Annotated in this window: 202 protein-coding genes, 2 pseudogenes and 1 riboswitch (1 of these 205 only partly in view); of the genes and pseudogenes, 109 read left to right on the forward strand and 95 right to left on the reverse strand. The window is 68.0% G+C overall.

From position 1 onward, the window contains the following. Window positions 1–162 precede the first annotated feature (162 nt). Entirely contained in the window at window positions 163–603 is a 441-nt protein-coding gene (locus tag QYL93_RS03220; protein WP_305742787.1) for a YciI family protein, read from the forward strand. Window positions 604–630: 27 nt separating this feature from the next. On the opposite strand, the gene QYL93_RS03225 is transcribed toward QYL93_RS03220, so the two are convergent. Then, entirely contained in the window at window positions 631–1,749 is a 1,119-nt protein-coding gene (locus QYL93_RS03225; protein WP_305742309.1) for an MBL fold metallo-hydrolase, read from the reverse strand. A gap of 117 nt (window positions 1,750–1,866) precedes the next feature. On the opposite strand from QYL93_RS03225, the gene QYL93_RS03230 reads away from it, so the two are divergent. The 9 genes from QYL93_RS03230 (at window position 1,867) to QYL93_RS03270 (ending at window position 10,981) form a co-directional block, all read left to right on the forward strand. Further along, window positions 1,867–2,262 (forward strand): MerR family DNA-binding transcriptional regulator, encoded by a 396-nt coding sequence (locus QYL93_RS03230; RefSeq protein ID WP_305742310.1) that lies wholly within the window; start codon window positions 1,867–1,869, stop codon window positions 2,260–2,262. Window positions 2,263–2,316: 54 nt separating this feature from the next. Beyond that, window positions 2,317–2,778 carry a PaaI family thioesterase gene (locus QYL93_RS03235; protein ID WP_305742311.1) on the forward strand — a complete coding sequence of 154 codons (462 nt, stop codon included), beginning with the start codon at window positions 2,317–2,319 and terminating at the stop codon, window positions 2,776–2,778. A 217-nt stretch (window positions 2,779–2,995) separates the two neighbouring features. Next, window positions 2,996–4,186 (forward strand): isovaleryl-CoA dehydrogenase, encoded by a 1,191-nt coding sequence (locus QYL93_RS03240; RefSeq protein ID WP_305742312.1) that lies wholly within the window; start codon window positions 2,996–2,998, stop codon window positions 4,184–4,186. Between the two features lie 40 nt (window positions 4,187–4,226). Further along, window positions 4,227–4,886 (forward strand): carbonate dehydratase, encoded by a 660-nt coding sequence (gene can / locus QYL93_RS03245; protein WP_305742313.1) that lies wholly within the window; start codon window positions 4,227–4,229, stop codon window positions 4,884–4,886. Between the two features lie 35 nt (window positions 4,887–4,921). Beyond that, window positions 4,922–6,724 carry a bifunctional isocitrate dehydrogenase kinase/phosphatase gene (gene aceK, locus QYL93_RS03250; protein WP_305742314.1) on the forward strand — a complete coding sequence of 601 codons (1,803 nt, stop codon included), beginning with the start codon at window positions 4,922–4,924 and terminating at the stop codon, window positions 6,722–6,724. 78 nt (window positions 6,725–6,802) lie between these two features. Next, window positions 6,803–7,987, forward strand: coding sequence for an acetyl-CoA C-acyltransferase (locus tag QYL93_RS03255; RefSeq protein ID WP_305742315.1), 1,185 nt, complete (start codon window positions 6,803–6,805; stop codon window positions 7,985–7,987). Between the two features lie 71 nt (window positions 7,988–8,058). Then, a complete protein-coding gene (locus QYL93_RS03260; RefSeq protein WP_305742316.1) occupies window positions 8,059–9,099 on the forward strand; it encodes a DUF695 domain-containing protein in 1,041 nt (346 codons plus the stop codon). A gap of 33 nt (window positions 9,100–9,132) precedes the next feature. Further along, window positions 9,133–9,801 (forward strand): SDR family oxidoreductase, encoded by a 669-nt coding sequence (locus QYL93_RS03265; protein WP_305742317.1) that lies wholly within the window; start codon window positions 9,133–9,135, stop codon window positions 9,799–9,801. A 49-nt stretch (window positions 9,802–9,850) separates the two neighbouring features. Next, entirely contained in the window at window positions 9,851–10,981 is a 1,131-nt protein-coding gene (locus QYL93_RS03270; protein WP_305742318.1) for an acyl-CoA dehydrogenase family protein, read from the forward strand. A gap of 13 nt (window positions 10,982–10,994) precedes the next feature. Here QYL93_RS03270 and QYL93_RS03275 read toward each other — a convergent pair whose 3' ends face one another. The 4 genes from QYL93_RS03275 to QYL93_RS03290 all read right to left on the reverse strand — a co-directional run bounded on the left by QYL93_RS03275 (window position 10,995) and on the right by QYL93_RS03290 (window position 16,070). After that, window positions 10,995–12,776: an ATP-binding protein gene (locus QYL93_RS03275; protein ID WP_305742319.1), complete on the reverse strand. Its 1,782-nt coding sequence runs from the start codon at window positions 12,774–12,776 to the stop codon at window positions 10,995–10,997. A gap of 15 nt (window positions 12,777–12,791) precedes the next feature. Then, window positions 12,792–14,618 carry a hybrid sensor histidine kinase/response regulator gene (locus QYL93_RS03280; protein ID WP_305742320.1) on the reverse strand — a complete coding sequence of 609 codons (1,827 nt, stop codon included), beginning with the start codon at window positions 14,616–14,618 and terminating at the stop codon, window positions 12,792–12,794. Beyond that, window positions 14,618–15,283 (reverse strand): response regulator transcription factor, encoded by a 666-nt coding sequence (locus QYL93_RS03285; protein ID WP_305742321.1) that lies wholly within the window; start codon window positions 15,281–15,283, stop codon window positions 14,618–14,620. Before QYL93_RS03285 ends, QYL93_RS03280 begins: the two co-directional genes overlap by 1 nt. Before the next feature lie 307 nt (window positions 15,284–15,590). Next, window positions 15,591–16,070, reverse strand: coding sequence for a DUF421 domain-containing protein (locus tag QYL93_RS03290; protein WP_305742322.1), 480 nt, complete (start codon window positions 16,068–16,070; stop codon window positions 15,591–15,593). A 153-nt stretch (window positions 16,071–16,223) separates the two neighbouring features. On the opposite strand from QYL93_RS03290, the gene QYL93_RS03295 reads away from it, so the two are divergent. The 4 genes from QYL93_RS03295 (at window position 16,224) to QYL93_RS03310 (ending at window position 19,666) form a co-directional block, all read left to right on the forward strand. After that, window positions 16,224–16,928: a DUF4197 domain-containing protein gene (locus tag QYL93_RS03295; RefSeq protein WP_305742323.1), complete on the forward strand. Its 705-nt coding sequence runs from the start codon at window positions 16,224–16,226 to the stop codon at window positions 16,926–16,928. Window positions 16,929–17,096: 168 nt separating this feature from the next. Beyond that, the gene (locus tag QYL93_RS03300) at window positions 17,097–17,510 is read left to right on the forward strand and encodes a YchJ family protein (protein WP_305742324.1); all 414 of its coding nucleotides are present in this window, start codon (window positions 17,097–17,099) and stop codon (window positions 17,508–17,510) included. Window positions 17,511–17,542: 32 nt separating this feature from the next. After that, window positions 17,543–18,196 carry an HAD family phosphatase gene (locus QYL93_RS03305; protein ID WP_305742325.1) on the forward strand — a complete coding sequence of 218 codons (654 nt, stop codon included), beginning with the start codon at window positions 17,543–17,545 and terminating at the stop codon, window positions 18,194–18,196. A gap of 78 nt (window positions 18,197–18,274) precedes the next feature. Beyond that, complete coding sequence (locus QYL93_RS03310; RefSeq protein WP_305742326.1) at window positions 18,275–19,666, forward strand: patatin-like phospholipase family protein; 1,392 nt, start codon at window positions 18,275–18,277, stop codon at window positions 19,664–19,666. Between the two features lies 1 nt (window position 19,667). On the opposite strand, the gene QYL93_RS03315 is transcribed toward QYL93_RS03310, so the two are convergent. Next, window positions 19,668–20,336, reverse strand: coding sequence for a glutathione S-transferase family protein (locus QYL93_RS03315; protein WP_305742788.1), 669 nt, complete (start codon window positions 20,334–20,336; stop codon window positions 19,668–19,670). A 71-nt stretch (window positions 20,337–20,407) separates the two neighbouring features. Beyond that, complete coding sequence (locus QYL93_RS03320) at window positions 20,408–21,490, reverse strand: AraC family transcriptional regulator (RefSeq protein WP_305742327.1); 1,083 nt, start codon at window positions 21,488–21,490, stop codon at window positions 20,408–20,410. A 142-nt stretch (window positions 21,491–21,632) separates the two neighbouring features. Here QYL93_RS03320 and QYL93_RS03325 point away from each other — a divergent pair, with 142 nt between their 5' ends. The 7 genes from QYL93_RS03325 to QYL93_RS03355 all read left to right on the forward strand — a co-directional run bounded on the left by QYL93_RS03325 (window position 21,633) and on the right by QYL93_RS03355 (window position 30,045). Next, window positions 21,633–23,351: an AMP-binding protein gene (locus tag QYL93_RS03325; protein ID WP_305742328.1), complete on the forward strand. Its 1,719-nt coding sequence runs from the start codon at window positions 21,633–21,635 to the stop codon at window positions 23,349–23,351. Between the two features lie 14 nt (window positions 23,352–23,365). After that, window positions 23,366–24,973 (forward strand): carboxyl transferase domain-containing protein, encoded by a 1,608-nt coding sequence (locus QYL93_RS03330; protein WP_305742329.1) that lies wholly within the window; start codon window positions 23,366–23,368, stop codon window positions 24,971–24,973. Between the two features lie 12 nt (window positions 24,974–24,985). After that, window positions 24,986–25,786, forward strand: coding sequence for an enoyl-CoA hydratase/isomerase family protein (locus QYL93_RS03335; RefSeq protein ID WP_305742330.1), 801 nt, complete (start codon window positions 24,986–24,988; stop codon window positions 25,784–25,786). A gap of 20 nt (window positions 25,787–25,806) precedes the next feature. Next, on the forward strand, window positions 25,807–26,526 hold the full coding sequence (locus QYL93_RS03340) for a DUF4126 domain-containing protein (protein WP_305742331.1): 720 nt from the start codon (window positions 25,807–25,809) through the stop codon (window positions 26,524–26,526). 5 nt (window positions 26,527–26,531) lie between these two features. Then, window positions 26,532–28,544 (forward strand): acetyl/propionyl/methylcrotonyl-CoA carboxylase subunit alpha, encoded by a 2,013-nt coding sequence (locus QYL93_RS03345; protein WP_305742332.1) that lies wholly within the window; start codon window positions 26,532–26,534, stop codon window positions 28,542–28,544. A gap of 30 nt (window positions 28,545–28,574) precedes the next feature. After that, window positions 28,575–29,495, forward strand: a complete 921-nt coding sequence (locus QYL93_RS03350; RefSeq protein WP_305742333.1) for a glyoxylate/hydroxypyruvate reductase A — start codon at window positions 28,575–28,577, stop codon at window positions 29,493–29,495. Between the two features lie 85 nt (window positions 29,496–29,580). Continuing rightward, window positions 29,581–30,045: a DUF3592 domain-containing protein gene (locus QYL93_RS03355; protein WP_305742334.1), complete on the forward strand. Its 465-nt coding sequence runs from the start codon at window positions 29,581–29,583 to the stop codon at window positions 30,043–30,045. On the opposite strand, the gene QYL93_RS03360 is transcribed toward QYL93_RS03355, so the two are convergent. The 3 genes from QYL93_RS03360 to QYL93_RS03370 all read right to left on the reverse strand — a co-directional run bounded on the left by QYL93_RS03360 (window position 30,032) and on the right by QYL93_RS03370 (window position 32,969). Beyond that, window positions 30,032–31,060, reverse strand: a complete 1,029-nt coding sequence (locus QYL93_RS03360; RefSeq protein ID WP_305742335.1) for a tripartite tricarboxylate transporter substrate binding protein — start codon at window positions 31,058–31,060, stop codon at window positions 30,032–30,034. The genes QYL93_RS03355 and QYL93_RS03360 overlap by 14 nt on opposite strands. Before the next feature lie 92 nt (window positions 31,061–31,152). After that, window positions 31,153–31,989 (reverse strand): 3-keto-5-aminohexanoate cleavage protein, encoded by an 837-nt coding sequence (locus QYL93_RS03365; protein ID WP_305742336.1) that lies wholly within the window; start codon window positions 31,987–31,989, stop codon window positions 31,153–31,155. Continuing rightward, window positions 31,986–32,969: a 3-hydroxyacyl-CoA dehydrogenase family protein gene (locus tag QYL93_RS03370; protein WP_305742337.1), complete on the reverse strand. Its 984-nt coding sequence runs from the start codon at window positions 32,967–32,969 to the stop codon at window positions 31,986–31,988. Before QYL93_RS03370 ends, QYL93_RS03365 begins: the two co-directional genes overlap by 4 nt. A gap of 88 nt (window positions 32,970–33,057) precedes the next feature. Between QYL93_RS03370 and QYL93_RS03375 the strand changes: the two genes are divergently transcribed. The 8 genes from QYL93_RS03375 to QYL93_RS03410 all read left to right on the forward strand — a co-directional run bounded on the left by QYL93_RS03375 (window position 33,058) and on the right by QYL93_RS03410 (window position 40,385). Beyond that, window positions 33,058–33,966, forward strand: a complete 909-nt coding sequence (locus QYL93_RS03375; protein ID WP_305742338.1) for a LysR family transcriptional regulator — start codon at window positions 33,058–33,060, stop codon at window positions 33,964–33,966. Between the two features lie 141 nt (window positions 33,967–34,107). Next, the gene (locus QYL93_RS03380; RefSeq protein ID WP_305742339.1) at window positions 34,108–35,016 is read left to right on the forward strand and encodes a hydroxymethylglutaryl-CoA lyase; all 909 of its coding nucleotides are present in this window, start codon (window positions 34,108–34,110) and stop codon (window positions 35,014–35,016) included. Window positions 35,017–35,101: 85 nt separating this feature from the next. After that, the gene (locus QYL93_RS03385) at window positions 35,102–35,629 is read left to right on the forward strand and encodes a YbaK/EbsC family protein (RefSeq protein WP_305742789.1); all 528 of its coding nucleotides are present in this window, start codon (window positions 35,102–35,104) and stop codon (window positions 35,627–35,629) included. Further along, the gene (locus tag QYL93_RS03390) at window positions 35,626–35,892 is read left to right on the forward strand and encodes a DUF1289 domain-containing protein (RefSeq protein ID WP_305742340.1); all 267 of its coding nucleotides are present in this window, start codon (window positions 35,626–35,628) and stop codon (window positions 35,890–35,892) included. Before QYL93_RS03385 ends, QYL93_RS03390 begins: the two co-directional genes overlap by 4 nt. Next, window positions 35,889–36,542, forward strand: a complete 654-nt coding sequence (locus QYL93_RS03395; RefSeq protein WP_305742341.1) for a 2-hydroxychromene-2-carboxylate isomerase — start codon at window positions 35,889–35,891, stop codon at window positions 36,540–36,542. The genes QYL93_RS03390 and QYL93_RS03395 overlap by 4 nt, the downstream gene beginning before the upstream one ends. Window positions 36,543–36,584: 42 nt before the next feature. Next, window positions 36,585–38,150: a magnesium-protoporphyrin IX monomethyl ester anaerobic oxidative cyclase gene (gene bchE, locus QYL93_RS03400; RefSeq protein ID WP_305742342.1), complete on the forward strand. Its 1,566-nt coding sequence runs from the start codon at window positions 36,585–36,587 to the stop codon at window positions 38,148–38,150. A gap of 254 nt (window positions 38,151–38,404) precedes the next feature. Further along, complete coding sequence (locus tag QYL93_RS03405) at window positions 38,405–40,075, forward strand: MFS transporter (RefSeq protein ID WP_305742343.1); 1,671 nt, start codon at window positions 38,405–38,407, stop codon at window positions 40,073–40,075. 151 nt (window positions 40,076–40,226) lie between these two features. Beyond that, complete coding sequence (locus tag QYL93_RS03410) at window positions 40,227–40,385, forward strand: hypothetical protein (protein WP_007858372.1); 159 nt, start codon at window positions 40,227–40,229, stop codon at window positions 40,383–40,385. Between the two features lie 205 nt (window positions 40,386–40,590). On the opposite strand, the gene QYL93_RS03415 is transcribed toward QYL93_RS03410, so the two are convergent. Further along, window positions 40,591–41,721, reverse strand: a complete 1,131-nt coding sequence (locus tag QYL93_RS03415) for an ABC transporter substrate-binding protein (protein WP_305742344.1) — start codon at window positions 41,719–41,721, stop codon at window positions 40,591–40,593. 100 nt (window positions 41,722–41,821) lie between these two features. Continuing rightward, window positions 41,822–42,940, reverse strand: a complete 1,119-nt coding sequence (locus QYL93_RS03420; RefSeq protein ID WP_305742345.1) for an ABC transporter substrate-binding protein — start codon at window positions 42,938–42,940, stop codon at window positions 41,822–41,824. Window positions 42,941–43,121: 181 nt separating this feature from the next. Here QYL93_RS03420 and uvrA point away from each other — a divergent pair, with 181 nt between their 5' ends. From uvrA to QYL93_RS03440, 4 genes are all read left to right on the forward strand, one after another. Continuing rightward, window positions 43,122–48,998: an excinuclease ABC subunit UvrA gene (gene uvrA / locus QYL93_RS03425; protein WP_305742346.1), complete on the forward strand. Its 5,877-nt coding sequence runs from the start codon at window positions 43,122–43,124 to the stop codon at window positions 48,996–48,998. 224 nt (window positions 48,999–49,222) lie between these two features. Then, the gene (locus tag QYL93_RS03430) at window positions 49,223–49,924 is read left to right on the forward strand and encodes a hypothetical protein (RefSeq protein WP_305742347.1); all 702 of its coding nucleotides are present in this window, start codon (window positions 49,223–49,225) and stop codon (window positions 49,922–49,924) included. A gap of 216 nt (window positions 49,925–50,140) precedes the next feature. Beyond that, entirely contained in the window at window positions 50,141–50,641 is a 501-nt protein-coding gene (locus tag QYL93_RS03435) for a hypothetical protein (protein WP_305742348.1), read from the forward strand. A gap of 149 nt (window positions 50,642–50,790) precedes the next feature. Beyond that, window positions 50,791–51,138 carry a hypothetical protein gene (locus tag QYL93_RS03440; RefSeq protein WP_305742349.1) on the forward strand — a complete coding sequence of 116 codons (348 nt, stop codon included), beginning with the start codon at window positions 50,791–50,793 and terminating at the stop codon, window positions 51,136–51,138. A gap of 17 nt (window positions 51,139–51,155) precedes the next feature. Here the strand turns inward: QYL93_RS03440 and QYL93_RS03445 are convergent, their stop codons facing one another. Together QYL93_RS03445 and ctlX are read right to left on the reverse strand one after the other, a co-directional pair. Beyond that, entirely contained in the window at window positions 51,156–52,049 is an 894-nt protein-coding gene (locus QYL93_RS03445) for an SMP-30/gluconolactonase/LRE family protein (protein ID WP_305742350.1), read from the reverse strand. 85 nt (window positions 52,050–52,134) lie between these two features. Further along, complete coding sequence (gene ctlX, locus QYL93_RS03450; protein ID WP_305742351.1) at window positions 52,135–53,061, reverse strand: citrulline utilization hydrolase CtlX; 927 nt, start codon at window positions 53,059–53,061, stop codon at window positions 52,135–52,137. Window positions 53,062–53,185: 124 nt separating this feature from the next. On the opposite strand from ctlX, the gene QYL93_RS03455 reads away from it, so the two are divergent. After that, window positions 53,186–53,617 (forward strand): Lrp/AsnC family transcriptional regulator, encoded by a 432-nt coding sequence (locus QYL93_RS03455; protein ID WP_305742352.1) that lies wholly within the window; start codon window positions 53,186–53,188, stop codon window positions 53,615–53,617. Between the two features lie 117 nt (window positions 53,618–53,734). Then, window positions 53,735–54,703 (forward strand): tripartite tricarboxylate transporter substrate binding protein, encoded by a 969-nt coding sequence (locus QYL93_RS03460; protein ID WP_305742353.1) that lies wholly within the window; start codon window positions 53,735–53,737, stop codon window positions 54,701–54,703. Between the two features lie 51 nt (window positions 54,704–54,754). Here the strand turns inward: QYL93_RS03460 and QYL93_RS03465 are convergent, their stop codons facing one another. Next, window positions 54,755–55,732, reverse strand: coding sequence for a magnesium and cobalt transport protein CorA (locus QYL93_RS03465; protein WP_305742354.1), 978 nt, complete (start codon window positions 55,730–55,732; stop codon window positions 54,755–54,757). Between the two features lie 184 nt (window positions 55,733–55,916). On the opposite strand from QYL93_RS03465, the gene QYL93_RS03470 reads away from it, so the two are divergent. Further along, window positions 55,917–56,624, forward strand: a complete 708-nt coding sequence (locus QYL93_RS03470) for a TorF family putative porin (RefSeq protein ID WP_305742355.1) — start codon at window positions 55,917–55,919, stop codon at window positions 56,622–56,624. A gap of 4 nt (window positions 56,625–56,628) precedes the next feature. On the opposite strand, the gene QYL93_RS03475 is transcribed toward QYL93_RS03470, so the two are convergent. The 6 genes from QYL93_RS03475 to QYL93_RS03500 all read right to left on the reverse strand — a co-directional run bounded on the left by QYL93_RS03475 (window position 56,629) and on the right by QYL93_RS03500 (window position 62,710). Next, window positions 56,629–57,111 (reverse strand): DUF1566 domain-containing protein, encoded by a 483-nt coding sequence (locus tag QYL93_RS03475; RefSeq protein ID WP_305742356.1) that lies wholly within the window; start codon window positions 57,109–57,111, stop codon window positions 56,629–56,631. Window positions 57,112–57,131: 20 nt separating this feature from the next. After that, window positions 57,132–57,941, reverse strand: a complete 810-nt coding sequence (locus QYL93_RS03480; protein WP_305742357.1) for an HAD-IIB family hydrolase — start codon at window positions 57,939–57,941, stop codon at window positions 57,132–57,134. 37 nt (window positions 57,942–57,978) lie between these two features. Beyond that, entirely contained in the window at window positions 57,979–59,346 is a 1,368-nt protein-coding gene (locus tag QYL93_RS03485) for a hypothetical protein (protein ID WP_305742358.1), read from the reverse strand. 112 nt (window positions 59,347–59,458) lie between these two features. Further along, window positions 59,459–61,087, reverse strand: a complete 1,629-nt coding sequence (locus tag QYL93_RS03490; protein ID WP_057269135.1) for a peptide chain release factor 3 — start codon at window positions 61,085–61,087, stop codon at window positions 59,459–59,461. 121 nt (window positions 61,088–61,208) lie between these two features. After that, complete coding sequence (locus QYL93_RS03495; RefSeq protein ID WP_305742359.1) at window positions 61,209–61,985, reverse strand: SDR family oxidoreductase; 777 nt, start codon at window positions 61,983–61,985, stop codon at window positions 61,209–61,211. Window positions 61,986–62,059: 74 nt separating this feature from the next. Further along, on the reverse strand, window positions 62,060–62,710 hold the full coding sequence (locus QYL93_RS03500) for a TetR/AcrR family transcriptional regulator (protein ID WP_305742360.1): 651 nt from the start codon (window positions 62,708–62,710) through the stop codon (window positions 62,060–62,062). A 78-nt stretch (window positions 62,711–62,788) separates the two neighbouring features. Between QYL93_RS03500 and QYL93_RS03505 the strand changes: the two genes are divergently transcribed. The 6 genes from QYL93_RS03505 (at window position 62,789) to QYL93_RS03530 (ending at window position 68,799) form a co-directional block, all read left to right on the forward strand. Continuing rightward, the gene (locus QYL93_RS03505; protein WP_305742361.1) at window positions 62,789–63,880 is read left to right on the forward strand and encodes a DUF2855 family protein; all 1,092 of its coding nucleotides are present in this window, start codon (window positions 62,789–62,791) and stop codon (window positions 63,878–63,880) included. Window positions 63,881–63,915: 35 nt separating this feature from the next. Next, window positions 63,916–63,994, forward strand: a riboswitch (S-adenosyl-L-homocysteine riboswitch). 74 nt (window positions 63,995–64,068) lie between these two features. Then, entirely contained in the window at window positions 64,069–65,502 is a 1,434-nt protein-coding gene (ahcY, locus tag QYL93_RS03510) for an adenosylhomocysteinase (RefSeq protein WP_305742362.1), read from the forward strand. A gap of 113 nt (window positions 65,503–65,615) precedes the next feature. After that, complete coding sequence (locus QYL93_RS03515; protein WP_305742363.1) at window positions 65,616–66,608, forward strand: TlyA family RNA methyltransferase; 993 nt, start codon at window positions 65,616–65,618, stop codon at window positions 66,606–66,608. Beyond that, window positions 66,605–67,456: a methylenetetrahydrofolate reductase [NAD(P)H] gene (gene metF / locus QYL93_RS03520; RefSeq protein WP_305742364.1), complete on the forward strand. Its 852-nt coding sequence runs from the start codon at window positions 66,605–66,607 to the stop codon at window positions 67,454–67,456. Before QYL93_RS03515 ends, metF begins: the two co-directional genes overlap by 4 nt. A 52-nt stretch (window positions 67,457–67,508) precedes the next feature. Beyond that, complete coding sequence (locus QYL93_RS03525) at window positions 67,509–68,120, forward strand: hypothetical protein (protein WP_305742365.1); 612 nt, start codon at window positions 67,509–67,511, stop codon at window positions 68,118–68,120. A gap of 160 nt (window positions 68,121–68,280) precedes the next feature. After that, entirely contained in the window at window positions 68,281–68,799 is a 519-nt protein-coding gene (locus tag QYL93_RS03530; protein WP_370876933.1) for a septal ring lytic transglycosylase RlpA family protein, read from the forward strand. A gap of 35 nt (window positions 68,800–68,834) precedes the next feature. Here the strand turns inward: QYL93_RS03530 and QYL93_RS03535 are convergent, their stop codons facing one another. Then, window positions 68,835–69,722, reverse strand: a complete 888-nt coding sequence (locus tag QYL93_RS03535) for a 23S rRNA (adenine(2030)-N(6))-methyltransferase RlmJ (protein ID WP_179683363.1) — start codon at window positions 69,720–69,722, stop codon at window positions 68,835–68,837. A gap of 275 nt (window positions 69,723–69,997) precedes the next feature. On the opposite strand from QYL93_RS03535, the gene QYL93_RS03540 reads away from it, so the two are divergent. The 7 genes from QYL93_RS03540 to mdtD all read left to right on the forward strand — a co-directional run bounded on the left by QYL93_RS03540 (window position 69,998) and on the right by mdtD (window position 76,213). Continuing rightward, window positions 69,998–71,887, forward strand: a complete 1,890-nt coding sequence (locus tag QYL93_RS03540; RefSeq protein ID WP_305742366.1) for a serine/threonine-protein kinase — start codon at window positions 69,998–70,000, stop codon at window positions 71,885–71,887. A 204-nt stretch (window positions 71,888–72,091) separates the two neighbouring features. Continuing rightward, the gene (rplM, locus tag QYL93_RS03545; protein ID WP_056414298.1) at window positions 72,092–72,523 is read left to right on the forward strand and encodes a 50S ribosomal protein L13; all 432 of its coding nucleotides are present in this window, start codon (window positions 72,092–72,094) and stop codon (window positions 72,521–72,523) included. Between the two features lie 11 nt (window positions 72,524–72,534). Further along, the gene (gene rpsI / locus QYL93_RS03550) at window positions 72,535–72,927 is read left to right on the forward strand and encodes a 30S ribosomal protein S9 (protein ID WP_007856955.1); all 393 of its coding nucleotides are present in this window, start codon (window positions 72,535–72,537) and stop codon (window positions 72,925–72,927) included. Window positions 72,928–73,016: 89 nt separating this feature from the next. Further along, window positions 73,017–73,730, forward strand: coding sequence for a DUF6776 family protein (locus QYL93_RS03555; RefSeq protein ID WP_305742367.1), 714 nt, complete (start codon window positions 73,017–73,019; stop codon window positions 73,728–73,730). Between the two features lie 137 nt (window positions 73,731–73,867). Beyond that, complete coding sequence (locus QYL93_RS03560) at window positions 73,868–74,293, forward strand: polymer-forming cytoskeletal protein (protein ID WP_179683366.1); 426 nt, start codon at window positions 73,868–73,870, stop codon at window positions 74,291–74,293. Between the two features lie 34 nt (window positions 74,294–74,327). Beyond that, on the forward strand, window positions 74,328–74,693 hold the full coding sequence (gene erpA, locus QYL93_RS03565) for an iron-sulfur cluster insertion protein ErpA (RefSeq protein ID WP_305742368.1): 366 nt from the start codon (window positions 74,328–74,330) through the stop codon (window positions 74,691–74,693). Between the two features lie 98 nt (window positions 74,694–74,791). Then, window positions 74,792–76,213 (forward strand): multidrug transporter subunit MdtD, encoded by a 1,422-nt coding sequence (gene mdtD, locus QYL93_RS03570; protein ID WP_305742369.1) that lies wholly within the window; start codon window positions 74,792–74,794, stop codon window positions 76,211–76,213. Between the two features lie 11 nt (window positions 76,214–76,224). Here the strand turns inward: mdtD and QYL93_RS03575 are convergent, their stop codons facing one another. Next, complete coding sequence (locus QYL93_RS03575; RefSeq protein ID WP_305742370.1) at window positions 76,225–77,334, reverse strand: anhydro-N-acetylmuramic acid kinase; 1,110 nt, start codon at window positions 77,332–77,334, stop codon at window positions 76,225–76,227. A gap of 27 nt (window positions 77,335–77,361) precedes the next feature. After that, complete coding sequence (locus QYL93_RS03580; RefSeq protein WP_305742371.1) at window positions 77,362–78,720, reverse strand: M23 family metallopeptidase; 1,359 nt, start codon at window positions 78,718–78,720, stop codon at window positions 77,362–77,364. A gap of 201 nt (window positions 78,721–78,921) precedes the next feature. Here QYL93_RS03580 and tyrS point away from each other — a divergent pair, with 201 nt between their 5' ends. Continuing rightward, window positions 78,922–80,154 (forward strand): tyrosine--tRNA ligase, encoded by a 1,233-nt coding sequence (gene tyrS, locus QYL93_RS03585; protein ID WP_305742372.1) that lies wholly within the window; start codon window positions 78,922–78,924, stop codon window positions 80,152–80,154. Between the two features lie 113 nt (window positions 80,155–80,267). Here tyrS and QYL93_RS03590 read toward each other — a convergent pair whose 3' ends face one another. Further along, window positions 80,268–81,263: a LysR substrate-binding domain-containing protein gene (locus QYL93_RS03590; protein ID WP_305742790.1), complete on the reverse strand. Its 996-nt coding sequence runs from the start codon at window positions 81,261–81,263 to the stop codon at window positions 80,268–80,270. Window positions 81,264–81,393: 130 nt separating this feature from the next. Here QYL93_RS03590 and QYL93_RS03595 point away from each other — a divergent pair, with 130 nt between their 5' ends. The 3 genes from QYL93_RS03595 to QYL93_RS03605 all read left to right on the forward strand — a co-directional run bounded on the left by QYL93_RS03595 (window position 81,394) and on the right by QYL93_RS03605 (window position 84,236). Then, on the forward strand, window positions 81,394–81,975 hold the full coding sequence (locus tag QYL93_RS03595; protein WP_305742373.1) for a DUF2917 domain-containing protein: 582 nt from the start codon (window positions 81,394–81,396) through the stop codon (window positions 81,973–81,975). Window positions 81,976–82,336: 361 nt separating this feature from the next. Beyond that, entirely contained in the window at window positions 82,337–82,726 is a 390-nt protein-coding gene (locus QYL93_RS03600) for a DUF2917 domain-containing protein (protein WP_305742374.1), read from the forward strand. 235 nt (window positions 82,727–82,961) lie between these two features. Continuing rightward, window positions 82,962–84,236, forward strand: coding sequence for a glycosyltransferase (locus tag QYL93_RS03605; protein ID WP_305742375.1), 1,275 nt, complete (start codon window positions 82,962–82,964; stop codon window positions 84,234–84,236). Between the two features lie 29 nt (window positions 84,237–84,265). Here the strand turns inward: QYL93_RS03605 and QYL93_RS03610 are convergent, their stop codons facing one another. Further along, window positions 84,266–84,664: a BLUF domain-containing protein gene (locus QYL93_RS03610; RefSeq protein ID WP_305742376.1), complete on the reverse strand. Its 399-nt coding sequence runs from the start codon at window positions 84,662–84,664 to the stop codon at window positions 84,266–84,268. Between the two features lie 170 nt (window positions 84,665–84,834). On the opposite strand from QYL93_RS03610, the gene QYL93_RS03615 reads away from it, so the two are divergent. The 7 genes from QYL93_RS03615 to cobJ all read left to right on the forward strand — a co-directional run bounded on the left by QYL93_RS03615 (window position 84,835) and on the right by cobJ (window position 91,478). Continuing rightward, window positions 84,835–85,593 (forward strand): Crp/Fnr family transcriptional regulator, encoded by a 759-nt coding sequence (locus QYL93_RS03615; RefSeq protein WP_305742377.1) that lies wholly within the window; start codon window positions 84,835–84,837, stop codon window positions 85,591–85,593. A 91-nt stretch (window positions 85,594–85,684) separates the two neighbouring features. After that, the gene (gene glmU, locus QYL93_RS03620) at window positions 85,685–87,109 is read left to right on the forward strand and encodes a bifunctional UDP-N-acetylglucosamine diphosphorylase/glucosamine-1-phosphate N-acetyltransferase GlmU (RefSeq protein WP_305742378.1); all 1,425 of its coding nucleotides are present in this window, start codon (window positions 85,685–85,687) and stop codon (window positions 87,107–87,109) included. Window positions 87,110–87,130: 21 nt separating this feature from the next. Then, window positions 87,131–87,913 carry an ATP-binding protein gene (locus tag QYL93_RS03625; RefSeq protein WP_305742379.1) on the forward strand — a complete coding sequence of 261 codons (783 nt, stop codon included), beginning with the start codon at window positions 87,131–87,133 and terminating at the stop codon, window positions 87,911–87,913. Window positions 87,914–87,924: 11 nt separating this feature from the next. Next, on the forward strand, window positions 87,925–89,268 hold the full coding sequence (gene cobG, locus QYL93_RS03630; RefSeq protein WP_305742380.1) for a precorrin-3B synthase: 1,344 nt from the start codon (window positions 87,925–87,927) through the stop codon (window positions 89,266–89,268). After that, window positions 89,268–89,897, forward strand: coding sequence for a precorrin-8X methylmutase (locus QYL93_RS03635; protein ID WP_305742381.1), 630 nt, complete (start codon window positions 89,268–89,270; stop codon window positions 89,895–89,897). Before cobG ends, QYL93_RS03635 begins: the two co-directional genes overlap by 1 nt. Further along, window positions 89,887–90,657, forward strand: a complete 771-nt coding sequence (gene cobI, locus QYL93_RS03640; protein WP_305742382.1) for a precorrin-2 C(20)-methyltransferase — start codon at window positions 89,887–89,889, stop codon at window positions 90,655–90,657. Before QYL93_RS03635 ends, cobI begins: the two co-directional genes overlap by 11 nt. After that, window positions 90,654–91,478: a precorrin-3B C(17)-methyltransferase gene (cobJ, locus tag QYL93_RS03645; protein WP_305742383.1), complete on the forward strand. Its 825-nt coding sequence runs from the start codon at window positions 90,654–90,656 to the stop codon at window positions 91,476–91,478. The genes cobI and cobJ overlap by 4 nt, the downstream gene beginning before the upstream one ends. Here the strand turns inward: cobJ and QYL93_RS03650 are convergent. After that, the gene (locus tag QYL93_RS03650; RefSeq protein ID WP_305742384.1) at window positions 91,430–92,206 is read right to left on the reverse strand and encodes a cobalt-precorrin-6A reductase; all 777 of its coding nucleotides are present in this window, start codon (window positions 92,204–92,206) and stop codon (window positions 91,430–91,432) included. The two genes, cobJ and QYL93_RS03650, sit on opposite strands and share 49 nt — an antisense overlap. On the opposite strand from QYL93_RS03650, the gene cbiE reads away from it, so the two are divergent. From cbiE to cobF, 4 genes are read left to right on the forward strand one after another with little or no spacing between them, the layout of a single operon-like run. Further along, window positions 92,205–93,398 (forward strand): precorrin-6y C5,15-methyltransferase (decarboxylating) subunit CbiE, encoded by a 1,194-nt coding sequence (gene cbiE, locus QYL93_RS03655; RefSeq protein WP_305742385.1) that lies wholly within the window; start codon window positions 92,205–92,207, stop codon window positions 93,396–93,398. The genes QYL93_RS03650 and cbiE overlap by 2 nt on opposite strands. Beyond that, complete coding sequence (locus tag QYL93_RS03660) at window positions 93,395–93,907, forward strand: cobalamin biosynthesis protein (RefSeq protein WP_305742386.1); 513 nt, start codon at window positions 93,395–93,397, stop codon at window positions 93,905–93,907. Before cbiE ends, QYL93_RS03660 begins: the two co-directional genes overlap by 4 nt. After that, the gene (gene cobM, locus QYL93_RS03665; RefSeq protein WP_305742387.1) at window positions 93,904–94,749 is read left to right on the forward strand and encodes a precorrin-4 C(11)-methyltransferase; all 846 of its coding nucleotides are present in this window, start codon (window positions 93,904–93,906) and stop codon (window positions 94,747–94,749) included. Before QYL93_RS03660 ends, cobM begins: the two co-directional genes overlap by 4 nt. After that, on the forward strand, window positions 94,746–95,597 hold the full coding sequence (gene cobF / locus QYL93_RS03670; protein ID WP_305742388.1) for a precorrin-6A synthase (deacetylating): 852 nt from the start codon (window positions 94,746–94,748) through the stop codon (window positions 95,595–95,597). Before cobM ends, cobF begins: the two co-directional genes overlap by 4 nt. Here the strand turns inward: cobF and QYL93_RS03675 are convergent. Further along, window positions 95,586–96,662 carry a GGDEF domain-containing protein gene (locus tag QYL93_RS03675; RefSeq protein WP_305742389.1) on the reverse strand — a complete coding sequence of 359 codons (1,077 nt, stop codon included), beginning with the start codon at window positions 96,660–96,662 and terminating at the stop codon, window positions 95,586–95,588. The genes cobF and QYL93_RS03675 overlap by 12 nt on opposite strands. 142 nt (window positions 96,663–96,804) lie before the next feature. Next, window positions 96,805–97,302, reverse strand: a complete 498-nt coding sequence (locus tag QYL93_RS03680) for an Lrp/AsnC family transcriptional regulator (RefSeq protein WP_305742390.1) — start codon at window positions 97,300–97,302, stop codon at window positions 96,805–96,807. 128 nt (window positions 97,303–97,430) lie between these two features. On the opposite strand from QYL93_RS03680, the gene glmS reads away from it, so the two are divergent. From glmS to QYL93_RS03705, 5 genes are all read left to right on the forward strand, one after another. After that, complete coding sequence (gene glmS / locus QYL93_RS03685) at window positions 97,431–99,338, forward strand: glutamine--fructose-6-phosphate transaminase (isomerizing) (RefSeq protein WP_305742391.1); 1,908 nt, start codon at window positions 97,431–97,433, stop codon at window positions 99,336–99,338. 171 nt (window positions 99,339–99,509) lie between these two features. Continuing rightward, on the forward strand, window positions 99,510–101,138 hold the full coding sequence (locus tag QYL93_RS03690; RefSeq protein ID WP_305742392.1) for a diguanylate cyclase: 1,629 nt from the start codon (window positions 99,510–99,512) through the stop codon (window positions 101,136–101,138). A 218-nt stretch (window positions 101,139–101,356) separates the two neighbouring features. Then, a complete protein-coding gene (locus QYL93_RS03695; protein ID WP_305742393.1) occupies window positions 101,357–101,782 on the forward strand; it encodes an organic hydroperoxide resistance protein in 426 nt (141 codons plus the stop codon). A gap of 273 nt (window positions 101,783–102,055) precedes the next feature. After that, window positions 102,056–103,039, forward strand: coding sequence for a tripartite tricarboxylate transporter substrate binding protein (locus tag QYL93_RS03700; RefSeq protein WP_305742394.1), 984 nt, complete (start codon window positions 102,056–102,058; stop codon window positions 103,037–103,039). Between the two features lie 8 nt (window positions 103,040–103,047). After that, window positions 103,048–104,043: a tripartite tricarboxylate transporter substrate binding protein gene (locus tag QYL93_RS03705; RefSeq protein ID WP_305742395.1), complete on the forward strand. Its 996-nt coding sequence runs from the start codon at window positions 103,048–103,050 to the stop codon at window positions 104,041–104,043. Window positions 104,044–104,061: 18 nt separating this feature from the next. Here QYL93_RS03705 and QYL93_RS03710 read toward each other — a convergent pair whose 3' ends face one another. After that, window positions 104,062–105,162: an NADH:flavin oxidoreductase gene (locus tag QYL93_RS03710; protein WP_305742396.1), complete on the reverse strand. Its 1,101-nt coding sequence runs from the start codon at window positions 105,160–105,162 to the stop codon at window positions 104,062–104,064. Beyond that, complete coding sequence (locus tag QYL93_RS03715) at window positions 105,159–105,557, reverse strand: RidA family protein (protein WP_305742397.1); 399 nt, start codon at window positions 105,555–105,557, stop codon at window positions 105,159–105,161. The genes QYL93_RS03710 and QYL93_RS03715 overlap by 4 nt, the downstream gene beginning before the upstream one ends. Window positions 105,558–105,695: 138 nt before the next feature. Here QYL93_RS03715 and QYL93_RS03720 point away from each other — a divergent pair, with 138 nt between their 5' ends. Then, entirely contained in the window at window positions 105,696–106,601 is a 906-nt protein-coding gene (locus QYL93_RS03720) for a LysR substrate-binding domain-containing protein (protein WP_305742398.1), read from the forward strand. 262 nt (window positions 106,602–106,863) lie between these two features. On the opposite strand, the gene QYL93_RS03725 is transcribed toward QYL93_RS03720, so the two are convergent. Continuing rightward, complete coding sequence (locus tag QYL93_RS03725; protein WP_305742399.1) at window positions 106,864–107,793, reverse strand: LysR family transcriptional regulator; 930 nt, start codon at window positions 107,791–107,793, stop codon at window positions 106,864–106,866. A gap of 110 nt (window positions 107,794–107,903) precedes the next feature. On the opposite strand from QYL93_RS03725, the gene QYL93_RS03730 reads away from it, so the two are divergent. Genes QYL93_RS03730 through QYL93_RS03745 form a run of 4 tightly spaced genes read left to right on the forward strand, consistent with a single transcriptional unit; the run spans window position 107,904 to window position 111,189 of the window. Then, entirely contained in the window at window positions 107,904–108,749 is an 846-nt protein-coding gene (locus tag QYL93_RS03730) for an intradiol ring-cleavage dioxygenase (RefSeq protein WP_305742400.1), read from the forward strand. Further along, a complete protein-coding gene (locus QYL93_RS03735; RefSeq protein ID WP_305742401.1) occupies window positions 108,746–109,075 on the forward strand; it encodes a Dabb family protein in 330 nt (109 codons plus the stop codon). Before QYL93_RS03730 ends, QYL93_RS03735 begins: the two co-directional genes overlap by 4 nt. Continuing rightward, window positions 109,072–110,172, forward strand: coding sequence for a maleylacetate reductase (locus QYL93_RS03740; RefSeq protein WP_305742402.1), 1,101 nt, complete (start codon window positions 109,072–109,074; stop codon window positions 110,170–110,172). Before QYL93_RS03735 ends, QYL93_RS03740 begins: the two co-directional genes overlap by 4 nt. A 27-nt stretch (window positions 110,173–110,199) precedes the next feature. Beyond that, a complete protein-coding gene (locus QYL93_RS03745; RefSeq protein WP_305742403.1) occupies window positions 110,200–111,189 on the forward strand; it encodes a tripartite tricarboxylate transporter substrate binding protein in 990 nt (329 codons plus the stop codon). Between the two features lie 11 nt (window positions 111,190–111,200). On the opposite strand, the gene QYL93_RS03750 is transcribed toward QYL93_RS03745, so the two are convergent. The 7 genes from QYL93_RS03750 to gcl all read right to left on the reverse strand — a co-directional run bounded on the left by QYL93_RS03750 (window position 111,201) and on the right by gcl (window position 118,594). After that, window positions 111,201–111,689 carry an Rrf2 family transcriptional regulator gene (locus tag QYL93_RS03750; RefSeq protein ID WP_305742404.1) on the reverse strand — a complete coding sequence of 163 codons (489 nt, stop codon included), beginning with the start codon at window positions 111,687–111,689 and terminating at the stop codon, window positions 111,201–111,203. A 34-nt stretch (window positions 111,690–111,723) separates the two neighbouring features. Then, window positions 111,724–112,377 carry an alternative oxidase gene (locus QYL93_RS03755; protein ID WP_305742405.1) on the reverse strand — a complete coding sequence of 218 codons (654 nt, stop codon included), beginning with the start codon at window positions 112,375–112,377 and terminating at the stop codon, window positions 111,724–111,726. Window positions 112,378–112,705: 328 nt separating this feature from the next. Continuing rightward, entirely contained in the window at window positions 112,706–113,614 is a 909-nt protein-coding gene (locus tag QYL93_RS03760; RefSeq protein ID WP_305742406.1) for an EamA family transporter, read from the reverse strand. A gap of 160 nt (window positions 113,615–113,774) precedes the next feature. After that, entirely contained in the window at window positions 113,775–115,058 is a 1,284-nt protein-coding gene (locus QYL93_RS03765) for a glycerate kinase (protein WP_305742407.1), read from the reverse strand. Between the two features lies 1 nt (window position 115,059). Continuing rightward, window positions 115,060–115,968, reverse strand: coding sequence for a 2-hydroxy-3-oxopropionate reductase (gene glxR / locus QYL93_RS03770; protein WP_305742408.1), 909 nt, complete (start codon window positions 115,966–115,968; stop codon window positions 115,060–115,062). A 23-nt stretch (window positions 115,969–115,991) separates the two neighbouring features. Next, on the reverse strand, window positions 115,992–116,774 hold the full coding sequence (gene hyi, locus QYL93_RS03775) for a hydroxypyruvate isomerase (RefSeq protein WP_305742409.1): 783 nt from the start codon (window positions 116,772–116,774) through the stop codon (window positions 115,992–115,994). A 23-nt stretch (window positions 116,775–116,797) separates the two neighbouring features. Next, window positions 116,798–118,594: a glyoxylate carboligase gene (gene gcl, locus QYL93_RS03780; RefSeq protein WP_305742410.1), complete on the reverse strand. Its 1,797-nt coding sequence runs from the start codon at window positions 118,592–118,594 to the stop codon at window positions 116,798–116,800. A 143-nt stretch (window positions 118,595–118,737) separates the two neighbouring features. Here gcl and QYL93_RS03785 point away from each other — a divergent pair, with 143 nt between their 5' ends. Together QYL93_RS03785 and QYL93_RS03790 are read left to right on the forward strand one after the other, a co-directional pair. Beyond that, complete coding sequence (locus tag QYL93_RS03785; protein WP_305742411.1) at window positions 118,738–119,661, forward strand: LysR family transcriptional regulator; 924 nt, start codon at window positions 118,738–118,740, stop codon at window positions 119,659–119,661. Between the two features lie 47 nt (window positions 119,662–119,708). Further along, window positions 119,709–120,875 carry a pyridoxal phosphate-dependent aminotransferase gene (locus QYL93_RS03790; RefSeq protein WP_305742412.1) on the forward strand — a complete coding sequence of 389 codons (1,167 nt, stop codon included), beginning with the start codon at window positions 119,709–119,711 and terminating at the stop codon, window positions 120,873–120,875. Between the two features lie 5 nt (window positions 120,876–120,880). Here QYL93_RS03790 and maiA read toward each other — a convergent pair whose 3' ends face one another. The 8 genes and pseudogenes from maiA to QYL93_RS03830 form a co-directional block, all read right to left on the reverse strand. After that, on the reverse strand, window positions 120,881–121,531 hold the full coding sequence (maiA, locus tag QYL93_RS03795) for a maleylacetoacetate isomerase (RefSeq protein ID WP_305742413.1): 651 nt from the start codon (window positions 121,529–121,531) through the stop codon (window positions 120,881–120,883). Between the two features lie 29 nt (window positions 121,532–121,560). Further along, window positions 121,561–121,881: pseudogene (locus QYL93_RS03800) on the reverse strand (non-heme iron oxygenase ferredoxin subunit); the annotation flags it as partial. 10 nt (window positions 121,882–121,891) lie between these two features. Next, window positions 121,892–122,362, reverse strand: coding sequence for an aromatic-ring-hydroxylating dioxygenase subunit beta (locus tag QYL93_RS03805; protein ID WP_305742414.1), 471 nt, complete (start codon window positions 122,360–122,362; stop codon window positions 121,892–121,894). A gap of 1 nt (window position 122,363) precedes the next feature. Further along, a pseudogene (locus QYL93_RS03810) lies at window positions 122,364–122,669 on the reverse strand (salicylate hydroxylase); the annotation flags it as partial. A gap of 122 nt (window positions 122,670–122,791) precedes the next feature. Next, window positions 122,792–124,087, reverse strand: coding sequence for a homogentisate 1,2-dioxygenase (gene hmgA / locus QYL93_RS03815; protein WP_305742415.1), 1,296 nt, complete (start codon window positions 124,085–124,087; stop codon window positions 122,792–122,794). A 152-nt stretch (window positions 124,088–124,239) separates the two neighbouring features. Then, window positions 124,240–125,232 carry a tripartite tricarboxylate transporter substrate binding protein gene (locus QYL93_RS03820; protein ID WP_305742416.1) on the reverse strand — a complete coding sequence of 331 codons (993 nt, stop codon included), beginning with the start codon at window positions 125,230–125,232 and terminating at the stop codon, window positions 124,240–124,242. A 43-nt stretch (window positions 125,233–125,275) separates the two neighbouring features. Continuing rightward, window positions 125,276–126,433 carry a CaiB/BaiF CoA-transferase family protein gene (locus QYL93_RS03825; protein WP_305742417.1) on the reverse strand — a complete coding sequence of 386 codons (1,158 nt, stop codon included), beginning with the start codon at window positions 126,431–126,433 and terminating at the stop codon, window positions 125,276–125,278. Window positions 126,434–126,458: 25 nt separating this feature from the next. Then, on the reverse strand, window positions 126,459–127,412 hold the full coding sequence (locus QYL93_RS03830) for a hydroxymethylglutaryl-CoA lyase (RefSeq protein WP_305742418.1): 954 nt from the start codon (window positions 127,410–127,412) through the stop codon (window positions 126,459–126,461). Between the two features lie 132 nt (window positions 127,413–127,544). Here QYL93_RS03830 and QYL93_RS03835 point away from each other — a divergent pair, with 132 nt between their 5' ends. Beyond that, window positions 127,545–128,465: a LysR family transcriptional regulator gene (locus QYL93_RS03835; RefSeq protein ID WP_305742419.1), complete on the forward strand. Its 921-nt coding sequence runs from the start codon at window positions 127,545–127,547 to the stop codon at window positions 128,463–128,465. On the opposite strand, the gene QYL93_RS03840 is transcribed toward QYL93_RS03835, so the two are convergent. Together QYL93_RS03840 and argC are read right to left on the reverse strand one after the other, a co-directional pair. Continuing rightward, the gene (locus QYL93_RS03840; protein ID WP_305742420.1) at window positions 128,460–129,455 is read right to left on the reverse strand and encodes a 2-dehydropantoate 2-reductase; all 996 of its coding nucleotides are present in this window, start codon (window positions 129,453–129,455) and stop codon (window positions 128,460–128,462) included. The two genes, QYL93_RS03835 and QYL93_RS03840, sit on opposite strands and share 6 nt — an antisense overlap. A gap of 104 nt (window positions 129,456–129,559) precedes the next feature. Further along, entirely contained in the window at window positions 129,560–130,501 is a 942-nt protein-coding gene (argC, locus tag QYL93_RS03845; RefSeq protein ID WP_305742421.1) for an N-acetyl-gamma-glutamyl-phosphate reductase, read from the reverse strand. A 109-nt stretch (window positions 130,502–130,610) separates the two neighbouring features. On the opposite strand from argC, the gene QYL93_RS03850 reads away from it, so the two are divergent. Further along, window positions 130,611–131,498, forward strand: a complete 888-nt coding sequence (locus QYL93_RS03850; protein ID WP_305742422.1) for a LysR family transcriptional regulator — start codon at window positions 130,611–130,613, stop codon at window positions 131,496–131,498. Between the two features lie 167 nt (window positions 131,499–131,665). Here QYL93_RS03850 and QYL93_RS03855 read toward each other — a convergent pair whose 3' ends face one another. Together QYL93_RS03855 and QYL93_RS03860 are read right to left on the reverse strand one after the other, a co-directional pair. Further along, complete coding sequence (locus QYL93_RS03855; protein WP_305742423.1) at window positions 131,666–132,166, reverse strand: HU family DNA-binding protein; 501 nt, start codon at window positions 132,164–132,166, stop codon at window positions 131,666–131,668. A gap of 169 nt (window positions 132,167–132,335) precedes the next feature. Further along, window positions 132,336–133,100, reverse strand: a complete 765-nt coding sequence (locus QYL93_RS03860) for a helix-turn-helix transcriptional regulator (protein WP_305742424.1) — start codon at window positions 133,098–133,100, stop codon at window positions 132,336–132,338. A gap of 109 nt (window positions 133,101–133,209) precedes the next feature. Here QYL93_RS03860 and QYL93_RS03865 point away from each other — a divergent pair, with 109 nt between their 5' ends. Beyond that, window positions 133,210–134,040 (forward strand): sulfite exporter TauE/SafE family protein, encoded by an 831-nt coding sequence (locus QYL93_RS03865; protein WP_305742425.1) that lies wholly within the window; start codon window positions 133,210–133,212, stop codon window positions 134,038–134,040. On the opposite strand, the gene QYL93_RS03870 is transcribed toward QYL93_RS03865, so the two are convergent. The 4 genes from QYL93_RS03870 to QYL93_RS03885 all read right to left on the reverse strand — a co-directional run bounded on the left by QYL93_RS03870 (window position 134,030) and on the right by QYL93_RS03885 (window position 138,811). Next, the gene (locus tag QYL93_RS03870; RefSeq protein WP_305742426.1) at window positions 134,030–135,832 is read right to left on the reverse strand and encodes a feruloyl-CoA synthase; all 1,803 of its coding nucleotides are present in this window, start codon (window positions 135,830–135,832) and stop codon (window positions 134,030–134,032) included. The genes QYL93_RS03865 and QYL93_RS03870 overlap by 11 nt on opposite strands. Before the next feature lie 29 nt (window positions 135,833–135,861). Then, window positions 135,862–136,803: a 3-hydroxyacyl-CoA dehydrogenase NAD-binding domain-containing protein gene (locus tag QYL93_RS03875; RefSeq protein ID WP_305742427.1), complete on the reverse strand. Its 942-nt coding sequence runs from the start codon at window positions 136,801–136,803 to the stop codon at window positions 135,862–135,864. A gap of 14 nt (window positions 136,804–136,817) precedes the next feature. Continuing rightward, the gene (locus tag QYL93_RS03880; protein ID WP_305742791.1) at window positions 136,818–137,813 is read right to left on the reverse strand and encodes a Bug family tripartite tricarboxylate transporter substrate binding protein; all 996 of its coding nucleotides are present in this window, start codon (window positions 137,811–137,813) and stop codon (window positions 136,818–136,820) included. 77 nt (window positions 137,814–137,890) lie between these two features. Further along, the gene (locus QYL93_RS03885; protein ID WP_305742428.1) at window positions 137,891–138,811 is read right to left on the reverse strand and encodes a 3-keto-5-aminohexanoate cleavage protein; all 921 of its coding nucleotides are present in this window, start codon (window positions 138,809–138,811) and stop codon (window positions 137,891–137,893) included. Window positions 138,812–138,941: 130 nt separating this feature from the next. Between QYL93_RS03885 and QYL93_RS03890 the strand changes: the two genes are divergently transcribed. Further along, the gene (locus QYL93_RS03890) at window positions 138,942–139,634 is read left to right on the forward strand and encodes a Crp/Fnr family transcriptional regulator (RefSeq protein WP_305742429.1); all 693 of its coding nucleotides are present in this window, start codon (window positions 138,942–138,944) and stop codon (window positions 139,632–139,634) included. Here the strand turns inward: QYL93_RS03890 and QYL93_RS03895 are convergent. The 4 genes from QYL93_RS03895 to QYL93_RS03910 form a co-directional block, all read right to left on the reverse strand. After that, window positions 139,622–140,434, reverse strand: coding sequence for an alpha/beta fold hydrolase (locus QYL93_RS03895; RefSeq protein WP_305742430.1), 813 nt, complete (start codon window positions 140,432–140,434; stop codon window positions 139,622–139,624). The two genes, QYL93_RS03890 and QYL93_RS03895, sit on opposite strands and share 13 nt — an antisense overlap. Beyond that, window positions 140,431–141,978, reverse strand: a complete 1,548-nt coding sequence (locus QYL93_RS03900) for a benzoate-CoA ligase family protein (protein WP_305742431.1) — start codon at window positions 141,976–141,978, stop codon at window positions 140,431–140,433. The genes QYL93_RS03895 and QYL93_RS03900 overlap by 4 nt, the downstream gene beginning before the upstream one ends. Window positions 141,979–142,045: 67 nt before the next feature. Beyond that, window positions 142,046–143,596 (reverse strand): 3,4-dehydroadipyl-CoA semialdehyde dehydrogenase, encoded by a 1,551-nt coding sequence (locus QYL93_RS03905; RefSeq protein ID WP_305742432.1) that lies wholly within the window; start codon window positions 143,594–143,596, stop codon window positions 142,046–142,048. 31 nt (window positions 143,597–143,627) lie between these two features. After that, window positions 143,628–144,122 carry a DUF4863 family protein gene (locus QYL93_RS03910; protein WP_305742433.1) on the reverse strand — a complete coding sequence of 165 codons (495 nt, stop codon included), beginning with the start codon at window positions 144,120–144,122 and terminating at the stop codon, window positions 143,628–143,630. A gap of 207 nt (window positions 144,123–144,329) precedes the next feature. Here QYL93_RS03910 and QYL93_RS03915 point away from each other — a divergent pair, with 207 nt between their 5' ends. The 4 genes from QYL93_RS03915 to boxA all read left to right on the forward strand — a co-directional run bounded on the left by QYL93_RS03915 (window position 144,330) and on the right by boxA (window position 149,959). Further along, entirely contained in the window at window positions 144,330–145,268 is a 939-nt protein-coding gene (locus QYL93_RS03915; protein ID WP_305742434.1) for a helix-turn-helix transcriptional regulator, read from the forward strand. A gap of 183 nt (window positions 145,269–145,451) precedes the next feature. Further along, window positions 145,452–147,125 (forward strand): 2,3-epoxybenzoyl-CoA dihydrolase, encoded by a 1,674-nt coding sequence (gene boxC, locus QYL93_RS03920; protein ID WP_305742435.1) that lies wholly within the window; start codon window positions 145,452–145,454, stop codon window positions 147,123–147,125. Between the two features lie 31 nt (window positions 147,126–147,156). After that, on the forward strand, window positions 147,157–148,584 hold the full coding sequence (gene boxB, locus QYL93_RS03925) for a benzoyl-CoA 2,3-epoxidase subunit BoxB (RefSeq protein ID WP_305742436.1): 1,428 nt from the start codon (window positions 147,157–147,159) through the stop codon (window positions 148,582–148,584). Between the two features lie 112 nt (window positions 148,585–148,696). Then, window positions 148,697–149,959, forward strand: a complete 1,263-nt coding sequence (gene boxA, locus QYL93_RS03930; RefSeq protein ID WP_305742437.1) for a benzoyl-CoA 2,3-epoxidase subunit BoxA — start codon at window positions 148,697–148,699, stop codon at window positions 149,957–149,959. Window positions 149,960–149,962: 3 nt separating this feature from the next. Here boxA and QYL93_RS03935 read toward each other — a convergent pair whose 3' ends face one another. From QYL93_RS03935 to QYL93_RS03945, 3 genes are all read right to left on the reverse strand, one after another. After that, window positions 149,963–150,736, reverse strand: coding sequence for an SGNH/GDSL hydrolase family protein (locus QYL93_RS03935; protein WP_305742438.1), 774 nt, complete (start codon window positions 150,734–150,736; stop codon window positions 149,963–149,965). 143 nt (window positions 150,737–150,879) lie between these two features. Beyond that, window positions 150,880–152,286, reverse strand: coding sequence for an SPOR domain-containing protein (locus QYL93_RS03940; RefSeq protein WP_305742439.1), 1,407 nt, complete (start codon window positions 152,284–152,286; stop codon window positions 150,880–150,882). Window positions 152,287–152,359: 73 nt separating this feature from the next. Beyond that, window positions 152,360–153,358, reverse strand: a complete 999-nt coding sequence (locus tag QYL93_RS03945) for a YcjF family protein (protein WP_305742440.1) — start codon at window positions 153,356–153,358, stop codon at window positions 152,360–152,362. A gap of 177 nt (window positions 153,359–153,535) precedes the next feature. Between QYL93_RS03945 and QYL93_RS03950 the strand changes: the two genes are divergently transcribed. Next, on the forward strand, window positions 153,536–154,189 hold the full coding sequence (locus tag QYL93_RS03950; RefSeq protein ID WP_305742441.1) for a DsbA family oxidoreductase: 654 nt from the start codon (window positions 153,536–153,538) through the stop codon (window positions 154,187–154,189). A gap of 24 nt (window positions 154,190–154,213) precedes the next feature. Here QYL93_RS03950 and QYL93_RS03955 read toward each other — a convergent pair whose 3' ends face one another. The 3 genes from QYL93_RS03955 to cphA (QYL93_RS03965) all read right to left on the reverse strand — a co-directional run bounded on the left by QYL93_RS03955 (window position 154,214) and on the right by cphA (QYL93_RS03965) (window position 159,552). Further along, window positions 154,214–154,696 carry a CreA family protein gene (locus QYL93_RS03955; protein WP_305742792.1) on the reverse strand — a complete coding sequence of 161 codons (483 nt, stop codon included), beginning with the start codon at window positions 154,694–154,696 and terminating at the stop codon, window positions 154,214–154,216. Then, window positions 154,696–157,275 (reverse strand): cyanophycin synthetase, encoded by a 2,580-nt coding sequence (cphA, locus tag QYL93_RS03960; RefSeq protein ID WP_305742442.1) that lies wholly within the window; start codon window positions 157,273–157,275, stop codon window positions 154,696–154,698. The genes QYL93_RS03955 and cphA (QYL93_RS03960) overlap by 1 nt, the downstream gene beginning before the upstream one ends. A gap of 69 nt (window positions 157,276–157,344) precedes the next feature. Next, window positions 157,345–159,552 carry a cyanophycin synthetase gene (cphA, locus tag QYL93_RS03965; RefSeq protein ID WP_305742443.1) on the reverse strand — a complete coding sequence of 736 codons (2,208 nt, stop codon included), beginning with the start codon at window positions 159,550–159,552 and terminating at the stop codon, window positions 157,345–157,347. A gap of 232 nt (window positions 159,553–159,784) precedes the next feature. Between cphA (QYL93_RS03965) and QYL93_RS03970 the strand changes: the two genes are divergently transcribed. From QYL93_RS03970 to QYL93_RS03980, 3 genes are all read left to right on the forward strand, one after another. Further along, a complete protein-coding gene (locus tag QYL93_RS03970) occupies window positions 159,785–162,073 on the forward strand; it encodes an ABC transporter ATP-binding protein (RefSeq protein WP_305742444.1) in 2,289 nt (762 codons plus the stop codon). Window positions 162,074–162,095: 22 nt separating this feature from the next. Next, window positions 162,096–162,605, forward strand: a complete 510-nt coding sequence (locus QYL93_RS03975; RefSeq protein ID WP_370876934.1) for a DUF1854 domain-containing protein — start codon at window positions 162,096–162,098, stop codon at window positions 162,603–162,605. A 205-nt stretch (window positions 162,606–162,810) separates the two neighbouring features. Continuing rightward, complete coding sequence (locus tag QYL93_RS03980; RefSeq protein WP_305742445.1) at window positions 162,811–163,242, forward strand: hypothetical protein; 432 nt, start codon at window positions 162,811–162,813, stop codon at window positions 163,240–163,242. A 78-nt stretch (window positions 163,243–163,320) separates the two neighbouring features. On the opposite strand, the gene QYL93_RS03985 is transcribed toward QYL93_RS03980, so the two are convergent. The 4 genes from QYL93_RS03985 to QYL93_RS04000 all read right to left on the reverse strand — a co-directional run bounded on the left by QYL93_RS03985 (window position 163,321) and on the right by QYL93_RS04000 (window position 167,111). Further along, window positions 163,321–163,674: an EF-hand domain-containing protein gene (locus QYL93_RS03985; protein ID WP_305742446.1), complete on the reverse strand. Its 354-nt coding sequence runs from the start codon at window positions 163,672–163,674 to the stop codon at window positions 163,321–163,323. A 128-nt stretch (window positions 163,675–163,802) separates the two neighbouring features. After that, window positions 163,803–164,720 carry a 5'-nucleotidase gene (locus tag QYL93_RS03990; protein ID WP_305742447.1) on the reverse strand — a complete coding sequence of 306 codons (918 nt, stop codon included), beginning with the start codon at window positions 164,718–164,720 and terminating at the stop codon, window positions 163,803–163,805. An 11-nt stretch (window positions 164,721–164,731) separates the two neighbouring features. Beyond that, window positions 164,732–165,964 (reverse strand): type II secretion system inner membrane protein GspF, encoded by a 1,233-nt coding sequence (gene gspF / locus QYL93_RS03995; RefSeq protein WP_057202466.1) that lies wholly within the window; start codon window positions 165,962–165,964, stop codon window positions 164,732–164,734. 118 nt (window positions 165,965–166,082) lie between these two features. Further along, window positions 166,083–167,111 carry an LLM class flavin-dependent oxidoreductase gene (locus tag QYL93_RS04000; RefSeq protein WP_305742448.1) on the reverse strand — a complete coding sequence of 343 codons (1,029 nt, stop codon included), beginning with the start codon at window positions 167,109–167,111 and terminating at the stop codon, window positions 166,083–166,085. A gap of 202 nt (window positions 167,112–167,313) precedes the next feature. On the opposite strand from QYL93_RS04000, the gene QYL93_RS04005 reads away from it, so the two are divergent. After that, window positions 167,314–167,799, forward strand: a complete 486-nt coding sequence (locus QYL93_RS04005; protein ID WP_370876935.1) for a CZB domain-containing protein — start codon at window positions 167,314–167,316, stop codon at window positions 167,797–167,799. Between the two features lie 42 nt (window positions 167,800–167,841). On the opposite strand, the gene ruvC is transcribed toward QYL93_RS04005, so the two are convergent. The 3 genes from ruvC to QYL93_RS04020 are packed head-to-tail and all read right to left on the reverse strand — an operon-like array spanning window position 167,842 to window position 170,133. Then, window positions 167,842–168,390 (reverse strand): crossover junction endodeoxyribonuclease RuvC, encoded by a 549-nt coding sequence (gene ruvC, locus QYL93_RS04010; protein ID WP_305742450.1) that lies wholly within the window; start codon window positions 168,388–168,390, stop codon window positions 167,842–167,844. Beyond that, window positions 168,387–169,379: a phosphatidate cytidylyltransferase gene (locus QYL93_RS04015; RefSeq protein WP_305742451.1), complete on the reverse strand. Its 993-nt coding sequence runs from the start codon at window positions 169,377–169,379 to the stop codon at window positions 168,387–168,389. The genes ruvC and QYL93_RS04015 overlap by 4 nt, the downstream gene beginning before the upstream one ends. 1 nt (window position 169,380) lies before the next feature. Further along, a complete protein-coding gene (locus QYL93_RS04020; RefSeq protein ID WP_305742452.1) occupies window positions 169,381–170,133 on the reverse strand; it encodes a lysophospholipid acyltransferase family protein in 753 nt (250 codons plus the stop codon). A 138-nt stretch (window positions 170,134–170,271) separates the two neighbouring features. Here QYL93_RS04020 and QYL93_RS04025 point away from each other — a divergent pair, with 138 nt between their 5' ends. From QYL93_RS04025 to QYL93_RS04035, 3 genes are all read left to right on the forward strand, one after another. Then, window positions 170,272–171,273 (forward strand): LacI family DNA-binding transcriptional regulator, encoded by a 1,002-nt coding sequence (locus QYL93_RS04025; RefSeq protein WP_305742453.1) that lies wholly within the window; start codon window positions 170,272–170,274, stop codon window positions 171,271–171,273. 427 nt (window positions 171,274–171,700) lie between these two features. Continuing rightward, window positions 171,701–172,561, forward strand: coding sequence for an RNA ligase family protein (locus QYL93_RS04030; protein WP_057269048.1), 861 nt, complete (start codon window positions 171,701–171,703; stop codon window positions 172,559–172,561). Window positions 172,562–172,605: 44 nt separating this feature from the next. After that, window positions 172,606–173,757 (forward strand): AAA family ATPase, encoded by a 1,152-nt coding sequence (locus QYL93_RS04035; RefSeq protein WP_305742454.1) that lies wholly within the window; start codon window positions 172,606–172,608, stop codon window positions 173,755–173,757. Here QYL93_RS04035 and QYL93_RS04040 read toward each other — a convergent pair. Beyond that, window positions 173,739–174,650, reverse strand: coding sequence for a helix-turn-helix domain-containing protein (locus QYL93_RS04040; RefSeq protein ID WP_305742455.1), 912 nt, complete (start codon window positions 174,648–174,650; stop codon window positions 173,739–173,741). The genes QYL93_RS04035 and QYL93_RS04040 overlap by 19 nt on opposite strands. A gap of 75 nt (window positions 174,651–174,725) precedes the next feature. Here QYL93_RS04040 and QYL93_RS04045 point away from each other — a divergent pair, with 75 nt between their 5' ends. Beyond that, window positions 174,726–176,141: a cytochrome P450 gene (locus tag QYL93_RS04045; RefSeq protein WP_305742456.1), complete on the forward strand. Its 1,416-nt coding sequence runs from the start codon at window positions 174,726–174,728 to the stop codon at window positions 176,139–176,141. A 15-nt stretch (window positions 176,142–176,156) separates the two neighbouring features. Here QYL93_RS04045 and mtgA read toward each other — a convergent pair whose 3' ends face one another. From mtgA to QYL93_RS04070, 5 genes are read right to left on the reverse strand one after another with little or no spacing between them, the layout of a single operon-like run. Then, a complete protein-coding gene (gene mtgA, locus QYL93_RS04050; protein WP_305742457.1) occupies window positions 176,157–176,891 on the reverse strand; it encodes a monofunctional biosynthetic peptidoglycan transglycosylase in 735 nt (244 codons plus the stop codon). Window positions 176,892–176,916: 25 nt separating this feature from the next. Beyond that, a complete protein-coding gene (aroE, locus tag QYL93_RS04055; protein WP_305742458.1) occupies window positions 176,917–177,777 on the reverse strand; it encodes a shikimate dehydrogenase in 861 nt (286 codons plus the stop codon). 12 nt (window positions 177,778–177,789) lie between these two features. After that, window positions 177,790–178,650, reverse strand: coding sequence for an energy transducer TonB (locus tag QYL93_RS04060; protein ID WP_305742459.1), 861 nt, complete (start codon window positions 178,648–178,650; stop codon window positions 177,790–177,792). Next, the gene (locus QYL93_RS04065; RefSeq protein ID WP_305742460.1) at window positions 178,647–180,719 is read right to left on the reverse strand and encodes a ribonuclease catalytic domain-containing protein; all 2,073 of its coding nucleotides are present in this window, start codon (window positions 180,717–180,719) and stop codon (window positions 178,647–178,649) included. Before QYL93_RS04065 ends, QYL93_RS04060 begins: the two co-directional genes overlap by 4 nt. 46 nt (window positions 180,720–180,765) lie before the next feature. Further along, the gene (locus tag QYL93_RS04070) at window positions 180,766–181,284 is read right to left on the reverse strand and encodes a pilin (RefSeq protein WP_305742461.1); all 519 of its coding nucleotides are present in this window, start codon (window positions 181,282–181,284) and stop codon (window positions 180,766–180,768) included. 198 nt (window positions 181,285–181,482) lie between these two features. Between QYL93_RS04070 and QYL93_RS04075 the strand changes: the two genes are divergently transcribed. After that, complete coding sequence (locus QYL93_RS04075) at window positions 181,483–183,060, forward strand: Wzy polymerase domain-containing protein (RefSeq protein WP_305742462.1); 1,578 nt, start codon at window positions 181,483–181,485, stop codon at window positions 183,058–183,060. Here the strand turns inward: QYL93_RS04075 and QYL93_RS04080 are convergent. After that, entirely contained in the window at window positions 183,043–183,627 is a 585-nt protein-coding gene (locus tag QYL93_RS04080) for a YqiA/YcfP family alpha/beta fold hydrolase (protein WP_305742463.1), read from the reverse strand. The genes QYL93_RS04075 and QYL93_RS04080 overlap by 18 nt on opposite strands. A gap of 140 nt (window positions 183,628–183,767) precedes the next feature. Here QYL93_RS04080 and QYL93_RS04085 point away from each other — a divergent pair, with 140 nt between their 5' ends. From QYL93_RS04085 to QYL93_RS04115, 7 genes are all read left to right on the forward strand, one after another. Further along, window positions 183,768–186,125: an HDOD domain-containing protein gene (locus tag QYL93_RS04085; RefSeq protein ID WP_305742464.1), complete on the forward strand. Its 2,358-nt coding sequence runs from the start codon at window positions 183,768–183,770 to the stop codon at window positions 186,123–186,125. Window positions 186,126–186,172: 47 nt separating this feature from the next. Then, a complete protein-coding gene (gene rodA, locus QYL93_RS04090; protein ID WP_057201701.1) occupies window positions 186,173–187,351 on the forward strand; it encodes a rod shape-determining protein RodA in 1,179 nt (392 codons plus the stop codon). Between the two features lie 267 nt (window positions 187,352–187,618). Next, entirely contained in the window at window positions 187,619–187,954 is a 336-nt protein-coding gene (locus QYL93_RS04095) for a YegP family protein (RefSeq protein ID WP_007854175.1), read from the forward strand. Between the two features lie 77 nt (window positions 187,955–188,031). Then, the gene (gene tldD, locus QYL93_RS04100) at window positions 188,032–189,516 is read left to right on the forward strand and encodes a metalloprotease TldD (protein WP_057201702.1); all 1,485 of its coding nucleotides are present in this window, start codon (window positions 188,032–188,034) and stop codon (window positions 189,514–189,516) included. 167 nt (window positions 189,517–189,683) lie between these two features. Continuing rightward, window positions 189,684–190,220, forward strand: coding sequence for a hypothetical protein (locus tag QYL93_RS04105; protein WP_305742465.1), 537 nt, complete (start codon window positions 189,684–189,686; stop codon window positions 190,218–190,220). 300 nt (window positions 190,221–190,520) lie between these two features. Beyond that, the gene (locus tag QYL93_RS04110; protein WP_305742466.1) at window positions 190,521–191,642 is read left to right on the forward strand and encodes a 3-deoxy-7-phosphoheptulonate synthase; all 1,122 of its coding nucleotides are present in this window, start codon (window positions 190,521–190,523) and stop codon (window positions 191,640–191,642) included. A 99-nt stretch (window positions 191,643–191,741) separates the two neighbouring features. Then, window positions 191,742–192,053 carry a hypothetical protein gene (locus QYL93_RS04115; protein WP_305742467.1) on the forward strand — a complete coding sequence of 104 codons (312 nt, stop codon included), beginning with the start codon at window positions 191,742–191,744 and terminating at the stop codon, window positions 192,051–192,053. A 6-nt stretch (window positions 192,054–192,059) separates the two neighbouring features. Here the strand turns inward: QYL93_RS04115 and mpl are convergent, their stop codons facing one another. Further along, window positions 192,060–193,481, reverse strand: coding sequence for a UDP-N-acetylmuramate:L-alanyl-gamma-D-glutamyl-meso-diaminopimelate ligase (gene mpl / locus QYL93_RS04120; RefSeq protein ID WP_305742468.1), 1,422 nt, complete (start codon window positions 193,479–193,481; stop codon window positions 192,060–192,062). Between the two features lie 183 nt (window positions 193,482–193,664). Here mpl and QYL93_RS04125 point away from each other — a divergent pair, with 183 nt between their 5' ends. The 7 genes from QYL93_RS04125 to QYL93_RS04155 all read left to right on the forward strand — a co-directional run bounded on the left by QYL93_RS04125 (window position 193,665) and on the right by QYL93_RS04155 (window position 200,454). After that, a complete protein-coding gene (locus QYL93_RS04125; RefSeq protein WP_057201707.1) occupies window positions 193,665–194,270 on the forward strand; it encodes a hypothetical protein in 606 nt (201 codons plus the stop codon). Beyond that, window positions 194,267–194,845 (forward strand): TlpA disulfide reductase family protein, encoded by a 579-nt coding sequence (locus tag QYL93_RS04130; RefSeq protein ID WP_305742469.1) that lies wholly within the window; start codon window positions 194,267–194,269, stop codon window positions 194,843–194,845. Before QYL93_RS04125 ends, QYL93_RS04130 begins: the two co-directional genes overlap by 4 nt. Window positions 194,846–194,992: 147 nt before the next feature. After that, window positions 194,993–195,445, forward strand: coding sequence for an acetyl-CoA carboxylase biotin carboxyl carrier protein (gene accB, locus QYL93_RS04135; protein ID WP_057201709.1), 453 nt, complete (start codon window positions 194,993–194,995; stop codon window positions 195,443–195,445). Window positions 195,446–195,452: 7 nt separating this feature from the next. Continuing rightward, window positions 195,453–196,802 carry an acetyl-CoA carboxylase biotin carboxylase subunit gene (gene accC, locus QYL93_RS04140; protein WP_057201710.1) on the forward strand — a complete coding sequence of 450 codons (1,350 nt, stop codon included), beginning with the start codon at window positions 195,453–195,455 and terminating at the stop codon, window positions 196,800–196,802. 80 nt (window positions 196,803–196,882) lie between these two features. Next, a complete protein-coding gene (prmA, locus tag QYL93_RS04145; RefSeq protein WP_305742470.1) occupies window positions 196,883–197,782 on the forward strand; it encodes a 50S ribosomal protein L11 methyltransferase in 900 nt (299 codons plus the stop codon). Between the two features lie 46 nt (window positions 197,783–197,828). Continuing rightward, window positions 197,829–199,505 carry a DUF3426 domain-containing protein gene (locus QYL93_RS04150; RefSeq protein WP_305742471.1) on the forward strand — a complete coding sequence of 559 codons (1,677 nt, stop codon included), beginning with the start codon at window positions 197,829–197,831 and terminating at the stop codon, window positions 199,503–199,505. A gap of 52 nt (window positions 199,506–199,557) precedes the next feature. Next, complete coding sequence (locus QYL93_RS04155; protein ID WP_305742472.1) at window positions 199,558–200,454, forward strand: carbohydrate kinase family protein; 897 nt, start codon at window positions 199,558–199,560, stop codon at window positions 200,452–200,454. A 135-nt stretch (window positions 200,455–200,589) separates the two neighbouring features. Here QYL93_RS04155 and QYL93_RS04160 read toward each other — a convergent pair whose 3' ends face one another. From QYL93_RS04160 to QYL93_RS04195, 8 genes are all read right to left on the reverse strand, one after another. Further along, complete coding sequence (locus tag QYL93_RS04160) at window positions 200,590–201,258, reverse strand: histone (RefSeq protein ID WP_305742473.1); 669 nt, start codon at window positions 201,256–201,258, stop codon at window positions 200,590–200,592. A 182-nt stretch (window positions 201,259–201,440) separates the two neighbouring features. Beyond that, window positions 201,441–202,640 carry a ribonucleotide-diphosphate reductase subunit beta gene (locus QYL93_RS04165; protein ID WP_305742474.1) on the reverse strand — a complete coding sequence of 400 codons (1,200 nt, stop codon included), beginning with the start codon at window positions 202,638–202,640 and terminating at the stop codon, window positions 201,441–201,443. Window positions 202,641–202,775: 135 nt separating this feature from the next. Further along, window positions 202,776–205,712 carry a ribonucleoside-diphosphate reductase subunit alpha gene (locus tag QYL93_RS04170; RefSeq protein WP_305742475.1) on the reverse strand — a complete coding sequence of 979 codons (2,937 nt, stop codon included), beginning with the start codon at window positions 205,710–205,712 and terminating at the stop codon, window positions 202,776–202,778. Between the two features lie 424 nt (window positions 205,713–206,136). Further along, window positions 206,137–206,766, reverse strand: coding sequence for a 1,6-anhydro-N-acetylmuramyl-L-alanine amidase AmpD (gene ampD / locus QYL93_RS04175; RefSeq protein ID WP_370876936.1), 630 nt, complete (start codon window positions 206,764–206,766; stop codon window positions 206,137–206,139). Continuing rightward, on the reverse strand, window positions 206,744–208,315 hold the full coding sequence (locus tag QYL93_RS04180) for a sigma-54 dependent transcriptional regulator (protein ID WP_305742477.1): 1,572 nt from the start codon (window positions 208,313–208,315) through the stop codon (window positions 206,744–206,746). The genes ampD and QYL93_RS04180 overlap by 23 nt, the downstream gene beginning before the upstream one ends. A gap of 6 nt (window positions 208,316–208,321) precedes the next feature. Next, the gene (locus tag QYL93_RS04185; RefSeq protein WP_305742478.1) at window positions 208,322–210,025 is read right to left on the reverse strand and encodes an ATP-binding protein; all 1,704 of its coding nucleotides are present in this window, start codon (window positions 210,023–210,025) and stop codon (window positions 208,322–208,324) included. 7 nt (window positions 210,026–210,032) lie between these two features. Continuing rightward, window positions 210,033–210,260: a PP0621 family protein gene (locus tag QYL93_RS04190; RefSeq protein WP_305742479.1), complete on the reverse strand. Its 228-nt coding sequence runs from the start codon at window positions 210,258–210,260 to the stop codon at window positions 210,033–210,035. Further along, on the reverse strand, window positions 210,257–211,054 hold the full coding sequence (locus QYL93_RS04195; protein ID WP_305742480.1) for an inner membrane protein YpjD: 798 nt from the start codon (window positions 211,052–211,054) through the stop codon (window positions 210,257–210,259). The genes QYL93_RS04190 and QYL93_RS04195 overlap by 4 nt, the downstream gene beginning before the upstream one ends. 90 nt (window positions 211,055–211,144) lie before the next feature. Between QYL93_RS04195 and ffh the strand changes: the two genes are divergently transcribed. Continuing rightward, the gene (gene ffh, locus QYL93_RS04200) at window positions 211,145–212,524 is read left to right on the forward strand and encodes a signal recognition particle protein (RefSeq protein ID WP_057201719.1); all 1,380 of its coding nucleotides are present in this window, start codon (window positions 211,145–211,147) and stop codon (window positions 212,522–212,524) included. 49 nt (window positions 212,525–212,573) lie between these two features. On the opposite strand, the gene QYL93_RS04205 is transcribed toward ffh, so the two are convergent. The 7 genes from QYL93_RS04205 to QYL93_RS04235 form a co-directional block, all read right to left on the reverse strand. After that, complete coding sequence (locus QYL93_RS04205) at window positions 212,574–213,275, reverse strand: DUF1266 domain-containing protein (protein WP_305742481.1); 702 nt, start codon at window positions 213,273–213,275, stop codon at window positions 212,574–212,576. Further along, the gene (locus QYL93_RS04210) at window positions 213,272–214,426 is read right to left on the reverse strand and encodes a hypothetical protein (RefSeq protein WP_305742482.1); all 1,155 of its coding nucleotides are present in this window, start codon (window positions 214,424–214,426) and stop codon (window positions 213,272–213,274) included. The genes QYL93_RS04205 and QYL93_RS04210 overlap by 4 nt, the downstream gene beginning before the upstream one ends. Continuing rightward, entirely contained in the window at window positions 214,411–216,735 is a 2,325-nt protein-coding gene (locus tag QYL93_RS04215) for a hypothetical protein (RefSeq protein ID WP_305742483.1), read from the reverse strand. Before QYL93_RS04215 ends, QYL93_RS04210 begins: the two co-directional genes overlap by 16 nt. A 112-nt stretch (window positions 216,736–216,847) precedes the next feature. After that, window positions 216,848–217,699: a C13 family peptidase gene (locus tag QYL93_RS04220; RefSeq protein ID WP_305742484.1), complete on the reverse strand. Its 852-nt coding sequence runs from the start codon at window positions 217,697–217,699 to the stop codon at window positions 216,848–216,850. 246 nt (window positions 217,700–217,945) lie between these two features. Continuing rightward, the gene (mdoH, locus tag QYL93_RS04225) at window positions 217,946–219,979 is read right to left on the reverse strand and encodes a glucans biosynthesis glucosyltransferase MdoH (RefSeq protein WP_305742485.1); all 2,034 of its coding nucleotides are present in this window, start codon (window positions 219,977–219,979) and stop codon (window positions 217,946–217,948) included. Then, the gene (locus QYL93_RS04230) at window positions 219,952–221,520 is read right to left on the reverse strand and encodes a glucan biosynthesis protein G (RefSeq protein ID WP_305742486.1); all 1,569 of its coding nucleotides are present in this window, start codon (window positions 221,518–221,520) and stop codon (window positions 219,952–219,954) included. Before QYL93_RS04230 ends, mdoH begins: the two co-directional genes overlap by 28 nt. A gap of 182 nt (window positions 221,521–221,702) precedes the next feature. Beyond that, window positions 221,703–223,122 carry the 3' portion of a sigma 54-interacting transcriptional regulator gene (locus tag QYL93_RS04235; RefSeq protein ID WP_305742487.1) on the reverse strand. Its footprint extends 2 nt past the window's final position, so 1,420 of the gene's 1,422 nt are visible here — the last part of the coding sequence; its start codon straddles the right edge of the window (only 1 of its three bases is visible, at window position 223,122); its stop codon occupies window positions 221,703–221,705.

Here is a 223,122-nt window from a genome sequence, read left to right on the forward strand (position 1 = left end):
AGGGGTTCGAAATCATGGCTGCTGCAAATGCCGACAGTTCCTGCCATGGCGCCATGGCCGTACGAAATTTCACCCCTGCTGTCGAAATGGCAGTCCATCATCCGTCGTGCAGACAAACAGAGCCTGGTGCGCTCTGACTTTCCCACCCACGAGGAGATCCCGATGCGATTCATGGTACTGATCAAGGCCGATGCCGACAGCGAAGCCGGCGTGATGCCCAGCGAACAGCTGATGGCCGAGATGGGCCGTTTCAACGAAGAACTGGTCCAGGCGGGCGTGATGCTGAACGGTGACGGGCTGCACCCCAGTTCGAGGGGCGCCCGTGTGCGCTTCTCAGGCGAGGCACGTCAGGTGATCGATGGCCCTTTTGCAGAAACCAAGGAGCTGATTGCCGGCTTCTGGATCTGGAAGTGCGCCTCGCTGCAGGAGGCCATCGATTGGCTCAAGCGTTGCCCGAATCCGATGCTCGGGGAGTCTGAGGTCGAGATCCGGCAGATCTTCGACGCCGAGGACTTCGGCGCCGAATTCACGCCCGAATTGCGCGCGCAGGAAGAGCGCCTGCGCATAGAGATCCAGGAACAACAGCGGCAACAGGACGCCTGACCGGCCGGTGGCGCCTTTCCTTTCTCTCTAGGCGACGGCGGCGCTGGCCGTCTCTTGCTGCTGCGCAGCGGCAAAGGTCTCTGCCGGTCCGAAGCGATATACCCCTTCGTCGTCCATCACCCGGTCGAAGCGCCCATCGAGCCACAGCAAGTGCAGATGGGCCAGCGCCTCGCCCAGGGCAAAGGTCATCTGGTGCGGGTCGAGCGGGCGCTTGAACATCACGGGCAACACGTCCGAGGCCGACAGGGGTGTGAAGCGGCTGGCGTCCACGATTTCTTGCAGGCGTTCCTGGTGGTGGCTTTGCAACTGCCCGATGCGCACATGCATGCCGGTAAAGGGCTTGCCGTGCGAAGGCAGGGTCAGCGTATCCGCCGGCAGGTCCAGGTAGCGCGCAATCGAGCTGAGAAACAGCCGCAGTGGATCGGCTTCGGGCTCGGCCGCATGCACGCTCACATTGGTGGAAATGCGCGGCAGTACCATGTCGCCGCTGATCAGGACCGACAGCTTGGGGCAGTGCAGCGCGATGTGTTCGGGCGCATGGCCATAGCCGCTGATGCATTTCCAGGTGCGCCCGCCGATCTCGATGGCATCGCCGTCCATCATGCGCCGGTACGTTGTGGGCAGGTCCGGCACCAGCGAGTGGTAGTAGGAGCCGCGGCCATGCACGTGGCTGAGGAACGCCTCGTCACGCGCACCATGGGAGGTGTAGAAATCGGTCCCGGCCTCGCCACTGAATCCGTCGCGGCTGCCGATCGCTGCGCGGGCAGCGTAGTAGTCGGTGGCGCTGATCCACAGGCGTGCATTCCAGCGCGCGCACAGCCAGTGCGCCAGGCCGATGTGGTCGGGATGCATGTGGGTCACGATCACGCGCAGGATGGGCAGGCCGTCCAGGCTGGAGGCAAACACCTGCTCCCACTGTGCACGCGTGAGCGGGTTGTCGATGCAGCAGTCCACCACCGTCCAGCCGTCCACCAGGGTGTTGCCCACACGCTGGCGGTCGCGAAGCAGCCACAGGTTGATGTGGTCCAGCGCGAACGGCAGGCCCATGCGGATCCAGCGCACCCCAGGCGCCACGTCCATCGCCACCCCGGGTGCAGGAAGGGTGTCGCCCATGGGGTAGGTGATTTGGTGTTCGAGGGGGTTCATGCGGTGCCTGCTTGGGTTAGCATTGACGTTAACGTAAACGTCAGATTCACTGCATTGTAGAGACGGTTCGCGAAGCGACTGTCGCCAGTGCGAAACCTGCATTCCCCCGACTGCCCCATGGCCACCTCCTACACCATCAGTGACCTCGCCAAAGAATTCGATCTCACGACGCGCGCCATGCGCTTCTACGAAGACATGGGCCTGCTGCAGCCCGAGCGCACCGGCCCGGCTGGCCGCAACCGCATCTACAGCGCGCGCGACCGCACGCGGCTGCGCCTGACCTTGCGCGCCAAGCGCCTGGGCCTTTCGCTGACCGAGGCCAAGGAAATCATCGACCTCTACGACAGCCCGCGTGACACGGGCGCGCAGTTGCGCAAATTCCTCGAAGTGCTGGGTGTGCACCGCAAGCAGCTGGAGGAGCAGTTGGCGGACCTGCAGGCCAACCTGGAAGAGGTGGAAGAGCATGAGCAGGAGGCCCGGGCACTGCTCGACAAGGTGGAACAGCAAAAATGAGCCATAATTGACGTTTACGTAAACGTCAATCCAATTTCCTTCCAGGAACCTGCCGTGATCAGCCCAGCTTTCGAGGTGAGAAGCCCGCGCTATGCGGACCGCGTGAGAGACAGCTTTGCGCTGCAGGGCGCCATGCAGACGCTGGGTGCGCGCCTGGCCCGCATCGAGCCGGGTGCGGTGGACATCGAGTTCGATTGGGCTGCCAGCCTCACGCAGCAGCATGGTTTCCTGCATGCCGGCATGGTCGCCACAGCGCTCGATTCCGCCTGCGGCTATGCGGGGTTCACGTTGATGGGCGACGATGCGTCAGTGCTCACCATCGAATTCAAGATCAACCTGCTGGCCCCCGCGCAGGGCGAGCGCTTTCGCGTGGAAGGCCGGGTGCTCAAGCCCGGCCGCACCATCACCGTGACCGAAGGGCGCGCCTATGCCCTGGGCGCCCAGGCCGACAAGCTGGTGGCCACCATGGGCTGCACGCTGATGGCCGTGACCGGCCGAGACAACATCCGCGGCTGAGATGAAGCACCCCCTGAGTCGCTTCGCGCCTTCACCCCTCTCTCGACTCGCTGCGCGAGTCGGGAGGGGGACGCCCCCAGCGCGGCGGGGCGGCCCTTGCGCGGGGGGCACTGGCCTCGCGCGCGCCAGTTTCATGCGTCGCGGGTGACGCGCAGCGCTATGGACAACTGAGATCGAATCCTCACCACCATCTTTACTTCCTACCAGGAGACAAACCATGAGCATCCCCGCCAACCTGCCAGGCCTGAACTTCCAGCTGGGCGAAGACATCGACGCGCTGCGCGACGCCGTGCGCGATTTCGCGCAGGCCGAGATCGCCCCGCGCGCCGCCGAGATCGACCACAACGACCAGTTCCCAATGGACCTGTGGCGCAAGATGGGCGAGCTCGGGGTGCTGGGCATCACCGTGCCCGAGCAGTACGGCGGTGCCGCCATGGGCTACCTGGCCCATATGGTGGCCATGGAAGAAATCTCCCGCGCCAGCGCCTCCGTGGGCCTGTCCTACGGCGCGCACAGCAACCTGTGCGTGAACCAGATCAACCGCAACGGCAGCGAAGCGCAAAAGGCCAAGTACCTGCCCAAGCTGATCAGCGGCGAGCATGTGGGCGCGTTGGCCATGAGCGAGCCGGGCGCCGGCTCCGACGTGATCAGCATGAAGCTCAAGGCCGAGGACAAGGGTGGCTACTACCTGCTCAACGGCAGCAAGATGTGGATCACCAACGGCCCGGACGCCGACACCCTGGTGGTCTATGCCAAGACCGAGCCCGAGCTGGGCGCGCGCGGCGTCACCGCCTTCCTGATCGAAAAGGGCATGCCCGGCTTCAGCGTGGCGCAAAAGCTCGACAAGCTGGGCATGCGCGGCAGCCACACGGGCGAGCTGGTGTTCAACAACGTCGAGGTGCCGGCCTCGCAGATCCTGGGCGGCCTGAACCAGGGCGCCAAGGTGCTCATGAGCGGGCTGGACTACGAGCGCGCGGTATTGACCGGAGGCCCTCTGGGGATCATGCAATCGGTGATGGACAACGTCATCCCTTACATTCACGACCGCAAGCAGTTCGGCCAGAGCATCGGCGAATTCCAGCTCATCCAGGGCAAGGTGGCCGACATGTACACCGTGCTCCAGGCGGGGCGCTCGTTTGCCTACACCGTGGCCAAGAACCTGGACATGCTGGGGACCGACCATGTGCGCCAGGTCCGCAAGGACTGCGCCAGCGTCATCCTCTGGTGTGCCGAGAAGGCCACCTGGATGGCGGGCGAGGGCGTGCAGATCTTTGGCGGCAACGGCTACATCAATGAGTACCCCCTGGGGCGCCTGTGGCGTGATGCCAAGCTGTACGAGATCGGCGCGGGTACGAGCGAAATCCGCCGCATGCTGATTGGCCGGGAGCTGTTTGCCGAGACCTGCTGAACTGCGGGCCGATTCCACCTATTTTGAGAGCCGAGACCACATGCCCACATCCATCGAAGACCTGTTTGTCCACAACCGAGCATGGGCGGCCCAGATGGAGCGTGAACGCCCTGGCTTCTTCACCGGCCTGCTGGCACAGCAAAAGCCCAAGTACATGTGGATCGGCTGCTCCGACAGCCGCGTGCCGGCCAACCAGATCACGGGCCTGGAACCCGGTGAGGTCTTCGTGCACCGCAACGTGGCCAACGTGGTGGTGCCTACCGACCTGAACTGCCTGTCCACCATCCAGTACGCGGTGGACCAGCTGCACATCGAGCACCTGATGGTCGTGGGCCATTACGGTTGCGGCGGCGTGCTGGCCGCGTTGGAGGGCACGCGTGTGGGCCTGGCCGACAACTGGATCCGCCACGTGCAGGACGTGCGCGACCGCCACCGTGAGCTGATTGCCGCCACCGCGCCCGAATGGCGCCACGATGTGCTGTGCGAGCTCAACGCCATCGAGCAGGTGGTCAACATCGCACAGACCACGGTGATGCTCGACGCCTGGGGCCGCGGCGACAAGGTCACCCTGCACGGCTGGTGCTATGGCCTCAAGGACGGGCTCATCAACGACCTGCACATGACCATCGCCGGCACCGAGGGCCTGGACTCGCTGTACAGGGCCGCCATCGCCGGCGTGGCCGCCACCCGGAGGGGCTGAGCCCACAGGCCCCCTGCAGGATCGGTAGGCAGCCCATGTTCCCGCAACGACTCGACTCGCCCCAGGCGTACGACATCGCCAAGGCGATGATGGATGGCTTCAACCGCCACTACCGCTTGTTCCGCACCGAGTCCGCGCGGGCCAAGCACCGCTTCGAGACCGCTGACTGGCATGGCCAGCAGCGCGCCCAGCGCGAGCGCATCGAGTTCTACGACCTGCGCGTCAAGGAGTGCGTGCGCCGGCTCGAAAAGGAGTACGACGCCGGCACCCAGCCCATGGACGTCTGGCACCAGGTCAAGCTGCACTACATTGGCCTGTTGGTCAACCACCACCAGCCCGAGCTGGCCGAGACCTTCTTCAACTCGGTGACCTGCAAGATCCTGCACCGCACCCACTTCCACAACGACTTCATCTTCGTGCGGCCTGCGGTCAGCACCGAGTACATCGAGAACGAAGAGCCGGCCGCACGGCCCACCTACCGCGCCTACTACCCCTCGCGCGAGAGCCTGCACGACACGCTCACCCGCATCATCGACAACTTCCAGCTGCAGGGCAGCTTCGCCGACCTGCCGCGTGACACCGGCCATGTGCTGCGCGCCATGCAGGGCCGCCTGGACAAGGTGCGCCTGCGCGCCAATTTCCAGATCCAGGTGCTGGCCAGCCTGTTCTTTCGCAACAAGGGCGCCTACGTAGTGGGCAAGATCATCAACGGCTTCCAGGAGGTGCCGTTCGCCCTGCCCATCCTGCACGACGACGAGGGCCGCCTGTATATCGACGCGGCCCTGTTCGGGGAGGACGATCTGCAGATGCTGTTCAGCTTTGCGCGCGCCTACTTCATGGTGGACATGGAGATCCCGAGCGCCTACGTGCAGTTCCTGCGCAGCCTCATGCCGCGCAAGCCGCGCGCCGAAATCTACAACGCCCTGGGCCTGGCCAAACAGGGCAAGACGCTGTTCTACCGCGACTTCCTCTACCACCTCAAGCATTCGAGCGACCGCTTTCGCATCGCGCCCGGCATCAAGGGCATGGTCATGCTGGTGTTCGACCTGCCGTCGTTCCCCTTCGTGTTCAAGCTCATCAAGGACTTCTTTCCGCACCAGAAGGAAACCACGCGCGAGCAGATCAAGGCCAAGTACCTCTTGGTCAAGCAGCACGACCGCGTGGGGCGCATGGCCGATACGCTGGAGTACAGCGAGGTCGCCTTTCCGCGCGACCGCTTCGACGACGAGCTGATCGCCGAGATCCAGAAGTTCGCGCCCAGCCAGCTCGAGATCAGCGACCGCGACGGCGATGGCCAGACCGAGGTCATCATCAAGCACCTGTACATCGAGCGGCGCATGATCCCGCTCAACATCTACCTGCAGGAGGCCTTCGACACCGGCCTGTCGGACAACCGTGCGCGCCAGCAGATGGAACACAGCGTCATCGAATACGGCAACGCCATCAAGGACCTGGTGGCGGCCAACATCTTCCCGGGCGACATGCTGTGGAAGAACTTCGGTGTCACGCGCAACGGCAAGGTCGTGTTCTACGACTACGACGAGATCGAATACCTCACCGACTGCCACTTCCGCCGTGTGCCCACGCCGCGCAACGAAGAGGAAGAAATGAGCGGCGAGATCTGGTACGCCGTGGGCCCGCGCGACGTGTTTCCCGAGACCTTCGGCCCCTTCCTGCTGGGCAACGACGCCGTGCGCGCCGTGTTCATGCAGCACCACAGCGACCTGCTGGACGCCGCCTTCTGGCAGTCGCACAAGGAGCGCATCCAGGCAGGTCATGTGTACGACGTGTTCCCCTACGACACCGACCGCCGCTTCACGGGAGCGCCGCGCGACTGACGGGACTGCCCGTGCAGCCCGTGGCATCCCACCGCAACCCTAGCGATTCATCCCCCCCACCTTTCAGGAGACAACACCATGAACCAGGATCCCATTGTCATCGTCGGCGCCGCACGCACCCCCATGGGCTCGTTGCAGGGCGATTTTTCCAGCCTGTCCGCCCATGACCTGGGTGGCGTAGCGATCAAGGCCGCCATGGAGCGTGCCGGTGTCTCGCCCGACGCCGTGGGCGAAGTGCTGTTCGGCAACTGCCTTATGGCCGGCCAGGGCCAGGCGCCTGCGCGCCAGGCGGCTTTCAAGGGCGGCCTGCCCAAGGGCGCGGGTGCGGTCACCCTGTCCAAGATGTGTGGCTCGGGCATGAAGGCCGCGATGATGGCGCACGACATGCTGCTGGCCGGCACGCACGACGTCATGGTGGCCGGCGGCATGGAGAGCATGACCAACGCCCCCTACCTGCTGCAGAAGGGCCGCGGCGGCTACCGCCTGGGCCACGACCGCATCTTCGACCACATGATGCTCGACGGCCTGGAAGACGCCTACGAGGCCGGCCGTTCCATGGGCACCTTTGGTGAAGACTGCGCCGCCAAGTACCAGTTCACGCGCGAGCAGCAGGACGCATTCGCCACCGCCAGCGTGCAGCGCGCCAAGGCCGCCACCGAATCGGGCGCCTTCGCCGCCGAGATCGTGCCCGTCACTGTCAAGACCCGTGCGGGCGAGACCGTGGTGTCGGTCGACGAAGGTCCGGGCAAGGTCAAGCTCGAAAAGATCGCCAGCCTGAAGCCCGCCTTCAAGAAGGACGGCACCATCACCGCCGCATCGAGCTCCAGCATCAACGACGGCGCCGCCGCGCTGGTGATGATGCGCGAGTCGACGGCCAAGAAATTGGGCTGCAAGCCCATCGCCCGCGTCGTGAGCCATGCCACGCATGCACAGGAGCCCGAGTGGTTCGCCACCGCCCCCCTGGGCGCCACGCAGAAGGCGCTGGCCAAGGCCGGCTGGGCCGTCGGCGACGTGCAGCTGTGGGAGATCAACGAGGCCTTCGCCGTGGTGCCCATGGCGCTGATGAAGGAGCTCGACCTGCCGCACGACAAGGTCAACGTGAACGGCGGCGCCTGCGCCCTGGGCCACCCCATCGGTGCCAGCGGCGCGCGCATCATGGTCACGCTGATCCATGCGCTCAAGGCCCGCGGCCTCACCAAGGGGCTGGCCACGCTGTGCATCGGTGGCGGCGAGGCCACGGCCATGGCGCTGGAACTGGTCTGATTCCGGCCCAGCATATTCGGCCAACAATAGCGCCTTCACTACCACCATATTCCGCACCGGAGCACGCTGCCATGGAATCCAGCACCGCCGCCATCACTGCCTTCTGGCGCGAGTTCGCCGACACCGAGGCTGCCCTGCATGCCATGCCTTTGCGCGAACGTGTGGAGGAGGGCAATGTGCTGCTGGAGCGGCACCTGGAAGGCCTGGCGCTGGAGATGTCCGGTGGCGACGGGGATGCGGTGGTGGACATGATCGTCACTGCCCACGGCAGCATCGACTGCTTCCCCCTGCTGATGCAGGTGGTCGCGGCTGCGCCCAAACTGCAGCACCACACGCTGCGGGCGTTCCGCGAGCGCACGCAGCAGCCGGACTTTCCCATCGGCATGGACGGCTTCGAGCTGTCCACCTCCGAGGTGCTGATCGTCTGCAGCCAGGACGACGGCCAGGCCGCGCTCGAGATCCGCTTCGGCCGCGAGATCCCGCAGGATTTTCAGGACCATGCGCGCAACATGGCCTTCATCATGATCGACCATGTGCTGGGCGAGTACGACTTTGCCGTGAAGGTCGGTGCCGTGGACTTCGTGGAGGAGTCTGCGGACCCAGATGCCGAGTGGACCCCGCTCAGCCTGCTGCCCCCCGTGTTCGACCGCTACTGGAGCGAAACCCTGGGGCGCACCGGCGACTTCCCCAGCGGCGAGCATGTCTGGGGTGGCATGACCCTGGCCTTTGGCGGGTCGCACGACGAAGACGCCGGCGAGCCGCAGGACACGGCGCTGGTGATGGTCAACCGCAGCGCCAACCCGGTCGCGATGCGCGCCGACCTGGCCTATGCCCTCACGCTGGACATGCCCGTCGGTGACCGCGACGAGCTTCAGGCGGCGCAGGACCTGCACGACCAGGCGGCCACCCTGCTGGAACTGTCGCAGCTGGGCATCCTGGCCTACACCATGACGCGCAGCGGGCGCCGCAAAGCCGTGTACTACGTGGGCGATGAACAACTGGCCAAGCAGGCGCTGGCGCCGCTGCTGCTGCGCGATGAGGCCGCCTCGCTGGAAACCACCACGAGCTTCGATCCCGCCTGGTCGGGCTATTTCGAGTTCGCCATCCACTGACCAGCGCTTTCATCTGACAAGGATTCCCATCCCATGGCAACCATTCTCATCATCGGCGCATCGCGCGGCATTGGCCTGGAGTTGGCGCGCCAGTATGTGGAGGCCGGCGACCGCGTGATCGCCACCGCGCGCGACGACGCCGGGCGTGAGCGCCTGCAGGCACTGGGGGCCCAACCGCTCACCGTGGACGTGGCCAACCCCGCCAGCGTGAGCGGCCTGTCCTGGCTGCTCGACGGCGAGAAGATCGACCTGGCGCTGTACGTGGCGGGCGTGATCCGCCGGCCCAACGCGCTCACGCCGCCCACGCAGCAGGATTTTGACGCCGTCATGCACACCAACGTGCTGGGCGCCATGCAGGCCATTCCCCAGGTTGCGCCCATGGTGGCCGACGCGCAGGGCGTGTTCGCCTTCGTGTCCAGTTCCATGTCGCAGATCGGCAGCGTGGACGACAGCGAATCCTGGCTCTACCGCACCAGCAAGGCCGCCCTCAACATGGCCGTGGCCTCGGCCCAGCACGACTACCCGGGCGCCACCCTAGTCACCATCGACCCCGGCTGGGTGCAGACCGAGATGGGCGGCGGCGAGGCACCGCTCACGGTGCAGGAGAGCGTGCGCGGCATGCGTGCCACCCTGGCCAGCGTGACCGATGCCGATAAGGGGCGCCTGCTGCACCACGACGGCCGGCGCGCTGCGCACTGGTAGCCGTGCCCGCCTTTCTTCCTTTCCAACAACAAGTGCTTTCGGAGACCCCATGCTGCTGACCCAAGACCAGGAAATGATCCGCGACGCCGTGCGCGATTTTGCACAGGCCGAGCTGTGGCCCCACGCGGCACGCTGGGACAGGGAGCACCACTTTCCCAAAGAGGCGCACCAGGGCCTGGCCGCACTGGGTGCCTATGGCATCTGCGTTCCCGAAGACCTGGGCGGCGCGAACCTCGACTACGTGACCCTGGCCCTGGTGCTCGAAGAGATCGCTGCGGGCGACGGTGGCACCAGCACTGCCATCAGCGTGACCAACTGCCCCGTCAACGCCATCCTCATGCGCTATGGCAATGCGCAGCAGAAGAAGGACTGGCTCACGCCGCTGGCCCAGGGCCGCATGCTGGGTGCCTTCTGCCTGACCGAGCCGCATGTGGGGTCCGACGCCTCCGCGCTGCGCACCACCGCCGTGCGCCAGGGCGACGACTACGTGATCAACGGCGTCAAGCAGTTCATCACCAGTGGCAAGAATGGCCACGTGGCCATCGTCATCGCCGTGACCGACAAGGGCGCGGGCAAGAAGGGCATGAGCGCCTTCCTCGTGCCTACCGACAACCCCGGCTACGTGGTGGCGCGCCTGGAAGACAAGCTGGGCCAGCACAGCAGCGACACGGCGCAGATCAACTTCGACAACTGCCGCATTCCGGCCGAGAACTTGATCGGCGCCGAGGGCGAGGGCTACAAGATCGCCCTCGGGGCGCTCGAAGGCGGGCGCATCGGCATCGCCGCGCAGAGCGTGGGCATGGCGCGCAGCGCCTTCGATGCGGCGCTGGCCTATTCCAAGGAGCGCGAGAGCTTTGGCACGGCCATCTTCAACCACCAGGCGGTGGGTTTTCGCCTGGCCGAATGCGCCACGCAGATCGAGGCCGCGCGCCAGCTCATCTGGCATGCCGCCGCGCTGCGCGATGCGGGTCGCCCCTGCCTCAAGGAGGCCGCCATGGCCAAGCTGTTCGCCAGCGAGATGGCCGAGCGGGTGTGCAGCGCCGCCATCCAGACCCTGGGTGGCTATGGCGTGGTGAATGACTTCCCGGTCGAGCGCATCTACCGCGATGTGCGCGTGTGCCAGATCTACGAAGGCACGAGCGACGTGCAGAAGATCATCATCCAACGCGCCCTGGCCTGAGCGCCGCACGCCATCAGTTGCCTTGCTGCCGCAGCCACTGCGCCAGCAGGGCATGCAGCGTGTCGGCGTCGACCGGCTTGCGCAGCACCAGGTAGCCTTGCGCGTCGGCCTCCTGCAATTCAGGCGCATCGAACTCGCCGCTGACCATGGCGCCGTGCGCATCCGGGCAGCGCTCCAGCAGGGCTCGCAGCACCTCGAAGCCGCTTTCCCCCGAGCGCAGCCGCTGGTCGCACAGAATGGCCTGTGGCGTGAACCCGGCTTCGATGTGGGCGAAGGCCTCGCCCGCGTTGGAGGCCAGGCGCACTTCAACCTCCCAGGTGCCGAGCAGGGCCGACCAGGCGCCCAGTACCTGCGGGTCATCGTCCAGCACCAGGCAGCGTCCCTGCAGTGGCCCGTGGCGCCCTTGCGCGCCCATCGGCGCCAACTGGGCGGAAAGCGGCGGCGCCTCGGTGGCTGGCAGCTCGATCCAGAAGCACGACCCCTTTCCTAGCTGGGACCTGAGGCCCTGGCGGGCGCCCATCAGCGCCACGCAGCGTGCCACCACGGCCAGCCCCAGGCCATGCCCGCTGCGGTGCAGCTCCCATGCGTGGTGGGGGCGGTAGAAGGCCTGGTAGATCTGGCCCTGCTCTTCCAAGGCCACCCCCACCCCGGTGTCCCACACCTCGATGCGCCAGTGCTGGCCACGCCGCCGCGCGCCCACCAGCACCCCGCCGTGCGGCGTGTAGCGCAGCGCGTTGTGAACCAGGTTGGCCAGCGACTGGCGCACCAGCGCCGGGTCGGCCAGCACCGTGGCCTGGGGGGGCGGCCTGTGCAGGCGCAGGGCCAGGCGCCTGGCCCCCGCTTCCGCGGAGAACTGGGTCTGCAGGTCATCGAACAAGCCGGCCAGTGCCACGGGTGCCGGCCGCAGTTCCACAGCGCCCGACTCGATGCGCGACAGGTCCAGCAGGGCGTCGAACAAATGGCTCACCGAGCGCATGCTGAGCCGCCACTGCGTGAGCAGCCCTTCGAGCCGCGGCATGTCCTTGCCATGCAGGGCAATGGCCTCGGCCAGCAGGCCCATCGCATGCACGGGCTGGCGCAGGTCGTGCGCGGCGGTGCTCAGAAAGCGGTTCTTTTCCGCCAGCGCCGTCTCCGCAGCGGCGCTGGCCTGGCGGTAGCGTTCGGCCAGGTACCGGCTGTGCTCTTCGAGCGCCACCTGGCGCACGAAAAAGCGGTGCGAGTGGATGGCACTGCGGTAGATCACCGCCATCATCACCAGGGCGATGGGCAGGGTGAAGTACCAGTGGCTCTCGAAGGCCCAGGGCATCATCACGATGCTGCCCGTCATGCCGAAGAAGAAGGCGCGGTAGATCTGCCACGAGGCCGACATCTGGGCGGCGTGGACGGCTACCGTACCCATCAGGGCGGCATACACCAGCAGCATGAAATCATAGCTGGCACTGCCCATGGGCAATGCCACGGCCGATGCCAGCGCCACGCCATGGGCCAGTGCCAACCGCTGCACCCGGGGCTGCCAGGTGGCAAGCAGCTCGGCGGTGGGGCTTTCGAGCTGCTCGCGCCGGTAGCGGCGCAGCAGATGCCATGCGTACCACAGGGCCGGCAGGTACAGCGCGCCCCCGATGAAAAAGCCCCAGGGGTTGCCGCCCAGCCAGGCCAGCAGCCCTCCGAACAGAAAGCCCATGGCGGGCATGGCCGCCATGCTCAGGCGCAGGCGGGCAAAGGCGGCGCTGAGCAGCCGCAAACGGCCTTCGTCGCTGGGCGTGCTGGTTTCCAGCGGGTGTTCTTGCGTGTCCATGCGCAACGGCCTTCGTCAGTGGCTGTACCGGGGCGCCAGCCACTGGGCCAGCACGGCATGCAGCCGGACCACGTCCAGCGGCTTGGACAGCACCAGGTAGCCTTGGTTCTCCGCCTCCTGCAGATCGGGCGAATGCAGTTCGCCACTGACCATGGCGCCATAGGCGTCGGGGCAGTGCGCCATCAGCGCACGCAGGATGTTGAAGCCGCTCTCGCCCGAGCGCAGGCGCTGGTCGCACAGGATGGCGCGGGGGCGAAAGCCGCCGTCCACCAGGTCCCAGGCCTCGCTGGCGCAGCTGGCAAAGCGGGCGTCGATGCCCCAGGCCTGCAACAGCGCTGACCAGGCTGCGGCCACCTGCGGGTCGTCATCGATGACCAGGCAGGTGCCTGCCAGCGAACTCAGGTCGGGCCGGCCGCTGCCCTCGCCTGCGTCCCATGCCAGGCCTCTGTAGCGTGCCTGCTGGGGGTCGCTCTCGACCAGGGTGGCACGGGGCAGGTGCAGCCAGAACCGAGACCCCTTGCCCAGGCGCGAGGCCAGCCCATAGTCGGCGCCCATCAGTTTGGCGCAGCGCGCCACCACGGCCAGGCCGAGGCCGTGGCCGTTGTTGTCGATGTTCCAGGCGTTCTGCGGGCGGTAGAAGGGCGAGTAGATGCGCAGCTGGTCCTGCAGCGCCACGCCCACGCCGGTGTCCCATACCTCGATCTGCCAGCCCCCGCGGCGCGGGCGCGCGGTGAGCAGTACGCCGCCGCGCACGGTGTAGCGCAGCGCGTTGTGCACCAGGTTCACGACGGACTGGCGCACCAGGTCCGCATCGGCCAGCACGGCGGCATGGGGCCCCGGCGGGCGCACGCGCAGCTGCAGCCCACGCGTGCGCGCCTCCTCGCGAAAGAGCGTGAGCACGTCGTCGAAGAGCCCATCCAGCGCCACGGGCGCGGCATGCGCGGCGACATGGCCGCTTTCGATGCGCGACAGGTCCAGCAGCGAGTTGAACATAAGGTTCACCGAGCGCACGCTGCGCTGCAGGTCGGCCAAGGGCGCATTCAGGCCGGGATCGCGGTTGCGCCGCGCAATGGCTTCGGCGAGCAGGCCCATGGCGTGCACGGGCTGGCGCAGGTCGTGCGCGGCAGTGCTCAGGAAGCGGTTCTTCTCCTCCAAGGCGGCCTGGGCTCCGTCGCTGGCTGTCAGGTAGCGTGCGGCCAGTTGCGCACCGCGCTCCTCCAGTCGGATCTGATGCACGAAGAAGCGGTGCGTCGTGCGTGAGTGGCGGTAGATGATCAGGCTGAGCAGCGCCGCCAGCGGCAGGATGAAATGCCAGTGCTGCGGAAACACCCAGACCAGGAGGGGCAGCGATGCATTCCAGCCAGCCATGTACAGGCGCATGAACACGCTGAGCACGGGCGTCTGCAGTGTGGCGTTGCCGACGACGATGGCGGCGTTGGTCACCAGCAGCAGCAAGGCGAAGTCGTAGCTCGCATGGCCCGCCACGATGGCCATGGGCGCCGTGATGCCCGCGCCGTGCAGCAGCGCGCATTGCTCGAGCCGGGGCTTCCATTTGCGCACCAGCGCATCGGCGCCCAGGCGCTCGCGGTCGCGCAGATGGATGCGCCGCTGCACGAACATCACCGTGGCAAACAGGGCGTAAAAGACGCACCACACCCCCATCCATCGCGCGTCGTGCGCCTGCGCATAGAACAGCGTGAGCGTCAGTGACAGCAGCGGCAGCACGAAGATACTGGTGAGCAGGAATCCGAAGGTCATCTCCAGCAGGCGGGCCTGTCCCTCCATGCTGATGGGTGCGTCGTCGGACCAATCGGCCGGTGGCGCTGCCGCAGGCGAGGCCATCAGCCCACAGGTCCTGCCAGAACCAGCCTGCGCCCGCGCAGTTGCGTAATGGCCTCGATGCGGTTGCGCGCGCCCAGGCGCTGCAGGATGGCGGTGATGTGTTCCTTCACAGTGCTCTCCGACAATGCCAGGTCCAGCGCGATGCGCTTGTTGGGCTGGCCGAGCAGCACCAGTGCAAGGATCTCGCCCTGGCGTGCGGACAGGCCCAGCTCGGCCGGTGTCACCGGCAGCTCGCGGCTGCGCAGCCCGCCGGGCTGCACGCGACCGGCGGGCACAAACCAGGTCAGCCCGCCCAACAGCGCATGCACGGCCTGGGCAAACGTGCCCGGGCTCTCCTGCTTGTGCACAAAGCCATGTGCTCCGCCTGCGCGGGCGCGTTCGGCCAGGAGCGGGTCGTCATCGCCGCTCATCACCGCGATGGCGGTGCCGGGGCAACCGGCACGCAGCTGCGAAATGAGGCCCAGGGCCGCCCCTTCCACCAGCCAGAAATCGATGAGGGCCAGCGCCGGTGCCCCATGCACCGCCACCTGCTGCAGGCAGTCGGTCGCATCGGTGGCCAGCCGCATTTCCATGTCAGGGCGCAGCGAACGCAGAAACTCTGCAACCCCGCGCGCCACCAGGGGGTGGTCGTCAAGAATGATGGCGTAGGGGGACGTTGGAGGCATTGGGTGGGGGGAGGCCGCTGTGGCAGGCAAATTCTGCCAAGTGTTCCGCAAGATGGGTGCGGCGCAAACCCTACCGGAGTAGGGTTGCCGCGCACGTGGCCACCGCTGCTGCGCAAAAAACAAGGTTCGTTGCATCCTGATGGCTTGAGGGCGTGCCTCCGAGGCCGGCGACTGGACACTGGCATCACACCAACCAAGTGGGGCCAGAGAGCCATGCAGGCGACTTGTCCCGCAGCGGCCAGCCTGGAGCCGGAGATCACTGCCGCGATGGCAAGCGGCAAGTGCTGTACCCCCACTGACGCGTCAATTAACCGGCGCTGTCGCGCTTGCGCAGCACCACGGTGATCTGCCCGTTGGTCTCTATGGTGGCACGCTCCACCTCGTGCAGGTGCAGGCAGCCGCTGGCGCGCAGGGCGGCCTCCAGGTCGTCGGTGGAGAGCAGTTCCTTGTGCATCAGCTCTGTGTGGACCTTGCCCTGGTCCACCAGCACGCGCGGGGTGCCGTCGATCAGGCGCTCCAGCCAGGCGAAGCGGAAGGTCAGGTTGGCCAGCACCACATGGCAGCCCATCAGCGTGCTGGCCGAGATCAGCCCGCCCACCAGGGAGTTGTCACCCGCGTTCATCGAGTTCTGCACGGCGTTGAACAGGATCAGCAGCAGCACCAGGTCGAACGGCGCGTACTGCCCCGTCTGGCGCTTGCCCGTGAGCCGCAGGAAGACCAGCAGAAACACGTAAACCAGGACGCCGCGCAGCACAAACTCCCACCATGGCACGCTCATTTCCCACATGGTTCGACTCCTGGGGTGGTGATATTCATGCGTGCCAGTCTACGGGGTGCGGCGCGTCGGCGAAAATCGGACACCATCGCGCTTTCACGCAGGCCGGCACGCCGGGATGGAAGACCTGTTTTTGTAAATCGTGTTTGATCAGAGAGGCCACGCATGCTGCGTCGCGAATTCCACCACGCTGGCGTGGGCGCCCTGGGCGCCTGGCTGCTGGCCACCGCCGGTCATGCCCAGGCCCTGTCTCTGGGCGATCTGTCGGCCGCCGATGCCTCGGGGGGCCTGAAGGCCGCCTTGTCGCAGGGCGTGCAGGCGGCCGTCACCTCGCTGGGCCGGCCTGATGGCTTCCTGGGCAACCCGCGCGTGCGCATCGGGTTGCCGGGCACCCTGGACGATGCCGCCAAGGTCATGAAGTCCCTGGGCCAGGGGCGGCGCATCGACGAGCTGGTCACCTCCATCAACCGCGCTGCCGAGGCTGCCGTGCCACTGGGCAAGGACCTGCTGGTCCAGGCCGTCAAGAACATCAGCGTAACCGACGCCAGGAACATCCTGACCGGTGGCGAGACCTCGGTGACGGCCTTTTTTGCCGAGAAGACGCGCGCTGCGCTGGGCGAGCGCTTCCTGCCCGTGGTGAACCAGGCCACCGAGAAGGTCGGCCTCACGCAGAAGTACAACGCCTTTGCCGGCAAGGCGGCCAGCTTCGGCCTGCTCAAGGCCGAGGACGCCAATCTGGCGCAGTACGTCACCGGGCGCACGCTCGATGGCCTGTACCTCATGATCGGGGAGGAGGAGCGCCGCATTCGCCAGAACCCCGCAGCCGCCGGCAGTTCCTTGGTCAAGAAGGTCTTCGGCGCAATGAAATGAGGCACCCCCTGAGTCGCTTCGCGCCCTCACCCCTCTCTCGCATTGCTTCGCAATGCGGGAGGGGGACGCACCCCAGCGAGGCGGGGCGGCCCTTGCGCGGGGGCACTGGCCTTGGCCGCGCCAGGTTCAGGGCGGCGCGACCGATAGTTGATATGGCAATCTAAACCCATGGCATCCCCTGAACCCACCAATGCCTGCCCCTGTGGCCAGACCAACGCGCGCCATCAACCCCTGGCCTATGCCGCATGCTGCGGCCGCTATGTCGACCATTTCGAAGCCGCGCCTGCGCCCGATGCGCCCAGCCTCATGCGCTCGCGCTACAGCGCCTTCGTGCTCGAACGGGCAGACTACCTGCAGGCCACCTGGCACCCGCGCATCCGGCCTGCCCAACTGGACTTCGATCCCGGCGCCCGCTGGCTGGGCCTCACGGTGCGCAGCCAGCGCAGCACGGGCGAGGACACGGCCGAGGTGGAGTTCGTCGCTCGCTACCGCGTCGGCGGGCGCGCCGTGCGCCTGCACGAGACCAGCCGCTTCGTGCGCGAGGACGGGCGCTGGTTCTATGTCGATGGCGACCAGCAATGAGCCACTCCTTTCTTTTTTGTGAGCCTTGATCCATGACCTTCGAAGCCATCCTGTTCGACTGTGACGGCGTGCTCGTCGACAGCGAGCACATTACCAACGGCGTGCTGCGCACCATGCTCAACGAAGCGGGCTGGGCCATCACGCACGAAGAGTGCATGGACTATTTCATCGGCCGCACGGTGCGCAGTGCCACGTCCCGCATCGAGGCCGAGACCGGCAAACCCCTGACCGATGAATGGATGGCCAGCTTCTACGCCCGGCGCAATGCCGAGCTGGACCAGCACCTGGTCGCCATAGCGCACATCCACCCCACCATCGAGCGCGTGCATGCCCACCACGGCGGGCGCATCGCCTGCGCGTCGGGGGCTGACCGCTTCAAGGTGGAGATGCAGCTGGTCAAGGTGGGGCTCATGCCGTATTTCGAGGGGCGCATCTTCAGCGGCCACGAGGTTCCCCACACCAAGCCCGCGCCCGACGTGTACCTGGCAGCGGCCGCCGCGCTGCAGGCCGATCCGGCGCGTTGCGCCGTGGTGGAAGACACGACCATTGGCGTGACGGCCGGCGTGGCTGCCGGCGCCACGGTGTTCGCTTATGCGCCGCTGGGCGACGGTGCGGCACTGCGCGCGGCCGGGGCAACGCAGGTGTTCCGCAGCATGGCCGAGCTGCCCGCCTTGCTGGGCTGCTGAGCCAGGCAAGCCAGGGCGCCACCGTCTCTTAAACTCCCCCGCAGTGCGCGCGTTCCTGCCGCGCCGGGAGGGGAGCCTGTGACACTGCAATCGATGGTGCGTTGGTTAGGGGCGGTACTGGTGGTCGTGCTGGCCGGGTGCTCGTCCGTGCGGCCCTGGGTCAATGAGCCCATGCCCCTGGAAGAGCAATCGGTCACGCAGCGGCCTTCGCAGCGCGACCCGACCATCCTGGTCGCGGTCACCCTCTCGGGCGGTGGTGCGCGCGCAGCGGCCTTCGGCTTCGGCGTGCTCACCGAGATGCAGAACACGGTGTTCGAGTGGAACGGTCGGCGCACCACGCTGCTCGATGCGACCGATGTGGTCAGCGGCGTCTCGGGCGGCAGCATCGTGGCCGCCTACTATGCGGCGCATGGCATCGAGGGGCTGCCGCGCTTCGAGCACGAGTTCCTGCGCCAGAACTTCCAGAACAGCCTGATCACCCAGGCCCTGCGCCCGGGCAACCTGGTGGACCTGACCTCGCCCTGGCTCGGTCGCACCCACCTGCTGGCGCGGCGGCTCGACGAGTTGTATGGCGGGCAGACCTTTGGCGACGTGGAAAAGCGCCCGCGCCACCCGCAGCTGTTCATCACCGCCACCGACATGTCTCTGGGCACGGGCTTCGAGTTCACCTGGGACCAGTTCGCGCTGATCTGCTCGGACCTGCGCACCGTGCCGCTGTCCTTCGCGGTGGCCGCCTCGTCGGCCGTGCCGCTGCTGCTCAGCCCCATGACGCTCAAGAACCATGCGGACCAGTGCGCCACCCGCCCCGCAGGGAGCCACCTGGCGCGCGCCAATGCAGGGGACTATCGTTCGCGGCTGTACCGGGTCAACGAGCAGAGCTACCTTGATGCCAGGCGCAAGCCCTACATCCATCTGGTTGATGGTGGGTTGTCTGACAATCTTGGCGTGCAGCGCCTGCTCGACCGCGCCCTGGCAGGCGGCGGCCTGCGCGAGAGCTTCAGCGAGGTGGGCATTCCGCCGGGCAGTATCCGCAAGCTGGTGCTGATCACAGTAAACGCCGAGCGCGACCCCTCGTTCAACATCGACACCAGCGACAAGGTGCCCGACATGCTGCAGGTGGTGGATTCCCTTCTGTTCGGCACCGGCGCGCGCGCCACACGTGAGACGCAGGAATACCTGCGCGACATCACCGAGCAGTGGCGCAAGACCCTGGCCGTAAGTCCGCACAGCGGCGGCGACGTGTTCGCGCCGAACGCCGAGATCCACGTGGTGCCGGTCAACCTGCGCGATTCGCCCGACGACGTGGCTCGCCCGCGCCTGCTGCAGATCCCCACGGCTTTCTCCATCGAACAGCACGAGGTCACGGACCTGATCGAGGCCGGCGGCAGCGTTTTGCGGCACTCGCCCGAGTTCCGGGCACTGGTGAATTCGCTGCCGGTGTACCGCGGCGCCGAGGCTTCGCCCCAATAGCTCAGGGCCGTGTATCGGGCGCCGGCGTGGTCGGCACGTCCTGCTCCTCTGCCGCTTCGAGCTGCGCCGCCATGGCGCGCTGGTAGCCGGGGCGCTGTTGCAGGCGGTGCCAAAACATCAGCGTGCGCTCACCGAACTCGGGCGATAGGCCCAGGTGCTCGGCCAGCAGCAGCGCATAGCCCACCGAGACATCGGCTGCGGTGAAGCGGCCGGCACACAGGTACTCGCCATGGGCGAGGGCGGTTTCCACCGCGCGCAGGCGGGCCAGGAACCAGCGGCGGTAGTCCTCCACCACCTGGGGCTGCTGGCGTGCCTTGGGCTCGAAGCGGCCGTAGCGCAGCACCAGGGTCTGCGGAAAGGTCAGCGTGGCCTCGCCCAGGTGCAGCCAGTTGAGGTAGGCGCCATAGGCCGGGTCCACGGCGCGCACGTCCAGCCCGGCATCGGGGTGGGCGGCGGCCAGGTACTGGCAGATGGCGGCCGATTCGGTCATGCGCACGGCGTCCTGCACGAACAGGGGCACGGTGCCCAGGGGGTTGAGCTCCAGGAAGCTGCGCGCCTTCAGCCGTGGAGGAAAGGGCAGCATGTGCAGCGAGTACGGCAGCTGCAGCTCTTCGAGCATCCACAGGGGACGGAACGAGCGTGCGCTGACGCAGTGGTACAGGTGGATCATCGGCATTGGGGTTCAGTGTAGTGCGCGGCCATGGCCGCATGGGTTCCCCACGCTGCCAGTGCGGTTGCAGATCACGCCGCCGTCCGGGCCAGGCGGCGGTACTCGGCCGGCGAATGCCCGGTCCATCCCTTGAAGGCGCGGATGAAGCTTTTCTCGTTGACGAAGCCTGCCGCCTCGGCCACTTGCTTGATAGGCCGGTCGCTGCGGTGCAGCAACTCCATGGCGCGGCCCTGCCGCACCTCGTCTTTCAGGCCCTGCAAGGTGGCGCCTTCCTCCTTGAGCTGGCGGTGCAGCGTGCGCGGTGATACGTGCAGCAGATGGGCCAGCGATTCGGCGCTGTGCGAGGCCAGCGCCTGGCTAGGGTGGCCCTGCACGGGCGCGCCCAGCAACTGGCGCACGCGGGCCACCAGCAGCCGGTCGCGCCGGTACTGCAGCACCGTGAGCGGCAGCGCATGCTGAAGCATCTGGCGCAGCGCAGCCTCGTCGCGCCGCAGGGGCAGGCTGAGGTAGCGGGCGTCGAAGTGGATGGCGGTCTGCGGGGCGTTGAAGCGCACCGATCCCCCGGGGAACAGCACGCCATAGGCCTCGACATGCGGCGGCGCGGCGAAGGCGAATTCAGCCGCCAGCAGGGGAATGCGCGAATCCACCATCCAGCAACCCAGGCCATGGGCATTGCGCAGCACCGAGACCAGGCAGAACTCGCGCAGGGAGCCCAGGTCACGGTTCTCCGCGATGGAGAGTGTGGCCGTGGTGTCGGCTTGCGTGAGGTGCAGGGTGATGTCGTCGGCCAGCAGGCCGTGGTGGCGGCACCAGCGCTTGAGCGCCACGCCCAGGTCGGGCGAGCTGATGGAGGCGCGCGCCAGCATGCCGTAGCTGCCCCAGGGCAGGCGCCGGCCGAACCAGCCCAGGGCCTCGTCATCGAGTTCCCGCATGGCGGCACCCGACACCTCTTCCATCTGCCAGGCCGTGATGCGCGCACTGTCATCGAACAGCAGGCCGGGCGCAATCTGTGCCTGCGCCAGCGCCCAGGCGGGGCTCATGCTGCGGCGCCTGTAAGCGAGTGCAATCGCCTGCACGAAGGCAATCGGCGTGGCCGCTGGGGCGGTCTTGGGGGCTGGAAGGTCGCTGGGTGCGGTGGAGGCAGGGGATTTCACGGGGTACAGTGTGCATGAGCCGTGGCACGATCTGCAACCTTTGTGTCCACCACGGGCCGCGGTGGGCTTCTATGCTTGGGGTGACATTGCCCATGCCGCGCGGGCAAGCGATACGCAAGGAGACAAGACAATGGGTGCAGCCATGCCTTCCGCCACCACCCCACTGGTCACCAGCCTGGCCCGTGGTGCCACCGACGTGCCGTTGATCGAGCAGACGCTGGGCGATTTCTTCGACGCCATGGTGGCCCGCCAGCCGGAGCGCGAGGCGCTGGTCAGCGTACACCAGCAGCTGCGCTACACCTACCGCAGCCTGCAGGCCGAGGCCCGCCGTCTGGCCAGTGCCCTGCTGGGCCTGGGCCTGGTGCCCGGCGACCGCGTGGGCATCTGGTCGCACAACAATGCCGAGTGGGTGCTGATGCAGCTGGCCACGGCGCAGGTGGGCCTGGTGCTGGTCAACATCAACCCGGCCTACCGCACCTCCGAGGTGGAGTACGCGCTCAACAAGGTCGGCTGTCGGTTGCTGGTGAGCATGGCGCGCTTCAAGACCAGCGACTACCTGGGAATGCTGCGCGAACTGGCGCCCGAATGGCAGCGCCAGGAGCCGGGCCGCCTGGGCGCGGTGAAGCTGCCGCACCTGAACACCGTGGTGTGGATCGACGAGGCCGGGCAGGGCGCCGACGAGCCGGGCCTGCTGCGCTTTTCGGACCTGCTGGCGCGCGGCGATGCGGCCGATGCGCGCCTGGCCGAGGTGGCGGCGGGCCTCAAGGCCACGGACCCCATCAACATCCAGTTCACGAGCGGCACCACGGGTTTCCCCAAGGGCGCCACGCTCACGCACCGCAACATCCTGAACAACGGTTTCTTCATCGGAGAGTGCATGCGCCTCACCCCGCAAGACCGGTTGTGCATCCCCGTGCCGCTGTACCACTGCTTTGGCATGGTGCTGGGCAACCTGGCCTGCTTCACGCATGGCGCGACCATCGTCTACCCCAACGACGGCTTCGATCCGCTCACGGTGCTGCAGACGGTGCAGGACGAGCGCTGCACCGGTCTGCACGGCGTGCCCACCATGTTCATCGCCGAGCTGGACCACCCGCGCTTTGCCGAGTTCGACCTGTCCACCCTGCGCACCGGCATCATGGCCGGCTCGCCCTGCCCGACCGAGGTGATGAAGCGCGTGGTCGAGCAGATGCACTTGTCCGAGATCACCATCGCCTACGGCATGACCGAGACCAGCCCCGTGAGCTGCCAGAGCAGCACCGAGACGCCACTGGCCAAGCGCGTCTCGACCGTGGGCCACGTGCAGCCGCACCTGGAAGTCAAGATAGTGAATCCCGACACCGGCCAGACCGTGCCCGTGGGCGAGCGCGGCGAGTTCTGCACGCGCGGCTATTCGGTGATGCACGGCTACTGGGGCGACGATGCCAAGACCCGCGAGGCCATCGACACCGAGGGCTGGATGCACACCGGCGATCTGGCCACCATGGATGCCGAGGGCTACGTGAACATCGTCGGCCGCATCAAGGACATGGTGATCCGCGGCGGCGAGAACATCTACCCGCGCGAGATCGAGGAGTTTCTCTACCGCCACCCGCAGGTGCAGGACGTGCAGGTGGTGGGCGTGCCCGACGCAAAGTACGGCGAGGAGCTGTGCGCCTGGATCGTGGTCAAGCCCGGCCAGCAACTGACCGAGGAGGCCGTGCGCGCCTTCTGCAAGGGCCAGATCGCCCACTACAAGGTGCCGCGCTACATCCGCTTCGTCACAGGCTTCCCGATGACGGTGACCGGCAAGATCCAGAAGTTCAGGATCCGCGACGAAATGAAGGCCCAGCTGGGCCTGGCCGAACAGAAGACTGCTTGAAAGAGATTCACTGCATGACCATCCTTGACACCCAACTGAACGCCCGCTCGGCCGACTTCCTGGCCAACGCGGCCGCCATGCGCACCCTGGTCGATGACCTGCGCAGCCATCTCGACAAGGTGGCCCAGGGCGGCGGGGAGGCCGCCCGTGCCAAGCACACGGCGCGCGGCAAGCTGCTGCCACGCGAGCGCGTGCAGATGCTGCTGGACCCGGGAACGCCCTTCCTGGAGCTGGCGCCGCTGGCCGCGCTCAACATGTACAACAACGATGCGCCGAGCGCTGGCCTGATCGCCGGCATCGGCCGCGTGAGCGGCGTGGACTGCATGGTCGTGTGCAACGACGCCACGGTGAAGGGCGGCACCTACTACCCGCTGACCGTCAAGAAGCACCTGCGCGCGCAGGAGGTGGCGCAGCAGAACCACCTGACCTGCATCTACCTGGTGGACTCGGGCGGCGCCAACCTGCCCAACCAGGATGAGGTCTTCCCGGACCGCGACCACTTCGGCCGCATCTTCTTCAACCAGGCCAACATGAGTGCCCTGGGCATTGCGCAGATCGCCGTGGTCATGGGCAGTTGCACGGCCGGCGGCGCCTACGTGCCGGCCATGAGCGACGAATCCATCATCGTCAAGAACCAGGGCACCATCTTCCTGGGCGGCCCGCCGCTGGTGAAGGCTGCCACCGGAGAGGTGGTCACGGCCGAGGACCTGGGCGGTGGCGACGTACACACGCGCCTGTCGGGCGTGGCCGACCACTTGGCGCAGAACGACCTGCACGCGCTGCAGCTGGCGCGCAATGCGGTGCGCAACCTGAACAAGGCCAAGGCCGCAGCGCCGGCCGACAGCGCGCCGCTGCCGCCGAAGTTCGCCGGCGAAGAACTCTACGGCGTGATCCCGGTGGACACACGCAAGCCCTTCGACGTGCGCGAGATCATCGCCCGCATCGTCGACGGCAGCGAGTTCGACGAGTTCAAGGCGCGCTACGGCACCACGCTGGTCACGGGCTTCGCGCGCATCGAGGGCATGGCCGTGGGCATCATCGCCAACAACGGCATCCTGTTCAGCGAGTCGGCCCTGAAGGGCGCGCATTTCATCGAGCTGTGCTGCCAGCGCAAGATCCCGCTGGTGTTCCTGCAGAACATCACCGGCTTCATGGTCGGCCGCAAGTACGAGAACGAGGGCATTGCGCGCAACGGCGCCAAGATGGTCACGGCAGTGGCCACCGCCGCCGTGCCCAAGTTCACCATCATCATCGGCGGCAGCTTCGGCGCCGGCAACTACGGCATGTGCGGCCGCGCCTACAGCCCGCGCTTTTTGTGGATGTGGCCCAACGCGCGCATCAGCGTCATGGGCGGCGACCAGGCCGCCGGCGTGCTCGCCACCGTCAAGCGCGATGGCATCGAGGGCAAGGGCGGCCAGTGGAGCGCCGAGGAGGAAGAGGCCTTCAAGGCCCCCATCCGCCGCCAGTACGAGGACCAGGGCCACCCCTACTACGCCACCGCGCGCCTGTGGGACGACGGCGTGATCGACCCGGCCGACACGCGCCGCGTGCTGGCGCTGGGCCTGGCCGCCACGCGCAACGCGCCCATCGAAGACACCAAGTTCGGTTTGTTCCGGATGTAAGGACCGATTGCCATGGGAACGAACAACCTCGCCATCACCTATGCAGGCGCCGTGGCGCGCATCACGCTCACGCAGCCTGAGATCCGCAACGCCTTCAGCGACGAAGTCATCGCCGAGATCACGGCGGCCTTCACTGAAGTGGGTGCACGCGCCGAGGTGCGCGCCGTGGTGCTGGCGGCCGAGGGCCCCGCGTTCTGTGCGGGCGCCAACCTCAACTGGATGCGCCGCATGGCCGACTACACGCGCGACGAGAACGTGGCCGATGCAGGCAAGCTCGCCGAGATGCTGCGCGTGATCTACGAATGCCCCAAACCCACCATTGCCCGTGTGCAGGGCGATGTGTATGCCGGCGGCGTGGGCCTGGTGGCCGCCTGCGACATGGCGGTGGCGGTGGACACGGCGGGCTTCTGCCTGAGCGAGGTGAAGCTGGGCCTGATCCCCGCGACGATCAGCCCTTACGTGATCCGCGCCATGGGCGCGCGCGCGGCGCACCGCTACTTTCTCACGGCCGAGCGCTTCAGCGCGGCCGAGGCGCTGCGCATCGGCTTCGTGCACGAGGTGGTGGCGGCCGACCCGGACTTCGCGGCATTGGACGCCAAGGTGGCCGAGCTGCTCAAGGCGCTGACCAGTGCCAGCCCGGCGGCCGTGCGCGCCTGCAAGAAGCTGGTGATCAACGTGGCCGAGCGCGAAATCAACGCGCAGCTGATCGACGCCACGGTGCAGGGCATCGCCGACATCCGCGCCAGCGAGGAAGGCCGCGAGGGCGTGCAGTCCTTCCTGCAAAAGCGCAAGCCCGCCTGGCTGGCCGTTTGATCTTCTGACTGGAAATCCCCATGGACGCACTCTGGCTCAGCATCGTTCAGTGGCTGCACACCATCGGCCTGCATGTGGACGCGGGCACCGCACGCGACGTGGCCGGCGGGGTGGCCCACGCCACCCAGCAGCTCGACATGCCCGGCCTGCTGGCCCTGGCGGCCGCCCTGGGCTGGGCCAGCGGCGTGCGCCTGTACGCCGTGGTGTTCATGGTCGGCGCCATGGGCTGGGCCGGCTGGCTGCCGCTGCCGCCGGGCCTCTCGGTGCTGCAAAGCCCGATGGTGCTGGCGGTCAGCGGTTGCATGCTGGTGGTGGAGTTCTTCGCCGACAAGGTGCCCTGGTTCGACAGCCTCTGGGACGCCGTGCACGCCTTCATCCGGGTGCCTGCCGGGGCGCTGCTGGCGGCCGGGGTGTTCGGGGCGGACAGCGCCACCATGGGGCTGGTGGGCGGGCTCATGGGCGGCTCGCTCGCCGCCACTTCGCTGGCCACCAAGATGACGGCGCGCGCCGCGGCCAACACCTCGCCCGAACCGTTTTCCAACTGGGGCCTGTCCTTTCTTGAGGACGGGCTGGTGGTCGGCGTGGTCTGGCTCGCCACGCAGTACCCGGTGACCTTCGGTGTGGTGCTGGTGGTGATGCTTGTGGTCTCGGTGCTGCTGCTGGTGGTGCTCTTCAAGTTTCTGCGCGCCGTGCTGCGGCGCTTGTCTTCTCTCTTTTCCGGCCCCGCGAAGGCGGTTTAATTCCTATGTTTACCAAGATCCTGATTGCCAACCGGGGCGAGATCGCTTGCCGTGTTGCCGCCACTGCCCGCCGCATGGGGGTGAAGACCGTGGCGGTGTACTCGGACGCCGATGCGGGCGCCAAGCATGTCGCGGTGTGCGACGAGTCCGTACACATCGGCGGCAGCGCACCCAAGGAAAGCTACCTGCAGTGGCAGCGCATCATCGCCGCCGCCAAGGCCACGGGTGCGCAGGCCGTGCATCCGGGATACGGCTTCCTGAGCGAGAACGAGGAATTCGCCCAGGCCTGCGCCGACGCGGGCCTGGTGTTTATCGGCCCGCCGCCCTCGGCGATCCAGGCCATGGGGCTCAAGGCCGAGTCCAAGCAGCTCATGGAGAAGGCCGGTGTGCCCCTGGTGCCCGGCTACCACGGTGCCGACCAGGACCCGGCCCTGCTGCAGCGCGAGGCCGACCGCATCGGCTACCCGGTGCTGATCAAGGCCAGCGCCGGTGGTGGCGGCAAGGGCATGCGCGCCGTGGAGTCGGCGGCCGAGTTCGCCGATGCCCTGGCCTCGTGCCAGCGCGAGGCCATCAACAGCTTCGGCGACGATGCGGTGCTGATCGAAAAGTACGTGCAGCGCCCGCGCCACATCGAGATCCAGGTGTTCGGCGATACCCAGGGCAACTACGTCTACCTGTTCGAGCGCGACTGCTCGGTGCAGCGCCGCCACCAGAAGGTGCTGGAGGAAGCCCCGGCCCCGGGCATGACCGAGGCCATGCGCCAGGAAATGGGCAACGCCGCCGTGGCCGCCGCCCGCGCCGTGAACTACGTCGGCGCCGGCACGGTGGAATTCATCGTCGAGCAGCGGGCCGACGGCAGCATGAACTTCTTCTTCATGGAGATGAACACCCGCCTGCAGGTGGAGCACCCCGTGACCGAGGCCATCACCGGCCAGGATCTGGTGGAGTGGCAGCTGCGCGTGGCCTCGGGCGAGCCGCTGCCGCTGGCGCAGGACCAACTGCGCATCACCGGCCACGCCATCGAGGCGCGCATCTGCGCCGAGAACCCCGACAACAACTTCCTGCCCGCCACGGGCGCGCTGCACGTGTACGGCCTGCCCGCCCATGTGGCCTTCGAGCGCGGCACGGTGCGCGTGGACTCGGGTGTGCGCCAGGGCGATGCCATCAGCCCCTTCTACGACTCCATGGTGGCCAAGCTCATCGTGCATGGCGACACGCGCGAGCAGGCCCTGGCCCGCCTGGACGAGGCCCTGGCCCAGACGCACATCGTGGGGCTGGCCACCAATGTGCAGTTCCTGCGCCGCGTGGCGCGCACCGATTCGTTTGCCCAGGCCCAGCTCGACACCGCGCTGATCCCGCGCGAGCAGGCCGTGCTGTTCAAGAGAGAGGACGTGGGCCTGCCGCTGGCCGCCGCCAGCGCCGTGGCGCAGACGCTGTTGCGCGAGCGCGCCACCGAGGGCGTGGACCCGTTCAGCCGCCGCGATGGCTTTCATACGCACGGTGTGGTGCAGCGCCGCTTCGAGTTCGAGTTCGGTGGCGAGCATGCCAAGGCCTGGCTCACCTACGAGCGCGGCGGCAGCCTGCACCTGGCGGTGGGCGAGGGCGCTGCCCAGGTGGCCGGGCCCCTGGTGTTGGCCCCCGTTGGCGATGCCATCGACCTGCAGTTCGCCGGCCAGCGCACGCGCGCCGCCGTGTACGCCCAGGGCGAGGTGGACCATGTGTTCACGCCCCAAGGCGCCACGCAGATCGTGGCCATCGACCTGCTGGCCCATTCCGGCGAAGCGGCGGCCGAGGGCGGGCGCCTCACGGCCCCCATGCCCGGCAAGGTGGTGTCGTTCGCCGTCAAGGCCGGCGACAAGGTCGCCAAGGGCCAGGCCCTGGCCGTGATGGAGGCGATGAAGATGGAGCACACCATTGCCGCCCCGGTGGATGGTGTGGTGCAGGAGCTGCTCTATGCGCCCGGCGACCAGGTGGCCGAAGGAGCCGAGCTGCTCAAGCTGGTGACAGTTGCTGCCTGACCCCCTGCAGGCGCGGTACGCTTACGGCCCATGAACATCACTTTTTGCTGTACCGATACCAAGGCCGAGCCTTGGCTGCAAGGCCTGCAGGCGGCCCTGCCCGATGCCTCCATATCCGTCTGGCAACGGGGCGCACCCCAGGCCGACTACGCCGTGGTCTGGGCGCCGCCCCAGCAGTTCATGGACGAGCAGCAGGCCCTGAAGGCGCTGTTCAACATCGGCGCGGGCGTGGATGCGCTGCTCAAGCTGCGCCTGCCGCCCGGCGTGCGCGTGGTGCGCCTTGACGATGCCGGCATGGCCGTGCAGATGGCCGAGTACGTGTGCCACGCCGTCATCCGCCACTTCCGCGAGTTCGATGCCTACGAGGCCGACTTGCAGGCCGGGCGCTGGGGCTACCGCAAGCCGCGCCTGCGCAGCGAGTTCCCGGTCGGCGTGATGGGGCTCGGCGTGCTGGGCGAGCGCGTGGCCCGGGCGCTGGCGCAGTTCGATTTTCCGGTCAACGGCTGGAGCCGCTCGCCCAAGGCCATCGAGGGCGTGCGCGGGTTCAGCGGTGCCAAGGGGTTCAATGATTTCCTCGCTGCCAGCCGGGTGCTGGTCAACCTGCTGCCGCTCACGCCCGAGACCGAGAATGTGATGAACCGCGAGACGCTGTCGCGCCTGCAGCCGGGCGCGTATGTGGTCAACGTGGCGCGCGGAGCGCACCTCGTGGAGGAGGACCTGCTGGCCCTCATCGACAGCGGCCACGTGGCCGGTGCCACGCTGGACGTGTTCCGCAAGGAGCCCTTGCCCGCCGGCCACCCGTTCTGGAACCACTCGCGCATCGTGGTCACGCCGCACACCTCGGCACGCACCCTGCGCGAGGAGAGCATTGCCCAGATCGCGCGCAAGATGGTGGCCCTTGAGCGCGGCGAGGCCGTGGCCGGTGTGGTGGATCCCGGTCGCGGGTACTGAAGCGTTTCATGGACAGCGGGTGGCGCTTGGGTGCCATGAAAAACGGAGTGGGACAGTCCCTGCGCTTCGGGTAACAATGGCGCCCATGGTTGCCACCCCCGCGTCTTCACCACCGTCCTCTTTGTGGCGGATCTTGGGCCTGCTGGGCTGGTTTGTCCTGCTGCCTAGCGCGCTCACGGTGCTGGGTGCGGCGTGGCTGCTCGGCGGTTCGCTGCCCGGGGGCGACATGCGTACCGCCCCGGGCCGGGTGGTGGGGCACGAGACCACCAATCTGCACCGCAGCGTGGGCGAAAAGAGCGTAGTGGAGTTTGCCGCCCACGACGGCCGCACCTTGCGCGTCGTGGATTCACTGGTGCGCCAGGGCGCGGCGGTGCACAAGGTGGGCGAGGCTGTCACCGTGCGCTACCCGGCCCAAGACCCCCTGCAGGCCGAGATCGGTGGGTCTTCCATCGTCAAGCGGGTGCTGGGCTGGGCGTTGCTGCTGTGCGGCGGCCTGGGCATGCTCGCGGGATGGCTGCTGCTGCGCCTGCGGCCCGTCAGTCCAGCGTGACGCCCGTATCGCGCACCAGCTTGCCCAGGCGCTGCGCATCGCCCTTGATCAGCGCGCCGAAATCGGCGGCCGTGCCGCCGACCGCAGGCGTGCCGATGGCCTCCCACTTGGTGCGAAACGCCGGGTCCTTGAAGATCGCATTCACCGTGGCATTGAGCTTGTCCACTGCGGCGGGCGGGGTGCCGGAGCGCACGGCTATGCCATGCCAGCCCGTGATCTGGTAGCCCGCCACGCCGGCCTGCGCCATGGTGGGTACGTTGGGCAGCACCTTGCTGCGCTCGGTTGATGTGACTGCCAGCGGGACCAGTCGGCCCGCCTGGATGTGCTGCAGCGAGCTGCCCACGATATCGAACATCACGTTGACCTGGCCTCCGATCAGGTCGTTGAGCGCCGGCCCCGCGCCCCGGTAGGGAATGTGGCCGAGCTTCACCTGCTCCAGCGCATTGAACAGCTCACCCGCCAGGTGCTGCGGCGTGCCGTTGCCGGCGGAGGCAAAGCTCAGCGGTGTCTTGCCGGCCTTCGCCAGGGCGATGAATTCGGCCACCGTCTTGACTCCCAGCGAAGGATGCACTTCCAGCACCAGCGGAAAGGCCGACAGCTGCACCACAGGCTCCAGGTCGGTGAGCGGGTTGAAGGGCATGGTCTTGTACAGCGACGGGTTCACGGCCATGGGGCCGCTGGCGGCCAGCAGCAGCGTGTGGCCGTCGGCCGGGGCCTGACGAGCCACCTCGGCGCTGCCCAGGTTGCCACCAGCACCGCTCTTGTTGTCGATGATCACGCTGACGCCGAGCCGCTGCTGCAGCTCGGGCTGCAGCATGCGTGCCATCAGGTCCGTGGGCCCGCCGGGCGGGTAGGGCACGACGAAGCGGATGGTCTTGGTGGGGTAGGCAGTCGCCGGTTGCTGCGCAGATGCCGTGGCGGAAATGCCCAGCGCCAGGGGCAGTGCCCAGGTGAGCGCCGTGAGTGCGGCAAGTGCCCGCCGTGTGTGGCGCGGGTATGGGTGGCGGTGTTGCATGCGGTGTCTCCTGCAAAGGTGTGGGATGGAAAGCCCGTCTGGTGCGGGTTGGGGTGCGGAAATGGGGTGGCGCCTGGCCTGGTGCCCGGGGCTTAGCGGGCGTCGAACCGCCGTCGAATGTCTGCGGCCGTGGCCAGCGGCCGGCCGAGTGCGGTGGCAGCCTCCACGGCCTGGCGCACGAGGGCTGCGTTGTCGGGTGCGGGGCTGCCGTCCTTGCACAGCAGGTTGTTCTCGAAGCCCACGCGCGCATGCCCGCCCAACGCTGCGGCGGCCGTGATGCAGGTGTTTTCCGTGGCGCCGAAGGCGCACACGGCCCAGGGCTCGGACCCCTCATGTGCCGCCAGAAACGGCAGCAGGTCGTGCGGGCTGGAGGTCTGGCCTGCGCTGTAGCGCCCCAGCACGAACAGCAGGAACCAGGGGGCGTCGGGCACCACGCCGCTGGCGCGCAAGGCCTGCCAGCGGCGCAGATCGGCCACGTCGTAGAGGATGACCTGCACCATGGTGTGCTGGAGCGCCAGGCCGGTGAAAAAGCGCTGCAGTCCCGCCTCGCCGACCTCGGGCTGATCGATCTCGCGCAGCCCGATGGACACGGCCTCGGGCTGTAGCGCTTCGACCATGGCGATCTGTGCCGGGGCACGGTACACGCCCGCTGCCTCGCTGGTGATCTGCACCACCATGGCGGTGCCCACGGCCTTGCTCACCGCGCGCTGGGCTTCGCGGTAGCCTTCCACATCGAGGCTGTGGCGGCCCTGGGCATCGCGGATGTGCATGTGCAGCATGGCCGCGCCAGCATCCAGGCAGGCCCGGGCCGTCGTGGCCAGCGTGTCCGGGGTGATGGGTACGGCCGGGTGGTCCGCCCGCTGCTTGTACGCGCCATTGGGCGCCACGGTGATGATGAGCGGCTCGCTCCATTGGGCCGCGGCGCTCATGGGACCGCCTTTGCAGCGGATGGCGCCGCATCGGGCGCTACCACCGGCAGCTCGCTGGCCAGCAGGGCCAGGCCCTGGCGCAGCAGGGCGTCATAGCGGGCGCGCTCCTGGCGCCGGCGGTCCTCGGGCCAGTCGAAGAATCCCTTGCCGGTCTTCATGCCCAGATCGCCGCGCGCCACCCTGTCGCGCAGCGCCTGCGCGGGGATGTCGGTGTTGGAGAGCGTGGGGTACATGGTGGCGGCCGCTGCGCAATGCACTTCGATGCCTGCATGGTCGCGCTGCAGTACGGGTCCTGCCGCCAGAAAGCGGAAGCCGAAGCCGAAGCGCACGGCAGCGTCCACATCCTCGGGCGAGGCGATGCCCTCGTCGATCAGCGCGAACGCCTCGCGCGACAGGGCGTGCTGCATGCGGTTGGCCAGAAAGCCGGGCTTGTCCTTCTTCACCAGCACCGGCACGCTGCCGCAGCCGCGCATGAAGCCATGCAGCCACTGGCCCAGCGCTGGATCGCTGTGCTCGCCCAGCACCACCTCCACCAGCGGCACCAGGTGCGCAGGCATGAAGAAGTGCAGGCCGAGCATGCGCTGCGCGGTGGGCAGGCCACCTGCAATCGCGCTGATCGGAAAGCCCGAGCTGTTGCTGGCCAGTACGGCGTCGGCCGGAGCGTGGTTCACCAACTGGGCAAAAAGCGCCTGCTTGGCGGCCAGTTGCTCGGTGATGCACTCCACCACCAGCGACGTGCCCTGCCAGGCGACCTCGCCCAGCGCTGCGCACACCGACACCCGGCTTGCACGGTCGGCAAAGCCCGCGGCGGCCAGTTCTGCGGCGATATGGGGCAGCAGGTGCTCGCGCCGGGCCTGGTGCGGGTCCACCACGGTCACCTGGGCGCCGCCGCGGGCCAGCACCACGGCCACATCGGCACCCATGGTGCCCCCACCCACGACCACTGTGCGCGCGTCGCGCGGTGAACTGCTGCGATCCATGCTGTCTCCTTGGTTCTATCGAATGCAGCGCAGTCTAGGGAGCTTGCATTGCGCGGTCCAGCCGTCTTTTTCGATAAACTGATCACTTATGAAGATCAATTGGTCCGCCCGCGAGGTCGATGTCTTTCTGGCTCTGGCCGATACGCTGAGTTTTCGGCGCACGGCGCTGCAGATGCACCTGTCGCAGTCGGCCGTGTCGGGCACGCTCGCACGGCTCGAAGAGATGCTGGGCGCGCGCCTGTTCGACCGCACCACGCGCACGGTGCAGCTCACGCAGTCGGGGGATGTGTTCGCCGAGCAGGCCCGCTTCCTGCGCCACCAGATGGAGGAGACCGTGCGCCGTGTGCAGGCAGTGGCTCAGGTGGAGGTGGGGCGCCTGGCACTGGCTGCGCTGCCTTCGCTGGCGGCGGGCGCCGTGCCCCGGGCCTTTGCGCGGTTTTCCGCTGACCACCCGGGGGTGCACCTGGAGCTGTTCGACAGTCTGGCCGGACCGGCCTTCGACATGGTGCGCGCGGGGCGGGTGGACTTTGCGCTCACGGCCGCCAACCCGGCCTATGCCGACCTGGACTACGCGCCGCTGGCGTCGGACCGCTTCGTACTGCTGCTGGGGCAGGCGCACCCGCTGGCCCGGGGGCGCGGGGCCCTGGCCTGGGCCGATGTGGCCCACCTGCCGCACATCTCCATGCCGGCAGGCACCAGCGTGCGCCAGTATGCCGACGAGGCGCTGCTCACCCACCGCATCCGGTTTGCGCCGCAGTACGAGGTGGAGCACCTGGCCACCATTGCGGCGATGGTGGCCGCCAATCTGGGGGTCAGCGCCCTGCCGGAGCTGGCCGCGCAGGTGGTGCAGCGCCCCGAAGTGGTGGTGCGCCCGCTGAAGCTGCCCTCCCTGCGCCGACCTATCGGCCTGGTGACCTTGCGGGGGCGGCGCCTGTCACCCGCCGCGCAGCAGATGGTGGAGCTGCTGCGCCGGGAGATGGGCGGCGCAGCGGGCTGACCGCCTTGTGGAAGGTGCCCGGCGCCGCACAATGGCAGGTGCGGAGAATGGTCTGGCAGGATATGGGGTGGCCCGCCGCCAGGGAAGCTCCGACAATGGAGACCCTGGTCTGTTTTTACCCATCTTTCCGGTAGCCACCCCATGAGCATTCCCTCCCGCGTCAAACTCGTCGACGTCGGCCCGCGCGACGGCCTGCAGAACGAAAAGTCCCCCGTGCCCGCCGAGGTCAAGATCGGCTTGGTGCATCGCCTGCAGGAGGCGGGCCTCAAGAACATCGAGGTCACGAGCTATGTCTCGCCCAAGTGGGTGCCGCAGATGGCGGACAACCACGAGGTCATGGAAGGCATCGCGCGCCAGGCGGGCATCGTCTACTCGGTGCTCACACCCAACCTCCAGGGCTACGAGGCCGCCGTGCGCGACCGGCCCGACGAGATCGTGGTGTTCGGTTCGGCCAGCGAGGCTTTCAGCCAGAAGAACATCAACTGCTCCATTGCCGAGAGCATCGAGCGCTTCGCCCCCGTGGTGCAGGCTGCGCGCGCGGCCGGCATCCATGTGCGTGGCGCCATGAGCTGCACGGTGGGCTGCCCCTACGAAGGCGAGATCGCGCCCGAGCGCGTGGCCTATCTGGCGGGCCTCATGAAGGGCATCGGCGTGCAGCATGTGGGCGTGGCCGACACCATCGGTGTGGGCACGCCGCGCAAGGTGCAGCAGGCCATGGATGCCACCTTGCAGCACTACGGCATCGACGATGTCTCGGGCCATTTCCACGATACCTACGGCCAGGCCCTGGCCAACACCCTGGCCACGCTGGAGATGGGCGTCTGGCAGTACGACACTTCCGTCGCGGGCCTGGGCGGCTGCCCCTACGCCAAGGGCGCCACCGGCAACGTGGCCACCGAAGACGTGGTCTACATGCTGCACGGCATGGGCATCGACACGGGCATCAATCTGGACAAGCTCATCGATGCGGGCGCCTACATCAGCAGCTTTTTGAACCGCAAGCCCAACTCGCGCGCGGCCAATGCCTTGCTGACCAAGCGGGCAGGCTGAGCGCGAGGGTCTGGAAGGCCCGACAATGCTGGACCAGCGGGCGGCACCGTGCCGCCCCACCATGACCAGTGTGGGAACCTTGGATATGTGCGGAGCGGAACTGAAGAACTTGCCGGAAGGCGTGCAACGGGTGGCAGCGGCGCTGCAGGCGCAGGGCCATCCCCATATGCCGCAGATGCTCGACGATGCGGCGCGCACGGCGCAGCAGGCGGCCGACGCCCTGGGCATCCTCGTCGGCCAGGTGGCCAAGAGCATCATCTTTCGGCGCAAGAGCGACGATGTGGCGGTGCTCGTGGTGACCTCGGGCGACCGGCGCGTGGACGAAAAAAAGGTCGAGGCCCATGTGGGCAAGGTCGGCCGGGCCGATGCGGAGTTCGTGAAGGCACGCACCGGCTTTTCCATCGGCGGCGTGTCGCCGCTGGCGCATGCCACGCCGCCCGTCACGCTGATCGACCGCGATCTGCTGCGCTTTGACGTGGTGTGGGCTGCGGCCGGGCATCCAAACAGCGTGTTCCCGCTGCACCCGAACGACCTCACGCGCCTGACCGGCGCGCCGGTGGTGGACGTGGTGCAGGAGCCCGTGCCACCCTCAGCTCCTACTGCCGCGGCATGACCCCGGTCGAGCTGCTGGCCAACCACGCCCGCCAGATCGGCGCGGCCGGGCATTTCGATGCCCGCAGCCAGGAGCCCATGCCCTCGCCCTGCATCTCGGTGTGCCGCATGTCACCCGACCGCAGCCACTGCGAGGGCTGCTTTCGCACGCTGGACGAGATCCGCATCTGGGGCAGCGCAGACAGCACCGTGCGCCGAGCCATCTGGGCGCAGTTGCTGCTGCGTGCAGGCATTCCCACCGCTGATACGGAGACACTGCCATGAAGCGCATCACTTTTTACCTGGATTTCATTTCGCCCTATGCCTGGCTGGCCTTCGAGCGCCTGCCCGAGGTGCTGGAGGGGCTGAGCTACAGCGTGGCCTACAAACCCGTGCTGCTCGGTGCCCTGCTTGCGCAGCACGCCAACCCGGGCCCGGCCGGCATCGCGCCCAAGCGCGACTGGACCTACCGCCATGTGACCTGGCTCGGCCATGCCCATGGCATCGGGCTGCAGATGCCGGCGCGCCACCCCTTCAACCCGCTGCCGCTGCTGCGCCAGGCCCTGGCCTGCAGCGACGACGGCCACATCAACCGCTACGTGGCCGGGACTGTGCTGCGCCATGTCTGGCAGGGCGGGCAGGACGCGCTCGATGCTGGGCGCATGGCCACGCTGGCCGCGGCCCTGGCCGAGCAGCTTCGCCCAGGGCAGGACATCGCCAGCGAGGCCCCCAAGGCGCTGCTGCGCGCCAACACCGAGGCCGCGCAGGCCGCCGGCGTGTTCGGCGTGCCTGCCTTCGAGGTCGATGGCAAGCTGTTCTGGGGGCTCGATAGCCTGCCCATGCTGCGCGCCTACCTCGATGGCGATGCATGGTTTGAGGGGCCGGACTGGGACGGCGTGGGCGGGGTTCCTTCGGGACTGGCCCCCAAGGGCTGAAGGAGGCCGGAGGCCAGGCGGGGCAGGTTATTCTTGGCCTCGATGCACATCGCCCTTGTCAACCCACCCCACACCGCCATCGGCAGCCGCATTCCGCGCGAGCACCTGCCGCCGCTGGGCCTGCTGTGCGTGGGTGGGCCGCTGCTGGATGCCGGCTACCGGGTGAAGCTGATCGATGCCGAGCTGGCCCCGCTCACGCTTGAGCAGATCGTGCAGGCGGTGCTGCAGTCGGGGGCCGACACCGTGATGGTCGGGCACTCCGGGTCGAGCTCCGTGCATGCCACGGTGCTGCAGCTGTGTCTGCTGCTCAAGCAGGCGCTGCCCGCGCTTCGCACCATCTACGGCGGCGTGCACCCCACCTACCACTGGGACGAGATCCTTGAGGAATGTGCCGCCATCGATCTCATCGTGCGCGGCGAGGGGGAGCAGACTACGCTGGACCTGGTTCGGGCGCTGGAGCGCGGTGCGCCCCTGGCCGGTGTCGATGGCATTGCCTACCGCGATGCATACGGCCGTGCCATGGCCACGGCCAATGCTGCGATGCTGCGCAGGCTCGATGACTACCGCGTGGGCTGGGAGCTGATCGACCATGCCGACTACTCCTACTGGGGTGGCAAGCGTGCGGTGTTGGTGCAGTTCGCGCGCGGCTGCCCCTACCTGTGCAACTACTGCGGCCAGCGCGGTTTCTGGACCCAGTGGCGCCACCGGGACCCGGTGCTGCTCGCCAGGGAGCTGGCCCGGCTGCACCGCGAACACGGCGTGGAGCTGGTCAACTTTACCGACGAATTGCCAACAGGTTCGCGCAAGGCGTGGCGCGCATTCCTGGAGGCGCTGATTGCCGAGGACGTGCCGCTGCTGCTCGTGGGGTCCACGCGCGCAGGCGACATCGTGCGCGACGAGGACATCCTGCACCTGTACCGGCAGGCCGGCGTGATCCGCTTCCTGCTGGGCATCGAGAGCTACGACGAGGCCACCCTCCAGGACATCCGCAAGGGTGGCAGCATGGGCGAGGACCGTCGCGCCATCCAACTGCTGCGCCAGCATGGCATTGTCTCGATGGCGACCTACGTTGTGGGTTTCATGGAAGAGTCCGACGCCGACTTCTGGAAGTCCTTCCGGCACCTGCTGCGCTACGACCCTGACCAGGTGCAGTTGCTGCATGCCACGCCGCACCGCTGGACGCCGTTCTACGCCACGGTGGAAGACCGCAGGGTGATCCAGACCGACACGCGGCGCTGGGACTACAAGCACCAGGTGCTGGAAGCGCCCGGCGTGCCCGCATGGCGGGTATTTTCCTGGTTCAAGACCCTGGAAGTGCTGATGCAGGTGCGGCCCAAGGTGCTGTGGCGCCACCTGTTCCACCGCGATGCCGACTACCGCCATGCCATGCGCTGGTACACCCGCATCGGACGGCGCGTGTGGTTCCATGAGGTGGCGGAATTCCTGTTCGATACCCGCCTGCTCAAGGACGGCCCCACGCTCAAGGCGTTTCTGGGTGGCTCGCTGGCCGAGCGTGAATATGCGCTTGACACGCGCCGCCGGCCTGCCCCCACCTTTTCCATCCCGGTGGTGCCGGTGCGCGACGAACAGCAGCGGCAGCCGGGCTGAGCGTTCAGTGGGCGGCCATCGGCGCTCATTCTTACGGACGCGCCGTCAGCTTCGAGGGGGCGCAGGCGCCCCCCAGCCGGGGCTTTCCCGCATGCTGAAAGCGGGTGCAAGGGTTTCACCTTAAGTTGTCAGAGCGCGGTCAGTTTGGTGAAAGGCCCTGTTGGTTTCGCGTCAGAGGGTGGTCAGTGCAATCTCCAAGAATGTGGGCAGCCGCACCAGAGGGCGGTCTGAATACATCACACAGGAGACAAACCATGGCAACCCATCCCGCACCGCGGCCGATGACCGCCGAAGAGAAGAAGGTCATCTTCGCTTCGTCGCTCGGCACCGTTTTCGAGTGGTACGACTTTTATCTGTACGGCTCGCTCGCAGCCATCATTGCCAAGCAGTTCTTCAGCGGTCTGGATGCGGGCGCGGCCTTCATCTTTGCGCTGCTGGCCTTCGCGGCGGGTTTCCTGGTGCGGCCTTTCGGCGCCATCGTGTTCGGCCGCCTGGGCGACATGATCGGGCGCAAATACACCTTCCTGGTCACCATCCTGATCATGGGTCTGGCGACCTTCATCGTCGGCCTGCTGCCGAGCTATGCCACCATCGGCGTGGCCGCTCCCATCATCCTGATCGCATTGCGCATGCTGCAAGGCTTGGCGCTCGGCGGTGAGTACGGCGGTGCCGCCACCTACGTGGCCGAGCATGCCCCGCACGGCAAGCGCGGTGCCTACACCTCGTGGATCCAGACCACGGCCACGCTGGGCCTGTTCCTGAGCCTGCTGGTGATCCTGGGTGTGCGCCTGAGCCTGGGCGAAGCCGTGTTCCAGGACTGGGGCTGGCGCATTCCGTTCCTGGTGTCTATCCTGCTCCTGGGCATCTCGGTGTGGATCCGCCTGTCGCTGTCGGAATCTCCAGCCTTCCAGAAGATGAAGGCCGAGGGCAAGACCTCCAAGGCACCGCTGTCCGAATCCTTCGGCCAATGGAAGAACCTGAAGATCGTGATCCTGGCGCTGGTGGGCCTGACCGCCGGCCAGGCCGTGGTCTGGTACTCGGGTCAGTTCTACGCGCTGTTCTTCCTGACGCAGCAGCTCAAGGTGGACAACACCACCGCCAACCTGCTGATCGCTGCCGCACTGCTGCTGGGCACGCCCTTCTTCGTGGTGTTCGGTACGCTGTCGGACAAGATCGGCCGCAAGCCCATCATCATGGCCGGTTGCCTGCTGGCCGTGGTGACCTACTTCCCCGTCTTCAAGGCGCTGACCGAAGCCGCCAACCCTGACCTGGCCAAGGCCCAGGCAACGGCCGGAGTGGTGGTGACGGCCGACCCCGCGTCGTGCTCCTTCCAGGGCAACCCGGTGGCCCGCGAGATCGACTTCCGCAGCTCTTGCGACATCGCCAAGCGCTACCTGGTGCAGAACTCGGTGAGCTACGACAACGTGGCAGGCCCTGCCGGCTCCAAAGCCGTGGTCAAGATCGGCACCAAGACCGTTGAGGCGCCGACCGGGACTGTGGTGAACCTCAAGTTCGACGAAGCCTCCGCCAAGTCCATCGCCGCCTTCAAGAAAGAAGTGGCCGATGAGCTGAAGGTCGCCGGTTACCCGACCAAGGCCGACCCTGCCAAGACCAACAAGGTCCTGACTGTGGTGCTGCTGTTCTGGCTGGTGCTGCTGGTGACCATGGTGTATGGCCCCATTGCCGCCATGCTGGTGGAAATGTTCCCGACCCGCATCCGCTACACCTCGATGAGCCTGCCCTACCACATCGGCAACGGCTGGTTCGGCGGCCTGCTGCCCACCACGGCCTTCGCCATCGTGGCCCAGACCGGCAACATGTACAACGGCCTGTGGTACCCCATCATCATTGCGGGCATGACCCTGGTGATCGGCACGCTGTTCATCCGCGAAACCAAGGACGTGGACATCTACGCCAACGACTGACGATTACGGCAACTGCGACCAGTGCCCGCCTCCCCCGGGGCGGGTACTGTGTTCCAGAAAAGGGCCTCGCACGCACCATGCGGAGCTGCGAGGCCCTTTTGTTGAACAAGCATTCAAGCAACCCCCTCAAAACATTCAGGAGATATGAGCCATGTGGAAGATCGTTGTCGGATTCGTGCTGTTTGCAGCCCTGTCGCTGTTCGTCATCATGAAGGCAGGTGACAAGGTGGACATGGGCGGTGAGCAGCACGGCGGCGACTCCCTGCATGTGCCCGCCGCGCCTGCCTCCGGGGCCAGCGCTGCGCATTAAAAAAAGCACCCCCTGAGTCGCTTCGCGCCTTCACCCCTCTCTCGACTCGCCATGCGAGTCGGGAGGGGGACGCCCCCGGTGCGGCGGGGCGGCCCTTGCACGGGGGCACTGGCTTGGGCAGCGCCAGTTTCACAAGCCGTGGGCCTGCGCTGCGGCCCGATGCCAGTCGGAGATGCCCGCTGGACTGATGGCCGTGCAGTTCCCGCTACCGTTTAAACCGGCCGTCCGTTCCGATGATGGAGAGGTCCGAGAAATCCAGGCCCGAGTGGTCGCTGCTGCTGTAGGAGAGGGTGAGCCCGCCCATGTCCCAGTTGCGGATGCCCTCCAGGCCCGCGTGCAGCTTTGCGCGGTCGGGCTTGGGGCCGGCGCGCTTGAGGCCTTCCACCAGCACCTTGGCGCTGACGAAGCCCTCCACCATGGCCGGGGTCAGTTCGCTCACGCCGCCAGCCTTGGCCAGGTCCATGGCCTCCTTGATCAGCGCGTAGTTCACCGACCGCTCGGAGGGGAAGACCTGCGTCACCACTACGCCGCGCGCGCTTTCGCCCAGGGCCTTCACGAAGCCGCCCGAGGCGTTGTTCGACAGGGTCACGATCTGCCCGGTGACGCCCGCAGCGCGCAGCGCCTTGATGCCGTCCACCACGGCGGCACCAGTGCCGATGAAGACGACGGCCTGGGGCTGTTTCTGCGCCACGCGTGGGGCGATGGCGGCATAGTCGGGCTTGGCGCGGTCGAACTTCTCGATGAACAAGGCCTCGATGCCGTTGGCCTTGAAGCCTGCCTGTGCACCGGCCAGCCCGTCGGCCCCGAAGGTGTCGTCCACGTGCACGACGCCGATCTGCTTGATGCCCAGGGTGTTGAGGTGGGTGATGGCTTTCTCCACCTCGCGCTGGTAGGTGGCGCGCACGTTGAAAACGTACTTGAGCACCGGCTTGTGCAGCACCATGGCGCCGGTGGATGGGCCGATGAGCGGCACGCCATGCTGTTCCAGCACCGCAACGATGCCCTGGGTGTGGGGCGTGCCGCGCGTCATGAAAAGACCGATCACGCCCTTCTGCTCGATGAGCGTACGGGTGTTCTCCAGAGTCAGCTTGGGGTCGAACTTGTCATCGAGCGTGATGACCTCGACCTTTTGCCCCGCCACGCCGCCGCGCGCGTTGACATGGTCGATGTAGAGCGACGCGCCCTTCATGGACTCCTGCACCGTGGCGGCGGCCGAGCCGGTCACGCCCACGGTCTGGCCGATCAGGATCTGCGCATGCGCCACGCCCCCGATGGCCAGCAGGGCGAGGACGGCGCTGGCCGTGAACGGGTGGATGGCGGCGGCAACGTTCTTCATGGAGACCCTGTCGGAGGTATGTGGCAGTGTAGGGTGAAGGTGTGACAAATGGTAGCCACAAAAAGGCGATTGGCGCCACCCCCATCCACAAGACAGGGGCTCAGCGGCGGAACTTGCCGTCCGTGCCGATGATGGACAGGTCGGCAAAGTCCAGGCCGGTGTGGTCGTCGGGGCCGAAACTCAGCTCCAGGCCCCCGAGGTCGAACTTGCGGATGCCTTCCAGCGCCGCCTGGATCTTCTCGCGCGTGGGCTTGGGGCCGGCGCGCTTGAGGCCCTCGACCAGCACCTTGGCGGCTGCGAAGCCTTCGAGCATGGCGGGGCTGATGTCGCCCACTCCCTTGGCCTTGGCCAGTTCCTGCGCCTCCTTGACCATGCCGTAGGTCACGGCGCGCTCGTTGGGGTAGACCTGGGTCACGATCACGCCGCGCGCATTGGCGCCCAGGCTCTTGATGAAACCGCCCGAGGCGTTGTTGGACAGGGTCACGATCTGCGCACCCGAGCCCGCTGCCCGCAGCGCGGTGCCGGCATCCACCACGGCCGAGCCCGAGGCGACCATCAGCACGGCCTGCGCCTGGGCCTTGGCGACCTTGGCGGCAATGGGTGCAAAGTCCGGCTTGGCGCGGTCGAACTTCTCCAGCACCACGGCGGTCAGCTTGCTGGCGGCCAGGCCCTTCTGGGCACCCGTCACGCCATCGGCGCCAAAGCTGTCGTCGGCGTACATCACCGCGATGCGGGTGATGCCCATGGAGGCCAGGTGGGTCATGGCCTTTTCGGCCTCGCGCTGGTAGGTGGCACGGACGTTGAAGATGTTCTTGCGCACCGGCTGGTGCAGTACCATGGCACCCGTCGAGGGGCCGACCAGCACGACGCCATGCTTGTCCAGCAGCGGAATCATGGCCTCGGTATGGGGCGTGCCGCGCGTGAGGAACATGGCCAGCACGTTCTTGTCCTCGATCAGCACGCGGGCGTTCTCGGCGGCCAGCTTGGGGTCGAACTTGTCGTCCATCGAGATCAGCTCGATCTTCTGCCCGTTGACGCCCCCCTTGGCGTTGACCGCATCAATGAACAGCTTCGCGCCGTCCGAGGTTTCTTTCACGCCCGCCGCGACCTGGCCCGAGTAGCCTGCCGTCTGCCCGATCAGGAGCTGGGCATGGCCCGTGCCGCACAGCGCCGCTGCGAGGACGGCTGCGGTCCCCCATTGTTTCCATGTGGTGTTCATGGTTGTCTCCTTGAATTATCTGGTAACTCTAAACAGATGCTCTTCCTTTGCGAACCGGCATAACCCGACGCTGTGACAGGACTTGTCAGCAGATGCGATGTCAGGGGCCATTGGAATGCGGCCGGACGGGACGCGCAGCGGTGCCTAGAATGTCCCGCCTCACCCTCGAAAGACTGCCTCCATGACCCAGGGACTGATACGTATCCGCGGCGCACGCCAGCACAACCTCAAGAACCTGGATCTGGACATCCGCACCGGGGAGCTCACGGTGGTCACGGGGCCCAGCGGCTCGGGCAAGTCCAGCCTGGTCTTCGACACCCTGTATGCCGAAGGGCAGCGGCGCTATGTGGAGACCTTCAGCGCCTATGCGCGCCAGTTCCTGGACCGCATGGACAAGCCGGCCGTGGACAAGGTCGAAGGCGTGCCGCCGGCCATCGCCATCGACCAGACCAACCCGGTGCGCAGCTCGCGCTCCACCGTGGGCACGATGACGGAGCTCAACGACCATCTGAAGCTGCTGTTCGCGCGCGCCGGCCAGCTGTTCGACCGCGCGACCGCCCAGCCGGTGCGCCACGACAGCCCCGAGACCATTTACGCCGAGCTGCAGCACCGTTGCGCCGCAGGCGGTGATCCGCGCGTCGTGCTCACCTTCCCGGTCGAACTGCCTGCCAACACCTCGGCCGAGCAGGTCGAGCAGTGGCTGTCGGCCAGCGGCTTCACCAAGGTGCAGGCCGAGCGCGAGGTGGCCACGCCCACCGGCCCGCGCAAGCTGCTTGACGTGGTGGCCGACCGCTTTCGCCTGGGCAATGCCGAGAAGGCGCGCGTGATCGAGGCCATCGAGGTGGCCTTGAAGCGCGGCACCGGGCGCCTCAATGTCTACCGCCTGGGTGATGCACCTGAGGCCGATCCCGAACTGTGGCGCTTTTCCACCGGGCTGCACTGCCCCGACAGCGATTTGCGCTACAGCGACCCGATTCCGTCGATGTTCTCGTTCAACTCCGCCGTGGGCGCTTGCGAGACCTGCCGGGGCTTTGGCCGCGTGATCGGGGTGGACTACGGCCTGGTGATCCCCAACGACAAGCTCACCTTGCGCGCTGGCGCCATCAAGACCATCCAGACCCCGGCATGGAAAGAGGCGCAGGACGACCTCATGCGCCACGCCGAGGCGGCGGGTGTGCCGCGCGACACGCCTTGGTACAAGCTCACCGAGGACCAGAAGAAATGGGTCATCGGCGGCACGCCCGGCTACAAGGACGGGCAGTGGAGCAAGCAGTGGTACGGCATCAAGCGCTTTTTCGAGTACCTGGAGAGCAAGGCCTACAAAATGCACATCCGGGTGCTGCTGTCCAAGTACCGCAGCTACACGCCATGCCCCACCTGCGCCGGCGCGCGCCTCAAGACCGAGAGCCTGCAGTGGCGCATCGGCAGCAAGGACGCGGCCGATGCGGTGCTCGAGCCCGGCCGGCGCTTCATGCCCGAGGGCGTGCAATGGAGCCGCGCCCAGCTTGAAGCCCTGCCGGGCCTGTGCCTGCACGACCTGATGCTGCTGCCCATCGATCGGCTGCGGCGCTTCTTCGACCGCATCGACTTCGTGGCCGAAGGCGGGCAGGGCAACGAGGGCGACGCCCAGGCCCTGAAGCTGCTGTTCGAGGAAATCACCACGCGCCTCAAATACCTGTGCGACGTGGGCATCGGCTACCTCACGCTGGACCGGCAAAGCCGCACGCTGAGCGGCGGCGAGGTGCAGCGCATCAATCTGACCACGGCGCTGGGTACTTCGCTGGTCAACACCCTGTTCGTGCTCGACGAGCCCAGCATCGGCCTGCACCCGCGCGACATGCACCGCATCACCGAGGCCATGCTGCGCCTGCGCGATGCAGGCAACACCCTGGTGGTGGTGGAGCACGACCCGGCCGTGATGCTTGCGGCCGACCGCATGATCGACATGGGCCCCGGCCCTGGCCGCCTGGGCGGGCAGATCGTCTTTGACGGCACCACGGCCGACCTGCGCCATGCCGACACCCTCACAGGTGCCTACCTGAGCGGGCGCAAGCATGTGGGCTTCGGCTTTAAGCGCATGGTGACCGAGGCCACGCCGCGCCTGGTCCTCGAAGGGGCGCGCGAGCACAACCTGAAGGACGTGTCGGTGGAGTTCCCGCTGCAGCGCCTGGTCACCGTCACCGGCGTCAGCGGCTCGGGCAAGTCGAGCCTGATCCAGGACGTGCTGGCCCCCGCGCTGCTGCGCCACTTCGGCAAGGCCACCGACTCGCCGGGCGCGCACGAGCGCATGCTGGGCGCCGACCACCTGTCTGATGTGGTGTTCGTGGACCAGTCGCCGATCGGCAAGACGGCGCGCTCCAACCCCGTGAGCTATGTGGGCGCGTGGGACAGTGTGCGCGAGCTGTTCGCCGTGGCCCCGCTGGCCAAGCAGCGCAGCTACACCGCCGCCAAGTTCAGCTTCAACAGCGGCGACGGGCGCTGCCCGACCTGCGGCGGATCGGGCTTCGAGCATGTGGAGATGCAGTTCCTGTCCGACGTCTACCTGCGCTGCCCCGATTGCGACGGCAAGCGCTACCGCCCCGAGATCCTGGAGATCACCATCGAGCGCGGTGGCCGCGCGCTCAACGTGGCCGACGTGCTGGCCCTCACCGTGGCCGAAGCCGCCGACCTGTTCGCCAGCGACCGCGACGTGATCCGTGCGCTGCAGCCCATCGTCGACGTGGGGCTCGAGTACGTGGCCCTGGGCCAGCCCGTGCCCACGCTGTCGGGCGGCGAGGCACAGCGCCTGAAGCTCGCGGGCTTTCTGGCCGAGGCGGCGCGCACGGCGGCCAAGTCGCGCCAGGCCATTGCGCGCAAGGGCACGCTGTTCCTGTTCGACGAGCCCACCACGGGCCTGCACTTCGACGACATCGCCAAGCTCATGCGCGCCCTGCGCAAGCTCATCGACGCGGGACATTCGCTGATCGTGATCGAGCACAACCTGGACGTGATCCGCGCCAGCGACTGGCTCATCGACCTGGGCCCCGAGGGCGGCGACGGCGGCGGCCTGGTGGTGGCCGAGGGCACGCCCGAGGACGTGCGCCAGCATGCCACCTCCCACACCGGCCAGGCGCTGCGCGACTACGAGCTGACCCTGGGTGCCGGTGGCCATTCGGTGCACGAGAAGGCGGCGGTGCTGCGCAACCAGCAGCGCCTGGCCCATACCGGCCAGGCCAACACCTCCAAGAACGCCATCGAGATCATCAACGCCAAGGAGCACAACCTCAAGAACCTGAGCGTGGACATCCCGCGTGGCCGCTTCAACGTGGTGACGGGCGTGAGCGGCTCGGGCAAGTCCACGCTGGCCTTCGACATCCTGTTCAACGAAGGCCAGCGGCGCTACCTCGAATCGCTCAACGCCTATGCGCGCAGCATCGTGCAGCCTGCGGGCCGGCCCGAGGTGGATGCGGTCTACGGCATTCCGCCCACGGTGGCCATCGAGCAGCGCCTGTCGCGCGGGGGGCGCAAGTCCACCGTGGGCACGACCACCGAGGTCTGGCACTTCTTGCGCCTGCTGTACGTCAAGCTGGGCACGCAGCACTGCGTGAAGGACGGTGCCGCCGTGCAGCCTCAGACGCCCGAGAGCATTGCCGCCCAGCTGATGCGCACCTTCCGCGGCCAGCATATCGGCCTGCTCGCGCCGCTGGTGATGAACCGCAAGGGCGTGTACACCGAGCTGGCCGACTGGGCACGCCCGCGCGGCTTCACGCACCTGCGGGTGGATGGCAACTTCTTGCCGACCACGGGTTTCCCGCGCATCGACCGCTTCAAGGAGCACACCATCGAGCTGCCCGTGGCCAGCATAGACGTGTCGGCCGAGGGCGAGGCGCTGCTGCGCGAATCGCTGGCCCAGGCGCTTACGCACGGCAAGGGCGTGGTGCACGTGCTCAGCAGCCTCGAAGGCCTGCGCGCGGCCATGGTCGCCGGCACGCCCACAGCGGCCATCGGCACGCTGCAGGCGTTCTCGACCAAGCGCGCCTGCCCGGTGTGCGCCACCTCGTATGCCGAGCTCGACCCGCGCCTGTTCAGCTACAACAGCAAGCACGGCTGGTGCCCCGATTGCGTGGGCACGGGCGTCAAGCTCACCAAGGACCAGCGCAAGGTGTTCGACGACTCGGTGCAGGACGACAAGGAAAAGGGCCGTGAGCAGACCTTTGCCGAGCCCGAGGTCGAAGACCTGGCCGATACTGCCTGCCCTGGCTGCCAGGGTACGCGCCTGAACCCCACGGCGCGCGCCGTGCGGTTTGCGGGCATCGGCATCACCGACATCGCGGCCCTGTCGGTCACCGACGTGCGCCGCTGGGTCGAGACCCTGCAGATCGAAGGCGGCATGAGCCGGCGCGAGGCCGACATCGCCCGCGACCTGGTGCCCGAGATCAAGAGCCGTCTTGAATTTCTCGAAGAGGTGGGCCTGGGCTACCTCACGCTGGACCGGGGCGCACCCACGCTCTCGGGCGGCGAGGCGCAGCGCATCCGCCTGGCGGCACAGCTGGGCAGCAACTTGCAGGGCGTGTGCTACGTGCTCGACGAGCCCACCATCGGCCTGCATGCGCGCGACAACCAGATCCTGCTCAACGCCCTGCACAAGCTCGGCGACAAGGGCAACACGCTGGTGGTGGTGGAGCATGACGAGGACACCATCCGCCGTGCCGACCACATCATCGACATCGGCCCGAGCGCCGGCAAGCGGGGCGGGCGCCTGGTGGCGCAAGGCAGCGTGGCCGACATCACGGCCGCCGAAGATTCGCAGACCGGCCGCTACCTGCTGCACGCCATGAAGCACCCGCTGCAATTGCGCCGCAGCATGCTGCCGAGCGAGCTGAGCGCAGCCGACGCCGCCTTGGGCGATCCCGTGGATGCGCCCAAGGGCCGGCAAAGCGCGGCGGTGAAGAAGCGCGCCGCGCAGGCCGCAGCGCTCACTGCGCAGGCACTGGACGATGCCAAGGCGCGAGCCGCCATCCGCTGGCTCACCGTGCATGGCGCGCACCTGCACAACCTGCAGAACGTGACGGCCACCGTGCCGCTGCACCGCCTGGTGGCGGTCACCGGTGTGAGCGGCTCGGGCAAGTCCACGCTGGCGCGCGACGTGCTGCTGACCAATGTGCAGTCCTGGGTGCAGCAGCGCTCGACCAAGGCCGGGCGCGATGCCATGGACGCGGGCAAGGCCCCGGCCCTGGTGGGTTGCACGGGCCTGGCGGGCTTCGAGTCGGTGGACCGGGTGCTGGAAGTGGACCAGACTCCCATCGGCAAGACGCCACGCTCCTGCCCCGCGACCTACATCGGCTTCTGGGACACCATCCGCAAGCTGTTTGCCGAGACGCTGGAGGCCAAGGCGCGCGGCTATGCCGCCGGGCGCTTCAGCTTCAACACCGGCGAGGGCCGCTGCCCGACCTGCGAAGGCCAGGGCATACGCACCATCGCCATGAGCTTTCTGCCCGATGTGAAGGTGCCTTGCGAGGCCTGCCACGGCGCGCGTTTCAACCCCGAGACGCTGGCCGTGACCTGGCGCGGCAAGAGCATCGGCGACGTGCTGCAGATGGAGGTCGACGAAGCCGTGGACTTCTTCGCAGCCATGCCCAGCATTGCGCACCCGCTGCAACTGCTCAAGGACGTGGGCCTGGGCTACCTCACGCTGGGCCAGCCTTCGCCCACGCTTTCGGGTGGCGAGGCGCAGCGCATCAAGCTCGTGACCGAGCTCACCAAGGTGCGCGACGAGGTGGGCCGCCGCGGCCAGAAGGCGCCGCACACGCTCTACGTGCTCGACGAACCCACCGTGGGCCTGCACATGGCCGACGTGGACAAGCTCATCCGCGTGCTGCACCGCCTGGTCGATGGCGGGCACAGCGTGGTGGTGATCGAGCACGATCTGGATGTGATCGCCGAGGCCGACTGGATCATCGATCTAGGGCCCGAAGGGGGCAAGGAGGGTGGCCGCATCGTGGCCGCCGCGGCGCCGGAAGCGGTGGTGCAACTGGGCACGCACACGGGGGTGGCGCTGGCTCCGGTGCTGGCGCGCTGAAGGGGTTGAGGGGACAGTGAGGGGGCCTCTGAAGCGGGGGCTGGGATGGGGACAAGAGACAAGGGCAGGGCCCACGCAGGGGTTGGGCGACGTCCTACGGGAGGCGCGGAACTCGGCGCACGCGGCCGGGGCGGGGAAAAACCTACTCTTCGTTTCATGGGTAACGGCGGATAGGCGCCAAGCCCAAAAGCCCTGACCCACCCCCTCACTACCCGCCTACTGCCATGACCTCACACACCAAAACCCTGACTGCCCTGGCCCTCGTATCGGTACTGCTCACCGCCTGCGGCGGTGGTGGCGGTGGCGGTGGTAGCGGCAGTTTCAGCAGCACCAGCAGCAGCGAAGTCGCCCTCGCCGCCGACCCCGATCCCAGCACCGAGCCCGGCGTTCTGACCGTTACCGATGCAACCATTCCCAGCCTCAATGGCGTCTACGGCAGCGGGCAGCTCACGCTGACCGAGGTGTACTACCAGCAAGCGATGGGCGTGAAGCCTGCCGTGTGTGCCTACCAGTTCAAGGGGGCCGACAAGGTGGACGCCAGCGCCAGCGCCGCCACGGGGACGACCGGCACCGCGACGGTCGGCACGACCAGCACGCCTGTATCCATCGTCGCTACCTCCACCACGCAGGCCGCTGTGGTGGGCAGCATCACCGCACCCGTCTCGCTCACCGACGCGGCCCCTGCCGTTCCCACCGCCTTCGGCAAGATCACCTACCGCCCTTCGGCCACCGGTCTGTATTTCGCTTTCCTGACCTTCAACGGCAAGGAATACGCCAGCGGCGACTCCGTGGACACCCTGGTGGACCGCTCCGGCAACCTGGTGCGTTTCACCAGCAAGACCATGACGGCGACCGATGGATCCACCGATACCCTGAAGCTGACGGCCATCATTCCCCTGCACGCCACCCGCAATGCCCATTGCTGACCTGGTGGCGCGTATATCGCCTGCCCGCGCCGGGATTTTCGGCGGCCCCCTCTACCGGCTTGTTGGCCCGCCTCCCGATGGGAAGCGGGCTTTTTTGTTGCATGTGCGGCTTGCCTGTAAGCGCAGGTCCTACGCAGGGCAGGGGCATTGGCGCACGCCGCCGGTGGGAACTCGCTCCTACGATGGCGCTACACACACCAGACAGAGCTGCCCGCCATGAACTCCCTTCTCAAGACCTGTTCTGCCATTGCTGCCGCCAGCGCGCTGCTCGTGGCCTGCGGCGGCGGCAACAGCGACGACCCCACTCCCAGCAACGAACCTGGCGTGCTCACGGTTGGCAACGCCACTTTGCCTGGGCTCAATGGCGTGTACGGCAACGGCTCACTCAACCTGACCGAGGTCGACAAGAAGAATCCCGTGGGCTCGGTGCCGGAGCTGTGCACCTTCCGCTTCGATGGTGCGAACAAGGTGGGCTCCAGCGAAACCGCCTTCGGCGACGTGCGCTACCGCCCGGATGCCACCGGCCTGCACCAGATCTTTGTGACCTTTGCCGGCAAGGAGTACAGCAATGGCGACACGGTAGACACCACAGTAGCGCGTGACGCCAACCAGGTGCGCCTGACCAGCAAAACGCTTACCGCGACCGACGCTTCGGGCAACACCTTGCAGGTCAGCGGCGTCATTCCCATGCGCCCCAACCGTCCTTTCGGCTGCTGACCCGCGCGCCTTCCTCCTCCAATGTGTTTCCCCCCTCGGCCGGCGAGTCCCCTCCCACCGGTCATTGGCCCCGTTCATCCTGGTGGTGGACGGGGTCTCTTTTTTTGGCGGCGCCGTCACAATGGAGTGGCTTTCCCCTTGTCACCACCATGCTGCCCTCGCCCCCTTCCCCGTCGCCCCAGGTGGTGTGGCTGCACCCCGAGGCGCCGCCCAAGCCGGCACAGGGCGCTCCCTGCAATGGCTGCGGCCTGTGCTGCCTGGCGGAGCCCTGCCCGCTGGGTGTGCTGGTGTCGCGCCGGCGCACCGGGGCGTGCGCTGCGTTGCGCTGGAGCGATGGCGAGGGCCGCTACCTGTGCGGCATGGTGGCCGACCCGGGCGGGGTGACCGGCTTCACCCATCCCTGGCTGGTGCGGGCCATGGCCGCGTGGGCCCGGCGCTCGATTGCCGCCGGGGTGGGCTGTGACGCGCAACTGGACGCCGAGGCCCCGCCGCGCTGAAACAGGGCCTGGGTTTGCTACCAGCCTGCGCCGGGCACGTCCACCCGCGTGGTCCAGATCGCGGCTTCGCGGGCGGCCTTGCGCGCATGCTCGGCAAAGTCGGGCGCAGTGCACAGGAACAAGGTTTTGCCATCTGGCCCGCCCAGTGTGCAGGCGTAGACGCCCATATCGCCGGTGGAAATCTCGGCCAGCACCTTGCCGCCTTCGGCCACGCGCAGCACGCGGTGGCCCAGGGCGTCTGCGGCCCATACGGCGCCTTCGGCATCCAGCGTCGCGCCATCGGGCGCCACCTTGAGTTGCCCCATCACGGCGGCCAGTTCCTGGCCCTCGGGCGCCGGGGCAAACGTGGCCCAGTCGCGGCGCGGCCCCAGGCTGCCGTCGGCCGCTATGCTGAAGGCGGAGAGTCGGTTGCCCAGGGTCTCCGCCACGACCAGAGTACCTCCGTCGGGCGTGATCATCGCGCCATTGGGGAAGAACAGGCCCTCGGCCACCGCGCTCACAGTGCCATCGGGCGCCACCCGCGCCAGGCTTGCGGTGCTCACCGTGGCACCGCTCATCAGGTCGAAGCCGAAATTGCCCACATAGGCATTGCCGTGGCGGTCCACCACCATGTCGTTGGTATTGGCGGTGGCAATGCCCGACAGATCGGCGTGCTGCACCAGCGTGCCATCGGGCTCCAGACGCATCAGTTTGCGGTCGCGCATCGACACCACCAGCAGCCGGCCATCGGGCAGCCAGCCCAGGCCCGAGGGCTGCTGGGGTACCTCGGTGATCTTCTCCACCCGTCCCGTCATATCGGTGGCAATGACCTGGTGGGTGTAGAAGTCCGACAGCCACAGGCGGCCATCGCGCCAGCGCGGCGCCTCAAGAAAGCTGTAACCCGATATCAGGGTGGAAAAAGCAGTGGCCATGGTGTCGTGTCTCCTGCAGTCGTTGTGGTTGGGGCCGCCGGTCCTGCGGCGCCGTTCATCCTAGACCGCGTGGGACGGGAAGGTGTCACCTGCGCGCCAGATGGATGCCTGCCAGCATGCAGCGCACCGAGCCGCCTGCAAATTCGATGGTGGGCACGGCCAGGGGTAGCAGGGCGGCGCTGCGCCCGATCACGGCTTTCTGCTCGGTGGTGAGGCTGGCCGCTGCGCGCGCCGACAGCGCCAGCACCCGTCCCTGCGCACCCGAGAGTTCCAGTGCGTTGCCCGCGAAGTCGCCGATCTGCTGCGCGCTCAGTTCCACGAGCGCGCGGCCCGATTCGGCGAGGCGATCCCGTACGGCCTGGCGGCGTGCCGGGTCGCTGATCAGGTGGAAGCCACCCAGCGCAAAGTCGGTGCCGATGCACAGCATCACGTTGGTGTGGTAGCAGGGCCGGCCCTGCGCATCGGCCGTGGCAAAGGCCATGGGCTCGTAGTTGAAGTGGGTGCAAAAGCGCTCCAGCGCCACCGGATCGGCGCGGTTCTGCCGGGCGGTGTACGCCACGCGCGCGACGTGGTCGAGCACCATGGCACCGGTGCCTTCGAGGAACATGCCGTCCTGCTCCAGGCCCGAGTAGTCGATGACGTCCTGCACACGGTACTCGGCCTTGAGCATCTCGATCACGTCGGCGCGCCGCTCGCGCCGGCGGCTCTCGGCACACATCGGGTACAGGGCCACATGCCCGCCCGCATGGGTTGAAAACCAGTTGTTGGGGAACACCGCATCCGGCGTATCGCGTTCGCCCGCATCCTCGAACAGGTGTACGCGCACGCCGGCCGCCTGCAATTGGGCGGCTGCGGCCGTTACTTCGGCATGGGCCTGCTGCGCGATGGCGTCGGGCGTTTCCGCTGCGGGGGATTGAAAGGCGTTGTCGGCGCGGGTTTCGGGATTGGGATGGAAGCGGTGCGGGCGCACCATCACGACGGCGGCTGGGGCCTGGGCAGAAGGGTGTGGCATAGGGCGGTGGGTGGGGAAGACAGGGCAACCCAGGAATTTTCTGCACAGCCATCGCCATTGAAAAGCGGCAGGACCGATCAAAATGTGCTGAAAATTGGCACTATGGCCAGCTGAATGGATCACTATGAGCAATCTCGACGACACCGACCGCGAAATCATCGGCATCCTGCGTACGGATGCCCGCACCCCCGTGGCCGTGCTCGCACAAAAGCTGCGCGTATCGCGCGGCACGGTGCAGAACCGCCTGCGCAAGATGGAGGACAGCGGTGTGATCACCGGTTACACCGTGCGCCTGCGCCCCGATTCGGAGCCCCAGCGCATACGGGCCTGGATGAGCATCGCCGTGGAGGGCAATGCCGCGCCCGAGGTCATCCGCGCGCTGCGCGGCGAGCCCGCGGTAGGTACCTTGCACAGCACCAATGGCCGCTGGGACATCGTGGCCGAGGTGCGGGCCGAGAGCCTGGAGGCCTTCGACATGGCGCTCGGGCGCATTCGCCTCACGCCGGGTATCGGCAATACGGAGACCAGCATCCTGCTGTCTACCTACAAGGCGTGACAGCGCCTGCAGAAGGGGAGTGCCTCATTGGTGACAGGAGCTAGGGAGTTTCCTGCATGCCCATGCAGGCGGGAGTGCAGTCCAATGCAGGGATCTATGTCTTCCAAGGATCCCACCATGCAACGCCGCCGCCAGATCATCCAGTGGGGTGCCGCCGCAGTGGCCGCACCCGCCTCTTTGCTGGCCCGTGCCCAGAGCTTTCCGAACAAGCCGATCAAGCTCGTGATCGCCTTTCCTGCGGGCGGGCCCACCGACATCACCATGCGCTCCCTGGCTGACAGCGCCGGCAAGATCCTGGGCCAGCCCGTGATCGTGGAAAACAAGCCCGGTGCCGGTGGCACGCTGCCCGCGCAGCAATTGCAAAGCGCGGCGCCCGATGGCTACACCGTGGCGCAGATTCCGCTCGGTGTGTTCCGCCTGCCCTACACCACCAAGATCAACTGGGACCCGGTCAAGGACATCGCCTACGTGCTCAATGTGACGGGTTACGCCTTCGGCCTGGTGGTGCCCGCCGACTCGCAGCTCAAGACCTGGACGCACTTCGTGGCCTGGGCCAAGGCCAATCCCGGCAAGCTCAGCTACGGCTCCACCGGCACCATGACCAGCCCTCACCTGACCATGGAGCTCATCGCCCAGCAACTGGGGCTGGAACTGCTGCACGTGCCCTACAAGGGCAGCGCCGATCTGATGCAGTCCATCCTGGGCGGGCAGATCATGGCGGCGGCCGACTCCACGGGCTTTGCGCCGCAGGTGGAGGCGGGCAAGCTGCGCGTGCTCAACACCTGGGGGGCCGAGCGCCTGGCCAAGTTCCCCGATGCGCCCACGCTCAAGGAGCTGGGGCTCAACCTGGTGCAGAACTCGCCGTTCGGCATCGGCGCGCCCAAGGGCACGCCCGACGCAGTGGTCAAGCGCCTGCACGACGCCTTCAAGAAGGCCATGGAGCAGGAGAGCTACCGCACGGCCCTGGCCCGCTACGACATGGTGCCCATGTACATGAGTACCTCGGCCTACCAGAAGTTTGCGCAGGAAACCTTCGCGCGCGAGAAGGCGCTGGTCGAGAAGCTGGGTCTGGCCAAGCCCTCCTGACCCGAAGGCGGCGGCTTCGGCCCCTTTCCTGCGCGCTTGGCGCAGAAAGGGTCAGAGCCAGCCGGCCTTGCGGAACCGGTAGTACAGGTAGCCGCAGGCGCTGGCGATGGCGGCCAGGGCCGCCGCATAGCCATAGCGCCACTTGAGCTCGGGCATGTGCTCGAAGTTCATGCCCCAGATGCCGGCGAAGGCCGTGCACACCGCGAACAGGCTGGCCCAGGCGGCCAGGCGCTTGACGACCTCGCCGTCCTCGATGGTCACCATCGACAGGTTCACGTGGATGGCTGTGCCGATGGAGTCGCGGATGGAGTCGATGGAGGCGTTGATGCGGCCCAGGTGGTCCACCACGTCGCGGAAGTAGTCCTGCGAGGCGCTGCACAGCTGCGGTACGCGCCCGCCGTGCAGCCTGCCCGCGCTCTCCAGCAGCGGTGCCACTACATGCTTGAGCACCGTCAGCCGCTGCTTGAGCGCGTACAGTCGCTGCACGCTGCCGCGCGCCTCGCCCTGGGACGAGAAGATCTGCTGCTCGATGGTTTCCAGCTCGACTTCGAGCGCGTCAATGACGGGGAAATAGCGGTCCACCACCGCATCCATCAGAGCGTAGAGCACGAAGCCGGGCCCGGTGGCCAGCAGTTCGGGTTCGCGCTCGCAGCGCTGGCGCACGTCGACAAAACCTTGCTCGCTGCGGTTGCGTACCGAGATCACGTAGTTCCTGCCCACGAAGACATTGAGCTCGCCGATGCGCGGCGGCGTGGCGTTCAGGCCATCAATCTCCAGCAGGTGCAGCACCACGAAGAGCGAGTCGCCGTACTCCTCCACCTTGGGCCGCTGGTGGCCATGCTGGGCGTCCTCGATGGCCAGCGGGTGCAGGTGGAAGGCCTGCTGCAGCTCGGCCAGTTCCTGCTCGGTCGCATCGTGCAGGGCCACCCAGACGAAGCAATTGGGCAAGGCGATGTGCTCGCCGATCTCGCTGACGGGAATGTCGGCAAGCTTGGTTCCGTTTTCATAGACAACGCAGTTGATCAGCATGTCGGCTCCGGGCGCAGGGGGATGGCAACGATCTTGCCATTGCATCGCATGGCGGTGCGTACGCGCGGGCGGCTGGGCGGCATTTCTGGCAAAAGCTTTACGCCAGGCACCGAAGTTTTTATGCGGTCTTTATGGGTGACTGCCTACGCTCGAACCCCTGTCCATCTGCGTTTGATTGCAAGCCATGAAATTTCCCCGCACCCCTTTCGCTGTTGCCCTCCTGGCCGCGTTTCCCCTGCTGGCCAGTGCCCAGCTCACCGGCAACGTCAGCCTGACCTCGAACTACAAGTTCCGTGGCCAGGACCAGGATGTCTCGAAGGCCCGGGCCATCAAGCCCGCGATCCAGGGCGGCTTCGACTACGCCTTCGGCGAGTCCGGTTTCTACGTCGGCAACTGGAATTCCAGCGTCGACTGGCTTTCCGGCAACTCCATCGAGTCCGACATCTACGGCGGCTACAAGTTCAAGGCCGGCGGCGCCGACCTGGACGTGGGCCTGCTGACCTACATCTACCCCGGCAACAGCAACGGCAACACCACCGAAGTCTATGGCGCCGCCACCTTCGGCCCCGTGACTGCGAAGTACTCGCACACCCTGTCCAAGGACTACTTCGCCTACGCCGGTCCTGGCTTCAAGGGCCGCAACACCGGCTACCTGAACCTGGCGTTCGCCCAGGAAGTGATGCCCAAGGTCATGCTCAAGGCCGCAGTGGGCTACACGCGCTTCGCTGGCGACATCGTGGCCCCCAACTACATCGACTACAGCGTCGGCGGTGCCTATGACTTCGGCTCGGGCCTGTCGCTGGGCGCTGCCGTGGTCGGCGCCAACAAGAAGGACTTCTTCGGCCCCGTCAACAAGTCGCGCGTGATCGTCACGCTGAGCAAAACCCTGTAGATCTTCAGCGCCGCACGAGGCGTGCCGGCATGTGGTTCAGCTTGAGTGCCATGTTGGCCCGGCCTTCGCCGAAGTGCACCAGCCAGGCGTGGGTGATGCGGCTGTTGGCCTGGCTTGCGCTCCAGAACCATGTGGGGGGCGTATCGGGAAACGCTTCGGTGTCGATGGCGGGGTGGCTGCGCGCTTCGTCCACCAGCGTGTGCAGTTCACGCACCGTGGGCAGGCGCCAGCCTGCCTGCTGAGCGGCGTGTTCCGCCGCTTCGATCTGGGTGAAGGACTGGGGCTCGCCCGTGCAGCCTGCGCCGGTCCATGGCATGCCTTCAGGGCAGCGGCGCCAGGTCAGGCCGGTGCTGCGGTCGTGCACCTCCTGGCCGCCCACGCGCACGGAAAAGCGGGCCGGCGTGTACTGGGTCGTGAGCAGGTAGACGCCCAAGGCGCCTGCCCCCATGGCGAGCCATGCCAAAGCGAAGGTGTTGCGCCGGGACATTTGCGCTGCGGCCTGGCCAGTCAGGCGGTGGCGGCCATCCCTGCGAGGATGCGTTGCGCCACCTCGGCAAAGCCGGCACCACGTTCGCCCTCGGTCACGTAGCGCGGCAGGTGGGCCAACTGCGGCACGAAGCGCGCGATGTTGGCCACGCCCACGCTGTGCGCAAAGTGCTGGAACATGAGCTGGTCATTGGTCGAATCGCCCACGTAGACCCAGCGGTCCATCTCGGCATCAAGGTCGCGGCCGAACAGTTCGCGCACGATCCAGCGTGCCCCCTCAAGCTTGTTGTGTGCGCCGAACCAGCCGTTGATGTGGATGCTGCTCACCGTCGCATTCATGCCGGCCGCGCGCATGCGCTGCACGGCGGCGTCGATGGCGCCCTGTGGCAGCTGGGTGAACTCGCTGTGGTCGATGGCGATGTCGGTCTCGCGGCCCGGGGAGTCGGTAGCGCGGCCTGCACCCGGTACCTCGCGCTCGATCTGCGCCAGCACCTCCTGCATGCGGGCGTAGTTGGCCGTGCGGGTGGGCGCGTCCTGCTGGTAGGCCTTGGCCAATTCCGGGCCGTGCAGCCCCTCCATGCGGCGCAGCGCCACGGCGCCGTTTTCGGCCACGATGGCATCGACGGGCCAGCTCAGCGCAAAGGGTTCGCTCCAGCCCACGGGGCGCCCGGTGATGGGGATAACGTGCAGGCCAGCGGCGCGCAGCGCGCCCAGCGCCTCCAGCGCATCGGGCGTGATGGCGCCGTCGGTCGTCAGCGTGTCGTCGATGTCGGTGAAGACCCCCAGCAAAGGGGGTGTGGCTGCAATGTGCCAGTGGGTCAGGGGATGCATGAAGGCGGGAGCAAAAAATGGGACCGGCTTAGCCCGGTCAGAACAGCAGGTCCAGGATGCGGTTGATCAAGGCGAAGGCGAGGACAGTGACCACGAAGTAGCCGATCGACAGAAGGGTCCGGCGGCGGTCCTGGCGGTTGGTGGCGGTGCGGTAGATCCAGGCTGCAATGGGCGGCACCACGATGGGAACCAGGATGGCCAGGCCCATCATCGGGATCACGACAAAGCCGCCCCAGTTGTCGGCCGTGTTCATGGTACGCGCCGATTGGAAGACATGGTAGGCCGGGATGGCCAGCGCAATGAACAGGGCGACCGAGGCGGCCGCTACGCTGATGTAGCGGGCCATGGCGACATACACCGCAGCACCGGCGAGGAGGGCCCCCCACCATTTCAGGGCGGCCCAGCGCTCGCGTTCGCGGGCCTGGCTTGCGGAGGCCGCCTTGGCCGCGCGCGCCCGGGCCTCGCGGGCTTGTGCGGCGCAGGTTCCGCGTTGCTCGCACGACGCATTGGCGGCCAGAAAGCTGCGCAGCGCGTCCTGCCGGGGCTGCGCGAGCGCGGTAACGATCGCGTTGCGCTCGGATTCCCTGTCGAGCGCGTCGGACCGGATGCGCAGCCGCCCCTGCTGCTGGGCGGCGAGGAGCACCGCGCCCGCATCCCCTGCGGCAGCTTGCAGCGCCGGACCGCGGCACAGGTAGGGCAGGGTCTGGTCGGGCGCCAGGGCGGCTTTGGCTTGGTAGCGGGGAGTCTCGCAGGCCATCGACCAGGCGGGTGTGGCGGCTTGGGCCGCAGCCCGCTCCGGCAGCAGTTCGAGTTCGAACGGGCCCACGGCCAGCGCCCTGCTGCCAGTGTTGCGCAGTTCCACCAGGGCGAAGACGCCGGGTGCTGGTGCCACGCCTGGGGCCGGGCTGGCGGTGGGTACTCTGGCGTTGTCGCGCAGTGCCCAGACGCCGGGGCGCAGGCTCACCAGGCGCTCCCGCAGGCTGCCGATCTCGTCAGGCAATGGCGCGCTGGCCTCGGGCAGTGCGATGCGCAGCTGTCGAGCCAGCAGGGCGTTCCACCAGGCCTTGGCATCGCGGGCGCGGGCAGTGCTGTCTGGTGAACCGACGGACTCGATGGCCTGGCCCAGGGTTTCGGTCGCTGGGGCGAAGTTGCCTGCCGGCTGCAGGCTGGCCAGCCAGCGCAGCAGCAGGGCCTGGCGCAGGGCGGCGGCTTCGCGGGGACGGCTCAATGCCTCCAGCGCCTGGGGCCAGTGCATGGACTCGACGGGCGGGTCGCCGACCGGCATGTTCAGAATGTCCTGGACGAGCGGGATTTCCGCGCGTGGCCCAGCGGGCTGCCTGGCGCCGCTGCGGGGAGGGTCTGCCACGGCCAGGGTGCCGCCCAGTCCCAGTGCGACCAGGAGCATGAACCGCCGCAGCAGGCCTGCCGCCCTCCCTCGGAGCGCAGGCCGTGCTGTCGGGGGCTGGGCGTGCCGCATGGGAGGGATGATGGCCGGGAGATGGCTGGGAGGAAGAGGCTCAGCCCGCGCTGCCCAGGCTCAGCCCGGCGTGTTCGCGCAGCGGGTGGAAGTGGATCTTGGGAAAGCGCTCCTGCGCCAGCCGCACGTCGTAGGGCGAGGTGCACAGGTAGGCCAGGGCATTGGCAGCATCGTGCGACAGGCGCATGGGGTAGGCGTCGGTGAAGGCGCGCAGGTCGGCCGGGCTGTCAGCGGTAATCCAGCGGGCGCCGGTGTACTGGCAGCCTTCCAGGCGCACGTCGGCGTCGTACTCGGCGCGCAGGCGGTGCTGCACCACTTCGAACTGCAGCTGGCCCACGGCGCCCAGCAGCATGGGGCCGCCCACGTCGGGCTTGAAGACCTGGATGGCGCCTTCCTCGCCCAGCTGGGCCAGGCCTTGCTGGAGCTGCTTGGTGCGCAGCGGGTTCTTGAGGATCACGGTCATGAACAGCTCGGGCGCGAAGAACGGCAGGCCGGTGAATTGCAGGTTGGCGCCATCGGTGATGGTATCGCCGAGCTGCACGCCACCGTGCGTGGTGAAGCCGATGATGTCGCCCGCGTAGGCCTCTTCCACCGCCTCGCGGCGCTGGGACATGAAGGTCACGACCGAGGTCGGGCGCAGCTCCTTGGCGGTGCGCTGCACCTTGAGCTTCATGCCCGGGGTGTACCGGCCCGAGGCCACTCGGACAAAGGCGATGCGGTCGCGGTGGTTGGCGTCCATGTTGGCCTGCACCTTGAAGACCACGCCGGCAAAGCCCTCGTCCTCGGGCTGGATGGTCTTGACCACGGGCTGCTTGTTCACCTGCAGCGTGCTCACGCGCGGGCCGGGGGGCGGCGCCATGTCCACCAGGGCATCGAGCACCTCCATCACCCCGAAGTTGTTCACCCCGGAGCCGAAGAACACGGGCGTCAGCTTGCCGGCCAGGAAGGCCTCGTGGTCCCACGCGGGCGATGCGCCCACGGCCAGCTCCATGCTTTCGAGCGCAGCGTCGAACTCGGCGCCGAAGCGCGCGCGCAGGTTGGTCTCGTCCGACAACGGGATGGCCTCGAAGTCCTGCGGGCGGCGCTCGCTGCCGGATTCGAACACCGTCATGGTCTTGGTGCGCAGGTTGATGATGCCGCCGAAGGCCTTGCCCTGGCCCACGGGCCAGGTCATGGGGCAGCAGGGCATGCCCAGCTCGCGCTCGACCTCGTCCATGATGTCCAGCGGGTCGCGCACTTCGCGGTCCATCTTGTTCACGAAGGTGATGATGGGCGTGTCGCGCTGGCGGCAGACCTCGATCAGGCGGCGCGTCTGCGCTTCCACACCGTTGGCCGCGTCGATCACCATCAGCGCCGAGTCCACGGCGGTGAGCACGCGGTAGGTGTCTTCCGAGAAGTCCTTGTGGCCGGGGGTGTCGAGCAGGTTGATCACATGCTCGCGGTACAGCATCTGCATGACCGAGGAGGCCACCGAGATGCCGCGCTGCTTTTCGATCTCCATCCAGTCCGACGTGGCATGGCGGCTGGCCTTGCGGCCCTTGACGGCGCCGGCTATCTGGATGGCGCCCGAGAACAGCAGCAGCTTTTCGGTCAGCGTGGTCTTGCCCGCGTCGGGGTGGGAAATGATGGCAAAGGTGCGGCGGCGCCGGGTTTCGGGGGCGTAGGACACAGGGGAATTCCAGGAGAGGGGTGGGCAGCACGCACGCTGCGGCAATCGGTGGGGCGGCCCATGGGGCGCCCGGATCTGCCGATTTTACCGGGCCGGCGCCCCGTCCCCCTGCGGCCGCCCCTCAGGCCACTTGTGCCTGGGTGTGGCGCGCATACATCTTCTGCATGCCGCCCAGCCAGCGCTCGTAGTCCTGGCCCTTGTTGCGGAAGTACTGCGCCACCTCGGGATGGGGCAGCACCAGGAAGCGCCCGTCCTGCATGGCGGCCAGCACGTCGCCCGCCACCTGTTCGGGCGGCAGGATGCCGTCGTGCGAGGCCGAGCCGCCATCGCCCGTGACCATGGCGGTCTGCACCGACTGCGGGCACAGGCAGGCGACACCCACGCCCTTGCGGCCGTAGGCGATGCGCAGCCACTCGGCAAAGGCCACGGCCGCATGCTTGGTGACGGCATAGGGGGCGGATTCAACGATGGTCAGCAGCCCGGCCGCCGAGGCCGTGATGAGGAAGAAGCCCTCGCCGCGCTCCACCATCTCGGGCACCACGGCGCGGGCCGCCCAGACATGGGCCATGCCGTGGATGTTCCACATGGCGTCCCACAGCGGGTCTTCGAGCTCGATGCCGCCCGGGCGGCCCAGGATGCCGGCGTTGGAGATGTAGGCGTCCACGCGGCCGTAGCGTTCGCGCGTGGTAGCCACCAGGGCCTGGATGTCGGCCTCGCGCGCAACGTCGCAGCGCACCGCCAGGCCCCCGATCTCGTCGGCCACGGCCTGGGCCGCCTCCAGGTGCAGGTCGGCCACGACCACGGCACGGGCGCCCTCCTGTGCAAAACGCCGCGCAATGCTGCGGCCGATGCCGCTGGCGCCGCCGGTGACGATGATGACCTTGTCCTTCGGGTCCATGGGGTGCTCCTTCTTCTGTGAGGGCGCCAGTGTGGAGTGCCAGGCCAAGCGCAGCAGCCGCGCAGGTGACAGGTTCAGCGCGGCGGATTCGCGGCCTGCAAGATGGCTGCGCAGCACAACTGCTCTACGCCATCGGCCCATTGCCGCATGGCCGCCGGATCCAGCTGGAGCAGCAGCACATAGCGCCGCCCGCCCCAGGCCGACAGGTGCAGGGCCTGCTGGAGGTCGGGGCCCGGTGGGTGGGACAGGTCGGTGCAGGCGGCGAACACACGGCCCCAGGCCGCAGCCAGCTCTTCGTGGGCGCGGCGGTGGTGGTGCGGCTCGGCCATGGCACCTTCCAGCGCCAGCATGTCGGGGTGGAAGGTGGGCAGCCCGGGCGCATCCACGCCGCAGACCAGGCGCACCAGGTGGTGGATGCGTTCCTCCCAGGGCAGGCCGGCGGGCTGCACGGCCTCGCGCTCGATGGCGGCGAGCAGGGCTTCGAGGCAGTGGCGCACATAGCCCGAGAGCAGGGCGGTCTTGTTGGGGAAGTAGTCGTAGAGCGTGCCCACGGCGATGCCGGTTTCCAGCGCCACGTTGCGCGTGGTGAGCTTGTCCCAGCCGTCGCGCTGCCAAATCCGAACAAAGGCGTCGTAGATGGCCTGCACGGTGAAGCGGGCGCGGGCCTGGCGTGGCCTTTTCAACGGCCTGGCAGCCGCTGCGGGGCTGGCGGGCGGGGCCTTCATCGGTTTCCGAACCCGCTGCAGGGCAGGGCGCCATACAGTGACCGCAGCGCATTTTCACACCCGACCCGGAGACACACCATGACCATGCAGACCCGCCTGTTGACCGACAAGAATGCATTGAATCACACCCGCGCCGTGCAATCGCCCCTGGCGCCACTGCAGCCCGGCGAGGCCCTGTTGCGCGTGGACCGCGTGGCCGTCACGACCAACAACATCACCTACGCCGCCTTCGGCGATGCCATGAAATACTGGGACTTCTTTCCCACCGGCGAGGCCGGCTGGGGCCACATGCCGGTCTGGGGCTTCGCCGAGGTGGTGGCTTCCGACGTGGAGGGCGTGGCCGTGGGCGAGCGCTTCTACGGCTACTGGCCGATCGCCAGCCACCTGCGCATGCAGCCCGTTCGCGTGACGGCGCGGGGCTTCTACGACGGTGCGGAGCACCGCCAGGGCCTGACCTCGGCCTACAACCAGTACACGCGCACCAGCGCCGATCCGGCCTACCGGGCCGCCGACGAGCACTACCAGATGCTGGTGCGGCCGCTGTTCATCACCTCGTTCATGCTGGCGGACTTCCTTGCGGACAACGCATTCTTCGGTGCAGAGCGCCTGGTGTTCTCCAGCGCATCGAGCAAGACGGCCTTCGGCACCGCGTTCTGTCTGCAGGGTCTGGAGGGCATCGAGCGGGTGGCACTCACCTCGCCACGCAACAGCGCCTTCGTGCAGGGCCTGGGGTGCTACGACCGCACCGCAGCCTATGGCGAACTGGAGGCGCTGGATACAGCCGTGCCCACGCTGTACGTGGACTTTTCGGGTGACGAGGACCTGCGCGCGCGGGTGCACCACCACCTAGGCGATGCGCTGGTCTACGACTGCTACGCTGGCTCGGCCCAGAACACGCATTTCCTGCGCGATACCGCGCTGGCCGGGCCCGCTCCCGCGTTCTACTTCGCGCCGGTGCAGATCAAGAAGCGCAATGCCGACTGGGGCCCGGAGGTGGTGAACCAGAAGTTCAACGCCGCGCAGCGCGCCTTCATCGACCGCATCAGCGATGCCCGCCAACCCTGGATGCAGGTGCAGGAGCACCAGGGTTTTGCGGCGGCGCAGGCGCTGGTGCAAGACCTGCATGCCGGACGCATCGATCCGCAATTGGGCCACGTCGTCGTTCTGTAAGCGCCTGTGCCCGGGCCTTTTACATATAATGCGCACATCCGAGGAGCGTTGCAGCGTCCCCAGCATTGGCGGGGCGTGAGGCTCGGAGTCATCTAGCAACGACGCTCATCCACTTCTCGTGTGGTGAGCTTTTCATCTCATCCCTGCGCGGCAAGTGGTTTTTCAAACATGCTTTGGAGCACACCCTCATGAACGCACGCGTCAACGCCCCGGTCAACACCGACTGCATCATTGCCGACATCGGCCTGGCCCCCTGGGGCCGCAAGGAAATTCGCATCGCCGAAACGGAGATGCCCGGCCTCATGGCCATCCGCGAGGAATTCGCTGCCCAGCAGGCGCTCAAGGGCGCCCGCATCACCGGTAGCCTGCACATGACGATCCAGACCGCCGTGCTGATCGAAACCCTGCAGGCCCTGGGCGCCGACGTGCGCTGGGCATCGTGCAACATCTTCTCCACACAGGACCATGCGGCTGCCGCGATTGCCGCCAACGGCACGCCCGTGTTCGCCATCAAGGGCGAAACCCTGGCCGAATACTGGGACTACACCCACCGCATCTTCGACTTCGGGCCTGCCGGCAGCGAAGGCGAAGGCCCCAACCTGATCCTGGATGACGGCGGTGACGCCACCTTGCTGATGCACCTGGGCCAGCGCGCCGAGAAGGATGCCTCGCTGCTGGACAACCCCACCAGCGAAGAAGAAACCTGCCTGTACGCCTCCATCAAGGCCAAGCTGGCCGTGGACCCGACCTGGTACACCCGCAAGAGCGCCCAGATCATCGGCGTGACCGAAGAAACCACCACGGGTGTGCACCGCCTCAAGGAAATGTCGGCCAAGGGCACGCTGCTGTTCCGCGCGATCAACGTCAACGACTCGGTGACCAAGAGCAAGTTCGACAACCTGTACGGTTGCCGTGAGTCGCTGGTGGACGGCATCAAGCGCGCCACCGACGTGATGATCGCCGGCAAGGTGGCCTGCGTGGCCGGCTACGGCGACGTGGGCAAGGGCAGCGCCCAGGCCCTGCGTGCCCTGTCGGCCCAGGTCTGGGTGACCGAGATCGACCCCATCAACGCCCTGCAGGCCGCGATGGAAGGCTACAAGGTCGTGACCATGGAGTACGCCGCCGACAAGGCCGACATCTTCGTCACCACCACCGGCAACAAGGACGTGATCACCCACGACCACATGAAGGCCATGAAGGACCAGGCCATCGTCTGCAACATCGGCCACTTCGACAACGAGATCCAGGTCGCGTCGCTCGAACAGTACGAGTGGGAAGAAATCAAGCCCCAGGTGGACCACGTGATCTTCCCGGACGGCAAGCGCATCATCCTGCTGGCCAAGGGCCGCCTGGTGAACCTGGGCTGCGGCACGGGCCACCCGAGCTTCGTGATGTCCAGCTCGTTTGCCAACCAGACCATCGCCCAGATCGAGCTGTTCATGCACAAGGACCGCTACGAAAACGGCCAGGTCTACGTGCTGCCCAAGCACCTCGACGAAAAGGTGGCCCGCCTGCACCTGAAGAAGGTCGGCGCCATGCTGACCGAGCTGTCCGACGAGCAGGCCGCCTACATCGGCGTGTCCAAGCAAGGCCCTTACAAGCCTGACACCTACCGCTACTGATCGGCTGCTGCCGCTGCACGCTCTTGCCCGAAAGGGCAGGGCGCCGGTGGAGGTGAATGCCTTCGTGCCCTCGAGGCCCTGAAATCCATTGCCCTCGGGTGAGAGAGTGACGCATGCGCGCAGATGTTTTTTTGGTGGAATCCGGCCATGCGACCACACGGTCGCAGGCACAGCGCCTGATCACCGCAGGGGTGGAGTGGCGCCTGTCGCCGCTGTCGCCATGGCAGAAGGTGGCCAAGAACGGTGACGAGATTCCCTCGGTGGCCGAGTTGCGGCTGCTCGACGACGCGGAGGTGAAGTACATCTCGCGCGGCGGGCTCAAGCTCGAAGGCGCGCTCAAGGCGGTGGGCCTGTCCGTCACCGGGCTGCGCTGCCTGGACGTGGGCCAGAGCACCGGCGGTTTCACCGACTGCCTGTTGCAGCAGGGCGCGGTGCAGGTGATCGGCGTGGACGTGGGCCAGGCCCAGTTGCACGAGAGCCTGCGCAGCGACGTGCGCGTGGTCTGCGTGGAAGGGCTGAATGCGCGATCGATCACCGCGCAGCTGCTCAAGGAAGCCTGCGAGCAGGCGATCTCGGACCCGGTGGGCGGCGCGGTGGCAGACGACGATGTGCAGCCCGAAAACCCGTACCGCTGGATGTCGGGCGATGGCGAGGTCACCGACTACGACGACAGCGACGATGTGAGCGACGACGACATCGAGGCGGACGCTGCCAAGGGTGCTGCTCCGGCAGGCCCGCAGGCCACGCCCCGAACCGGGCTGCGCCGCCGTGCGGGTTACGAGCAGGTGGACACCACCCCCAGCTTCGGCCTGGTGGTGGGCGACCTGTCGTTCATCTCGCTCACGCTGGTGCTGCCCGCGCTGGTGCCGCTGCTCGCGCCGGATGGGCAGTTGCTGATGCTGGTCAAACCGCAGTTCGAACTGCAGCCCGGCCAGGTGGGCAAGGGCGGCATCGTGCGCGACGAATCCCTGTACGCGGTGGTCGAGCAGCGCATCCGCGACTGCTGTGCTGGTCTGGGCCTCACGGTGCAGGCCTGGCTGGACAGCCCCATCAGCGGGGGCGATGGCAACCGTGAATTCTTTGTTTTTGCGAGGAGGGCCGCATGAATGCAGCCAAGGCGCAGGCCACCGGCTTTCCGGTAAGCCTCGAATTCTTTCCCACCAAGACGCCGGCAGGCGCTGACAAGCTGCGCGCCGAGCGCCAGCAGCTGTATGCGCTGAGCCCCGAGTTCTGCTCCGTCACCTATGGTGCGGGCGGCTCCACGCAGGAGGGCACCTTCGGCGCCGTGCGCGAGATCCTCGCCGAAGGAGTGCCTGCGGCCTCGCATTTCTCGTGCATTGGCGCCACGCGCGAATCGGTGCGCCAAGAGCTGGCCCAGCTCAAGGCCATGGGCGTCAAGCGCCTGGTGGCGCTGCGCGGCGACCTGCCCAGCGGCTATGGCGCGGGTGGCGAGTTCCAGTACGCCAGCGACCTCGTGGCCTTCATCCGGGCCGAGACGGGGCGCGACTTTCACATCGAAGTGGCCGCCTACCCCGAGGTGCACCCCCAAGCGCGCTCGCCGGAAGCCGACCTCAAGGCCTACCTGGCCAAGGTGCAGGCGGGTGCCGACGCGGCCATCACCCAGTATTTCTACAACGCGGATGCCTATTTTCGCTTCGTGGACGACGTGCACCGCCTGGGTGCCAGCATTCCGGTGGTGCCCGGCATCATGCCGATCACCAGCTCCACCCAGCTCATGCGCTTCTCGGATGCCTGCGGCGCCGAGATCCCGCGCTGGATCCGCCTGCGCCTGCAGGCCTTCGGCGACGACACGGCCAGCATCAAGGCCTTTGGCCTCGACGTGGTGACGGATCTGTGCGACAGGTTGCGCAGCGAGGGGGTGCCGGCGCTGCACTTCTACACCATGAACCAGAGTGCCGCCACGCTCGAAATTTGCCGCCGGCTGGTGCTGTAACCGGGCCGAAACGGTAATATCCGTACCCTTTGTTTCATTTTTCTGGTGCGCCATGAAGGTTGTATTTGCGGTGATGCTGTCCCTTTTGGGCGGGCTTGGTGTGTCCGACGTGGGAGCGCAGACGCGCTACCACTGCCGGGATGGCAATGGCAATGACTACAGCCTGTCGCGCCCGTGCCCGAGTGGCAGCACCACCCGGACGGTGGAGGCCGGACCTGCTCCGTCTTCCTATTCGTACAGCCAGCCCTCCCGTCCCACGGTGGTGCGCACGGCGCCCGACGTGCCGGACCACTACAGCTACATGAGCGGGCGCTGCCGCTCGCTGGACGAAAACATCCGCAACGCCTATTCGCGCAAGATCGCACCCGACGTGGTGCAGGGCATGCAGCGCGAGTACCGCCGCGACTGCAGCGAGGAAGAGCGCGATGCGTCGCGCCGCATGTACGACGAGCGGCGCTCCGGCGACCGCCAGCGCCGCGACGAGGAACAGTCTGCCCAGGCGGCAGCCGACGCGGCGCGCCAGCAGGATGCCCGCCAGGTCCAGCAATGTGCAGAATCGCAGCGCATCCTGAACGCCAAGCGCGCCCGGACCGACCTCACCGAGGGCGAGCGGGGCGACCTGAAACGCTTTGAAGAGGCGTTTCTTGCGCGCTGCAAGCGCTGATTTCTTGCGAGGGATCGCCTGCGCTGTGGTGGCCTGCCTGCTGTGGTGGCCATCCGCATGGGGCGAGGAAGCGGGTTTGCGCCTGGATGGTGCAACAGGCAGCGGCCTCAAGCTGCCAGCCGACCCGGCAGAGGTATTGCCGCTTCGCAACGGGAGTGCCGTGCCTTCCTATCCCACCCTGCCGTCTGATACGGCGGAGATGAACGACGACGAAGAAGACGACTCCCCCGATGCGGACGAGAGTCCTCTGGAAACGGGGCTGGCCTCGTGGTATGGCCAGCGCTTTCACCGGCGGCGCACGGCCAGCGGCGAGCTGTTCGACATGAACGCCATGACGGCGGCGCACCGCACGCTGGCATTCGGCACCCGCATCTGCGTTCGCAACCGGGAGACGGGCAAGGGCGTGGTGGTGCGGGTCAACGACCGGGGCCCGCACGTGGCCAACCGCATCGTGGACCTGAGCCGTGGCGCGGCGATGGCCCTGGGGTTGCACAGCCTGGGGCTCAAGGCCGTGGACGTCTTTCCCTTGGGCGCAGATGCGGTCACCTGCCCGCCCGCTCCCCTGGAGAACCTCCTGCAGCGTTTGGCCTCCCCTGAAGCCGATGAAGCGGGCGCACCAGCTGCCAACAGCGGTCGCGGCGCACGTGCCGTGCTTCCGCGCTTGCGGCGTTCTCCCTGAGCGAGCGCTGCTGCGCGAAGCGGTTCTGGTTCTCTTTATCCGCCGGATTCCAGCGTGTGGGTGGCGTTCTTGTCCTGCGCCAGCAGCTCGGTCATCTGGGGCAGGGCTTCCTTGAGCGCTGCCTTGAGCGTGAAGGGCGGGTTGATCAGGAACATGCCGCTGGCCGGCAGGCCGGGGCGCTTGACGTCGCCGGCGGCATTTTCGGTGATCTTGCTGGACTTGACGGTCAGCGTGGCATGCAACCAGCTTTTGCCCGCCTTGGTGGCCAGGGTCTTCAAGCGGCGTGGCAGGTCATGGGCTTCCGGGCGCGGGATGATCGGGTACCAGAACGCATAGGTGCCGGTGGCAAAGCGCTTGAGCGAATCCGCCGCCATGTCGAGCACCTTGCCGTAGTCGTTCTTCATCTCGTAGCTGGGGTCGCACAGCACCAGCGCGCGCCGCGCAGGCGGGGGCAGGAACTTCTTGATGCCCTCGAACCCGTCCTCGTGCAGCACGGCCACCTGGCGGCCAGCCTCCAGCTGGGCCACGTTGCCTGCCAGCGCGCGCAGGTCGGTCGGGTGCAGCTCGAACAGCTTGAGCTTGTCACGCTCGCGCAGCAGGCGCTGGATGATGAAGGGCGAGCCGGGGTAGACCCGCGTGGCCGCCCCCTGGTTGAAGGCGCGTACCATGTCCAGATAGGCCTGCAGGGCCGGCTGGAGCGCGGGAACGCCCGGAGCGATCAGCCGGGCGATGCCGTCGGCCGATTCGGCGCTGGTGTTGGCATAGTCGCCGTCCAGCCGGTACAGGCCTGCGCCGGCATGGGTGTCCAGCACGGTCAGGGCCGCATCTTTCTCGACAAGGTGTTGCAGGGCAGCAATCAGCACCGTGTGCTTGAGCACGTCGGCGTGGTTGCCTGCATGGAAGGCGTGGCGGTAACTGAACATGCCCCAATGGTAACGAGTGTCAGCGCCCGGGCTGATATTTCGGCGGCGGATCCGTCAATCGGGGCTTTCAGCCGCCACAGGGTGGCACGGACAATGCAGGACAGGGCAGAATTGCGTGCTGGGAGGCTCCTGCGTGACGTTTTTGGCAGATGGGTGGCTTTTTGTTTCAATGCCCCGGCTGTCATGCATCATGATCGCTGGTGCCGCGGGGCGGCCCCTCGCAGCAGTTTCCTGACCCCCGTCCCGGCCGCCTTTCCGCCCAGCTTTTTCGCACAATGATCGAAACCTCTGCTCCTGCTCCTGCCAGTGCCGTCAGCCATGTCGATGCGCTGCCGCCTGGAACGCGGCTGGCCGAGTTCGAAATCCTGGCGCTGCTGGGCGTGGGCGGTTTTGGCATGGTCTACAAGGCGTTCGACCATTCCCTGCACCGCGCGGTGGCCATCAAGGAATACATGCCGTCGGCATTGGCCGGGCGTGCGCAGGGGCAGTCGCTGTGGGTGCGCTCGTCATCGGACCAGCAGACCTTCCACGCCGGCCTCGAATCGTTCGTGGGCGAGGCCCGGCTGCTGGCGCAGTTCGACCACCCCTCGCTCGTCAAGGTGTTTCGTTTCTGGGAGGCCAACAACACCGCCTACATGGTCATGCCGCTGTATTCGGGCATGACCTTCAAGCAGGCACGCGCCCAGATGCGCACGCCGCCCACCGAGGAATGGCTGCGCAAGCTGCTGTGGTCGGTGCTGGGGGCGTTGCGCGTGCTGCACGACGGCAAGACCCTGCACCGCGACATCTCGCCCGACAACATCTTCCTGCAGGACAGCGGCCCGCCGGTGCTGCTGGACCTGGGCGCAGCGCGCCATGCGATCAACGACAAGGACCACAAGCACACGGCAGTGCTCAAGGTGAACTACGCGCCTATCGAGCAGTACTCCGAAGGCGACGAGGATCTGCGCCAAGGCCCCTGGAGTGACCTGTATTCGCTGGGTGCGGTGGTGCATGGCTGCCTGTGCAACGACACGCCCCTGCCGGCCACCCTGCGCTCCATCAAGGACCGCATGGTGCCGTTCTCGCGGGTGGCCAAGACCGTCAAGAAGCAGCTGGGCGTCGAATATTCGCCCGCCTTCGTGGCGGCGGTCTCGCAGGCGCTGTCGCTCAAGCCGGAAGACCGGCCCCAGAGCATCGATGCCTTCCTGCAGCTCATGGAAATGACCGCACCCCCGGAAGGCGTGGACCATTTCGATTTCCGCGCCGACCTGGGCGACATCTGGGTGGAGCCCGCCGACCAGCCCGGCCCCGGCCTGCTCACCCCGACGGTGGATGTGACGGCGGCCCCCGCCATCGTGGCCGAAATCGCGGCCCAGGCGAACAAGGCGATGGAGGCGGCGGGCGAAGACGCTGCTGCCGATGGATACCCCGATACCGTCCAGCGGGGCGGGGCAGACACCGTCTTCATGGACCCTGCGGACACAGAGGTCTTGGTGACGGCCGACCATGACCGCAAGGCAACGCGCCACGGCCGGGGCGAGGCCAGTGGTGCCGCAGGCCGGGTGCGTGCGGCACTGACGGAGTCCGAGCGGGCCGCTGCAGCCCTGGCGGCACGTGCCGACCGCCGGCCGGGCCTGATGCCGGTGTGGCTGGTGCTCGGCGCAGCCGGGCTGGCCGTGGCCGCCGCCGGGGTCTGGTGGTCGCAAGGCCGCAGCCCGAAGACCGCACCCGCAGACGACATCATCACCGAGATGGCCGAGCCGGCGCCCGCTGCGTCCGACGCGGTGGCCGTTCTGTTGCCGGCCTCGGAACCCGCGTTCGTGGTGGCCAGCGCGCCTGCGGACGCTACGCCCGGCGTGGCCGATGCCGCCTCTGCGGTGGTGGTGGTCAAGCCCGCGCCCAAGCCCAAGCGCGCCGTGGCCTCCGAGCCGGCGCCTGCGCCCGTCGTGGTCCATGAGGAGCCGCCACCACCGCCACCACCACCGCCTCCGGTGGAGCGCCCCCGTCCGGCGCCAGTGCGCGTGCCATCGCCCCAGGAGGCGTGCGCCGACGCCAGCTTCCTGGCGCGGCCCATGTGCATTCACAACGAATGCCAGAAGCCCTCTCAGGTGAACTCCGCTATTTGTGTGGAGAACAAGCGCCGCTACGACGCCGAAGAGGCGCGCCGCCGCCAGTCGCCCTGAGCCGGCTTGGTGCGCAATCGCGAGCCTTGCGTTGTTTTCGCCAGGCATGGCTTGCGCCGCATGCCCGGTAATTCGTATAATCGAGGGCTTCGCAGCGCTTTTGTGGTCCCGCGGCGAGGAATTACAGCCACCTAAGAGGCTTCCTTCAGAGAAGCACCGACCGTGGAAAAGGACCCGCCAAACCCTCTTTTGAAGAGAAAACTCATGACTACTACTTTCAGCGCCAAGCCCGCTGAGGTCGTGCACGAGTGGTTTGTGATTGACGCGACCGACAAGGTCCTCGGACGAGTAGCCAGCGAAGTTGCTCTCCGTTTGCGCGGCAAACACAAGGCCATTTACACGCCTCACGTCGACACCGGTGACTTCATCGTCATCATCAACGCCGCCCAGCTCAAGGTCACCGGCACCAAGTCCCTGGACAAGGTGTACTACCGCCACTCGGGTTACCCCGGCGGTATCACGGCCACGAACTTCCGCGACATGCAAGCCAAGCACCCTGGCCGTGCGCTGGAAAAGGCTGTCAAGGGCATGCTGCCCAAGGGTCCCCTTGGCTACGCAATGATCAAGAAACTCAAGGTGTATGGCGGTGCAGAGCATCCCCACACCGCCCAGCAGCCCAAGGCTCTGGAAATCTAAGGAGCCTTGAGATGATTGGTGAATGGAACAATGGCACCGGCCGTCGCAAGTCCAGCGTCGCCCGCGTGTTTCTGAAAAAAGGCACTGGCAAGATCACGGTGAACGGCAAGGACATCCAGTCCTATTTCGGCCGCGAAACCTCGATCATGATCGCCAAGCAGCCGCTCGCACTGACCAACCATGTCGAAACCTTCGACATCCAGATCAATGTGCACGGTGGTGGTGAGTCCGGCCAGGCCGGCGCTGCCCGCCACGGCATCACCCGCGCCCTGATCGACTACGACGCGACGCTCAAGCCCGCACTGAGCCAGGCCGGCTTCGTGACGCGCGATGCCCGCGAAGTGGAACGCAAGAAGGTCGGTCTGCACTCCGCACGCCGCGCCAAGCAGTTCTCCAAGCGTTAAGCCTGGACTGCCCTGCAAAAAAACCGCCTTCGGGCGGTTTTTTCGTTTAAGGTGCGCTCTTCGTTTTCGAGCACCCGTTTCCGCCTCCCATGCGTTTTCGCCTTCTTCGCCGCCGGCTGACCATCAGCGCCCCTCGGGTGGCCATTCGCAGCGCCATGCCCTGGCCCGTGCGCTGGCTGGTGCTGGCGGTGGTCTTCGGGCTGTGCGCCGCTGTGGCGCTGTGGGCCTTCGAGTTCGGCAAGTCCATCGCCGGGCTCGAATCCGGCGCCCGAGAGGAATTGGTGCGGCTGCGCGGCGAGGTGGCGCGGCTGGTGGAAGAGACCCAGCGCCAGCATGCCGTCTCGCAGACGGCCGAGAGCATCCTCACGGCCGACCGGGCCACCTTGCAGACCCTGATGACGCAGGTGCGGCAACTCGAGGCCGAGAACCGCACGCTGCGCGAGGACCTGGGCTTTTTCGAGCGCCTCATTCCCGCTGGCGGCGCCGAAGGCGTGGCCATCCGCGGCCTGCATGCCGAAATCGTGGGCGGCATGCAGTTGCGCTGGCAGGTGCTGGTGATCCAGGCCGCCCGCAACGCCCCCGAGTTCAACGGCAAGCTGGAACTGGTGCTGGCCGGCACGCAGGACGGCAAGCCCTGGACCCAGACCTTCCCCCAGAGCGCGGCCCTGCAACTGCGCCAGTACCGGCGACTGGAGGGCATGTTGACGCTGCCGCCCGATGCCGTGGTAAAAACCGTGACCGCGCGGGTGCTGGATGGCAGCACTGTGCGCACCTCCCAGACCATGGCCATGGCGGCCGAATAGCCGCCGTCAGCCGCCGCCGCGTTGTCGCTGCGCGGGCAGGATGCCAGGGCCTTGCCTTTCTTTTTTGATGCGGATGGACCGCCTGCCGGCGCCTTTGGCGCGTGCGGGTCGTCGTCCCTGACCCAGGAGTTTTGCCCATGTTTTCCCGAAAAAAGCAGCCCCCGATCAAGAGCCTGGTGGCCCACGGCACCCGCATCGACGGCAATGTGCTGTTCGGTGAGGGCATGCGCATCGATGGCGAGGTGGTGGGCGACATCCGCTCGGGCACCGAGCAGCCCAGCATTCTGGTGATTTCAGAGTCGGCCCGGGTCGAGGGCGCGGTGCATGCCGACCATGTGATCGTCAACGGCTCGGTGACCGGGCCGGTGCATGCTGCCGAGCTGCTGGAGCTGCAGCCCAAGGCACGCATCACCGGCAACGTGCACTACAAGGCGCTGGAGATGCACCAGGGCGCCATGATCACCGGCCAGATGTGCCCTCTGGCCGCGGTGGCCGATGAAAAGCCCCCACTGCAGTTGTCGTCAAAGCCGGCGACCCCTGAATCCCCGACTGCTTTGCAGTAGTATTGGCTCCAAACCTGAAAATCGGAGTTTCCCCATGAGCGCAGTTGCCGAAAACATCCAGACCGAAATGCCGACCCCCATCCTGTTCACCGACAGTGCAGCAGCAAAGGTGGCGGACCTGATCGCGGAAGAAGGCAATCCAGACCTCAAGCTGCGCGTCTTCGTGCAGGGTGGCGGCTGCTCGGGCTTCCAGTACGGCTTCACGTTCGACGAAATCACGAACGAAGACGACACCACCATGACCAAGAATGGCGTGTCGCTGCTGATCGACGCCATGAGCTACCAGTACCTGGTGGGTGCCGAGATCGACTACAAGGAAGACCTGCAGGGCGCCCAGTTCGTGATCAAGAACCCCAACGCCACGACCACCTGCGGCTGCGGCTCCAGCTTCTCTGCCTGAGGACGCGGGGCCGTGCCCACGGCACCGCACTTCGCAGCAAGCCGCCTTCGGGCGGCTTTTCATTTGGGGCTCCTGATTCCCTCTTAGTCTGGCACTGCATGCAGCAAGAACAATCCCGCAAAGTCCTCCTGTGGCTGGTGGCCATCGGCTTCTTCATGCAGACGCTGGACGCCACCATCGTCAACACCGCATTGCCGGCCATGGCGCGCAGCTTGGGCGAAAGCCCGCTGCAGATGCAGTCGGTGGTGGTGGCCTACTCGCTGGCCATGGCCATGCTGATCCCGGCCTCGGGATGGCTGGCCGACCGCTTCGGTTCACGCCGCGTTTTCCTCTCGGCCATCGTGCTGTTCGTGCTGGGCTCAGTGTGCTGCGCGCTGGCCCAGAGCCTCGCCCAGTTGGTGGCGGCGCGCGTGGTGCAGGGTCTGGGCGGGGCGCTGCTGATGCCCGTAGGGCGGCTGGTGGTGCTGCGCACTTTCCCGCGCGAGCAGTTCCTGCAGGCCATGAGCTTCGTGGCTGTTCCGGGCCTGATTGGTCCGCTGATCGGCCCCACGCTGGGCGGCTGGCTGGTGGAGGCCGCCTCGTGGCACTGGATCTTCCTGATCAACGTACCCGTGGGGCTGGTGGGGTGCATCGCCACGCTGCGCTTCATGCCGGGCGAGCCCGTGACCTTCGTGCCCCGGTTCGACCTGGCGGGCTACCTGATGCTGGCTTTCGGCATGGTGTCGCTTTCCTTGGCGCTGGATGGCCTGGCCAGCATGGGCCTGCGCCAGGCCAGCGTGCTGGTGCTGATGGTCTTTGGCCTGGCCAGCCTGGTGGCCTACTGGCTGCATGCGGCGCGGCGGGCCGATCCCCTGTTCTCGCCGCAGCTGTTTTTGGTCGACACCCTGCGCATCGGCCTGCTGGGCAACCTGTTCTCTCGCCTGGGCAGTTCCTGCATGCCCTTCCTGATCCCGCTGCTGCTGCAGGTCACCATGGGCTACTCGCCCATGCAGGCCGGCATGATGATGCTGCCGGTGGCGATTGCCGGCATGTCGATGAAGCGCTTCACCACCCCGCTGATCACTCGCTTCGGCTACCGGCAGGTGCTGGTTAGCAATACCCTGCTCGTAGGAGTGACCATGGCCAGCTTCGGGCTGGCCACGCCCTCCCAGCCGCTGTGGGTGCACGTGCTGCAACTGGCCGCCTTTGGCGCGGTGAACTCCCTGCAGTTCACGGCCATGAACACGGTGACCCTCAAGGACCTGGACCATGCCAATGCGAGCAGCGGCAACAGCCTGTTGTCCATGGTGCAGATGGTGGCCATGGGCATGGGAGTGGCAGCGGCGGGCGCGGTGCTGGCAGCCTTCACCGCCTTTTTCCAGCCCCCTGATGCGGGTCACACGCTCTGGGCGTTTCAGGCCACGTTTGCCTGCATGGGGTTGATCACGGTGGCTTCGGCCGGCATCTTCTGGCAATTGTCGCCAGAGGATCGGGCCAGCAGCAAGGCTGCGACCACGGCCGACGCGGCAGACCATGGCTGACCCACCAGCGCTCAGGCCGGGTAGATGGCGCCTAGCACGCGGCCCCCTGCGGCGCCGGTGACGCTGGGCAGGTTGCCCGGCTGGCCACTCACCGCCTGGCGCGCCAGCCAGGCAAAGGCGGCGGCTTCCACCTGCAGCGCGGGCAGGCCCAGCGCATCGGTGGCGACGACCTGCAGGGCAGGGCAGGCGGCCTGCAGCCGGGCCATCAGGTGGTCATTGAGCGCGCCGCCGCCGCAGACCGCCAGGGTTGCGGCGGCCGCGCCATGGCGCCGGGCATCTTCGGCGCAGGCCAGCGCCGTGAACTCCGTGAGCGTGGCCTGCACGTCCTGCGGGGCGGCGCTGCGAAAGGCATCCAGGCGGTTGGCGAGCCAGTCGGGATTGAAAAGGTCGCGCCCCGTGCTTTTGGGTGGCGCTTTGCGCAGGAAGGGTTCCTGCCGCAGCAGGGCCAGCAGATCGGGCAGCACCTGGCCGCTGGCGGCCCAGGCACCACCGGCGTCAAATGCCTGCCCGGTGTGCAACTGGCACCAGTAATCCATCAGCGCGTTGCCGGGGCCGCAGTCGAAGCCCAGCACCCGGCCATCCGCACCCAGTACGCTCAGGTTGGAGATGCCGCCGATGTTGAGCACCAGCATGGTCTCGCCCGGCCGGCCAAACACGCCCTGGTGAAAGGCTGGTACCAGTGGTGCGCCCTGGCCCCCGGCTGCCAGGTCGCGGCTGCGAAAGTCGGCCACCGCAGCAATCCCCGTGCGCTCGGCGAGCAGGGAGGGGTTGTTCAACTGCAGGGTGTAGCCTGTGCCGTCGAACTCCTGCGGGCGGTGGCGCACGGTCTGGCCATGGGCTCCGATGGCGCGGATCGCGCCGGGTGCCAGCCCGCTGCGCTCCAGCAGAGTCTTCACTACGCCCGCATAGGCGCGGGCCAGCCCGTTGCCCGCCAGGGCGGCACGGTGCAGCTCATCGCTGCCAGAGGTGTTGAGGGCGAGCAATTCGGCCCGCAGGCCGGGGTCGAAAGGTGCGCTGGCATAGTGGGTGACCACCATGCGGGCGCCGGAGAAATCCGCCAGCACCCCGTCGATGCCGTCGAGCGAGGTGCCCGACATCAGGCCGATGTACAGCTCGGACATGGCCCGGTGGCTTGTCAGCGTCGCAGGTCAGTCCGCGCTGGCTTGTTCGATCAACGCGGCAGCCGACAGCTGGATGCGCATGTTGGAAGCCAGGCGCTCAAAGGCCGGACGGCCAGCGGCCGACACCGGTGCGGCGGCTTCGCTCGCTGCCACGATGGTCTGTGGATCCTGGTGCTGGCCGTTCACGCGGAATTCGAAGTGCAGGTGCGGGCCGGTGGCCCAGCCCGTGGAACCCACGGCGCCCAGGGTCTGGCCCTGCTCCACCGACTGGCCCTGGCGCACGTCGATGCGGCTCAGGTGGGCATACACGGTGACATGCTGGTTGCGGTGCTTGACGAAGACCACGTTGCCGAAACCGTTTTGTACGCCGGAGAACTCCACCACGCCGTCACCCACGGTGCGCACAGGCGTGCCCGTGGGGGCCGCGAAATCAGTGCCCAGGTGGGCGCGCCAGGTTTTCAGGATGGGGTGCATGCGCATCTTGAAGCCGCTGGTCACGCGCGAGAACTCCACGGGGGAGGTCAGGTAGGCGCGGCGCATGCTTTCACCGTCCAGCGTGTAGTAGGCGCCTTTGGAGGCACCCGATTCCTGGAACCAGATGGCCTGGTGGGTCTTGCTGTTGTTGACGAACTCGGCGCTCAGCACGCGGCCGCTGCTCAGCGGCTCGCCGTCGGCTTCCAGGGTTTCATAGACCACCGAGAAGCGATCACCCTTGCGCAGCGAACGGCGAAAGTCGATGTTGCCCGAGAACAGCTCGGCCATCTGCACCGCTACGGCGTCGGGGATGTTGGAGGCGTCGGTCGCGGCGAACAGCGAGCTGTTGATCACGCCGCCGGCCAGGCGGCTGCTCGTCGTCAGCTTGGCGGTCTCGACACGCGAGCTGAATTTCTCGCCCGCGCGCTCCACGATCAGGCGGCGGAAGTTGCCGCTGTCGTCGGGCACCCAGCGGGCCGTCAGGCGCACCAGGCGGTGGTCGTCGGTGGTTTCGGCCGACACGACGCGGCCGGTGCGGCCCAGCATGTTCTGGCGCACCGTGTTGTCGCCGCGCAGGAAGGCGGCGGCGGCCGGGTCGGCGATGCCCAGGCGTTGCAGCAGCGATTCGGGGGTGTCGCTGCTGCGCACCTGTTCGGAGCGGAACAGCGAGAAGCCGGGCGCATCGAGCTGGCCCAGCACCAGGTTCTCGGCCAGCGATTCCACCGGGTAGCTCACCATGCGCACCGGCATGTCCGCAGGGTCGGGTGCGAACGATGCCACGGCAAATGCGCCACCGCCGCCCGTGAGCAGCAATGCTGCAACGGCGGCGGTGATGTGCTTGGGGTGTTGTTGGATGCTATGGGACAGTCGGTCTAGCAAAGCCGCGCTGGCGGTGGTCAAGCCGTGAATCAAAGGTCTATCCCCAGTGTGAGAGTGATCTCCTGGCACTTCCCCGGTGTGAATACGGGGCAAGGCAAGGCGCACAGACTGTCTGTTTGCAGCGATTCGACAAGGCACAAGGCGGGTCGAAACAGCGGGCCCATTAGAATCCGCCTCTGCAATGTGGGCTGGAGTATAGCGGTGCGCGCTGTATAGACATCCCAAAAAACCCTTATGAATCAATCTGCTGTTACAACGAACCCGGTTTCCGATGGTGTAGGACGGGCGCTTGAAATCTCGCTGCGCGGCGTGCAGGAACTGCTGCCGCAGGACGAATGGGTCAAGAAGCTGGTGCGCTCGGAGGCCACGGGAACACCCTTGCGCATCAAGCTGGGCCTGGATCCCACGGCGCCCGACATCCATATCGGCCACACGGTGGTGCTCAACAAGATGCGGCAATTGCAAGATCTGGGCCACCAGGTGATCTTCCTGATCGGAGATTTCACCAGCCTGATCGGCGACCCCTCGGGCCGCAACAGCACGCGCCCGCCGCTCACGCCCGAACAGATCAAGGCCAACGCCGAGACCTACTACCGCCAGGCCAGCCTGGTGCTGGACCCGGCACGCACCGAGATCCGCTACAACAGCGAGTGGAGCGAGCCCCTGGGCGCCAGCGGCATGATCCAGCTGGCGGCCAAGTACACCGTGGCACGCATGATGGAGCGCGATGACTTCCACAAGCGCTTCACCACCGGCCAGTCCATTTCGGTGCATGAGTTCCTGTACCCGCTGATGCAGGGCTACGACTCCGTGGCCTTGAAGAGCGACCTGGAGCTCGGTGGCACGGACCAGAAGTTCAACCTGCTCATGGGTCGCCATCTCCAGCAGGAATATGGCCAGGAGCCGCAGTGTGTGCTCACCATGCCGCTGCTGGTGGGCCTGGACGGCGTGGACAAGATGTCCAAGTCCAAAAACAACTACATCGGCATTGCCGAAGAGCCCAACACCATGTTCGCCAAGGTGCTGTCGATCTCCGACACGCTGATGTGGGACTGGTTCACCCTGTTGTCCTTCCAGTCGCTGGCGCAGATCGCCGCGCTCAAGGCCGAGGTGGCGGGCGGGCGCAACCCCAAGGACGCCAAGGTCATGCTGGCCAAAGAGATCACCACGCGCTTTCACAGTGCAGCGGCGGCCGAGGCGGCCGAGCAGGACTTCCACAACCGCAGCAAGGGCGGCGTGCCCGACGAAATTGCCGAACTCAGCCTGTCCGGCGCGCCCATGGGCATCGGCGCGCTGCTCAAGGCCGCCAATCTGGCGACCTCTGGAAGCGAGGCGGGCCGCCTGATCGATGGTGGCGGCGTGCGCGTGGACGGCAGCGTGGTCAGCGACAAGGGCCTCAAGCTCGAAGCGGGCACCTACGTGGTGCAGGTCGGCAAGCGCAAGTTCGCGCGCGTAACGCTGGGCTGAGCACACCGCTTGGCCAGCACAGGCCCCTGCCGGCGTGCTTGTCGGAGGGAGCTTTTCCTCGGTGGGCGTTTCGATGCGTTCCCACCCCGTGCTTCCCAGACCCCGGACGCCACTCAGTCCAGGTCGTCCTGCGTGTCCGGATCGGGCACTTCACCCACGGCCTCGCGGGTGGCCTGCGCCTGGATCTCGAGCCAGGCGCAGAACGCCTTAATCTCCGGGCGGTGCGCGCTGCGCGGCCCTACCAGCAGCCAGTAGGCCAGGGGCGAGTCCAGCCGGTGGTTGGGCAGCAGCTCCACCAGGTCGCCCGCAGCCAGGGCATCGGCAATCAGCGGCATGCGCGCCAGTGCCAGGCCCTGGCCGCTCAGGGCCGCCTGCACGATCTGGTGGGCGTAGTTGAAGTACAGCCAGCGCTGGGGCTGCAGCTTGGGGTGGCCCTGGTTCTCGAACCAGCGCTGCCAGCTGAGCCATTCGAGGTGCTGGCTGCGGTGCGCGTCGCCCGCCTCGATCAGGGTGAAGCGGGCCACGTCGGCGGGTGTGCGCACCGGCGGGTTGCTCTTGATGAGCCAGGGGCTGGCCACGATGGCCAGTTGCTCGCCGCACAGGCGCACCGCGCCGGGCGGCAGCGTTCCGGGCAGGCTGTAGCGCAGCGCCAGGTCCACGTCGGAGGTTTCCAGATCCACGGGCACATCGGTGGCGTCGATGCGGATGTCGATGCCCGGGTTGTCGCGCTGGAACTCTTCCATGCGCGGAATCAACCACATCGATGCGAAGCTGGCCCAGGTGCTGATGGCCACGCTCTTGCGCCCGGCCGTCTGGCGCACCAGGCGCACCGAGGCATCCATGCGCTCGAGCGCAGGCGCCACCGCGCGCTGCAACTGGGCGCCGGCGCTGGTCAGCTCCACAGCGCGCGTGTGGCGCAGGAACAGGGGCACGCCCACTTCGTCCTCAAGTGACTGGATCTGGCGGCTCACGGCCGATTGGGTCAGGGCGAGTTCATCGGCCGCGGCGCGGAAGTTCAGGTGCCGAGCCACGGCCAGAAAAGCCCGCCAGTGGCCGACAGCCACTGGGCGGGTGCGCGAAAGGGCGGGGGTGTTCTCGGCGTTCTGCATGCGTGGGGGGTGAATGTTCATTCATGCGTTGGTGGCATCAATAGCGTACCGCGTTTTCATTGGACCGAAGACCGCTACAGGCGGATCATCCAGGCTCTACAACGTTTTTTCAAGCACCAAGGAGCCCACCATGTCGTCCCGCACCGTTCTGGAATCGCAACAATCCGCCATCGCCCCCACGGCCGGCCGCGTGTTGGCCGGAAGCTGGAAGCTGGACGCGGGCCGCGCCATCACATTGAACCCGCGTGAGCGCAGTGTGCTTGAAATTTCGCAGGGCCGGGTGTGGCTTGCGGTGGGCGCAAGGCCCGGTCAGGCGGATCAGGGCACACAGGACATGGTTCTGGTCCGGGGCCAGTCCCTGGTCATCGAACCTGGCCAGCAGGTGGTGATGGAGTCCTGGTACCTGCGTGGGGGCGCTCCCGGTGCCGTGGCCTTCTGCTGGGACAGCGTGCCTGCCACCCGCCCGGCTGCTGATCCGGCACTGGAATGGGAGCTTGGCGTGGCGCAACCGCTGCGTGACCTGGTCTGCGCGCTTGGCCAGGGCGGGCGGGCCGTGGGGTCGGCAGTGGCCGCCACCCTGGGCGCCAGCGGCCGGCTGGTCTCCGGCCTGGTGCGGTTTGCTCTGCATCGGGTAGGGCGTGTCATCAATCATTTCGCCCCCGCGCTGGCCCCGGCATGCGGATGGATGCGCGAAGCGCGGCGCAGCCCATAGTGGACTATGGGCAAGCCGAGCGACAAAGCAGACGCCGCATGCCGGGGCCAGCCCGAAGGGAAAGCCTGCAGCGCGGCACATTGCGGCGTTGCCCTTCGCTTGTGTAGCCGTGCTACAGGGAACTCAGGGCGCCTTGCACTGCACCGCGCTGCAGGCTTTCGCGGGGGTGAAATGATTGATGACACGCCCTAGCACCCCAGCGCGTGCGCGTGCCTGCTTGAGAAGGATTTTGCCGCCACCGGTATCCGGCCGTTTTGTCGATTGATGCCGAAGTTGAATCAATCAGGGCCTTGCAATTCATTGGACGCACCGCAGGCACAGGCGCACCATAGAGGCCTATAGGGTTTACCAGGAGAAAACCATGACCGCATCGAATGTTCTGCAATTGCAAGCTTCCAGCGCCTCGGGCCGCGTTGCGGCCAAGGACGTCTGCACGCTCAAGCCTGGCGCCGCCATCAGCTTCACGCCCGGCACGCCACGGGCCCTGCGCATCACCGAAGGCCAGGCCTGGGTGACGCTGGACGACGGCCCGCACGGTGCCAGCCGCGAGGCGGCTGGAGACGTTTTCCTGCAGGCCGGCCAGACGCTGTGGGTGGCCGCCGGCCAGCACGCCGTGGTGGAGACGCTGGGCCGCCAGCGCCTGCAGTACCGCTGGACCGGCCTGGCCCCCCGCTCCGCACCCGCCTGGTGGCGCCGTGTGCTGGGCGTGGCCAGCATGCCATCGTCGGATGGAGCCCCCTGCTGCGCCTGATGGGTGTTGGTCACCACCACGCAGGTGGTGGTGCGACGTAGAAGAGAGAGCTGCTGCTGCCTGGTTCACAGGCGCTACGGCTCTTTTTTTGTTGGCGCAACCTGCCGGGTTCCTGGGCCCCCGCTCTTCGCGAGAAGTGCGGGGGCCTTTCATTTCTGATCTACATTTCTCCTGAATGAACAGCTGCTGTATGCAGTTGAGATGAAACACTTGGCTTCCGCCCATTTCCCCCCGCGTGAAAATCCTCTTCATTCACCAGAATTTTCCCGGGCAGTTCCAGCACCTGGCACCTGCCCTGGCATCGCAGGGGCACGAGGTGCTGGCCTTGACCATGACGCCGGCTGCCACGGGAGGGCAGGCGTCTTGGAATGGGGTGAGGATGGTTCCCTACATGCCGTCGCGCCAGTCGACACCCGGCATCCATCCCTGGCTGGTCGACACGGAGACGAAACTCGTGCGCGGCGAGGCGGCTTTTCGAGCCTGCCTGGAATTGCAGCGCCAGGGGTTCCACCCCGATGTGGTCATCGCCCATCCGGGTTGGGGCGAGAGCCTGTTCGTCAAGGAAGTCTGGCCCGATGCCAGGCTGGCGATCTATTGCGAATTCTTCTACCAGGCGCATGGCGCAGATGTCGGGTTTGACCCGGAGTTTTCCGAGGGGCCGTTTACCCGTGCCCGCATGCGCGCAAAGAATTTCAACAACCTGCTGCATTTTGATCTGGCGGACGGCGGTATTTCGCCGACCCGGTGGCAAGCTGACGGGTTTCCCTCGCCCCTGAGAGATCGCATTGCCGTCATTCACGATGGCATCGATACGGACATGCTGGTGCCGAATCCGGCGGTCACCCTGGCGTTCTCCACGCCCTCTGAAAAGGTGACCATCCGAAAGACCGATGAGGTCATCACGTTCGTCAGCCGCGATCTGGAGCCATTGCGCGGCTACCACCGGTTCATGCGGGCCTTGCCGGAGATCCTGCAGCGCCGGCCGCACGCGCGTGTCCTTGTCGTCGGCGGTGATGGCGTCAGCTATGGCCCCAAGCCCGATCCTGCCCTGTACGGGGCGCGCAGCTGGAAGCAGATTTTCCTGGACGAGGTCCGCGACACCCTGGGTCCGCGGGGTATGGGGCGCGTCCATTTCCTGGGGCGCCTGTCCCATGCGGATTTCGTGTCGGTACTCCAGATCAGCAGCGTGCATGTCTACCTCACCTACCCCTACGTGCTCAGCTGGAGCCTGCTGGAGGCGATGAGCGTGAGCTGTGCCATCGTTGCCAGTGATACCGCCCCGGTCCGGGAGGCGGTGGTGCACGACGAGACCGGGCGGCTCGTCGATTTCTTTGACCCTGGGCAATTGGCCCAGGAGGTGTGCGCGCTTTTGGACGACGCGGGCGCGCGAGCGCGTCTGGGCGGAAATGCCCGGTTGTTTGCCCAGAGCAACTTTGACCTGCGCAAGGTGTGCCTGCCCCAGCAACTGCGCTGGCTTCACGGCATCGCGGGCAGCCCGCTGCGCAGCTGACCGCTGGCCAGAAGAGGCGGCCGGGTTGGCTACAGCTCCAGTTCGCTGCGCAGGGCTTCGAAGGCGGCCAGGGCCGCTTCGCCATCCATTCGTTCCAGCCGCGCCAGCGCCTCGGCATCGTCCACCGAGGTGAAGGCCAGGCTGAACTGGTGAAACCGCCGCTCGGCCAGCAGCCCATGGTGCAGAACCTCCACCCCGGTGTGGCGCGGATCGTTGCGGATGCGCTCGGTGAGCTTGAGCACTTCCTTCTGTGTGCCTTCCAGGTGCTGGCAAAAACGCATGCCGTCGAAGACCAGCAGGCCGGTGATGCCCAGGCGGGCATTCTTCACGCGGGCATGGCCGGCAATCTCGGCGACCACGCTCAGGGGTTGATCGGGTGCCAGGGTACTCACGTACAGGGCTTCGTACAGGCTGTGGGCTGGTGTCATAGGTGCGGCGCAATGTAGGGCGGCGCTGACAGACGCGCAATGTCAAAAGACATAGCAAAACCCCGCACCCTGCAAGGGCTGCAGGGACCATGGTGCGGGTCCAACATCCTCAAAAAATGCATGCCGGCCGGCGCGCCAGGTGGCGGCCGGCTACCTAAAATGGCGCCACGATGAATGCCACCCTGCTACCCCAAGCATGCCCGCCGAAATGCCATGAATGCCGCCTGCGCAAGACCGGCGCCTTCACGCCCGTGGAGCCGCAGTTGCTGGATTTCATCGAAAGCTTTCGCTCTGCCACGCTGTCGGTACCGGCCGGCGGCGCCCTGGTGCACGAGGGACAGGTCAATGCCCGCCTGTTCACGCTCTACTCGGGCTGGGCATTTCGCTACAAAACGCTGAGCGATGGGCGCCGCCAGATCCTGAACTTCCTGCTGCCTGGAGATCTGGTGGGTCTGCAGCAGGAGTTCGGCGACCTGTCGGCGCATGGCGTCGAGGCGCTCACGGATTGCGCAATGTGCGTTTTCCAGAACGACAGCCTGTGGGCGGTGTTCGCCGAGCACCCGCGCCTGGGTTACGACGTCACCTGGCTGGCTGCCCACGAGGAGAGCCATATGGACGACAACCTTCTGACCAACGGCCGGCGCAATGCCACCGAGCGCGTGGCCATGCTGCTCATGCACCTGTACCGTCGGCTTGACCGCGTGGGCCTGGTCGATGCCGCAGGCACGGTGGCCTTCCCGCTCAACCAGCAGCACATTGCCGATGCACTGGGTCTGTCGCTGGTACACACCAACAAGACCCTGCGCCGGCTCGCGCTGCTCGGTCTGCACGAGCTCAAGAATGGGCGGTTGCGCCTGCTCAATACCCGTGCGCTTGAACGCATCGCCGAGTATTACGACACGCCGCCGCGCCTGCTGCCTCTGCTGTAGGCCCCGGTAAGGGGCGTAGCCGCTGCGCAGCCGATAATCGCTGTTCCGTGTTCTGCGCCGCCTGGCGCGGGCACCCCCATTTCGCATTTCCATGACGCAACTCGACATTCTCATCATGGCGGCCGGCAAGGGCACGCGCATGAAAAGCCGCCTCCCCAAGGTGCTGCAGCGCCTGGGCGGGCGCCCGCTGCTGCACCATGTGCTGGACCAGGCGGCCCACCTGCAGGCGCGCAGCGCCACCGTAATCACCGGCCACGGCGCTACCGAGGTGGAGGCCGCCACCCACCAGGCGGCCGCAGGTGGCGCAAAGCTGGTATTCGTGCGGCAGGAGCCGCAGCTGGGCACCGGCCATGCCGTACAGCAGGCCGTGCCGCATCTGCGCGACGACGGCACGGTGGTGGTGCTGTCGGGCGACGTGCCGCTCACCGAGGCCGACACCTTGCGCGCCCTGGTGGCGGCAGGCGGTGGCGAGCGGCTGGCGCTGCTCACCGTGACGCTGCCCGACCCCACGGGTTATGGCCGCATCGTGCGCAACGAATCCGGTGCGGTGCAGGGCATCGTCGAGCACAAGGACGCAAGCGAGGCGCAGCGCGCCATCGCCGAGGTCTACAGCGGCATCATGGCCGTGCCCGCGCGGCTGCTGGCGCCCTGGCTGGCACGCCTGACCAATGACAACGCCCAGGGCGAGTACTACCTGACCGACATCGTCGCCATGGCCGTGGCCGATGGCGTGCCCGTGGTGGCCCACCGCATCACCGATGCCCTGCAGGTGGCCGGCGTGAACAGCCCGCTGCAGCTGGCCGAGCTCGAGCGCGCCCACCAGCAGCGCCAGGCCCGGGCTCTGCTGGAGCAGGGCGTGCGCCTGGCCGACCCAGCACGCTTCGACCTGCGCGACGACGTGCGCACCGACGTGCGCGGCGAACTGGTGTGCGGGCAGGACGTGGAGATCGACGTCAATTGCCTCTTCACCGGCCGCGTGGAACTGGGCGAGGGCGTGCAGATCGGCGCCAACTGCTGCATTGCCAATGCGCGCATTGCGGCGGGCGCGGTGATCCACCCCTACACCCACATCGATGGCGAGAAACTCGGTGCCAGCGTGGGCGAGGGTGCCCTCATCGGCCCCTTTGCGCGCCTTCGCCCGGGCGCCCAACTGGGCCGCGAGGTGCACATCGGCAACTTCGTGGAGGTGAAGAACTCCATCCTGGCCGATGGCGCCAAGGCCAACCACCTGGCCTACCTGGGCGATGCCACGGTGGGCGAGCGCGTGAACTACGGTGCTGGCGCCATCACCGCCAACTACGATGGCGCCAACAAGCACCGCACGGTGATCGAAGCCGACGTGCACATCGGCAGCAACTGCGTGCTGGTGGCGCCCATCACCATTGGCGCAGGTGCCACGGTGGGTGGCGGCTCCACCATCACCAAGGACGTGCCGCCCGGTTCGCTGGGCGTAGCGCGTGGCAAGCAGGTGGCGATCGCCAACTGGCATCGCCCCACGAAGCAGTCCAAGGCATGAGCTGAGCAGGAGGCCCGCGCCATGAGCGACGACGACACCCTCCAGGCCGTGGAGGCCCTGCGCGCCGAACTGGCCCGCAGCCAGCAGCAGGTGGCCGACATGTCCGCCGCGCAGGATGAGTTTCTGCGCGCCGTCTCGCACGACCTGCGCGCGCCACTGCGCCACGTGACCTCGTACGGCACGCTGGTGCGCGAGGTGCTGGGTGACCTGCCGGCCGACGTGGTACAGGCGCCCGAGCTGCAGGAGGCCCTGGGCTTTCTGGCCACCATGGACCAGTCGGCCCGGCGCATGGGGCTCATGATCGATGGCCTGCTGGCCATCACGCGGGCCACGCGCGCGCCGATGCACTGCGCCACCGTTGCGCTGGCCGATGCCGTGGCCCAGGCACGCATAGACCTTGCTGCGGCCGAGGCCGGGCGCGACGTGCAGTGGCACCTGGCGCCCGATCTGCCCGCCCTCGATGCCGACGCCGGCCTGCTGCGGGAACTGCTGGTGCAGGTGCTGGGCAATGCGCTCAAGTTCACGCGCGGCCAGGCGGTGGCGCACATCCACATCGGTGCCGAGCCGCTGGCGGGTGGCCGCGTGGCCGTGAGCGTGCGCGACAACGGCGTGGGCTTCGACCCTGCGCGCGCGGGATCGCTGTTTGGCGTGTTCCAGCGCCTGCACCGGGAGACGGAGTTCGAGGGCGTGGGCACGGGCCTGGCCCTGTGCCGGGTGATCGCCCAGCGCCACGGCGCACAGATCACGGCCGCCGGTACGCCGGGCGAGGGCTGCCAGGTCCGCCTGGAATGGCCGCTGCCTTGACCGCCCCAGGCATGCCGAACCAGGGCCCCGGCGCCCGCAAGGCCCTGCACACCCCGCAAGTCCAGGGCTGGTGCCCTGGTGCCTGGCAACCCATGGCCTCGGGCGATGGGCTGGTGGTGCGTGTGCGCCCGCCCATGGGGCGCCTTACCCTGCACCAGGCGTGGCGGCTGGCCCGCCTGGCCCGCACGCACGGGGCGGGCATCCTGGAGCTGTCCAGCCGCGCCAATGTGCAGTTGCGCGGCGTGGACCCTGCGCGGCATGCGGCAGTGCTCCGGGCCTTGGCGGGCTGCGGGCTGCTGGACGCCGACATGCAGCGCGAACGCCTGCGCAATGTGGTGGTGGATCCGTTGCGCCAGCCCGGCGATGGTGTGGAGGTGCTGGCGACGGTGCTGCTGCAAGGGCTGGCCGAGGCGGACTACCTGGGTGCGCTGCCCGCCAAATTCGGCTGGGCCATCGACGGTGGCCATTCTCCCTGGCTGCAGACGGTGTCCGCCGACATCCGCATGCAAAGGGTGCCGGGTGCCGACCCCCATGCCTGGCGGGTTCAGCCGGAGGGCTTGCCCTGGGCCCTGGCTGCAACGGGCCCCGTTGGTGCGGCTGCTGCGGGGCTCGCGCTGGCGCGGTGGTTTGCCTCGCATTGCCTCGGACAGCGCGCACCCGGGCTGCGACCGGGGCGCCTGGCATCACATGCGGGCGAACTGGAGCGCCTGCTGACCTCCGCCACGCCGCAGTCCCCCTGGCCTGCCGGGCTGCCCGCCGGGGTTCACTGGGTGCCCGCCAGATCCGTCCCCCGTGCAGCCCCCCAATGGCCAGGCCCGGAGCCCTGCTTCGTGCCCGACATCGGCTCGCTGGTGGGTGCCCCTTTAGGCCGGGTGCCAGCACCGGCACTGGCCCGGCTGGTGGGGGCCCTGCGTGGCCATGCGTCCGGGCTGCGGGTGACCCCCTGGCGCATGCTGTTGATCGAAACCGGCGCACAGGCCAAGGGGCAGCCGGGCTTCTGGCATGCCGCCGGCCTGGACACGGTCGCCGATTGGGTGACCGACCCCGAGGATGCGCGGTTGCGCGTTTCGGCGTGCACGGGCGCTCCTGGGTGCCCCCAGGCCCAGGCACCCACCCAGGCGCTGGCCTTGGCGCTGGCGCCGCAGGTGCCGCCGCAGGCCCATCTGCACGTGTCGGGCTGCGCCAAGGGCTGCGCGCGCCAGGCCCCGGCCACGGTGACGCTGCGCGCTGAGCCCACTCTGGGCGAACCGGTTTTCGCGCTGGTGCGGCAAGGGTGTGCCGCCGACGAGGCGCTTGACCGCGTGGCGCTGTCCGCACTGCAAGACAATTCAGGCTTGTTGTTTGAAAAGAATTAATGGTTCACCGCTACGAAACCGATGGCGCCGAGATCTATCGGCAGTCTTTTGCCACCATCCGCCGCGAGGCGTCCCTGGACCGCTTCACCCCCACTGAAGAGCGCGTCGTGGTGCGCATGGTCCATGCCGCTGGCATGGTCGAACTGGCGCCCCATGTGGAGTTTTCGCCCGGCATGGCTGAGGCCGCCGAGCAGGCGCTGCGCGATGGTGCCCCGGTGCTGTGCGATGTGCGCATGGTCAGCGAGGGCATCACCCGCAAGCGCCTGCCCGCGCACAACCGGGTGCTCTGCACGTTGCAGGATGAACGCGTGGCGGCCCTGGCCGAGCAACTGGGCACCACGCGCAGCGCAGCTGCGGTGGAGCTGTGGCGGCCCGACCTGGCGGGCGCCATCGTGGCCATCGGCAACGCACCCACGGCGCTGTTCCACCTGCTCAACATGCTGCAGCAACCCGGCTGCCCGCGCCCGGCGGCCATCATCGGTTGCCCGGTGGGTTTCGTTGGCGCACGGGAGTCCAAGGAAGCGCTGATGCAGGACCTGCCCGTGCCTGTCATGGTGGTGCGCGGCCGCCTGGGTGGGTCTGCCATGACCGTGGCCGCCATCAACGCCCTGGCCAGCCATGCCGAGTAAGGCCATGGAGGCGGGGCATGCCGCGCCCGGCGTCGTCTGCGTGGGCCTGGGGCCCGGTGATCCGGAGCTGATGTCGGTGAAGGCGCACCGGCTGGTGCGCGGCGCACGCCACGTGGCCTTCTTTCGCAAGAAGGGGCGCCCTGGCAAGGCCCGCCAGGTGGTGGACGGCTTGCTGGCACCGGCGGCCATCGAATACCCCATGGAGTACCCCGTGACCACCGAGCTGCCCGTGGACAGCCCGGAGTACGTGGCCCAGCTGGCGGCGTTCTACGACGACTGGTGCACCCGCCTGGAAACGCTGGCCCGCACCGAGCAGGTGGTGGTGCTCTGCGAAGGCGACCCCTTCCTCTATGGCTCCTTCATGCACCTGTACACCCGGCTGCGCGAGCGCGCCGCCGTGCGCCTGGAGGTGGTGCCCGGCATTCCCGGCATGGTGGGCTGCTGGCATGCCACGGGCGAGCCCATCACCTGGGGCGACGACGTGCTCAGCGTGATGACAGGCACCTTGCCTGAGGACGAACTGGTGCGGCGCATGCAGACCGCCGACGCCCTGGTGGTGATGAAGGTGGGGCGCAACCTTCCGCGCATCCGCCGGGCCCTGCAACGCACCGGCCGGCTCGGTGCCGCCTGGCTGGTGCAGAACGGCACCACGGCCAGCCAGCAGGTGGCCAGGTTGACCGATGTGAGCGACGAGGCCTGCCCCTACTTCGCCATCGTGCTGGTGCATGGCCAGGGCCGCCGGCCGGAGGCCGCCTGGTGAGCACGCTCCCGAACGCGGGTCGGCTGACCGTGGCGGGCCTCGGGCCCGGGGCCTTGGAGCAGATCACTCCCGAAGTGGCCGCCGCTCTGCAGGCCGCGACCGACGTGGTGGGCTATCTGCCCTATGTGACGCGCGCGCAGTCCCTCTTGCAGCAGCAAGGTGCCACCCATGCCGTGGCCTGGCATGCATCGGACAACCGGGTGGAGTTGGACCGGGCGCGCCAGGCGCTGGCGCTGGCCGCACAGGGGCGGCAGGTGGTGGTCGTGTCCTCCGGCGACCCAGGGGTGTTCGCCATGGCCGCTGCCGTGTTCGAGGCCATCGAGCAGGCGCCGCCCGAAGTGGCCGCCGCCTGGCAGGCGCTCGACGTGCAGGTGCTGCCCGGCATCACCGCCATGCTGGCCGCAGCGGCGCGCGCCGGTGCTCCGCTGGGCCATGACTTTTGCTGCATCAACCTCTCGGACAACCTCAAGCCCTGGCCGGTGATCGCCCGGCGCGTACAACTGGCGGCCGAGGCCGACTTCGCCATGGCGTTCTACAACCCGCGCTCGCGCAGCCGGCCCGAAGGCTTCGTGCGCCTGCTGGCCTTGCTGCGCGCGCACTGCGAGCCCATGCGGTTGATGGTCTTTGCGCGTGCCGTGTCCACCCCCGACGAGGCGCTGCACGTGTGCACGCTGGCCGACGCTGCGCCCGAGATGGCCGACATGCGCACCGTGGTGCTGGTGGGCAACAGCACCACGCGGCAGGTGGGGCGCTGGGTCTACACCCCGCGCTTCTATGGGCTGGAGGCCGCCGCGCCAGGCGCCCCGGGCAGCACGCCATGAGCGATCCAGTGCAGCGCGGCGTCCACCTCCTCGGTGCGTGGGCGCGGCGGCAGCGGCGGGCGCTGCACCATCACCACCGGCAAGCCCAGGGCGCGGGCGGCCAGCAGCTTGCCGCGCGTGGCCTCGCCCCCCGCGTTCTTGGCCACCAGCCAGGTGATGCCATGGGCCTGCAGCAGCGCCTGGTCGTTCTCGGCGCTGAAGGGGCCACGGCCCAGCACCACCGTGGTGTCGGTCAGCGGCAGGCTGCCCGGCTGCGGCGCATCCACCAGGCGCAGCAGGTAATGGTGCCGGGCCTGGTTGGCAAAGGCTGCCAGTTGTTTGCGCCCTATGGCAAGGAACACCCGGGCCGGTTCTTCGGGCAGTGCCTGGGCAGCTGCGTCCATGTCCGTCACGTCGATCCAGCGGTCTGCGGCCTCGGCCTGCCAGGGTGCACGCTCCAGTGCCAGCAACGGCGTGCCGGTGGCCTCGCAGGCCGCGCAGGCGTTGCGGCTCATCTGCGCGGCAAAGGGGTGGGTGGCATCCACCACGTGGGTGATGCCCTGGCCGCGAATGAACTGCACCAGCCCATCTGCACCGCCAAACCCGCCGCAGCGCGTGGGCAGGGGCTGGGCCAGCGGGGCCTGCGTGGCACCCGCGTAGGAAAACACGGCCGGCACCTTGGCCTGGTGCAGCGCCTGGGCCAGATGGCTGGCGCCGCTGGTGCCGCCCAGCAGGAGAACATGCGTCATGGCTGATCCGTGGTTGACATTGGTGGGCCTGAACGAGGAGGGTCTGGACGGGTTGGCACCGGCCGCGCGCCGGGCCATCGACCAAGCCCAGGTGATTGTCGGCGGCCCGCGCCACCTGGCCCTGGCGCAGGCCGGCGATCGGGGCCGACCCTGGCCCGTGCCGTTCGACACCGCACCCGTGCTGGCCCTGCGCGGGCAGCGCGTGGTGGTGCTCGCCTCGGGCGACCCGTTCTGGTTCGGCGCGGGCGGCAGCCTGGCGGCGCACCTGGCACCGCACGAATGGCGCTGCCACACGCAGCCCTCGACATTCTCGCTGGTGGCGGCCCGCTTGGGCTGGCGGCTGGAGGCCACGGACTGCCTGGGCCTGCACGCCAGCCCGCTGCAGCAGTTGCTGCCGCGTCTGGCGCCGGGTGGGCAGTGCATTGTGCTGCTGCGCGATGGCCCGGCCGTGGCCGAGCTGGCAGGATGGCTGCTTCAGGAGGGCTGGGGCGCAAGCACGCTGTGTGTGATGGAGTCTGTGGGCGGCCCGCGCGAGCGCTGCCGTACGTTGCAGGCGGACGAGGCCGGAGCCGTGTTGGCCGCCGACCCGGCCCAGGCCCCGGTGGCTGTCGCCCTGCGGGCCGCTGGCGGGCGCCCCTTGCCCCAGGTGCCCGGGCGTGCCGACGACTGGTATGCGCACGACGGCCAGATCACCAAGGCCCCTGCCCGGGCGCTGACGCTGGCCGCCCTGGCGCCCCGGCGTGGCGAGCGGCTGTGGGACATCGGCGGGGGCTCGGGCTCCGTGGCGGTGGAATGGTGCCTGGCCGGCGGCCTGGCCACCAGCGTGGAGCAGCATGCGGCGCGGGTGTGCAACATCCGCAGCAATGCGGCGCGGTTCGGCCTGCAGCCCGCGCTGCAGGTGGTGCATGGCCTGGCGCCCGACGCGCTGCAGGGGCTGGCGCCACCCCAGGCCGTGTTTGTCGGCGGCGGCTTTGATGCCGCCCTGTTTGCCGCCTTGCGGGCCCTGATGCCCGTTGGCTGCCGGCTGGTGGTCAATGCCGTGACCCTGGAGACCGAGGCCCTGCTGGTGCAGTTGCAGGCGGACCATGGTGGCCAGTTGCTGCGGCTGGAGCTGTCGAGTGCCGAACCGCTGGGGCGCATGCGCAGCTGGAAGGCCGCGCGCGCGCTGGTGCAATGGAGCTGGCAACCGTGACGGCGCTGCAACCCCAAGGGGGTATTGCCGCCCCCGTGCATGCTTGCCTGGTGGTCGGAGTGGGCCTGCGGGCCCAGGCCACGCCTGCTACTTTGCAGGCGCTGTGGCTGCAGGCACAGGCCCTGTTGCCCGGACAAGCGCCCGGACAAGCGGACTGCTTTTGCGCCGTGGCCGTGCTGCAGGGCAAGGCCCGGCATCCGGCACTGGCAGACTGGCTAGGCCTTGCGCCCGCCCCGGTGCTTGCGGTACCGGTGGAGCCCATGCGCCACCAGCCCGTGGCCACGCAGTCGCCGCGCCTGCAGGCCCGCTATGGCACGGGCAGCGTGGCGGAAGCCGCTGCGCTGGCCGCCGCTGGACCACAGGCGCAGTTGCTTGTGCCCCGCCTGGTGGCCGAGGATGGCAGCGCCACACTGGCTGTGGCACGGCGCCGCCCAAGCCCCCTCGATTGTTGTATGGCGGCGGCAGGCTCTGGCCGTGCCGCTGCATTGACCCAAGGAGCTACGGCATGACCGTGCATTTCATCGGCGCCGGCCCCGGCGCGGCCGACCTCATCACCGTGCGGGGGCGCGACCTCATGGGCCGCTGCCCGGTCTGTCTGTACGCCGGCTCGCTGATCCCGCGCGAGCTGCTCGCGCACTGCCTGCCGGGTGCCCGCATCGTCAACACTGCGGCCATGGACCTTGATGCCATCATGGCCGAGATATCCGCCGCCCACGTGCGCGGGCAGGACGTGGCCCGCCTGCACTCGGGCGACCTGTCGGTCTGGTCCGCCATGGGCGAGCAGCTGCGGCGCCTGCGCGCCGCAGGCATCGACTACACCGTCACGCCGGGCGTGCCCTCGTTCGCGGCCGCCGCTGCCGCGCTGGGCGCGGAGCTCACGCTGCCGGGCCTGTGCCAGTCGGTGGTGCTGACGCGCACCTCGGGCCGGGCCACCGCCATGCCCGAAGGCGAGAACCTGGCCGCCTTTGCCGCCACGGGCGCGGTGCTGGCCATCCACCTGTCCATCCACATGGCCGACAAGGTGCAGGCCGAGCTGCTGCCGCACTATGGCGCCGACGGCCCGGCCGCCATCGTCTGGCGCGCCAGCTGGCCCGACGAAACCGTCGTGCGCACTACCGTGGGCGGCCTGGCCCAGGCGGTGGCCGCCAGCATGGAGCGCACGGCATTGATCCTGGTGGGCCGCAGCCTGCAGGCCGAGGCATTCGCAGAAAGCCGGCTCTATGCCGCCGACTACGACCGCCGCTACCGTCCCCTGGGCACGGCGCCGCGTTTTCCGGCCCCGGAGGTGCCTGCCGGCGCCGCACTGGACACGGCCCGGGACCAGCCGCTGGACCAGGCCTCCAAGGCATGAGCACCAGTCCGTTCCAAGATCTGCCGCCGGTGGCACTGACCTTGATCGGCATCGGCACGGGCAACCCGGACCACCTCACCCGCCAGGCCACCACGGCCATGAACGCGGCCGACCTGATCCTGCTGCCGCACAAGGGCGAGGACAAGGCCGAACTCGCCGCACTGCGCCAATCGCTGTGCGACGAGGTGCTTGTGGCGCCCGCACCGCGCATCGCCGGTTTCGACATGCCGGTGCGCCGCAGCCAGGGCGGCGACTACCTGGCCCAGGTCGACGAATGGCATGCCGCCATCGCCCGCTGCTGGCATGATGCCATCGCCCAGGCCCTGAGTGCGCCCGCTGCCGGCGACGCGCCTGCGCCCAAGGTCTTGCGCGTCGCCCTGCTGGTGTGGGGAGACCCGGCCTTGTACGACAGCACGCTGCGCATTGCGGCGCGCATGCAGCCCTCCCCGGTGCGTGTGGACGTGGTGGCCGGCATCACCTCGGTACAGGCGCTGGCCGCCGCCCATGCGGTGCCGTTGAACGACATTGGCCAGCCCTTCGTGGTGACCACCGGCCGGCAACTGCGCGAGCAGGGCTGGCCTGCAGGCGTGGACACGGCCGTGGTGATGCTCGACGGGCAGTGCAGCTTCATGGGATTGCCCCCCGAAGGCCTGCACATCTGGTGGGGCGCCTACCTGGGCATGTCCCAGCAACTGCTGGACAGCGGTCCGCTGGCCGAGGCCGGTCCGCGCATCGAGCGCACCCGCGCTGCAGCGCGCGCCCAGCATGGCTGGCTCATGGACATCTACCTGTTGCGGCGCGCATCTGGGCTGCCGGCCACCGAAGGCCCACCGGTGTCAGCGGTCTGAAGTGGCCGGTTGCGGCGACGCAACGGAGCCCGCATCGGCCGAGCTGTCCGTGACGCGGTTGCGCCCGGCGTTCTTGGCCACGTAGAGCGCGGCGTCGGCCGCATCCATCCAGGCACGCAGCGCACCGTACCGGGTATGCGCGGCTGCCACGCCGATGCTGGCGGTCATGCGCAGTGCCGGCATGTCGCGCAGGCGGATGGCCTCGGTCTGCGCACGGATGCGCTCGGCCACGGCCATCGCCTCTGCCGTCTCCATGCCGGACAGGAGAATGGCGAACTCATCGCCACCATAGCGGCCCGCGCAGTCCGTTGCACGCACATTGCCGCGCACCACATGGGCCACCGCGCGGATCACCTCGTCGCCCACGGTGTGGCCGTGCTGGTCGTTGATCTGCTTGAAATTGTCGATGTCCATCATCAGCATGCAGGCCGCGTCCCGGCCCGTGTGGTGGCGGCGCAGCGCGGCCTCGGCCTGCTCCTGCCAGTGGCCTCGGCCGTACAGGCCGGTCAGCGTGTCCACGCGGCGCAGCTCGTCGAGCAGCAGGTTCTGCTGCGACACCTTGCGGATCAGCCGGTAGCTGACCATGCTGACCGAAAGGGTGTGCAATGCCATGACGGGCAGGCAGGCCAGGATGATAGGCAGCGGGCTCTCGGGCGCCCAGTGCACGCCCGTGAGCGCCGCGCTGGCTGCTCCCCCTGCGAGCATGGCCGGAATCGACCGGGCCCACAGGCCGCGGATGCCGGTGGTGATCTTGTCCACCAGGGTCAGCGTGCACAGCAGCACGCTGGGCAGCAGGCTGAAATGCATCAGCGGCACCAGGGCCGCCGCCAGGGCCGAGTCGGCGAGCAGGTTGCGGATCTCGGCGCGGTAAGGGTCGGCGCTGCGCCGTGACAGCTGGTAGGCCAGGTGGGGCCATATGAAGCACGGCAACACCATGCCCAGCCAGGCGAGGAGGGATGCCTGGCGCTGCCACAGCACCACCGCCACCACCACACCGCCCAGGCCCATGCCGAGCACGCGCAGGGGGTACACGCGCCGGGGCATCTGTTGTTCGTAGGTGGCCATGGATGGAAATGCTGGCGCAGGCGGCTGGGCCGCTATGTGAGGAGTGCACGGAGAGCTTACCTTTACCCGGCGGTAGAGGCCAGTGGGAAATGGCGTGCTTTTATGGCCCGGTTGGCCCCTTGCCTTTCGGCCGGTGCGGCCGCTACCGCGCCTGCACCGGGATGGCCGTGCTGAACTTGGCGCGTTTGGTGCTGAAGAAGGCCTTCACGTTGCGCACATTGGCGTCGCCCGTGAACAGCTGCTGCGACAGCGCCAGGTAGCCCGGCATGTCGCGCGTGTGCGCTACCAGGATGAAGTCCGGGCCGGGCGAAACGCGCCAACACTGCTGCACGGCCGGGTGCGCCACCGCGTGCGCCTCGAAGGCGTCCAGCGCCTGCGCGTCCTGCCGGTCCAGCGACACTTCGACGATGCAGGCCAGGCCATGGCCCTGCACGGCGGCCAGGCGATCGGGTTGCAGCAGGGCCACCTGCCGCTCGATCAGGCCCACTTCGTGCAGCCGCTTGACCCGGCGAAGGCAGGTGGGCGGGGACACATGCACCTGCTCGGCCAGGGCCTGGTTGCTCTGGCTGGCATCGGCCTGCAGCAGGTTCAGCAAATGCAGATCAGTGTGGTCCAGCGTGATAGGTTCCGAAATTTCCATGATTTTGGAATTTTATTTCATTCAATGAAATTGGTGAAATTTAAGTTCATTTTTATATGAATATCAATCACTAATTCCAATGGGCGCTGCCTACCATTGCGCCACTTATCCAACAGGAGCAACAATCCATGTGCGGCATCGTCGGCGCGGTCTCCACGCGCAACATCGTTCCCATCCTCGTGCAGGGCCTGCAGCGGCTCGAATACCGCGGCTATGACTCGTGCGGCGTGGCCGTGCACGCCTCCAGCCTGGACGCCACGCGCCCGGCCGGCTTGCAGCGCGCCCGCAGCACGGCCCGCGTGGCTGAGCTGCTCGAGCAGGTGCAGACCGACCATGTCGATGGTGCCACCGGCATTGCCCACACCCGCTGGGCCACGCACGGTGCGCCTGCGGTGCACAACGCCCACCCGCATTTCAGCCACGGCACGGGCGATGCAGCCGGCACGCCGGGCCGCGTGGCGCTGGTGCACAACGGCATCATCGAGAACCATGAGGAACTGCGCGCCGCCCTGCAGGCCCGCGGCTATGTGTTCGCCAGCCAGACCGATACCGAAGTCATCGCCCACCTGGTGGACAGCCACTACAGCGGCGACCTGTGCGAGGCCGTGCAGGCCGCCGTGGCCCAGCTGCATGGCGCCTACGCCATCGCCGTCATGCACAAGGACGAGCCGCACCGTGTGGTGGGCGCGCGGGCAGGCTCGCCGCTGATCCTGGGCGTGGGTTCGGGCACCGGCAGCTCGGTGGCGGGCGAGCACTTTCTGGCCAGCGACGCCATGGCCCTGGCCGGCGTGACCGACCAGATTGTGTACCTGGAAGAAGGCGATTTGGTGGACCTGCAGCTGGGCCGCTACTGGATCATGGGCAAGGGCCGCGAGGCGCTCACCCCTGCGCAGCGCCCGGTGCGCACCGTGCAGGCGCACAGCGGCGCGGCCGAGCTCGGCCCATACCGGCACTACATGCAAAAGGAAATCTTCGAGCAGCCGCGCGCCATTGCCGACACGCTCGAGGGCCTGGAAGGCATCGTGCCCGAGTTGTTCGACGGGGCCGACGGCACCGCCGCCTGGCGCGTGTTCAAGGAGATCGACAGCGTTCTCATCCTGGCCTGCGGCACCAGCTACTACAGCGGCTGCGCCGCCAAGTACTGGCTCGAAGAGATCGCTGGCATCCCCACCCAGGTGGAAGTGGCCAGCGAGTACCGCTACCGCACCAGCGTGCCCAACCCGCGCAGCCTGGTGGTCACCATCACCCAGTCCGGCGAAACGGCCGATACCCTGGCCGCCCTGCGCCACGCGCAAAGCCTGGGCATGCAGCACACGCTGACCATCTGCAACGTGGCCACCAGCGCCATGGTGCGCGAGTGCAAGTTGGCCTACATCACCCGCGCCGGGGTGGAGATCGGCGTGGCCAGCACCAAGGCCTTCACCACCCAGCTGGCCGGGCTGTTTTTGCTCACGCTGGCGCTGGCCCAGTCCAAGGGCCGCCTCACGGCCGAGCAGGAGGCCGCCCACCTCAAGGCCATGCGCCACCTGCCCGTGGCGCTGCAGGCCGTGCTCGCGCTCGAACCCCAGGTCATCAGCTGGGCCGAGGACTTCGCGCGCATGGAAAACGCGCTGTTCCTGGGTCGTGGGCTGCACTACCCGATCGCGCTCGAAGGTGCCTTGAAGCTCAAGGAGATCAGCTATATCCACGCCGAGGCCTACCCCGCCGGCGAGCTCAAGCACGGCCCCCTGGCCCTGGTCACCAGCGCCATGCCCGTGGTCACCGTGGCGCCCAACGATGCGCTGCTGGAAAAGCTCAAGAGCAACATGCAGGAAGTGCGCGCCCGCGCCGGCGTGCTCTACGTGCTGGCCGATGCCGACACCCGCATCGAGAGCAGCGAAGGCATCCACGTGATCCGCATGCCCGAGCACTACGGCCCGCTGAGCCCGCTGCTGCACGTGGTGCCGCTGCAGCTCCTGGCCTACCACACGGCCTGTGCGCGCGGGACCGATGTGGACAAGCCACGCAACCTGGCCAAGAGTGTGACGGTGGAGTAACGGCGCGTTTGTCGCTGCCGCCACTACCCTTGTCTGCGGCAGGTGGGCCCGCGGGGGCGGGCTTCCATGCGGCCTTTTGCAGCGGGAATGACCGGGGCCCGGTCTCTGTGCGATATTCACGGGAGCCCGTTCTGGAAACAGCCAACCCCGCAGCACCAGGCGCCACAGACCATGGAACGCACAGACCAACTCCTGGCCGACCTGAAGGAATGCGAAGCCGCCAGTCTGGTGGGTGCCCATGACGTAGGGATCGAGATTGCGGCGCGTGCCTTGAAAACCGCCAAGGAGTGCGGGTTGCTGCCCGAAGCCGCGTTGGCTGCAGCCTGGCTGGCCGAGCACCAACTGCGCCGGGGCGAGAGCGAAAAGGCGGCCGAGAGCGCCCTTGCCGCCCTGGCGGATGCCGATGCGCTCGGGTTGCATGGGGTCGGGATCAAGCTGCGCAACACCTTGACCCGGGCCTGTTGCCAACTCGGTCGGGCTGACGAAGCGCTGCCCGAGGCAATGCAAGCGCTGGGGCGGGCGCGCACGCTGGGTGCGCCCGGGCTGGTATCGCGCAGCCTCTCCAGCCTGGCTGGCGTGGTGGAGTTGCTGGGCGACCATCCGCATGCGATCACCCTGCTGCACAAGGCGGATGAAGAGGCCCAGCGCGACAGGGACAAGGTGGCGCAATTCGCCGCCGTCGTGAATCTCGCGGGCGCACTGTGCCGGTCCGGGCGCAAGCTCGCCCATCTGCCGGGCCCGCTGGCGCCGACCGAAGCGCAGGCTGCGGATCTGCGCGAAGCCCTGGCCGTGGTGCAGCGGGCGACGGCGCTCGCGCGGGGGCATGTCCGTTGGGAAATGGTTTGCGCCGAGATCGAATGCCTTGCCCTGGAAGCCCTGGGGCGGCTGCAGGAGATGCGCGCAGCGATCGATCGGCACCGGGCATTCGCCATCCAGGCGAAGGCCCCGGATGCCCGAGCAGAAAACGAACTCCTTAACGCGGACTGGCTGTTGGCCAGCGGGCGTGCGGTCGAGGCCTGCGAAGCGCTGGACCACCGGGTGGATGCGGCCGCGGCCCAGAGAAACGAAGGATGCCGCCGGTGGTGGTGGAGATCCAGGTACCGTGCCTTCAAGGCCGCTGGCTCCGATGCACAGGCACTGGCGGCACTGGAGTCCATGATGGTCCAGGTGCGCCGCGACCGTGAACTCAGCCTGAACGCCCAGGCGCGCGTGCTGTTGGGCGAGGTGAGGATGGAAGTTGCCCAGCAGGAACTCGCGCAGTTGCGGCTCGAAGCCGAAGAACTGCGCGAGCGCGCCGATGTGGCGACACAGAAATCCCTGCTCGACCCGCTCACCGGACTGGCCAATCGGCGGGCACTGGACGCCCGCCTGATGGCCGTGCTGCCGATGCGGCATGGGCAGGCGGAGGGCTTTTCGCTGGCCATCATCGACATTGACCACTTCAAGCAGATCAACGATGGCTGGGGCCACGACGTCGGAGACGCCGTGCTGCGCGAGATCGCCAAGTTGCTGACCGGCGGCGTGAGGGGTGGCGACTTCGTGGCGCGCATTGGCGGCGAGGAGTTCGTCATTCTGCTCTGGGGGCAGGCATTGGCGGATGCCTCCCTGGTGTGCGAACGGCTCCGGCAGCAGGTGCAGGCACATGACTGGTCCCGGTTCGTGCCGGGGCGGGATGTGACTGTCAGCATGGGGCTGACCTGTGCCCAGCCTCTGGACGATGCGGCCCAACTTCTGCGGCGTGCCGACCAATGGATGTACACGGCCAAGCGCGAAGGGCGCAACCGATTGCAGGCAGGATGATGCGGGCCCTGGCTGGTGGACGGCCACCAGGCGGCAGCGGTTCCAGGGGCTGTTTATCACCCCGGTGCGCGAAGCACGCGGCAGGGAGTTTTGTATGGTTTTGTACGCAGCCCTTGGCCTGGCTACATTGGGCCAAGAAGCTGCGGGGATGGAGCGACGTCCGGTTCAACAATCCGGTCGTCATCTCGACAAACACCCACTCCCTCAAGGACCGCACCATGACCGCAGCAGCAACCGAAGCAAAAGTTCTCTACACCGGCCGCACGCACACCACCGGCGGCCGCACCGGCGCCTCGCGCAGCGACGATGGCCGGCTGGACATTGCACTCACGCGCTTCGGCACCGTGGGCCAGGGCACCAACCCCGAACAGTTGTTCGCTGCGGGCTGGTCGGCCTGCTTCATGGGCGCCATGGCGCGCGCTGCCCAGGCCGTGGGCGTGCGGCTGCCGGAAGACCTGGCCGTGGATGCTGAAGTGGACCTGGTGCAGGGGCCTGGCGGCTTTGCGCTGGCGGCACGCCTGAAGGTCAGCGTCCCTGGCGTCGAACATGCCAAGGCCCTGGCCATCGTGGAAGGTGCGCACCAGCTGTGCCCCTATTCCAGGGCGACTCGCGGCAACATCCAGGTCGATCTGTCCGTCGCCTGAATTTTCCGCGCTTCGCCATGCCCTGGCCCACACACCAAAGAAGTTCGTGTTCCCATGGCGGATGCGGACGCCGAAGGCAACGGAGCCGCGTACCGTGGACCAGATTCCGTTCAAGCCCTCCAACGGGTCCAGGCGCAGGGCCCTGCCGGTATTGAAGACAGGCCTATCTGTTAGGCCCCATCCGGCGTAGCGAGCCGGGCACCTGCCGGTCAGAATGGGGCGGGTGCCGTCGCGGCCCGCGACAGGACAACAACGACAACACCAGGAGACCCCATGCGCCTTGCCTTTCCCCCTGCACGCCGATCGGTGCTGGCCCTGCTCATCGTGCTGGCACTGCCCGGCGCCTGGGCCCAGGCGCCGGCCTATCCCGACAGGCCCATCAAGCTGGTGGTGGGCTACCCGGCCGGCGGCGCGGTGGACATCGTCGCGCGCACGGTGGGCCAGGCCATGTCCGTCAGCATGGGCCAGCCCATCGTCATCGAGAACAAGCCCGGCGCCGGCACCAACATCGCGGTGAAGTCCGTGATCAGCGCGGCGCCTGACGGCTACACGCTGATGCTCGCGGCCAACGCACTGGCGGCCAACATGGCGCTGTACCAGCCCGCGCCGTTCGATGCCGAGAAGGACCTGGTGCTGATCTCGCAGGTGGGGCGGGTGCCCGTGGTCATCGCGGCCAACCCATCGGTTCCGTACAACACCGTGGCGCAGCTCATCGCGGCGGCCAAGGCCAAGCCCGATGGCATCGCCTTCGCCAGCCCGGGCAACGGCGCCACGCCGCACATGGCGGTGGAGCTGTTCGCCAAGGCGGCCGGCATTGAACTGCAGCACGTGCCCTACCGCGGCGGCGGACCGGCCATCACCGACACCATCGGCGGCCAAGTGCCGCTGGTCGCAGTCAATGCGCTGGAGGCCCTGCCGCATGTGAAGAGCGGCAAAATCAAGGTGCTGGCCGCGCTGAGCGCCAACCGCACCAGCATCTTCCCGGACGTGCCGACCATTGCCGAGTCCGGCTACCCCGGCTTCGAAGCCTCGGTCTGGTACGGCCTGGTCGCGCCTGCAGGCACACCCAAGGCCATCACCGACAGACTGCATGCCGAAGTGCAGAAGGCACTCGGGCAGCCTGAGGTCAAGGCGCGCATGACCGGCGTGGGCGGCGAGGTCACGCCCGGCAGCAGCGCGCAGTTTGCCGCGCTGGTGCGCTCCGAACGCCAGCGCTACGAAAAGCTGGTCAAGGAAACCGGCATCAAGCCGGATTGAACAAGCCCATGGCTGACTTCCTGCCCCGGCGCCGATTCCTGCCTCTGCTGGGTCTGCCCTTGCTCGCCATGGCGCGGCTTGCACATGCGGCGGCCGACTTTCCCTCGCGGCCCGTGCGCATCATCGTGCCCTTCACGCCCGGGGGCTCCAGCGACATCCTGGCGCGGGCCGTGGGGCTGGAACTGGGTCAGTCGCTGGGACAGCCGGTGATCGTGGAGAACGTTCCGGGCGCGGGTGGAACCTTGGGCTCCGAGCGTGCCCTCCGCTCGCCGCCCGACGGCCACACCCTCTTCATGGGCCACACCGGCACGCTGGCGGTCAACCCCTGGCTGTACCCGCAGCTCGGCTTCGATCCGCTCAAGGCGTTCGCGCCCGTGGCGCTGGTGGCCCGGGTGCCCAACGTGCTGGTGCTCGACCCCTCGGTGCCGGCCAGCAACCTGACCGAGCTGGTGGCGTACTCGCAATCGCACCCTGAGCGGCTGGCCTATGGCTCCGGCGGCAATGGCAGTGCTGCGCACCTGGCGATGGAGTTGCTCAAGCTGCAGACGGGCCTGAAGGCCCTGCACGTGCCCTACAAGGGCACGGCACCGTCGGTGAACGACTTGCTCGCGGGCCAGGTGCAGATGCTGTTCACCGGCGTACCCGCGCTGCTGCCCCACATCAAGGCCGGCAAGATCCGGCCCCTGGCCGTGTCGGGCCGCCAGCGCCTGTCCCAGCTGCCCGAGGTCCCCACGGTCGGGCAATCCGGTGTGCCGGGCACACAGGGCTTCGAGGCCGACCAGTGGTACGGCCTGGTCGCCCCCGCGCGCACGCCAGCCGAGGTGGTGCAGCGGCTCAACGCGCGCACCAACGATGCCCTGGGGGCGCCGGCTGTGGCCCAGCGCCTGGGCAGCGAAGGGGCCGAGCCGACACCGGCCACGGCCCCGGCGTTCGGCGCCCTGATCGCCAGGGAAAAGGCCCGGTGGGAAGCCGTGGTCAAGGCCGCCGGGGTGAAGGCCGAGTAGTGCCACGCAGCCCTTCGATCACCCGGTTGTGTCTGCGGTCTCGCATTCCGCCGCCTTGAGGTCGCCCAGTGGTGACAGCAGTGCCGGATCGAACGCGCGCGGGGCCAAGCCATCGCGCAGGCGCTGCGGCCAGTCGGGGTTGGCGAGCGCGCCGCGGCCCAGGGCCACGAGGTCGGCGCCATCGTCCAGTGCATTCGCGGCCCGCGCGGGATCGTGCAGGCCGCCGTTGGCGATGAGGGTGACACCCGGCGCATGGCGGCGCGCCAGGTGCACCAGGCTGGCGCCCGCATCGGCGAAGGCCGGCCGCCAGGCCTCGAATGCGGTGACGTGCAGGTAGTCCGCGCCCGACTGGGCGAGGGCGCTGAACACGGTGGCCGCACCGCCCTCGGTCTCGGGCCAGCGGTGGCTGAAGTCATTGACCTTGCCCTGCGAGATGCGCAGCCCGACCGGCGATGTGGTGCCCAGCTCTTGCTTCACGCCCTGCACCACCTCGCAGGCCAGCCGCACGCGCTGGCCGATGGCGCCGCCCCAGCCATCGCTGCGGGTGTTGGTATGGCCTGTGAGGAACTGGTCGAGCAGGTAGCCATTGGCGCCGTGGACCTCCACGCCGTCGAAGCCGGCCACCTCCACGGCGAGCCGCGCCGCCTGGCGAAAGCCGGCAATGGCCTCGGCGATGTCGGTTTCGGTCATCGCCACGGGCACCGGGTAGAGGCCTTGGCCGCGGTAAAGCGCCATCTGCTGCCCCAGCGGGCGCACCGCCGAAGGCCCCGCCGTGTGGCCGCGAAAACGGTTGTACTGCGACAACGCGCCCGCATGCATGAGCTGTGCGAACACGCGCCCGCCCGCCGCGTGGATGGCCTGCACCACGGGGCGCCAGGCCTGCGCCCGGTCGCTCAGCCCCGGCTGGTGGGCATAGCCCTGCGCAAAGGCCTGGTCGGTGTAGATGCCTTCGGTGACCACCAGGCCGAAGCCACCCTGGGCAAAGCGCGCGTAGTAGCGCGACATGCGCTCCGTGGCCTCGCCCGTTGGTGTTGCGCTGACGCGCGTCATGGGCGCGACCACCAGGCGGTTGGGCAGTTCCAGGCTGCCGATGCGGACGGGCGACAGCAGCCGCGTCATGCCTGCGCTCCAGGGAGGGTGGCGATGGCCTCGATCTCGATCATCGCCTCGGGCGAGTACAGGCCCGAGACCTCGACGATGGTGTCGGCCGGGTAGGGCGCAGAAAACCATTTCCGGCGCAGCTCCACGATCTTCGGAAAGTGCGCCATGGAGGTCAGGAAGATCGTGACCTTCGCCACATGGCGCAGGTCCGTGCCGGCGGCCTTGAGAACGCGGTCGAGGTTTTGGAAGGCCTGTTCAGCCTGGGCATCGAAGTCGCCCTTGCCGACGATGGCGCCGTCGTCGCCAATGGCCGCCTGGCCCGAGACGAAGACCAGGTTGCCCAGGGCAATAGCCTGTGATAGCAGGAAGGGGGCATAGGGGTCGGGCTGGGTGTGGACTTGCGTGAGTGGCATGATGGCTTCCTTGATGGATGAACGGGGTTGTGTCATGTATCTGTGAGAGTGATGACATGCCGCCAGTGTCCAGAAGCCGAGAGAGTCCGACAAAGGCTGATTTCTCAGCCGACAGATGAGTAGAACTAAACTGTCGCCATGCGCAGACTTCCCCCTTTGGGCGCCATGCGGGTGTTCGAGGCCGCCGCCCGGCGGCTGAGCTTCAAGGACGCGGCCGACGAGCTGCATGTCACCCCCACGGCGGTGAGCCACCAGATCAAGCTGCTGGAGGAGCACCTGGCCGTGCGCCTGTTCGAGCGCGGCACGCGCCAGGTGTCGCTGACGGCTGCGGGGCACCAGCTGTTTCCCGTGCTGCGCGATGGGCTGGACAGCTTCGAGCGCGCGGTCGAGCGCGTGCGCCGCACCGAGGGCCAGGCGCAGACGGCCACGCTGTCATCGACCGTGGCCTTCATGGCCAAGGTGCTGGCGCCGCGCGTCGGCTCGTTCAGCACACAGCACCCGGGCTGGGCCTTGCGCCTGGACGCCAGCCACCGGGTGGTGGACCTCGACACCGAGGCCGACGCTGCCATCCGCTACGGCAACGGGCGCTATGCCGACATGGTGGTGGAGCCCTTGTTCCAGGACCGCTTTGCCCCCGTGTGCACCCCCGCCCTGGGGGCAGTGGCGCTGCGCGACCTGGGTGCCGTGCCGCTGATTCATTTCGAATGGGGCCAGGCGCCGCGCGACGAGTCGCTCGCGCCGGTCTGGCGCACCTGGCTGCAGCAGGCAGGGCTGGTCGGCGACGCGCCCCCGGATGCGGGGCTGTCGTTCACCGAGGAGATGCATGCCGTGCAGGCCACCGTGGCGGGCCAGGGCGTGGGCCTGCTCAGCCTGACGCTGGTGGCAGACGAGCTGCGCTCGGGCGTGCTGGTCCAGCCCTTCGCGCTCGCGGTGGACAGCTACCGCTACGACCTGGTCTACAGCCCACGCGCGGCCGACCGGCCGGCCACGCAGATGCTGCGCAGCTGGGTGCACAGCCAGTTCGGCACCCGGGCAGTCCACTGAAACCGAGAAATTGGCTGTGCGCCGGGGTGGCAGCGGGATGCAGCGCAAGGCGCGGGCTGCGGCCAAGGCTGGCCGCCTTGGCAAAGCCCGCAACGCCGCGATGCGCCCGCTGCCACCCCGGCCCGCAGGGTGAGGGTCTGGCAGGGCCGCACTCGTCGTTGCCGTGCTCGCCGGGTGTGCAACCCGGCTGCGCCCGCCGCCTAGATTGCGGCCCTGCCAGACCCTCACGCACAGCCGATTTCTCGGTTTCAGTGGACTAGGTTCAGCGCAGGCCCATGTAGCTGGTCCACTTGCGCTCGTAGTTGTTCTTCTCGAACTCTTCAGCCATGAAGTCGATGAAGGAGCGCACCTTGGCCGAGAGGTGCTTGCGGCTCGGGTAAGCGATGTTGATCTGGATGCGCGGCAGGTCCCAGTCGTTGAGCACGGGCACCAGCCGCCCGGCCACGATGTCGTCGTAGACGATGTAGCTCGGCTGCACCAGGATACCCAGCCCGCTCAGCGCCGCGGCGCGCAGCACCTGGCCATCGTTCGATTCGAGCAGACCCTGGATGGGCACGGCGCAGCTTTCCGCGCCGCGGCTCAGGCGCAGCTCGTGTGCATGGTTGGCGTAGACGTAGATCAAAAAGTCGTGCGCGGCCAGTTCGTCCGGCGACTGGGGCATGCCGCGCGATGCCAGGTAGGCCGGCGATGCGCACAGCACCCGGCGCGTGGAGGCCAGCTTGCGGATGGTGATGCTGCTGTCGGGCTCAAACTCGCGGTTGCGGATCGCCACGTCGATGCCGTTTTCGATCATGTCCAGGTAGCGGTTGGCCGCCTCGATGTGCACGCGCACCTGCGGGTACAGCCGGTGGTACTGCGCCAGGCGCGGGGCGATCAATTGCATCGAGAACGACAGCGAGGCGCTGACGCGCAGCACCCCCGAAGGCTTGAGCGTGCTGGAGTTGATGGCCGTCTCTGCGTCCTGCAGCTCGGCGAGCACGGCGCGTGCGCGCTCGTAGAACTCCTGGCCTTCGCTCGTCAGGTACAGCCGCCGGGTGTTGCGCTCCACCAGTCGCGCCTTGAGCCGGCCTTCGAGCGACGCCAGGTGGCGGCTGGCTGCGGGGTTGGACAACCCCAGTGCCTCGGCCGCACCGCCCATGCTGCCCACCTCGGCGACCTTAATGAACAACTCCAACTCGGTAAGGCGGTCCATATTTTCATTTATTGGAAATCTTCATTCCATTTTGACCTGTTTATATTGTTTTGTGGAAATCATACAGTCCGGTCTCACAGCCAGCGAACACCACGGCGGAGACAGGAACCATGCGCAACCTCGACCAGGACAACATCACCCAGGCGGTCATCGCCAGCTTTGCGGGCACTGCCGACCCGCGCCTGAAGCAAATTCTCATCAGCCTGGTGCAGCACCTGCATGCCTTTGCCCGCGAGGTGGAGCTGACCGAGGGCGAGTGGTTCAAAGGCATCGAGTTCCTCACCCGCTGCGGCCATATCACCGACGACAAGCGCCAGGAGTTCATCCTGCTGTCGGACGTGCTGGGCCTGTCCATGCTCAACGTGGCCATGAACAACCACAAGCCCGAAGGCTGCACCGAGGCCACGGTGTTCGGCCCCTTCTATGTGAAGGACGCACCGCAGTACGAACTGGGCGCCGACATCGCCAACGGCGCCAAGGGCACGCCCTGCCAGGTGCGCGGCACGGTGCGTGGCACGCGGGGCGAGGCCATTGCAGGCGCCACGCTCGATGTCTGGCAGTCCGACGACGACGGCCTGTACGACGTGCAGCACGAGGCGCTGGAGCAGGCGCAGACGCGCGGGCAGCTGCGTGCCGACGGCGAGGGCCGCTACCACTTTCGCTCCATCGTCGCCGTGCCCTACGCCATTCCGCACGACGGGCCCGTGGGCGCCATGCTGCAGGCCACCGGCCGCCACCCCTGGCGCCCGGCGCACCTGCACTTCATGGTGAAGGCGCCGGGCTACGAGACGCTGATCACCCACGTCTTCCGGCAGGACAGCGACTACCTCGACTCCGACGCGGTGTTCGGTGTGCGCCAGTCCCTGGTGTGCGACTGGGCCCTGCAACCCGATGGCAGCTACCTGCTCGCGTACGACTTCGTGCTCAACCCTGCCAAGGCGGGAGTCCCTGCATGAGCCACATCACCCGCAGCACCATCCGCCACATCGTGATGTGGAATGTACAGGGCGACACACCCGCCGAACGGCAGCACAACATCGAGCGCCTGTGCGCCAGCTTCGGCAGCCTCAAGGGGCGCATCCCTGGGCTGCGGCACCTGGAAATCGGCGTGGACGTGAGCCGCACCGGCTACGCCTGCGACGTGGTGCTCTACAGCGAGTTCGATTCGCCCGAGGCCCTGGCCGCCTATGCCGAGCACCCCGAGCACCTGCGGGTGCGCGCGGAGCTGGGCGCCATGCGCACCGCGCGCTACCAGGTGGACTACCCGGTCACTGCGGCATGAGTGCGCCGCTGGAGAACCACCCCATGCACGACTTCATCTACCGCCACCAGTCGCCGCGCACCGTGTTCGGCGCCGGGGCGCTGGCCCACCTCGAACGCGAGATCGCCCTGCTTGGCGCGCGGCGCGCCCTGGTGCTGTGCACGCCCGGGCAGGTGGCCCAGGCCCAGCAGGTGGCAGACCGCCTGGGTGCGCGCGCGGCTGGCGTCTTCGCCCGGGCCGAGATGCATGTGCCCATCGAGGCCGCGCGGGCGGCGCGCGACGAGGCGCGCCGGCTGGGGGCCGACTGCGCCGTCGCCATCGGCGGCGGCTCCACCATCGGCCTGGGCAAGGCGATTGCGCTCGAATCGGGCCTGCCCATCCTGGCCATACCGACCACCTACGCAGGCAGCGAGATGACGCCGATCTACGGCATCACCGAAGCCGGCCTCAAGACCACCGGCCGCGATGCCCGAGTGATGCCGCGCACGGTGATCTACGACCCCGAGCTCACGCTGTCGCTGCCCGTGCCGCTGAGCATCACCAGCGGCATCAATGCCATGGCCCATGCGGTGGAGGGCCTGTACGCGCAGGACAGCAACCCTGTCATGGACCTGATCGCCGAAGAGGGCATCCGCGCGCTGGCCCAGGCGCTGCCGGCCCTGCACCGCGACGGAGCGGACCGCACGGCGCGCAGCGATGCCCTGTACGGCGCCTGGCTGTGCGGCAGCGTGCTGGGCAATGTCAGCGTGGCCCTGCACCACAAGCTGTGCCACACCCTGGGCGGCAGCTTCAACCTGCCGCACGCCGAGACCCACACCGTGGTGCTGCCCCATGCGCTGGCCTTCAACCTGGGCCATGTGCCCGATGCCGCGCAGCGCATCGCGCGCGCCCTTGGCGTGGACCCGGGCGACGTGGCCGGCGCGCTGTTCGACCTGGCAGAGGACTTGGGCGCGCCCGTGGCCCTGCGTGACCTGGGCCTGCGCGAAGCCGACCTCGACACGGCCTGCGACCTGGCCCTGACCCAGCAGTACCCCAACCCCCGGCCGCTGGAGAAGGGCGCCGTGCGCCATCTGCTGCAAATGGCCTACGAGGGGCGAAGACCCGCGCCATTGCCGTAACGAACCACCATTCCACAGGAGACAAGCATGACAACGACAGCAACCCAACCATCCCCCCGTCGTCGCCTCATGGGGCTGGCGCTGCTCGCGCTGGCGCCGTGCCTAGCCACCCCGGCCCTGGCGCAGGACAAGTACCCGAGCCGCCCCATCAAGGTGATCGTGCCCTTCCCGGCCGGCACCGCGCCCGACGTGATGGCGCGCTTCTGGGCCGAGCGGCTGTCCAAGGCCGTGGGCCAGGGCGTCATCGTCGACAACCGGCCGGGCGCCAGCACCATAGTCGGCACGCAGCAGTTCGTGGCTGCGCCGGCCGATGGCTACACCTTCCTGTACACCGCCAGCGGCACGATCTCGATCAACCCCTATGTCTACAAGAAGCTGCCCTACCAGGTGGGCGACCTGGTGCCGGTGATCCAGACCCTGTCGATCCCGCTGGTGATCACGGTGGCCAACAGCTCGCCGTTCAAGACCTTGCCGGACCTCATCAAGGAGGCCAAAGACAAGCCGGGCAAGGTGAGCTATGCGTCCTATGGCGTGGCGACGGCGCCGCATGTGTCCATGGCGCATTTCGCCAACAGCGCCAACGTTGCGATGAACCATGTGCCCTACAAGGACGGCGGGCTCAATGACATCGTGGGCGGCACGGTGGACACGGCCTTCAGCCCCATTGCCGACGTGCTGCAGTTCATCCGCACGGGCCGGGTGCGGGCGCTGGCCGTGTCGAGCCGCCAGCGCCTCGAATCCCTGCCCCAGGTGCCCACCGTGGCCGAGACCTTCCCGGGCTTCGAGGGCGACTCCTGGCATGGCATCTTTGCCCTGAAGGGCACGCCGCAGGCCGCCATCGACATGGTGGCGGCCGCGTCGCAGAAGATCGTGGCGTCCGACGAGTACAAAAAGTACCTGGGCAGCATGGGCCTGGTGCCCATCGGCGGAACGCCCGAGGCCTTTGCCAGTGTGCTGCAGGTGGACGGCAAGCGCTGGGTCAACGTCATCAAGGGCAACAACATCACCCTGGACTGAGGGGGGCTTGCTCAGGCGTGGCCGCGGTCCGCTGCGGCCGGACGCTGCGCCAGCCCCTTCCAGGTGACGGGTTGCCACAGCGCCAGCTGCGCCAGCGCCGGGCTGGTGTTGACCAGGTCGGCGATCGAATAGCGGTCGAGCTCGCGCAGGAAGACTTCGGTGGCCTGCCGCAGGGCCACCTCCAGGCCGCAGCCGGCGGTCAGTACGCAGTGGTTGTCCTCGCCCATGCATTCCACCAGTGCGAAGTCGGCCTCCAGCCGGCGCACCACCTCGCCGAGCGAGAGCTTGCGCGGGTCCACCGCCAGGCGCATGCCGCCATTGCGGCCGCGCACCGTGTCCACCCAGCCCGTCTTGCCCAGCGCATGGGTGACCTTCATCAGGTGGGCCTGCGAGATGCCAAAGGCCTCGGTGATGTCGGCAATGGTGACCAGGGCCTCGGTGCGCGAAGCCAGCACGAGCAGCACGCGCAGAGAGTAGTCGGTGAACAGGGTCAGGCGCATGGGGCAGGGCAGGGTGGCATTGCGCCGGATTGTCTCAGTTGGCGTGCTGCACGGCTGCGGTGCCGTCCAGCGCATCGGCAAACCCGTGGTTCACGTCGCGGTGGCCCGCCTCGTCGGCACGCACGGCCAGCACCACATCGCGCAGCCGGGCATCGGCCGGCAGGTTCCAGTAGGCGATGGCCAGGGCCGGGGCGGGAATATTCTCCACGCGGCCTGCGTCGATCTCCTCCAGGTACAGGGTGTAGCTGACCACCGCCTGTTCTTCGAAATAGCCCACCAGCCGGTGTGCCGTGCGCGATGAGACCAGGTACAGAGCAAAGAAGAAGACGAAGAACACGGCCTGGGTCAGCAGCACCACGGCGCGTTCGAACCCGTTGGGCTTGGCGATCTGCACAAAGGTCATCAGGTGCATGCGCTCGTTCTCGGCTTCGTCGAGCAGGGTGCGGATCCAGCCTGCGTCGTCCACCATCCAGCGCAGGCAGCGCAGGTGCACGAGCATGCCGCCCACCATGCCGGGGACAGCGGCTACGGTTTCCAGAACAATGGCGCGGTTGCCGTAGCGCTTGGCGAAGAAGGTGTCGGCCAGGAAGCGCAGCGCGAGCGTGATGGACAGGGCCACGCGGTCAGAGAAGCCGTTGGCGGTGTGGTGCGAGTCGAGGTTGCCAGCGAGGTCGTTGTCGTGGGTCATGGTGCATTCCAGTAGTGGCGCTGGGATCGAATGGCCAGGGTTCTGGATGGTTTGCTGCCTACCGCGCCGCGTAAACATGTATTTAATGTATATGTTTTAAGAGCCAATGTCAATTCAGCAGACCTGTTGCGCCAGGAGCCTGTCGGACTTGGAGCGTCGAAAGCGAAAATCGGCCCCAGCGAGGACAGTTTTTGCCGGATTCGCAGTCCCATAGCCAGGCTATGGGGCAAGAAGACGGTGAAAAATGGACCGCTGCGGCCGATTTGCAGCCAACGATTTCCAGGTCCGACAGGCTCCTAAGCATGCCGCAGTATCACCGCGCCGTTGCTCAGGTCCCGGGCCGCAGCCGCGCCAGCAGCGGTGCGCCGAAGAGGTTGACGAACAGCCCCAGCATCAGCAACGCGCCACCCGCGAAGTGCACCGGCTGCAGTTTCTCGCCAAAGGCCAGCCAGCCGGTGGTCAGGCCCACCAGCGGCACCAGCAGCGTGAAGGGCGCCACGCGGTTGATGGGGTAGCGCGAGAGCAGGAAGGTCCACACCCCATAGCCGAACAGCGTGGCCGCCCAGGCGAGGTAGGCCACCGAGGCGAAGGACGCCAGGCTGAAGCCCTGCAGCGCTGCGGAGATGGCGGCAGGCCCTTCGATCAGGAGCGACAGCGCCAACAGCGGCAGCGGTGGCACCAGGCTGGCCCAGACCACGAAGGCCAACTGGTTCATGGGTCCGTGGCGGCCCACGGCCCGGCTCACGATATTGCCGCAGGCCCACATGGCCGCAGCGGCCACCGTGAGCAGAAAACCCAGCAGCGGCATCGAGGCGCCATGCGCGCTGCCGATCAGCACCAGCCCCCCGGCCGCCAGCAGCAGGCCCGCCAACTGGTTGCCCTGCCAGCGCTCGCGCAGCCACAGGGCCGTGAGCACCAGCGTGAAGAACGACTGCGACTGCAGCACCAGCGAGGCCAGGCCCGAGGGCATGCCCACGTGGATGGCGCTGAACAGAAAGGCGAACTGCCCCACCGACATGGTCAGACCGAAGGCCAGGTACAGCCGCAGCGGCACCTTGGGCGCCTTGAAGAAAAGCAGCGCGGGGAAGGCCGCGAGCATGAAGCGCAGCGCCCCCAGCAGCAGCGGCGGCACGCCGGCCAGGCCGACCTTGATGACGGCGAAGTTGACACCCCAGACAAGGATCACGAGCAGCGCGAGCACCAGGTCGCGCGGGCGCAGGGCGGCGGGCGCGCTCATGCGGCGGACCTTGGACAGGCTGAACAGAGGGGGTGGGGCAGGGGAGTGATTCGGCGGCGCATCCCCGAATCTTAGGCCTTGCGCGTGTTCGGCTCCATGCACGCGGTGGACAACCGGGCATCAGAATCGGACATTCCACCGTCGCTTGGTACAAGCGCTTTCAGGGCGCATCAATCACGATGGCCCGGAAGTCGTTCACATTGGTCAGCGTGGGCCCGGTCACCACCGCATCGCCCAGTGCGCCGAAGAAGCCATGGCCGTCGTTGCGCGCCAGGGCATCGGCGGGCCGGATGCCCAGGGCCTGCGCGCGCTGCAGCGTGGTGGGCGTGAGCTGCGCGCCAGCGATCTCTTCCTGTCCGTCCACGCCGTCGGTGTCTCCAGCCAGTGCGTGGATGCGTGGGTGGCCCTGCAATGCCAGCGCCATGGAGAGCAGGCATTCCACGTTGCGCCCACCGCAGCCATCGCCGCGCACGGTCACGGTGGTCTCGCCGCCAGAGAGCAGCACACAGGGCGCCGCAAACGGCTGCTGGCGCTGCGCCACCTGCAGCGCCATGCCGCCCAGCACCCGGCCCACGTCGCGCGCCTCGCCCTCCAGCGCATCGCCCAGGATGTACGGGGTGTACCCGGCCTGGCGCGCCACCTCGGCAGCAGCCTCCAGCGCCATCTGGGGCGTGGCGACCATGCGCACCTCGCTGCGAGCAAGGTGCGGGTGGCCCGGCTTGGGTGACTCGCCCCGACCCGACTCCAGCACCTCGCGCACGGCGGGCGGCAGTGCAATGCCGTGGCGGCGCACGATGTCCAGCGCATCGGCGCAGGTCGTGGGGTCGCCCACGGTGGGGCCGGAGGCGATGTCGGCGGGCGCATCGCCGGGCACGTCCGACAGCAGCAGGGTCAGCACACGCGCCGGATGGCAGGCCAGCGCCAGCCGCCCGCCCTTGGTGGCCGAGAGGTGACGGCGCAGGCAGTTCATCTCGGCGATGGTGGCGCCCGAATGCAGCAGCGCGCGGTTTACCTCCTGCTTCATGGCCAGGGTGATGCCGGGCAGCGGCAAGGGCAGCAGGGCCGAGCCGCCGCCCGAGATGAGGCACAGCACCAGGTCGTCCGCGCGCAGGCCGGCCACGCAGTCGAGCATGCGCTGCGCGGCGGCCATGCCGGCGGCGTCGGGCACGGGGTGGGCGGCCTCCACGATCTCGATATGGCGGCAGGGCACGGCGTAGCCATAGCGCGTGACGACCAGCCCGGAGATCTGCCCATCCCAGTGGTCTTCCACCGCCCGCGCCATGGCGGCCGAAGCCTTGCCCGCGCCGATGACGACCAGGCGCCCCGGGCCCAGCGACGCAGGGGAGGGCAGGTGCGGCGGCACGCACAGGGCAGGCTGGGCGCTGGCGATGGCCGCGTCGAACATGCGGCGCAACAGGTCCTGCTGCGGGGTGGGCGGCTGCATTTCAGCGGGCGGCCGGCTGGCCGATCTCGAAATTCGCCATGGCTTCGAGCGCGCGCACCAGGGCCGAGTGGTCCCAGGCCGCCCCGCCATGCGCCACACAGGTGTTGAACAGCTCTTGCGCGGTGGCGGTGTTGGGCAGGGCCACGCCCAGGGCACGCGCACTGGCCAGTGCCAGGTTCAGGTCCTTCTGGTGCAGCTCGATGCGAAAGCCGGGCTCGAAGGTGCGGCGCAGCATGCGCTCGCCATGCACTTCGAGGATCTTCGACGAGGCGAAGCCGCCCATCAGCGCCTGGCGCACGCGCGCCGGGTCGGCACCGGCCTTGGCGGAGAACAGCAGGGCCTCGGCCACGGCCTCGATGTTCAGCGCCACGATGATCTGGTTGGCCACCTTGGCGGTCTGCCCGTCGCCGTTGCCGCCAACCAGGGTGATGTTCTTGCCCATCAACTCGAACAGCGGCTTGACGCGCGCGAACGCCGCGTCCGGCCCGCCGACCATGATGGACAGCGTGGCGTTCTTCGCGCCCACCTCCCCGCCCGAGACGGGTGCATCGAGGTAGTCGCAGCCCAGGGCGTTGATGCGCTGCGCGAAGTCCTTGGTGGCGATGGGCGAGATCGAGCTCATGTCCACCACGGTCTTGCCCTTGCTGAGACCAGCGGCCACGCCACTCTCGCTGAACAGGGCGGCCTCGACGTGCGGGGTGTCGGGCACCATGGTGAAAATGATGTCGGCGCGTTCGGCCACGCCGCGCGCCGTGACGCACTGCGTGGCCCGGCTCTCGGCAATGGCGGGCGGCACCCGCCCGCGGGTGTGCACGAAGAGCTGGTGGCCGGCCTGGATCAGGTGCTGCGCCATGGGCGCGCCCATGGTGCCCAGGCCGATGAAGCCGATCTTGAGGGAAGTGGAGGTCATGAGGTTGCGTCCGGAAAGTGAAATCAGGATTGGGTGAGCGCTTCGCGCCAGCCCAGGCCGGCTTCGGTGGTGGTGGCGGGCTTGTATTCGCAGCCGATCCAGCCCGTGTAGCCGATGGCGTCGATGTGCCTGAACAGCCAGGGGTAGTTGATTTCCCCGGTGCCCGGCTCGTTGCGGCCCGGGTTGTCGGCCAGCTGGATGTGGCCTATGCGCGCCAGGTGCTTGGCTAACGTGGCGGCCAGCTCGCCCTCCATGCGCTGGGCGTGGTAGATGTCGTACTGCACGAAGGCGTTGCTGGCATCCACTTCGTCCAGCAGGCTGATTGCCTGGGCCGTGGTGTTCACGAAGAAGCCCGGAATGTCATGGGTGTTGATGGGCTCGACCAGCAGGCGCAGCCCGGCCTGGCGCAGTTCCTGCGCGGCAAAGCGCAGGTTCTCCACCAGCGTGCGGCGCAGCAGCTCCGGGGACGCATCGACCGGCGCCTTGCCGGCCAGGCAGTTGAGCTGGTTCACGCCCAGGGCCTGGGCATAGGCGATGGCCTGCGCCACGCCAGCACGGAACTCGGCCTCTCGCCCCGGCAGGCAGGCGATGCCGCGCTCGCCTGCGCCCCAGTCGCCTGCGGGCAGGTTGTGCAGCACCAGCTGCAGGCCATGGGCGTCGAGCTGGGCACGGATCTCCTCGACCGGCCAGGCGTAGGGGAAGAGGAATTCGACCGCCGTGAAGCCGGCGCGCGCGGCGGCACCGAAGCGGTCGATGAAAGGCAGCTCGGTGAAGAGCATGGTCAGGTTGGCGGCAAAGCGGGGCATGCGGGTGTCTCCTTGAATCTTGTTCAGTCGAGCAGGCCGGCGAGTTCCAGGCCGGCGCGGCCGCCGGGGTGGCGGCAGTCGATGGCCTCGAACTCGTTGACCTTGTCGATCTCGGTGCCCATGGCGATGTTGGTGACCTTCTCCAGGATCACCTCCACCACCACCGGCACGCGGTGCTCACGCGCCAGGGCCAGGGCCTCGGTGAGGGCGCCAGCGATCTTCTCGGGGTCGGTTACGCGCAGCGAGCGGCAGCCCAGGCCCTGCACCACGGCCTGGTGGTCCACGCCGTAGCTGCGCAGGTCGCCTTCGCCCGGCGCCACGTTCTGGTTCTCGAAGGCCAACTGCACGCAGTAGTCCATGTCGAAGCCGCGCTGCGCCTGGCGTATCAGCCCCAGGTAGCTGTTGTTGACCAGCACCTGCACGTAGGGCAGGTTGAACTGCGCCCCCACGGCCAGCTCTTCCATCAGGAACTGGAAGTCGTAGTCGCCCGAGAGGCCTACCACCGTGCGCGTCGGGTCGGCCGCCACCACGCCGAGTGCGGCAGGGATCGTCCAGCCCAATGGGCCGGCCTGGCCGCAGTTGATCCACTGGCGCGGGCCGTAGATGTGCAGGAACTGCGCGCCCGCGATCTGGCTCAGGCCGATGGTGCTCACGTAGATGGTGTCGCGCGGCAGCACGGCATTCATCTCCTCGTACACGCGCATGGGCTTGATGGGGGTCTCGGTGAAGTGCGACTTGCGGTGCATCAGCGACTTGCGTTCGGCGCAGCGGCCGGCCCAGTCGCTGCGGTCGGGCAGACCCCGGGTGTCCTTGCGCTCACGCGCCACCTGCACCAGCAGTTGCAGCGCGGCCCGGGCGTCGCTGACGATGCCGAAGTCGGGGTTGAACACGCGGCCGATCTGTGTGGGCTCGATATCGATGTGCACGAACTTGCGGCCCTTGCAGTACACCTCGGGCGAGCCGGTGTGCCGGTTGGCCCAGCGGTTGCCGATGCCCATCACGAAATCGCTGGCCAGCAAGGTGGCGTTGCCGTAGCGGTGGCTGGTCTGCAGGCCGCACATGCCGGCCATCAGCGGGTGGTCGTCGGGCAGGGTGCCCCAGCCCATCAGCGTGGGGATCACGGGTACGCCGGTCAGCTCGGCAAACTCCACCAGCAGGTCCGAGGCATCGGCGTTGATGATGCCGCCGCCGGCCACGATGAGCGGGCGCTCGGCGGCTTCGAGCATGTCCAGCGCCTTTTCCACCTGCCTGCGCGTGGCGGCGGGCTTGTAGACCGGCAGCGGCTCGTAGGTGTCGATGTCGAACTCGATCTCGGCCATCTGCACGTCGAAGGGCAGGTCGATCAGCACCGGCCCGGGCCGGCCCGAGCGCATCAGGTGAAAGGCCTGCTGGAAGGCGCGCGGCACCAGGGCCGGCTCGCGCACCGTCACGCTCCACTTGGTCACCGGCTTGGAGATGGACTCGATGTCCACCGCCTGGAAGTCCTCCTTGTACAGCCGGGCACGCGGCGCCTGGCCGGTGATGCACAGGATGGGAATGCTGTCGGCGATGGCCGAGTACAGGCCGGTGATCATGTCGGTGCCGGCCGGCCCGCTGGTGCCCACGCACACGCCGATGTTGCCGGCCCGGGCGCGGGTATAGCCCTCGGCCATGTGCGAGGCGGCCTCCACGTGGCGGGCCAGGATGTGGGTGAGCGACTGGCGCTCGCGCACCGCCGCATAGAGCGGGTTGATCGCAGCGCCGGGCACGCCGAACAGCTGCGTGATGCCCTCTTTCTCCATCACCAGCACGGCGGCCATGGCGGCCTTCATTGTTGCCATCGGGGTCTCCTGTCAAGGGGTTTGAAAACTGATGGACTGGATGCTCCCCGCATTGGCCAAAGCCCGGAACCCGCATCCAGGGCATTAGCGTTATTCCCTTTTGGAATGCAATCGGCCGCCGGGCGCTGCTGATAATCGTTTCCATGGATCGCCTTCTCGGAGTCAAACTGTTCGTTCGCGTGGTCGACCTGGGCTCGTTCAGCAAGGCTGCCGCCGAGATGGGCGTGGGCCAGCCCTCGGCCACCAAGCTCGTGGCCCAGCTCGAAAAGCAGCTCGGTTCGCGCCTGCTGCACCGGAGCACCCGCGGCGTGTCGCCCACCGAGATCGGCCGCCTGTACTACGCCAAGTGCAAGCTCATCACCCACCATGTCGAAGAGGCCGAGACCGTGGCCGCGCTGCTGCAGTCCCAGGTGCAGGGCGGGCTGCGCATCAGCACCTCGGTGGCCTTCGGGCGGCGCGTGCTGGTGCCACTGGTCATGCGCTTCATGCGCGAGAATCCGCGCCTGCAGATCGAGCTGGTCTTCGAGGACCGCTACGTGAACCTGGTGGAGCAGGGCATCGACGTCGCCATCCGCATGGGGCGCCTGGCCGATTCCACGCTGGGCGCGCGCTACCTGGGGCTCAACCCCTGGGTGCTGGTGGCCTCGCCTGGATACCTGGCGCAGCGCGGCACGCCTGTCGAGCCGGCCGACCTGGCACGGCACGACGCGCTCATCTACAGCACTGCACAGGGCGATGCACGCTGGCACCTGGGCAATGGCTCGGGTGCGGCGCTCACGGTGCCGGTGGCCGGGCCGCTGCGCTCCAACAACCTCTCGGCCCTGCTCGCGGCCGCGCGCGGCGGCATGGGCATCGCAGCGCTGCCGACCTACGTGGCGCATGGCTCGCTCGAGGGCGGCGCCGTCGTGCCGGTGCTGCCCGGCTGGATGCTGCCGCCGCAGGAGATCCATGCCGTCTACCCCTCGCCGCGCATGGTGCCGGCCAAGGTGGTGAGCTTCATCGAATGGCTTCAGCAGCAGATGGGTGAGCGTTGGTGGGAAATACAAGGCGGCGATCAAGCACCTTGAAAACACGCTACGCTTGCAGTCCCTTTACCGACCGCTGCTCCCTGACCATGCGTGAGACCATCCAGACCCTCGAACCCTCCATGATCCGCGAGGTCGCCAATGCCGGCCTGGGGCGCGACGATGTGCTGGCCTTCTGGTTCGGCGAGAGCGATGAGGTGACCCCCGAGGTGGTGCGCAACGCCGCCATCGAGTCGCTGCAGCGCGGCGAGACCTTCTACAGCCACAACCTGGGCCTGCCCGCACTGCGCGAGGCCGTGGCGGCCTACACCAGCGCCCTGCACCCGGCGGTGGACGCGGGCCGCATCGCCATCACTTCGGGCGGTGTCAGCGCGCTCATGCTGGCCGTGCAGACCCTGGTGGATGCGGGCGACGAGGTGGTGGTGGTCACGCCCGTGTGGCCCAACCTGGTGGCGCAGCCGGTGATTTTGGGCGCGCGCGTGCGCACCCTGCCGCTCACGGCGGCGGACGGGCAATGGACCCTCGACATCGAGGCCCTGTGCCGCGCCGTGACCGTGGACACCCGCCTGCTCATCGTCAACGCGCCCAACAACCCCACGGGCTGGACGCTCACGCGCGCCGAGCAGCAGCGCATCCTGGACCACTGCCGCAGCACGGGTACCTGGATCCTGGCCGACGAGGTCTACGAGCGCCTGTACTACGAACCCACCGATAACCGCTGTGCACCGAGTTTTCTGGATATTGCCGGCACCGACGACCGGCTGGTGGTGGCGCATAGCTTTTCCAAGAGCTTCCTGATGACCGGCTGGCGCCTGGGCTGGCTGGTGCTGCCGCCCGCGCTGGTGGATGGCATCGCCAAGGTCATCGAGTTCAACACCTCGTGCGCCAGCGTGTTCACCCAGCGCGCGGCCCTGGCTGCGCTGGAACACAGCGAGGAGATCACGCCGAGGGTGATGGCGCACCTGCAGGACTGCCGCGACACGCTGGTGCCCTTGTTGGCCGAGGTACCCGGCGTCAAGGTGACGCCGGCGCGTGGCGGCATGTATGCCTTCTTCCAGATCGAAGGCTTCCATGACTCACTCACCCTGGCCAAGCGCCTGGTGACCGAGGCCGGCCTGGGCCTGGCGCCGGGCAATGCCTTTGGCGCCGAAGCCCAGGGCTGGCTGCGCTGGTGCTTTGCCTCCAAGGACCCGGCGCGCCTGGTCGAAGGCGTGCGGCGCCTGCGCACCTGGCTGGAGGCCAACCCGGTGCGCTGAACCCGCTATTGAGCGTCTGACTGCACGGAGGGGTGCGCCTGCTGGAAGGCCGGCAGCGCAGCGCAGCGCTCTTCGATGGCCAGCAGCGTGGGATAGGGCGACAGGTCCACCTCGAAGCGCCGGGCGTTGAAGACCTGCGGCACCAGGCAGCAGTCCGCCAGGGTGGGGGTGTCGCCAAAGCAGAAGCCGCCCGCTTTGCCTGCGGCTGTGATCTCGGCCTCCAGCGCCTCGAAGCCCTGGGCGATCCAGTGCTTGATCCAGTCGCTCTTGGCCGCGTCGGCCACGCCCAGCGTACCGGTCAGGTACTTGAGTACCCGCAGGTTGTTGATCGGGTGGATCTCGCAGGCGATCACCAGCGCCAGCTGCCGCACGTAGGCACGGTCGGCCAGGGCGCTGGGCAGCAGCGGCGTGGCGGGGTATTTTTCTTCCAAGTATTCGAGGATGGCCAGCGACTGGCTCACGCGCATGCCGTCCTCTCCGAACACGGGCACCAGGCCCTGCGGGTTGATGGCCTTGTATTCAGGCTTCAGGTGCTCGCCGCCATCGCGCACAAGGTGCACGGGGATGTGGGTAGCCGTAAGGCCCTTGAGGTTGAGCGCGATGCGCACCCGGTAGGCGGCCGAGCTGCGGAAGTAGGTGTAGAGAATGCGGTCCATGGGGAATGATAGTAGGGGCCGGCTAAGCCCAGTGCGAGATACACCCTCCCGCCCTCGATGCGCACGGGGTAAATGCGCACCGCATCGGTCACGGGCTGGCAGGTGGGCGCGCCGCTGCGCACGTCGAACCGGCCCTGGTGCAGCGGGCACTCGATCTCGTGGCCTTCCAGAAAGCCGTCGCACAGGCGAGCGTAGCCGTGGGTGCACAGGTTGTCGGTGGCGTAGACCGCGCCCTCCACACCGTAGAGGGCGATATCGCGGCCCTCCACGGCCAGGCCGATCACGTCGTCCTGCGGCACGTCGTCGAACGCGGCCGCGTCGGTCCATTGCAGGGTGGTGGCGTCGCTCATGGCATGGCTCCTAGATGGGGTAGATGATCGAGTTGGGGATCATTTCGCTGTCGTAGACGACGAGCTTCTTCGCAAACTTCAGGCCATCGGGCGTGCGCACCACCTCGTCGATGTAGCGGCCTGCGTTGAATACCGTGGTCGCCTGCGACAGCTTGGTGCGCAGCACGGCGTAGTTGGCCTCGCAGTGGATGCGCTCGCCGTCGAGCTGGCGCACCACCGGCGCGCCGATGATGTGGCGCTGGTAGTAGGGGTCGTGGAACAGCGTCTCCTTGATGCCGTAGACCCTGTCCCGCAGCATGCCCTTGCTCTCGAACGACAGCGTGGCCAGCGGAAACCCGCGCTCGTGGTTCTTGCGCGGCTGCAGGCGGTAGCTGCAGTCGTCGGTGAAGAATCCAGGCCACAGGTCCCAGTCGCCGGAATCGACGGCGCTGGCGTAGTCGGCATAGAGCTGGGTCAAGGCGTAGTAGGTGGCGAAGTCCATCTCAGCCTGCCTTGTCCTGCGGCGCAGCATCGTCTTCAATCACTTCGCGCCAGTATCGGTACATGCCGCGTATCAGGGTCTCGGTCACCATGTGGTCGGTGTTGCCCACCTCGCGCCCGCCCAGTTCGGCCAGCGCGCGGTGAAAGGGCTTTTGCTCGAAGCCCTGTTGCGAGAATTCGATGACCTCGCCATCGTCGGCCGATACGAAACCGGCGGGGCCAAACAGGTTGGCCTGGCGCAGCCGGCGTTCCGTCATCTCCTCGGTATCGTCCTCGAAGCCGAAGTGCGTCCACACGAAGTCGAATGCGCAGGCTGGTGCGTACCAGCAGACCGGCGGTGAGGGCGGCAGGCTCTTCGGCCACCCCGAAGCCCACAAGCACCCGCGTGGACCAGGCCTGCAGCGTGCCGCTGTCCAGGGTGTTGGTGGCTTCAGGGCTTGCCGGCATCGAAATGCTTGCGCAGGCCCTGCCAGCAGCGGTAGTAGTCGTCCTGCAGCTGCGCCGACTGCAGCGCCTGCGCGGTGGGGCGCTGCACGCAGCGGGTCTCGAACATGAAGGCCATGGTGTCCTTGATGGCGTGCGGCACCGAAAGATCGGCGTTGCTGGCCTTCTCGAAGGTCTCGGCATCCGGCCCGTGGCCCGTCATGCTGTTGTGCAGGCTGGCGCCGCCGGGCAGGAAGCCCTCGGCCTTGGCGTCGTAGACGCCATGCACCAGGCCCATGAACTCGCTGGCGATGTTGCGGTGGAACCAGGGCGGACGGAAGGTGTCCTGCATCACCAGCGTGCGCGGCGGGAAGACCACGAAGTCGATGTTGCTCACGCCCGGCGTGTCCGAGGCGCTGTGCAGCACCAGGAAGATCGACGGGTCCGGGTGGTCGTAGCTGATCGAGCCGATGGCGTTGAAGCGCCTGAGGTCGTACTTGTACGGCGCGTAGTTGCCATGCCAGGCCACCACGTCGATGGGCGAGTGCGCCATCTTCGCCGACCACAGGTGGCCCATGAACTTGGCCACCAGCTCGTACGGCGCGTCGATGTCCTCGTAGGCCGCATGCGGCGTGAGGAAGTCGCGCGGGTTGGCCAGGCCGTTGGAGCCGATGGGGCCCAGGTCGGGCAGGCGAAAGTTGGCGCCATAGTTCTCGCAGATGTAGCCGCGCGCCTCGCCGTCCGGCAGCTCCACGCGAAAGCGCACGCCGCGCGGTATCACCACGATCTCCTGCGGCTCGGCGTCGATCACGCCCAGCTCCGTCACGAAGCGCTGGCGGCCCTGCTGCGGCACGATGAGCATTTCGCCATCGGCGTTGTAGAACACGCGCCGCTCCATCGACCGGTTGGCCGCGTACAGGTGCATGGCTGCGCCGTTCTGGGCGTGCGGGTCGCCATTGCCGGCCATGGTGACGATGCCCTGCACGAAGTCGGTGGGCTCGGTGGGCATGGGCAGGGGGCTCCAGCGCAGCTGGTTGGGGGGCGTGGGCACCGCGTCGAAGGCGCTCACGATGCGCCCATCCTCGATGCGCTCGAACGGCGTGTGCATGGCCGACGGGCGGATGCGGTACAGCCAGGAGCGGCGGTTGTCCGCACGCAGCGCGGTGAAGGCCGTGCCGCTCAGCTGCTCGGCATACAGGCCGTAGGGGCAGCGCTGCGGCGAGTTGCGGCCCACCGGCAGGGCGCCTGCGAGCGCCTCGGTGGCGAATTCATTTCCAAAGCCGGACTGGTAGGGGGTGCTCATGGTGTGTGGCGTGCAGGGTGGGCAAGGTGGGGCTGCGCCGTCCCCGATGGAGGCGCCTCGCAGGCCATTGTGGGGCGCGGGTTGCGTGCAGGTTCCTGCGTGCCCGGCATACCGGCCCTGGCGGGCGGGTCAATGCCCGGCGTTCAGCGAACTCACTCGACCGTCACGCCCGCCTTTTTCACCAACCGGGCATAGCGCTCCTGCTCGGTCTTGAAGAACTGCAGCGAGGCTTCGGGCGCCATGGGGTTGATGATGTTCTCCTGCTTGGCCATGGCTTCTTTGGTTTCCGGCATGGCGAAGGCCGCCACCACGGCGGCATGCAGGCGCTTGACCTCGGCAGGCGGCAGCTTGGCCGGGCCGACCACGGCGAACCAGCCGGCCACGTCCACATCCGGGAAGCCCTGCTCGGCGATGGTCGGCAGGTCGGGCAGCGAGGCCACGCGCTGCTTGCCCATGATGCCGATCGCGCGCAGGGCACCGCTCTTGAGCTGGCCCTGCACGGCGGGCAGCGCCACCACGCCGATCTCGACCTGGCCGCTCACCATGTCCGTGACCATGGGGCCCACGCCCTTGTAGGGGATGTGGCGCACGTCCACGCCCGCCGCCTCCATGAACATGGCGCCCGCCAGGTGGATGATGGTGCCGTTGCCCGAGGAGGCGTAGTTGTACCCGTCGGGCTTGGCCTTGAGCAGGGCCTGCAGCTCCTTGGCGTTCTTCGCGGCCACCTTGGGGTTGACCACCAGCACGAAGGGCGTGGCGCCCACCACCGTGATCGGTGTGATGTCGCCCACGGCGTCGAACGGCATCTTCTTGAACACGCTGGGGTTGACCACATGGTTGTTGGACACCACGCCCAGCGTGAGCCCGTCGGCCGGCGCACGCACGATGACCGAGGCGCCGGTGATGCCGCCCGCGCCGGGCAGGTTCTCGATCACCACGCTCTGGCCGCCCAGCGCCTTGATCAGCTGCGGTGCGGCCGCCCGCATGATGGTGTCCACCCCCGAGCCGGCGCCCACGGGCAGCACCATGCGGATGGGCTTGTCGTTGGCGCGCACGGTGGTGGCGGCGGCGCCGCACAGGGCCAGGCCGGCCAGCCAGAGGGCGGCGCGGCGGTGGGGCTGGAAGGAAATGGCGGTGGCTTGCATGGTGCTTGTCTCCTGTGGTTCTTGTCGGTTTGCGAAAAAGGGATCAGGCCGGCACCCGGCTGGGCAGGCCGGCGAGGATTTCCTCGGTGTGCTCGCCTACTTTGGGCAGAGGGCGGCGCACGCCGGGGCGGCGCCCATCCATGCGCAAGGGCAGCAGCACCACGTCGGTCATGCTGCCGTCGTCGGTCTGCATGGGTACCAGGCCGCCGCTGGCCTTGAGGTGCGGGTCGTCCATCAGCTGGTCGGGCCGCACGATGGGCGCGTAGGGGATGCCGGCCGCTTCCAACTTCGGTGCCAGCTCCTGCACGCGGTGCTGCTGCAGGATGGCGCCGAGCTTTTGCAGCAAGGCCGGGCGCACGCCCACGCGCAGGGTGTTGGTGGCCAGGGCCGGGTCGGCGGCGAGTTCGGGCGCCTCGATCACGCGGCACAGCGTGAGGAACTGCTTGTCGCTGACCGCGCCGATGAAGAGCTGCTCCCCGTCGGCCAGCGTGAACACGTCGTACACGCTCCAGGCCGACACGCGCGAGGGCATGGGCGGCGGCGCCTCGCCGGTCATGGCGAACTGCTGCATGTGCTGGGACGACAGGAACACGCAGTTCTCGAACAGCGCGCTCTGGATCTCCTGGCCCCGGCCGGTGAACTCACGCTCGCGCAGCGCGGCCAGCACGCCGATGGCGCCGAACATGCCGCCCATGATGTCGTTGACCGAGGTACCCGCGCGCAGCGGCCGGCCCACGGGGCCGGTCATGTACGACAGACCGCCCATCATCTGCACCACCTCGTCCAGCGCCAGCCGGTTTTCGTAGGGGCTGGGCATGAAGCCCTTGTGCGTCACATAGATCAGGCGCGGAAAACGCTGGGACAGCGTCTCGTAGTCCAGCCCGAAGCCGGCCATCAGCCCGGGGCGAAAGTTCTCCAGCACCACGTCGCACTCGCCCGCCAGCTCGGCTGCAGTCGCACGGCCGTCTTCGGTGCCGATGTCGATCACCACGCTCTTCTTGTTGCGGTTGAACGAGCGGAAAAAGCCGATCCCGAGGCCCGGCAGCTCGCGCGTCTTGTCGCCACCGGGCGGCTCGACCTTGATGACCTCGGCACCCAGGTCGGCCAGCACCATGCCGCAGGTGGGGCCCATGACCATGTGGGTGAATTCGAGGACGCGGATGCCCGTGAGGGGCAGGCGCGGTTCTGGGGTGGGGCTCATGGCGGGTTCCTTGGGGCGGTGCAATTCAGGCGGCAACGGCCGCCTGGTGGGGAAAGGTCTTGGGCAGGCCTGCGCGCCACAGGGTGCCGTGCAGCGTCTCGCCGTCCAGCCACCCGGCCATCTGGGTGCGCAGCGTCAACAGCGCGGCAATATCGATGCCGGTGGCGATGCCCATGCTGCCGAGCATGTAAGCCAGGTCCTCGGTCGATACGTTGCCGCTGGCGCCGGGGGCGTGCGGGCAGCCGCCGATGCCGGCCAGGCAGGCGTCGAAGCGGGACACGCCCACCTCCAGCGCCGCAGCCACATTGGCCAGGCCCAGGCCGCGCGTGTCGTGGAAGTGCCCGCACCAGAATCGCTCGCCCGCCAGGCGTACGGCGTCTTCGAACAGGTCGCGCACCATGGCCGGGTCGGCGTATCCCACGGTGTCGGCCAGGCTCACGCGGTCGGCGCCGGCGTCGAGCAGGGCCTGCATCAGGCGCAGCACCTCGCTCTTGGCGACATGGCCTTGCAGCGTGCAGCCGAAGGCCGTGCCCACGCCGCCTTCGATCAGCGTGCGCGAGCCGGCGGCGTCGCGCGCGGCGCGGATGCGCGCCACCTCGGCCACCACCTCGTCGGGCGTCTTGCGCAGGTTGGCCAGGCTGTGGGCATGGCTGGCCGACAGCGGCACGATCATCAGGTCGGCACCGCCCGCGATGGCGCTTTCGGCACCGCGCAGGTTGGGCACCAGCACCGAGGCGAACAGCCCCGGCAGGGTCTTGGCAAAGGTCAGCAGCTCGGCCGTGTCGGCCAGCTGCGGCAGCAGCCGGGCTGGCACGAACGAGCCCACCTCGATCTCGCGCTGGCCGGCTGCGTGGGCAGCGCGTATCCATGCGCGCTTGTGCTCGGTGGGCAGGATGGTGGCAATGCTCTGCAGGCCATCGCGCGGGCCGACTTCGCGGATGACGGCAGTGCGCGGCAGGCGCTCGCTCAAGGGGGGCATGGGGTGTCTCCGGGTGGGGCGCACTGCAATGTGTGCTCTCGGATGGGACTGTAGGCATTCCCGATGCATTGATAAAGCGGTATTCTGGAAGCAATAACGTTCCCGTTGGGAACGGCAGGAGCACCCATCCCCATGCGCGACCTGGACCTGACCACCCTGCGGCTTTTCGTGGCCGTCTGCGAGGCGCGCAACATCGCCCGCGCCGCACAGCTGCACCACATCGTGCCCTCGGCCATCAGCAAGCGCCTGGCGCTGCTCGAGCAGACCGTGGGCAATACGCTGATTGAGCGGCGCCGCCGGGGCGTGGTGCCCACGGGGGCCGGCGAGATCCTGCTGGAGCATGCCCGGGCCATGCTGGCGGCGGCCGACCGCGTGGGGCGCGACATGGCAGCCTATGGCAACGGCATCACGGGGCAGGTGCGCATCCTGGCCACGGTGTCGTCGATCGCGGAGTTTTTGCCCGACGACATTGCCTCTTTCCTGCAGGTGCCCGCGCACCGCGACATCCGCATCGACATCGAGGAAGCGGTCAGCAGCGAACTGGTGCGCGGCCTGCGCGAAGGGGTGGTGCCCGTGGGCGTGTGCTGGGATGCGGCGGACCTGGCCGGCCTGCAGACGCGCAGCTACCGGCGCGACCACCTGGCCATCGTCACGCCGCTTTCGCACCCGCTGGCCCGGCGCAGGCGCTGCGCGTTCGAGGACACGCTGGGCTTCGACCAGGTGGGCCTGCCCGCATCGACGGCGGTGCACACCATGCTGGCGCGGGCCGCGGCCATCATCGGGCGGCCCATCAACTACCGGGCGGTGGTCAGTACCTTCGACGCGTCGATGCGCTGCGTGCGCGCCGGCCTGGGCATTGCCGTGGTGCCGCGCGAGGTGGCCGAGCCGGTGGCCGCCAGCCTTGGCATCCGCGTGCTGCCGCTCACGGACGACTGGGCCCAGCGGCGCTTTGCCATCTGCTTCAACGATGAAAAGCGGCTTTCGCCCGCCGCGCGCATGCTGGTAGAGCACCTGCACCAGCTGGCTGTGGCCGCTGGCGACAAGGATTCATGACGCCTGGGTAGCCTGCGGGTACAGCCCGCGCACGCGGGCGAACAGGCGCACCAGGCCCAGCAAGGCGTCGATGTTCGGCGAGGGTTCGGCCACCCGGTGGCCGATCTCCTGCACCGCCGCCACGATGGCGTCGATCTCCAGCGCACGGCCAGCCTCCACGTCCTGCAGCATCGAGGTCTTGAAGGCGCCGAGTTTGCGCGTGAGGGCATGGCGCTCTTCGGGGCTTTGCGCGATAGGGCAGCCGATGCGTGCGCCGATGCGACCGGCCTCCTGCATAGCGGCGGTGCAGAAGCCGCGTACAAGGTCGTCGTCGAGCAGGCGGTCTACCGTGGCACCGGTGATGGCCGAGACCGGGTTCATGGTCATGTTGCCCCACAGCTTGTACCAGATGTCGTAGCGCACGTCGGCCGAGTGCGTGGCCTCGAAGCCTGCGTGGTTCAGCATGTCGGCCAAGCGCTGCACGCGCTCGCTGCGCCCGCCTGCGGGCTCGCCGATGACCAGGCCCCGGCCCATCTTGTGCTGCACCAGCCCGGGCTCGGGTGTGGAGGTGGCGGCGTGCACGACGCAGCCCACCACATGGTGCAGGGGGATGGCGCTGGCAATGCGGTCGCCGGGGTCCACGCTGGCCAGCGGCTCGTCGCCCCAGCCCGCCACGCCCTGGCAGAACCACCAGGGCACGCCGTTCATGGCGGGCAGCACCAGGGTCTCGGGCCCCAGCAGCGGCGCAATGCCCTGCGCCACGCTGGCCAGCGCGGGGCCCTTGACGGCGATGACCACCAGGTCCTGCACGCCCAGGTCGACCGGCCGGTCCGTGGCGTGCGCTGGCGCCTGCACAAGCCCGTCCGCGGTCTGCAGGCGCCAGCCGTGGTCCTTGAGCGCGGCCAGCGTGGCGCCGCGCGCCACGGCACTCACCTGGGCACTGCCGGCTGCCGCCAGGCGGGTGCCGATGAATCCGCCGATGGCGCCCGCGCCGATGATGCAAACCTTCATGGATGTTGCCTCTGGTAGTGGATGAGGCGCGCGAGTCTGCCCGGCTATCGGGCGCCACACAATCAATGATTTCTGAGGGATTGATTAGCGCCGCTGAAAAGTAGTCAATCCTGGGCCATGCGCTCCAGCATCAGGCCCAGGTTCTGCACGGCCGCGCCCGATGCCCCCTTGCCCAGGTTGTCGAACACGGCGGCGAGCAGCACCTGCCCGTGCTGCTGGTTGGCAAACACGGACAGACGCAGCTGGTTGCTGCCGTTCAGCGCCTCGGGGTCCAGGTGCTCGGTGGATTCGGCCTCGACCAACCCCGTGACCTCCACATGGCGCTGGTCGGCATAGTGCTGCGCCAGGGCCTGGTGGATCTTCCCGGCGGTAGTGCCTGCGGGCAAGCTGCGCAGATGCAGGGGGATGGTCAGCACGATGCCCTGGCGGAAGGCTCCATAGGCCGGCAGAAAGAAGGGCCGCACCGACAGGCCCGCATACCGTTCGATTTCTGGCGTGTGCTTGTGCGCCAGGCGCAGGCCATAGACCTGGAAGGCGGGAGCCTTGGCGCCCGGTGCCTCGTGCTCCTGCACGCGCGCTCGCCCACCGCCGGAGTAGCCCGACACGGCGTGTATCGACAGGGGGTGGTCCGCAGGCACCAGGCCGGCCTGCACCAGCGGGCGCAGCAGCGCGATGGCGCCCGTGGGGTAGCAGCCGGGGTTGGTCACGCGCCGGGCATTGGCAATGCGCTCGGCCTGGCCGGCGTCCATCTCGGGAAAGCCGTAGACCCAGCCGGCATCGGTGCGGTGGGCGGAGCTGGCGTCGATCACGCGCACGGCCGGGTTTGTGACGGAGGCGGCCGCTTCGCGCGCGGGCCCGTCGGGCAGGCAGAGCACGGCGATGTCGCAGGCGTTGATGGCCTGGGCGCGGCGCGCCGGGTCCTTGCGGTCCTGCTCGGGCAGGGTCAGCAACTGCAGGTCGGTGCGGCCCTGCAGGCGCTCATGGATCTGCAGGCCGGTGGTGCCCTGGTCGCCATCGATGAAGACAAGCGGTGCGGTGTCGCTCATGCGGGGTGCTCCTGGTGTGTTCCAAATGGGGGATGCGTGATCTTCAGCCGCTGCGTAGAATTTGAAAAGTTGAATTTCACAACCATCAGCATCAGGATTTCTGAACGACATGCGTGAACTGAACCTGGACCGATTGCGCACCCTGGTCACCATTGCCGACCTGGGATCATTTGCCGAAGCCGCGCGCGTGCTGCACCTGGCGGCGCCCACGGTGAGTCTGCACATGGCCGACCTGGAGGCGCAGGTGGGCGCGCCGCTGCTGCTGCGCAAGCGCGGCGAGGTGCGCGCCACCGGCGTGGGCGAGGCCCTGGTCGAGCGTGCCCGGCGCCTGCTGGCCGATGCCGATGACACCCTGGCCATGGTGCAGCGCCAGGTGCAGGGCCTGGCGGGCCGCGTGCGGCTGGGGGCCTCCACCGGGGCCATCGCCCACCTGCTTCCGCAGGCGCTGGAGGTGCTGGGCCAGCAGCACCCGGACATCGACGTGCAGGTGGCGGTGCTGACCTCGCACGACACCATGGCCCGGCTGGCCGGCGGCACGCTCGACGTGGGCCTGGTGGCGCTGCCCCAGCCGCCGGTTCCCGGCGTGCAGGTGGAGCCCTGGCGGCGCGACCCGGTCATGGCCTTCGTGCCGGCGCGATGGCCGGCGCCCACGCGGGCCACGCCGCACTGGCTGGCGGGCCAGCCGCTGATCCTCAACGACGAGGGCACCAGCCTCTCGCGCCTGACGGGTGAGTGGTTCGCGTTGGCCGGCGAGCAGCCCCGGGCGCGCATAGAGCTCAACTACAACGATGCGATCAAGAGCCTGGTGGCCGCCGGCTATGGCGCCACGCTGCTGCCGCACGAGGCTGCGGTTGCCACGCCGCCCGACCCGCGCATCCGCATGCTGGCCCTGCGCCCGGTGCTGTGGCGGCCCCTGGGCCTGGCGCACCGCGCCGGCGCGATGGAGAAGGCCACGCAGCATGTGCTGGACGTGCTTTGGCAGCAGCGCCAGGCGTGATCGAAAGAGGCGGGAAAGTAAAATGAAAAAAGCCCAGGCGATGCAGATGCAGCGCCTGGGCTTTCGATCCGAAACCTGGAAAGACTGCTCCAGGAAGGCCCGTTGCAGGCCTTCTTTTTCCCTGTGCGCGTGCGGCCGCAGGCTGCACGCGCACAGGGATGGGCCGATCAGGCCGTTGCGTCCTTGAGCTTCTTGAGCGCGCGGGTCTTGATCTTCACGGCAGCGGGCTTGGCCGGGAACCAGCGCTCGGCACCGGTGAAGGGGTCCTTGCCGAAGCGCTTCTTCTTGGCGGGCACTTGCTGCAGGCCGATCTTCAGCACGCCAGGCAGCGTGAATTCTCCGGAGCCCTTCTTGTGCACGGAGCCAAGGATGGCGGCTTCGAGCGCTGCCAGCACGGCCTTGGTGGCCTTGGGGTCCACGCCCGATTGCTCGGCCAGGTGGGCCACCAGGGTCGTCTTGTTGAAGGCGGTCTTGATGGGCTTGAGCGCTGCGGGCGTTGCTGCGGCGGCGGGTGCAGCCTTCTTCGCTGCGGGGGCTGCGGCCTTCTTGGCAGCAGGCGCTGCCTTCTTGGCGACAGGTGCTGCGACCTTCTTGGCCACGGGTGCTGCAGCCTTCTTCGCTGCGGGTGCTGCCTTCGCGACAGCGGTGGTTTTCTTTGCAGTTGCCATGATGTTTGTTCTTCGTTTCAAAGTTGCACGGTGCCCCCCTGCATGTGCGGGGAGGTGCGCGATTTTAGAAGCAGTGCGCGCACAAGCGCTATAGGACAAGACCGCAGAACCTCAGCGGCCTTTGGATAGCGTGATTTTTACAACGCCTGCAGCGCCTTGCTGCGCGCCATCAAGCGGGCAGGAACTCCGATGGCGGGCGCCCCAGTCGCTTGCGGAACATGGTGGAAAAGGCCCCGGGGCTCTCGTAGCCCAGGTCCAGCGCCACCGTGGTGACGGCGTCACCGCGCGACAGGCGCGACAGCGCCGCCAGCAGGCAGGCCTGCTGGCGCCACTCGCCGAACGACATGCCGGTCTGCAGGCGAAAGAAGCGCGTGAAGCTGCGCTCGCTCTTGTGCAACTGCCGTGCCCAGGCATCGGGCGCTGCGTGGACCTGCGGGTTGTGCAGAAAGGCTGCGCACAGTGCCGCCAGCGCAGGCTCGCGCGGCATGGGAGCGAAGAAGGGCAGGGTCGGTGCGCGCTGCAACTCGTGCAGCATCAGCTGCGCCAAGGCGCCATCGCGCCCGCTCAACTCATACTGCGCCGGCAGCTCGGCCGAATCCAGCAGCAGCTGGCGCAGCAGCGGCGAGACCTGCAGCACCTCGCATTGCGAGACGTGCCGAGGTACGGCCTGCGGCTCGATGTAGAGGCTGCAGGTGCTCACGCCCACCATGCGCACGCGATGCGGCTTGCCCGCCGGTATCCACACGCCGCTGCTGGTCGGCACCACCCAGGCGCCATCGTTCGTGCCGACTTCCATGATGCCCGTGGCGCCGTAGAGGAACTGCGCACGCCGGTGGCTGTGCGTGTCGAGCAGGGTGCCTGCGGGGTAGTCGGTGGCGATGGCCAGGACCGGGCGGTCCACGGCGTCGACGGTGTGCAGGGGCGTGTTGCGCATGCTCCGGGTGCTTTGGCTGAAATGCAAACATTATTGACCTGCCGGCGAAAGCCGGCCAGGCCACTGCAGCCTAAGCTGGCATGGTGTTTTTTTGCAATGGAATGCGCGCATGGAGTTCTACCTTGTCCTGGCCGTGTTCGGCACCCTGGCCGGAGTCACCACCGTGCTCTTCGGCTTCGGTGGCGGCTTCGTCGTCGTGCCCGTGCTGTACCGCACGCTGGTGCACATGCATGGTGCCGACAGCCCACTGTGCCAATCGGCCATGCAGGTGGCGGTCGCCACCTCCACCTGCGTGATGATCGTCGGCGCGGGACTGGCCACGCGGCGCCACCACCGGGCGGGCAATGTGGATTGGGCGCAGGTGCGGCCGCTGCTGGCCTTCATCGCCGTGGGCTCGGTGGCGGGCGCGGCCGCAGCCACCATGCTGCGCAGCGACTGGGTGCGCTGGGCCTTTGTGGCCTATCTGGCGCTCACCATCCTCGACGGGCTGCTGCGCCCGGGCTTCATCCGGCCGCGCGTGGCAGATGGTGCAGGGGCTTCCAAGCCGCAGCCCTCCGGTCCGCTCACGGCCTTGCTCGGGCTGGCCATCGGTGCGGTGGCCGCCTTCCTGGGGGTGGGCGGCAGTGTGATGACGGTGCCGCTCATGCGCCGGCGCGGCGCGCCCATGGTGCAGGCCACGGCGGCGGCCAACCCGCTGTCGCTGCCGGTGGCACTGGCTGGCACCGCGACCTATGTGCTGCTGGCCTGGGAGCAGGCCGCGCCGCTCGGTGCCTGGCACGCGGGCTTCGTGGACCTGCGGGCCTTTGCCGTGCTGGTCGCCGGCTCCTGGCTGGGCATTCGCCTGGGCGGGCGCTTCGTGGGCCGCCTGCCCGATGGGCTGCACGCCAAGGTCTACCTGGCGCTGCTCGCGGTGGTGCTGCTGGCCATGCTCATGCGCTGACGATCACGTCCGCGCGCGGCGGCGTCGCGTGCAGGGCGTGCACCTCGTCCTCGCGCTGGGCCAGCACCGCACCCTGGTTGATGTAGCCCTTGTCGGTGATCTCGCCGGCGTCGGCATCGGGCGGCGTGCACAGCACCAGGGCCCGTGCGGGGCACTGCGACGAGCCCGCACCGCCATTGCGCCGGGCCTGCATCAGCGTGCGCAGGGCCCGCTCCAGCTTCGGGCCATCGGCCGCGCCGGCGGCGGAAGGGAAGACCAGCAGGCCCACCTCGTCGCGGTCGTGCCCGGTGACCACGATGTCCTGCACCAGCGGCGCGAGCTGCGAGACCAGCTCCACGCGCAGCGTGCCCACCGAGACCCAACTGCCGGTGGAGAGCTTGAAGTCCTCGGCCACGCGGCCGTTGAAGACCACGCCGCGCTCGGGCCGTCCGGTGTCGGCCAGAAAGCCCGCATCGCCGATGCGGTAGAAGCCGTCTTCGTCGAACGCTGCCGCCGTCTCGCGCGGCGCATTGCGGTAGCCCGGGAACACCGACACGCCCTTGACGCGCATCTCCAGCTTGCCGCCATTGGGCACCAGCTTGAGTGTGAGCCCGGGCAGCGGCGCGCCGATGCAGCCCGCGCCCTGCAGGCGCCAGTGCGCCGTGGTGATGGCCGGGGACGTCTCGGTCGCACCCCACGAGGTGGTGAGCCACAGCGGCTGCGCGGGCCGGGCTCGCGCGGCCACGGCCTCGAGCCGCTGCCAGGTCGATGGGGCCAGTGCCGCCGCCGCATAGAACGCCAGGCGCAGGCGCGAGAGGATCTGTGCCGCCAGGGCGTCGTCGGCCTCCAGGTAAGGCAGCAGCATGTCGAAGCCGCGCGGCACGTTGAAGAGCAGCGTGGGCCGCACCTCGCGCAGGTTGCGCACCGTCTTCTCGATCAGGCCAGGGGCGGGCCGCCCCTCGTCGATGTAGAGCGCGCCGCCGTGGCACAGCACCATGTTCAGGTTGTGGTTGCCGCCAAAGGTGTGGCTCCAGGGCAGCCATTCCACCAGCACCAGCTTCTCGTGGTCGAGAAAGCGCCAGGTCTGCGCCATCATCTGCTGGTTGGCGCACAGCATGCGGTGGGTGTTGATGACGACCTTGGGCCGTCCGGTGGAGCCCGAGGTCAGCAGGTACTTGGCATGGTCGTCGGGCGCGATGGCCTCGAAGGCCTGCACCACGGCCGGTGTTTCCCGGGCAGCGAGCAACTGCGCAAAATCGAGGGCGCCGGGGCATTCCTGCGCATGGCGGCTGAAGACCCGCACGGCGTTGCCGGAGTAGCCCGCAAGGGCCGGCGCATAGGCGCGGGCATCCGACGCATAGACCAAGCACGGCTCCAGCGCCGCCAGCATGCTGTGCAGGCGCCCCGGGTCGCGCGAGCGTGCGTAGGCGCTCGACAGCGAGCACGGCGTGCGGCCGATGTGCATGGCGGCCAGCATCAGCACGGCATGGTCCACCGCGTTGTCCGAGAGGATGGCGATGGGTCGGCCTGCGGGCAGGTCCATGTCGAGCAGCGACTGGGCCACGGCCCCCACGGCCTGGCGCAGCTGGGCATAGGTCAGGCGGCGCCAGTCCTCGCCGCTGTCGTCGCGCTCGGCCAGGGCCAGTGCGTCGGGTGTCTCGCGTGCCCAGCGCTCCAGCCACTCGCCCACGCAACGGGCATAGGGGCCCAGCGGCTCGGGCGATTGCAGGGTGAAGGCGCCGTCGGCCAGGTGCGTGAGCACGGTGCGGGGTGGCGCCAGCTCTGCGGGGTCATCGACGAAATCGGGGTGCATCGTGTTGTCTCTGGTGTCGTTTCTTGTGTTCAGTCCAGGTGGCCCGAGGACTGCTTGGCCCGGATCAGGTCCAGCAGCAGGGCGTCGCGCGTGCGCGCCAGGTCCTCGGTGCTGCGCTCGCCCAGCTCTTCGGCCACGCCCTGCACCACCTGCTGCTTCAAGGCCTCGGTCATCGCGGGGGTGCCCAGGTCCTGCCACCAGCTCTCGATGGGTCCGCCCAGGTGGGCCAGTACATGGGCCACGCCGCCCGCACCGCCCGAGAGGTGCAGGTTCATGAACGGCCCCATCAGCGCCCAGCGCAGGCCGGGCCCCTGGGCGATGGCGGTGTCGATGTCGGCGACCGTGGCCACGCCCTCGTTCACCAGATGGAAGGCCTCGCGCCACAGCGCGGCCTGCAGCCGGTTGGCAATGTGGCCCTTGATCTCGCGGCGCACGTGGATGGGGCGCTTGCCGATGGCGGTGTAGAAGGCCATGGCGCGTTCGATGGCTTCGGGCGCGGTGCGCTGCCCGCCGCCCACCTCCACCAGCGGGATCATGTGCGGTGGATTGAACGGGTGGCCCAGCACCACGCGCTCGGGTCGTGCGCAGGATTGCTGCATGTCGGTGACCGAGAGGCCTGAGGAACTCGACGCCAGGATGGCGTGCGCCGGTGCAGCGGCATCGATCTGGCGGAACAGTTCGGCCTTGAAGTCGGCGCGCTCGGGCCCGCTCTCCTGCACGAAGTCGGCCGTGGCCACCGCGTCCTCCAGCCGGGCATGGAAGGCCAGGCGTGCCAGACTGGCGCCTGGCACCAGCCCCTGGCGCTCCAGCGTGGGCCAGTGGGTGGCCACGGCCTCGCGCAGCCGTTCCTCGGCACCGGGCGAAGGGTCGGTGGCGTCCACGTCCAGCCCGCGCGCCAGGAAGTAGGCGGCCCAGCTGGCGCCGATGACGCCGGTGGCCACCACGGCGACGCGCTTCACGGTCGAATCCATGCGCGGGGCTCCTTTCAGGACTCAGCCGTGAAGCCGATCTTCTTGACCAGGGGCCCCCAGCGTTCGAATTCGGCCTGCTGGGAAGCCGCCATTTCTGCTGCGGTGGAGCCTTGTGCAATCAGCCCGACCACGGCCAGGCTGTCGATAACGGCCTTCTCCTTGATCGCTGCGTTGATCGCAGCATTGGCGGCGGCAACGGCAGCAGCCGGCGTCCTGGCCGGGGCGTAAAAGCCGAACCATTCCTCGGTGGTCAGTTCGGGAAAGCCCTGTTCGGCAAAGGTCGCCACTTCCGGCGAGAACGGTGAGCGCGCCTTGCCCGAGGTGGCGATCAGCCGCAGCTTGCCCGCCTTGTGGTTGGGGATGAAGTCGCCGCTCGGGGTCACCATCGAAGCGATCTGCCCGCCGACCACGTCCGTGACGCCGGGGATGGAGCCGCGATAGGGCACGTGCTTCAAGTCCACGCCGTTGTTCAGGCCCAGCAGCGCGCCGATGAAGTGCGGCGTGGAGCCTGCGGCGGGCGAGCCGTAGTTGGCCTGGCCGGGGTTGGCCTTGGCCCAGGTCAGGAAATCCCTCACGTTCTTCACCGACGCCGGCACCAGCGGCCCCACGGCCAGGCCATGGTGCATGATGGCCGCGATGGACACCGGCACGAAGTCCTTCACCGGGTCGTAGCTCAGCTTGCTGTAGATGTGCGGGTAGATCGAGGTGCACGAGAACGGCGACAGCGTGAGCACGCTGCCGTCGGCCGCCGCACCCTTGAGCGACTCCAGCGCGATGCGCCCGCCAGCGCCGGGCTTGTTTTCCACCACGGCCGAGTTGCGCGTGTAGGCTGACCCTGCGAGCTTTTCGCCCACGCGGCGGGCCACGCTGTCGCCCGAGCTGCCGGCCGGAAAGCCGTAGAAGATTTTGACCTGCTCGATGGTCTGCGCCAGCGCCTCCAGGGGCGACAGCGTGCCCAGCGCGGCTGCGGCGCCCATGTGGCCCAGGAACTGGCGGCGGGTGTTCGTCATCGTCATCATGTTGCTCATCTCTGTCTCCTTGATGTGGTGGGGAAGGTCGGCGTATGGTGGCGGGGGAATCGCTGCGGTCAAGCTGGGGCAAACGCGGGGCGCGGGCCGTCCACGCGCGGCAGTCCCATCAGCGCGCGTGCTTCGGTCGGCGTGGCGGGCTCCATGTCCAGCTCGCGGATGATGCGCACGATGCGTTCGGTGAGCTGCACGTTGGTGGCCAGCTCGCCGTGGCGAAAGTACAGGTTGTCCTCCAACCCCACGCGCGCATGCCCGCCCAGCAGCAGCGCAGCGACGTTGGCTTCGAGCTGCGAGGGGCCGATGCCGCTCACGCAGAACAGGCTGTTTCTGGGCAGGGTGTCCACCATCATCTGCAAAAAACGCGGCGAATAGGGCATGGCGTTCTGGAAGGCGCGGTGCACGTTCATCACCAGGTTGATGAAGTGCGGGCCTTCGTCGTGGCCTTCCTCGATCAGCGTCGTGGTGTCCTGCAGGATGTGCGTGGGGCTGAACACCTCCCACTCGGGCTTGATGCCGCGCGCCTTCATGCCTTCGGCCAGCTCACGGCCCCGGCTCAGTGGCGTGTCCATCAGGATTTCGCGGCCATCGAAGCTCAGGTTCAGCGTGGTCGCGTCCAGCGTGCACATCTCGGCACCCGCGTCCATGCCCTTGATGCGCTCATCCCAGGCGATCTCCCAGCGGCCGCCGGGCAGGGGCTTGACCATGTCGCCGTGCACGCCGCCGCCGGTGGAGTTATTGAGCACGATATCGCAGCCCTTGGCGCGGATGCGGCTGTTGATGTCGCGGTACACCTCGGGGTTGCAGGTGGCGCCATCGTCGGGCCGGCGCGCGTGGAGGGCGACCACGCTGGCGCCAGCGTTCCAGCAGCGCTCCACGTCATCGGCGATCTCGGCGGGCTGGGTGGGCAGGTGGGGGTTCTGCGACTTGTGGGCCATGCCGCCCGTGGGGGCGATGGTGACTATGACTTTGCGCTTGCTCATCGTGGTCCTGGTGGAGAATTGCGGGGTGCTCCGCATTATTTTTTTGGGCACCCTTCCACTCAGTCATCGCGATGACATTTGAGGGCAGGGTATACGCGGGGCCAGTGTCTTCTTCCGGGAGAACCCCACTTTGTCACCCCCTGCGACACGGCCGTCCACCACCAGCCTGCTGGCCGCGTCGGCCTGGTTCCCCCTGCTCGATGCCCCGGCGCAGCAGCGCGTGCTCGACGATGTGCGCGAGGTGAATGTGCCGGCAGGCGGCGCGCTGTGCCGCCGCGGCGATGTGCCCCTGCACTGGTACGGCGCCATCGAGGGTCTGCTCAAGTGGTCCGTGACCTCGCCCGATGGCCGCGCCGTGACGCTGGGCGGCCTGTCGGCCGGCAGCTGGTTCGGCGAGGGCACGCTGCTGCGCGCCCTGCCGCGCACGGCCGACATCATCGCCCTGCGGCCCAGCCGGGTGGCAGTGTTGCCGGTGGAGACCTTTGCGTGGCTGCACGCCACAGAGCGCAGCTTCGACCACTTTTTGCTGCGCCAGATCAACGAGCGCATGCACTGGTTCCTGGGCACCTTCACGGCCCACCACCTGCTCGACACCGACAGCCAGGTGGCCCGCGCGCTGGCCGGCCTGTTCCACCCGTTTCTCTACCCCGGCATGGACCGGCACCTGCAGATCTCGCAGGAGGAGATCGCCAACCTCACGGGCGTCTCGCGCCAGCGCTGCAATGCGGCCTTGAAGCGCCTGCAGGAGTCGGGCATTTTGCAGATCGAGTACGGCGGCATCACCGTGCTCGACCTGCCGGTACTCAGGCGCTACGTGGAATAGCTGCTCGTCTGCGCGATAAAGTCCGTGGCTGCGGCGATCACCGCGTCGGGTCGGTCGCGGTGCGGAGAGTGTCCGCAGGCGGGCAATTCGAGCAGCTCTGTGCCCGGCACCCGGCGCGCGATGCCGCGGATCTGCGCCAGCGTACCGTACTCGTCATCCACGCCCTGGATGGCCAGGACCGGTGCCCGAATCGCGCCGATCTCCGCTTCGATGTTCCATTGCTGGAACGGCGGATGCAACCAGATGCGGTTCCAGCCCCAGAAGGCCGAGTCGGCGTCGTCGTGGTAGCGGCCGAGCCTGGCAGGCAGGTCGGTGCTGCGGTAGGCATCCCGGGCGATCTCGATGTTGGCGATGGTCACGTCCTCGACGAAGATGTGCGGCGCCATCAGCACCAGGCCGCGCACGGCTTCGGGGAAGCGCGCTGCGTAGAGCAGGGCGATCGAGCCGCCATCGCTGTGGCCCAGCAGCCAGGGCGCTTCGGTGAGTCCCAGGGCCCCGAAGAAGGCGGGCAGCACCTCGTGCGCCTGGCGGTGCATGAAGTCCACGTCCCAGGTCTCATCGGCCTCGCGCGGGGTCGAGCGGCCATAGGCCGGGCGCGAGAACACCAGGCCGCGCACGCCCGCGGCGTTGCACAGGCGCTCGGGGAAATCCTTCCACATCGCCACCGATCCCAGGCCTTCGTGCAGAAAGACGATCAGCGGTGCATCGCTGCGCTCGGGCGCGATCCATTGGTGCTCGATTTGCACCGTGCGACCACGCCAGGTGATGGTGGCTAACTGCGAGGTGGCCGCCTGCGTCATGCGTGCGCCTCCTTCTCGCGCAGGCGAAAGCGCTGGATCTTGCCCGTGGCGGTCTTGGGCAACTCGTCGATGAACTCGATGAAGCGCGGGTACTTGTAGGCCGCCAGCCGTTCCTTCACGAAGGCCTGCAGGGCCTGTGCGTCGGTATGCTGGCCCGGCTTGAGCACTACGTAGGCCTTGGTCTTGGTCAGGCCTTCGCCGTCCTGCACGCCGATCACGGCCGATTCGAGCACGGCGGGGTGCTGCATCAGCGTGGCCTCGACCTCGAAGGGCGAGACGTAGATGCCGCTGACCTTGAGCATGTCGTCGCTGCGGCCGGCATAGGTGAAGTAGCCGTCGGCATCGCGCGTGTACTTGTCGCCGCTCTTGGTCCAGCCGCCCTGGAAGGTCTCGCGCGACTTCTCGCGGTTGGCCCAGTACATCAGCGCCGCGCTCGGGCCGCGGATGTACAGGTCGCCTACCTCGCCATCGGGCACGGGCCGCCCGTCCTCGCCGCGCAGTTCCACCTCGTAGCCTTCCACCGGCTTGCCGGTGGTGCCGTAGCGCACGTCGCCCGGGCGGTTGGAGATGAAGATGTGCAGCATCTCGGTGGAGCCGATGCCGTCGATGATCTCGCAGCCGAAATGCGCCTTGAAGCGCTGGGCGATCTCGCCGGGCAGCGCCTCGCCGGCCGACGAACACATGCGCAGCGCCACCGCGTCGCGCGCCGGCAGTGCGGGCGAGGCCAGCATGCCCGCAAAGCCCGTGGGCGCGCCGAAGAACACGGTGGGGCGGAGCTGCGTCCAGCGGCGGAAGGTGGCGTCGGGCGTGGGCCGCTCGGCCATCAGCACCACGGTGGCACCCACCGAGAGCGGAAAGGTCAGCGCATTGCCCAGGCTGTAGGCGAAGTACATCTTGGCGGCCGAGAAGCAGACGTCGTCCTCAGTCAGGCCGAGCACCGGCTTGCCATAGAGCTCGGCCGTCCACCACAGATTGGCATGGGTGTGCACCGTGCCCTTGGGCTTGCCGGTGGAGCCCGAGGAATAGAGCCAGAAGCCCGGGTCGTCCGCCGCAGTGTTCACCGGTACGGCCAGCGGCGTGGCCTCTACCAGCGCGGCCTCGAAGTCACGCGCCCCCTCGGGCAGCGGCCCGGTGGGCTGGGAGACGAGCAGCGCGCTCACCTCGTGCGGCGCGCGGCCCATGGCGTCCTGCAGCACCCCCAGCAGTGCACCCGAGACGATGGCCGCCTGCGCGCGGCTGTGGTCCAGCATGTAGGCGTAGTCGTCCGCCGTGAGCAGGGTGTTCACCGCCACCGGCACCACCCCGGCATACAGGCAGCCCAGGAAGGCCACGGGCCAGTCGCTGCTGTCGAGCATGAGCAGCAGCACGCGCTCCTCGCGCCGCACGCCGGCGCTGGCGAGGGCCGAAGCCAGGCGCCGTGCGCGGTCTTCGAGCGCACCGTAGGCCAGGCTGCCCCGGTCGTCGATGTAGGCGGTGCGCTGTGCACGGCCCCGGTTGAGCCCGAACAGGTGCTCGGCAAAGTTGAATCGTGGGGGCAGGCCCATGGTGTTGTCTCCTTGGCCCTCTCGGGCCGGGTGCGCGTGGCTTTTTCTTGTCGCGTCTGTTGTGGTGTCAGAGGCCCAGCGCCGCCAGCACCCCGGGGCTGGCCTGCACGGCCGTGCGCTGGTGGTAGAAATCGAGTGCGCGCAGGCCGCCCAGCTCGGCACCGCCGCCCGCGCGGCCCGGGCCGCCATGCTGCGACATGGGCATCACATTGCCGTGGCCGCTGTGCGCCTGTGCCACATCGGGCGTGACCACATGCACGCGGCCATGGCTGGCGGCCACGGCCAGGGCCGTCTGTGCCAATGCGGTCTCGTCGCTGCCGTAGAGCGAGGTGACCAGCGAACCCTGGCCCCTGTGCGCCAGCGCAATGGCATGCGCGCTGTCGCGGTAGGGCAGCAGCGTGGCCATGGGGCCGAAGACCTCCACGTCGTGCACCCGTTGTGCGGCATCGGCATCGCGCGCGCCCAGCAGCACGGGGCCGATGCAGGCGGCCACGGCCGGGTCGGCATCCACCAGCGGCCGGTCGCGGCCGTCGTGCAGCACGGTGGTCTGCGCCTGCAGTGTGGCCAGGCCTTCGCGCACCGCAGCCAGTTGCGCGCGGCTCACGAGCGAGCCCATGCGCACGCCCTCGTTGCGCGGGTTGCCCACGCTGATGCCGGCGAGCTTGGCGGCTATGGCCTCGGCAGCGGCGTCATACACCTCGGCCGGCACCAGGATGCGGCGGATGGCCGTGCATTTCTGGCCCGACTTCACCGTCATTTCGCGCACCACCTCGCGCACCAGCAGGTTGAAGGCCTCGCTGCCCGGGGCCTCGCCCGGCAGCAGCATGGCGCTGTTGAGGCTGTCGGCCTCGATGTTGGCGCGCACCGAGCGCTGCGCCACAGCTGGGTGGGAGCGGATCACGCCGGCAGTCTCGGCCGAGCCGGTGAACGACACCACGTCGAAGGGCTGCAGCTGGTCCATCAGCCCCGCCGAGCTGCCGGCGATGACCGACAGCGCGCCTGCCGGCAGCACCCCTGCATCCACCACATCCTTGACCATGCGCTGGGTGAGCCAGGCCGTGGCCGTGGCGGGCTTGACGATGACCGGAACGCCCGAGAGCAGGGCCGGCGCGGCCTTTTCCCACAGCCCCCAGGACGGGAAGTTGAACGCGTTGATGAACAGCGCCACGCCCTGTGTGGGCACCGACAGGTGCTGCGACTGGAACGTCGGGTCCTTGCCCAGCCGGGCCGCATCGCCGTCGCGCAGCGCGCGGGCATCGCCCAGGGCGTCGCCCCATTTGGCGTACTGGCCCAGCGTGAAGATGGCGCCGTCGATGTCCACGCCGGAATCGTTCTTCACCGTGCCGGCATTGGCGGTGGCGATCTCGTAGTAGGCATCGCGGTTGGCGAGCAGCACCTTGACGATGGCGGCGAGCAGGGCTGCGCGTTCGCGGTAGGTCAGCGCGCGCAGGGCAGCGCCCCCTTGCTGGCGCGCAAAGGTGAATGCCTCGGCCAGGTCGAGCCCGGTGGCGTCCACGCGCACCAGCTCGTTGCCGAGCACGGGGTCGAACAGGGGCGTGCCGTTGCCGGTGCCTGCCTGCCAGCGGCCGGCAGCGTAGTTGGAGAGAAGTTCGGTCATGGATATATGGAAGAGGATGGGCGAGCGGATTTCAGGTGCGCGTGAACTGGATCTGCCCTTCGGGCAAGAGATAGAGCACCAGCGCACGGCCCTGGGCCACGGTCGGGCGGTGGGCCGTGCCGGGGCCATAGACGCACCAGCCCGCAGGCCGGCCGTCGAAGGTGGCGGCACTGTCGGCCATGGGCATGATCAGGTCGATCTCGCCGTTCGGGTGCGCATGGTGCGGGCCGGCCAGGTCCTGCATGTCGACCACGTCCACCGAAAAGCGGTGCAGCGCATCCTCGGCCTTGAACACCCGGCCGTACCTGATGCCGCCGCCCTCGCGCTCGCATAGCCAGCCTTCGGCCACGCCGATGAGGCAGGCGTCGCGCAGCTGCGCATAGGTGGGGCTGCCGGCACCGTGGACCGTGTTGAGCCACTGGTCCAGCGCCGCATCGAGCGGCCGGCCCTCGATCTGCGCGGTGAGGTCGGCCAGCAGGGCATGGAAGGCATCCTTGTTGGAGGGGGCGGTGGCGGGCGTCATCATGGGGGGGCTTTCAGGGGAAAGGCGGGCTGGGCAAGGCGTCTGTGCGCCGCTTGCCGCGGAAAATGATTGCCTTGCAGGAATGTGCGACGTGCAGTATCTTGCGTGCATCTGGAAGATAAACCCCTGGATGATCTTCGTCAAGCACTATAGTGCATATTTATCGGGCTGCCGGACCGCAGACAATCGGTGGTGTGAACAAGGACGCGCATGAATGAGCAAGACGACGCAGTGCTGGCCACTGCGCCCATCGACGGCAACGGCGCTGCGGCGCCGGGCGGCGAAGCCCGCAACCCGCTGCTGACGGCGCTGGGCGAGCGCGTGCGCAACCTGCGCGCGCAGCGCGGGCTCACGCGCAAGGCCGTGGCCATTGCGGCCGACGTGTCCGAGCGCCACCTGGCCAACCTGGAATACGGCACGGGCAATGCCTCCATCCTGGTGCTGCAGCAGGTGGCGGGTGCGCTGCACTGCTCGCTGGCCGAGCTGGTGGGCGACGTCACGACCAGTTCGCCTGAATGGTTGCTGATCCGCGAGCTGCTCGAAAACCGCAGCGAGGCCGACCTGCGCCGCGTGCGTCTGGCGCTGGGCGAATTGCTGGGCACCGCCTCGGTCGATCCGGCGCGGCACAGCCGCATTGCCCTGGTGGGCCTGCGCGGCGCGGGCAAATCCACGCTGGGGCAGATGCTGGCGGACGACCTGGAGTTGCCCTTCGTGGAGCTGAGCCGCGAGATCGAGAAGCTCGCCGGCTGCAGCGTGCGCGAGATCCACGACCTGTATGGCACGAATGCCTACCGCCGCTACGAGCGCCGTGCGCTCGAGGAAACCATCCAGATCTACAGCGAGGTGGTCATCGCCACGCCCGGCGGCATCGTTTCGGACCCGGCTACCTTCAATGAGCTGCTGGCCCACTGCACCACGGTGTGGCTGCAGGCCGCACCCGAAGAACACATGGGCCGTGTGGCCGCACAGGGCGACACGCGCCCGATGGCGGCGAGCAAGGAAGCGATGGACGACTTGCGGCGCATCCTGAGCGGCCGTGCCGCCTTCTATTCCAAGGCCGATCTGTCGGTGGACACCAGTGGCAAGAGCCTGGCCCAGGCATTCCAGGGCCTGCGCTCCGCCGCCAGGCAATCGATAAGCGCCTCCTGAGCGCCTGATCTCGCCACTGGGTGCGCGAGATCAGCACCAGCTTTCGGAACGAAAAAAAAGCATTGCAGGCATTGACGCGTCCGTAAACATGCAGCATGATGCATGTCATCGAAATCAAAAGCTGCATTATTTTTCTTGTTCCGAGGTTTGCAGCCGCTACTACCGGCCCCACAGGAGACATCCATGACTGCCACCACCGCCAGCGCCCCGGCGCGCGTCGACTACCGCACCGAGCCCGGCCAGTACCGCCATTGGTCGCTCAGCGTCGACGGGGCCATAGCCCGCCTGTCGCTCAACATTGCCGAAGACGGCGGCATCCGTCCCGGCTACAAGCTCAAGCTCAACAGCTATGACCTGGGCGTGGACATCGAACTCAACGACGCGGTCAACCGCGTGCGCTTCGAGCACCCCGAAGTGCGCACCGTGGTCGTCACCAGCGGCAAGGACCGCATCTTCTGTTCGGGCGCCAACATCTTCATGCTGGGCGTCTCCAGCCACGCCTGGAAGGTGAACTTCTGCAAGTTCACCAACGAGACGCGCAATGGCCTGGAAGATTCGTCGAAGCACTCGGGCCTCAAGTTCCTGGCCGCCGTCAATGGCGCCTGCGCCGGCGGCGGCTACGAGCTGGCCCTGGCCTGCGACGAGATCCTGCTGGTGGACGACCGCTCGTCCGCCGTCTCGCTGCCCGAGGTGCCGCTGCTGGGCGTGTTGCCCGGCACCGGTGGCCTTACACGCGTGACGGACAAGCGCCATGTGCGCCACGACCTGGCCGACATCTTCTGCACCAGCGTGGAAGGCGTGCGCGGCCAGCGCGCGGTGGAATGGCGCCTGGTGGATGCCGTGGCCAAGCCGGCCCAGTTCGCCGCGGCCGTGCAGGACCGTGCGGTGCAGCTCGCCGCGGGCAGTGACCGCCCGGCCGGCGCCAAGGGTGTGGCCCTGACCCGGCTGGAACGCGAGGACGGCGCCGACAGCCTGGGCTACTCGCATGTGCAGGTACAGATCGACCGCGCCAGGCGCACCGCCACGCTCACCGTGAAGGCGCCCGCCGGCCCGCAGCCTGCCGACATCGCCGCCATCGAAGCGGCCGGCACCGCATGGTGGCCGCTGGCCCTGGCGCGCGAGCTCGACGACGCCATCCTGAACCTGCGCACCAACGAACTCGATATCGGCACCTGGCTGCTCAAGACCGAAGGCGATGCGAAGGCCGTGCTTGCGTCCGACGCGGTGATGCTGGCGCACCAGGACCACTGGCTGGTGCGCGAGACCATCGGTGCGCTGCGCCGCGCGCTGGCGCGCCTGGACGTGTCCTCGCGCACCTTGTTCGCGTTGGTGCAGGAGGGCTCCTGCTTCGCCGGCACGCTGGCCGAGCTGGCCTTCGCGGCCGACCGCAGCTACATGCTGGCCCTGCCCGACGATGCCGACCGTGCGCCCCGGCTCACGCTCAACGAATTCAACTTCGGTTTCTTCCCCATGGTCAACGACCAGAGCCGCCTGCAGCGCCGCTTTTATGAGGAAACCGCGCCGATGGAGGCTGCACGTGCCGTGGCCGGTAGGCCGCTCGACGCCGACGAGGCCCTGGCCCTGGGCCTGGTGACCGCCGCGCCCGACGACATCGACTGGGACGACGAGCTGCGCATGGCCATCGAGGAACGCGCCGCCATGTCGCCCGACGCCCTGACCGGCCTGGAGGCCAACCTGCGCTTTGCCAGCAAGGAGAACATGGCCACGCGCATCTTCGGCCGGCTCACCGCCTGGCAGAACTGGATCTTCAACCGCCCCAACGCCGTGGGCGACAAGGGCGCGCTCAAGGTCTACGGCACCGGCGAAAAGGCCGGCTTCGACCTCAATCGTGTCTGACCCCTCTGCCTGAACCATCCAAGGAACAACCATGAGCAGCATCAACTACAGCGAGAAGATCCCCAACAACGTCAACCTCGGCGAGGACCGCACCCTGCAGCGTGCGCTCGAAGGCTGGCAACCCAACTTCATCAACTGGTGGGACGACGTGGGGCCCGATGGCTCGACCAACCACGAGGTCTATCTGCGCACGGCCGTGAGCGTGGACCCGCAGGGCTGGGCACAGTTCGGCCACGTGAAGATGCGCGACTACCGCTGGGGCATCTTCCTGAACCCGGGCGACGCCAACCGCGAGATCCACTTTGGCGACCACAAGGGCGAGAAGGCCTGGCAGGACGTGCCCGGGGAGCACCGCGCCAACCTGCGCCGCATCATCGTGACGCAAGGCGACACCGAGCCCGCGTCGGTCGAGCAGCAGCGCCACCTGGGCCTGACGGCGCCCAGCATGTACGACCTGCGCAACCTGTTCCAGATCAACGTGGAAGAGGGCCGCCACCTCTGGGCCATGGTCTACCTGCTGCACAAGCACTTCGGCCGCGACGGCCGCGAAGAGGCAGACGCCCTGCTGCAGCGCACCTCGGGCGACGAGAACAACCCGCGCATCCTGGGGGCCTTCAACGAGGCCACGCCCGACTGGCTGGCGTTCTTCATGTTCACCTACTTCACCGACCGCGACGGCAAGTTCCAGCTCTCGGCCCTGGCGGAGAGCGCTTTCGACCCGCTGGCGCGCACCACCAAGTTCATGCTGACCGAAGAGGCGCACCACATGTTCGTGGGCGAGAGCGGTGTCTCGCGCGTGCTGTCCCGCACCGCTCAGGTGATGAACGAGCTCAAGACCGACGACCCGCAGAAGGTGCGCGCCGCCGGCGCCATCGATCTCGGTACCGTGCAGCGCTACCTCAACTTCCACTACAGCGTCACCATCGACCTGTTCGGTGCCGACCAGTCGAGCAACGCTGCCATCTTCTACAGCTCGGGCCTGAAGGGCCGCTACGAGGAAGGCAAGCGCACCGATGACCACGTGCTCAAGGGCCAGACCTACAAGGTGCTGGAGGTCAAGGACGGCCAGCTCGTCGAGAAGGACGTGCCCATGCTCAATGCGCTCAACGAAGTGCTGCGCGACGACTTCATCAAGGACTCGGTCGCCGGCGTCGGCCGATGGAACAAGGTGCTGGAAAAGGCCGGCATCCCCACCCGCCTGGTGGTGCCGCACAAGGCCTTCAACCGCCAGATCGGTGCGCTCGCGGGCATCAAGATGTCGCCCGAAGGCCGCGTGGTGAACGAGATGGAATGGGCTGCCAAGAAGGACGAGTGGCTGCCCAGCCCCGAGGACTTCGCCTTCGTCGCCTCGCTCATGGGCCGCGTGGTCGAGCCCGGCCAGTTCGCCGGCTGGATTGCGCCGCCGGTGATGGGCATCAACCGCCAGCCGGTCGACTTCGAGTACGTGCGTTTCGGCTGATGGACAAAGAAACGCGCTCGGCGTATGAACGAGGGCAGGGATCAGGGCAGGCCCCACGAAGACCACACGCCCCATCCCAACCCCCTGGTTGGGGGTGACAAAGGAGAACCATATGGACATGGCCGTTGAAACCGGGGTCATCAAGCAGCATTTGATCGACCCGGAAATCTGCATCCGCTGCAATACCTGCGAGGCCACCTGCCCCGTCAATGCGATCACGCACGATGACAACAACTACGTCGTGCGCGCCGACATCTGCAATGGCTGCATGGCCTGCATCTCGCCATGCCCCACGGGTTCCATCGACAACTGGCGCACCATGCCCCTGGTGCGTGCCTATTCGATCGAGGAGCAACTGACCTGGGAGTCGCTGCCCGGCGAACTCACGCCCGAAGAGCTGGCGGCAGCGGGGGGCGGTGCCGACACCACGGATGCACCTGCCGCTGCGCCCGCCGCGGAGCCCGGCGTGCAAACCCAGCCACCCCTGCACCGGGGCGCCACGGTGCCGCCCTGGTCGGCGGCGCACGCCTATACCAATCTCTACCCGCCCAAGACTCCGACGACGGCCACGGTGGTCGGCAACTTCAACTGCACCGAGGCAGGGTTCGAGAGCGAAACCCACCACGTGGTGCTCGACTTTGGCAGCCTGCCGTTTCCGGTGCTGGAGGGCCAGTCCATCGGCATCGTGCCGCCTGGCACCGATGCCCTGGGCAAGCGCCACCATGCGCGCCAGTATTCAATTGCCAGTGCGCGCAATGGCGAGCGGCCGGGCTACAACAACCTGGCGCTGACCGTGAAGCGCGTCACCTCCGACCATGACGGCACGCCCGTGCGCGGCGTGGCGTCGAACTATGTCTGCGACCTCCAGGTGGGCGACAAGGTGGAGGTGGTAGGTCCGTTCGGCCATTCCTTCCTGATGCCCAACCACCCCAAGTCGCACGTGGTGATGATCTGCACCGGCACCGGCAGCGCGCCCATGCGCGCCATGACCGAATGGCGCCGGCGCCTGCGCAAGAGCGGCAAGTTCGAGGGCGGCAAGCTGATGCTGTTCTTCGGCGCGCGCACGCAGCAGGAGCTGCCGTACTTCGGCCCGCTGCAAAGCCTGCCCAAGGATTTCATCGACATCAACCTGGCCTTCTCGCGCACCTTGGGCCAGCCCCGGCGCTATGTGCAGGACCTGATGCGCGAGCGCGCGGCCGACCTGGCAGAACTGCTCAAGGACGGCAACAGCCACTTCTACGTCTGCGGCTTGAAGAGCATGGAAGAGGGCGTGGTGCTCGCCCTGCGCGACGTGGCGGCCGATGCCGGCCTGGATTGGGAGTCCCTGGCGGCTACCCTGGCGCGCGAAGGGCGCCTGCACCTGGAGACTTATTGAGGCCTACGTGCCTGTCAAGCTGGCCAAGCCTTCCTGCCGCACCAGTTCCTCGTACCACTGCTGGTAGCCCGCGCTGCTCGGGTGAAGGCCGTCGGCGGCGTTGAGTTCGTCGGCCCGCTGCACGAAGGGGTCCTGCGCGCGCGGTTTGAGCAGCCGGATATAGCGCACGCCGCTGTCGAGCGCCACCGTCTGCGCGGTGGCATGCAGGCGTTTGGAACGGGTGTCCATGAACCACGAGACCGGCGGTACGAAGAGGGGCGCGTGGCCGACGTTGCCGCAGGGCATCAGCACCACATGCTTGCCGCGCGCCTTGGCGGTGCGGATGGCCTGCTCCATGTGGCCATGCAACTGCTGCTCCGACGTCAGCCGGATCACGTCGTTGCCACCGGCCAGCACCAGCACCAAGTCGTAGCCGGTATTGGCACGCTCCAGTTGCGCCTGCACGTCCTCGAACTTGGCGCCGTTGGCCGCCAGGTTGTCGATCTGCCAGCGCGGATGGGCGGCGCCGATGCGCCCCGCCAGGCTGTCTTCAGGGCGGGCCGCACCGGTGCCCACGGCCGTGCTGTCGCCCACCACGAGGATGCGCCGCTCGGGCTGGTCCGGCTGGGCGGTGTAGGGGCGCGATGCCTTGGCCAGGTCCGAGGCCGTCATCAGGCGCCAGGGCGCGCAGCCCGTGAGCAGCAGGGCGCCCGCCGCCACGGCGGCAAGGGCCCACCAGCGGGGCCGCAGGCCGTGACAGGGGGGCTGGTGCGCAGTGGTCGGCGAAGGGATGGGCATAAAGAGGCTTTTGCAGAAGACACGGGTCGATACTGCAGAGTACGTGCCGAAGCCGGGCCTGGATGTCGGCTGCCTGAAGGCTTGCGCGTAGGACGCGGGGCCACGCCCGGTTGTCCTTGCCCCGTCCGCTGGGCCTGAGGGTCTTACTTCTTGAACACCACGGCGTCCAGGCCCATGCCCCGGATGTTCTGCGCTGCCGCGTCGGCCTCGGCCTTGGTGTCGAAGGGGCCCACGCGCACGCGGATGCGGGAGCCTTTGGCGCTTTCCAGCGGCTGGCGGAAGGCCGGCAGGCCTTCGTTGAGCAGGCGGGACTGCGTCTTGCGCGCATTGGCCTCTTCGGCGAACAGGCCCACGTTGATGTAAAAGCCCGGCGCACTGCCCACCAGGGGCGGCTCTGCACCACTGGCGGAAGAGGCCGGCGCCGATGCTGCTGTGGCTGTGGGTCTGGCTTTTGCTGCCGGAACCGGTCTGGAGGCCTTGCTGGCAGCCGTTGCCGCCGCAGTGGCGGTCTGCGGAGCGGGCACCGCCGGTGCGGGCTTGCTGGCCGTGGCCGCAGGAGCCGTGGCCTTGGAGGGTAAAGGCGCCGCAGCAGGCGTGGCCGCCTTCGAAGCCGTCGGTGCTGGTGCTGCGGCGGCTGTCGAAGCCTTGGCACTGCTGCTGGCCGGGCTTGCCGCCGACACCGGTGCCGGTGTCTTCGTCAGGGCCGGCGAGGGGGGGGCGGCCGCAACGCGCGGGGCGGAAGGGGGCGTTGCGGCGGCGGGGGCCGTCACCACGGCCACTGGGGCGGTGGCTTCTTCTGCCGAGGTGGGCGCTGCAGCGCGGGGGGGCGATACCGTATCCGATGCCACCGCCGAGGCTGCGGTGGATGCCGCACGCGCTACCGACACGGCCGCCAGTCCGGACGTGGGGTTGGACGCGGTGACCGCTGGCGCCGCAGCTTGCGAGGTATTCGCAGCTGCGGTGCTGCCCTGTTCCGGTGCGCCACCGGGAGGGAAAAGCATGTAGGCCAGCACGGCCGTGGCCACCAGGACCACGTGCGCAATGATCACCCCGCTCAGCCGCTGGCGTGAGCTGGCCTGCCGCTCCAGCAAGGCGGCGGCCTCCGGCACAGTGCGCGAGACCGAGAGGGCACGCGCGATGCGCTTGCGGATCTCGGTGTGCAGCACGGCGTTGGCGAACAGCCCGGGCAGCGCGCAGCTGAACAGCGCGATGGCGGCCAGGATGCCCCATTCCACCGGCTGGGGCCAGTTGAGGAACTGCCGGCCCAGGCCGAACACCAGCAGCGCCAGGCCCTCGGCCGCAGCCACGTAGACCAGCGCCGCGCCCCAGAGCTGGCGAAACACCAGCCAGCTCAGCGTGAACAGCGCCGCCGGCCAGTTCCAGGTGGTGGTGGTGCGCCCTGCGTCGTCGAAGCGCGCGAAGATCGGCAGGTAGTGCTCGGCATTCACCGGGCCCAGGGCCACGCGGTACAGCGCGGTCATGGCGTTGTCCGACGGAGAGTCCAGCGACATGGGCGCGATGGCGTTGGCAGGGTCCAGTGTCAAGGGCATGCCCGATTCTGGCACGGGCTGCGGGCTGCGCAAAAGGGGGAAGTGGCTGCCTGAATCACCCTACGGGTGCCGATCAGACGCCTCCGCGCACCATGGACATGACCTTGGCGGCGTCCAGGGTCGCTGCCTTTTCGCGGATCTGCGGCAGGTACTGGGTCTGCAGGTCCTTGGCCGGGCCCAGCATGCTCTGGAAGCTCTCGCGCAGCACGGCCGTGCTCATCACCCGGCCGCCTGCGTAGTAGCGTTTGGCCACCTGGCCCAGAGCATAGGTGGTGGCGAACGAAAAGGCCATGCCCGTGGCCGCCTGGCCGATGCCGCCAATGGTGCGGCCCGCCACCTTGCCCAGCAGGCCGCCGAGCAGCTTGCGGCCGAACTGCTCGATGTATTGCGAGGCCATGCCCACGCCCGCCGCGGCGATGAAGTCCTTGATGTGGCCCTGGTCCAGCTCCACGCCATGGGCCTTGCCGACGGCGTAGACCATCTTGACCTGCATGGGGATGATGGCCATCGACGCCCAGGACTGCGGCAGCAGCTCCAGCGCACCGCACACCAGTGCGTAGTTCAAAATGCTCTTGTCCAGTTCGGCGCCAGAGACTTCCGCCACGTTGCGCACAGGCAGGGCCGCAGCCGCTGCGGCCGCCGCGCATGCGGCCATCGGTGCCATGCCGCGCGCGATGGGCGCTGCGCGCTCGGCCACTTCCACGAGGGCATCGGCCTGCTGCTCGAATGCGGCGGTGTCGCCCTCGCCCAGCTGCAACCAGCCCTTGAGCTGGGTGAGGAAGGTGCGCTCGGAATCGGTCTGGCGCCCGTCCACGTCGCAGACGCAGACCGCCATTTCGTAGGCCAACTGGCGCAGGCCCGGCTCTGCCAGCGCGGTGGCTGCGGCCTGGGCGCTGGTGCGTTGCAGCAGCACGTCCTGGACCAGGCGCGGCAGGTCGATGGCCGGTGCGTCGTGTGCCAGCGATTGGGCGATGCGCCGGATCTCCTCGCGCTCGCTATCGCCCTTGTGGCCGTCGGCGAAGGCGGCGAACAGGGCGATGGTGAGAATGGCTTGTTGCTGGTCGAGTTGCATGGTGGCAGAGGCTCCGGAGGGATCCAAGGTGGCAGGACAGGGGTGCAGTGTGGCAAACAAGGGCTTTTCCATCACCCAGGTGGGGGCTTGTGCCCCCTTTCCAATGGCCGCATGCCAGCAAGGTCGGCGCATTCGTCCTAACATGGTGGGCAGTTTGTTTGACCTTTCGGTGACCGCATGACCACAGCCCTCAAGATCGATTTCGTCTCCGACGTTTCCTGCCCCTGGTGCATCATCGGCCTCCGGTCGTTGGAGCAGGCGGCCGAGCGCCTCGCGGGCGAAGTCGCGCTGGACCTGCACTTTCAGCCCTTCGAGCTCAACCCCCAGATGGCGCCCGAGGGCCAGGACATCGCCGAGCACCTGCACGAAAAGTACGGCGCCACGCCCGAGCAGAGCCAGAAGAACCGCGACGCCATCGCCGCGCGCGGTGCAGCGCTGGGCTTCACCTTCAACATGGCGCAGCGCAGCCGCATCTACAACACCTTTGACGCCCACCGCCTGCTGCACTGGGCCGAGGAAGTGGGCGACAAGCAGCCCGCCCTGAAAAACGCCTTGTTCAAGGCCTACTTCACCGATGGCCAGAGCCCGGGCGACCATGAAGTGCTGGCCCGCGTGGCCGCCGGGGTGGGCTTGGACGAAGCCGAAGCCCGTGCCATCCTGGCGTCGGACCGCTTCGCGGACGAGGTGCGCGAGCGCGAGCAGTTCTACCTGCAGCAGGGCATCCACTCGGTGCCGGCCATCATCATCAACGACCGCCACCTGATCTCTGGCGGCCAGCCGCCCGAAGTCTTCGAGCAGGCGCTGCGGCAGATCGCATCTGGCAAGGCATAAAAAAGGGCGCCGCGGCGCCCTTTGTCATTTCAGCGGGATCGGCATTGCCCGGTCCACCGGTACGGCCGTCACGCTGTTCTGCGGCGAGCCGTCCACCAGCTTTTCGGAATAGGTCAGGTAGACCAGCGTGTTGCGCGCCGGGTCTACCATGCGCACCACGCGCAGGCGCTTGAACAGGATGGACAGGCGCTCGCTGAACACCTCTTCCTGCTTGCGCAGCGGCGCCGGAAAACTCACCGGCCCGGTCTGGCGGCAGGCGATGGAGGCTTCCGAGCGGTCCTCGGCCAGGCCCAGCGAGCCCTTGATGCCGCCTGTGCGGGCGCGCGAGACATAGCAGGTCACACCCGCCACGGCCGGGTCGTCGTAGGCCTCGACGATGATGTCGTGGTCGCGGCCGAGCAGCTTGAAAGCCGTGTCCACTGTGCCGATCTTGTCGGGGGCCGCCACGGCGGTACCCGCCAGCAGCGTGAGGGCGGCCAGGGCCGCCATGCGCAGGGTCGCGCGCATCATGCCGTGGCCCCGGCGTCGGCGCAGCGCTTGGCCAGGTGGGCCAGGGCTTCCTCGACCTGGTCGACCAGCACCAGGCACAGGTCGCCGGGCTGCAGGCGGGAAAGGGCCGTGTCGATGGCGATGAACTCGCCGCGGATCTCTTCCACATGCGTGGTGCGTGCCGCACCGGCCAGGCCTTCGCGCAGCAGGGCCATCACCTCACCATCGCCCCGGCCGCGCTGGGCCGCGTCCTGGTACAGGATCACGTCGTCGAAGGCGGCGCCCAGGATCACGGTCTGCTCGCGGATGTCCTCGTCGCGCCGGTCGCCGGCACCGCTGATGACCACGCTGCGGCGCTTGCCGGGCAGGGCGTCCACCGCAGCCACCAGGGCGCGCATGGCGTCGGGGTTGTGGCCGTAGTCGGCGATCACCGTGGCGCCGTTGTGGTCCATGATGTTGAAGCGGCCCGGCGCGTTGTCGCTGTCGTTCACGAAGCCTGACAGGCCGCGGCGGATGGTTTGCCACGGCAGGCCGGCACCCCAGGCGGCAGCGACCGAGGCCATGACGTTCTCGACCTGGAAGCCGATGCGGCCGTTGCGCGTGATGGGCACGTCGCGCAGGTGGATGGTCTCGCGCCACGAGCCTTCGGAGGCGACGATGGAGTCGCCGTCCACGTACACGGTGCGGTTGCCCTGGGCGCGGTGCGTGGCCATCACGGGGTGGTGGCGGTCGGCCGCGAAGAAGATGATCTTGCCCGGGCAGGCCGGCGCCATGGCCGCCACGATGGGGTCGGCCGCGTTGAGCACGCCATAGCCGTCGGTGGCCACGTTCTGCACGATCACGCGCTTGAGCACGGCCAAGTCTTCCACCGTGGTGATGTAGTTCAGCCCCAGGTGGTCGCCCGCGCCGATGTTGGTGACCACCGCCACCCGGCAGCGGTCGAAGCCCAGGCCCTCGCGCAGGATGCCGCCGCGAGCGGTCTCGAACACGGCCGCATCCACCTCGGGGTGCAGCAGCACGTTGCGCGCACTCTTGGGGCCACTGCAGTCGCCGCTGTCGATCTGGCGGCCGTTGACGTACACGCCGTCGGTGTTGGTCATGCCCACGCGCAGGCCCTGGGCCGTGAACAGGTGGGCGATCAGGCGCGCCGTGGTGGTCTTGCCGTTGGTGCCGGTGACGGCCACCGTCGGGATGCGGCCGTCGTCGCCATGGGCGTACAGGCGGTCCACCATGGCCTGGCCCACGTTGCGGGGTTTGCCGTACGAGGGCGCCAAGTGCATGCGCAGGCCGGGCGCGGCATTCACTTCCACGAAGCCGCCGCCTTGCTCTTCCAGCGGGCGCAGCACGGTTTCGGCGACCATGTCCACGCCGCAGATGTGCAGGCCGACCATCTGCGCAGCGGCGATGGCGCGCGCCGCCACCTCGGGGTGCACGTCGTCGGTCACGTCGGTGGCGGTGCCACCGGTGGACAGGTTGGCGTTGTTGCGCAGGATCACGCGCTGGCCTTTGGGCGGCACGGACTCGGGCGTCAGGTCCTGGGCCGCCAGGCGCGCCACGGCGATCTCGTCCAGGCGGATCTTGGTCAGCGAGGTGGCATGGCCTTCGCCGCGGCGCGGGTCCAGGTTGACCTGCTCGACCAGCTCACGCACCGTGTGCTGGCCGTCGCCCAGTACCTGGGGCGGCTCGCGGCGCGCAGCGGCCACGAGCTGGTCGCCCACCACCAGCAGGCGAAAGTCGTGGCCGGGCAAGAAACGCTCGACCATCACCGTGCCGTACTCGGCCGCGTTGCGGTAGGCCGCATCGAGCTGGGCACGGTCGGTGATGTTCACCGTCACGCCCTTGCCCTGGTTGCCGTCCTGCGGCTTGACCACCACGGGCAGGCCCACCTTCTGGGCCACTTCCCAGGCCTCGTCCAGGCTTTCGACGGGCTTGCCCAGGGGCACGGGCACGCCGGCCGCATGCAGCAGGCGCTTGGTCAGGTCCTTGTCCTGGCCGATGGATTCGGCCACGGCGCTGGTGGAGTCGATCTCGGCGGCCTGGATGCGGCGCTGCTTGGAACCCCAGCCGAACTGCACCAGGCTGCCGCGCGTGAGACGCCGGTAGGGAATGCCGCGCGCCACGGCAGCGTCGACGATGGAGCCCGTGCTCGGGCCCAGGCGCTCGTCCTCGTCGAGCTCGCGCAGCGCGGCCACGGTCTTGTCGGCGTCGAACGTGCCCTGGCCGAGTGCGGCCTGGATCAGTTGCTGCGCGTCCTCGAAGGCCTGGCGGCCCACGGCCTCCTCGCTGTACTCCACCACCACCTGGTAGACACCGGCATCGGTGGTGGCCGTGGTGCGCGCAAAGGTCACGGGGCAACCGGCCTGCGCCTGCAGTGCCAGGGCGGCGGTCTGCAGCACGTGGGCCAGCGAGATGTCGCCGTCGCCGCCTTCGGGGTGCAGCGCACCAATCGCGGGGAACAGTGCGCGCAGGCGCGCTTCAAAGCCGTCCATCCGGCGGATGGCGCGCTCGCTCTCGTCGCAGGCCACCACGGCCTCGATGGCCATGTGGCGGCTCCAGAGGTTGGGGCCGCGAAGGGCCCGGGTGCGGGATACATCCATGGAAATGTCTCTTTCAGTGTCCGTCGGGGCGGGTGGGCCCCGGTGTCATCGCAGTGTTCGGTGGTGAAGTCAGCTACGCAGACCGGGAGGAGGGGGCAGGTCCGGCTCGAAGGTCTTGATGCCCGCGCCGATCAGGTCTGGCGCGATGTCCAGCGCCCAGGCGGCGCCCACGGCGGCCAGCAGGGCCTCGGTGTCGGGCACCACGGCGTTGCGGCCAAAGGTCAGCTCGGCCAGCGTGCCCAGTGCGTGCTCGGCGCTGCCGGTGGCCAGCACCACACGGCCGTTCTTCACGACCACGGCGCGACCGTTGTCCTTGGCGCGGTGCTCGGTGATCGCGGGCAGCGCGTGGTCCTGCGCATACAGCACCACGTCGCCGTCGCACAGGCGGGCCAGGTCCACCACCTGCTCTTCGGCGGCGTTGAGCACGGCGGCGCCGTCGGCAAGCACCACGTCCACCTGGGTGCGCAGCACCTTGGTCATCTGGTCCTGCTCGTGCACGTCGAACTCGGCCAGGGTGGCCACGCCGTCCATGTCGGTGACCACGCCCACCTTGCAGCGGTCGTAGGCCAGGCCGTCGCGCAGGATGGTGCGTGCGTCGTTCTCGATCACGGCGGCCTGCACCATCTGGTTCATCAGCAGGCGGTGCGCAGCCTCCCAGTGGGCGCTGTCGGTGGTGTCCACGTGGCGGCGGTCCAGGAACAGGCCGTCGCGGCAGGCCACGCCCGTGTGGCGGCCGCCCAGGTGCAGCAGCCAGGCCACGAGGCGGGCGATGGTGGCCGTGCCGCGCGTGCCGGCCACGCCCACCACGGGGATGCGGCCGGCCGTGCCTTCGGCATGGTCCTCGGTCGGGAACAGGTGCTCCACGATGGCCTGGCCCACGGGGCGGGGTGCGCCCACGGCGGGCTTCAGGTGCATCAGCAGGCCGGGGCCGGCGTTCACTTCGACGATGGCGCCGCCCTGGGTGTGCAGGGGCTTGGAGATGTCGAGCGCCACCATGTCGATGCCCGCGATGTCCAGGCCCACCACCTTGGCGGCGAGCTGGGCAATGTAGGCGACCTCGGGGTGCACGTCGTCCGTGCAGTCCACTGCCACGTTGCCATTGCGTTGCACGACGATGGTCCGGCCCGCAGCAGGCACGGAGCCCGCATCCAGGTCCTGGCGCTTGAGTTCCAGCTGCACCTTGGTGTCGGTGGCGAGGTCGATGATCTCCAGCGGGTACTCCTCTTCGTAGCCGCGGCGCGGGTCGGAGTTGAGCTGGCTGTCGATCAGCTCCTTCACCGTGGAGCGGCCGTTGCCAGTGATGCTGACCACTTCGCCACGGGCGGCGGCCACCACCTTGCCGCCCACCACCAGCAGGCGGTGCTCGTCGCCGGGGATGAAGCTTTCGACCATCACGTCGCTGCCCTCGGGGTAGGCCACGTGGTAGGCCGCCTCGATGTCTTCCTGCTTGCTCAGGTCCAGCGTCACGCCGCGGCCATGGTTGCCGTCTGAGGGCTTGACCACCACGGGCAGGCCGATGTCCTGCGCTGCTTCCCAGGCTTCTGCGGGGCTGTTGACCACCTGGCCTTCGGGAATCGGCACGCCGCAGGCCTTGAGCAGGCCCTTGGTCAGGTCCTTGTCGCTGGCAATGCCTTCGGCGATGGCGCTGGTGAACTCGGTCTCGGCCGTCCAGATGCGGCGCTGGCTGGCGCCGTAGCCCAGTTGCACCAGGTTGCCGTCGTTCAGGCGGATGTGGGGAATGCCCCGGTCGGTGGCGGCTGTCACTATGCAGGCGGTGCTGGGGCCCAGGTACTGGTCGTCCACCTCGGTGCGCACACGCGCCACGGCGGCTGACACGTCAAAGGCCTCGTCGTTGATGGCCGCCATCAGCAGGCGGTGGCCCTGGGCCAGGGCCATGCGGGCCACCTGCTCGTCGCGGGCCCGGAACACCATGCGGTACACGCCGCGCTGCGAGGTGCTGCGCGTCTGGCCAAAGCCCGTGGGCATGCCGGCCAGGTTGAGCAGCTCGATCACGATGTGTTCCAGCACGTGGCCACACCAGGTGCCCTCCTGCAGGCGCTGCAGGAAGCCGCCGCGCTCGCCCACGCCGCAGTGGTGCTCGATAAGGGCCGGCAGCCAGGCCGTCAGGCGGTCGTTCAGGCCGGGCAGGGTGTGGGAGGGATGGTCTTCCAGCACGCCCAGGTCCAGCCAGACCTCCAGCACAGGCCGGTAGGTCCAGATGTTGGGTCCACGCAGGTAGTTGATGCGAAGCAGTTGGATGTCGTTGAATTTCGCCATGGATTGCAGCGGGTAGGAGGTTCCGGCCTTTCGGGGCTGTGCGGGGGAGGACAACGAGAATATGGGGGAACATTGTGCTCCACTCGGATGGCAGCAGTGGCTGTCAGCCAAGGGGCAGTCGCAGACGTTACAGGTGGATGCCTTGGCGTCCTTGCGTGCAGTATCGGGGAGAATTCGCGCTGTGGCGCAATCGGTGACCGCTGGCTGCCAGGGGCGCAAATACCAATCCAACATGCAACATCACCATTCTGTGGACGCCTCCGGTGTCTTTTCCGGCCCCCCGGGGGCCGATCTGCGGGCCATGCTCGCTTCCCAAGAGAACGTGCTGGCCACGTTACAGGTTGACCTGAGTGCCGAATTGCGCTTCGCCACGGGCTGGGTGGTGGTGACTTCCGAGCGCCTGCTGGCCTGCGAACCTGGGGCCAGCGCCTGGCGGGCCTGGACGCGCGCCCCGGGCCTGGCGCTGCGCATGCACGACCACGGTGGCATCGGCGCCCTGGAACTGCACGATGCCGATGCGCGCCTGGCGCTGTGGCGCTTCACCCTGGGCCAGCATGCCCAGGCGCTGCGCCTGGTGCAGCGCTTCGAGCAGGCTGCAGGCTCCGGCGAAGCGGACGAAGCCAGTTGCCCCCAGTGCCACGCGCCCTTGCCCCCGGATACCGAAGAGTGCCCTGCCTGCGCACGCGCCCAGCCACCCCAGACCTCCACCTGGGTGCTGCTGCGCCTGTGGCGCTTTGCCCGGCCCTACCGCAAGCAGCTGGCGGCGGGCTTTTGCCTGACGCTGGCGTCCACGGCGGCCACGCTGGTGCCGCCCTACCTCACCATCCCGCTGATGGACGACATCCTGATCCCGTTCCAGAACGGGCAGAAGATCGAGCCCAGCCTGGTGCTGCTGTACCTGAGCGGGCTGCTGGCGTCCGCCCTGGCCGCCTGGGGCCTTTCCTGGGCGCGCACCTACATCCTGGCGCTGGTGTCCGAGCGCATCGGCGCCGACCTGCGCACCACCACCTATGAGCACCTGCTGCGCCTGTCGCTCGACTATTTCGGCGGCAAGCGCACCGGCGACCTCATGGCGCGCATCGGCTCGGAGACGGACCGCATCAACGTTTTCCTGTCGCTGCATGCCCTGGATTTCGTGACCGACGTGCTCATGATCATGATGACGGCGGCCATCCTGTTCTCCATCAACCCCTGGCTGGCGCTGGTCACCCTGGTACCGCTGCCCTTCATCGCCTGGATGATCCACACCGTGCGCGACCGCCTGCGCACCGGCTTCGAGAAGATCGACCGCGTCTGGTCCGAGGTGACCAACGTGCTGGCCGACACCATCCCCGGCATCCGCGTGGTCAAGGCCTTCGCCCAGGAAAAGCGCGAGGCCCAGCGCTTTCGCGATGCCAACCAGCACAACCTGGAAGTCAACGACAAGCTTAACAAGACCTGGTCGCTGTTCACTCCCACGGTCTCGCTGCTCACCGAAATCGGCCTGCTCGTGGTCTGGGGCTTCGGCATCTGGCTGGTCTCGCGCAACCAGATCACGGTGGGGGTGCTCACCGCCTTCATCGCCTACATCGGGCGCTTCTACAGCCGGCTCGATTCCATGAGCCGCATCGTCTCGGTCACGCAGAAGGCGGCGGCCGGCGCCAAGCGCATTTTCGACATCCTGGACCACGTGAGCAACGTGCCCGACCCGGCCCAGCCGGTCAAGGTGGACAAGGTGCAGGGCGCCATCGCCATGCGCAACGTGGGTTTCCGCTACGGCAGCCGCTCGGTCATCAAGGGGTTGGAGCTGGACATCCGCCCCGGCGAGATGATCGGCCTGGTGGGCCACAGCGGCTCGGGCAAGAGCACCCTGGTGAACCTGATCAGCCGCTTCTACGACGTGAGCGACGGCTCCATCCAGGTCGATGGCGTGGACATCCGCCGCTTTGCCGTGGCCGACTACCGCCGCCACATCGGCCTGGTGCTGCAGGAGCCCTTCCTGTTCTTCGGCACCATCGCCGAGAACATCGCCTACGGCAAGCCCGAGGCCACGCGCGAGGAGATCGTGGCCGCGGCCCGTGCGGCCCACGCGCACGAATTCATTCTGCGGTTGCCGCATGGCTATGACTCGCTGGTGGGCGAGCGCGGCCAGGGCCTGTCGGGTGGCGAGCGCCAGCGCATCAGCATTGCGCGGGCCTTGCTGATCGACCCGCGCATCCTGATCCTGGACGAGGCCACCTCGGCCGTGGACACCGAGACCGAGAAGGAAATCCAGAAGGCCCTGGACAACCTGGTGCAGGGCCGCACCACCATCGCCATCGCCCACCGCCTGTCCACCCTGCGCAAGGCCGACCGCCTGGTGGTGATGGACCGCGGCGAGGTGGTGGAAGTGGGGCCGCACGACGAACTCATGGAAAAACAGGGCGCCTACTGGCGGCTGTACGAGGCCCAGGCCCGCCGCGCCGAGGAAGACGCCCAGGCTGCCGGCGTGATCATCGACAGCAGCCTGCTGCACCCGGCCCACCCGGCGGGCAGTGCCTGAGCACGCCGCCCGGCCCCCACCGATGGACGACATTGCCATGAACGACCTGATGACTACATTCCCGCCCGCCTCGCTGCAACTGCACCGCAACGCCCACGGGCGCCTGGTGCTCACCCTGCCCGACGGCACGCTGCACGAAGGCGTGGTGCCGGTGCGGGCCTTTCCCATCGCGGCCCCTGCCGAAGGCCTGTCGCTGGTGGGCAGCGATGGCCATGAACTGGTGTGGCTGGACCGCTTCGATCAGTTGCCTGCGGCAGTGCGCACCCTGGTGGAGGAGGAACTCGCGGTGCGTGAGTTTGTGCCCACTATCGAAAAAATAGTCGCCGTGTCGAGTTTTTCGACCCCCAGCACCTGGGATGTGGAGACCGACCGGGGTCCTGCGCGCCTGGTGCTCAAGGCCGAGGAAGACATCCGCCGGCTCGGCGGGCGCACCCGCCTGCTCATCGCTGCAGGCGAGGGTGTGCAATTCAAGGTGCCCGACACTGCGCTGCTGGACCGCCAGTCCCGCCGCTTCCTCGAACGTTTCCTCTGACCCAGCGCCGCACCAGCCCGCCGCCTGCACCCTGCAGGCGGCGGGCTTTCTTTTGCCATCAATCGGCTTAAAATCTAGGGGTAAACCCTTGTTTTTGGGCTTAAAGGCAAAAAAGACCTCAATTTCCCCTTTTGTTTGCCGTTATGAATGTACGAAGAGCCCGGAAGTGCCTCTGTTCGTTCCATTCACAACCTGGGGCCATGCCATGCAAATGCCACCTGTCGATCGATCGCCGACCTGGCGTCCTGCGGGCGCCGATTTGTATTCCACCGGCGCCTCGGGGGCGCCGCCGATACGGCCTGTCAATGCGCCGCTGCCCGTCGAGTCCATGGACCGGCTCGGGGAGGGGGCCATCGTGCGCGAGCCCGACAAGCCCTCGGCGCCTGACACGCCGAACCGCGACTGGACCGAGGTGAAGAAGAAGGACACGGTGGAAGAGCCGCCCGAACCGCCGCCGGAGCCCATCTACAAACAGCTGCTGGAATTCATCCAGTCCATGTGGCGTGCCAGCGGCAGCGCTGTGGAAATGGCGCAGGACATCAACAAGGTGACCCTGCAGGAGCGCCTGGCCCAGCAGGTCAAGAACGAACCGCTGACCTACTCCGACCCCAAGGTCAAGCGCACGGCAGGGCTGTGAACCGGGTGGCAGGCTGAGGTGCAGCGACGGCGCCAGGGGTCATTGGGTATTTTTGCTACCGAAACGGTAGCGGTTGGGTCAGGGAGCGCTGGCTGCAGAAGCGGGAGCAGCGGGCGCCTGTTGTTTGGCGCGGTCCCGTTCAGCGCGGTACTTTGCCGCGAAAGCGCGCACTTCCTCGTACGAAACAAAACCATCGCGATCGGTATCGGCCTCGTCAAAGGCATTGGACAGGCGCGGGAACAGCTTGACTTCAGTGCGGCTGAGTTTGCCGTCCCCATTGAAGTCCAGCATCTTGAACTCGCGCACCGCCTTGGCTTCGCCCTTGGACAGGCCTTCGGTGTCGGCCGGTGGTGGAGTGACCGGGGCCTGTGCGGATGCCAGGCCACAGCCCATCAGGGCGGCGGCACCCCAGGCCAGCAAAATCGTCTTCATGCGCTCTGTTCCTTGTAGTGGGTCATGGTCGAACAGGTACGGCCAACTGGCACCACTTGCAATCTGTCAGAGACCCTCCTGCGCCACAAGTTGCAAACCATTGCACAACGTTGCGCGCTGGCGCCCCGTCAATCGGCCAGCCGCGTGACCGGGTTGGACACCCCGCTGTTCACGTGCCCGGCTGGCACATGCAGCGAGGCCGAGGTGACGTGGCCGGTCTGGTCGTCGAAGAAGAAGTCTGGCTCGAACTCGCGCAGGAACTCCCCCTTGGGCAGGCCACCGAGGAACATGGCCTCGTCCACCGCGATGTCCCAGTCCATCAGCGTGCGGATGGCGCGCTCGTGCGCGGGGGCGCTGCGCGCCGTGACCAGTGCGGTGCGGATGCGCATGCCCGTGCCGCCCGCATGCTGCAGCCGGTGCAGGGCGGCCAGCAGGGGCTTGAAGGGGCCATCGGGCAGCGGCTGCGCCGCCTTGTCACTCTCGTGCCGCTGGAAGGCGGCCAGCCCTTCGGCCTGGTAGACGCGCTCGGCCTCGTCCGAGAACAGCACGGCGTCTCCGTCGAAGGCGATGCGCACCTCGTTCGGGTTGGAGTCGCCGGCCCGCACGGATTCGGTCAGTACCCGCGCTGCCGGGTAGCCCAGGTGCAGCGCCTGGCGCACGTCGGCCTCGTTAGCCGAAAGGAACAGGTGCGCCCCCAGCGGGCGCAGGTAGCGAAACGGATCGCGCCCCTGGGTGAACACCCCGCGCTGCACCATGGGCAGCCCGTGGGCCAGGCAGGAGCGGAACACGCGCATGCCGCTCACCGGGTCATTGCGCGAGAGCAGCACCACTTCCACCCGCTGGTACTCGGTGGTGTTGAAGGCCAGCAGCTTGCGCACCAGCGAGAACGCCACCCCGGGCGCCGCCGGAATGTCGATGCGCTGGCGCTGCATCTCCACGTAGGCGCGGTCGTCCGTGTCGTCGAAGAGGCGGTTCTCTTCCTCGAAATTGAACAGCGCCCGCGAGGAAATCGCGACCACCAGCTTGTCGTCCAGGGTTACGGCCATGTCGTGTCGATCTATTTGACGAACTGGTTGAGCTGGATGATGGGCAGCATGACTGCCAGCACGATGGCCATCACCACCAGGCCCATGGCCACGATCAGCAGCGGCTCCAGGATGGTTGCCAGTTGCATGGCGCGGCGCTGCACCTCCACCGACAACTGGGTGGCGGCGCGCTGCAGCATCAGCGGCAGCTGGCCCGTCTGTTCGCCCAGGCGCGCAAACATCGACAGCAGGCCCGGAAAGCGCTTTTTCTGCGCCAGGGCCGATGCCAGCGGCGCACCCTCGCGCACCAGCACCAGGGCGTCGAGCGCGTCGGCGCGCAGGGCGCGGTTGTTCAGGGTTTCGGCAGCGGCCTGCAGGGCGCGCAGGATGGGCACGCCGGCACTGGCCAGCATGGCCAGCGTGCTGGCAAAGCGTGCCGCGTTGTAGCCGCGGGCCAGCTTGCCCACCAGGGGCAGGTTGAGCCAGGCAGCGTCGAAGCGCTCGCGCACGCTCTCGGATTTGAGCGACCAGCGCAGGCCCAGCGCGCCAACGACCAGCACGCCGAACAAGGCCAGCCCGTAGTTGCGCACCAGGGCGCTGATGCCCAGCATGAGGGTGGTGATGAAGGGCAGGGCCCGCTTGGATCCAGCGAACACGCTGGCCACCTGGGGCACCACATAGCCCAGCAGGAACATCACGATGGCGATCGCCACCAGGGTCACGATGGCCGGGTAGAGCGCGGCGCCTATCAGCTTGGCCTTGAGCGCCTGGCGGTCTTCCAGGTCATCGGCCAGGCGTTCGAGCACCAGACCGAGGTTGCCGCTGTGCTCGCCGGCACCGATCACGGCGCAGTAGATGTCCGAGAACTCGCGCCGGTGCTGGCCCAGCGCACGGGCAAAGGTGGAGCCCGCATTCACCTCGGCGCGCAGGGCCGCCACAAGGTGGCGCTGCCGTTCGTCGTCGGCCTCGTCCGAGAGGGCGCTCAGGGCGCGTTCCAGCGGCAGGCCCGAGCTCACCAGCCCGGCGATCTGCCGTGTCCAGATGGCCAGCCCGGTGGCGTTGAAGACCGGGCGCGTGAACAGGCTGCGGTTCCAGCCAACGGCGGAGCCATCGAGCCGTTGCCCGGTCTGCACCAGTTCCACCGCGATCGGCACCAGGGCCTGGGCGCGCAGCTGCCCGCGGGCGGCCTTGGCGGTGTCGGCCTCCATCAGGCCTTTGCGGGTCTGGCCCTGGGCGTCCAGGGCTTCAAAGGAAAAAGCGGGCATGCAGGTGGTGGGTGGGCGGTAGCGACGTGCACAAATGCACCGTCATCAGCCCACGATGGTAGCGGCAACGGACCGTCCTGGCCGTGACGCTACGCTCCCACCGGTTACAAGTCGGGTATCAGGCGGGCACCGCCGTACCCAGGGACGCATGTGCCTGCGCCGCAATCTCCAGCGAACGCAGCCGCAGGGCCGAGTCGTACACGTCGCTCACCAGCATCAGCTCGTTGGCGCCGGTCTCGCGTACCAGGTCGGCCAGGCCGGCCTGCACCGTCTCGGGCCCGCCGATCACGGCGGCCGCCAGGAAGTCGCCGATGGCGGCACGCTCCTGGGGCTGCAGGCGCGCTGCGAAGTTCTCCACGGGCGGTAGCAGCAGGCGCCGGTCGCCGGTCAGGATGCCCAGCACGCGCTGGTAGGTGCTGCTGGCCAGGAACTCGGCTTCCTCGTCGGTCGGCGCGGCGATCAGCGGCACGCCGATGGCCAGGTAGGGCTTGGGCCAGGCCGCCGAGGGGCGGTAAAGGTTGCGGTACAGGTCGATGGCCTGGTGCAGCAGGCGCGGTGCGAAGTGCGAGGCAAAGGCATAGGGCAGGCCGCGCTCGGCCGCCAGTTGCGCCGAGAACAGGCTTGATCCCAGCAGCCAGATGGGAACATTCGTGCCGGCCCCGGGTGTCGCCACCAGGCGCTGGCCCGGTTCGGCCGGGCCGAGCAGGCGCTGCAGCTCGGCCACGTCCTGCGGAAAGTCGTCGGCCGTTTCCACGCGGCTGCGGCGCAGGGCACGCATGGTCGCCTGATCGGTGCCGGGCGCGCGGCCCAGGCCCAGGTCGATGCGACCGGGGTAGAGCTCGGCCAGGGTGCCAAAGGCCTCGGCCACCACCAGCGGCGCATGGTTGGGCAGCATCACGCCGCCCGAACCCACGCGGATGCGCGAGGTGCCACCCGCGATATGCCCCACCAGCACCGCTGTGGCCGAGCTGGCGATACCGGCCATGTTGTGGTGCTCGGCCAGCCAGTAGCGGGCGAAACCGAGTTTTTCAGCATGCTGCGCGGTGCGCAGGGCGATCTGCAGGGCCTCGGCCACGGTGCCGCCGTCGCGAACGGCCACCAGGTCCAGCATGGACAGGGCGGTGCGGGGAGAAACAGGTTCAGTCATACGCGCATTGTGGTCCGGTCCGGCCGGGGGCGCTTGCGGCCGGGCCAAGAGCTGAGGCTGGGAGCAGGGGCGCAATGCACATGCCGGCAGGGGTATGCCATTTTTTGGTAGCCAAAACAAAAAACGCTACACAAAATGTTTCAGATAGGTGCGGTGTCTCCCATACCAGAGGTCCCGCCCACATACCAAGACGGGGTTGCACATGGGTTTTTTCAGCCGACTGTTCAAAATGCGGGAGCAAGACCCGACCAGTCCCGACACGACCTGGGCCATGGAAGACAACGGCAGCGAACTCGTGCTGGATGCCGAGTACGCCACCATGCTCATGACCGAGATCGATATCGACGCGGCCATCGCCAGCCATGAAGGCTGGCGCCTGCAACTGCAGGACATGGTCAATGGTCGCTCCAACGAGGTCATGCGCCCCGAGCGCATTTGCCAGGACGACCGCTGCGACCTGGGCCGCTGGCTCTACGGTACGGGCCGGGTGCGCCTGGGCCACTACCCGGCCTTCGGCATGCTGGTGGCGCGGCACAAGTATTTTCACCAGCAGGCGGCTGCCGTGGTCATGCTGTTCCAGGCGGGCGAGCAGCAGCAGTCGGTCCAATTGCTCAACAGCAGCTGCCGCCATGCGTCCAACCAGGTGCTGCTATTGCTCAAGGAGCTCAAACGCGGCATGGGGCGTTGACCGAACTCACCTCCTGAGGCGCGAATCGGCCAGGGCGGTCAATTAATAACTCCTGCCGTCCTTGTACATGGCGTGCTGGCGCCGCTGCAGGGTGCCTGCTTCGCCCAGGCGGGCCATGGCTGCGCCTGCATGGGCGTGGGTGATGGCCATGCCCAGGCCGTCGGCGGCGTCGGTGCCGGGCAGGCCGGGCAGGCTCAGCAGGCGGCGCACCATCTCCTGCACCTGGCTCTTGGCGGCGCGGCCGTGGCCGACTACGGCTTTCTTCATCTGCAGCGCGGTGTACTCGGCCACGGGCAGGTTGCTGGCCACCAGGGCCGTGATGCAGGCGCCGCGAGCCTGGCCCAGCAGCAGGGTGGACTGGGGATTCACGTTGACGAAGACGATTTCGACCGATGAGGTGTCGGGCTGGTAGCGCGCCACCACCTCGGTGATGCCGTCGAACAGGATCTTCAGGCGCCCGGGCAGGTCGCCCAGTGCCAGGGTGGTCGTACGGATGGTGCCGCTGGCCACGTAGCTCAGCTGGTGGCCATCCATGTCCACCACGCCGAAGCCGGTGGTCTGCAGGCCGGGGTCGATGCCCAGGATTCTCATAGCCCGAAGTACCAGCGCACCGAGTGGAAGAACACCGGCGCCGCAAAGCACAGCGCGTCCACCCGGTCGAGCAGCCCGCCCGCGCCGGTGACCGACATGCCCTGCATGCCCCAACTGGTGATGCCGCGGTCGCGCTTGAGCGCCTTCATCACCAGGTGCCCCAGGCTGCCGGCCACGCAGGCCAGCAGGGCCATGCCCAGTGCCTGGCCGGGCTTGAAGGGGGTGATGAACGTGAGTAGACCGCCCACCAGTCCACCCACGGCCACGCCGGCCAGCCAGCTCACCCACTGGAAGCTCTGGCTCACCTGCGGCGCCACGGGCTTGTGCGGAAAGCGCCGGCCCAGCAGGTGCTGCACCACCATGCAGGTCTGCACCACGAACACCAGGAAGAACACCAGGAAGGCGCCCTTGTCCTTGTAGCCCGGAAAGTCCAGCAACAGCAACGCCGGCACATGGCTCATGCCGTACACGCAGACCATGATGCCCCACTGCAGCTTGGCATTGCGCTCCAGGAAGCGCTGCGGGTCGTTGGCCAGTGCGCTCACCACGGGCAGTGCCAGGAACACGTAGACCGGGATGAACACCGTGAACAGGTCGAAGTGCCGGCTGCCCACGATCCAGAACTGCAGCGGCAGCACCACGAAGAAGGCCAGCACCAGGCTGCGGTGGTCGCCCCGGCGCGTGGGCGAGAGCGTGATGAACTCGCGCAGCGCAAAAAAGCCGACGATGGCGAACAGCACGGTGGCCACGGCATCGCCCAGCGCCCAGCCGATCCAGAACACGGTAGCCATGGCCCAGGACGTCTTGAGCAGGCCCCAGAAGCGCTTGGCTTCGAGCGCATCGGCTTCGGCCTGGGGGTCGTCGCTGTACTGCTCGCGCAGCATGCGCACATAGGCCCAGATGGTGACGATGGACAGCAGGCCGAACACCACGAGGAACAAGGCACCGATCTGCTGGGTGGCCGTCAGGTTGCGAAGGAAGGCGTTCATCTCACACTTCCCTCAATGCGATGACCGCACGGCGTGCACGGTCGAGAAAAGGGCGGCGTTCCTCGTCGGGGTCCAACTGGATCGGGGCCCCGAAGGTCACCGAGCACAGGATGGGCACGGGCACCACTTCACCCTTGGGCATCACGCGCTGCACGTTGTTGATCCAGGCCGGCACCAATACCACCTGCGGGAACATCTCGGCCAGCTTGAACAGGCCCGACTTGAATGGCTGGGGCTCTTCGCCATGGCCCCGCGTGCCCTCGGGAAAGATCACGATGGAGTCACCGCTCTCCAGCGCCTTCACCAGGGGCGCAAGCGGGTCGCCCTCGGGCAGAGCGGCGCGCAAGGCCTCAGGCGTGGGAGGCTTGGGTGGCGCCTCGGGCGCCGGGTCGGGCCCGCCGGCAGAGGCCGTTTCCGAATCGGGCAGGGCCACACCGGCAGCCACGGGCTCCACAGGTGCTGGGCGTGCCGGTGTGGCCTGCCGGTCCACGTACACCGCATTGAACACGGCGGTGGTGATCCACTGGCGAAACGGTGTCTTGGTCCAGTAGTCCTTGGCGGCGATCGGGCGGGTGATGCTGCGCAGCTCCTCGGGCAGGGCCGCCCAGATCAGCACCATGTCGGCATGGCTCTGGTGGTTGGCGAAGTAGATGCGCTGCTCCGCCTTCGGGGGGCAACCATACCAGCGGGCCTGGGAGCCGGTCAGGAACCGCACTATTCCCAGAAGAAGGAGACTCATCAACTTGGCAAGCATGGCGCGGATGATACGGGCGAACCCGCGTGACCTTGCCGAGCAGCGCAGGAGGCACCTGCCCTGGGGTGCGGGGGGCTGCCGGCGGGCGCATGGGGGCGCGCCTTTCCCGCGCATACTGTCTGGCTTTTGCGCTGCCCAATGAAAAAGCCCCAAGTCTTCACCGTTCACGACATCGCCCGCATGGCCGGTGTGTCCGCCATGACGGTGTCGCGTGCGCTGAACACCCCGGAGCGGGTGGCGCCCGCCACCTTGCTCAAGGTGCGCGAAGTGGTCAGCCAGACCGGTTTCGTCCCCAACGGCATGGCCGGTGGCCTGCGCTCCTCGCGCGCCCGGCTGGTGGCGGCGGTGCTGCCCACGCTGACCGGGCCGGTGTTCCAGGAAACCGTGCGCGCGCTGAACCAGGCCCTGGACGAACGCGGCTACCAGTTGATGATCGGCCAGAGTGGCTACGACGCCTCGCGCGAGGACGCATTGCTCGACGCGATCATCCGGCGCCGGCCCGATGGCATCGTGCTGACCGGCATCATGCATTCAGTGGAAGGCCGGCGCCAGTTGCTGGCCGCCGGCATCCCGGTGGTCGAGACCTGGGACCTGACGCCCACCCCCATCGACATGCTGGTGGGTTTTTCCCACGAAGGCATTGGCGAGGCCGTCTGCCATTTTCTGCACCAGCGCGGCTACCGGCAGCCCTTGCTGATCGGCGCCAACGATGACCGGGCCCGCCTGCGCATGGGCGGGTTTCGGCGCGCGGCCCGGGCGCTGGGCCTGGCGGCCGAGGTGCCTGCGGTGCTGGTGCCGGCGCCCACCACCCTGGGTTCAGGGCGCAGTGGGCTGGTGGCGGCGCTGGCCGATCACCCCGAGACCGATGCGGTGTTCTGCAGCTCGGACATGCTGGCCCTGGGGGTGCTGATCGAAGCCCAGGCGCGCGGCCTGTCGGTGCCCGGGCAACTGGGCGTGGTGGGGCTGGGCGATCTGGAGTTCGCCGCCAGCCTGCAGCCGGCACTGACCACGGTGCGCATCGACGGCACCCGCATCGGCCGCACCGCCGCGCAGTTCATCGACGACCGCGCGGAAGGCCGCACGGTCAACACGCCCATCGTCGACATCGGCTTCGAGATCGTGTCGCGCGCGAGCGCATGAGGCCCCGGCGCATCCCCACGCCACCCTGTGCGCATACGGCCAGAAGCGGTGCGGGAGGCGCACAGACAGCGCCTGGCTGTGGCAATAAAACACCAGAGTTGCGCGCTGTTCTTGAAAACACCGGCGCTCGCCCGTAGCATTCGCCCTCTTTCAAAAATCCTCACCTTCGAGACCGACATGCCCCGCACCCCCCGTTCCAGCTGAACGACACGCCACACGAAGCCCGCGGCCTCAAGCCCCGGGTCATGCCATTCGTGTGGGCATGCGGGCAAGCCAGCCAGTTCCCTTGTCGCACACCGTGCGCCCGGCCCCTGAACTGCCTGCCTTGAGCCAGCCACCCATGGTCACCTGCTGACCTTCTGCGTCGTCTTCGGCCCCTGTCCCAGGCCTTGCTTGTTGCCTGGTTCCCTGCCTGCCGGAGACTTCCATGACGCACACCTTTCTGCACAACCGCGAACTCGCGAAATACCCCCGTACGCCCCATCTGCAGGGCTCCCGCTACCAGCCCGGCGACAAGGGCGACCCCGTTCCCTATGCCGAGCTGCTGGGCAAGACCATCGTGGTGGAGGAAAAGCTCGACGCCGCCAACGCTGGCCTGAGCTTCGACGCCGCGGGCCAGTTGCTGCTGCAGTCGCGCGGCCACTACCTCGACGTGGACCGCCTGGGCGGCCGCGAGCGCCAATTCAACCTGTTCAAGCAATGGGCCCGGGCGCACGAGGGCCGGCTGCTCGACGTGCTGGAAGACCGTTACGTGCTGTACGGCGAGTTCATGCACGCCAAGCACTCGGTCTACTACGACGCGCTGCCGCACCTGTTCTGCGAGTTCGACATCCGGGACCGCCGCACCGGTGACTTTCTCGACACACCCGCCCGGCATGCCCTGCTGGCCGGCGTGCCCGTGGTCTCGGTGCCGGTGCTCTACGCCGGCCTTGCGCCGCCTCGCATGCAGGCGCTGCAGGCACTGCTGGCGCCGTCGCTGGCGCGCACGGGGCAGTGGCGTGCCGCGTTCGAGGACGAGGTGGCGCGACAGGGGCTCGACCTGGCCCTGTGCTGGCAGCAGACGGATCGGTCCGAGCTGGCCGAGGGCCTGTACATCAAGGTGGAGGAGGGCGGCCGGACCGTGGGGCGCTTCAAGCTCGTGCGGCCGGACTTCATCCAGACCATCCTGGATTCGCAGTCGCACCACAGCGAGCGCCCGGTCATCCCCAACCGCCTGCGTGCGGGCGTGGACCTGTTCGGTCCCGAGGTCGACAAGCGCTGGCCCTTGGCTGGCGGCGGCCGCCTCTGAGCGCAACAACCCCCACGGCGGGCCCAACCGCCCAGGAGAATGCAATGACGATATTTCAATGGAAAGACTTGCAGGGCCTGGTCCCTGCCGCGGGCGGCGCGCCTGATCTGGGCGCCTGCCTGGAGGCCTTCCCGCAACTGCGGCTGGCCGCCACGACGCCGCAGGACCCCGTGTTCCACGCAGAAGGCGATGTATGGACCCACACCGCCATGGTGCTGCGCGCGCTGCTGGACAGTGCCGATTACGCCGCGCTGGAGCGTGCCGACCAGGAGGTCGTGTTCCTCGCCGCGCTGCTGCACGACGTGGCCAAGTGCAGCACCACGGTGGTGGACGAGGCCACGGGCCGCATATCGCAGCCCGGCCACTCGCGCAAAGGTGCCATCGACGCGCGCATCGCGCTGTGGCACGCCGGTGCGCCGCTGGCCGTGCGCGAGGCCATCTGCCGGCTGATCGCCGTGCACCAGGTGCCGTTCTTCGCGCTGGAGACCTCGCGCAAGGGCACATCGCCAGAGTTCACCGTGCGCCAGCTGTCCTGGCAGGTGGACCTGCACCTGCTGGCCCTGCTGGCCGAGGCGGACATGCGCGGCCGCGTCTGCCCCGACCCGCAGCGCACGCTCGATGCCATTGAGCTGTTCCGCGAACTCGCGCGCGAGGAAAACTGCTATGGCCAGCCGCGTGCCTTTGCCGATGCGCACACCGCGCTCAGCTACTTTCGCGGGGCGAACGTGCACCCGGACTATGCGCTGCACCAGGAGCCCGGCTCACGGGTGGTGGTGATGTCGGGCTTGCCCGCCTCGGGCAAGGACACCTGGGTTGCCACCCACCACCCCCGGCTGCCGGTGGTTTCGTTCGACGATGCGCGTGCTCAGCTGGGCCTGCGCCATGGCAAGAACGAGGGCATGGTGGCCCACCACGCGGTGGAACAGGCCAAGGCCCTGCTGCGGGCGCACGAACCCTTCGTTTGGAACGCCACCCACCTGTCGGACCAGATGCGCGCCAAGACCCTGGACCTGTGCCTGGCCTACCACGCCGAGGTGGAGATCATGTATCTGGAGCAGCCGCGTGCAGAGCTGCTGGCCCGCAACCAGCGGCGCGACACCTCGCTGTCCAACAAGCGGCTGCTGGAGATGCTGCTGCGCTGGGAGGTGCCGCTGCCTACCGAGGCGCACCGGGTGAGCTACGTCCAGAGGCGATAGACCCAGAAGGCCTCGTCGCGGCGGATGCCGTCGTACAGCGCCTGCGGCGCATAGCCGGTGATGCGCCGCGTGACGCGGCACAGGTGCGACTGGTCCGAAAAGCCGGCGCCTGCAGCCACCTCGGCCCAGCGCACCGGGGATTCGGCCGTGTCTGCGGCAAGTGTGTCGAAGAATGCCTGCTCGGCCTTGCCGAAGCCGCGCAGCTCGCGCAGCGGCAGCCCGGCCCAGCGCTTGATGCGCCGCTCCAGCTGGCGCAGGCTGCGGCCGGGCGCCGAATGCGCCGCGCGCTGCGCCAGGTGCGTGGCCCAGTCGCCATAGCGCTGCGTGGCTGTGGCGGGGCCGGGCCTGCAGGCCTGCCAGCGCGGCAGCAGAAACTGCTCCAGGCATTCCATGCGGGCCGCGTCGTCGGGCTGGTGCTGCACCGCCTCGCACATGGCCAGCCAGTCGCGCGGCAGCAGCTTGGCGGCATCCACCGTGCGGTCGGTCAGGTGCTCGGGCGCCAGGCCGGTGAGCAGGTGCAGCGCATCGGGCATGAACATCACCATCATGGCGTGCGTGGGTTCGGCGCACCAACTGGTCGAGGGCCGGGTCTGCGGGCCTGCCAGCATCCAGCGCCCTGCGAAGGGCTCGCGCGGGCTGTCCAGGCCCGGCATGCTGCCGGGCCGCTCGGGGACCAGGCATTCGCTGCGGCCCGTGAACCACCAGCTCAGGCTGCACAGCGGCGTCGCGGGAAAGCGGTTGATGCGTTCTTCATCGCTGAGCGCATGGCCCAGCGTGCTGCGCACGATGGTGCCGCGCACGCAGGCCGACAGGCCGGCATGCGGTAGCCACAGCTGGCCCGAGGGAATGAGCCCATCGGGGTGCCGGGCAGAAAGGGGTGCCTGAATGGCCATGGAGCCCGAGTGTAGGGGAGAGACGATGTCGCAATCGTTCAATACGCCGGTGGCGGGGCGCACCACCATGCCGGCATGAACACAACCCTTTCCGACGACCTTGCGCATGCCGCAGCCCCACCCGCCCTGCAGGCATCAGGCCCATCGCCGCGTTGGTGGGGGTTGCCACTGCTGCGTGCCATGCGTGCCGACTACCTGGGCTTCGTCACCCGGCTGCAGCGCGAGCATGGCGATCTCACGCGCATGCGGCTGGTCAACGAGGATGCCTGGGATCTCATGTCCCCCGAACTCGTGCGCGAGGCCCTGGTCACCCATGCCGAGCACCTGGTGCGCTGGGAGCGCGGCATCGAGGTGTTCGAGCAGGTCTTCGGCCAGAGCGTGCTGGTGACCGAGCACGCCACCTGGCAGCGCCAGCGGCGCATGCTGATGCCGGCCTTCGCGCCCAAGCGGGTGGCAGGCTATGCGCAGTTGATGACCGGTGCCGCGCAGGCCGCGCTGGACGCTGCCGTACCGGCAGGCCAGGCCGGGGCCCTGGTCAGCATGGAGGGGCTGTGGACCGGGGTGGCCATGGACGTGATCCTGCGCACCCTGTTCGGCGAGTCGGCCAAGGAAGACGCGCGCGATGCTGCCTGGGCCACCCAGACGCTGTCGGCCGCTGCGTTCTCGGAGATGTTCATGCCCTTCACCCTGCCCGACTGGCTGCCCCTGCCCGGCAAGGCGGCCAAGCGCCGGGCGCTGCGCCTGCTGCGGGGGCTGGTGCAGCGCCACATCGACCAGCGGCACGCCCAGCAAGGGCTGGCGTCCACGGTGGACCGCAGCGACCTGCTGCAGATGCTGCTGGCCCTGCGCGACGAGTCCACGGGCGAGGCCCTTTCGCACCAGGAGGTGTTCGACCAGTGCATGGTCAGCTTCCAGGCCGGACACGAGACCAGCGCCACCGCCCTCTTGTGGTGGAGCCGGCTGATGGCCGAACATCCCGAGGCGGCACAACGCGCCCAGGCCGAAGTGGACTCGGTGCTGCAGGGCCATGTGCCAGGCCCGGAGCACATCGCGCAGTTGCCCTGGCTGGCAGCCACCCTGAAGGAGGCCATGCGCCTGTACCCGCCCGTCGCTGCGGTGATGAGCCGGCGCACCACGGCCCCCATCACTCTGGGCGGTGTGGCCGTGCCCCAGGGGGCGATCCTGCGCATCACGCCCTGGGTGCTGCACCGGGACGGGCGTTGGTTCGCGCAGCCCGAGCACTTCCTGCCCGAGCGCTTTCTGGAGGGCGCACCCGAGATACCCCGGGGGGCGTGGATTCGCTTCGGCCTGGGGCCGCGCGTGTGCATCGGCCAGCACTTCGCGATGCTGGAGATGGTGCTGCTGGCGGCGATGCTGCTGCAGCGCTATACCCTGCGGGTACCGGAGGCGGCGCCGCCCCTGCAGCCCCGGCTGCATGTGACCCTGCGGCCGCAGCACCCGGTGCAGCTGCTGCTCAGTCGGCGCGCCTGAGGTTGTATTGGATTCTCAGGGCAATTCGGCGCTGTTCATCCGCGCCAGGATGGTGCGCGTGCGCCCTGCCAAGTAGGCCGATCCCGGCGTCTTTTCGAAGCGCTTGGGGGCCGGCAGCATCACGGCTAGGCGGGCCGCCTCGCCGGGGGCGAGGCGGTTGGCGCTCTTGCGAAAGTAGTGCTGGGCGGCGGCCTCGGCGCCGAAGACGCCCTCGCCCCATTCCACGCTGTTGAGGTAGATCTCCAGGATGCGCTCCTTGCTCAGCAGCTGCTCCAACAGCAGCGTGAGCACGAACTCCTGCCCCTTGCGCAGCAGGGTGCGCTCGCCCGAGAGCAGCAGGTTTTTGGCCAGTTGCTGGGTGATGGTGGAGCCGCCCCGAATCTTGGGCGCGCGCTGGGGCTTTTCCGGGGCCCGGTTCTGGGCCTTGGCGGCCTGGGCTTCGGCCTTGGCATTGCGCTCCCAGGCTTTCTCGATGGCGGCCCAGTCCACGCCGTCGTGGTTGGCGAAGCCGTCGTCCTCCGAGGCGATCACGGCGCGCTTCAAGTGGTCCGATATCTCGGCGTAGGGCATCCATTGCTGGCGCCAGCGCACCTGGCCGGTGCTGGCCAGTTGTGTCCAGGCCTCGGAGCGCTGGAAGCTGGTGGATTCGGGGTTGACCACCACCATGGCGGCAATGCGCAGCACGAAGAACAGCTGCAGCGCCAGGGCGGCGAACACCACCAGGCCCAGCCAGCGCAGCACGGCTTTCATGTGCGGGTTCTTTTTCTTGCCAGGTTCAATGCCGGGGCTGCAGCGCCAGTTGCGTCTGCAGCTCGGCCAGCACCTGGGCCGAGGGCGGGCGCACGCCGCGCCAGAACGCGAAGGCCTCGGCCGCCTGCTCCACCAGCATGCCCAGGCCGTCGCGCGGCACCGCCCCGTGGGCGGCAGCCCAATCCAGGAAGCCCTGGGCCGCAGGGCCGTACATCATGTCGTAGGCCAGGCCCCCGGGGCGCAGCACGCTGGCCGCCACGGGCACGGCGTCACCCGCCAGGCTGCTGGCCGTGGCGTTGATGACCACGTCGAAGTCGCCCGCTACCGCATCCAGCGTGCTGGCAGTCAGGCGGGCACCGCGCTGCGTGGCCAGGGACTGGTGCGACTGCACCAGCGCCTGGGCCTTGGCCACGGTGCGGTTGGCAATGGTGATATGGCGCGCACCGGCCTGCAGCAGCGGGCCGAGCACGCCGGCAGCCGCGCCACCGGCACCCACCAGCAGCACATCGCGGCCCTGCAGGGCCACGCCGGCATTGCGCGTGATGTCGGCCACCAGGCCCAGGCCATCGGTGTTGTCGGCGTGGATGCTGCCGTCCGGGCGAAACACCAGGGTATTGGCCGCACCGGCCAGTTGCACGCGCTCGCTGCAATGCGTGGCCAGCAGCGGTGCTTCGATTTTGAACGGCACGGTGACGTTGCAGCCGCGCCCGCCCTGGGCTGCGAACGCGCGCACACCCTCGGCAAAGCCGTCCAGCGCCACCAGGCGGCGCTCATACGCCAAGTGCTCGCCGGTCAGTTCGGCAAAGCGGGCGTGGATGGCCGGCGAGCGGCTGTGCGCCACCGGGTTGCCCATCACGCAATACAGGTCGACGGTGGCTTGGCTCATCTCGAAGGGGGTTCAGCGGACGGTGGTTTCCAGCGTCTGGTCGCGGGTGAAGCGAAAGCGCGCCACCATGGCGATCTGGTCGGCCTTGGCGCGCATTTCCTGGTTGAAGGTGCCGAACGGGCCTGCAGCGCGGGCGATGGCTTCGGCCCGGCGGTCCAGCGTGGCATTGCCCGAACCCTGCACGATCTCGGTCTCGAGCACCCGGCCGTCGTGGTTCACGGTGACGATCATCGTCAGCTCGCCATAGAGCTTCTTGCCGGCCTGCTCGGGGAAGTTCTCGGTGCCCTTGTCCTCGACCTTGCGGCGCAGCGCGTCGTAGTAGATCGCATAGGCCTCTTCGCGCGTGGCCGGGCTGATGTAGCGCTTTTTGGGGCGCGAGTTCTCTTCGTTGATGCGCTTTTCGATCTCGGCCAGCAGCTTGACCAGCTGGCGGCGCTTTTCGTCCTGCGACGACTGCTCGGCGCTCTGGCTGGGCTTGCGCGGATCGGGGGGCGGCATGGCGGCCAGCTGCTTGCGCAGTTGCGTGAGCAACTGGGTCTGCTGCTCCTGCATCGCATCCATCTTGCGCTGGGCTTCTTCGAAATCGTCACCCATGGCCGTCAGTGCCGAGTAGGGCAGGGGGCTGGTGGCCCGGCCTTTTTCCGCATCGCCGCCGCCCGCCAGGTTGGACTGGGCGATGGCCTGGGCCTTCTCGGGCCGCTCGTTGGACTTGGCGTTGACCAGGATGACTTCGAGCGGCGTGTCCTGGAACACGCGGTTGAAGCCCTCCGGGTCGATGAAGCGCACGGTGATGAGCGCCGCATGCACGGCGATCGATACGCCGAGCGCAAGCTGCAGCGTGCTGAAGGTGCGGAGGAAGGCAGGCAATTTCACGGCGTCAGATTATCAGCGCTGGCGGGCGCTTCGGCTTCGTTCATGTCCACGGCAATGGCAATCGGGCCGGCCACGGTCTCGTCGTCCTCCTCCGCCGCCTCGTCGGCACCGGCTTCGGGCTCGTCGCTGTCCAGGCGCTCCAGCACCGTGCCATGGATGTCCAGCGTGATCTCGTCGATCTCGCCGAGCTTCACGCGCAGGCGCGCACCGCGCGGCAGGTTCTGCGCGCCCAGCACCGGGAACACCAGCGGAATGTCGTCCGCACGCACCAGGAAGCTGCCGCCCGGGCCTTCCTTGAAGACGGTGGCGGTCAGCTCGGTCAGGCCGTTCTGCTGCACGTACTTCAGGGTCCAGAAGCGCTCCATGCCGGCCTGGTAGCCGTTGTAGGCGCTGTAGGCGCCGTCGAAGCTGCTGATGATGGAGAACAGGTCGGCATCCTTGGGCTTGAACGGCGCGGCCAGGGCCGCCGTCTTGCCGTGGCGCGCGCAGGCAATGATCTGCCACTGGTTCACGAGGTCGGTGTAGCGGCGCAGCGGCGAGGTGGCCCAGGAATAGCTTTTCACGCCGATGCCGGCATGCGGCAGCGCCTTGGTGCCCATGCGCACCTTCACGCCCGGCGCCATGCTGGCCTGGCTGCGGTAGATGCCGGGCACGCCCAGCTCGGCCATCCAGCTGCCCCAGGTGCTGTTGGCCACAATGGCGGCCTCGGCCACGATCAGGTCCAGCGGGGCGCCGCGCTGGCGCGTGGTGATCTGCACCGTCTCCGAACCGTTGGGCTCGCCGCGGTCGTTGCCCACCAGGCGGAAGTTGTAGTCCGGGCGGTTGAAGTTCTCGGGCTTGCCGCGCACCACCTCGCGCTGCGCCTTGAGGCTCTTGGCCAGGCGGAACAGGAAGGACAGTTGCTCGCGCAGCTCCGATACGCGCGCTGGCGTGCCCTCGACCTGCACGGAGGGGTCGGTCAGCCAGGCTTCGGTCACGATGTGGTCGAGCTGGTCGTGGCGCAGGTTGGCCAGCACCGGCACGCGCTCCAGGCGGGTTTCGGTGGAGAGGATCTCCAGCGTGGTCTCGTTGACGGTGACGTACAGCGACACGGCGGGGTTGGCCCGGCCTTCGTCCAGCGTGTAGATCTGCACCACCTCGTCGGGCAGCATGGTGATCTTGTAGCCCGGCATGTACACCGTGGACAGGCGCGCGCGGCCCAATTGGTCGATGGCACTGCCCGGCTGCACGGCCAGGCCAGGCGCTGCGATGTGGATACCCAGCACCACGGTGCCAGTGCCCAGCCCTTGCACGGAGAGCGCATCGTCGATTTCCGTGGTCTGCGAATCGTCGATGGAGTAGGCCTGCACGCCGGCCAGCGGCAGGTCGTCCGGCGGCTGGGGGGCGGTCAGGGCCGGGAAGCCCGTGCCCTTGGGGAAGTTCTCGAACAGGAAGCGCTTCCAGTGGAACTGGTAGGCCGAGTCGATGGCACCGGCCTTTTGCAGCAGGTCCAGCGGGGCGGTGTGCGTGGCGCGGCTGGCGTCGACCACGGCCTTGTACTCGGGGGCGTTCTTGTCCGGCTTGAACAAAATCTTGTAGAGCTGGTCGCGGATGGGCTGCGGGCATTCGCCCCGGCCCAGGGCCGCAGCCCATTCGTCAATCTGCGCCAGCACGGCCTTTTTCTTCTCGATGGCGGCCAGCGCCTGCTGCAGGATCTCGGCCGGTGCCTTCTTGAAACGGCCCTTGCCCGCACGGCGGAAGTAGTGCGGCGCCTCGTACAGGCGAAACAGCGCACCGGCCTGCTGGACCAGCGTGGCGTGCTCGGAGAAATAGTCGCGCGCCAGGTCGGCAAAGCCGAAATCGTCCTCGGGCGCGAACTCCCAGGCCAGGTCCAGCTCGATGGATTCGGCCACGGCCTGCGCCTGGGCCACCAGCTCGGCCGGGGCGGGTTTTTCGAACTTCAACAGAACGTTGGCGGCCTTGACCTTGACCCGCTTGCCCGAATCGAGCTCGACTTGGGCCGAGCTCTCGGCTTCGGACAGGATACGGCCGGCCATGAACTTGCCGGCTTCTTCAAACAATGCATGCATAGGCGGCATTCTCCCATGGGGCGCCCCCCGTCTCTGGCGAGACGGGTCAGGATCCTGCCGGGCCCATGCAATCCAGGGGGGTGGCAATGGCCGGGATGTTTGTGGCGTTCGTCCCCTGCGCGGTCATCTTGTCCGGCACCTTGGCCTTGCCGCAGACCCAGGCAATGGGCACCTGCGGGAAATCCGGGACGATGGCCGGCCGCAGGGTCAGGGTCTTGCCTGCGATGGCCTTGTTGGCCTTGTTGCCATAGACGATGTTCACCGCCCCGCCGGCCACGGTGACCTTGGCCACATTGGTGCTGACGATGCGGTCCTCGGGCGGCAGGCCGGCGGCGGCATTGTCGGCGGGCATGGTCTTCTTGAGTGCGTAGTGCACGGCCACGGCCTGCTTGACGAACTCGACCATGGCCTGGCCCTCCTTGACCTGGGTGCGCAGCATCCGGTCCTGGTACGAGGGCAAGGCCATCAGGGCCAGCACGGCCACGACAGCGACGACCATCATTATCTCGATCATCGTGAAGCCCTGCGGGCGATGCAGGGAAGGGGGGCGCTGCGGGTGGTTCATGGCGGTGGTGCAAGACCCGGTCAGGGGACGATGGGGCGGGATGGGTGCAAATATAAGGGCTTGTGGGAGCTGCCGGGGTGAGGAAGGCCGGTGCCGCAGGGGATTGCATGGTCTGCATGGCCGGATCGCCGCAGCGCCGGGGCTCTATGATTCGCGGCTTCCCTTTCCCTGCGCAACCCGCCTTCCCCTGCCTTCCTGATGCTGATCGATGCCATTGCCGCACCGCTGACTTTGCTGGCAGTGGCCCTGCCCTTCCTGTTTTCCATCACCACCCCGCCGTCCACCAATGTCTGGCCGCTGCTGGCCTCGTGGTCGTGCATCGTGCTGCTGGTGGCGCTGGCATGGCAGCGGGCGCTGCGCTCGCGCCGCCACCCGGGCCTGTGCGATGGCGGCGCCACGGCGGCGACCCAACTGGCGCTGGGGCTGCTGCTGGCTGCGGTCGTTGGGGGAGTGATCTGCCTGGTGCAGTATTTCGGGGGTGATGTGGGTATGGCGCCCTGGATCAATGCCTCCACCCCGGGCCAGGCGGTGGGCAACCTGCGCCAGCGCAACCAGCAGGCCTCCCTGGTGGCGCTGGGCCTCTGGGCGCTGGTGTGGCTGGTGGCGCAGTGGCATGCGCGCAGCCAGGCAGGGAGGGGACAGGCCGCGCCGGACTGGCTGGTGGGGGTGGGCATTGGCTGGGCTCTGCCCATACTGGCACTGGCCAGCGCCGCCACGGTCTCGCGTACCGGGGCCGTGCAGTGGCTGATCATCGTGGCCCTGCTCCTGTGGTGGCGCCGCTCGACCGGCCGGCTGGCGCTGGGGGTGGCACTGGGCGGGCTGGCGCTGTACATCGCGGCCGCATGGCTGCTGCCCGTGCTGCTGCACACCTGGAGCGGGGTGCAGGCCGAGGACCTGTTCAACCGCTTCTCGGGCAATAGCCACCAATGCACCAGCCGGCGCGTGCTCTGGTCCAACGTGCTCACACTGATCGCGCAGAAGCCCTGGACAGGCTGGGGCTGGGGCGAACTTGACTACGCGCACTACATCACCTTGTTCCCCGGTGAGCGCTTCTGTGTGCTGCTGGACAATGCCCACAACCTGCCCCTGCACCTGGCCGTGGAGCTGGGGCTGCCGGCTGCCGTGCTGCTGTGCGGCGCTGCGCTGGCCTTCATAGTGAAGGCACGGCCCTGGAGCGAGACGGATCCGCTGCGCCAACTGGCCTGGGGCATCCTGGCCCTCATCGGCGCGCACAGCATGCTGGAGTTTCCGCTGTGGTACGGGCCGTTCCAGCTGGCGGCCCTGCTGGCGCTGGCGCTGCTGTGGCCGCGCCGCCGCCCGGCCGCTCCCCCTTCGCCGGCAGTGCTGGGCGCCACGGCCATGCTTCTGGTGGCGGCTGCCTTGCTGATCGCCTGGGTGGCGCACGACTACCACCGCATCAGCCAGCTCTACAAGGTGCCTGAGCGGCGTGACCCGGCCTACCGTGACATGACCCCGGCGACCACGGCCCCCACGCTGCTGTTTTCGGACCAGGTGGATTTCGCCCGGCTGCCGGCCATGGCCCTCACCCCGGCCACGGCCCAGGAGGTGTACGCGCTCTCGGGCGAACTGCTGCACTACTCGCCCGAGCCCCGCGTCATCGAGAAGCGCATCGAAAGCGCGCTCATGCTCGGCCGCGACGAGGAGGCCGCCTACCACCTGCGCCGCTACCGCATCGCCTACCCCAAGGACCATGCGCGCTGGCTGAACAAGGAGACGCCGGCCTCGCGCGCGCCGGGATCAAAGCCGCAGGAATGAATCCACCAGAGGCAGGTGCACCTCGAAACCGCTGAGCGCATGGTCGCCGCCGTCGAGCAGTTGCAATTGCGCCGCCGGGTAGCGCGCCACCATCTCGCGCCAGTCCAGCACCTCATCGCCCTTGGCGATGATGGCCAGCTCGGTGCCCGCGGGTGGTTTTCCGCGCACATCCAGCGCCTGCAACTCGCCGATGTACCCTGGCAAAAAGAAGAAGCGCTCGGCCGGGTCGTGCCAACTGGTCTGCTCGCCAATGTAGCGGGCCAGGTCGCGCGCCGGGTCCACGGCGGGGTTGAGCATCACGCTCGGGCAGGAGAGTTGTTGCGCCACCCAACTGGCATAGAAACCGCCCAGTGACGAGCCGACCACCGCACTGGAAGCCCGGGGCCAATGGGCCACGGTCTTCTCCACCAGGTCCATGGCCTGGCGGGGAGAGGGCGGCAGTTGCGGGCACCAGAAATGCACGCCGGGGTGCTGGGTTGCCACATGGGCGGCCATCTGCCGCGCCTTGGCCGACTGGGGGGAGGAGCGAAAACCGTGCAAATAGAGAAGGTGGGTGGTGCGGTTCATGGATGGAGGCAGCCGAAAAGCGTGTAACAGGCGCTCAGGGCAGGGGAATCACTGCGTTGGGACCCCTTGCACGGGCATAAGATGTTGCAAAGTGTATGCCGCAGCCTGCGATACCGCGCCCCGCCCTGATTCTCCCGACCATGACCGATTTTGCGCCGCTTTCCCCCGCCCGCCGTTCCGCCTGGGTGGTCGGCGACCGGGTGCCACCGCCCCAGGGGCGGTTCGAGCTGCAGCAGGTGCTGGTGGCCAACGGGCAATTCACCCAGTGGCGGGCGCTGGACCGGCGCGGGCAGCGCCCGGTCACCATCCGGCAGTGGGCGGTGGCACCGCCACAAGCGGCGGCAGCGCTCGAGCGCTGGCTTGAGGCCGCCGAACGGGCCACCCACCTGAACCATGCCTTCATCGTGCCCGTGCTGGAGGCCGATGTCCTCGCGCGCCAGCCCTGCATCGTGCACGAGCAGATGCTGGGCCCCACGCTGGCGGAGCACCTGGCGCGCCAGGGCCGCTGCACGCCGCACGATGCCGTCGCGCTGGTGGTGGACCTGCTCGATGCGCTGGAGGCCGCACATGGAGCGGGCGTGGTGCACGGCCAGGTGGACCTGGAGCATGTCGCCATGGACCCGCAGCGCCACGCCCGGCTGCTGGGCCTGTGCTGGCATGCCCCGGCGTTCGGTGCCGGGGAGACATCGGCCAGCGCGGCAGACGATGTGCGCTCGGCCGCCCGGGTGCTGGTGCACCTGCTCACCGGCAGCCCCTGGGTGGGCGCCGCCGAGGCGGGGCGCGCCCTGCCCGCCGTGCTGATCGACGCCCTGGACGAGGGCTTGCGCACCCTGCTGCTGCGCGCCCTGGGCCAGGATGGCGCGACCCCGTTCGCGGGCGCGACCGAACTGCGCGATGCCCTGCGCACCTGGGCGGCGCCCGCCAGCGCGCCCACGGCGGCCAGCAATGCCACGCTCGATTTTTTGCTGCGGCGCATGCGCCACAAGAGCGATTTTCCGGCCCTGTCCGACTCGGTGACGCGCATCCAGCGCGTGGCACATTCCGAGGACGACAGCATCAGCGACCTCACGCACGAGATTCTCAAGGACGTGGCGCTGACCCACAAGCTGCTGCGCCTGGTCAACAGCGTGCACTACGCCCATGCGGGGCGGGGCACCATCAGCACGGTGTCGCGGGCGGTCAGCCTGGTGGGTTTCAACGCCGTGCGCAACATGGCCATGAGCCTGGTGCTGCTGGACCACATGCAGGACAAGGCCCATGCCGAGCAGATGCGCGAGGAATTCCTGCGCTCCATGATGGCCGGCTCGGTGGCGGCCGAGCTGTGCGGCCCGGGGCAGGGGGCCGAGGAGGCCTTCATCGGCGCCATGTTCCAGAACCTGGGGCGCATGCTGTGCAGCTTCTACTTCCCGGAGGAGGCGCAGGAGGTGCGCCGCATCCTGGCCGGCGGCCGGCTCGAAGGCGGGGAGGAAGCCGCCGCCGTGCAGGTGCTGGGCCTGGGTTTCGAGGACCTGGGCACTGGGGTGGCGCGCGTCTGGGGCCTGCCCGAGAGCCTGCAGCGCTGCATGCGCAAGCCCCTGGGCTCGCCCGCCCAGCGCCCGCCCGAGCAGGGCGTGGAGCGCCTGCGCTGGGTGGCGCTGGCGGCCAACGAGGTGGCCGACATGCTGCTGCACAGCGACCCCGCGCGGCTCGAAGAGCGCATGCAGGGTGTGGGCACGCGCTACAGCCGCACCCTGGCCCTGTCTCCTGCCGCGATTGCCGAGGCCACCTTGCGCGCGCGCCACAAGCTGGTGTCGCTGGCCGAAACCCTGGGGCTGCGCGTGCCACCGGGCACGCCCGCCGCCCGCCTGCTCCAGCTGCCGCCCCCTGCGGATGGCGAGGCGGCCGTGCCGGAGGATGCCCTGGCGCCCCATGAACTCGGGATCGGCGAGGTGCAACCCCTGCCCGCTGTGCTGGCCTCGCAGGCCGGCGGGGCGGTGTCGGTGGCCCAGGTCAACGAGGTGCTGTCCGCCGGCGTGCAGGACGTGACCAATGCCATGGTGGACACCTTTGCGCTCAACGACGTGCTGCGCATGATCCTGGAGACCATGTTCCGTGCGCTGGGTTTTCGGCGCATGGTGTTCTGCCTGCGCGACGCCCGTACCGAAGTGCTTGTCGGCCGCTTTGGCCTGGGCGAGGGCAGCGATGCCGCGGTGCGCGCGATGCGGGTGCCGCTCAAGGTGCCGGGCGACCTGTTCGCCGCCGTCTGCCTGCGCGCTGCGGACACGCTGATCAACGATGCCACCGACCCGCGCATCCACGCGCGCCTGCCCGAGTGGTACCGCACAGGGCTCAATGCGCCGTCCTTCCTGCTGCTGCCCCTGCAATTGAAGGGCCAGACCTTCGCGCTGATCTATGCCGACCAGTCGGTGGCCGGCGGCATCGTGGTGGATGACAAGGCCCTGGGGCTGCTGCGCACTCTGCGCAACCAGGCGGTGATGGCCTTTCGGCAGGCGGGTTGAGGCGGGGTTACCGGCCTGGCGGCTGGCCGGCACCCGATAATCGGGGGATGGCCGCCGTTTTTGAAAAGCCCTCCCTTGCCCAGCGCTTCACGCCCCTGTTCCGTGGGTTCGATCTGCCGTTGGTGCTGATCATCATGCTGCTCGCGGGTGCGGGCCTGCTGGCCATGTATTCCTCGGGCTACGACCATGGAACCCGGTTCATGGACCATGGGCGCAACATGCTCATCGCCAGCGCCATCCTGTTCATGGTGGCCCAGGTGCCTCCGCAGAAGATCATGGTGTTTGCCGTTCCGCTCTATGCGGCGGGGGTGGCGCTGCTGATCGCGGTGGCGCTGTTCGGTATCACCAAGAAGGGCGCGCAGCGCTGGGTGAACCTGGGCATCGTCATCCAGCCCAGCGAAATCCTCAAGATCGCCATGCCGCTGATGCTGGCCTGGTGGTTCCAGAAGCGCGAAGGCACCTTGCGGCCGCTGGACTTCGCGGCAGCGGGGCTGCTGCTGGCCATTCCCGTGGGGCTGATCATGAAGCAGCCCGACCTGGGCACCTCGCTGCTGGTGCTGGCCGCAGGGCTGTCGGTGATCTTCTTTGCCGGCCTGCCCTGGAAGCTGGTGCTGCCGCCGGTACTGATCGGCGGTGCCGGCATCGCCGTCCTGGTGCTGCTGGGCGACCAGCTGTGTGCCGACGGGGTGCGCTGGGTGGTGCTGCACGACTACCAGCAGCAGCGCATCTGCACCCTGCTGGACCCCACGCGCGACCCGCTGGGCAAGGGCTTTCACATCATCCAGGGCATGATCGCCATCGGCTCGGGCGGCGTATTCGGCAAGGGCTTCATGGCCGGCACGCAGACCCACCTGGAGTTCATTCCCGAGCGCACCACCGACTTCATCTTTGCCGCCTTCTCCGAGGAATTCGGCCTGGCGGGCAACCTCTTCATCATCACCTGCTTCCTGCTGCTGGTCTGGCGCGGGCTGGCCATTGCCATGGGCGCCACCAGCCTGTTCGGGCGCCTGATGGCGGGGGCCGTGTCCATGATCTTCTTCACCTACGCCTTCGTGAACATGGGCATGGTCAGCGGCATCCTGCCGGTGGTGGGCGTGCCGCTGCCCTTTATCAGCTATGGCGGCACGGCCATGGTCACGCTGGGGTTGGCACTGGGCATTCTGATGTCGGTGGCGCGCTCGCAGCGCGCAGACCCCAAGGACGCACCGCCCGCCATGCAGGCCTAGGAGCGTGTAGGACTTGGAAATAGTCGGCTGCAAATAGGCCGCAGAGGTCCATTTTTCACCGTCTTTTTGCCCCATAGCCTGGCTATGGGGCTGCAAATCCGGCAAAAACTGTCCTCGCTGGGGCCGATTTTCGCTTTCGACGCTCCAAGTCCGACAGGCTCCCGGCGGGGAGACGGGAGCGGGGGCTTGCGCCATTGCCACGGCGGGCGCTTGGGGTTACAACTGTTGGCCGCAGCGGCTTTTCGACAACCCCACGGAGGTGCCCACATGGCGTCCAAGTTCGAGCTCAAGAAGTCCAGGAACGACAAGTTCGTCTTCAACCTGCTGGCTTCCAATGGCCAAGTCATCCTCACGAGCGAGTTGTACGAATCCCGGGCCAGTGCCTTGAACGGCATCGAATCCGTGCGCAAGAACGCGGCCGACGATGGCCGCTACGGCCGCCTGTGCGCCAAGGACGGCTCGCCGTACTTCACCCTCAAGGCCGGCAACGGCCAGGTCATCGGCCAGAGCCAGCGCTACTCGGGCGAAAAAGCGCGCGAAGCGGGGATCGAATCGGTGAAGGCCCACGCGCCCGATGCGGTGGCCGACGACCAGAGTGCCTGACCCCCGTCCATACCCTGCAAGGGATGGCAGGTGCCCCTGCGCCGCACGGGGTGTGCCTGCGCGCCTAAAATGCCTGCATGACCTTCAGCTCTTCTACTGCCGCGCCCCAGCGTGCGTCCACCACCCAGCGCATCGACGTTGCCCGGCAACTGCTTCTGGCACCCTTCGGCCTGGATGAAAGCCATCTGGCGCGCGCGCTGGCCGAGATCCGCACGCACCAGGTGGACGATGCGGACCTGTACTTCCAGTACACGCGCAGCGAAGGCTGGAGCCTGGAGGAGGGCATCGTCAAGACCGGCTCCTTCAGCATCGACCAGGGCGTGGGCGTGCGTGCCGTGAGCGGCGAGAAGACGGCGTTTGCCTATTCCGACGATATTTCCGAGGCCTCGCTGCTCGACGCCGCGCGCACCGTGCGCACCATCGGCGCGGCATCGCAGGCCGGCCGGGTGAAGGTGGCGTCGCAGAAGATCGCCACCAGCCGCAGCCTTTACCCGGGCGTGGACCCGATCGCCACGCTCGACAGCACGGCCAAGGTGGCCCTGCTCGAGCGCCTGGAAAAGCGCGCCCGTGCCAAGGACCCGCGCGTGGCCCAGGTCATGGCCGGCCTGGCCAGCGAATACGACGTGGTGCTGGTGGCGCGTGCCGACGGCACCCTGGCCGCCGACGTGCGCCCGCTGGTGCGCCTGTCGGTCACGGTGATCGCCGAGCAGAACGGCCGCCGTGAAATGGGCTCTGCCGGCGGCGGTGGCCGCTTCGGCCTGGCCTACTTCGATGACGAGCAGATGGGCCAGTACGTCGACGAGGCCGTGAACGCGGCCCTGGTCAACCTCGAATCGCGCCCGGCCCCGGCGGGTGAGATGACCGTGGTGCTGGGCTCTGGCTGGCCCGGCATCCTGCTGCACGAGGCCATCGGCCACGGCCTGGAAGGGGACTTCAACCGCAAGGGCTCGTCCGCGTTCAGCGGCCGGATCGGTCAGCGCGTGGCGGCCAAGGGCGTCACGGTGCTGGACGACGGCACGATTGCCGACCGCCGCGGTTCGCTCAATGTGGACGACGAGGGCAACGCCAGCCAGCGCAACGTGCTGATCGAGGATGGCATCCTCAAGGGCTACATCCAGGACTCGCTCAACGCGCGCCTGATGGGCGTGGCGCCCACCGGCAACGGCCGGCGCGAGAGCTATGCCCATATCCCCATGCCACGCATGACCAACACCTACATGCTGGGAGGCGACAAGGAGCCGGCCGAGGTCATCGCCAGCATCAAGAAGGGGCTGTATGCCTCCAACTTCGGTGGCGGCCAGGTGGACATCACCTCCGGCAAGTTCGTGTTCTCGGCCAGCGAAGCCTACTGGGTCGAGAACGGCAAGATCCAGTACCCCGTCAAGGGCGCGACCATCATCGGCAGCGGCCCCGAGTCGCTCAAGAAGGTGACCATGATCGGCAACGACATGCGCCTGGACAGCGGCGTTGGCACCTGCGGCAAAGAGGGCCAGAGCGTGCCCGTGGGCGTGGGCCAGCCCACGCTGCGCATCGAAGGCCTGACGGTCGGCGGCACGGCCTGATCGGACCTGCCGCCCAGGGTGGCAGGTCCGGGCGGGGCACGCAGTGTTGCGTGGCCACGCCATCGGTGCCACCCATTGCCCGCAATTGGCCGGTCTTCGCCCGCCAAATAGCCGCCCGATGGCCTGCGTGTAGCCGCGCGGCCCTGGCTCGGCGCACAATGCATTTCATGCCTGCCACGCGCCCCAGTCTGCAGCACACACTCCAGTCGTTTGGCGACATCAGCCGGTTTCTGCGCGAGAGCGTGGCCGACGAGGATTCGCGCCAGTTGCGCGACAGCCTGAGCGGCTTGTCCAACCACATCGACGAGGCGGTGCGCACGCGCCGCACCAGCACCGATACGGCTGCCATCACGCGCCGGGTGGTGAGCCTGTCGCACTGCGCGCGCGAGCACCAGCTGTTCCTCACCGGCCTGGGTTCGGCCTGGCATGCGCTCTATGAGTTCGGCGCCTACCAGCGCGCCCTGCGCGAGCTGCGCAATGCCATCACCGCCTGGCAACAGGCGCTGGAGCAGCGCAACACCCGCGAAAGTGCCTGCTTCGACCAGTTCGAGCTGCTCGCCTGGCGCACGCTGGGCGAGGCCTTGCTGCTGGTGGACATGTATGAGCACCAGAGCGAGCCGGTGAGCGAGCTGCCCGGCGACGAGCCGCCACCGCGCTCGGCATTGCAGCGTGCGGCCGCTTGGCTGCGGCGCTGGAGAAGTTGATCTCCGGCTGAATATTGCCGCCCCTTTCGTCGTCCCGGATCGCCCTGCAGGCCGCTGTGGCGTTGCATCTTCGCAACGCACAGGGGTTGCTGCAATGCGGCAAGACTGTGCTACATTGAAACCCATGCAAGTTCGCAGCGCGTTTTATTTTTGGTTTTTTATCTCAGTCCCCGGCGGATGAGAGGCTAACGCGCAAGCACACACAACCTCCCCATACCAACCGCCGACGCTGCAAAGCCCGGCGGTTTTTGTTTTTCTGCCCTCCCCATTTCCACCCATCCAGCCCACGAGGAAGACAACATGACGGCCCACACCAACCCCACCAGCGATTCCTGGTACCGCAGCGTCGAGAAAACCAGCCAGACCGACGACGAACGTATCAAGGACATCACCGTGTTGCCTCCTCCAGAGCATCTGATCCGCTTTTTCCCCATCAGCGGTACGCCGGTGGAAACGCTGATCACCCAGACCCGCAAGAACATCCAGAACATCATGGCCGGCGAGGACGACCGCCTGCTGGTGATCATTGGCCCCTGCTCCATCCATGACCCAGCCGCTGCGATCGAATACGCGCGCCGACTCAAGGCGGTCCGCGAGCAGTACAAGGACACGCTGGAGATCGTGATGCGCGTGTACTTCGAAAAGCCCCGCACCACGGTGGGCTGGAAGGGGCTGATCAACGACCCCTACCTCGATGAGACTTACCGCATCGACGAAGGCCTGCGCATCGCACGCCAGTTGCTGATCGACATCAACCGCCTGGGCGTGCCGGCGGGCAGCGAGTTCCTGGACGTGATCTCGCCCCAGTACATCGGCGACCTGATCTCCTGGGGCGCCATTGGCGCACGCACCACCGAAAGCCAGGTACACCGCGAGCTGGCCTCGGGCCTGTCGGCGCCCATCGGCTTCAAGAACGGCACGGACGGCAACATCCGCATCGCCACCGACGCCATCCAGTCCGCCAGCCGCGGCCACCACTTCCTGTCGGTGCACAAGAACGGCCAGGTCGCCATCGTCAACACCAACGGCAACAAGGACTGCCACGTCATCCTGCGCGGCGGCAAGGCCCCCAACTACGACGCCGAGAGCGTGGCCGCCGCCTGCAAGGACCTGGAAGCCGCTAAGCTGCCCGCCACCCTGATGGTGGACTGCAGCCATGCCAACAGCAGCAAGCAGCACCAAAAGCAGATGGACGTGGCACGCGAAGTGGCCGGCCAGATCGCTGGCGGCTCGCGCAGCGTCTTCGGTCTGATGATCGAAAGCCATCTCACGGCCGGCGCCCAGAAGTTCACGCCCGGCAAGGACGATGCCTCGGCGCTGACCTACGGCCTGAGCATCACCGACGCCTGCCTGGGTTGGGACGATTCGCTGCAATCGCTGGCCGACCTGTCGGCCGCAGTGCAAGCCCGCAGGGCTGCCTGAGCAACTGCCTGCGTGTAAGCTTCTGGCCATTGAGGGCCCTGTCCGCTGACCGAGTGCAGCGGCGGGGCCTCCCACCCCTGCTTACAGAAAGGCATCCCCATGCACAGCGAAGTCTCCGTCCGCCTTGCGGGCAACCAGGAATTCCGTTTTGACCTTGCGAACGCCCAGCCCATGACCCACGAGGAGGGGCGCCGTTGGCTCGACGACCAGTTCACCAGCCTCGATTGCGAACCCCTGCGCGCCAGCGGCAAGGTGCTGCTGGCCGACAAGGTGCTCACCGTGGCGCAGGCCGCTGGCAGCCCGCTGATGGGCGATGTGCAATGGTCGCGCGACTTTGCGCGCGCCGCCAGTGCGGCCCTCGCCCGGCCCGTGGTGCGGGTCGACGTGCCTGCAATGGCAGTAACTTTCTAGTTCCTGTTATCTCGCCAGCGCTTGCAGCAGGCGTGCATGCACGCCGCCAAAACCGCCATTGCTCATGCACACGATGTGGTCCCCGGGCCGCGCTGCGGCGCTGACCTGGGCCACCAGCGTGTCGATGTCGGGGGCGGTCTGCCCGCGCTGGCCGGGGCCCACGCCCAGGGGTGACAGCGCTTCGGCGGCGTCCCAGTCCAGTCCCGCCGTGTGGCAGAAGGCCAGGTCGGCGGACTCCAGCGCCCAGGGTAGTTGGCTCTTCATGGCGCCGAGTTTCATGGTGTTGCTGCGCGGCTCGAACACCGCCAGGATGCGCGCCGTGGGGTCCAGGCTGCGGCGCAGGCCATCGAGCGTGGTGCGCAGGGCGGTGGGGTGGTGGGCGAAATCGTCGTACACCGCGATGCCGTTCACCGTGCCGCGCAATTCCATGCGGCGCTTGACGTTCTGGAACTGGCCCAGCGCCCGTGCCGCCTGTTCGGGCGCCACACCCACGTGGTGGGCCGCGGCAATGGCGGCCAGTGCATTGAGCTGGTTATGTACGCCCGTGAGCGACCACTCCACCCGCGCCACGGTGCGGCCTTGCTGCACCACATCGAACGCCTGGGGCTCGCCCACGGCGGAAAAATCACCCACGGCCGTACCGAAGCTGCTCACGCTGCTCCAGCAGCCGGCGTGCAGCACGCGCGCCAGGCTTTCTTCAAGCCCGTTGACCACCACACGGCCCGAGGGCGGCACGGTGCGCACCAGGTGGTGGAACTGGCGCTCGATGGCAGCCAGGTCGTCGAAGATGTCGGCGTGGTCGAACTCCAGGTTGTTCAGCACCGCCGTGCGTGGGCGGTAGTGCACGAACTTGCTGCGCTTGTCGAAGAAGGCCGTGTCGTACTCGTCGGCCTCAATCACGAACAGGGGGCTCGCGCCCAGCGCCCCGTCACCGGCGTGCGGTCGTTCGGCCGCGCCCAGACGCGCCGACACGCCGAAGTTCAGCGGCACGCCGCCGATCAAAAAGCCGGGCTGCTGGCCCACGCTTTCCAGGATCCAGGCCAGCATCGAGGTGGTGGTGGTCTTGCCGTGCGTGCCGGCCACGGCCAGCACATGGCGGCCCTGCAGCACACGCTCGGCCAGCCACTGGGGGCCGCTGGTGTAGGGCAGGCCGGCGTCCAGGATGGCTTCCATCAGCGGGAACTTGGGGCTTCCATCGGCCAGCCGGACCCGGCTGACCACGTTGCCTACCACGAACATGTCGGGCTTCAGGGCCAGTTGCTCCGGTCCGAAGCCTTCGATCAGCTCGATCCCCAGGGCGCGCAACTGGTCGCTCATGGGCGGGTAGACACCCGCGTCGCAGCCTGTGACCCGGTGCCCCGCCTCGCGGGCCAGGGCCGCAAGGCCGCCCATGAAGGTGCCGCAGATGCCCAGTATGTGTATATGCATGGGCGACGATTCTACTTTTCAAACCCAGGGGCCCACGCCACAAGGTTGGCCTGCCTGAGGAGCTATGAAATTGATAGTCCTTCGCGCGCCATGGCCCTGTGGGCGGCTGTGTTGTGGGGACATGCGGGCCACCCCGACGGCGCGTTCGCGCCACAATGGAGCCTCCACTGCCTGGTTTGCGCCATGAACACACCTCTGAGTGCCGAAATCGCCAATACCACCGCCCGCATCGTCGTCGAGGAAGGGATGGAGTGGGGCCCCGCCAAGCGCCGTGCGCTGCGCGAAATGGGCTTGCCCGCCCGCACGGCGCTGCCCGGCAACGACCAGGTGGAGGAGGCCGTGCGCGAGTACATCGCCCTGTTCTGCGCCGACACCCAGCCGCGCGAACTGCGCGCACTGCGCCAACTGGCCCTGGTCTGGATGGAGCGCATGGCGGCCTTTCGTCCCCATCTGGGCGGTGCCGTTTGGCACGGCACGGCCACCCGCCTGTCCGACATTTATCTGCAGTTGTTCTGCGATGATTCCAAATCTGCCGAAATTGCGCTCATCGACCACCATGTGGACTACGAGCCGCGCACGGTGTCCGGTTTCCATGGCGAGTCGGTCGAGGCCCTGAGCCTGGGCAGCAAATCGCCTGAACTGGGCGAGATGATCGGAGTCCATCTGCTGATCTACGACCTCGATGACCTGCGTGGTGCCCTGCGGCCCGATGCCAAGGGGCGCTCGCCCCGCGGTGACATCACGGCTGTGCGCCGCCTGCTCCAAGATACGGAAACCCCTGCTCCATGACGACCCCCGCTCCCGAGATTTTGCCCGCCACCTCCCCTGACACCCTCTCCGATCCCGCCCGCCGCCGCTGGCTGTATGCGGGTGTCGCCGGCGCAGCCGCCGTGGGGGGCGCAGGGGTCGCGTGGTGGAAATTCCAGCCCCATGCCATGGAAAGCGGGGCGGAGAAGGCCTTGTGGGCGCTGGAGTTCGAAACGCCGGACGGGGCCACCCTGCCGCTGCAGCGCTTTTTGGGCAAACCGCTGCTCATCAACTTCTGGGCGACCTGGTGCGCCCCTTGTGTTGAAGAGCTGCCCATGCTCAATGCCTTTTACCGCGAACATGCGCCCAAAGGCTGGCAGGTGGTAGCCCTGGCCATCGATCAGCCGTCTTCTGTGCGCAAATTTCTCACCAGGCTGCCGCTGGAATTCCCGGTCGGGCTGGCCGGCATGCAGGGCACCGACCTGGGGCGCTCGCTCGGAAACCTCACTGGAGGCCTGCCTTTCACGGTGGTCTTGGGGGGGGAGGGCCGGGTGCTGCACCGTAAAATGGGCCAGGTCACGGCGCAGGATCTGCAGCAGTGGGCGGCCCTGCGCTAGGCGGGGCGGGCCTTTGGCTCCCTTTATTCCCGGCCTGAATGGCTTTTTGACGCTCTGGCGTTCATCAAAATTGTGGCCCAAAGACGGGCATAGGCCGAATTTGGAGTAAATTCGCGCCCTGTTCAGTTTTTAGCCGTTGGAGCTTTCATGGATCTGCGAAAACTCAAAACCCTCATCGATCTCGTGTCCGAGTCGAATGTGTCCGAACTCGAAATCACGGAGGCCGAGGGCAAGGTCCGTATCGTCAAGAGCGGCGGCGCCGTGGTGCAGCAGTATGTACCAGCGCCCATGCAGCAGCAGGCGCCTGCCCAGGCCGCTGCCGCCCCCGTGGCCGAACTGCCCGCACCCACCCCTGCCGCGCCCGCAGGCCATGTGGTCAAGTCGCCCATGGTCGGCACCTTCTACCGCTCGTCCAGCCCCGGTGCCAAGGCCTTTGTCGAAGTCGGCAGCCAGGTCAAGGAAGGCGAGACCATCTGCATCATCGAGGCCATGAAGATCCTCAATGAGATCGAGGCCGACAAGTCGGGCACGGTCACCCGCATCCTGGGCGAAAACGGCCAGGCGGTGGAATACGGGCAACCGCTGTTCGTGATCGAATAAGGCGCGCATGTTCAAGAAGATCCTTGTTGCCAACCGCGGTGAGATTGCGTTGAGAATTCAACGCGCCTGCCATGAGCTGGGCGTGAAGGCCGTGATGGTCTACTCCGAGGCCGACCGCGACGCCAAGTACGTCAAGCTGGCCGAAGAGGCGGTGTGCATCGGCCCCGCGCCCTCGTCGCTGTCCTACCTCAACATGCCGGCCATCATCTCGGCCGCCGAAGTGACCGACGCCGAGGCTATCCACCCCGGCTACGGCTTTTTGTCCGAGAACGCCGATTTTGCCGAGCGCGTGGAAAAGAGCGGCTTCCAGTTCATCGGTCCCACGCCCGAGTCGATCCGCATCATGGGCGACAAGGTGTCGGCCAAGCAGACGATGATCCGTGCCGGCGTGCCCTGCGTACCCGGCTCCGAAGGCGAACTGCCCGATGACCCGGTGCAGATCCGCCGCATTGCCAAGGCCGTGGGCTACCCCGTGATCATCAAGGCCGCAGGCGGCGGCGGTGGCCGCGGCATGCGCGTGGTGCACACCGAGGCTGCCCTGGTCAATGCCGTGCAGATGACCAAGGCCGAGGCCGGCGCTGCCTTCGGCAATCCTGCGGTGTACATGGAGAAGTTCCTCCAGAACCCGCGCCACATCGAGATCCAGATCCTGGCGGACAAGCACCGCAATGCGGTCTACCTGGGCGAGCGCGACTGCTCCATGCAGCGGCGCCACCAGAAGGTGATCGAAGAGGCGCCGGCCCCCGGTATCCCCCGCAAGCTGATCGAGAAGATCGGCGAGCGCTGCGTCGCCGCCTGCAAGAAGATCGGCTACCGCGGTGCGGGCACGTTCGAGTTCCTCTACGAAAACGGCGAGTTCTACTTCATCGAGATGAACACCCGCGTGCAGGTGGAGCATCCGGTGACCGAGTGGATCACGGGCGTGGACATCGTGCGCACGCAGATCATGGTGGCGGCGGGCGAGAAGCTGCCCTTCACCCAGCGCCAGATCGAGATCCGGGGCCATGCCATCGAGTGCCGCATCAACGCGGAAGATGCCTACAAGTTCACCCCCTCGCCAGGGCGCATCACCACCTGGCACCCTCCGGGCGGACCGGGTGTGCGCGTGGACTCGCATGCCTACACCAACTACTTTGTGCCGCCGAACTACGACTCGATGATCGGCAAGATCATCGTGCACGGCGATACGCGCGAACAGGCGCTGGCGCGCATGCGCACCGCGCTGTCGGAGACGGTGATCGAAGGCATCAACACCAACGTGCCCCTGCACCGCGAGCTGATGGTGGACGCCAAGTTCATGGCTGGCGGCACCAACATCCATTACCTGGAAGAGTGGCTGTCCCAGCACAAGCGCTGAGCCAGCACCGGTGGTTGTTCAATATGCTGGCCCCTGGCAACGGGGGCCGGCATTTCATTTTTTCTGAGAGGCCTGCGCCCATGTTCGAGCTGATGCTGATGTGCCCCGAAGACCGGATCGAGCCGGTCAGTGACGCGCTGGACGCGCTGGATGCGCTGAGCGTCTCGGTTGAGGACGCCGATGCGCAGACCGATGCCGAGCAGGCCCTGTTCGGTGAGCCCGGCATGCCGCCGCCCAAGGACGGCTGGCAGCGCAGCCGCGTCGTGGCCCTGTTCCCGACCCGCGAGGCTGCCAGTGAGGCGCAGCAGCTGCTGTCGGTGCAGGATTTCTTCGAGGGTTGCCAGGTGCTGGGTATGGCCGAGTTGGCCGACCAGGACTGGGTGCGGCTCACGCAATCGCAGTTCACCCCCGTGGACATCACCCCTGATTTCTGGATCGTGCCCACCTGGCACGAGTTGCCCGCCGAGGCCGTGCGCAGCATCCGGCTGGACCCGGGCCTGGCCTTCGGCACCGGCACCCACCCCACCACGCGCATGTGCCTGCGCTGGATCGCCCGCAAGGGCGCCACCGGCGAAGGCGCGGCTGCCTTCGGCCGCGTGCTCGACTACGGTTGCGGATCGGGCATCCTGGCCATCGGCACAGCCAAGTTCGGTGCGACCGACATCGATGCGGTGGACATCGACACGGCGGCCGTTGAATCGACGGTACTGAACGCCCAGGCCAACGGTGTGCAGCTGCGTGCCGGCCTGCCCGACAAGGCCAGCGGCCAGTACCAGACCGTGCTGGCCAACATCCTGGCCACCCCGCTGCGCGTGCTCGCGCCCCTGCTGTGCAACCACGTGGCGCCCGGCGGCCACCTTGTACTGGCAGGCATCCTGGCGCGCCAGGCCGAGGAGCTCAAGGAGGCCTACGCACCCTGGGTGAAGCTGGAAGTGGCGGACACCGAGGACGGTTGGATCCTCATGACGGCATCGCGTTGAAGCATGGCGCGGTGCGGCTTGCGCCGCCCCCTACAATCGACCGCAGATGAGCCAGATCACACGCTGCCCGGCCTGCGCGACCCAATTCAAGGTGGTCGCCGACCAGCTGCGCATTTCCGAGGGCTGGGTGCGCTGCGGGCAGTGCAAGGAGGTGTTCGACGCGGCCGCGCACCTGGTGGCCGCACCGCCCCCGCCGATGCTGCCCGACGTGTCGCTGACCGATACCCGCCCACCACCGGTGGTGGTTGCACGGCAGCCCGAAGCGCGTGGTGCCTGGGGGGTGTTCGACCCGCCGGCGAGCCAGGCGGCGGGCCGCGTGTCCCAGCCTGCGGCGCCCGCGGCGGCGGCGGGTCCCGGTGCCACGCCTGGCCGGGTGTTCGATATTCCCGCACCCACCGTTCCAGCGTTCCTCTCGGCTGCGCGTGCGCCTTCCACTGCACCCAGTGCCGATGATCTGAGCCTGGAGCCCTTGCAGACCTTTGGCTGGCGAGCGCCGTCCGTACCGCCGTTGGCGCCACCCCGGTCCGCACCCGCTGTGCCCCCTGCTGCGGCCATACCCCCGCCAGCGGCATTCGTGCCCCCACCGCCACGCGAGGAGAGCCGTGTGATGCCCGGGCTGGCCGCGTCGCTGCTGGCCGACCTGGCCCCGGTGGCGAGTCCGGCCTTGCCCAGGGGGGTGGATCCGGCTGCCGAGGGCATGGCCGTGCCTGCCGGATACGAGCTGCCGGTGGCAGAATTTTCCGACTCCCTGCCCGATGGCGATGATGACGACAACGGGCCCGACACGGAGATCATGTCCTTGCCCGAGGATCGGGTGGGTGGTGACGCTGCCTACCCCGCCCTCGATCTGCCTACCCCGGCGGCCAGGCGCGCAGCGCTGCCAGCGGACGATGCCGACGACGACCACGATGATGGCGTGCCGCTGTTCGGCCCCGCCGCAGCAGCGCCTCAGCCCATGCTGCCGGTGGCCGCGCCCGAGCCTGCGCCCCGGCGCACGCCCGTGGCGTCGCCACCACCCTCCAGCGGGTTTTCCGAATCCATCACGCCTTTTCCCGATCCGGATTTCGAGCTGATGCCCGATCCGGTCTTTCCGGCATCGGCGCCAGCGGTCCCCCGATCCGTGCCCGCAGGCGCTGCGCGGGGGCAGTCGGCGGCGACCGCCCTGGATGCCGATGAGGACGATCTGCCGGCCGGCCATCCCGATGCCGAGGAGGTGAGCTTCGTGCGGGCTGCGCGGCGCAAGGCCTTCTGGCGCCGGCCTCTCGTGCGCTCGCTGCTGGCGCTGGTGCTGGTGCTGCTGCTCGGGGTGCTGGCCGTGCAGGTTGCCGTGCAGGAGCGCAACCGCATCGCGGCGATGGACAGCAGGGCGCGCCCTTGGCTGCAGCAACTGTGCGCGCACCTGGGCTGTACGCTGGCGCCCCAGCGCCAGATTGCCGATGTGGTGATCGACAGCTCGTCCTTCAACAAGGCGCGTGGCGATGGCTACCTGCTGTCGCTCACCGTCAAGAGCCGCGCCACGATACCGCTGGAAATGCCGGCGGTGGAGCTGACCCTCACCGATGCCCAGGACCAGCCCGTCCTGCGGCGCGTGCTGCTGCCGGCCGATCTCGCTGCGCCCGTCGAACTGCCTGCGCGCGGCGAGTGGAGCACCTCGGTCTCGGTGGTGGTGACCACGGGCGCCTCGCGGGTGTCGGGCTACCGGCTGCTGACTTTCTACCCCTGATCCCACCGGAATCGCGGGCCTCTCTTTCCAACCCTTTACTCTCTTCCCACCTATGGCTGCCCTTATCTGTGGTTCCCTGGCATTCGACACCATCATGACCTTCGAGGGGCGCTTTGCCGAGCAGATCCTGCCCGAGCAACTGCACATCCTCAACGTGTCGTTCCTCGTGCCCTCGCTGCGCCGCGACTTTGGTGGCTGCGCCGGCAACATCGCGTACAGCCTGAAGCTGCTGGGTGGCGAGCCCCTGCCCATGGCCATGCTGGGCAGTGATGCTGCAGACTACCTGCAGCGCCTGGACACCCTGGGCATCAGCCGCCGCTTCGTGGGCCAGGTGGATGATGTGCACACCGCCCAGGCCATGATCATGACCGACCGCGACAACAACCAGATCACGGCCTTCCACCCCGGCGCCATGATGCAGGCGCATGCGAATCGCATCGAATCGGGCGACGGCATCCGCCTGGCCATCATCGCGCCCGATGGCCGCGACGCCATGATCGAGCACGCGGCGCAACTGGTGGCGGCCGGTGTTCCCTTTGTCTTCGACCCGGGCCAGGGCCTGCCCATGTTCAATGGCGCCGAGCTGTCGCGCTTCATCGAGCAGGCGACCTGGGTCACGGTCAACGACTACGAGGGCAAGATGCTCAGCGACCGCACGGGCTGGAGCCTGGCCGAGATCTCGCAGCGCGTCGATGGCCTGGTGGTGACGCTGGGTGGCGAGGGCTGCGAAGTCTGGATCAAGGGGGAGAAGACGCTGGTGCCTGCCGTGGTGCCTGCCGCCGTCGTGGACCCCACGGGCTGCGGCGATGCCTGGCGTGGTGCGCTGCTCTTCGGTCTGGAGCGTGGCTGGCCGCTGGTGCAATGCGCCGAGCTGGGCAACCGTGTCGGCGCCCTGAAGATCGCGCAGCGCGGCCCGCAAAGCTACACGCTCGACTTCCAGCCTGTGTGAGCCGATCAGTGCGCCGTGCGCGTGCCGAGCTGTGCCACGCGCGGCGCAGGCGTGGCACCCGGCACTCTGCGTCCGGGCATAAAAAAACCCGGTGCCGAAGCACCGGGTTGAGCGCGCAGCGCGTAAGGCAAAGGCTTACGGCTTGGTGCCCGTGGGGAAGGGCCATGCTGCCTGAGGGTTCAGCGTGGTCTGCGCTGCGGGAGCGGCTGCGGCTGCAGCTGGCGCAGGGGCTGGGGCCTTGGCCGCTTTCTTGGCAGGAGCTGCCTTCTTGGCGGGCGCAGGGGCGGCCTTCTTCGCTGCTACGGCCTTCTTGGCAGGAGCGGCAGCCTTCTTGCTGGGCGCAGCTGCCTTCTTGGCAGGAGCGGCAGCCTTCTTGGCTGGTGCTGCTGCCTTCTTGGCGGGAGCGGCCTTCTTGGCTGGTGCTGCTGCCTTCTTGGCGGGAGCGGCCTTCTTGGCTGGTGCTGCTGCCTTCTTGGCAGGAGCGGCCTTCTTGGCTGGTGCTGCTGCCTTCTTGGCAGGAGCGGCCTTCTTGGCTGGTGCAGCTGCCTTCTTGGCGGGAGCGGCCTTCTTGGCTGGTGCTGCTGCCTTCTTGGCCGGAGCGGCCTTCTTGGCTGGTGCTGCTGCCTTCTTTGCCGGAGCGGCCTTCTTGGCTGGTGCTGCTGCCTTCTTGGCCGGAGCGGCCTTCTTGGCTGGTGCTGCTGCCTTCTTGGCCGGAGCGGCCTTCTTGGCTGCCACCGGCTTTGCGGCTACAGCCTTCTTCGCGGGAGCTGCCTTCTTTGCAGCGGTTTTTTTCGCAGTTGCCATCATGTTCTCCTTGAGTCAATTTGCAAAGAGCACTTCGTGTCTACAGTGGACATGAAGCGATCCATGGAGATGGGGTTGACCCCATCTCCATGAACACGGGAACGCCCTGCACGGCAACGCGCTTGGGCGTTGTCCGTGCAGGGCGTGGTGTGGGGATCCATGGCGTGCGTGCACCTGCGAGGCTAGTCCCAGGACAATGCGCCACCCGACTGGTACTCGATGACGCGCGTCTCGAAGAAGTTGCGTTCCTTCTTCAGGTCGATCATCTCGCTCATCCAGGGGAAGGGATTTTCTTCGTTGGGGAACAGCGTCTCCAGCCCGATCTGGGTGGCGCGGCGGTTGGCGATGTAGCGCAGGTAGCCCTTGAACATCGAGGCGTTCATGCCCAGCACGCCACGCGGCATGGTGTCTTCGGCGTAGCGGTATTCGAGCTCCACGGCCTGCATGAACAAGGCCTTGATCTCGGCCTTGAACTCTGCCGTCCACAGGTGCGGGTTCTCCAGTTTGAGCTGGTTGATCAGGTCGATGCCGAAGTTGCAGTGCATCGACTCGTCGCGCAGGATGTACTGGTACTGCTCGGCCGCGCCGGTCATCTTGTTCTGGCGGCCCAGCGCCAGGATCTGCGTGAAGCCGACGTAGAAGAACAGGCCTTCCATCAGGCAGGCAAACACGATCAGCGACTTGAGCAGCGTCTGGTCGGTCTCGAAGGTGCCTGTGTGGAAGTTGGGGTCCATGATCGCTTCGATGAAGGGGATCAGGAACTGGTCCTTGTCGCGGATCGAGGGCACTTCCAGGTAGGCGTTGAAGATCTCGCCTTCATCCAGGCCGAGCGACTCCACGATGTACTGGTAGGCGTGCGTGTGGATCGCTTCCTCGAACGCCTGGCGCAGCAGGAACTGGCGGCACTCGGGCGCGGTGATGTGGCGGTAGGTGCCCAGCACGATGTTGTTGGCGGCCAGCGAGTCGGCGGTCACGAAAAAGCCGAGGTTGCGCTTGATGATGCGGCGCTCGTCTTCGGTCAGGCCGTTCGGGTCCTTCCACAACGCGATGTCGCGCGTCATGTTCACCTCTTGCGGCATCCAGTGGTTGGCGCAGGTGGCGAGGTACTTTTCCCAGGCCCACTTGTACTTGAATGGCACCAGCTGGTTGACGTCGGTCTGGCCGTTGATGATGCGCTTGTCGGCAGCGTTCACGCGGCGGTGCGCGGGTGCTGCGGCAGGGGTGGCTTGCTGTGCTGCGGATGCCGTCATCGACGCATGCACTTCTTGCAGGGAGGGGGTCTGGAAAGACAGAGGCGGCTGTTCCGCCGGGTGGCTTTTGTGCAGTCCACCGTCCAGTTGATTTTGCGATGAGGGCTTGACTTCTTCGTCCCAGGACAACATAGATTTTCCAGTGTTCGGATTATGAAAGCAGTGCTGCAAAAAGGAAAGCACTGCAGCGTTGCGCAGCAACGTTTTGTTGCTTCACAGCACCGAAGCGGCGTGCATGGGTCTGCATGCGCGCCGCTTCATGAGGCCTTACTGGCAAGCCTCGCAGGTTGGATCATCGATGGCGCAGAACTTGACGTCGGTGGCAGGCAGCGCAGCGGCCTGCGCGGCAGCGGCTGCAGCAGCAATTTCCATCGCGCTGGGCTTGGCGGGTGCGGCCTGCGCAGAGCCCGCATCGCTGCCCGACGACACGGAGTTGAGCTGGCGCGTGTTCACGGTGCTCATCTCCACGTGCGTGGCGCTTTGCGTGCGCAGATAGTAGGTGGTCTTGAGGCCACGCAGCCAGGCCAGCTTGTAGGTGTCGTCGAGCTTCTTGCCCGATGCGCCGGCCATGTAGATGTTCAGGCTCTGGGCCTGGTCGATCCACTTCTGGCGGCGCGATGCGGCCTCCACCAGCCATTGCGAATCGACTTCGAAGGCCGTGGAGTACAGCGCCTTGATGTCGGCCGGCACGCGGTCGATGGGGTGCAGCGATCCCTTGAAGTGCTTGAGGTCCATGATCATCACGTCGTCCCACAGGCCCAGGCGCTTGAGGTCGCGCACCAGGCCGCCGTTGATCACGGTGAACTCGCCCGACAGGTTGGACTTGACCGACAGGTTGCCGAACGAAGGCTCGATCGATGCGTCCACGCCAATGATGTTGGAGATGGTGGCCGTAGGGGCGATGGCGACGCAGTTGGAGTTGCGCATGCCGTCCTGAACGATCTTCTTGCGCAGGGCATCCCAGTCGAGGGTGGCCGAGCGGTCCACCTCGACGTAGCCGCCGCGTGCCGTGGCCAGCATGTCTAGCGTGTCCAGGGGCAGGATGCCCTGGTCCCACAGCGAGCCCTTGTAGCTCTCGTACTGGCCGCGTTCGCGGGCCAGCTCGGTCGAGGCCCAGTAGGCGTAGTAGCAGATGGCTTCCATCGACCGGTCGGCAAATTCCACGGCCGCTTGCGAGGCGTAGGGAATGCGCAGCTCGTACAGGCTGTCCTGGAAGGCCATCAGGCCCAGGCCCACGGGGCGGTGGCGCAGGTTGGAGTCGCGGGCCTTGGTGACCGCGTAGTAGTTGATGTCGATCACGTTGTCCAGCATGCGCATGGCCACGGTGATGGTCTTGCGCAGCTTGGCGTGGTCGATCTGGCCGTCCTTCAAGTGCTGCAGCAGGTTCACGGAGCCCAGGTTGCAGACCGCGGTCTCGGTGTCGCTGGTGTTCAGCGTGATCTCGGTGCACAGGTTGGACGAGTGCACCACGCCGGCGTGCTGCTGGGGCGAGCGCACGTTGCAGGCATCCTTGAAGGTGATCCAGGGATGGCCGGTCTCGAACAGCATGGTCAGCATCTTGCGCCACATATCGGTGGCCTGTACCGTCTTGGAGGGCTTGATCTCGCCGCGCGCGGCCTTCTGTTCGTAGGCCACGTAGGCCTTCTCGAAGGCGGTGCCGAACAGGTCGTGCAGGTCGGGCACGTCGGAGGGCGAGAACAGGGTCCAGGTGCCCTTTTCCATCACGCGGCGCATGAACAGGTCGGGGATCCAGTTGGCCGTGTTCATGTCGTGCGTGCGGCGGCGGTCATCGCCGGTGTTCTTGCGCAGTTCCAAGAACTCTTCGATGTCCAAGTGCCAGGTTTCCAGGTAGGTGCAGACGGCGCCCTTTCGCTTGCCGCCCTGGTTCACGGCCACGGCCGTGTCGTTGACCACCTTCAGGAAGGGCACCACGCCCTGCGATTCGCCGTTCGTGCCCTTGATGTGCGAGCCCAGGGCGCGCACGCGGGTCCAGTCGTTGCCCAGGCCGCCGGCAAACTTGGACAGCAGGGCGTTTTCCTTGATGGAGTCGTAGATGCCTTCCAGGTGGTCGGGCACCGTGGTCAGGTAGCACGAGGACAGCTGCGAGCGCAGCGTGCCGCTGTTGAACAGCGTGGGCGTGCTGGACATGAAGTCGAAGCTCGAGAGGATCTCGTAGAACTCGATGGCGCGGGCTTCGCGGTCGGATTCATTGAGCGACAGGCCCATGGCCACGCGCATGAAGAAGCACTGGGGCAGCTCGATGCGGGTCTTGCGCACGTGCAGGAAGTAGCGGTCGTACAGCGTCTGCAGGCCCAGGTAGTCGAACTGCAGGTCGCGGTCGGCGTTGAGGGCGGCGCCCAGGCGGGCCAGATCGAACGTCAGCAGGCGCGGGTCCAGCAGCTCGTTGTCCACACCCTTCTGGATGAACTGCGGGAAGTAGTCGACGTAGCTCTGGCCCATGTCGTCCTGGGTGACTTCACGGCCCAGCACTTCGCGCACGATGGTGTGCAGCAGCAGGCGTGCGGTGGCGTAGGTGTAGTCGGGGTCCTTTTCGATCAGCGTGCGGGCTGCCAGGATGGAGGCCTTGTAGACCTCGTCCATCGGGACGCCGTCGTACAGGTTGCGCATGGTCTCAGCCACGATGGGCTGGGCCGAGATGTCCGCGCCCAGGTTCACGCAGGCCGACTCGATCAGGCCACGCAGGCGCACCAGGTCCAGCACCACGCGCTTGTCGCCGTCCAGCACGTGCAGTGCGGGGACGGGCGCGGCAGCCGCTTCCTGCTCGACGTGGCGGGCACGCTCCTGGGTGCGGCTTTCGCGGTACAGCACGTAGGCGCGGGCCACCTCGTGGTGGCCGCCGCGCATCAGCACCAGTTCCACCTGGTCCTGCACGTCTTCAATATGGAAGGTGCCGCCGCCAGGACGCGAGCGCGCCAGGGCGCGGGCGACGTTCTGGGTCAGCGAGTCCACCACTTCGCGCACGCTGGCCGATGCCGCACCCTGGGTGCCGTGCACTCCCAGAAACGCCTTCATCATCGCCACGGCAATCTTCTGCGGCTCGAACGGGACCACGGCGCCATTGCGGCGGATGATCTGGTAATGGGAGTACGTTTTCGCTCCCTCTGGTGCAGCAGAAGATGCCTCGGGCGCATCCTGGGATGCGGGGCGGGTGGTGGATGAAGGCGTGTTCAAAGCAGCGTGCATGGGTGTCCTCTTTTTGGGTGCTGTCTGGAATGTGCAGGCGGGTGGCAGTGCCGCCGCGAGGGAGAAGTGGTGCGCCAGTTTCTGGCCTGTCGCACACTATATATGGTGTGTCAGTTGCGTTCAATACGCTACCGGTAGTGTACCGCCGCCAGGGACGCCAAATTCCGAAACAGCATGTTTCCCCCACGCCGCATCGGCCTATGGGGCCTGTCGTACATGTGCCTTGTGTCCGATGGATGGCTGTGAAAACCACGCAGTGGCGCGTGATGCGGCCCGGTTTTGCATGGCAGACCGCGTGCAGATTGAAGCGACCGGTTTGTGCATTTGCAGCAAAAAATATTTTTGCTGCGGCGGTGATGTGACGTGCTGTTGCGACATCCGCTGCGGATGCTGCGGCCTGCGCGCACCGGCCCGGTGCGTGGGGTCAGGCGCTGGGGGTGGAGGCCGGCCGCGTGTCGACCGGAAAGCACTCCGGCGGCCAGGCCAGCGACTGCTGCAGGCCCGCCCAGTCGAAGCCTGCACCCGGGTCGCGCTTGCGCCCTGGGGCAATGTGCTCGTGGCCAGCCAGGTGGGCGACGGGATAGCGCCGTGCAATGTCACGGCACAGCCAGGCCAGCGTGGCGTACTGGGCGGTCTCGAAGCGCTCGCCCTCCAGGCCTTCGAGCTCGATGCCGATGGAGTCGTCGTTGCATTGCGCGCGGCCCCGGTAGGCCGAGGGCCCCGCATGCCAGGCGCGCTGGTCGCAGTCCACGAACTGCCAGAGCACTCCGGTGCGGTCGATGACAAAGTGCGCGGACACCGTGAGGCCACGGATGCCCTGGTAATAAGGGTGTGCGTCCCAGTCGAGCGTATTGGTGAAGAGCTGGCGCACGGCCGGGCCCCCGTACTCGCCCGGCGGCAGGCTGATGGAGTGCAGCACGATCAGGTCGATCTGCGCTGTGGGAGGGCGCGGACCGAAGTTGGGCGAGGGCTGGCGCACGGCCGAGCGGTGCCAGCCCTGGTCCCAGGGGGAACCGTCGGCGTCCGGCCCCTCAGCCGATGTCGTCATGGGCATCCTGGTCGTTGGGCACAGCGATGTTCAGGCGCGCAATGCGGTAGCGGATCTGGCGCAGGCTGATGCCCAGGCGTGCCGCCGTGGCCGTGCGGTTGAACCCCGCCTCGCGCAGTGCACGCACCAGGATGTCGCGCTCCTGCTGGTCCAGCCAGGCCTGCAGGTCGCTGGGCAGGGGCGTGCTGGCGCCTGGCATGGGGGAGCCGGGCGCCCCGCCCAGGGCCGGGCGGGGCGACGATGCGTCCTCCGCCTGCAGCGTGTCCGGCACGGCGACGGGGTTGAAAGCCGCAGCGTCTGAAGCCTGCGCGGGGGCCGGGCTTGCGCTGCCCGCGGCGGCCGGAAAGCCCCCCGCAGGCGGTGCCACGCCGTCCACGTGCAGCTCGTCCCCCTCGCTCAGGGCCACGGCGCGGTGCAGCAGGTTTTCGAGTTCGCGCACGTTGCCGGTGAGCGGGTGGGCGGCAATCGCCTGTATGGCCTGCTCGGTGAGTGCCGGCACGGGCATGCCCGACTCTTGCGCGATGCGTGCGAGCAGGGCCCGGCACAGGGCGGGCAGGTCCTCGCGCCGCTCGCGCAGCGGCGGGATCACGACCTCGATCACGTTGAGGCGGTAGTACAGATCCTGGCGGAAGCGGCCGGTCTGCACGTCGGCCGCCAGGTCGCGGTGCGTGGCGCTGACGATGCGCACATCTACCGTCTCTTCCTGGGTGGAGCCCAGGGCGCGCACGCTGCGTTCCTGGATGGCGCGCAGCAGCTTCGACTGCATGGCCAGCGGCAGGTCGCCGATCTCGTCGAGGAACAGGGTGCCCCCGCGTGCCGCCTGGAAGTAGCCATCGCGGTCCTGGCTGGCACCGGTGTAGGAGCCCTTGCGGGCACCGAAGAACTCGGCCTCGAGCAGGTTTTCGGGGATGGCGCCGCAGTTCACGGCCACCCAGGGGCCGTCTGCGCGCTGGCTGCTGGCGTGCAGCGCCTGGGCGACCAACTCCTTGCCGGTGCCCGATTCGCCGTGGATCAGCACCGGCGCCATGCCGCGCGCCACCTTGGCCACGCGCTGCTTGACGTTGCGCATGGCGGCTGACTCGCCGACCAGCCGGTCCAGCGCCGACGAAGAGGCCTGCGCATCGACCGTGCCGCTCTGGCGCCCGCCCGGGGTGCGTGCCGCGCGGGGCGCTGGCACCCCGCCCGTGCCCTGGATGGCCGAGGCCACCACGGAGCGGAACTGTTTCAGGTCTACCGGCTTGGTCAGGTAGTCGAAGGCGCCTGCGCGCAGGGCTTCCACGGCGTTTTCGGCCGAGCCATAGGCCGTCATCACCACGCAGCGCTCCTTGCGCTGCTGGTCGCGCAGGTCCTGCAGCAGCTCCATGCCAAAACCGTCGGGCAGGCGCATGTCGGTGATCACCGCGTCGAAGCGGTGGGCCTTGAGCTGCTCGCGCGCCTCCTGCACGCTGGCAGCGGTCTCCACGCGGTAGCCCTCGCGCAGCAGCGTGAGCTCGTAGAGCGTGCGCAGGTCGGGCTCGTCGTCCACGACGAGGATGGAGGCAGCAGGGGCGTTCATGGAGCTTTAGACAACAATCGTGTCGAACAGGGAGGTGGGCTCGGCGGGCCGGGTGGTGCGCCGAAAGCCGACTGTAAAGGCATTGCCGCCGGTGTCGCCGCGCTGGGTCAGGCGCACCACGCGCTGGTAGCCGATGGAGGCGCCGTGGCGCTGGCACAGTTCGCGGCAGATGTACAGGCCCAGGCCGCTGGAGCGGCTTTCGGACGAAAAGAACGGCTCGAACAGGTGGCGCTCCACGGACTTGTCCATGGGGGCGCCATCGCTCCAGACCTGCAGGCTGACCTGGCCCGTGATGGTGGTGCGCGTGGTGATGCACAGCGAATCGGGCTCCGGGCCCATGTAGCGCAGGGCATTGTCCAGCAGGTTCACCAGCACGCGGCGCAGGTGCTCGGTGTCGAATTCCACCTGCGCATCGCCGGCGCTCAGCGCGATCAGGCCGCGCCGTTTTTCCGTCTCCTGCCCCTGCCAGTCGCTCCAGATCTGGGCCACGGCGCTGTCCAGGTGCAGGGTGGAGGCCGGCGACTGGCTGATCTGGTGCTGCACGCGGGCAATGTCCAGCACCTCCTCGGCAATGCGTGCCAGGCGGTCGGCGTTTTGCTGCACCATGTGCGCCAGGCGTTTCTGGCCGGGGTCCGTCAGGTCTTCTTCCAGCAGGGCATTGGCCTGGACGATGGCCGCCAGGGGGTTGCGGATCTCGTGCGCCACGGCGGCCGACATGCGGCCCATCGCGGCCAGCTTCTCGGTGCGCAGGCGCGCCTGCATCTCGCGCAGGTCGTGCAGGAACATCACGCACAGCCGCTCGCTGCCGGCCTCGCGGGCCGGTGTGCGCGAAGAGGTCAGCCAGGTGCGCACATGCAGCCCGGTGGGGCTCTCGCCGGGGTGCAGCAGGTCCGCATCGGCGGTCTGGGGTTGCTCCTGGCGAAAGGTGCGGCGTGCCAGCTTCACCAGCGGATCCCATGCGGCCGCATGCGTCAGCGAAAAGGGCAGCGGCGGCAGCGGCGGTTGCCCGAGCAATTGCAGCGCGGCCGGGTTGGCGGTGCGCACGACGTCGTTCTCGTCCACGACGAGCACGCCGTCGGTGAGGTTCTGGATCACCAGGGCGCTCACCTGCGTCTGCACGCGCGCCATCATCTGGCTTTGCTGGGCCACTTCCTGTTCGCGCGCCAGGCGCGTGGCGAGCTGGTGCACCAGGTAGGAGACGATGAAGTAACCGGTGCCCGTGAGGGCGCTCTGCAGGTAGCGCTGCGGGTCGTCGACGCCGGAGCGCGAGCCCAGCCACGCCAGACCCAGCAGCAGCAGGGTGACACCCGCCGTGGTGCCCAATGCCAACGTGAGCGTGCCCAGCACGGCCGCCATCAGGATCGGCAGGCCGAAGAGCGGGGTGTAATTCAAGGCGCCCGAGTGCAGCAGTTGCAGGGCGCAGACCATCGCCAGATCGACGCCGATGGACGGCAGCCATTGCATGCCCGTGCCCGGCGATGGCGGCCGGTGGCGCGCCAGGATGCGCATCAGGAGGGTGGCAACGAGGTAGGCCACCGAGACCGACAGTGCGGCGGGGTCCAGCACCTGATTGACCGCCTGCCCGAGCGTCTGCAGCAGCACCAGGGCGATGGCGACCATCACCCGGGCGGTCAGGAAGCCCTTCCACAGGCGCAGGAACGGCGCGTCCACCGTCACGAGCAAGTTGTTGCCCGACACGTTGTCCGCCATGGTCGGCTCAGGGCTTGCCAAGGCGCTGGTGCTCCAGACTGCAGTAGGCGAGGTCGCCTTGGATCTGCGCGTCGGCATGCGGCACATGCACGCCGCAGTGCGCGCAGGCCACCATGTCCTGGGGCAGCGCCGGGGGGCGGGACTTGCCGGGCTGGGGGGGCTTGGGTGCGGCGCGGTTGCTGCGCCAGATGCCGATGGCCACCACCAGCACCACCAGCAGAACGAGGTACTTCATGCGCTGCGGCCCAGGATGACTTCGAGCACGAAGCGCGAGCCCACATAGGCCAGCAACAGCAGCCCTGCACCGGCATACAGAACGCCCACGGCGGTGCGGCCGCGCCAGCCAAAGCGTGCGCGGCCCAGCAGCAGCGTGGCAAACGTGATCCAGGCCATCAGCGAGAAGATCGCCTTGTGGTCCCAGCGCCAGGCGCGGCCATAGAGCGCATCGCCAAACAGCCAGCCGGCCAGCAGCGTGGCGGTGAGCAGCACGAAGCCGGCCGTCACGAAGCGGAAGGTCAGGCGTTCCAGTGTGAGCAGCGGAATGCCGCTGTGCGGGTCTTCGGCCTGGCGGATGTGGCGCTCGGCCCGTGTCATCAGCCAGGCATGGACCACCGCCGCGCCGAACAGGCCGTAGCAGGCAATGCCCAGGGCCAGGTGCAGCGGCAGCCAGGCCGAGGCCGACACGTGCAGTGGCTGGCCCGGGAACACCATGGCGAGCACGATGGCCGCCGCGCCCAGCGCTGCCAGCACCCAGCGCGCCTGCATCTGCGGAAACAGCTGCTTTTCGACCGCGTACACCGTAAGCACCAGCCAGGCCGTCATCGACAGCGCCGGCGCGAAGCCGAAGCGCGGCGCCTCGCTCCACAGCCCCAGCACCAGCGTGGCGCCATGCAGCAACCATGCGACCAGCAGGGCGTTGCGCATGCCCGCAGCCCCCAGGCGCGACGCTGCGGCAGCCGGCATGGCATAGGCTGCCGCTGCGGCAAGCGCGAGCAGCCAGCCCAGGGGAGAAGCACTGGGTAAAATCATGGTTCACAGTTTAGTTGTCTTTCGCCTCACCGCCCGCGCCCTGGCGGGCCTGCATGCACTCGCACCGCAGGCAAACCCGGAACAATCCCTATGGCCTCCGCCCTTACCGACAAACTCACGCGCCTCGTCAAGGAGATGCGCGGCCAGGCCCGCATCACCGAATCCAACGTGCAGGACATGCTGCGCGAGGTGCGCATGGCCCTGCTCGAAGCCGACGTGGCCCTGCCCGTCGTGCGTGATTTCATTGCCCGCGTCAAGGAAAAGGCCCTGGGCCAGGAGGTGCTGGGCTCGCTCAAGCCGGGCCAGACCCTGGTCTCCATCGTCAACCGCGAACTTGCCGCCACCATGGGCGAGGGCATTTCCGACATCAACCTGGCCGCCCAGCCACCCGCCGTGATCCTGATGGCCGGCCTGCAGGGGGCCGGCAAGACCACCACCACGGCCAAGCTGGCCAAGCACCTGATCGAAAAGCGCAAGAAGAAGGTGCTTACCGTCTCGGGCGACGTCTACCGCCCGGCCGCCATTGAGCAGCTCAAGACGGTGACCAAGCAGGCTGGCGCCGAGTGGTTCCCGAGCACCCCCGACCAGAAGCCGCTCGATATCGGCCTGGCCGCGCTCGATTACGCCAAGAAGCACTACTTCGACGTGCTGCTGGTCGACACGGCCGGCCGCCTGGCCATCGACGAAGTGCTGATGAAGGAAATCAAGGACCTGCATGCCGCGCTGAACCCGGTAGAAACCCTGTTCGTGGTCGATGCCATGCAGGGCCAGGATGCGATCAACACGGCCAAAGCCTTCAAGGAAGCACTGCCGCTCACCGGCATCGTGCTGACCAAGCTCGACGGCGACTCGCGCGGCGGTGCCGCGCTGTCGGTGCGCCAGATCACCGGCGCGCCGATCAAGTTCGCCGGTGTCTCCGAAAAGCTCGACGGCCTGGAGGTCTTCGACGCCGAGCGCCATGCCGGCCGCATCCTGGGCATGGGCGACATCGTGGCCCTGGTGGAGCAGGTCACGGCCGGCGTGGACATCGAGGCGGCGCAAAAGCTCGCTGCCAAGGTCAAGAGCGGTGACGGCTTCGACCTCAACGACTTTTTGTCGCAGCTTCAGCAGATGAAGCAGATGGGCGGGCTGTCGAGCCTCATGGACAAGCTGCCGGCCCAGTTCACCGCCAAGGCTGGCGCCGTGGACATGGACAAGGCCGAGAAGGACATCAAGCGCAAGGAAGGCATCATCCAGAGCATGACCCCGCTGGAGCGCCGCAAGCCCGAGCTCATCAAGGCCACGCGCAAGAAGCGCATCGCGGGCGGTGCCGGCGTGCATGTCCAGGAGGTGAATCGCCTGCTCAAGGAATTCGAGCAGATGCAGGACATGATGAAGAAGATGAAGGGCGGCGGCCTGATGAAGATGATGAAGAAGATGGGCGGCATGAAGGGCCTGGGCGGCGGTGGCATGCCAAAAATGCCGTTCTGAACCTGGCCTTCCATCACCCACAGCCCTGAATGAGCGCAGGCAGCGCTCTTCAGGGCTTTTTCGTGGGCGGTGGCGGCAATGGCCAGGGCAGCCAGTGCCAGGGGTGGTCGCGGTTGGCCACCCATTGCGCCACGTCGTCTTCGGTGAATGCCACCCCAAGGCTGTCGGCGCGCGAATGGGCCACCCATTGGCGGCGGCCGCGCGCGCAGGCGGTGCCGAAATCCTGCCAGCCCTGAAAGCAGTCAGCCGCGCGCTGCGCGTTGTGGTGCAGGATCTGCCACTGCGTGGCCTCGTCCAGCCAGCCCAGCAGGGCCGCAGTGCGGGTGGCGAAGGCCACACGCGCGCAGGCCAGGGCCATGGCGTCGCGTGGGACATCGTCGGGGCGCAGGGCGTCCAGGCCCATGCGGAACCAGCGCTCGCGCAGGTGCCCGGGCAGGGCGGCGCGGACCTGCTCGTCCGCCATGTCGCTGCGCAGGCCCAGCAGGTGCAGCAGGGCCGGGCGCAGGGATTGCTGCAGCGGCTCGGCCAGGCGCGGCATGCGCGCATCGGCAAAGCCGCCGTGGATGCGCGCGAAGGCCATGGGGTCGGCCAGGGCCAGGGTCCAGCTCCAGTGCGCGTCCAGCACATACTGCCGGCGCAGGCGCGGGCGCCCGTACCAGCGCAGGAACGGCCCCAGCACCCACAGCAGCAGCCGCCAGGCGAGCCAGGCCATGAGGCACAACCCCAGCGCGAACCCCAGCCAGGCGATCATGGCGTGCGCTCCGTGGCCTGCAGGCCCGCTGCGTCCAGTGCCGCCGCCACGGAGGCCGCCAGCGGCAGGCCCTGCAGCAGCGCCGGGTCGCGTGCGGCCACCAGCCACTGCACCAGCGGCGATGGGGCGGGCAGCTCGCGCACCAGTGCGGGCCGGGCCTGCACCAGGCGCAGCTGGTCCGCTTCCAGCGCCACGTCGCGCACGGCGCACCAGCACTGCGATGCGCGCACGATGCCCATCTGCAGCGCATCGGGCGGCGCGTCCTCGCAGGTGGCCAACTGGTTGAGCAGCGCCAGCACCTCGCCCTGGTAGCGCTCGATGGGTGGGCGGTTCTGCCTGCCCTTGATCTGGTCGATGGCCAGGCGGCCGTCTTCGCGCACATGGGCGCTGATGGTGATGTGCGGCACGTGGCTGGCCGTGCGGTAGGAAAACAGGCGCATGCGCCCCTCTTCGCAGGCCTTGGCGTAATGCTCGCCATAGCCGCCGGCCAGGCTGCGCCGGCTGGCGAACTGGCCAAGGCAGTGGCGCATCATCTGGCTTTCATAGGCCATCTCCGCGCGCAGGTGCGCGCTGTCCGGCCGAAACTCGATGAAATGGCCCTGCTCGCCCTGCCATGCCAGCGCCACGGCCTCGCTCTGGTGCTCGCGCCAGCCGGCGGCGGCCTTGGCCTCGTAGGCCGCATGTTCTTCGGCCCACAGGGCCAGCGCCTGCGGGGCGGTCACGCGCTGCAGCTTGCCTTGCAGCGCCGTGCCGTCGCGCGACAGCAGGAACTCCACAAGCCGGGCCTCCAGCGCCAGCACCGCATCGGCCTCGGGGTCGATCCACCACAGCGGGGCTTCCGGCCCGGGCGCATGGCGCGCAGGGGCGTCGCCCAGCCGGGCCAGCGCCCAGGCCGGCACGGGCGCCGGCCTGAGCAGGGCCTGCGCCTGCCCGCGCTGCGTGACGGCCTGCAGCACCGGCGCCGGGGCCTGCAGGTTGCCCACCACATGCCGGTAGAAGTGGTTGGCCAGCCAGGCACGCACCTCCTCCGGGTCGTTGCGCTCCTGGCTGCGCCGCTCGATGGCGCTGCGGATGGCCGGCGCGTTGACCACGTCGCGCGCGCCATAGGTGCCGCGTGCGGCGGCGCCGGGCGCCATTACCAGAGCTTCCACCAGGGCTTGCCGGCGGCCATGGCCTTCTTGCAGCTGGCGATGTCGTCGCGCGCGTAGCCGGCCTGCTCGGCATCGCTCTCGTCGCCCGGGCGCACCATTTTGAGCGACTCCTGGTAGAGCGCCATGGCACGTTCGTACTGCTTGGTGTTCTCGTACACGTTGCCGGCCACGCGCCGCACGCCGGGCAGGGCATTGGCCAGCACGCGTGGCATCACCTGCTCGAGCCGCGCCAGGGCGTCGGCCGGCTGCGACCACGCCAGGTTGCGCAGCATGACCAGCAGGGCGCCGAGGTAGTCGTCCTCGTTCTCGGCCTGGTCATCGCGGTCGAGACCGTTCCACCATTCATCCAGGCGCTGCAGCCAGATGTCGATTTCATTGTCGCGGTCCAGTTCGTAGAGCGCGCGGCACACGCGCTTGAAGTAGTCCGTGGGATCGTGGCGCCCGTAGCCATGGTCCAGCGCGTAGTGCCACAGCTGGTCGGCCGCCGCGATGAGCTCGGCCTTGCGTTCCGACGCCGAATAGCAGGACACGAGGCCGTTGTGGTGCTCCGCAAAGGGGCTGGTGGCCAGGCCCTTGTGGTGCAGTTCGATGGCCTTGTCGTACTCCTTGAGGTTCCAGCGGTAGTAGATGGCCAGGTTGTTGCACAGCATGGAGTAGACGTGCACGTCGCCATCGCGGAACCAGCCTTCGCCGGTGGCGAAGAAGGCATCGAAATGCACCACGGCCGCCTCGTAGTAGCGCGCCTTGAGGGCATCGATGTCCTGCTCGGGCCAGTTCCCGTCGTCGCTGGCGCCGCAGGCCTGCTGCAGGTTGAAGTCCAGCCATACGCCGAGGTTGTAGCACCAGCTGGCTGCGGGCGAGGCCGCAAACGGCCGTTGCAGCGCCTTGGTGACGCCATGCACCTTGACCCGGCTGACCCACAGCGCCTGCAGCAGGTCGGGCGCGGCCATGGCGGGCTCGCGCGCTGCCGTCTCCAACAGCGGCAGGGCGCGCGCGTGTTCGCCAGCGGCAAACAGGCGCAGCCCGTCCAGGCAGGCCAGCGCCGGGTGCTCCGGCACGGCGCTGCGCACCTGCGCGAGGTGGTGATCCATGAAGGCGGCGGGGTCTTCGGGGTCTTCCACACAGCCGGCGTCGTTCATGGCGGCGCTGGCCAGCGCCAGGTGCCAGCCGGGGTGGGGCGTGGCGCCCCGGGCCAGGTGCGCCTTCATCTGCGCAAGGGCGACCGTGCAGGCATGCTGCGTCGACCCGGGGCGCTGGCTGCTGGCGCTCTCGAAAGCCAGTTGTGCCGCGTCGTCCAGTCGGCCGGCTTCGATCAGCAGGTCGAGCACGAAGATGCTGAAGCTGTCTTCCTGGTCGCCGGTCAGGCCGAAGCGGCCCTGCCTGGCCTTGACCAGGGCCTCGTCGAGGCGGCCCTGGCGCTGCAGGGCCCGGGCCTGCAGGCGGGCGCGGCGCACGGAGACGTCGCGCTGCAGCGGCCGGGACAGCTCGGCCGGCATGCGCGCCCGGATCTGCTGCACGATGGTGTCGATGCTAGTCGGATCCAGCACCACGAACTGCTCGCCCAGCTTCAGCCAGTCCTCGTGGTCCACGTCCTGTCCGGGCGCGGCATTGCGCAGCTGGTCCATGGCCTGCTGCACCAACTGCTGCGCCTGCTTGGCATCGCCCTCGGCGGCGGCCACTTCGGCCAGGCGCGTGGCCAGCACGGCTTCGTCCCAGGCGCGGTAGGCTGTACGCCCGGGCTGCACCACCTGCAGCGCATGGCGGGCCTGGGCACACCGGCGCCACACCCCGTAGTCCTTGCTGCGCTCGGCCTGGCCCGACAGGTGCTCCCAGGCCCGGTCGGACTGCTGGTCCAGCGGCGGCTGAGCCAGCAGGCGCGCCATGCCGTCCAGAGCCTGGTGCAGCAGCGCAGCCTGTTCGGGCAGGGCGCGCAGCGCCTGGGTGCGGGCAAAGCCGGCGTGCACCTGTGCCTGGTGGCGCTCGGCGGCGGGCAGGTCGTCGACCAGGGCGGCGGCATGGCTGTCGATGGCCTGCAAGGCCTGTGCCGGCTGGCCGGCCTGCATCCACAGTTGGTGCACGCGGTGCAGCACGTCCAGCGATCCGGGCTGCAGGGGCTGCAGTCCCAGCATGTCGGCCAGGGCCTGCATGCGCCGGGCATGGCCGGCTTCCTCGCTCTCGCCCTGGCCGTCTGCTCCGCTCTCATCTTCTTCACTGGCCTCGAACAGGGCCTCGGCTTCGTCCAGGTAGGCATCCAGCAAGGGGCCGGACAGCGGGGGGATGTGCAGGGTCTGTGCGGTGGCAGTCAGCATGGTGTGGGGCGAAAAGGAGGGGGCGGGAGGGCCGGGTGGTGTGCCCGGCATGGCAGCCTGAGGGCGCTTACGGCGCTTACGGCGCTTACGGCGCTTACGGCGCTTACGGCGCTTATGGCGCCTGCAGCCAGTCCTTGAGCGGTTGGCCGGCCCAGGCCTTGGCTTCGTCGCCGACGAAGGCCAGGGGCTTGGACGCAGGCAGCTTGCGGCGCTTTTCCTGCGCGGCGATGGATTTCTGGGCTGCGCCCATCCAGTCGGTGATCGACAGGTTCTCGGCACCCGCCTGGCCGAACAGGGCCTCGGCGAACGGGGTGTTGTTGCCGGTGTACTGGCACTTGAACGAGGTGCTGCGCACATCGGTCGCGGTCAGCACCACGCGGTTCGGGGCCTTCAGCGGCTCGATGAACGCACCGCTGTAGCAGGCGGACAGCACCACCAGGGTGGGCACCTTGGCCAGAGGGGCCAGGGCATCGCTCAGGATCTTGGGCGTGATGGGCTGCTGGTTCTTGCCGCCCGCGTTGACGCTGAGCAGTCCCGGGTTGGCGTGGGTGGAGATGAACAGCAGCACGCGGTCACGCGGGCGCGCGACCTCGGCCGTCTTGGCCATCACCAGCGCGAAGTTCTCGGCCGTGGCCTGCGGCCAGTCGGCGCTCTGGTCCTTGGCCTGGTTGGCCAGCCGCAGCATCAGGGCGTTGGGGTCGATCTCGCTGACCAGCTTCTCGGCCAGCTGCACATCGTTGCGGAAGGCCTTGGACTGCGAGTGCATCGCAAAGCCGGCAAAGATGATGCGGCCTGGCGGCTCGACAGGGGGTGGCGGCTCGGGTGCGGCCTGGGGCGCGGGCACGGGGGACTCGGCCACCTGGGCAGGGGGTGCGGCACAGCCGGCGGCTGCGAGGGCCAGGGCCAGGGCGCTGGCGTGCAAGAAGCGCCGCGTGGCGGCGTGGGGGGCAAGAGGCGATGGCATCGATGGTGTTTCCACGGTAGGCAGGAATCGGGAGCCACCGGGCGCGGCGCGCAGGTGGTTCCGAAGCGTGCGTATCGTAAGGGAGTGCCATGGCGAGTCCAGCGCCTGTTTGGGTGAGTGGCCATGCCTGTGATTGCGTTGTCATTCATGGCCACCGGTAATTGCATGCTATCGAATGGGTAGCAAACGACAAAAAGCCGGTGCATGCACCGGCCTCCTGTTTGTGTGGCATATGTCACACTTTGATCATGCTGCGGCCCGCAGCGCCGGCCGTGCCAGGCGGCTGGCATGCAGCCAGGCGCGGCGCAGCACGGGAGGCGACCACGACTCCTCGGGGATCAGCAGCAGGCGCTGCGCACGCATCGCCTTGCCCAGGGCGATCTGGCTGGTCAGCACCGCCAGCGGAATGGCCAGCGCCAGCGGCAGGCCCACGGGCATCAGCCACAGCAGGGCGCTGCCATCGACGAAGGCCACGCCCAGGGCCAGGAGGGCGATCACGGCGGTCATCGGTGCGAGCTGGCGCGTGGCCTGGCCCCAGGGCACGGCATTGGCTTCGCGGGGTGGCGACTTCCATTGCAGTTCCAGGCCGGTGATGGCCAGCAGCACGAACAGCGAGTGGGCCAGCATGCGCACGGGCGCCTGCAGGATGGCCAGCACGCTCTCGACCACCGCGCTCTTGACGAGGCTCCAGCCGCCGCCGTACTGCGATTGTTCCTTGCGCATGAAGACCGCGGTCACGCCCAGGATGCGCGGCAGGAACAGCATGGACACCGTCCAGCCCCACAGGCCCAGCAGCTCGGCCGGCAGAATGTGCCAGTTGGCCACCACGGGCGCACCCGACAGCCACAGCGCCGTGCCCAGCGTCAGAAAGGCCAGCCACAGCGGTGCCGACAGGTAGGCCATGGCGCCGGTCACGAACATCGAGCGGTGCACGGCATGGATGCCGGGCTCGGCCATCAGACGGGCGTTCTGCAGGTTGCCCTGGCACCAGCGGCGGTCGCGCTGCAGCTCGGCCAGCAGGTCCGGCGGTTGCTGCTCGTAGCTGCCGATCAGGTCGGACACCAGCCACACGTGGTAGCCGGCGCGGCGCATCAGCGCGGCCTCGACGAAGTCGTGCGACATGATGCCGCCCGACAGCCCGCCCTTGCCCGCGATGGGGGCCAGCGCGCAGTGCTGCATGAAGGGTTCCATGCGGATGATGGCGTTGTGGCCCCAGTAGTGCGACTCGCCCAGCTGCCAATACTGCATGCCCAGGGTGAACAGGCGTCCGGTGACGCGCGAGGCGAACTGCTGCGCACGGGCGTGCAGCGTGACGTGGCCGATGGCCTGCGTCGCGGTCTGGATGATGCCGGCGCTGGGGTTGGCCTCCATCAGCTTGGCCATGGAGACGATGCAATCGCCGCTCATCACGCTGTCGGCATCGAGCACCACCATGTAGCGGTAGTCCTTGCCCCAGCGGCGGCAGAAGTCGGCCACGTTGCCCGCCTTGCGGTGGCTGCGGCGCGTGCGCAGGCGGTAGTACACCTGCACCTGGGGCTGCTGGCCGTGCTCGGCCAGCGCGCTGCGCAGGTCCTCCCAGGCGGCACGCTCGGCTTTGGCGATGTCCTTGTCGTAGCTGTCGGACAGCACGAACACGTCGAAGGTGGCGCCGTGGCCCGTGGCCGCGACCGACTCGCAGGTGGCACGCAGGCCGGCGAACACCGTGGCCACGTCCTCGTTGCAGATCGGCATGATGATGGCCGTGCGCGCCTCAGGCGAGAGTTGGGCGGATGCCACGCTCTTGGCCGACAGTGCATGGCGGTCGCCGCGCAGCATGACCCAAAAACCCATCATCCCGGTCATGAAGCCGGTGACCACCCAGGCCGAGAGCAGCGCGAACAGCGCCATCTGGCCATAGCCCAGCCAGGCGTTGTCGTAATCGGGCTGCACACCGGCGAACAAGGTAGTGGCCAGCGTGGTGCTGAGCACCGTGAGCAGCGCAAAGGTCCAGCGGCGGCGCTGGGCGGCGCCCTGCCAGGCCTCGTGCTGCATGCCGGCCGGGGTGGCCGGTGGAGCGCTGCCGCGACGGCCGGTCAGGCGCAGCAGCAGCGCGGTGCCGATGCTGTTCCAGAAGCCGCGCCAGGGCAGCGGCACCATTGAGCCGCGGTGGAGCGGCGGTGCGGTCACGGAGTTGGGGTGGCGCTCCTCGCGCAGCGTGCTGCGCTGCGTGCGAGGGGCACCACGGTCTTCAGAGGCGAGGGGCTCTGACGGGCTTACTCGGGAAGAATGATGTGCGTCCATGTTTCGCTCACAGCGTTGTTGTCGTGTTGAAGGAAGGCGCGCAGCTCGATCGGGCGATCGGCCTGCTGGCGCTGTACGCGCACGGTCATGCGCCACTGCCCGGTGGCAGGGTTGCGGTAGGCCGCGTTTTCGAGAACCTTGCCGTTGGCGTCGGCGGTGACGACGGCCTTCACGGCCGCATCGGCGGGCAGGGCGGCCAGCGCCGGGCCGTTGAAATCGACCACGTACTGCACCTGCTGGCGCAGCTCCTGCGCGCTTTGCTGGGTAAAGCCCATGCCGCGGCGCGACTGCGTGACCCAGCTGCCCGGTGGGCGCTGCTGTTCGTCGCCCTGCCAGCCGAGTTCGTACGAGAACTCCAGCGGCGTGCCGGGGGCTGGCAATTTGGCAGGAACCCAGTACGCAACGATGTTGTCGTGCGTTTCGTCGGGCGTGTTGTTCTGCACCAGTTCCACCCGTCCTGGGCCCCAGTCGTGCAAGGGGCGCACCCAGGCGCTAGGACGGCGCTCGTATCGGGCTTCCACGTCCTCGTAGCTGGCCCACTGGCGGTCGCGCTGCATCAGGCCGAAGCCCTTGGGGTTGGTGGTGGTGAACGAGGTCACCAGGGTGCTGCCCGGGTTCTGCAGCGGGCGCCACAGCCATTCGCCTTCGCCCGTGGCGACCATCAGGCCGTCGGAGTCGTGCACCTCGGGGCGGAAGTCCTGCTTGCGCGGCTGGTTCTCGCCAAAGAAGAACATGCTGGTCAGCGGCGCCACGCCCAGCGTGCCGATGGGCTTGGCCGCGTTGCCGCGCACGAAGACCCGGGCGCGCACGGTGGTCGCGGTCTGCGGCCCCGGCGTGATGTCGAAGCGGTAGGCACCGGTGGCGCGGGGCGAGTCGAGCAGCGCAAACACCGTGACCTGCTTGCCTTGGGGCTCGGGCTTGACCAGCCAGAAGTCGGTGAAGCGCGGAAACTCCTCGCCCGTGCCGCCCACGGTGTCGATCGCCAGGCCGCGGGCCGACAGGCCGTACTGCTGGCCGGCGCCCAGCGCGCGGAAGTAGCTTGCGCCCTGGAACACGGCCAGCTCGTCCTTGTACTCGGGCGAATTGAGGTGGTTGTGCAGGCGAAAGCCCGCAAAACCGAGGTCACCCCACGCCTGGGGCTGCACGGTGTTCTTGCCGTAGTCGAAGTCGGCGCGGCTGTAGTGGATGTCGCGCGTGCCCGAAGGCGTCACTTCATGGATGCGCACCGGCTGGGTCTGGTACAGGCCCAGGTGGAAGAACATGGCCTCGAAGGGCAGCTTCTCGGCGCGCCACAGAGCGCGCTCGGGCTTGTAGCGGATGTCGCGCACCTGGTCGTAGTTGAGCTGGGCCAGGTCGGCGGGCAGCTTGTCGCTGGCAGCAACGAAAGGCTTGTCGGCGCGCTCACGCGCCAGCTTTGTCAGGCTCTCGAAATCGAACGCCTGTGCCTGCGCCATGCTGGCCGCCAGCAGGGCGGACAGCGCCAGCGTGGCTGCAGCGCTGCGGCGCAAGCTGCGTGAAAAAGAAGGAAAGACAGCATCCATGCTGGCATATAGGGCAAACCCTGTGCCAGCTTGAAAAAATGCTTGTATATCAAAGACTTAGGGGTGATCGCGCCTGTAAGCAAGTGTGCAGTGCAGCAAAATGACCTCAAAAGGCCGTTTTTTGTCGCCGGATGGCGACAGGGGGATGGCCGATGGTGGTCAATCCCTTTGAAATCAACGACTTACTCTTGTCGCTCATCGGCGACGTCATCTCGCAGGCCCTCGTCCGGGCTGGCGTCGCTCTTGAAATGGCCGGGGGTCAGCGCATGCTTTTGCAGCAGCCGGTAGAACTCCGTGCGGTTGCGTTGCGCCAGGCGCGCGGCGTCGGCCACGTTGCCATCGGTCATCTTGAGCAGGCCCACCAGGTACTCGCGCTCGAAGCGCTGGCGCGCGTCGGCAAAGCTCAGCACCGGGGCCGAGGGGATGCGCAGCGCGCGCTGCACCAGGGTCAGCGGCACCAGCGGCGTGGTGGACAGGGCGCACACCTGCTCCACCACGTTGAACAGCTGGCGCACATTGCCGGGCCAGGCCGCCGTGGTCAGGGCCTTGAGGGCCTCGGGCGCGAAGCCGGACAGGCGCTTGTCGTACTTGCGCGCCAGCCGGTCCAGGAAGTGGTTGGCCAGCAGGGCAATGTCCTCGCGCCGCTCGGCCAGCGTGGGCAGCGCCAGCGTCACCACGTTGAGGCGGTAGTACAGGTCCTCGCGGAACTGGGCCGTGGCCATGGCGGCCTCTAGGTCGCGGTGGGTGGCCGAGATGATGCGCACGTCGATGGGCGTGGACTGGCTCGACCCCACGGGCCGCACGGCGCGCTCCTGCAGCACGCGCAGCAGCTTGACCTGCAGCGCGGGCGGCATGTCGCCGATCTCATCGAGCAGCAGGGTGCCGCCCTCGGCCGCCTGGAACAGGCCCTTGTGGTTGCTGGTCGCGTCGGTGAAGGCGCCCTTGACGTGGCCGAACAGCTCGGATTCGAGCAGCGCCTCGGGGATGGCGCCGCAGTTGACCGCCACGAAGGGCTTGGCCGCGCGCGGGCTGGCGCGGTGGATGGCCTGGGCCAGCAGTTCCTTGCCGGCGCCGCTGTCGCCCAGCAGCAGCACGCTGGCGTCCGACTGGGCGACCATGTAGGCCTCGGCCAGCAGCTCGGTCATGCGGTTGGAGCGGCTCACGATCTCGGCGCGCCAGGCCTCGTTGGCATGGGCCTGGGCCACGACCGGGGCGCTCAACGCCAGGGCCTGGCCAATCTTTTCGAGCAGGTCCTTGCCGTCGTATGGCTTGGTCAGGTAGGTGAACACGCCGCGCGAAGTGGCCTCCACCGCATCGGGAATGGTGCCGTGCGCGGTCAGCAGGATCACGGGCAGCGAGGGGTGGCGCTCGCGCACCTCGTCGAACAGGGCCAGGCCATCCTTGCCCGGCAGCCGCACGTCGCTGAGCACCAGCTGGGGCCGGGCCATTTCGAGCTGGGCCAGTGCCGCTTCGGCAGAGCCCACGGCAATCACCTCGTAGTCCGCAGCCTTCAGGCGCAGCGAGAGCAGGCGCAACATGTCGGCATCGTCATCGACGACCAGAATGCGTTGTCGGCCGCTGGCGGGCTTGCTGGTGGGCGGC

This window comes from Acidovorax sp. A1169 (assembly GCF_030704685.1).
In the GTDB taxonomy this organism is placed as follows: Bacteria; Pseudomonadota; Gammaproteobacteria; order Burkholderiales; family Burkholderiaceae_C; genus Acidovorax.

Bases quoted from the DNA above. Each gene is read 5' to 3' on its own strand.
- QYL93_RS03680 (WP_305742390.1), bottom strand. From the start codon at position 97,302: ATGGAAATTTCGGAACCTATCACGCTGGACCACACTGATCTGCATTTG.
- QYL93_RS03725 (WP_305742399.1), bottom strand. From the start codon at position 107,793: ATGGACCGCCTTACCGAGTTGGAGTTGTTCATTAAGGTCGCCGAGGTG.
- QYL93_RS04165 (WP_305742474.1), bottom strand. From the start codon at position 202,640: ATGTTGTCCTGGGACGAAGAAGTCAAGCCCTCATCGCAAAATCAACTG.
- QYL93_RS03945 (WP_305742440.1), bottom strand. From the start codon at position 153,358: ATGCAACTCGACCAGCAACAAGCCATTCTCACCATCGCCCTGTTCGCC.
- cobI (WP_305742382.1), top strand. From the start codon at position 89,887: ATGCCGAGTAAGGCCATGGAGGCGGGGCATGCCGCGCCCGGCGTCGTC.
- QYL93_RS03595 (WP_305742373.1), top strand. From the start codon at position 81,394: ATGTCGTCCCGCACCGTTCTGGAATCGCAACAATCCGCCATCGCCCCC.
- QYL93_RS04085 (WP_305742464.1), top strand. From the start codon at position 183,768: ATGACCGATTTTGCGCCGCTTTCCCCCGCCCGCCGTTCCGCCTGGGTG.
- QYL93_RS03935 (WP_305742438.1), bottom strand. From the start codon at position 150,736: ATGCCCATCCCTTCGCCGACCACTGCGCACCAGCCCCCCTGTCACGGC.
- QYL93_RS03700 (WP_305742394.1), top strand. From the start codon at position 102,056: ATGCGCCTTGCCTTTCCCCCTGCACGCCGATCGGTGCTGGCCCTGCTC.
- can (WP_305742313.1), top strand. From the start codon at position 4,227: ATGCCCACATCCATCGAAGACCTGTTTGTCCACAACCGAGCATGGGCG.
- QYL93_RS03695 (WP_305742393.1), top strand. From the start codon at position 101,357: ATGACCGCAGCAGCAACCGAAGCAAAAGTTCTCTACACCGGCCGCACG.
- QYL93_RS03905 (WP_305742432.1), bottom strand. From the start codon at position 143,596: ATGACCGAACTTCTCTCCAACTACGCTGCCGGCCGCTGGCAGGCAGGC.
- QYL93_RS03295 (WP_305742323.1), top strand. From the start codon at position 16,224: ATGCTGCGTCGCGAATTCCACCACGCTGGCGTGGGCGCCCTGGGCGCC.
- ruvC (WP_305742450.1), bottom strand. From the start codon at position 168,390: ATGAGAATCCTGGGCATCGACCCCGGCCTGCAGACCACCGGCTTCGGC.
- QYL93_RS03765 (WP_305742407.1), bottom strand. From the start codon at position 115,058: ATGCAGCCGCCCACCCCGCAGCAGGACCTGTTGCGCCGCATGTTCGAC.
- tyrS (WP_305742372.1), top strand. From the start codon at position 78,922: ATGAATCAATCTGCTGTTACAACGAACCCGGTTTCCGATGGTGTAGGA.
- QYL93_RS03825 (WP_305742417.1), bottom strand. From the start codon at position 126,433: ATGAGCCCCACCCCAGAACCGCGCCTGCCCCTCACGGGCATCCGCGTC.
- QYL93_RS04160 (WP_305742473.1), bottom strand. From the start codon at position 201,258: ATGGCAACTGCGAAAAAAACCGCTGCAAAGAAGGCAGCTCCCGCGAAG.
- QYL93_RS04150 (WP_305742471.1), top strand. From the start codon at position 197,829: ATGAGCCAGATCACACGCTGCCCGGCCTGCGCGACCCAATTCAAGGTG.
- QYL93_RS03540 (WP_305742366.1), top strand. From the start codon at position 69,998: ATGATCGAAACCTCTGCTCCTGCTCCTGCCAGTGCCGTCAGCCATGTC.
- QYL93_RS04070 (WP_305742461.1), bottom strand. From the start codon at position 181,284: ATGAACCACCCGCAGCGCCCCCCTTCCCTGCATCGCCCGCAGGGCTTC.
- QYL93_RS03970 (WP_305742444.1), top strand. From the start codon at position 159,785: ATGCAACATCACCATTCTGTGGACGCCTCCGGTGTCTTTTCCGGCCCC.
- QYL93_RS03610 (WP_305742376.1), bottom strand. From the start codon at position 84,664: ATGACACCAGCCCACAGCCTGTACGAAGCCCTGTACGTGAGTACCCTG.
- QYL93_RS03415 (WP_305742344.1), bottom strand. From the start codon at position 41,721: ATGAAGAACGTTGCCGCCGCCATCCACCCGTTCACGGCCAGCGCCGTC.
- QYL93_RS03555 (WP_305742367.1), top strand. From the start codon at position 73,017: ATGCGTTTTCGCCTTCTTCGCCGCCGGCTGACCATCAGCGCCCCTCGG.
- QYL93_RS04195 (WP_305742480.1), bottom strand. From the start codon at position 211,054: ATGATTTTACCCAGTGCTTCTCCCCTGGGCTGGCTGCTCGCGCTTGCC.
- rodA (WP_057201701.1), top strand. From the start codon at position 186,173: ATGGCCGCCGTTTTTGAAAAGCCCTCCCTTGCCCAGCGCTTCACGCCC.
- QYL93_RS03220 (WP_305742787.1), top strand. From the start codon at position 163: ATGCGATTCATGGTACTGATCAAGGCCGATGCCGACAGCGAAGCCGGC.
- QYL93_RS04125 (WP_057201707.1), top strand. From the start codon at position 193,665: ATGAACACACCTCTGAGTGCCGAAATCGCCAATACCACCGCCCGCATC.
- QYL93_RS04190 (WP_305742479.1), bottom strand. From the start codon at position 210,260: ATGAAGTACCTCGTTCTGCTGGTGGTGCTGGTGGTGGCCATCGGCATC.
- QYL93_RS03270 (WP_305742318.1), top strand. From the start codon at position 9,851: ATGCTGCTGACCCAAGACCAGGAAATGATCCGCGACGCCGTGCGCGAT.
- QYL93_RS03560 (WP_179683366.1), top strand. From the start codon at position 73,868: ATGTTTTCCCGAAAAAAGCAGCCCCCGATCAAGAGCCTGGTGGCCCAC.
- QYL93_RS03365 (WP_305742336.1), bottom strand. From the start codon at position 31,989: ATGAGCGCCGCGGCCCAATGGAGCGAGCCGCTCATCATCACCGTGGCG.
- mtgA (WP_305742457.1), bottom strand. From the start codon at position 176,891: ATGAAAGCCGTGCTGCGCTGGCTGGGCCTGGTGGTGTTCGCCGCCCTG.
- QYL93_RS03940 (WP_305742439.1), bottom strand. From the start codon at position 152,286: ATGCCCTTGACACTGGACCCTGCCAACGCCATCGCGCCCATGTCGCTG.
- QYL93_RS03290 (WP_305742322.1), bottom strand. From the start codon at position 16,070: ATGTGGGAAATGAGCGTGCCATGGTGGGAGTTTGTGCTGCGCGGCGTC.
- QYL93_RS03395 (WP_305742341.1), top strand. From the start codon at position 35,889: ATGAAGCGCATCACTTTTTACCTGGATTTCATTTCGCCCTATGCCTGG.
- QYL93_RS03875 (WP_305742427.1), bottom strand. From the start codon at position 136,803: ATGGATTCGACCGTGAAGCGCGTCGCCGTGGTGGCCACCGGCGTCATC.
- QYL93_RS04065 (WP_305742460.1), bottom strand. From the start codon at position 180,719: ATGCATGCATTGTTTGAAGAAGCCGGCAAGTTCATGGCCGGCCGTATC.
- QYL93_RS03345 (WP_305742332.1), top strand. From the start codon at position 26,532: ATGTTTACCAAGATCCTGATTGCCAACCGGGGCGAGATCGCTTGCCGT.
- QYL93_RS04080 (WP_305742463.1), bottom strand. From the start codon at position 183,627: ATGAACCGCACCACCCACCTTCTCTATTTGCACGGTTTTCGCTCCTCC.
- QYL93_RS03910 (WP_305742433.1), bottom strand. From the start codon at position 144,122: ATGATGACGCCCGCCACCGCCCCCTCCAACAAGGATGCCTTCCATGCC.
- accB (WP_057201709.1), top strand. From the start codon at position 194,993: ATGGATCTGCGAAAACTCAAAACCCTCATCGATCTCGTGTCCGAGTCG.
- QYL93_RS03465 (WP_305742354.1), bottom strand. From the start codon at position 55,732: ATGCTGATCAACTGCGTTGTCTATGAAAACGGAACCAAGCTTGCCGAC.
- aceK (WP_305742314.1), top strand. From the start codon at position 4,922: ATGTTCCCGCAACGACTCGACTCGCCCCAGGCGTACGACATCGCCAAG.
- gspF (WP_057202466.1), bottom strand. From the start codon at position 165,964: ATGCCCGCTTTTTCCTTTGAAGCCCTGGACGCCCAGGGCCAGACCCGC.
- QYL93_RS03955 (WP_305742792.1), bottom strand. From the start codon at position 154,696: ATGCGCGCGACCCTGCGCATGGCGGCCCTGGCCGCCCTCACGCTGCTG.
- erpA (WP_305742368.1), top strand. From the start codon at position 74,328: ATGAGCGCAGTTGCCGAAAACATCCAGACCGAAATGCCGACCCCCATC.
- QYL93_RS04035 (WP_305742454.1), top strand. From the start codon at position 172,606: ATGACGATATTTCAATGGAAAGACTTGCAGGGCCTGGTCCCTGCCGCG.
- QYL93_RS03305 (WP_305742325.1), top strand. From the start codon at position 17,543: ATGACCTTCGAAGCCATCCTGTTCGACTGTGACGGCGTGCTCGTCGAC.
- QYL93_RS03240 (WP_305742312.1), top strand. From the start codon at position 2,996: ATGAGCATCCCCGCCAACCTGCCAGGCCTGAACTTCCAGCTGGGCGAA.
- metF (WP_305742364.1), top strand. From the start codon at position 66,605: ATGAATGCAGCCAAGGCGCAGGCCACCGGCTTTCCGGTAAGCCTCGAA.
- rplM (WP_056414298.1), top strand. From the start codon at position 72,092: ATGACTACTACTTTCAGCGCCAAGCCCGCTGAGGTCGTGCACGAGTGG.
- QYL93_RS03830 (WP_305742418.1), bottom strand. From the start codon at position 127,412: ATGCCCCCCTTGAGCGAGCGCCTGCCGCGCACTGCCGTCATCCGCGAA.
- mdoH (WP_305742485.1), bottom strand. From the start codon at position 219,979: ATGGACGCACATCATTCTTCCCGAGTAAGCCCGTCAGAGCCCCTCGCC.
- QYL93_RS04110 (WP_305742466.1), top strand. From the start codon at position 190,521: ATGACGGCCCACACCAACCCCACCAGCGATTCCTGGTACCGCAGCGTC.
- QYL93_RS03635 (WP_305742381.1), top strand. From the start codon at position 89,268: ATGGTTCACCGCTACGAAACCGATGGCGCCGAGATCTATCGGCAGTCT.
- QYL93_RS03275 (WP_305742319.1), bottom strand. From the start codon at position 12,776: ATGGACACGCAAGAACACCCGCTGGAAACCAGCACGCCCAGCGACGAA.
- uvrA (WP_305742346.1), top strand. From the start codon at position 43,122: ATGACCCAGGGACTGATACGTATCCGCGGCGCACGCCAGCACAACCTC.
- QYL93_RS03390 (WP_305742340.1), top strand. From the start codon at position 35,626: ATGACCCCGGTCGAGCTGCTGGCCAACCACGCCCGCCAGATCGGCGCG.
- QYL93_RS03360 (WP_305742335.1), bottom strand. From the start codon at position 31,060: ATGCAACACCGCCACCCATACCCGCGCCACACACGGCGGGCACTTGCC.
- QYL93_RS04155 (WP_305742472.1), top strand. From the start codon at position 199,558: ATGGCTGCCCTTATCTGTGGTTCCCTGGCATTCGACACCATCATGACC.
- QYL93_RS03600 (WP_305742374.1), top strand. From the start codon at position 82,337: ATGACCGCATCGAATGTTCTGCAATTGCAAGCTTCCAGCGCCTCGGGC.
- QYL93_RS03230 (WP_305742310.1), top strand. From the start codon at position 1,867: ATGGCCACCTCCTACACCATCAGTGACCTCGCCAAAGAATTCGATCTC.
- QYL93_RS03500 (WP_305742360.1), bottom strand. From the start codon at position 62,710: ATGAAGGCCCCGCCCGCCAGCCCCGCAGCGGCTGCCAGGCCGTTGAAA.
- QYL93_RS04095 (WP_007854175.1), top strand. From the start codon at position 187,619: ATGGCGTCCAAGTTCGAGCTCAAGAAGTCCAGGAACGACAAGTTCGTC.
- QYL93_RS03625 (WP_305742379.1), top strand. From the start codon at position 87,131: ATGAGCGACGACGACACCCTCCAGGCCGTGGAGGCCCTGCGCGCCGAA.
- QYL93_RS03405 (WP_305742343.1), top strand. From the start codon at position 38,405: ATGGCAACCCATCCCGCACCGCGGCCGATGACCGCCGAAGAGAAGAAG.
- QYL93_RS03820 (WP_305742416.1), bottom strand. From the start codon at position 125,232: ATGCAAGCCACCGCCATTTCCTTCCAGCCCCACCGCCGCGCCGCCCTC.
- maiA (WP_305742413.1), bottom strand. From the start codon at position 121,531: ATGGACCGCATTCTCTACACCTACTTCCGCAGCTCGGCCGCCTACCGG.
- QYL93_RS03740 (WP_305742402.1), top strand. From the start codon at position 109,072: ATGAGTGCGCCGCTGGAGAACCACCCCATGCACGACTTCATCTACCGC.
- QYL93_RS03895 (WP_305742430.1), bottom strand. From the start codon at position 140,434: ATGACGCAGGCGGCCACCTCGCAGTTAGCCACCATCACCTGGCGTGGT.
- QYL93_RS03330 (WP_305742329.1), top strand. From the start codon at position 23,366: ATGACCATCCTTGACACCCAACTGAACGCCCGCTCGGCCGACTTCCTG.
- QYL93_RS03730 (WP_305742400.1), top strand. From the start codon at position 107,904: ATGCGCAACCTCGACCAGGACAACATCACCCAGGCGGTCATCGCCAGC.
- cphA (WP_305742442.1), bottom strand. From the start codon at position 157,275: ATGGATGTATCCCGCACCCGGGCCCTTCGCGGCCCCAACCTCTGGAGC.
- QYL93_RS03370 (WP_305742337.1), bottom strand. From the start codon at position 32,969: ATGGATCGCAGCAGTTCACCGCGCGACGCGCGCACAGTGGTCGTGGGT.
- QYL93_RS03525 (WP_305742365.1), top strand. From the start codon at position 67,509: ATGAAGGTTGTATTTGCGGTGATGCTGTCCCTTTTGGGCGGGCTTGGT.
- QYL93_RS03575 (WP_305742370.1), bottom strand. From the start codon at position 77,334: ATGTCCGAGCTGTACATCGGCCTGATGTCGGGCACCTCGCTCGACGGC.
- QYL93_RS04205 (WP_305742481.1), bottom strand. From the start codon at position 213,275: ATGATCGCCTGGCTGGGGTTCGCGCTGGGGTTGTGCCTCATGGCCTGG.
- QYL93_RS03690 (WP_305742392.1), top strand. From the start codon at position 99,510: ATGGAACGCACAGACCAACTCCTGGCCGACCTGAAGGAATGCGAAGCC.
- QYL93_RS03280 (WP_305742320.1), bottom strand. From the start codon at position 14,618: ATGGCCTCGCCTGCGGCAGCGCCACCGGCCGATTGGTCCGACGACGCA.
- QYL93_RS03790 (WP_305742412.1), top strand. From the start codon at position 119,709: ATGCGTGAGACCATCCAGACCCTCGAACCCTCCATGATCCGCGAGGTC.
- cbiE (WP_305742385.1), top strand. From the start codon at position 92,205: ATGGCTGATCCGTGGTTGACATTGGTGGGCCTGAACGAGGAGGGTCTG.
- QYL93_RS03505 (WP_305742361.1), top strand. From the start codon at position 62,789: ATGACCATGCAGACCCGCCTGTTGACCGACAAGAATGCATTGAATCAC.
- QYL93_RS04185 (WP_305742478.1), bottom strand. From the start codon at position 210,025: ATGGCGGACAACGTGTCGGGCAACAACTTGCTCGTGACGGTGGACGCG.
- QYL93_RS03705 (WP_305742395.1), top strand. From the start codon at position 103,048: ATGGCTGACTTCCTGCCCCGGCGCCGATTCCTGCCTCTGCTGGGTCTG.
- bchE (WP_305742342.1), top strand. From the start codon at position 36,585: ATGCACATCGCCCTTGTCAACCCACCCCACACCGCCATCGGCAGCCGC.
- QYL93_RS03980 (WP_305742445.1), top strand. From the start codon at position 162,811: ATGCAAATGCCACCTGTCGATCGATCGCCGACCTGGCGTCCTGCGGGC.
- ffh (WP_057201719.1), top strand. From the start codon at position 211,145: ATGGCCTCCGCCCTTACCGACAAACTCACGCGCCTCGTCAAGGAGATG.
- QYL93_RS03485 (WP_305742358.1), bottom strand. From the start codon at position 59,346: ATGCTCCTGGTCGCACTGGGACTGGGCGGCACCCTGGCCGTGGCAGAC.
- cobG (WP_305742380.1), top strand. From the start codon at position 87,925: ATGCCGAACCAGGGCCCCGGCGCCCGCAAGGCCCTGCACACCCCGCAA.
- QYL93_RS04075 (WP_305742462.1), top strand. From the start codon at position 181,483: ATGCTGATCGATGCCATTGCCGCACCGCTGACTTTGCTGGCAGTGGCC.
- QYL93_RS04220 (WP_305742484.1), bottom strand. From the start codon at position 217,699: ATGCCATCGCCTCTTGCCCCCCACGCCGCCACGCGGCGCTTCTTGCAC.
- QYL93_RS03840 (WP_305742420.1), bottom strand. From the start codon at position 129,455: ATGAAGGTTTGCATCATCGGCGCGGGCGCCATCGGCGGATTCATCGGC.
- boxA (WP_305742437.1), top strand. From the start codon at position 148,697: ATGGACATGGCCGTTGAAACCGGGGTCATCAAGCAGCATTTGATCGAC.
- glmS (WP_305742391.1), top strand. From the start codon at position 97,431: ATGTGCGGCATCGTCGGCGCGGTCTCCACGCGCAACATCGTTCCCATC.
- QYL93_RS03410 (WP_007858372.1), top strand. From the start codon at position 40,227: ATGTGGAAGATCGTTGTCGGATTCGTGCTGTTTGCAGCCCTGTCGCTG.
- QYL93_RS03315 (WP_305742788.1), bottom strand. From the start codon at position 20,336: ATGATCCACCTGTACCACTGCGTCAGCGCACGCTCGTTCCGTCCCCTG.
- QYL93_RS04230 (WP_305742486.1), bottom strand. From the start codon at position 221,520: ATGGATGCTGTCTTTCCTTCTTTTTCACGCAGCTTGCGCCGCAGCGCT.
- QYL93_RS03475 (WP_305742356.1), bottom strand. From the start codon at position 57,111: ATGTCCCGGCGCAACACCTTCGCTTTGGCATGGCTCGCCATGGGGGCA.
- QYL93_RS03385 (WP_305742789.1), top strand. From the start codon at position 35,102: ATGTGCGGAGCGGAACTGAAGAACTTGCCGGAAGGCGTGCAACGGGTG.
- QYL93_RS03355 (WP_305742334.1), top strand. From the start codon at position 29,581: ATGGTTGCCACCCCCGCGTCTTCACCACCGTCCTCTTTGTGGCGGATC.
- QYL93_RS03885 (WP_305742428.1), bottom strand. From the start codon at position 138,811: ATGAGCAAGCGCAAAGTCATAGTCACCATCGCCCCCACGGGCGGCATG.
- QYL93_RS03375 (WP_305742338.1), top strand. From the start codon at position 33,058: ATGAAGATCAATTGGTCCGCCCGCGAGGTCGATGTCTTTCTGGCTCTG.
- QYL93_RS04105 (WP_305742465.1), top strand. From the start codon at position 189,684: ATGCCTGCCACGCGCCCCAGTCTGCAGCACACACTCCAGTCGTTTGGC.
- QYL93_RS03260 (WP_305742316.1), top strand. From the start codon at position 8,059: ATGGAATCCAGCACCGCCGCCATCACTGCCTTCTGGCGCGAGTTCGCC.
- QYL93_RS03835 (WP_305742419.1), top strand. From the start codon at position 127,545: ATGCGCGACCTGGACCTGACCACCCTGCGGCTTTTCGTGGCCGTCTGC.
- aroE (WP_305742458.1), bottom strand. From the start codon at position 177,777: ATGAGCCAAGCCACCGTCGACCTGTATTGCGTGATGGGCAACCCGGTG.
- QYL93_RS04045 (WP_305742456.1), top strand. From the start codon at position 174,726: ATGAACACAACCCTTTCCGACGACCTTGCGCATGCCGCAGCCCCACCC.
- QYL93_RS03990 (WP_305742447.1), bottom strand. From the start codon at position 164,720: ATGGCCGTAACCCTGGACGACAAGCTGGTGGTCGCGATTTCCTCGCGG.
- QYL93_RS03225 (WP_305742309.1), bottom strand. From the start codon at position 1,749: ATGAACCCCCTCGAACACCAAATCACCTACCCCATGGGCGACACCCTT.
- QYL93_RS03470 (WP_305742355.1), top strand. From the start codon at position 55,917: ATGAAATTTCCCCGCACCCCTTTCGCTGTTGCCCTCCTGGCCGCGTTT.
- QYL93_RS03435 (WP_305742348.1), top strand. From the start codon at position 50,141: ATGAACTCCCTTCTCAAGACCTGTTCTGCCATTGCTGCCGCCAGCGCG.
- argC (WP_305742421.1), bottom strand. From the start codon at position 130,501: ATGAGCGACACCGCACCGCTTGTCTTCATCGATGGCGACCAGGGCACC.
- QYL93_RS03715 (WP_305742397.1), bottom strand. From the start codon at position 105,557: ATGCCACTCACGCAAGTCCACACCCAGCCCGACCCCTATGCCCCCTTC.
- QYL93_RS03720 (WP_305742398.1), top strand. From the start codon at position 105,696: ATGCGCAGACTTCCCCCTTTGGGCGCCATGCGGGTGTTCGAGGCCGCC.
- QYL93_RS03480 (WP_305742357.1), bottom strand. From the start codon at position 57,941: ATGCATCCCCTGACCCACTGGCACATTGCAGCCACACCCCCTTTGCTG.
- QYL93_RS03535 (WP_179683363.1), bottom strand. From the start codon at position 69,722: ATGTTCAGTTACCGCCACGCCTTCCATGCAGGCAACCACGCCGACGTG.
- QYL93_RS03750 (WP_305742404.1), bottom strand. From the start codon at position 111,689: ATGCGCCTGACCCTGTTCACCGACTACTCTCTGCGCGTGCTGCTCGTG.
- QYL93_RS03430 (WP_305742347.1), top strand. From the start codon at position 49,223: ATGACCTCACACACCAAAACCCTGACTGCCCTGGCCCTCGTATCGGTA.
- QYL93_RS03380 (WP_305742339.1), top strand. From the start codon at position 34,108: ATGAGCATTCCCTCCCGCGTCAAACTCGTCGACGTCGGCCCGCGCGAC.
- QYL93_RS04030 (WP_057269048.1), top strand. From the start codon at position 171,701: ATGACGCACACCTTTCTGCACAACCGCGAACTCGCGAAATACCCCCGT.
- QYL93_RS03350 (WP_305742333.1), top strand. From the start codon at position 28,575: ATGAACATCACTTTTTGCTGTACCGATACCAAGGCCGAGCCTTGGCTG.
- QYL93_RS03300 (WP_305742324.1), top strand. From the start codon at position 17,097: ATGGCATCCCCTGAACCCACCAATGCCTGCCCCTGTGGCCAGACCAAC.
- QYL93_RS03455 (WP_305742352.1), top strand. From the start codon at position 53,186: ATGAGCAATCTCGACGACACCGACCGCGAAATCATCGGCATCCTGCGT.
- QYL93_RS03880 (WP_305742791.1), bottom strand. From the start codon at position 137,813: ATGACGAACACCCGCCGCCAGTTCCTGGGCCACATGGGCGCCGCAGCC.
- QYL93_RS04170 (WP_305742475.1), bottom strand. From the start codon at position 205,712: ATGCACGCTGCTTTGAACACGCCTTCATCCACCACCCGCCCCGCATCC.
- boxB (WP_305742436.1), top strand. From the start codon at position 147,157: ATGAGCAGCATCAACTACAGCGAGAAGATCCCCAACAACGTCAACCTC.
- QYL93_RS03255 (WP_305742315.1), top strand. From the start codon at position 6,803: ATGAACCAGGATCCCATTGTCATCGTCGGCGCCGCACGCACCCCCATG.
- QYL93_RS04000 (WP_305742448.1), bottom strand. From the start codon at position 167,111: ATGACTGAACCTGTTTCTCCCCGCACCGCCCTGTCCATGCTGGACCTG.
- QYL93_RS03445 (WP_305742350.1), bottom strand. From the start codon at position 52,049: ATGGCCACTGCTTTTTCCACCCTGATATCGGGTTACAGCTTTCTTGAG.
- QYL93_RS04115 (WP_305742467.1), top strand. From the start codon at position 191,742: ATGCACAGCGAAGTCTCCGTCCGCCTTGCGGGCAACCAGGAATTCCGT.
- QYL93_RS03495 (WP_305742359.1), bottom strand. From the start codon at position 61,985: ATGGACCCGAAGGACAAGGTCATCATCGTCACCGGCGGCGCCAGCGGC.
- hyi (WP_305742409.1), bottom strand. From the start codon at position 116,774: ATGCCCCGCTTTGCCGCCAACCTGACCATGCTCTTCACCGAGCTGCCT.
- QYL93_RS03785 (WP_305742411.1), top strand. From the start codon at position 118,738: ATGGATCGCCTTCTCGGAGTCAAACTGTTCGTTCGCGTGGTCGACCTG.
- QYL93_RS04020 (WP_305742452.1), bottom strand. From the start codon at position 170,133: ATGCTTGCCAAGTTGATGAGTCTCCTTCTTCTGGGAATAGTGCGGTTC.
- QYL93_RS03850 (WP_305742422.1), top strand. From the start codon at position 130,611: ATGCGTGAACTGAACCTGGACCGATTGCGCACCCTGGTCACCATTGCC.
- QYL93_RS03915 (WP_305742434.1), top strand. From the start codon at position 144,330: ATGAATGAGCAAGACGACGCAGTGCTGGCCACTGCGCCCATCGACGGC.
- mpl (WP_305742468.1), bottom strand. From the start codon at position 193,481: ATGCATATACACATACTGGGCATCTGCGGCACCTTCATGGGCGGCCTT.
- cobM (WP_305742387.1), top strand. From the start codon at position 93,904: ATGACCGTGCATTTCATCGGCGCCGGCCCCGGCGCGGCCGACCTCATC.
- ctlX (WP_305742351.1), bottom strand. From the start codon at position 53,061: ATGCCACACCCTTCTGCCCAGGCCCCAGCCGCCGTCGTGATGGTGCGC.
- QYL93_RS04215 (WP_305742483.1), bottom strand. From the start codon at position 216,735: ATGCTGACTGCCACCGCACAGACCCTGCACATCCCCCCGCTGTCCGGC.
- QYL93_RS03745 (WP_305742403.1), top strand. From the start codon at position 110,200: ATGACAACGACAGCAACCCAACCATCCCCCCGTCGTCGCCTCATGGGG.
- prmA (WP_305742470.1), top strand. From the start codon at position 196,883: ATGTTCGAGCTGATGCTGATGTGCCCCGAAGACCGGATCGAGCCGGTC.
- QYL93_RS03710 (WP_305742396.1), bottom strand. From the start codon at position 105,162: ATGACGCGGCTGCTGTCGCCCGTCCGCATCGGCAGCCTGGAACTGCCC.
- tldD (WP_057201702.1), top strand. From the start codon at position 188,032: ATGACCTTCAGCTCTTCTACTGCCGCGCCCCAGCGTGCGTCCACCACC.
- QYL93_RS04130 (WP_305742469.1), top strand. From the start codon at position 194,267: ATGACGACCCCCGCTCCCGAGATTTTGCCCGCCACCTCCCCTGACACC.
- QYL93_RS03755 (WP_305742405.1), bottom strand. From the start codon at position 112,377: ATGACCCACGACAACGACCTCGCTGGCAACCTCGACTCGCACCACACC.
- QYL93_RS03975 (WP_370876934.1), top strand. From the start codon at position 162,096: ATGGACGACATTGCCATGAACGACCTGATGACTACATTCCCGCCCGCC.
- QYL93_RS03285 (WP_305742321.1), bottom strand. From the start codon at position 15,283: ATGCCTCCAACGTCCCCCTACGCCATCATTCTTGACGACCACCCCCTG.
- QYL93_RS04005 (WP_370876935.1), top strand. From the start codon at position 167,314: ATGGGTTTTTTCAGCCGACTGTTCAAAATGCGGGAGCAAGACCCGACC.
- QYL93_RS03675 (WP_305742389.1), bottom strand. From the start codon at position 96,662: ATGGCCACCTACGAACAACAGATGCCCCGGCGCGTGTACCCCCTGCGC.
- QYL93_RS04025 (WP_305742453.1), top strand. From the start codon at position 170,272: ATGAAAAAGCCCCAAGTCTTCACCGTTCACGACATCGCCCGCATGGCC.
- QYL93_RS03985 (WP_305742446.1), bottom strand. From the start codon at position 163,674: ATGAAGACGATTTTGCTGGCCTGGGGTGCCGCCGCCCTGATGGGCTGT.
- QYL93_RS03440 (WP_305742349.1), top strand. From the start codon at position 50,791: ATGCTGCCCTCGCCCCCTTCCCCGTCGCCCCAGGTGGTGTGGCTGCAC.
- cphA (WP_305742443.1), bottom strand. From the start codon at position 159,552: ATGGCGAAATTCAACGACATCCAACTGCTTCGCATCAACTACCTGCGT.
- QYL93_RS03265 (WP_305742317.1), top strand. From the start codon at position 9,133: ATGGCAACCATTCTCATCATCGGCGCATCGCGCGGCATTGGCCTGGAG.
- QYL93_RS03735 (WP_305742401.1), top strand. From the start codon at position 108,746: ATGAGCCACATCACCCGCAGCACCATCCGCCACATCGTGATGTGGAAT.
- QYL93_RS03870 (WP_305742426.1), bottom strand. From the start codon at position 135,832: ATGCACCCCGATTTCGTCGATGACCCCGCAGAGCTGGCGCCACCCCGC.
- QYL93_RS03950 (WP_305742441.1), top strand. From the start codon at position 153,536: ATGACCACAGCCCTCAAGATCGATTTCGTCTCCGACGTTTCCTGCCCC.
- QYL93_RS04180 (WP_305742477.1), bottom strand. From the start codon at position 208,315: ATGAACGCCCCTGCTGCCTCCATCCTCGTCGTGGACGACGAGCCCGAC.
- QYL93_RS03855 (WP_305742423.1), bottom strand. From the start codon at position 132,166: ATGGCAACTGCAAAGAAAACCACCGCTGTCGCGAAGGCAGCACCCGCA.
- glmU (WP_305742378.1), top strand. From the start codon at position 85,685: ATGACGCAACTCGACATTCTCATCATGGCGGCCGGCAAGGGCACGCGC.
- cobF (WP_305742388.1), top strand. From the start codon at position 94,746: ATGAGCACCAGTCCGTTCCAAGATCTGCCGCCGGTGGCACTGACCTTG.
- hmgA (WP_305742415.1), bottom strand. From the start codon at position 124,087: ATGAGCACCCCCTACCAGTCCGGCTTTGGAAATGAATTCGCCACCGAG.
- QYL93_RS03590 (WP_305742790.1), bottom strand. From the start codon at position 81,263: ATGCAGAACGCCGAGAACACCCCCGCCCTTTCGCGCACCCGCCCAGTG.
- QYL93_RS03325 (WP_305742328.1), top strand. From the start codon at position 21,633: ATGCCTTCCGCCACCACCCCACTGGTCACCAGCCTGGCCCGTGGTGCC.
- QYL93_RS03460 (WP_305742353.1), top strand. From the start codon at position 53,735: ATGCAACGCCGCCGCCAGATCATCCAGTGGGGTGCCGCCGCAGTGGCC.
- gcl (WP_305742410.1), bottom strand. From the start codon at position 118,594: ATGGCAACAATGAAGGCCGCCATGGCCGCCGTGCTGGTGATGGAGAAA.
- QYL93_RS04015 (WP_305742451.1), bottom strand. From the start codon at position 169,379: ATGAACGCCTTCCTTCGCAACCTGACGGCCACCCAGCAGATCGGTGCC.
- mdtD (WP_305742369.1), top strand. From the start codon at position 74,792: ATGCAGCAAGAACAATCCCGCAAAGTCCTCCTGTGGCTGGTGGCCATC.
- accC (WP_057201710.1), top strand. From the start codon at position 195,453: ATGTTCAAGAAGATCCTTGTTGCCAACCGCGGTGAGATTGCGTTGAGA.
- QYL93_RS03335 (WP_305742330.1), top strand. From the start codon at position 24,986: ATGGGAACGAACAACCTCGCCATCACCTATGCAGGCGCCGTGGCGCGC.
- QYL93_RS03805 (WP_305742414.1), bottom strand. From the start codon at position 122,362: ATGGACTTCGCCACCTACTACGCCTTGACCCAGCTCTATGCCGACTAC.
- QYL93_RS03900 (WP_305742431.1), bottom strand. From the start codon at position 141,978: ATGGGCCTGCCCCCACGATTCAACTTTGCCGAGCACCTGTTCGGGCTC.
- ahcY (WP_305742362.1), top strand. From the start codon at position 64,069: ATGAACGCACGCGTCAACGCCCCGGTCAACACCGACTGCATCATTGCC.
- QYL93_RS03760 (WP_305742406.1), bottom strand. From the start codon at position 113,614: ATGAGCGCGCCCGCCGCCCTGCGCCCGCGCGACCTGGTGCTCGCGCTG.
- QYL93_RS03515 (WP_305742363.1), top strand. From the start codon at position 65,616: ATGCGCGCAGATGTTTTTTTGGTGGAATCCGGCCATGCGACCACACGG.
- QYL93_RS03340 (WP_305742331.1), top strand. From the start codon at position 25,807: ATGGACGCACTCTGGCTCAGCATCGTTCAGTGGCTGCACACCATCGGC.
- rpsI (WP_007856955.1), top strand. From the start codon at position 72,535: ATGATTGGTGAATGGAACAATGGCACCGGCCGTCGCAAGTCCAGCGTC.
- QYL93_RS03860 (WP_305742424.1), bottom strand. From the start codon at position 133,100: ATGCGCAACACGCCCCTGCACACCGTCGACGCCGTGGACCGCCCGGTC.
- QYL93_RS03420 (WP_305742345.1), bottom strand. From the start codon at position 42,940: ATGAACACCACATGGAAACAATGGGGGACCGCAGCCGTCCTCGCAGCG.
- ampD (WP_370876936.1), bottom strand. From the start codon at position 206,766: ATGCCCATGACGACATCGGCTGAGGGGCCGGACGCCGACGGTTCCCCC.
- glxR (WP_305742408.1), bottom strand. From the start codon at position 115,968: ATGACCTCCACTTCCCTCAAGATCGGCTTCATCGGCCTGGGCACCATG.
- QYL93_RS03865 (WP_305742425.1), top strand. From the start codon at position 133,210: ATGGAGTTCTACCTTGTCCTGGCCGTGTTCGGCACCCTGGCCGGAGTC.
- QYL93_RS03615 (WP_305742377.1), top strand. From the start codon at position 84,835: ATGAATGCCACCCTGCTACCCCAAGCATGCCCGCCGAAATGCCATGAA.
- boxC (WP_305742435.1), top strand. From the start codon at position 145,452: ATGACTGCCACCACCGCCAGCGCCCCGGCGCGCGTCGACTACCGCACC.
- QYL93_RS04040 (WP_305742455.1), bottom strand. From the start codon at position 174,650: ATGGCCATTCAGGCACCCCTTTCTGCCCGGCACCCCGATGGGCTCATT.
- QYL93_RS03650 (WP_305742384.1), bottom strand. From the start codon at position 92,206: ATGACGCATGTTCTCCTGCTGGGCGGCACCAGCGGCGCCAGCCATCTG.